The sequence below is a fragment of the Streptomyces changanensis genome (assembly GCF_024600715.1).
In the GTDB taxonomy this organism is placed as follows: domain Bacteria; phylum Actinomycetota; class Actinomycetes; order Streptomycetales; family Streptomycetaceae; genus Streptomyces; species Streptomyces changanensis.
In genome coordinates this window covers 1258559-1489244 of the sequence record NZ_CP102332.1, presented here as the reverse complement: position 1 = coordinate 1489244, position 230686 = coordinate 1258559, and the positions used below count along the sequence as shown (strand labels likewise).

At 74.1% G+C, this 230686-nt stretch carries 204 protein-coding genes, 3 rRNA genes, 2 pseudogenes and 1 riboswitch (1 of these 210 only partly in view); of the genes and pseudogenes, 130 read left to right on the top strand and 79 right to left on the bottom strand.

Annotated elements, in window-relative coordinates; translation table 11 throughout:
- The first annotated feature begins 254 nt into the window (after positions 1 to 254).
- A complete protein-coding gene (locus NRO40_RS30515) occupies positions 255 to 1019 on the top strand; it encodes a chaplin (protein ID WP_058945281.1) in 765 nt (254 codons plus the stop codon).
- Between the two features lie 33 nt (positions 1020 to 1052).
- Here the strand turns inward: NRO40_RS30515 and NRO40_RS06585 are convergent, their stop codons facing one another.
- Together NRO40_RS06585 and NRO40_RS06580 are read right to left on the bottom strand one after the other, a co-directional pair.
- Positions 1053 to 1712, bottom strand: a complete 660-nt coding sequence (locus tag NRO40_RS06585) for a DUF2293 domain-containing protein (protein WP_058945280.1) — start codon at positions 1710 to 1712, stop codon at positions 1053 to 1055.
- A gap of 245 nt (positions 1713 to 1957) precedes the next feature.
- A complete protein-coding gene (locus NRO40_RS06580; RefSeq protein ID WP_058945279.1) occupies positions 1958 to 3169 on the bottom strand; it encodes a pyridoxal phosphate-dependent aminotransferase in 1212 nt (403 codons plus the stop codon).
- A 66-nt stretch (positions 3170 to 3235) separates the two neighbouring features.
- Between NRO40_RS06580 and NRO40_RS06575 the strand changes: the two genes are divergently transcribed.
- Positions 3236 to 3922 carry a winged helix-turn-helix transcriptional regulator gene (locus tag NRO40_RS06575; protein ID WP_058945278.1) on the top strand — a complete coding sequence of 229 codons (687 nt, stop codon included), beginning with the start codon at positions 3236 to 3238 and terminating at the stop codon, positions 3920 to 3922.
- A 193-nt stretch (positions 3923 to 4115) separates the two neighbouring features.
- Complete coding sequence (locus NRO40_RS06570; RefSeq protein ID WP_058945277.1) at positions 4116 to 4748, top strand: nucleoside/nucleotide kinase family protein; 633 nt, start codon at positions 4116 to 4118, stop codon at positions 4746 to 4748.
- 235 nt (positions 4749 to 4983) lie between these two features.
- Here the strand turns inward: NRO40_RS06570 and NRO40_RS06565 are convergent, their stop codons facing one another.
- Together NRO40_RS06565 and NRO40_RS06560 are read right to left on the bottom strand one after the other, a co-directional pair.
- Positions 4984 to 5901: a carbohydrate kinase family protein gene (locus NRO40_RS06565; RefSeq protein WP_058945282.1), complete on the bottom strand. Its 918-nt coding sequence runs from the start codon at positions 5899 to 5901 to the stop codon at positions 4984 to 4986.
- Between the two features lie 74 nt (positions 5902 to 5975).
- On the bottom strand, positions 5976 to 6899 hold the full coding sequence (locus NRO40_RS06560) for a pseudouridine-5'-phosphate glycosidase (RefSeq protein ID WP_058945276.1): 924 nt from the start codon (positions 6897 to 6899) through the stop codon (positions 5976 to 5978).
- Between the two features lie 74 nt (positions 6900 to 6973).
- Here NRO40_RS06560 and NRO40_RS06555 point away from each other — a divergent pair, with 74 nt between their 5' ends.
- A complete protein-coding gene (locus tag NRO40_RS06555) occupies positions 6974 to 7762 on the top strand; it encodes a class I SAM-dependent methyltransferase (RefSeq protein WP_058945275.1) in 789 nt (262 codons plus the stop codon).
- A gap of 188 nt (positions 7763 to 7950) precedes the next feature.
- On the opposite strand, the gene NRO40_RS06550 is transcribed toward NRO40_RS06555, so the two are convergent.
- Positions 7951 to 8505 (bottom strand): methylated-DNA--[protein]-cysteine S-methyltransferase, encoded by a 555-nt coding sequence (locus NRO40_RS06550; RefSeq protein ID WP_058945274.1) that lies wholly within the window; start codon positions 8503 to 8505, stop codon positions 7951 to 7953.
- 379 nt (positions 8506 to 8884) lie between these two features.
- On the opposite strand from NRO40_RS06550, the gene NRO40_RS06545 reads away from it, so the two are divergent.
- The 5 genes from NRO40_RS06545 to NRO40_RS06525 all read left to right on the top strand — a co-directional run bounded on the left by NRO40_RS06545 (position 8885) and on the right by NRO40_RS06525 (position 16235).
- Positions 8885 to 9826: an MHYT domain-containing protein gene (locus NRO40_RS06545; RefSeq protein WP_058945273.1), complete on the top strand. Its 942-nt coding sequence runs from the start codon at positions 8885 to 8887 to the stop codon at positions 9824 to 9826.
- Positions 9827 to 9988: 162 nt separating this feature from the next.
- Positions 9989 to 12145, top strand: coding sequence for an excinuclease ABC subunit UvrB (uvrB, locus tag NRO40_RS06540; RefSeq protein WP_257375349.1), 2157 nt, complete (start codon positions 9989 to 9991; stop codon positions 12143 to 12145).
- 179 nt (positions 12146 to 12324) lie between these two features.
- Complete coding sequence (locus NRO40_RS06535; protein ID WP_058945506.1) at positions 12325 to 12903, top strand: TerD family protein; 579 nt, start codon at positions 12325 to 12327, stop codon at positions 12901 to 12903.
- A 104-nt stretch (positions 12904 to 13007) separates the two neighbouring features.
- Positions 13008 to 14981, top strand: coding sequence for a TerD family protein (locus NRO40_RS06530; RefSeq protein WP_058945507.1), 1974 nt, complete (start codon positions 13008 to 13010; stop codon positions 14979 to 14981).
- A gap of 276 nt (positions 14982 to 15257) precedes the next feature.
- Positions 15258 to 16235 (top strand): TerC family protein, encoded by a 978-nt coding sequence (locus NRO40_RS06525; RefSeq protein WP_257375348.1) that lies wholly within the window; start codon positions 15258 to 15260, stop codon positions 16233 to 16235.
- Between the two features lie 154 nt (positions 16236 to 16389).
- On the opposite strand, the pseudogene NRO40_RS06520 reads toward NRO40_RS06525, so the two are convergent.
- The 3 genes and pseudogenes from NRO40_RS06520 to NRO40_RS06510 form a co-directional block, all read right to left on the bottom strand.
- A pseudogene (locus tag NRO40_RS06520) lies at positions 16390 to 16918 on the bottom strand (MFS transporter); the annotation flags it as partial.
- Positions 16919 to 17056: 138 nt separating this feature from the next.
- Complete coding sequence (locus NRO40_RS06515; protein ID WP_058945372.1) at positions 17057 to 17713, bottom strand: MBL fold metallo-hydrolase; 657 nt, start codon at positions 17711 to 17713, stop codon at positions 17057 to 17059.
- A gap of 9 nt (positions 17714 to 17722) precedes the next feature.
- Positions 17723 to 18412: a maleylpyruvate isomerase family mycothiol-dependent enzyme gene (locus tag NRO40_RS06510; protein WP_058945373.1), complete on the bottom strand. Its 690-nt coding sequence runs from the start codon at positions 18410 to 18412 to the stop codon at positions 17723 to 17725.
- A 196-nt stretch (positions 18413 to 18608) separates the two neighbouring features.
- Here NRO40_RS06510 and uvrA point away from each other — a divergent pair, with 196 nt between their 5' ends.
- Positions 18609 to 21620, top strand: coding sequence for an excinuclease ABC subunit UvrA (gene uvrA / locus NRO40_RS06505; RefSeq protein WP_058945374.1), 3012 nt, complete (start codon positions 18609 to 18611; stop codon positions 21618 to 21620).
- Positions 21621 to 21776: 156 nt separating this feature from the next.
- A complete protein-coding gene (locus tag NRO40_RS06500) occupies positions 21777 to 22205 on the top strand; it encodes a Rieske (2Fe-2S) protein (RefSeq protein ID WP_058945375.1) in 429 nt (142 codons plus the stop codon).
- Positions 22206 to 22229: 24 nt separating this feature from the next.
- Here NRO40_RS06500 and NRO40_RS06495 read toward each other — a convergent pair whose 3' ends face one another.
- The gene (locus NRO40_RS06495; protein WP_058945376.1) at positions 22230 to 23192 is read right to left on the bottom strand and encodes a hypothetical protein; all 963 of its coding nucleotides are present in this window, start codon (positions 23190 to 23192) and stop codon (positions 22230 to 22232) included.
- Between the two features lie 226 nt (positions 23193 to 23418).
- Between NRO40_RS06495 and NRO40_RS06490 the strand changes: the two genes are divergently transcribed.
- The 14 genes from NRO40_RS06490 to NRO40_RS06425 all read left to right on the top strand — a co-directional run bounded on the left by NRO40_RS06490 (position 23419) and on the right by NRO40_RS06425 (position 38620).
- Positions 23419 to 24045 carry a papain-like cysteine protease family protein gene (locus tag NRO40_RS06490; protein WP_058945377.1) on the top strand — a complete coding sequence of 209 codons (627 nt, stop codon included), beginning with the start codon at positions 23419 to 23421 and terminating at the stop codon, positions 24043 to 24045.
- A 5-nt stretch (positions 24046 to 24050) separates the two neighbouring features.
- Positions 24051 to 25016 carry a hypothetical protein gene (locus NRO40_RS06485; RefSeq protein WP_257375347.1) on the top strand — a complete coding sequence of 322 codons (966 nt, stop codon included), beginning with the start codon at positions 24051 to 24053 and terminating at the stop codon, positions 25014 to 25016.
- A gap of 172 nt (positions 25017 to 25188) precedes the next feature.
- Positions 25189 to 27366 carry an excinuclease ABC subunit UvrC gene (uvrC, locus tag NRO40_RS06480; protein WP_058944778.1) on the top strand — a complete coding sequence of 726 codons (2178 nt, stop codon included), beginning with the start codon at positions 25189 to 25191 and terminating at the stop codon, positions 27364 to 27366.
- Complete coding sequence (rapZ, locus tag NRO40_RS06475; protein WP_107115234.1) at positions 27359 to 28315, top strand: RNase adapter RapZ; 957 nt, start codon at positions 27359 to 27361, stop codon at positions 28313 to 28315. Before uvrC ends, rapZ begins: the two co-directional genes overlap by 8 nt.
- Positions 28312 to 29337: a gluconeogenesis factor YvcK family protein gene (locus tag NRO40_RS06470; RefSeq protein WP_198549454.1), complete on the top strand. Its 1026-nt coding sequence runs from the start codon at positions 28312 to 28314 to the stop codon at positions 29335 to 29337. The genes rapZ and NRO40_RS06470 overlap by 4 nt, the downstream gene beginning before the upstream one ends.
- Positions 29328 to 30317: a DNA-binding protein WhiA gene (gene whiA / locus NRO40_RS06465; protein WP_058944780.1), complete on the top strand. Its 990-nt coding sequence runs from the start codon at positions 29328 to 29330 to the stop codon at positions 30315 to 30317. Before NRO40_RS06470 ends, whiA begins: the two co-directional genes overlap by 10 nt.
- A gap of 233 nt (positions 30318 to 30550) precedes the next feature.
- Positions 30551 to 31555 (top strand): type I glyceraldehyde-3-phosphate dehydrogenase, encoded by a 1005-nt coding sequence (gene gap, locus NRO40_RS06460; protein WP_058944781.1) that lies wholly within the window; start codon positions 30551 to 30553, stop codon positions 31553 to 31555.
- A gap of 113 nt (positions 31556 to 31668) precedes the next feature.
- A complete protein-coding gene (locus NRO40_RS06455; protein WP_058944782.1) occupies positions 31669 to 32880 on the top strand; it encodes a phosphoglycerate kinase in 1212 nt (403 codons plus the stop codon).
- A 6-nt stretch (positions 32881 to 32886) separates the two neighbouring features.
- The gene (gene tpiA, locus NRO40_RS06450) at positions 32887 to 33663 is read left to right on the top strand and encodes a triose-phosphate isomerase (RefSeq protein WP_058944783.1); all 777 of its coding nucleotides are present in this window, start codon (positions 32887 to 32889) and stop codon (positions 33661 to 33663) included.
- A gap of 118 nt (positions 33664 to 33781) precedes the next feature.
- A complete protein-coding gene (secG, locus tag NRO40_RS06445) occupies positions 33782 to 34012 on the top strand; it encodes a preprotein translocase subunit SecG (protein WP_058944784.1) in 231 nt (76 codons plus the stop codon).
- 122 nt (positions 34013 to 34134) lie between these two features.
- Positions 34135 to 34470, top strand: coding sequence for an RNA polymerase-binding protein RbpA (locus NRO40_RS06440; RefSeq protein WP_003957010.1), 336 nt, complete (start codon positions 34135 to 34137; stop codon positions 34468 to 34470).
- A 202-nt stretch (positions 34471 to 34672) separates the two neighbouring features.
- Complete coding sequence (gene pgi / locus NRO40_RS06435) at positions 34673 to 36328, top strand: glucose-6-phosphate isomerase (RefSeq protein ID WP_058944792.1); 1656 nt, start codon at positions 34673 to 34675, stop codon at positions 36326 to 36328.
- 4 nt (positions 36329 to 36332) lie between these two features.
- Positions 36333 to 36833: a PH domain-containing protein gene (locus NRO40_RS06430; RefSeq protein ID WP_058944785.1), complete on the top strand. Its 501-nt coding sequence runs from the start codon at positions 36333 to 36335 to the stop codon at positions 36831 to 36833.
- Positions 36834 to 37072: 239 nt separating this feature from the next.
- A complete protein-coding gene (locus NRO40_RS06425) occupies positions 37073 to 38620 on the top strand; it encodes a PH domain-containing protein (RefSeq protein WP_058944793.1) in 1548 nt (515 codons plus the stop codon).
- Positions 38621 to 38689: 69 nt separating this feature from the next.
- On the opposite strand, the gene pgl is transcribed toward NRO40_RS06425, so the two are convergent.
- The 5 genes from pgl to tkt are packed head-to-tail and all read right to left on the bottom strand — an operon-like array spanning position 38690 to position 45373.
- The gene (pgl, locus tag NRO40_RS06420) at positions 38690 to 39469 is read right to left on the bottom strand and encodes a 6-phosphogluconolactonase (RefSeq protein ID WP_058944786.1); all 780 of its coding nucleotides are present in this window, start codon (positions 39467 to 39469) and stop codon (positions 38690 to 38692) included.
- Positions 39466 to 40605, bottom strand: coding sequence for a glucose-6-phosphate dehydrogenase assembly protein OpcA (opcA, locus tag NRO40_RS06415; protein ID WP_058944787.1), 1140 nt, complete (start codon positions 40603 to 40605; stop codon positions 39466 to 39468). Before opcA ends, pgl begins: the two co-directional genes overlap by 4 nt.
- Positions 40602 to 42128: a glucose-6-phosphate dehydrogenase gene (gene zwf, locus NRO40_RS06410; RefSeq protein WP_058944788.1), complete on the bottom strand. Its 1527-nt coding sequence runs from the start codon at positions 42126 to 42128 to the stop codon at positions 40602 to 40604. Before zwf ends, opcA begins: the two co-directional genes overlap by 4 nt.
- Before the next feature lie 3 nt (positions 42129 to 42131).
- Positions 42132 to 43250 carry a transaldolase gene (gene tal / locus NRO40_RS06405; protein ID WP_058944789.1) on the bottom strand — a complete coding sequence of 373 codons (1119 nt, stop codon included), beginning with the start codon at positions 43248 to 43250 and terminating at the stop codon, positions 42132 to 42134.
- Positions 43251 to 43285: 35 nt separating this feature from the next.
- Positions 43286 to 45373 (bottom strand): transketolase, encoded by a 2088-nt coding sequence (tkt, locus tag NRO40_RS06400; protein WP_058944790.1) that lies wholly within the window; start codon positions 45371 to 45373, stop codon positions 43286 to 43288.
- A gap of 378 nt (positions 45374 to 45751) precedes the next feature.
- On the opposite strand from tkt, the gene NRO40_RS06395 reads away from it, so the two are divergent.
- Positions 45752 to 46714, top strand: coding sequence for a heme o synthase (locus tag NRO40_RS06395; protein ID WP_257375346.1), 963 nt, complete (start codon positions 45752 to 45754; stop codon positions 46712 to 46714).
- 93 nt (positions 46715 to 46807) lie between these two features.
- Positions 46808 to 47146: a hypothetical protein gene (locus tag NRO40_RS06390; RefSeq protein ID WP_058943205.1), complete on the top strand. Its 339-nt coding sequence runs from the start codon at positions 46808 to 46810 to the stop codon at positions 47144 to 47146.
- 731 nt (positions 47147 to 47877) lie between these two features.
- Here NRO40_RS06390 and NRO40_RS06385 read toward each other — a convergent pair.
- The 3 genes from NRO40_RS06385 to NRO40_RS06375 form a co-directional block, all read right to left on the bottom strand.
- Entirely contained in the window at positions 47878 to 48870 is a 993-nt protein-coding gene (locus tag NRO40_RS06385; RefSeq protein WP_198549386.1) for a COX15/CtaA family protein, read from the bottom strand.
- Between the two features lie 129 nt (positions 48871 to 48999).
- The gene (locus tag NRO40_RS06380; RefSeq protein ID WP_058943203.1) at positions 49000 to 49773 is read right to left on the bottom strand and encodes an ABC transporter permease; all 774 of its coding nucleotides are present in this window, start codon (positions 49771 to 49773) and stop codon (positions 49000 to 49002) included.
- Between the two features lie 64 nt (positions 49774 to 49837).
- Positions 49838 to 50764 carry an ABC transporter ATP-binding protein gene (locus NRO40_RS06375; protein WP_058943202.1) on the bottom strand — a complete coding sequence of 309 codons (927 nt, stop codon included), beginning with the start codon at positions 50762 to 50764 and terminating at the stop codon, positions 49838 to 49840.
- Positions 50765 to 50954: 190 nt separating this feature from the next.
- Between NRO40_RS06375 and NRO40_RS06370 the strand changes: the two genes are divergently transcribed.
- The 11 genes from NRO40_RS06370 to NRO40_RS06320 all read left to right on the top strand — a co-directional run bounded on the left by NRO40_RS06370 (position 50955) and on the right by NRO40_RS06320 (position 59509).
- Positions 50955 to 51707: a helix-turn-helix transcriptional regulator gene (locus NRO40_RS06370; protein ID WP_058943201.1), complete on the top strand. Its 753-nt coding sequence runs from the start codon at positions 50955 to 50957 to the stop codon at positions 51705 to 51707.
- Positions 51704 to 53119, top strand: a complete 1416-nt coding sequence (sufB, locus tag NRO40_RS06365; RefSeq protein WP_058943200.1) for a Fe-S cluster assembly protein SufB — start codon at positions 51704 to 51706, stop codon at positions 53117 to 53119. The genes NRO40_RS06370 and sufB overlap by 4 nt, the downstream gene beginning before the upstream one ends.
- Before the next feature lie 60 nt (positions 53120 to 53179).
- Positions 53180 to 54355 carry a Fe-S cluster assembly protein SufD gene (sufD, locus tag NRO40_RS06360; RefSeq protein ID WP_058943199.1) on the top strand — a complete coding sequence of 392 codons (1176 nt, stop codon included), beginning with the start codon at positions 53180 to 53182 and terminating at the stop codon, positions 54353 to 54355.
- A complete protein-coding gene (locus NRO40_RS06355) occupies positions 54355 to 54672 on the top strand; it encodes a non-heme iron oxygenase ferredoxin subunit (protein ID WP_058943198.1) in 318 nt (105 codons plus the stop codon). Before sufD ends, NRO40_RS06355 begins: the two co-directional genes overlap by 1 nt.
- A 7-nt stretch (positions 54673 to 54679) precedes the next feature.
- Positions 54680 to 55447 (top strand): Fe-S cluster assembly ATPase SufC, encoded by a 768-nt coding sequence (gene sufC, locus NRO40_RS06350; protein ID WP_058943197.1) that lies wholly within the window; start codon positions 54680 to 54682, stop codon positions 55445 to 55447.
- Complete coding sequence (locus tag NRO40_RS06345; protein ID WP_058943196.1) at positions 55444 to 56700, top strand: cysteine desulfurase; 1257 nt, start codon at positions 55444 to 55446, stop codon at positions 56698 to 56700. The genes sufC and NRO40_RS06345 overlap by 4 nt, the downstream gene beginning before the upstream one ends.
- A gap of 11 nt (positions 56701 to 56711) precedes the next feature.
- Complete coding sequence (gene sufU / locus NRO40_RS06340) at positions 56712 to 57185, top strand: Fe-S cluster assembly sulfur transfer protein SufU (protein ID WP_058943195.1); 474 nt, start codon at positions 56712 to 56714, stop codon at positions 57183 to 57185.
- Positions 57182 to 57520: a metal-sulfur cluster assembly factor gene (locus NRO40_RS06335; RefSeq protein WP_058943194.1), complete on the top strand. Its 339-nt coding sequence runs from the start codon at positions 57182 to 57184 to the stop codon at positions 57518 to 57520. Before sufU ends, NRO40_RS06335 begins: the two co-directional genes overlap by 4 nt.
- Before the next feature lie 323 nt (positions 57521 to 57843).
- Entirely contained in the window at positions 57844 to 58050 is a 207-nt protein-coding gene (locus tag NRO40_RS06330) for a hypothetical protein (protein WP_058943193.1), read from the top strand.
- A 164-nt stretch (positions 58051 to 58214) separates the two neighbouring features.
- On the top strand, positions 58215 to 59198 hold the full coding sequence (gene dapD / locus NRO40_RS06325; protein WP_058943192.1) for a 2,3,4,5-tetrahydropyridine-2,6-dicarboxylate N-succinyltransferase: 984 nt from the start codon (positions 58215 to 58217) through the stop codon (positions 59196 to 59198).
- 104 nt (positions 59199 to 59302) lie between these two features.
- Positions 59303 to 59509: a hypothetical protein gene (locus NRO40_RS06320; RefSeq protein ID WP_058943191.1), complete on the top strand. Its 207-nt coding sequence runs from the start codon at positions 59303 to 59305 to the stop codon at positions 59507 to 59509.
- Here the strand turns inward: NRO40_RS06320 and dapA are convergent.
- Positions 59499 to 60389: a 4-hydroxy-tetrahydrodipicolinate synthase gene (dapA, locus tag NRO40_RS06315; RefSeq protein WP_058943190.1), complete on the bottom strand. Its 891-nt coding sequence runs from the start codon at positions 60387 to 60389 to the stop codon at positions 59499 to 59501. The genes NRO40_RS06320 and dapA overlap by 11 nt on opposite strands.
- 143 nt (positions 60390 to 60532) lie before the next feature.
- Here dapA and NRO40_RS06310 point away from each other — a divergent pair, with 143 nt between their 5' ends.
- From NRO40_RS06310 to NRO40_RS06295, 4 genes are all read left to right on the top strand, one after another.
- A complete protein-coding gene (locus NRO40_RS06310; protein WP_232791135.1) occupies positions 60533 to 60922 on the top strand; it encodes a phage holin family protein in 390 nt (129 codons plus the stop codon).
- Positions 60919 to 61131, top strand: a complete 213-nt coding sequence (locus tag NRO40_RS06305; RefSeq protein WP_058943189.1) for a DUF3618 domain-containing protein — start codon at positions 60919 to 60921, stop codon at positions 61129 to 61131. The genes NRO40_RS06310 and NRO40_RS06305 overlap by 4 nt, the downstream gene beginning before the upstream one ends.
- Positions 61128 to 61442, top strand: a complete 315-nt coding sequence (locus tag NRO40_RS06300; protein ID WP_232791134.1) for a DUF4235 domain-containing protein — start codon at positions 61128 to 61130, stop codon at positions 61440 to 61442. Before NRO40_RS06305 ends, NRO40_RS06300 begins: the two co-directional genes overlap by 4 nt.
- A gap of 83 nt (positions 61443 to 61525) precedes the next feature.
- Positions 61526 to 62239: an antibiotic biosynthesis monooxygenase gene (locus NRO40_RS06295; RefSeq protein ID WP_058943187.1), complete on the top strand. Its 714-nt coding sequence runs from the start codon at positions 61526 to 61528 to the stop codon at positions 62237 to 62239.
- A gap of 132 nt (positions 62240 to 62371) precedes the next feature.
- Here NRO40_RS06295 and NRO40_RS06290 read toward each other — a convergent pair whose 3' ends face one another.
- Positions 62372 to 64207, bottom strand: coding sequence for an endonuclease/exonuclease/phosphatase family protein (locus NRO40_RS06290; RefSeq protein ID WP_058943186.1), 1836 nt, complete (start codon positions 64205 to 64207; stop codon positions 62372 to 62374).
- Positions 64208 to 64439: 232 nt separating this feature from the next.
- On the opposite strand from NRO40_RS06290, the gene NRO40_RS06285 reads away from it, so the two are divergent.
- Complete coding sequence (locus NRO40_RS06285; protein ID WP_058943185.1) at positions 64440 to 65894, top strand: hypothetical protein; 1455 nt, start codon at positions 64440 to 64442, stop codon at positions 65892 to 65894.
- Positions 65895 to 66171: 277 nt separating this feature from the next.
- On the top strand, positions 66172 to 67557 hold the full coding sequence (locus NRO40_RS06280; RefSeq protein WP_058943184.1) for an alkaline phosphatase PhoX: 1386 nt from the start codon (positions 66172 to 66174) through the stop codon (positions 67555 to 67557).
- 130 nt (positions 67558 to 67687) lie between these two features.
- On the opposite strand, the gene NRO40_RS06275 is transcribed toward NRO40_RS06280, so the two are convergent.
- Positions 67688 to 68887, bottom strand: coding sequence for a TerD family protein (locus NRO40_RS06275; protein ID WP_058943183.1), 1200 nt, complete (start codon positions 68885 to 68887; stop codon positions 67688 to 67690).
- A gap of 45 nt (positions 68888 to 68932) precedes the next feature.
- A complete protein-coding gene (locus tag NRO40_RS06270) occupies positions 68933 to 69163 on the bottom strand; it encodes a hypothetical protein (RefSeq protein WP_058943182.1) in 231 nt (76 codons plus the stop codon).
- 68 nt (positions 69164 to 69231) lie between these two features.
- Here NRO40_RS06270 and NRO40_RS06265 point away from each other — a divergent pair, with 68 nt between their 5' ends.
- A complete protein-coding gene (locus NRO40_RS06265) occupies positions 69232 to 70221 on the top strand; it encodes an AraC family transcriptional regulator (RefSeq protein WP_232791133.1) in 990 nt (329 codons plus the stop codon).
- A gap of 365 nt (positions 70222 to 70586) precedes the next feature.
- Here NRO40_RS06265 and NRO40_RS06260 read toward each other — a convergent pair whose 3' ends face one another.
- Positions 70587 to 71396 carry an NAD-dependent epimerase/dehydratase family protein gene (locus NRO40_RS06260; RefSeq protein ID WP_058943180.1) on the bottom strand — a complete coding sequence of 270 codons (810 nt, stop codon included), beginning with the start codon at positions 71394 to 71396 and terminating at the stop codon, positions 70587 to 70589.
- 230 nt (positions 71397 to 71626) lie between these two features.
- On the opposite strand from NRO40_RS06260, the gene NRO40_RS06255 reads away from it, so the two are divergent.
- The 16 genes from NRO40_RS06255 to NRO40_RS06180 all read left to right on the top strand — a co-directional run bounded on the left by NRO40_RS06255 (position 71627) and on the right by NRO40_RS06180 (position 92056).
- Positions 71627 to 72556, top strand: coding sequence for a 5-dehydro-4-deoxyglucarate dehydratase (locus NRO40_RS06255; protein WP_058943179.1), 930 nt, complete (start codon positions 71627 to 71629; stop codon positions 72554 to 72556).
- Positions 72553 to 73743, top strand: coding sequence for a hypothetical protein (locus tag NRO40_RS06250; RefSeq protein WP_058943178.1), 1191 nt, complete (start codon positions 72553 to 72555; stop codon positions 73741 to 73743). The genes NRO40_RS06255 and NRO40_RS06250 overlap by 4 nt, the downstream gene beginning before the upstream one ends.
- A gap of 399 nt (positions 73744 to 74142) precedes the next feature.
- Positions 74143 to 74805: a GntR family transcriptional regulator gene (locus NRO40_RS06245; protein WP_058943177.1), complete on the top strand. Its 663-nt coding sequence runs from the start codon at positions 74143 to 74145 to the stop codon at positions 74803 to 74805.
- A 112-nt stretch (positions 74806 to 74917) separates the two neighbouring features.
- Positions 74918 to 75820, top strand: coding sequence for a dihydrodipicolinate synthase family protein (locus NRO40_RS06240; protein ID WP_058943176.1), 903 nt, complete (start codon positions 74918 to 74920; stop codon positions 75818 to 75820).
- Complete coding sequence (gene araD / locus NRO40_RS06235) at positions 75817 to 77574, top strand: L-arabinonate dehydratase (protein ID WP_058943175.1); 1758 nt, start codon at positions 75817 to 75819, stop codon at positions 77572 to 77574. Before NRO40_RS06240 ends, araD begins: the two co-directional genes overlap by 4 nt.
- A gap of 98 nt (positions 77575 to 77672) precedes the next feature.
- Entirely contained in the window at positions 77673 to 78611 is a 939-nt protein-coding gene (locus NRO40_RS06230) for a carbohydrate ABC transporter permease (RefSeq protein ID WP_058943174.1), read from the top strand.
- Positions 78608 to 79522 (top strand): carbohydrate ABC transporter permease, encoded by a 915-nt coding sequence (locus tag NRO40_RS06225; RefSeq protein ID WP_058943173.1) that lies wholly within the window; start codon positions 78608 to 78610, stop codon positions 79520 to 79522. Before NRO40_RS06230 ends, NRO40_RS06225 begins: the two co-directional genes overlap by 4 nt.
- Before the next feature lie 5 nt (positions 79523 to 79527).
- A complete protein-coding gene (locus NRO40_RS06220; RefSeq protein ID WP_058943172.1) occupies positions 79528 to 80670 on the top strand; it encodes a Gfo/Idh/MocA family protein in 1143 nt (380 codons plus the stop codon).
- The gene (locus NRO40_RS06215) at positions 80667 to 81512 is read left to right on the top strand and encodes a DUF6807 domain-containing protein (RefSeq protein WP_058943171.1); all 846 of its coding nucleotides are present in this window, start codon (positions 80667 to 80669) and stop codon (positions 81510 to 81512) included. Before NRO40_RS06220 ends, NRO40_RS06215 begins: the two co-directional genes overlap by 4 nt.
- Positions 81509 to 83035, top strand: coding sequence for a glycoside hydrolase family 43 protein (locus NRO40_RS06210; RefSeq protein ID WP_058943170.1), 1527 nt, complete (start codon positions 81509 to 81511; stop codon positions 83033 to 83035). Before NRO40_RS06215 ends, NRO40_RS06210 begins: the two co-directional genes overlap by 4 nt.
- Before the next feature lie 155 nt (positions 83036 to 83190).
- Positions 83191 to 85212, top strand: a complete 2022-nt coding sequence (locus NRO40_RS06205) for a pectinesterase family protein (RefSeq protein WP_058943169.1) — start codon at positions 83191 to 83193, stop codon at positions 85210 to 85212.
- A gap of 178 nt (positions 85213 to 85390) precedes the next feature.
- Positions 85391 to 86731 carry an ABC transporter substrate-binding protein gene (locus NRO40_RS06200; protein ID WP_058943168.1) on the top strand — a complete coding sequence of 447 codons (1341 nt, stop codon included), beginning with the start codon at positions 85391 to 85393 and terminating at the stop codon, positions 86729 to 86731.
- 87 nt (positions 86732 to 86818) lie between these two features.
- On the top strand, positions 86819 to 87649 hold the full coding sequence (locus NRO40_RS06195) for a rhamnogalacturonan acetylesterase (protein ID WP_058943167.1): 831 nt from the start codon (positions 86819 to 86821) through the stop codon (positions 87647 to 87649).
- 155 nt (positions 87650 to 87804) lie between these two features.
- On the top strand, positions 87805 to 89124 hold the full coding sequence (locus tag NRO40_RS06190) for a pectate lyase family protein (RefSeq protein ID WP_058943166.1): 1320 nt from the start codon (positions 87805 to 87807) through the stop codon (positions 89122 to 89124).
- Between the two features lie 179 nt (positions 89125 to 89303).
- Positions 89304 to 89912: a hypothetical protein gene (locus tag NRO40_RS06185; protein ID WP_058943165.1), complete on the top strand. Its 609-nt coding sequence runs from the start codon at positions 89304 to 89306 to the stop codon at positions 89910 to 89912.
- Positions 89909 to 92056, top strand: a complete 2148-nt coding sequence (locus tag NRO40_RS06180; protein ID WP_058943164.1) for a M48 family metalloprotease — start codon at positions 89909 to 89911, stop codon at positions 92054 to 92056. Before NRO40_RS06185 ends, NRO40_RS06180 begins: the two co-directional genes overlap by 4 nt.
- A 45-nt stretch (positions 92057 to 92101) precedes the next feature.
- On the opposite strand, the gene NRO40_RS06175 is transcribed toward NRO40_RS06180, so the two are convergent.
- The 7 genes from NRO40_RS06175 to NRO40_RS06145 all read right to left on the bottom strand — a co-directional run bounded on the left by NRO40_RS06175 (position 92102) and on the right by NRO40_RS06145 (position 98925).
- Positions 92102 to 92491 carry a hypothetical protein gene (locus NRO40_RS06175; protein ID WP_058943208.1) on the bottom strand — a complete coding sequence of 130 codons (390 nt, stop codon included), beginning with the start codon at positions 92489 to 92491 and terminating at the stop codon, positions 92102 to 92104.
- A gap of 122 nt (positions 92492 to 92613) precedes the next feature.
- The gene (locus NRO40_RS06170; RefSeq protein ID WP_058943163.1) at positions 92614 to 94062 is read right to left on the bottom strand and encodes a peptidoglycan D,D-transpeptidase FtsI family protein; all 1449 of its coding nucleotides are present in this window, start codon (positions 94060 to 94062) and stop codon (positions 92614 to 92616) included.
- A 99-nt stretch (positions 94063 to 94161) separates the two neighbouring features.
- Positions 94162 to 94779, bottom strand: a complete 618-nt coding sequence (locus NRO40_RS06165; protein WP_058943207.1) for a response regulator transcription factor — start codon at positions 94777 to 94779, stop codon at positions 94162 to 94164.
- Positions 94780 to 94808: 29 nt separating this feature from the next.
- Positions 94809 to 96089 (bottom strand): sensor histidine kinase, encoded by a 1281-nt coding sequence (locus tag NRO40_RS06160; protein ID WP_058943162.1) that lies wholly within the window; start codon positions 96087 to 96089, stop codon positions 94809 to 94811.
- Positions 96090 to 96283: 194 nt separating this feature from the next.
- Entirely contained in the window at positions 96284 to 97288 is a 1005-nt protein-coding gene (locus NRO40_RS06155) for a hypothetical protein (RefSeq protein ID WP_058943161.1), read from the bottom strand.
- A gap of 309 nt (positions 97289 to 97597) precedes the next feature.
- Positions 97598 to 98155 (bottom strand): GNAT family N-acetyltransferase, encoded by a 558-nt coding sequence (locus tag NRO40_RS06150; protein WP_079047210.1) that lies wholly within the window; start codon positions 98153 to 98155, stop codon positions 97598 to 97600.
- On the bottom strand, positions 98155 to 98925 hold the full coding sequence (locus tag NRO40_RS06145; RefSeq protein ID WP_058943160.1) for an IclR family transcriptional regulator: 771 nt from the start codon (positions 98923 to 98925) through the stop codon (positions 98155 to 98157). Before NRO40_RS06145 ends, NRO40_RS06150 begins: the two co-directional genes overlap by 1 nt.
- 83 nt (positions 98926 to 99008) lie before the next feature.
- Between NRO40_RS06145 and NRO40_RS06140 the strand changes: the two genes are divergently transcribed.
- Both NRO40_RS06140 and NRO40_RS06135 read left to right on the top strand, forming a co-directional pair.
- On the top strand, positions 99009 to 100568 hold the full coding sequence (locus NRO40_RS06140) for an aldehyde dehydrogenase (NADP(+)) (RefSeq protein ID WP_408056978.1): 1560 nt from the start codon (positions 99009 to 99011) through the stop codon (positions 100566 to 100568).
- A gap of 261 nt (positions 100569 to 100829) precedes the next feature.
- Positions 100830 to 101222 carry a VOC family protein gene (locus NRO40_RS06135; RefSeq protein WP_058944208.1) on the top strand — a complete coding sequence of 131 codons (393 nt, stop codon included), beginning with the start codon at positions 100830 to 100832 and terminating at the stop codon, positions 101220 to 101222.
- Positions 101223 to 101307: 85 nt separating this feature from the next.
- Here the strand turns inward: NRO40_RS06135 and NRO40_RS06130 are convergent, their stop codons facing one another.
- Entirely contained in the window at positions 101308 to 103065 is a 1758-nt protein-coding gene (locus NRO40_RS06130) for a PP2C family protein-serine/threonine phosphatase (RefSeq protein WP_058944209.1), read from the bottom strand.
- A 275-nt stretch (positions 103066 to 103340) separates the two neighbouring features.
- Here NRO40_RS06130 and NRO40_RS06125 point away from each other — a divergent pair, with 275 nt between their 5' ends.
- Positions 103341 to 104048 carry a DsbA family oxidoreductase gene (locus tag NRO40_RS06125; protein WP_058944210.1) on the top strand — a complete coding sequence of 236 codons (708 nt, stop codon included), beginning with the start codon at positions 103341 to 103343 and terminating at the stop codon, positions 104046 to 104048.
- A gap of 69 nt (positions 104049 to 104117) precedes the next feature.
- A complete protein-coding gene (locus NRO40_RS06120; RefSeq protein WP_058944229.1) occupies positions 104118 to 105197 on the top strand; it encodes an aminotransferase class V-fold PLP-dependent enzyme in 1080 nt (359 codons plus the stop codon).
- Between the two features lie 43 nt (positions 105198 to 105240).
- On the opposite strand, the gene NRO40_RS06115 is transcribed toward NRO40_RS06120, so the two are convergent.
- Positions 105241 to 105885: a MarR family winged helix-turn-helix transcriptional regulator gene (locus NRO40_RS06115; protein ID WP_079047359.1), complete on the bottom strand. Its 645-nt coding sequence runs from the start codon at positions 105883 to 105885 to the stop codon at positions 105241 to 105243.
- Between the two features lie 129 nt (positions 105886 to 106014).
- Here NRO40_RS06115 and NRO40_RS06110 point away from each other — a divergent pair, with 129 nt between their 5' ends.
- A complete protein-coding gene (locus tag NRO40_RS06110; protein ID WP_058944211.1) occupies positions 106015 to 107085 on the top strand; it encodes an alkene reductase in 1071 nt (356 codons plus the stop codon).
- 274 nt (positions 107086 to 107359) lie between these two features.
- Here the strand turns inward: NRO40_RS06110 and thpD are convergent, their stop codons facing one another.
- The 4 genes from thpD to ectA all read right to left on the bottom strand — a co-directional run bounded on the left by thpD (position 107360) and on the right by ectA (position 110728).
- On the bottom strand, positions 107360 to 108277 hold the full coding sequence (gene thpD, locus NRO40_RS06105) for an ectoine hydroxylase (protein ID WP_058944212.1): 918 nt from the start codon (positions 108275 to 108277) through the stop codon (positions 107360 to 107362).
- Between the two features lie 3 nt (positions 108278 to 108280).
- On the bottom strand, positions 108281 to 108679 hold the full coding sequence (locus NRO40_RS06100; RefSeq protein WP_058944213.1) for an ectoine synthase: 399 nt from the start codon (positions 108677 to 108679) through the stop codon (positions 108281 to 108283).
- Between the two features lie 131 nt (positions 108680 to 108810).
- Complete coding sequence (gene ectB / locus NRO40_RS06095; RefSeq protein WP_058944230.1) at positions 108811 to 110058, bottom strand: diaminobutyrate--2-oxoglutarate transaminase; 1248 nt, start codon at positions 110056 to 110058, stop codon at positions 108811 to 108813.
- 142 nt (positions 110059 to 110200) lie between these two features.
- Complete coding sequence (gene ectA, locus NRO40_RS06090; RefSeq protein WP_058944214.1) at positions 110201 to 110728, bottom strand: diaminobutyrate acetyltransferase; 528 nt, start codon at positions 110726 to 110728, stop codon at positions 110201 to 110203.
- A 551-nt stretch (positions 110729 to 111279) separates the two neighbouring features.
- Here ectA and NRO40_RS06085 point away from each other — a divergent pair.
- Positions 111280 to 112788, top strand: a complete 1509-nt coding sequence (locus NRO40_RS06085) for a LysR substrate-binding domain-containing protein (protein ID WP_198549431.1) — start codon at positions 111280 to 111282, stop codon at positions 112786 to 112788.
- Positions 112789 to 112813: 25 nt separating this feature from the next.
- Here NRO40_RS06085 and NRO40_RS06080 read toward each other — a convergent pair whose 3' ends face one another.
- On the bottom strand, positions 112814 to 113941 hold the full coding sequence (locus NRO40_RS06080) for a pyridoxal-phosphate-dependent aminotransferase family protein (protein ID WP_058944215.1): 1128 nt from the start codon (positions 113939 to 113941) through the stop codon (positions 112814 to 112816).
- 68 nt (positions 113942 to 114009) lie between these two features.
- Between NRO40_RS06080 and NRO40_RS06075 the strand changes: the two genes are divergently transcribed.
- Complete coding sequence (locus tag NRO40_RS06075; protein WP_058944231.1) at positions 114010 to 115095, top strand: amidohydrolase family protein; 1086 nt, start codon at positions 114010 to 114012, stop codon at positions 115093 to 115095.
- Positions 115096 to 115108: 13 nt separating this feature from the next.
- Here the strand turns inward: NRO40_RS06075 and NRO40_RS06070 are convergent, their stop codons facing one another.
- Positions 115109 to 115690: a GNAT family N-acetyltransferase gene (locus tag NRO40_RS06070; protein WP_058944216.1), complete on the bottom strand. Its 582-nt coding sequence runs from the start codon at positions 115688 to 115690 to the stop codon at positions 115109 to 115111.
- Positions 115687 to 117735: a penicillin acylase family protein gene (locus NRO40_RS06065; protein WP_058944217.1), complete on the bottom strand. Its 2049-nt coding sequence runs from the start codon at positions 117733 to 117735 to the stop codon at positions 115687 to 115689. Before NRO40_RS06065 ends, NRO40_RS06070 begins: the two co-directional genes overlap by 4 nt.
- A 253-nt stretch (positions 117736 to 117988) precedes the next feature.
- On the opposite strand from NRO40_RS06065, the gene NRO40_RS06060 reads away from it, so the two are divergent.
- Positions 117989 to 118930, top strand: a complete 942-nt coding sequence (locus tag NRO40_RS06060) for an SCO1860 family LAETG-anchored protein (RefSeq protein WP_058944218.1) — start codon at positions 117989 to 117991, stop codon at positions 118928 to 118930.
- Between the two features lie 350 nt (positions 118931 to 119280).
- Here the strand turns inward: NRO40_RS06060 and cobC are convergent, their stop codons facing one another.
- From cobC to NRO40_RS06015, 9 genes are all read right to left on the bottom strand, one after another.
- On the bottom strand, positions 119281 to 120381 hold the full coding sequence (gene cobC / locus NRO40_RS06055; protein ID WP_058944219.1) for an Rv2231c family pyridoxal phosphate-dependent protein CobC: 1101 nt from the start codon (positions 120379 to 120381) through the stop codon (positions 119281 to 119283).
- Positions 120382 to 120449: 68 nt separating this feature from the next.
- Entirely contained in the window at positions 120450 to 120953 is a 504-nt protein-coding gene (locus NRO40_RS06050) for a cobalamin biosynthesis protein (protein WP_058944220.1), read from the bottom strand.
- Positions 120950 to 122335: a cobyrinate a,c-diamide synthase gene (locus NRO40_RS06045; RefSeq protein ID WP_058944221.1), complete on the bottom strand. Its 1386-nt coding sequence runs from the start codon at positions 122333 to 122335 to the stop codon at positions 120950 to 120952. Before NRO40_RS06045 ends, NRO40_RS06050 begins: the two co-directional genes overlap by 4 nt.
- Complete coding sequence (cobO, locus tag NRO40_RS06040; protein WP_058944222.1) at positions 122329 to 122937, bottom strand: cob(I)yrinic acid a,c-diamide adenosyltransferase; 609 nt, start codon at positions 122935 to 122937, stop codon at positions 122329 to 122331. The genes NRO40_RS06045 and cobO overlap by 7 nt, the downstream gene beginning before the upstream one ends.
- Positions 122937 to 125009 carry a putative cobaltochelatase gene (locus tag NRO40_RS06035; protein WP_058944223.1) on the bottom strand — a complete coding sequence of 691 codons (2073 nt, stop codon included), beginning with the start codon at positions 125007 to 125009 and terminating at the stop codon, positions 122937 to 122939. The genes cobO and NRO40_RS06035 overlap by 1 nt, the downstream gene beginning before the upstream one ends.
- A gap of 56 nt (positions 125010 to 125065) precedes the next feature.
- Positions 125066 to 126574: a cobyric acid synthase gene (locus NRO40_RS06030; protein ID WP_058944224.1), complete on the bottom strand. Its 1509-nt coding sequence runs from the start codon at positions 126572 to 126574 to the stop codon at positions 125066 to 125068.
- The gene (locus NRO40_RS06025; protein WP_058944225.1) at positions 126571 to 127530 is read right to left on the bottom strand and encodes a cobalamin biosynthesis protein; all 960 of its coding nucleotides are present in this window, start codon (positions 127528 to 127530) and stop codon (positions 126571 to 126573) included. Before NRO40_RS06025 ends, NRO40_RS06030 begins: the two co-directional genes overlap by 4 nt.
- Before the next feature lie 144 nt (positions 127531 to 127674).
- Positions 127675 to 127753, bottom strand: a riboswitch (cobalamin riboswitch).
- A gap of 161 nt (positions 127754 to 127914) precedes the next feature.
- Positions 127915 to 128136: a hypothetical protein gene (locus tag NRO40_RS06020; protein ID WP_058944226.1), complete on the bottom strand. Its 222-nt coding sequence runs from the start codon at positions 128134 to 128136 to the stop codon at positions 127915 to 127917.
- 18 nt (positions 128137 to 128154) lie between these two features.
- On the bottom strand, positions 128155 to 129432 hold the full coding sequence (locus tag NRO40_RS06015) for an inorganic phosphate transporter (protein ID WP_058944227.1): 1278 nt from the start codon (positions 129430 to 129432) through the stop codon (positions 128155 to 128157).
- 218 nt (positions 129433 to 129650) lie between these two features.
- Here NRO40_RS06015 and NRO40_RS06010 point away from each other — a divergent pair, with 218 nt between their 5' ends.
- The 3 genes from NRO40_RS06010 (at position 129651) to NRO40_RS05995 (ending at position 133410) form a co-directional block, all read left to right on the top strand.
- Entirely contained in the window at positions 129651 to 130322 is a 672-nt protein-coding gene (locus NRO40_RS06010; RefSeq protein WP_058944228.1) for a class II aldolase/adducin family protein, read from the top strand.
- 470 nt (positions 130323 to 130792) lie between these two features.
- Positions 130793 to 131920, top strand: a complete 1128-nt coding sequence (locus NRO40_RS06000; RefSeq protein ID WP_058943574.1) for an alpha/beta hydrolase — start codon at positions 130793 to 130795, stop codon at positions 131918 to 131920.
- A 149-nt stretch (positions 131921 to 132069) separates the two neighbouring features.
- Positions 132070 to 133410, top strand: a complete 1341-nt coding sequence (locus NRO40_RS05995; RefSeq protein WP_058943573.1) for a hypothetical protein — start codon at positions 132070 to 132072, stop codon at positions 133408 to 133410.
- A 160-nt stretch (positions 133411 to 133570) separates the two neighbouring features.
- Here NRO40_RS05995 and ypfJ read toward each other — a convergent pair whose 3' ends face one another.
- Positions 133571 to 134464 (bottom strand): KPN_02809 family neutral zinc metallopeptidase, encoded by an 894-nt coding sequence (gene ypfJ, locus NRO40_RS05990; RefSeq protein ID WP_058943572.1) that lies wholly within the window; start codon positions 134462 to 134464, stop codon positions 133571 to 133573.
- A gap of 256 nt (positions 134465 to 134720) precedes the next feature.
- Here ypfJ and NRO40_RS05985 point away from each other — a divergent pair, with 256 nt between their 5' ends.
- The 3 genes from NRO40_RS05985 (at position 134721) to NRO40_RS05975 (ending at position 137902) form a co-directional block, all read left to right on the top strand.
- A complete protein-coding gene (locus tag NRO40_RS05985; RefSeq protein WP_058943571.1) occupies positions 134721 to 136319 on the top strand; it encodes an ABC-F family ATP-binding cassette domain-containing protein in 1599 nt (532 codons plus the stop codon).
- A 299-nt stretch (positions 136320 to 136618) separates the two neighbouring features.
- Positions 136619 to 136840, top strand: coding sequence for a helix-turn-helix domain-containing protein (locus NRO40_RS05980; RefSeq protein WP_058943570.1), 222 nt, complete (start codon positions 136619 to 136621; stop codon positions 136838 to 136840).
- 261 nt (positions 136841 to 137101) lie between these two features.
- The gene (locus tag NRO40_RS05975; RefSeq protein ID WP_058943569.1) at positions 137102 to 137902 is read left to right on the top strand and encodes an enoyl-CoA hydratase/isomerase family protein; all 801 of its coding nucleotides are present in this window, start codon (positions 137102 to 137104) and stop codon (positions 137900 to 137902) included.
- A 212-nt stretch (positions 137903 to 138114) separates the two neighbouring features.
- Here the strand turns inward: NRO40_RS05975 and NRO40_RS05970 are convergent, their stop codons facing one another.
- From NRO40_RS05970 to NRO40_RS05950, 5 genes are all read right to left on the bottom strand, one after another.
- Positions 138115 to 138870, bottom strand: a complete 756-nt coding sequence (locus tag NRO40_RS05970; protein ID WP_058943568.1) for an SDR family oxidoreductase — start codon at positions 138868 to 138870, stop codon at positions 138115 to 138117.
- Positions 138871 to 138874: 4 nt separating this feature from the next.
- A complete protein-coding gene (locus NRO40_RS05965; RefSeq protein ID WP_058943567.1) occupies positions 138875 to 140659 on the bottom strand; it encodes a glycoside hydrolase family 15 protein in 1785 nt (594 codons plus the stop codon).
- Positions 140660 to 140735: 76 nt separating this feature from the next.
- Entirely contained in the window at positions 140736 to 141608 is an 873-nt protein-coding gene (locus NRO40_RS05960; RefSeq protein WP_058943566.1) for an SURF1 family cytochrome oxidase biogenesis protein, read from the bottom strand.
- A gap of 42 nt (positions 141609 to 141650) precedes the next feature.
- Entirely contained in the window at positions 141651 to 141884 is a 234-nt protein-coding gene (locus NRO40_RS05955) for a hypothetical protein (protein ID WP_058943565.1), read from the bottom strand.
- A gap of 225 nt (positions 141885 to 142109) precedes the next feature.
- Entirely contained in the window at positions 142110 to 143090 is a 981-nt protein-coding gene (locus NRO40_RS05950; protein ID WP_058943564.1) for a DEDDh family exonuclease, read from the bottom strand.
- 175 nt (positions 143091 to 143265) lie between these two features.
- On the opposite strand from NRO40_RS05950, the gene NRO40_RS05945 reads away from it, so the two are divergent.
- The 3 genes from NRO40_RS05945 to NRO40_RS05935 all read left to right on the top strand — a co-directional run bounded on the left by NRO40_RS05945 (position 143266) and on the right by NRO40_RS05935 (position 145816).
- Complete coding sequence (locus NRO40_RS05945; RefSeq protein WP_058943563.1) at positions 143266 to 143976, top strand: VIT1/CCC1 transporter family protein; 711 nt, start codon at positions 143266 to 143268, stop codon at positions 143974 to 143976.
- Positions 143977 to 144083: 107 nt separating this feature from the next.
- Positions 144084 to 144986, top strand: a complete 903-nt coding sequence (locus NRO40_RS05940) for a sterol desaturase family protein (RefSeq protein WP_058943562.1) — start codon at positions 144084 to 144086, stop codon at positions 144984 to 144986.
- 203 nt (positions 144987 to 145189) lie between these two features.
- On the top strand, positions 145190 to 145816 hold the full coding sequence (locus tag NRO40_RS05935; protein ID WP_107115157.1) for a lysoplasmalogenase: 627 nt from the start codon (positions 145190 to 145192) through the stop codon (positions 145814 to 145816).
- Here the strand turns inward: NRO40_RS05935 and NRO40_RS05930 are convergent.
- Together NRO40_RS05930 and NRO40_RS05925 are read right to left on the bottom strand one after the other, a co-directional pair.
- Positions 145737 to 147137, bottom strand: coding sequence for a CoA transferase (locus NRO40_RS05930; protein WP_232791167.1), 1401 nt, complete (start codon positions 147135 to 147137; stop codon positions 145737 to 145739). The genes NRO40_RS05935 and NRO40_RS05930 overlap by 80 nt on opposite strands.
- A gap of 195 nt (positions 147138 to 147332) precedes the next feature.
- Entirely contained in the window at positions 147333 to 148865 is a 1533-nt protein-coding gene (locus tag NRO40_RS05925) for a S8 family serine peptidase (RefSeq protein ID WP_058943559.1), read from the bottom strand.
- A 250-nt stretch (positions 148866 to 149115) separates the two neighbouring features.
- On the opposite strand from NRO40_RS05925, the gene NRO40_RS05920 reads away from it, so the two are divergent.
- From NRO40_RS05920 to moaA, 3 genes are all read left to right on the top strand, one after another.
- Positions 149116 to 149499: a DUF485 domain-containing protein gene (locus NRO40_RS05920; RefSeq protein ID WP_058943558.1), complete on the top strand. Its 384-nt coding sequence runs from the start codon at positions 149116 to 149118 to the stop codon at positions 149497 to 149499.
- A complete protein-coding gene (locus tag NRO40_RS05915) occupies positions 149496 to 151112 on the top strand; it encodes a solute symporter family protein (RefSeq protein ID WP_058943557.1) in 1617 nt (538 codons plus the stop codon). Before NRO40_RS05920 ends, NRO40_RS05915 begins: the two co-directional genes overlap by 4 nt.
- A gap of 161 nt (positions 151113 to 151273) precedes the next feature.
- Positions 151274 to 152263, top strand: coding sequence for a GTP 3',8-cyclase MoaA (gene moaA, locus NRO40_RS05910; protein ID WP_058943556.1), 990 nt, complete (start codon positions 151274 to 151276; stop codon positions 152261 to 152263).
- 22 nt (positions 152264 to 152285) lie between these two features.
- Here moaA and NRO40_RS05905 read toward each other — a convergent pair whose 3' ends face one another.
- Both NRO40_RS05905 and NRO40_RS05900 read right to left on the bottom strand, forming a co-directional pair.
- Complete coding sequence (locus NRO40_RS05905) at positions 152286 to 152561, bottom strand: hypothetical protein (RefSeq protein ID WP_058943555.1); 276 nt, start codon at positions 152559 to 152561, stop codon at positions 152286 to 152288.
- Between the two features lie 150 nt (positions 152562 to 152711).
- Entirely contained in the window at positions 152712 to 153176 is a 465-nt protein-coding gene (locus NRO40_RS05900) for a DUF3099 domain-containing protein (RefSeq protein ID WP_058943554.1), read from the bottom strand.
- A 228-nt stretch (positions 153177 to 153404) separates the two neighbouring features.
- Between NRO40_RS05900 and NRO40_RS05895 the strand changes: the two genes are divergently transcribed.
- On the top strand, positions 153405 to 153680 hold the full coding sequence (locus NRO40_RS05895) for a GlsB/YeaQ/YmgE family stress response membrane protein (RefSeq protein WP_058943553.1): 276 nt from the start codon (positions 153405 to 153407) through the stop codon (positions 153678 to 153680).
- Positions 153681 to 153888: 208 nt separating this feature from the next.
- On the opposite strand, the gene tyrS is transcribed toward NRO40_RS05895, so the two are convergent.
- The 3 genes from tyrS to NRO40_RS05880 all read right to left on the bottom strand — a co-directional run bounded on the left by tyrS (position 153889) and on the right by NRO40_RS05880 (position 158254).
- The gene (gene tyrS / locus NRO40_RS05890) at positions 153889 to 155157 is read right to left on the bottom strand and encodes a tyrosine--tRNA ligase (RefSeq protein WP_058943552.1); all 1269 of its coding nucleotides are present in this window, start codon (positions 155155 to 155157) and stop codon (positions 153889 to 153891) included.
- Between the two features lie 185 nt (positions 155158 to 155342).
- Entirely contained in the window at positions 155343 to 156734 is a 1392-nt protein-coding gene (locus NRO40_RS05885) for a metallopeptidase TldD-related protein (protein ID WP_058943551.1), read from the bottom strand.
- A complete protein-coding gene (locus NRO40_RS05880; RefSeq protein ID WP_058943550.1) occupies positions 156731 to 158254 on the bottom strand; it encodes a TldD/PmbA family protein in 1524 nt (507 codons plus the stop codon). The genes NRO40_RS05885 and NRO40_RS05880 overlap by 4 nt, the downstream gene beginning before the upstream one ends.
- A 50-nt stretch (positions 158255 to 158304) precedes the next feature.
- Between NRO40_RS05880 and NRO40_RS05875 the strand changes: the two genes are divergently transcribed.
- From NRO40_RS05875 to NRO40_RS05860, 4 genes are all read left to right on the top strand, one after another.
- Positions 158305 to 158472 (top strand): hypothetical protein, encoded by a 168-nt coding sequence (locus tag NRO40_RS05875; protein ID WP_157901903.1) that lies wholly within the window; start codon positions 158305 to 158307, stop codon positions 158470 to 158472.
- A gap of 108 nt (positions 158473 to 158580) precedes the next feature.
- On the top strand, positions 158581 to 159300 hold the full coding sequence (gene fabG, locus NRO40_RS05870) for a 3-oxoacyl-[acyl-carrier-protein] reductase (protein ID WP_058943549.1): 720 nt from the start codon (positions 158581 to 158583) through the stop codon (positions 159298 to 159300).
- A gap of 5 nt (positions 159301 to 159305) precedes the next feature.
- Positions 159306 to 160073 (top strand): enoyl-ACP reductase FabI, encoded by a 768-nt coding sequence (gene fabI, locus NRO40_RS05865; RefSeq protein ID WP_058943548.1) that lies wholly within the window; start codon positions 159306 to 159308, stop codon positions 160071 to 160073.
- Between the two features lie 147 nt (positions 160074 to 160220).
- A complete protein-coding gene (locus NRO40_RS05860) occupies positions 160221 to 160577 on the top strand; it encodes a hypothetical protein (RefSeq protein ID WP_058943547.1) in 357 nt (118 codons plus the stop codon).
- Here NRO40_RS05860 and NRO40_RS05855 read toward each other — a convergent pair.
- On the bottom strand, positions 160537 to 161226 hold the full coding sequence (locus NRO40_RS05855; protein ID WP_058943546.1) for a FadR/GntR family transcriptional regulator: 690 nt from the start codon (positions 161224 to 161226) through the stop codon (positions 160537 to 160539). The two genes, NRO40_RS05860 and NRO40_RS05855, sit on opposite strands and share 41 nt — an antisense overlap.
- A 92-nt stretch (positions 161227 to 161318) precedes the next feature.
- Between NRO40_RS05855 and NRO40_RS05850 the strand changes: the two genes are divergently transcribed.
- From NRO40_RS05850 to NRO40_RS05835, 4 genes are all read left to right on the top strand, one after another.
- The gene (locus NRO40_RS05850; RefSeq protein WP_058943545.1) at positions 161319 to 162641 is read left to right on the top strand and encodes a CynX/NimT family MFS transporter; all 1323 of its coding nucleotides are present in this window, start codon (positions 161319 to 161321) and stop codon (positions 162639 to 162641) included.
- A gap of 17 nt (positions 162642 to 162658) precedes the next feature.
- A complete protein-coding gene (locus tag NRO40_RS05845; RefSeq protein WP_257375343.1) occupies positions 162659 to 162775 on the top strand; it encodes an SGM_5486 family transporter-associated protein in 117 nt (38 codons plus the stop codon).
- 183 nt (positions 162776 to 162958) lie between these two features.
- Positions 162959 to 163159 carry a hypothetical protein gene (locus tag NRO40_RS05840; RefSeq protein ID WP_058943544.1) on the top strand — a complete coding sequence of 67 codons (201 nt, stop codon included), beginning with the start codon at positions 162959 to 162961 and terminating at the stop codon, positions 163157 to 163159.
- 161 nt (positions 163160 to 163320) lie between these two features.
- On the top strand, positions 163321 to 163839 hold the full coding sequence (locus NRO40_RS05835) for a SixA phosphatase family protein (protein ID WP_058943543.1): 519 nt from the start codon (positions 163321 to 163323) through the stop codon (positions 163837 to 163839).
- A gap of 188 nt (positions 163840 to 164027) precedes the next feature.
- Here the strand turns inward: NRO40_RS05835 and serB are convergent, their stop codons facing one another.
- Positions 164028 to 165233, bottom strand: a complete 1206-nt coding sequence (gene serB, locus NRO40_RS05830; protein WP_058943542.1) for a phosphoserine phosphatase SerB — start codon at positions 165231 to 165233, stop codon at positions 164028 to 164030.
- A gap of 486 nt (positions 165234 to 165719) precedes the next feature.
- On the opposite strand from serB, the gene NRO40_RS05825 reads away from it, so the two are divergent.
- Positions 165720 to 168269, top strand: a complete 2550-nt coding sequence (locus NRO40_RS05825; protein ID WP_058943541.1) for an ABC transporter ATP-binding protein/permease — start codon at positions 165720 to 165722, stop codon at positions 168267 to 168269.
- Positions 168270 to 168342: 73 nt separating this feature from the next.
- Here NRO40_RS05825 and NRO40_RS05820 read toward each other — a convergent pair whose 3' ends face one another.
- Positions 168343 to 169113 carry a transglycosylase SLT domain-containing protein gene (locus tag NRO40_RS05820; protein WP_058943540.1) on the bottom strand — a complete coding sequence of 257 codons (771 nt, stop codon included), beginning with the start codon at positions 169111 to 169113 and terminating at the stop codon, positions 168343 to 168345.
- A 512-nt stretch (positions 169114 to 169625) separates the two neighbouring features.
- Here NRO40_RS05820 and NRO40_RS05815 point away from each other — a divergent pair.
- Both NRO40_RS05815 and NRO40_RS05810 read left to right on the top strand, forming a co-directional pair.
- On the top strand, positions 169626 to 170771 hold the full coding sequence (locus NRO40_RS05815) for a GAF domain-containing sensor histidine kinase (protein WP_058943539.1): 1146 nt from the start codon (positions 169626 to 169628) through the stop codon (positions 170769 to 170771).
- 73 nt (positions 170772 to 170844) lie between these two features.
- A complete protein-coding gene (locus tag NRO40_RS05810) occupies positions 170845 to 171480 on the top strand; it encodes a response regulator (protein ID WP_058943578.1) in 636 nt (211 codons plus the stop codon).
- A gap of 289 nt (positions 171481 to 171769) precedes the next feature.
- Here NRO40_RS05810 and NRO40_RS05805 read toward each other — a convergent pair whose 3' ends face one another.
- Entirely contained in the window at positions 171770 to 172558 is a 789-nt protein-coding gene (locus NRO40_RS05805; protein WP_058943538.1) for a hypothetical protein, read from the bottom strand.
- Positions 172559 to 172690: 132 nt separating this feature from the next.
- Between NRO40_RS05805 and NRO40_RS05800 the strand changes: the two genes are divergently transcribed.
- The 4 genes from NRO40_RS05800 to NRO40_RS05785 all read left to right on the top strand — a co-directional run bounded on the left by NRO40_RS05800 (position 172691) and on the right by NRO40_RS05785 (position 176076).
- Positions 172691 to 173482, top strand: coding sequence for an ABC transporter ATP-binding protein (locus tag NRO40_RS05800; RefSeq protein ID WP_058943577.1), 792 nt, complete (start codon positions 172691 to 172693; stop codon positions 173480 to 173482).
- A gap of 161 nt (positions 173483 to 173643) precedes the next feature.
- On the top strand, positions 173644 to 174072 hold the full coding sequence (locus NRO40_RS05795; protein ID WP_058943537.1) for an NfeD family protein: 429 nt from the start codon (positions 173644 to 173646) through the stop codon (positions 174070 to 174072).
- Between the two features lie 100 nt (positions 174073 to 174172).
- On the top strand, positions 174173 to 175105 hold the full coding sequence (locus NRO40_RS05790; RefSeq protein WP_058943536.1) for an SPFH domain-containing protein: 933 nt from the start codon (positions 174173 to 174175) through the stop codon (positions 175103 to 175105).
- Positions 175106 to 175302: 197 nt separating this feature from the next.
- Positions 175303 to 176076 carry a sulfite exporter TauE/SafE family protein gene (locus tag NRO40_RS05785; protein ID WP_058943535.1) on the top strand — a complete coding sequence of 258 codons (774 nt, stop codon included), beginning with the start codon at positions 175303 to 175305 and terminating at the stop codon, positions 176074 to 176076.
- 63 nt (positions 176077 to 176139) lie between these two features.
- Here NRO40_RS05785 and NRO40_RS05780 read toward each other — a convergent pair whose 3' ends face one another.
- The 3 genes from NRO40_RS05780 to NRO40_RS05770 all read right to left on the bottom strand — a co-directional run bounded on the left by NRO40_RS05780 (position 176140) and on the right by NRO40_RS05770 (position 178197).
- A complete protein-coding gene (locus NRO40_RS05780) occupies positions 176140 to 176661 on the bottom strand; it encodes an HNH endonuclease (RefSeq protein ID WP_058943534.1) in 522 nt (173 codons plus the stop codon).
- Between the two features lie 153 nt (positions 176662 to 176814).
- The gene (locus NRO40_RS05775) at positions 176815 to 177354 is read right to left on the bottom strand and encodes a YbhB/YbcL family Raf kinase inhibitor-like protein (RefSeq protein ID WP_058943576.1); all 540 of its coding nucleotides are present in this window, start codon (positions 177352 to 177354) and stop codon (positions 176815 to 176817) included.
- Positions 177355 to 177414: 60 nt separating this feature from the next.
- Positions 177415 to 178197, bottom strand: coding sequence for a sporulation protein (locus NRO40_RS05770; protein WP_058943575.1), 783 nt, complete (start codon positions 178195 to 178197; stop codon positions 177415 to 177417).
- Between the two features lie 90 nt (positions 178198 to 178287).
- On the opposite strand from NRO40_RS05770, the gene NRO40_RS05765 reads away from it, so the two are divergent.
- The 6 genes from NRO40_RS05765 to NRO40_RS05740 all read left to right on the top strand — a co-directional run bounded on the left by NRO40_RS05765 (position 178288) and on the right by NRO40_RS05740 (position 187113).
- Entirely contained in the window at positions 178288 to 178929 is a 642-nt protein-coding gene (locus tag NRO40_RS05765; RefSeq protein WP_058943533.1) for a DNA-3-methyladenine glycosylase, read from the top strand.
- A 609-nt stretch (positions 178930 to 179538) separates the two neighbouring features.
- Positions 179539 to 181067: ribosomal RNA gene (locus NRO40_RS05760) — 16S ribosomal RNA — on the top strand.
- 302 nt (positions 181068 to 181369) lie between these two features.
- Positions 181370 to 184489 (top strand): 23S ribosomal RNA (locus tag NRO40_RS05755).
- Between the two features lie 103 nt (positions 184490 to 184592).
- A 5S ribosomal RNA gene (gene rrf / locus NRO40_RS05750) occupies positions 184593 to 184709 on the top strand.
- The 16S, 23S and 5S rRNA genes sit together here, the layout of an rRNA operon.
- 173 nt (positions 184710 to 184882) lie before the next feature.
- Entirely contained in the window at positions 184883 to 186244 is a 1362-nt protein-coding gene (locus tag NRO40_RS05745; RefSeq protein WP_257375342.1) for a hypothetical protein, read from the top strand.
- Positions 186229 to 187113, top strand: coding sequence for a tetratricopeptide repeat protein (locus tag NRO40_RS05740; RefSeq protein WP_058944432.1), 885 nt, complete (start codon positions 186229 to 186231; stop codon positions 187111 to 187113). The genes NRO40_RS05745 and NRO40_RS05740 overlap by 16 nt, the downstream gene beginning before the upstream one ends.
- Positions 187114 to 187212: 99 nt before the next feature.
- Here the strand turns inward: NRO40_RS05740 and NRO40_RS05735 are convergent, their stop codons facing one another.
- Positions 187213 to 188493, bottom strand: coding sequence for a DUF1015 family protein (locus NRO40_RS05735; RefSeq protein ID WP_058944428.1), 1281 nt, complete (start codon positions 188491 to 188493; stop codon positions 187213 to 187215).
- 77 nt (positions 188494 to 188570) lie between these two features.
- Between NRO40_RS05735 and NRO40_RS05730 the strand changes: the two genes are divergently transcribed.
- From NRO40_RS05730 to NRO40_RS05685, 10 genes are all read left to right on the top strand, one after another.
- Positions 188571 to 189599 carry an HAD-IIA family hydrolase gene (locus NRO40_RS05730; protein ID WP_058944427.1) on the top strand — a complete coding sequence of 343 codons (1029 nt, stop codon included), beginning with the start codon at positions 188571 to 188573 and terminating at the stop codon, positions 189597 to 189599.
- A 220-nt stretch (positions 189600 to 189819) separates the two neighbouring features.
- On the top strand, positions 189820 to 190755 hold the full coding sequence (locus tag NRO40_RS05725) for a FecCD family ABC transporter permease (RefSeq protein ID WP_107115207.1): 936 nt from the start codon (positions 189820 to 189822) through the stop codon (positions 190753 to 190755).
- Positions 190752 to 191867: a FecCD family ABC transporter permease gene (locus NRO40_RS05720; protein WP_079047398.1), complete on the top strand. Its 1116-nt coding sequence runs from the start codon at positions 190752 to 190754 to the stop codon at positions 191865 to 191867. The genes NRO40_RS05725 and NRO40_RS05720 overlap by 4 nt, the downstream gene beginning before the upstream one ends.
- Complete coding sequence (locus NRO40_RS05715; RefSeq protein WP_058944426.1) at positions 191864 to 192712, top strand: ABC transporter ATP-binding protein; 849 nt, start codon at positions 191864 to 191866, stop codon at positions 192710 to 192712. The genes NRO40_RS05720 and NRO40_RS05715 overlap by 4 nt, the downstream gene beginning before the upstream one ends.
- A gap of 191 nt (positions 192713 to 192903) precedes the next feature.
- On the top strand, positions 192904 to 193185 hold the full coding sequence (locus NRO40_RS05710; protein WP_058944425.1) for a hypothetical protein: 282 nt from the start codon (positions 192904 to 192906) through the stop codon (positions 193183 to 193185).
- 7 nt (positions 193186 to 193192) lie between these two features.
- Complete coding sequence (locus NRO40_RS05705) at positions 193193 to 194008, top strand: TlyA family RNA methyltransferase (protein ID WP_058944424.1); 816 nt, start codon at positions 193193 to 193195, stop codon at positions 194006 to 194008.
- Entirely contained in the window at positions 194005 to 194943 is a 939-nt protein-coding gene (locus NRO40_RS05700) for an NAD kinase (RefSeq protein WP_058944423.1), read from the top strand. The genes NRO40_RS05705 and NRO40_RS05700 overlap by 4 nt, the downstream gene beginning before the upstream one ends.
- 154 nt (positions 194944 to 195097) lie before the next feature.
- Positions 195098 to 196840 carry a DNA repair protein RecN gene (recN, locus tag NRO40_RS05695; RefSeq protein WP_058944422.1) on the top strand — a complete coding sequence of 581 codons (1743 nt, stop codon included), beginning with the start codon at positions 195098 to 195100 and terminating at the stop codon, positions 196838 to 196840.
- A 78-nt stretch (positions 196841 to 196918) separates the two neighbouring features.
- Positions 196919 to 197674 carry a hypothetical protein gene (locus NRO40_RS05690; RefSeq protein WP_058944421.1) on the top strand — a complete coding sequence of 252 codons (756 nt, stop codon included), beginning with the start codon at positions 196919 to 196921 and terminating at the stop codon, positions 197672 to 197674.
- Positions 197675 to 197786: 112 nt separating this feature from the next.
- Entirely contained in the window at positions 197787 to 198920 is a 1134-nt protein-coding gene (locus NRO40_RS05685; RefSeq protein ID WP_079047397.1) for a glycosyltransferase family 4 protein, read from the top strand.
- A gap of 77 nt (positions 198921 to 198997) precedes the next feature.
- On the opposite strand, the gene NRO40_RS05680 is transcribed toward NRO40_RS05685, so the two are convergent.
- Entirely contained in the window at positions 198998 to 200635 is a 1638-nt protein-coding gene (locus tag NRO40_RS05680; RefSeq protein WP_058944420.1) for a PucR family transcriptional regulator, read from the bottom strand.
- Between the two features lie 336 nt (positions 200636 to 200971).
- Positions 200972 to 202774 (bottom strand): glycoside hydrolase family 15 protein, encoded by a 1803-nt coding sequence (locus NRO40_RS05675; RefSeq protein WP_058944419.1) that lies wholly within the window; start codon positions 202772 to 202774, stop codon positions 200972 to 200974.
- 533 nt (positions 202775 to 203307) lie between these two features.
- Between NRO40_RS05675 and NRO40_RS05670 the strand changes: the two genes are divergently transcribed.
- Positions 203308 to 204957 carry a CTP synthase gene (locus tag NRO40_RS05670; RefSeq protein ID WP_058944418.1) on the top strand — a complete coding sequence of 550 codons (1650 nt, stop codon included), beginning with the start codon at positions 203308 to 203310 and terminating at the stop codon, positions 204955 to 204957.
- A gap of 94 nt (positions 204958 to 205051) precedes the next feature.
- The gene (locus tag NRO40_RS05665; protein ID WP_058944417.1) at positions 205052 to 205678 is read left to right on the top strand and encodes an NUDIX domain-containing protein; all 627 of its coding nucleotides are present in this window, start codon (positions 205052 to 205054) and stop codon (positions 205676 to 205678) included.
- Positions 205679 to 205699: 21 nt separating this feature from the next.
- Here the strand turns inward: NRO40_RS05665 and NRO40_RS30735 are convergent.
- A pseudogene (locus tag NRO40_RS30735) lies at positions 205700 to 206767 on the bottom strand (hypothetical protein); the annotation flags it as partial.
- 279 nt (positions 206768 to 207046) lie between these two features.
- On the opposite strand from NRO40_RS30735, the gene NRO40_RS05660 reads away from it, so the two are divergent.
- From NRO40_RS05660 to NRO40_RS05615, 10 genes are all read left to right on the top strand, one after another.
- Positions 207047 to 209059, top strand: coding sequence for a tetratricopeptide repeat protein (locus tag NRO40_RS05660; RefSeq protein ID WP_058944429.1), 2013 nt, complete (start codon positions 207047 to 207049; stop codon positions 209057 to 209059).
- 154 nt (positions 209060 to 209213) lie between these two features.
- Positions 209214 to 210329, top strand: coding sequence for an alanine dehydrogenase (gene ald / locus NRO40_RS05655; protein WP_058944415.1), 1116 nt, complete (start codon positions 209214 to 209216; stop codon positions 210327 to 210329).
- Positions 210330 to 210723: 394 nt separating this feature from the next.
- Entirely contained in the window at positions 210724 to 211896 is a 1173-nt protein-coding gene (locus NRO40_RS05650; RefSeq protein ID WP_079047396.1) for a ParA family protein, read from the top strand.
- Entirely contained in the window at positions 211881 to 212399 is a 519-nt protein-coding gene (locus NRO40_RS05645; protein WP_257375341.1) for a hypothetical protein, read from the top strand. Before NRO40_RS05650 ends, NRO40_RS05645 begins: the two co-directional genes overlap by 16 nt.
- Before the next feature lie 636 nt (positions 212400 to 213035).
- Entirely contained in the window at positions 213036 to 214100 is a 1065-nt protein-coding gene (locus NRO40_RS05640; RefSeq protein WP_306674856.1) for a segregation and condensation protein A, read from the top strand.
- Positions 214101 to 214132: 32 nt separating this feature from the next.
- Positions 214133 to 214702 (top strand): SMC-Scp complex subunit ScpB, encoded by a 570-nt coding sequence (scpB, locus tag NRO40_RS05635; protein WP_232791160.1) that lies wholly within the window; start codon positions 214133 to 214135, stop codon positions 214700 to 214702.
- The gene (locus NRO40_RS05630; RefSeq protein WP_058943478.1) at positions 214702 to 215886 is read left to right on the top strand and encodes a pseudouridine synthase; all 1185 of its coding nucleotides are present in this window, start codon (positions 214702 to 214704) and stop codon (positions 215884 to 215886) included. The genes scpB and NRO40_RS05630 overlap by 1 nt, the downstream gene beginning before the upstream one ends.
- A 210-nt stretch (positions 215887 to 216096) precedes the next feature.
- On the top strand, positions 216097 to 216870 hold the full coding sequence (locus NRO40_RS05625; protein ID WP_058943477.1) for an NUDIX hydrolase: 774 nt from the start codon (positions 216097 to 216099) through the stop codon (positions 216868 to 216870).
- Complete coding sequence (locus tag NRO40_RS05620; RefSeq protein WP_058943476.1) at positions 216867 to 217889, top strand: ADP-ribosylglycohydrolase family protein; 1023 nt, start codon at positions 216867 to 216869, stop codon at positions 217887 to 217889. The genes NRO40_RS05625 and NRO40_RS05620 overlap by 4 nt, the downstream gene beginning before the upstream one ends.
- A 3-nt stretch (positions 217890 to 217892) precedes the next feature.
- Entirely contained in the window at positions 217893 to 218663 is a 771-nt protein-coding gene (locus tag NRO40_RS05615) for a nucleotidyltransferase domain-containing protein (protein ID WP_058943475.1), read from the top strand.
- On the opposite strand, the gene NRO40_RS05610 is transcribed toward NRO40_RS05615, so the two are convergent.
- The 3 genes from NRO40_RS05610 to NRO40_RS05600 form a co-directional block, all read right to left on the bottom strand.
- Positions 218583 to 219347, bottom strand: a complete 765-nt coding sequence (locus tag NRO40_RS05610; RefSeq protein ID WP_058943488.1) for a nucleotidyltransferase domain-containing protein — start codon at positions 219345 to 219347, stop codon at positions 218583 to 218585. The two genes, NRO40_RS05615 and NRO40_RS05610, sit on opposite strands and share 81 nt — an antisense overlap.
- A gap of 36 nt (positions 219348 to 219383) precedes the next feature.
- Positions 219384 to 219677 (bottom strand): Rieske (2Fe-2S) protein, encoded by a 294-nt coding sequence (locus NRO40_RS05605; RefSeq protein ID WP_058943474.1) that lies wholly within the window; start codon positions 219675 to 219677, stop codon positions 219384 to 219386.
- Positions 219678 to 219858: 181 nt separating this feature from the next.
- Positions 219859 to 220194 (bottom strand): DUF952 domain-containing protein, encoded by a 336-nt coding sequence (locus NRO40_RS05600; protein WP_058943473.1) that lies wholly within the window; start codon positions 220192 to 220194, stop codon positions 219859 to 219861.
- A 214-nt stretch (positions 220195 to 220408) separates the two neighbouring features.
- Between NRO40_RS05600 and NRO40_RS05595 the strand changes: the two genes are divergently transcribed.
- The 4 genes from NRO40_RS05595 to der all read left to right on the top strand — a co-directional run bounded on the left by NRO40_RS05595 (position 220409) and on the right by der (position 224558).
- On the top strand, positions 220409 to 221494 hold the full coding sequence (locus tag NRO40_RS05595) for a prephenate dehydrogenase (RefSeq protein ID WP_058943472.1): 1086 nt from the start codon (positions 220409 to 220411) through the stop codon (positions 221492 to 221494).
- Between the two features lie 214 nt (positions 221495 to 221708).
- Complete coding sequence (cmk, locus tag NRO40_RS05590; RefSeq protein ID WP_058943487.1) at positions 221709 to 222395, top strand: (d)CMP kinase; 687 nt, start codon at positions 221709 to 221711, stop codon at positions 222393 to 222395.
- Positions 222350 to 223048 carry a lysophospholipid acyltransferase family protein gene (locus NRO40_RS05585; RefSeq protein ID WP_058943471.1) on the top strand — a complete coding sequence of 233 codons (699 nt, stop codon included), beginning with the start codon at positions 222350 to 222352 and terminating at the stop codon, positions 223046 to 223048. Before cmk ends, NRO40_RS05585 begins: the two co-directional genes overlap by 46 nt.
- A gap of 61 nt (positions 223049 to 223109) precedes the next feature.
- Positions 223110 to 224558 (top strand): ribosome biogenesis GTPase Der, encoded by a 1449-nt coding sequence (gene der, locus NRO40_RS05580; protein ID WP_058943470.1) that lies wholly within the window; start codon positions 223110 to 223112, stop codon positions 224556 to 224558.
- A gap of 64 nt (positions 224559 to 224622) precedes the next feature.
- On the opposite strand, the gene NRO40_RS05575 is transcribed toward der, so the two are convergent.
- Together NRO40_RS05575 and NRO40_RS05570 are read right to left on the bottom strand one after the other, a co-directional pair.
- A complete protein-coding gene (locus NRO40_RS05575) occupies positions 224623 to 225030 on the bottom strand; it encodes a hypothetical protein (RefSeq protein WP_157901900.1) in 408 nt (135 codons plus the stop codon).
- Between the two features lie 83 nt (positions 225031 to 225113).
- Positions 225114 to 225908 carry a hypothetical protein gene (locus NRO40_RS05570; RefSeq protein ID WP_058943468.1) on the bottom strand — a complete coding sequence of 265 codons (795 nt, stop codon included), beginning with the start codon at positions 225906 to 225908 and terminating at the stop codon, positions 225114 to 225116.
- 272 nt (positions 225909 to 226180) lie between these two features.
- On the opposite strand from NRO40_RS05570, the gene NRO40_RS30510 reads away from it, so the two are divergent.
- On the top strand, positions 226181 to 227128 hold the full coding sequence (locus NRO40_RS30510; protein ID WP_306674855.1) for a LysM peptidoglycan-binding domain-containing protein: 948 nt from the start codon (positions 226181 to 226183) through the stop codon (positions 227126 to 227128).
- On the opposite strand, the gene NRO40_RS05560 is transcribed toward NRO40_RS30510, so the two are convergent.
- The 3 genes in view from NRO40_RS05560 to NRO40_RS05550 are tightly spaced (each overlapping or abutting the next) and all read right to left on the bottom strand, a layout consistent with a single transcriptional unit that may run on beyond the window.
- The gene (locus NRO40_RS05560) at positions 227076 to 227753 is read right to left on the bottom strand and encodes an ATP-binding cassette domain-containing protein (RefSeq protein WP_058943467.1); all 678 of its coding nucleotides are present in this window, start codon (positions 227751 to 227753) and stop codon (positions 227076 to 227078) included. The genes NRO40_RS30510 and NRO40_RS05560 overlap by 53 nt on opposite strands.
- Positions 227750 to 230584 (bottom strand): ABC transporter permease subunit, encoded by a 2835-nt coding sequence (locus tag NRO40_RS05555; protein WP_058943486.1) that lies wholly within the window; start codon positions 230582 to 230584, stop codon positions 227750 to 227752. The genes NRO40_RS05560 and NRO40_RS05555 overlap by 4 nt, the downstream gene beginning before the upstream one ends.
- Positions 230581 to 230686, bottom strand: partial view of a hypothetical protein gene (locus tag NRO40_RS05550; protein WP_058943466.1) — the 3' end only. Its footprint extends 392 nt past the window's final position; only the last 106 of its 498 coding nucleotides appear in the window; the start codon falls outside the window, past its right edge — the gene reads right to left on this strand; the stop codon is at positions 230581 to 230583. Before NRO40_RS05550 ends, NRO40_RS05555 begins: the two co-directional genes overlap by 4 nt.

Genomic DNA, 230686 nt, shown 5'->3' with positions numbered 1-230686 from the left:
GCCCGCCCCACCGGGCCCACCCCGCCGGGCGACCCCACCGGGCCCACTCGGCCGGGCGCCACCTGACCGGGCCCGCCCCCTCTCGGGCCGCCGGGCCTCGCCCGCAGGAGCGGCGAACGCAGAGGTCATGGGACAGATCGGCCAATCGTCGCTCGATGGGGTGAAAGAGGCCCGCCACATAACCCGTCCGGGTGTCGACGCGTTATCCGGGGTGCGGGCGAGTGCCCGCGAACGTCTTCGGAAGGCAGGAAGCCATGCGGCACACTCGCCGAAATGGTCTGGTCACTCTGATGGCCACGAGCGGCGCGCTCGCGCTGGCCGTCGGTGCGGCGCACGCCGACGCTGACGCGTCCGGCGTCGCGGCCGACTCCCCGGGGGTGATCTCCGGCAACGCGGTGCAGTTGCCGGTGAACGTCCCGGTCAACGTCTGCGGCAACACCGTGAACGTGGTCGGCCTCCTCAACCCCGCGGCGGGGAACACCTGCGTCAACAAGGGCTCCAAGGGCTCGTCCCACGGGGCGCACAAGGACCGGCCCGGCTCCGGCCACGGTTCCGGTCACGGCGGTGGCCCGGGCGCCCAGGGCGGGGGGAACGGCGGCGGCGCGGACGCCGACGCCGCCATGGTGGGCTCGCCCGGTGTGATCTCGGGCAACGGCGTCCAGCTCCCCGTCGACCTCCCGGTCAACGTCTCGGGCAACTCGGTGACCGTCGTCGGCCTCCTCAACCCCACGTTCGGCAACACCTCCGTCAACAACGGCGCCAAGCCGCCGCAGGTCGTCACGCCGCCGAAGCCCCAGGAGCCCACGACCCCGCCGAAGGGCGACAAGCCGGTCGTGCCGCCGGCGCCGGAGCACGAGCCCGCCCCGGCCGCGCCCGCCCCGGCCCCCGCCGCGGAGGGCCCGTCCCTCGCCCTCACCGGCGCCGGCGACCTCGTCGGCCTGGCCGCGCCCGCCGCGGGCATGCTCCTCGCCGGGGCGCTGCTCTACCGTCGCTTCCGCCCGGCGGCCGGGCGCGCCTGACCGCCCGCCCCGCCCGGCGACGCGGGACGTGGGTCACCGCCGCCAGGACGCCAGCACCGCCTCGACGGCCGGTGCCACCCGGACGCGGGCCTGGCGGCGCGGTACCCCCGCCGCGAGCAGCGCGTCGTACTCCGTGTCGCGGTGTCGCACCGACGCCCGGACCGCCGCCGTGACGGCGCGCTCGTCCAGGGCCCGTCCCGCCGCCGTGCGGCCCACGCGGCCGCTGCCGCGGGCCGACGTGTGCGCGGCGATCTCCGCGGCCCGGTCGGCCGGGCACCCGGGGAACAGGCGCCGCACCTCCGCGGTGACCGCGGCCGTGAAACGGACGTCCGACGCCGCCCGGCGCACCGCGTCCCGGGCCCGGCGCCGGGCCCTCGCCCCGGCGTCGGCCAGGCAGGCCGCCTCCGCCCGCGCCAGGGCCGCCTCCTCCACGAGGATGCCCTGGCGCTCGTAGCGCGTACGGCGCCTGTCGTGCCGGACGACCACCGCCCACACCTCGCCGGCCTCCCGGGCCCTGCGGGTGAGCGCCGCGTCGCCCCGCGGCAGGTAGACCAGGTGCCCCAGGCCCACGCAGTCCAGGCAGAGGGGCACCGAACACCTCAACACCATCCGCCGCAGCGGGCCCTCGCGGCACTCCGCGCAGTGCGCGCGCGGCCGACGCGGCTCGACGACCACGATCGGATCACGCGGCACAGCACCTCACCACCCCCGCCGAACGCTCCCGCGTCGGTGGGGGTGTGCCCGCCGGGCGACCGCCTCCAAACGACGGGCGCCGGGCGGGCCCCGGGCCGGCGTGCGTCGTGAACGGGCCGGTGGCCGCGACGGGAGGCGTGCGTCGTGGGGCGGGCCGGGGGAGGTGGGCGAGCCGGGGAGGCGGGCGCCGTGGACGGTTCGGGGGCGGCGAGCGTCGTGCGGCGAGGGCGGCGGGCGGCGTGGGCCTACTGGCGGTAGCCGCTGAGGAAGCGCCCGATCCGGCTGATCGCCGCGTCCAGGTCGTCGGCGTGCGGAAGCGTCAGGATGCGGAAGTGGTCGGGGCGCGGCCAGTTGAAGCCCGTGCCCTGGACGACCTGGATCTTCTCCCGCAACAGCAGGTCCAGGACGAACTTCTCGTCGTCGTGGATCGGGTGCACCTTGGGGTCGAGGCGCGGGAAGGCGTAGAGCGCGCCGCGCGGCTTGACGCAGGAGACCCCCGGGATCTCGTTCAGCTTCTCCCAGGCGAGCAGCCGCTGCTCGTGCAGCCTGCCGCCCGGCGCGGTCAGCTCGTCGATGGACTGCCGGCCGCCGAGCGCGGCCTGGATGGCGTATTGCGCGGGGGCGTTGGGGCACAGCCGCATGGAGGCGAGCATGGTCAGCCCCTCCAGGTAGTCCCGCGCGTGCTGCTTCGGCCCGCTGACGACCAGCCAACCGGAGCGGAAACCGGCCACGCGGTACGTCTTGGACAGGCCGCCGAAGGTGAGGACGACCAGGTCGGGGGCGAGCGCCCCGGCCGGGTGGTGGACCGCGTCGTCGTACACGATCCGGTCGTAGATCTCGTCGGCGAGGACCATCAGCTGGTGGCGGCGGGCCAGGTCGAGGATGCCCTCGATCACCTCGCGCGGGTAGACGGCGCCGGTGGGGTTGTTCGGGTTGATGATCACGACGGCCCTGGTGCGGTCGGTGATCTTCGCGGCCATGTCGTCCAGGTCCGGGTACCAGTCGGCGGACTCGTCGCAGACGTAGTGCACCGGGCGACCGCCGGCCAGCGTGGTCGCCGCCGTCCAGAGCGGGAAGTCGGGCGCCGGGATCAGGACCTCGTCGCCGTCCTCCACCAGGGCCTGGACGGCCATGGAGACCAGCTCGGAGACGCCGTTGCCGAGATAGACGTCGTCGACGCCGATGCCGGTCAGGCCCATGGACTGGTAGCGCTGCGCCACCGCGCGGCGGGCGGACAGGATGCCGCGCGAGTCGGTGTAGCCGTGGGCGCGGGGCAGCATCCGGATCATGTCCTGGAGGATCTCCTCGGGCGCCTCGAACCCGAAGAGGGCGGGATTGCCGGTGTTCAGGCGCAGGACGGTGTGGCCCGCCTCCTCCAGTGCGTTCGCCTGTTCGATCACCGGGCCCCGGATCTCGTAGCAGACCTCGCTCAACTTGCTCGACTGCCGGAACTCCATCTGGCGACCTCCCCGGAAACGGTGTTGCTTGGTTTTACCAAGTGAGAGCTTGGAAAGTCCAACAAGATGGCTAGACTGCGTCGCATGCCACGCCCGAGCACGCGTTCCGCCGACCGCCGCCGCAGCTACGACCAGTACTGCGCCGCCGCCCGCGCCCTCGACGCGGTCGGCGACCGCTGGACCCTGCTGATCGTCCGCGAACTCCTCGCCGGCCCCCGCCGCTACACCGACCTGCACGCCGACCTGCCGGGCGTCAGCACCGACATGCTGGCCTCGCGGCTCCGCGACATGGAACGCGACGGCCTCGTCACCCGCCGCCGGCTGCCGCCCCCCTCACCGGCGTACGTCTACGACCTCACCGACCGCGGTCACGACCTGCTGCCCGTCCTGCGCGCCCTCGCGCGCTGGGGCGCCCCCGCCCTCGACACACCCCGCCCCACGGACGCCGTCCGCGCCCACTGGTTCGCCGTCCCGCTCCTCGGCGCGCTGGAGGCGGCAGGCGAGCCGGGCACCGCGGACGTACGCCTCGACGAGGGCGTGTTCCACGTCCGCCTCGGGGACGACGGGACCGTCGCCTACGGGGACGGCCCCGCCGACGCGCCCGACGCCCGGCTGCGCATGGACGCCGCCACCTGCGCCGCGGTGGGCGGCGGCGAACTGACCGTCGCGGAGGGCGTGAAGGCCGGCCGGATCGAGGTGGCGGGGGAGAGCCCGCTGGCCGCCGCGCTCCGGGGCGAGACGGCCCGCGGTTGACGGCACAGGCTCGGAGGCGAGCGGGGGCGGGCCCTCGACGGCGGCGGGTGGACCGCGGGTGCGGGGACTGGGCCCCGGGGGCAGGGCGCCGAGTCCGGGGTCGTGGGTGCGGGACGGCGTCCGGGGCCGGGGCAGGGGCAGGGGCGGTGCCGGTACGCGCCCGCGCGGCCGCCGCCTTGGCAGGATGGGGGGCGTGCGACTCGAACCGATCACCTGGGAACGGCTCACCGACGCGCTCGCCGAACACCTGGACGGCCTGCGCCCGGCCGACGGCGGCCCCTGGCTGAAGGTCGCCGTCGACGGCGCGCCCGCCGCCCGGCCCGGCGAACTCGCCGACGCCGTCGCCGCGGAGCTGCGGCTCCTCGGGCGGGACGTGCTCGGCGTCGCCACGTCCGGCTTCCTGCGCCCGGCGTCACTGCGGTACGAGTACGGCAAGGAGGACCCCGACGCGTACTACGGCGGGTGGTTCGACACCGGCGCCCTGTGGCGCGAGGTGTTCGCCCCGCTGGAGCCCGGGGGCGACGGCCGGGTCCTGCCCGACCTGTGGGATCCCGCCACCGACCGCGCCACCCGCAGTGCGTACCGGCAGCTGGCCCCCGGCGGCGTACTGCTCCTGCACGGCCCGTTCCTGCTGGGGCACTGGTTCCCGTTCGACCTCACCGTGCACCTCAGGCTGTCCCGGGCGGCGCTCGCCCGCCGGACGGCGGAGCCGTGGACGCTGCCCGCCTTCGAGCGGTACGAGACGCAGGTCGGCCCCGTCGACGCCGCCGACGTGGTGGTGCGTGCCGACGACCCGCGCCACCCCGCCTGGACCGGCCTGCCCTGACGCCCCGGGCCGCAGCCTTCGGCCGCCCCGCCGCCCCGCCGCCCCGCCGGCCCGCTGCCCCGCTGCCCCGCCGTCCCGCCGTCCCGCCGTCCCGCCGTCCCGCCGTCCCGCCGGCCTGCTTCCCGGCTCCGGGGCCCGCTCCTCGGCCCGGGGGCCGCCGCCTGCCTCCCGGGCCGCGGCATCCGGGCCCGCCCCATGGGCACTCCGGCCTCCGCCGCGGCCGCGGCGTGCTCACTCACGGCCGCGGAACCGGTACGGTTACGGGCCCCGGTGGCGCCGGACGGCCGCCTACCGCCGTCACCGCCGCCCCGCCGGCGCGGCAGCCCGCCTCCGCCGCCTCCGCCGCGGACGCGCCCGCCAGGCGGGCCGCGAGGAACCCGCCCGTGAAGGCGTCCCCCGCGCCCGTCGTGTCCACCGGGCGGACGCCGGGCGCCGATACGCGCGCCACCACCCCGCCCGCCCGGGCGACCACCGCGCCCGCGGCGCCCAGGGTGGCCACGACCAGGCCGTGCCGGCGGCTGAGGGCGGCGGCCGCCTCCTCCGGGCCCGACAGGCCGGCCAGCAGGACCGCCTCGTCGGCGTTCGGGAAGAGGACGTCCGCGCCCGCCACGGCCGTCAGGAAGCGGTCCGCGCCCAGCCGCGACACGAACCCCGCCGACGCCGGGTCCACGCTCACCGGAACCTCCCGCTCCCGGGCCGCCGCCATGGCCAGCCGCGCGGTCCGGCGGCTCGTCGGCGCGAAGAACAGGTACCCCGACAGGTGCAGGTGGGCCACCCCGTCCAGCAGTCGCGGGGACCAGTCGGCGGGCGAGAGCCGCACCACCGCGCCGCTGTCGGTCAGGAACGTGCGCTCCGCCCCGGCCCGCCCGTCGACCAGCGCCACCACCGTCGCCGTCGGCGCCCCGTCGTCCCGGACCAGCAGCGGCCGCACCCCCGCGCGGCGCAACGCGGCCTCGTGCCAGGACGCCTCACCGGCGCCCACCCGCGCCAGGAGGCGCACGTCGTCCCGGCCCGTACGCGCCGCCCAGCACGCCACGTTCGCGCCCGCGCCGCCCGGCAGGATCCGGATCCGCGCCGCCGTGTCGGTGCCCGGGGAGAGCGGCTCGTCGTACCGGGCCACCACGTCGATGACCACGTCGCCCACGACGAGCAGGCCGCCCGCCCCACCCGCGCCCCCGCCCGCCGCGACCGCGTCCGCGTGCCCGTCCCCGGCCCTCGGGCCGACGCTCACCGCGTCCCCGCGGACCAGGACGCCGCGATCCGCGCGGCCAGTCGTACGTTGCCGCGCACCGCCGCCAGGTTCGCCTCCAGCGACGCCCCGTCCGTGTGCCGCATCAGGTACTCCAGGAGGAACGGGGTCACCGCCTGCCCCGTGACGCCCCGCTCCCGGCACTCCGCCAGGCCCGCCGCCAGCACCCGGTCGTGCAGGGCCGGGTCCAACTGCTCGGCGGCGCCGACCGGGTTGGCGACGACCAACGCCGCACCCGGCCCGCCCAGCGCGTCCTGCGCGCGCATCACCGCCGCCACCTCCTGCGGCGCGTGCACCGTCCAGTCGACCGGCTCGCCCGACGACGACAGGTAGAAGCCGGGGAAACGATCCGTCCCGTACCCGACCACCCCGACGCCCAGCGTCTCCAGCCGCTGCAGCGTGGCCGGCACGTCGAGGATCGACTTCACGCCCGCGCACACCACCGTCACCCGCGTCCCGGCGAGCAGCCGCAGGTCCGCCGACTCGTCCTGGGTCTCGGCCCACTCCCGGTGCACCCCGCCCAACCCGCCCGTCGCGAACACCCGGACGCCCGCCCGCGCCGCCAGGAACGCCGTCGCCGACACCGTCGTCGCCCCGCTCGCGCCGACCGCCACCGCCGGCGCCAGGTCGCGGTGGCCGAGCTTGCGCACGGCCGGGTCCGCCGCCACGCGCTCCAGCTCCGCCGCGTCCAACCCGACGCGGGGCACGCCGTCCAGCACGGCGATCGTCGCCGGTACCGCGCCCCCGGCCCGGACGAGTCCCTCCAGCTCCACGGCGACGTCCAGGTTGCGCGGGCGTGGCAGCCCGTGCGCGATGATCGTCGACTCCAGGGCCACCACCGGACGGCCGGCGGCGAGCGCCTCCCCCACCTCTTCCGACACCACCACTGCGGTCTTCGACATGCCCCCATCCCTGGCGCGCCGCGGCCGGCCCCAAACCTCGCGCCGCGCCGGGCCCCGCCTCGTACGCTGCCCCCATGCGCACACCGACGGCCCGGTACTTCTACGACGACCTGGCGGACCACTACGACCTGCTGTACGCGGACTGGGAGGCGAGCGTCGCCCGGCAGGGGACGGCCCTGGACGACCGCGTCGCGCGCGTGCTCGGGCCGGGCGCGTACGACGTGCTGGACTGCGCCTGCGGCATCGGCACCCAGGCGCTGGGGCTCGCCGCCCGCGGCCACCGGGTCACCGGCACCGACCTCAGCCCCGTCGCCGCCGCCCGCGCCGCCCGGGAGGCCGCCGCGCGGGGGCTGGCGCTCACCACCGCCGCCGCCGACATGCGCGCCCTGCCGCTGCGTGACGGCGCCTTCGACGTGGTCCTGTGCGCCGACAACTCCCTGCCGCACCTGCTGACCGGCGACGACGTGCGGACGGCGCTGGCGGAGATGCGCCGCGTCCTGCGCCCGGGCGGGCTGCTGCTCGTCACCACCCGCCCCTACGACGAACTGCGCCGCGAGCGCCCCCTCGCCACCCCGCCCTCCGTGACGACGGGTCCGGGCGGGCGGACGGTGAGCTTCCAGCTGTGGCACTGGCACGACGACGGGGAGCGGTACGACCTGGAGCTGTTCCAGCTGCGCCCGGACACCGGCGAGGACCCCGGGGCCGTGGACCGCTGGACGACCGCCGTGCGCCGGGCCACCTACTGGGCGCTCACCCGGGCACAGCTCGGCGGGCTGGCCGCGGAGGCGGGGCTGCACGAGATCGGCTGGCACGACCCGGAGCACACCGGCTTCTTCCAGCCGATGATGACCGCCCGCCGCTGAACCGCCGCGCCGACCGGGCACTTTCCGCCGCCCCGGTCCGCGCCCCGGTCCGCCCCGTCGCGCCGCCGCCCCGGTCCGCCCCGTCGCGCCGCCACCCCGACCCGTCCCGTCGCGCCGCCGTCACCGTCCGGCGCGCCGCCCCGCGCGGGGCCGGTGTCAGAACCGCGCCGCCCCGAGCGGGGCCGGTGTCAGAACAACGGCTCCGGAAGCACCCCTTCCAGCACCAGCAGCCGGCGCTTGGTCTCCAGACCGCCGCCGAAGCCGCCGAGCCCCCCGCCCGCCTCCACCACGCGGTGGCAGGGCACGACGACCGGCAGCGGATTGGCGCCCATGGCCGCGCCCACGGCCTGCGCGGCCCCCGGCTGCCCCACGCGGGCGGCCAGCTCCCCGTACCCGACGAGCGTCCCGTACGGCACCCCCGACGCCAGCTCGCGGAGGACCTGCCGGTGGAACCCACCGGTCAGCGACCAGTCCAGCGGCAGCCGGAACTCCCGCAGGCGGCCCGCGAAATAGGCGTCCAACGCCCGCACCGGCTCGGCCAGCCGCCCCGCCGCCGTCTCCACCGGCTCCGCACCGAGCCGCTCCGCCAGCCGGGCCGGCAGCGTCCGCCGCACCTCGGCTCCCGCGTGGAAGCCCACCGTGACCAGGCCCTCGGCCGTGGCCGCCAGGAGCAGCGGGCCTATGCCGCTGCCGACGACGGCCCACTCGACGGTCCGCCCCCCGTCCCGCACGCGACTGTCCATGCCGCCACGCTATACGCCGCCACCGACAGCCCGGCCCGTGCGCGCACCCCCCTCCGCGGCCCGCCGGAGGCCCGCCCGAGCACCGTCCGAGCCCCCTGACCCCGCTCGTACGTCGCCTGCCCGTCCCCCCGCCGCACCCTGCCCCGCCGCCCGTACGACGCCCGCGGCCCCCGCCCGCGCCCCACGGGGCCCGACCGGCCACCGTCCCCCGGGCGACGGTCCCCCGGAAGACGACCGTCCACCGGCCCGCCCGAAAGGCCGCCGGTCCGCCCGGCCTTCGAGCCGTCCGCCGTCCGCCCGGCCGAGCGGGCGTCACCCGGGTCGACTACCCTCCACGGTCAGGTCCGCGCGGAACGCGAGGGGTGAGGGGCACACGGGTATGCAGGGCACAGTCGACGGATTCAGCCACGGTCTCGTCACTCCCGTGGTCGCCTACCTCATGGCCTGCCTCGGCGGCGCGCTGGGCCTGCGCTGCACGACCAGGGCACTGTGCTTCCCCGGCTCCTTCCGTCCCGGCTGGCTGGCCCTCGGCGCGACGGCGATCGGCACGGGCATCTGGACCATGCACTTCATCGCGATGACGGGCTTCCGCATCGAGGAGGTGCCCGTCGACTACGACGGCCCCGTCACCTTCGCCAGCCTCGTCGTCGCCATCCTCATGGTCGGCGTCGGGATCGTCATCGTCGCGCAGCGGCCCGGCCGCACCGCGATGGCCCTGGGCACCGGCGGGACCATCACCGGTCTCGGCATCGCCACCATGCACTACCTCGGCATGGCCGGCATGCGCCTGCCGGGCCGGCTGGAGTACGACACCGCCACCGTGACCCTCTCCGTCCTCATCGCGGTGGTGGCCGCCACCTGCGCCCTGTGGGCCGCGCTCCACGTCCGCGGCTTCGGGGCGAGCGTCGGCGCGAGCCTCGGCATGGGCCTCGCGGTGACCGGCATGCACTACACCGGCATGGCCGCCGTCAGCGTCCACCTGCACACCGGCGGCACCTCCGTGGCAGCCGGCCACGACGACGCCACGGGAACGGCCACCGGGGCGGCCACCGGGGCCGCGGAGGCCGTCGGCGCCGTGGGCGCGGGGGCCGCGGACGCCGTCGGGGCGCTCGACGCGGCCGTCACCGCCGGCAGCGGCCCGGCCGGAGCGCTCCTGGTGCCCATGCTCGCCGGACCGGCCGTCTTCCTGCTGCTCGCGGGGGTCGTCGTGCTCTTCGACCCCGCGCTCGTCGGCGGCGACCGGGACCGCCGCGCGCCCGCCGACCCGCGCGCCCACCTCCCCGGCATCCCGGCGCCCCGCCACCGCGACGACGGCCGCTGACGGCCCCGGGCCCCGGGCCGGGCGCGACCCCGGATCCCGCGCCGGACCGGACGGCGGACGGAACGGCGGACGGGGCGGGGACCGGAACGGCGGACGGGGCGGGGACCGGGGCGGCGGCGTGATCACCGCCCGGCTGTCAGTGCCGGGTCGTACGGTGGTGTCATGCGGCCCGTATCCAAGATCGAACGCTCGGTGGCGCCCTTCGAGGTCGTCAGCCCGTACCAGCCCAGCGGCGACCAGCCCACGGCCATCGCCGACCTCGAGCGGCGTGTCCGCGCCGGCGAGAAGGACGTCGTCCTGCTCGGTGCGACCGGCACCGGCAAGTCGGCGACCACGGCCTGGATGATCGAGCGGCTCCAGCGGCCCACGCTCGTCATGGCGCCGAACAAGACCCTCGCCGCCCAGCTGGCCAACGAGTTCCGCGAGCTGCTGCCGAACAACGCCGTCGAGTACTTCGTCTCGTACTACGACTACTACCAGCCCGAGGCGTACGTCCCGCAGTCGGACACGTACATCGAGAAGGACTCCTCGATCAACGAGGAGGTGGAGCGCCTGCGCCACTCGGCGACGAACTCCCTGCTCACCCGCCGGGACGTCATCGTGGTCGCCTCCGTCTCGTGCATCTACGGCCTCGGCACGCCGCAGGAGTACGTCGACCGGATGGTCTCCCTCCGCGTCGGCGACGAGATCGACCGCGACCAGCTGCTGCGCCGCTTCGTCGACATCCAGTACACGCGCAACGACCTCGCCTTCACGCGCGGCACCTTCCGGGTGCGCGGCGACACGATCGAGATCTTCCCGGTCTACGAAGAGCTCGCCGTGCGCATCGAGATGTTCGGCGACGAGATCGAGGCCCTCTCCACGCTCCACCCGCTCACCGGCGAGGTCATCAGCGACGACGAGCACCTGTACGTCTTCCCCGCCAGCCACTACGTGGCCGGCCCGGAGCGCATGGAGCGCGCGGTCAACGGCATCGAGCGCGAGCTGGAGCAGCGCCTCGCCGAGCTGGACAAGCAGGGCAAGCTGCTCGAGGCCCAGCGGCTGCGCATGCGCACCACGTACGACATCGAGATGATGCGGCAGATCGGCTCCTGCTCCGGCATCGAGAACTACTCGATGCACTTCGACCAGCGCGAACCGGGCTCGCCGCCCAACACCCTCCTCGACTACTTCCCCGAGGACTTCCTGCTGGTCATCGACGAGTCGCACGTCACCGTGCCGCAGATCGGCGCCATGTACGAGGGCGACGCCTCCCGCAAGCGCACCCTCGTCGACCACGGCTTCCGCCTGCCGTCCGCGCTCGACAACCGCCCGCTGAAGTGGGAGGAGTTCCAGGAGCGCATCGGACAGACGGTGTACCTGTCGGCGACGCCGGGAGCGTACGAGCTGTCCCGCTCCGACGGCTTCGTCGAGCAGATCATCCGCCCCACCGGACTGGTCGACCCGGAGGTCGTCGTCAAGTCCACCGAGGGCCAGATCGACGACCTGGTCCACGAGATCCGGCTGCGCACCGAGCGGGACGAGCGCGTCCTCGTCACCACGCTCACCAAGAAGATGGCCGAGGACCTCACCGACTACTTCCTGGAGCTCGGCATCCAGGTGCGCTACCTCCACAGCGACGTCGACACGCTGCGCCGCATCGAGCTGCTGCGCGAGCTGCGCGCCGGCGAGTACGACGTCCTGGTCGGCATCAACCTCCTCCGTGAGGGCCTCGACCTGCCGGAGGTCTCCCTCGTCGCCATCCTCGACGCCGACAAGCAGGGCTTCCTGCGCTCGGGAACCTCCCTCATCCAGACCATCGGACGCGCGGCGCGCAACGTCTCCGGCCAGGTCCACATGTACGCCGACACGATCACCCCGGCGATGGCGCAGGCCATCGACGAGACCAACCGCCGCCGCGAGAAGCAGATCGCGTACAACACCGCCCACGGCATCGACCCGCAGCCGCTCCGCAAGAAGATCAACGACATCGTCGCCACCATCGCGCGCGAGGAGGTCGACACCGAGCAGCTCCTCGGCACCGGCTACCGCCAGACCAAGGACGGCAAGGGCGCCAAGGCCCCCGTCCCCTCGCTGGGGAACGCCGCCCGCGCCGCCAAGGACGGCGGCAAGGCCGGCAGGAGCCGGGCGGCGGCCCCGAAGGGCGCGCTGACCAGCGACCGCCCCGCCACCGAACTGGCCGGGATCATCGAGGAGATGACCGAGCGGATGCGGGCCGCGGCCGCGGACCTCCAGTTCGAGGTCGCGGCACGGCTGCGCGACGAGGTGAGCGAGCTGAAGAAGGAGCTGCGGCAGATGAAGGAGGCGGGCATCGCCTGACGGGTCGCCCGCGGCGGGCGCGGCGGCCGGGCCGCGCATGCCGCCGCCCGCTGTGTTGCAAGACCGACACAAAAGGGGGAAGCGGCCTGATGCGGTGTCGCGGCCCCGCATAGGGTGCTGGGAAACCGCACCCCACATCGAGGGCGGCCGCGGGGAACGCTACAGAGAGGGGTCAGCGCGTGTCGGTCAACTTGACCAAGGGCCAGGCCATCAGCCTGCAGAAGAGCGATGGGGGGACCCTGTCCGCGGTGCGGATGGGGCTCGGATGGCAGGCGGCGCCGCGCCGCGGTCTGTTCGGCTCGCGCACCCGCGAGATCGACCTCGACGCGTCGGCGGTGCTCTTCGCCGACAAGCAGCCGGTCGACGTCGTCTTCTTCCGCCACCTGGTGAGCGACGACGGCTCGGTCCGCCACACCGGGGACAACCTGGTCGGCGGCGCGGGCCAGGGCGGCGACGACGAGGCGATCCTCGTGGACCTCCAGCGGGTCCCGGTCCACATCGACCAGATCGTCTTCACGGTCAACTCCTTCACCGGCCAGACGTTCCAGGAGGTGCAGAACGCCTTCTGTCGCCTGGTCGACGAGACGAACGGCCAGGAGCTGGCCCGCTACACCCTGGACGGCGGCGGCCAGTACACCGCGCAGATCATGGCGAAGGTGCACCGCACGGGCGGCGCCTGGAGCATGACGGCGATCGGCGCCCCGGCCAACGGCCGGACGTTCCAGGACCTGATGCCGGCGATCCTGCCGAGCCTGTAGTCCGCCCGGGTCCGCGAGCGGATCCGTCACCACCCGCAGCTCCCGGAGGCACGAGCCCCCCGGGAGCTGCCACGCATCCGCAACCACCGAGGGGACGACAGGCGATGACGGCCGAGCTGGTCCGGGGGCAGAACCACCCGCTGCCCGAGACCCGACTGGAGGTACGGGTGTCGTCCGGCGTGCCGCTGGTGGCCGCGGCGTCGCTGGTGGACGCCGACGGGACCGTCGCCGGGCCCGAGCGGTTGGCCCACCCGGGGGCGCCGTGCCTGCCGGGCGTCGAGGTGTCGCGGCAGGCGGCCGCGGAGCACCGGCTCGCCGTCGACCTGGACGCCCTGCCCGCCGACGCGCACCGCGTCGCCGTCCTGCTCGCCCTTCCCGTCGGCACGGGTGGGCCCGGCCGGTTCGGGCTCGTGGCGGCGCCGTTCGTCGCGGTCACCGCCCTCGACGGCGCCGAGGTCGTCACGTTCACCCTCACCGGTCTGGACCCGGAGTCCGCCGTCGTCGCCGTGGAGCTCTACCGCCGCCAGGGCGCCTGGAAGGTCCGCGCCGTCGGCCAGGGCTACGCGGGCGGCCTCGCGGCGCTCCTGCACGACCAGGGCGTCGAGCGCGCGGCCGACGTGGCGGCGGCCGTCCACGACGCCGTGGCGGGCGGCCTCGACCGTACGGTCGCGACGCCCCCGCCGCGAACCCCCGAGGGGGACAGGGCGCGCCGCGACACGGCTCCGCTGGCCCCCGCGGGCGCCCCCGCGACGCCCACCTCGCCCCCGTCGCCCCACGGCTCCCAGCCGCCACACGCGTCCACCGCCCCGCCGGCGGGGCGGACGGGACCGGTCGGCGCGCCCGTCTCCGCCGGCCCCGTCGACTACACGCACCCCCGCCGGCAGACCACCGCGCCCCCGCCGCCGCCTCCGACCGCCCCACCGGCCACGCCCGGCGCGCCCGCCGCACCGGTCGCCGGCGACGCCACCGGCTGGTCGATGGAGGAGCGCCTGTACAACCAGGTCTGGGGCATGTTCGAGGACCTGGCCCGGGCGGTCGCCGCGTACCGCAGCGCCGTCGATTTCGCCGAGTCCCGCATGGACCAGGAGCTGGAGCACGCCCTGTCCGACCCGCGCAGCCGCATCGGCGGCGCCGGCGACGCCGCCCGAGCCGCCGCGCGGGCCCGCTGTGAGGAGCTGACCGACCGGGCCAAGGCGGCCCTCGACCGCGACCTCGCCCAGCTCGCCGCCGAGTCCGCCGTGGTGGAGCCGGCGCTGCCGCCCGCGTTCGCGCGCTGGGAGGACCCGTCCTGGCTCGCCTACCGCGTCCCCATGGAGGTCCCGATGGCGCTGCGCCTGGGCGACCTCCACCTGCCCGAACGCCCCGAGCTGCGCGTCCCGATGCTCGTCCGGCTTCCCCTGGAGCGCGGACTGTGGGTCGACAGCGGCCGCCGCGCCTCCCGGGAGGCCCTGTTCCTCGACGAGGGCCGGCTGCGCCGCCTCGCCCTCGACACGGCCGTCGCCCACGCGGCGCGGCTGCTCGCCGTCCACCCGCCCGGCGACTTCACCGTGCGCGTGATCGACCCGGCGGGGGCCGGGGCGGCCGCCTTCGCCCCGCTGACCGCCGCGGGTGTGCTGGCGGAGCCGCCGGCCGCCGGACCCGGGGGAGTGGCCACGGTGCTGGCCCGCCTCACCCAGCGCGTCGACCTGGTGCAGATGGCCGTGCGCGGCGGTGCCGGGGCCGACGCGCTCCCGCCGGAGCTGGACACCGCCCAGCAGCTGCTGATCGTCAACGACTTCCCGCACGGCTTCGACGACCGCGCCGTCACCCAGCTGCGCTACCTCGCCGACGAGGGCCCCGCCGTGGGGGTGCACCTGCTGATGGTCGCCGACCGGGAGGACGCCGACGCGTACGGGCCGGTGCTGGACCCGCTGTGGCGCTCGCTGCTGCGCCTGACGCCCGTGCCGGACGACCATCTGGCCGATCCGTGGGTCGGTCACGCGTGGACGTACGAGCCGCCGCTCGTGCCCGGGGGCGGCGAGGTGCTCCACCAGGTGCTGGCGCAGGTCGCCGCGGCCCACCGCGCGTGGCGCCGCTGAGCGTCACCCATCCCCGCCACATCGGTCCCCACCTGCGGACTTGGCGTCTCCTTGACCGTGCTCTTTACCTTCGCTTGGTGTTTCGTGTACGGTTCTTTTACGCGGAGGGGAGTACTCCCACACTGCGGCGTGCCCGTCAGTACGGACGGTCGGACAGAGACCTGGTCCCGGGGCGCCGGCCCGGCCCGTCCACCCGATCCCTCGGGTGACGCCCGGGTGGAAGAGACCTCCGGCAGCGACGACGCTGATCAGTAGCCGTACGACGCCGGAGGCGCAGTGGACGTTTCGTTCAACTTGTGGGTGGTGACCGTTCTCGGTCTCATCGCCCTGATCGCGGTCGACTTCCTCATCGGGCGCAAGCCCCATGACGTGTCGATCAAGGAAGCCGGAATCTGGACGGTCGTCTGGATCGTCCTGGCCGTCCTGTTCGGCCTCGGCCTGCTGTTCTTCGGGGACAGCCGCTCGGCCGGCGAGTTCTTCGCCGGTTACATCACCGAGAAGTCGCTCAGCGTCGACAACCTCTTCGTCTTCGTCCTCATCATGGCGAAGTTCTCGGTGCCGTCCCACCTCCAGCAGCGGGTGCTGCTGATCGGCGTGCTCATCGCCCTCGTCCTGCGCGCGATCTTCATCGCCGCGGGCGCCGCGATCATCGCCAGCTTCTCGTGGGTCTTCTACATCTTCGGCGCCTTCCTGATCTACACCGCCTGGAAGCTGATCAAGGAAGCCTCCTCGGACGAGCCCGACGAGGAGTACGAGGAGAACCGCCTGCTGAAGTCGATCGAGCAGCGCTTCGGCGTCGCCGACCGGTACCACGACACCAAGCTCTTCCTCCGGGTCAACGGCAAGCGGGTCCTGACGCCGCTGATGGTGGTCATGCTCGCCATCGGCACCACGGACGTGCTGTTCGCGCTGGACTCCATCCCCGCGATCTTCGGCCTGACGCAGGACCCGTACATCGTCTTCACGGCCAACGCCTTCGCCCTCATGGGCCTGCGGCAGCTGTACTTCCTCATCGGCGGTCTGCTGCGGAAGCTGGTCCACCTCAGCTACGGCCTGTCCGTGATCCTCGGCTTCATCGGCGTGAAGCTCATCCTCCACGCCCTGCACGAGTCCGGGGTGCACGTCCCGGAGATCTCCATCCCGGTCTCCCTCGCCGTCATCTGCGGCGTGCTGGTCATCACCACCATCACCAGCCTCGTCGCCTCCCGCCGCAAGGCCGCCGCGGAGGAGGAGAAGTCCGTCAAGGTCCGATGACCGCACCCCGGTGACCGCACCACCGGCCGGGCCGCCCGCGCGCCCCGGCCGGTGGCACGCGTCAGCGGCCCGGGTGGGCGGCGCGCACGGACGACGCGCACGGACGACGCGCGCGGACGACGCGCGTGCACGGCCCCGTTCGACGGCCGCGCCCTCAGACCACCGCGGGCTCCTCCGCCTCCTGCGCGCCCGCCCGACCCGAAGCCACCGCGGCCGGCAGGGTCTCCGGCAGCAGCGCGAAACAGCCCAGGCTCAGCAGGGCGATCCCGGTCAGGTACGCCGCCACGCCCCACGGCGGCCCCGCCCGGCCGGACACGGCCGTCGCCACCATCGGGGTCAGCGCCCCACCGAGGACACCCGCCAGGTTGGTACCCCAAGGCCGCACCCGTGCACCGCACCCTCGGCTCGTACAGCTCCGGCAGGTACGCGGCGACCACCGCGAACATCGTCACGAACGCCAGCAGCGCCCCCAGGATCCCCGCGAACATCAGCACCGGCCGTGCCGTGTGGAGCAGACCCGCCATCGGGAACATCCACAGGGCGCTCGCCGCGCACCCGGCCAGGCACATCGGCCGCCGCCCGTAGCGGTCCGCCAGCAGCGCCACCAGCGGCGTGAGCGCCCCCTTCACCGCCACCGCCGCCATGACGCACGCCAGCATGACCGTCCGGTCCACCCCCAGCCGCGAGCCGGCCCATGGACGGCCCGTCCGGGGGCGCCGACGCGGACGGCGGGAGGTGACTCTGGCGCATGCCGCGCCAACGGTGCGGCGCGCGCCCCGGTCACGGGGCGCGCGGAGGCGCGGGACGCGGTCCCGCGCGTCTCACCAGCCCCGTGCGCGCCACTCCGGGAGCTGCGGGCGCTCGTCGCCGAGCGTGGTGTCCCTGCCGTGGCCCGGGTAGACCCAGGTCTCGTCCGGGAGGGCGCCGAAGAGCTTCGTCTCCACGTCGTGGAGCAGGCCGGCGAACGCCTCCGGGTCCTTGTGGGTGTTGCCCAGGCCGCCGGGGAAGAGGCAGTCGCCGGTGAAGACGTGGGGGTGGCCGTGCGGGTCGTCGTAGACGAGGGCGATCGAGCCCGGCGTGTGGCCCTTCAGGTGGCGCGCGGTCAGCTCGACGCGGCCGACCCGGACCGTGTCGCCGTCCTCGACCAGGACGTCGGTCGGGACCTCGATCCCCTCGGCGTCGTACCGCCCCGCGTACGTGCGCGCGCCCGTGGCGGCGACCACCTCGGCCAGCGCGTACCAGTGGTCGTGGTGGCGGTGGGTGGTGACGACGGACGCGACGCCGTCGTCACCGATCAGCCGCAGCAGGGTCCGCGGCTCGTTGGCCGCGTCGATCAGCAGCTGCTCGCCGGTGGCCCGGCAGCGCAGCAGGTACGCGTTGTTGTCCATCGGACCGACGGCGACCTTCGAGATGATCAGGTCCGTCAACTCGTGCACGTCCGCGGGTCCGCCGACCTTCACCGCTCCGCTGTACGTCATGGGATCACCCTATAGCGGGGGCAGGGCCGGGAGGGGGCCGTCCGAGACCTTCAGCGCGGAGCCGTCGCGGCGGCCCGCGAGCCAGCCGAGGAGGTCCGCCGCGGCGCCGCGCACGGCGACCGGTCCGCCGGCCGCGCCGCCGCCCGTCGTCCAGGTCCGGCCGTCGTCGGCGGTGAGCGTGACCGGGGGGACGTCCGGGAGGCCGGAGAACCGGGCCGCCAGGAAGTCGATCTCGCGCTCGGTGAACGCGTCGGGCAGGTCCTCCAGCTCGTAGCCGACACCCAGGTCGACGTGGTGCAGCTCGACCTCGGCGAGGCGGCGGAACGGCACCCGCGCCGCCCGGTCGGTCACGCCGTTGCGGAGCTCGACCGTGCGGCCCCAGTCCGCCGGGGCCTCGCCCTCGGCGCGGAAGCGCGCGGCCGACGTCCGCAGGTCGTCCAGCTGCTCGGCGAGCGGGCGCGGGGCACCGCGCTCGATGTCGGCGTCGCGCACCTCGGCGCTGGGGTACATGGGGCGGCCCTGGAGGACGTTCACGAGGGCGTCCGCGTTGCGCGCGAGGTGGGTGAGGACATGTCCGCGGCTCCAGCCGGGAAGACGGGAGCCCTCCGCGACGTTGGAATCGTCGAGTGCCGAGACCGCGGTGAGCAGCCGTTCGGTCGCCTCCTCCACGGAGGCCAGGTCATGGGCGTGGTCGATCATGCTGCTGACAGTAGCGCCACCACCCGTTCGGGTGAAGGTGACTGAGCGCGGACCTAAATCGAATGTGCGTGCTATACGCTCGGTGGAGGCATCCTTGGAAGTCAGGCCTTCATCCACCTGACGGCCCCCATAGGCTGGATCAGTCTGGGACGGGGGCCAGTGCCCCCGCTTCTCTCAAGAAAGGTGCGGACCCGGCGTGGCCGACCGTCTCATCGTCCGTGGCGCGCGCGAGCACAACCTGAAGAACGTCTCGCTCGACCTCCCGCGCGACTCCCTCATCGTCTTCACCGGACTCTCGGGGTCGGGCAAGTCCTCCCTCGCCTTCGACACGATCTTCGCCGAGGGCCAGCGCCGTTACGTCGAGTCCCTCTCCTCGTACGCCCGGCAGTTCCTCGGCCAGATGGACAAGCCCGACGTCGACTTCATCGAGGGCCTCTCGCCGGCGGTCTCCATCGACCAGAAGTCGACCTCGCGCAACCCGCGCTCCACGGTCGGCACCATCACCGAGGTCTACGACTACCTCCGGCTCCTCTTCGCCCGCATCGGCAAGCCCCACTGCCCCGAGTGCCGCAGGCCGATCTCCCGCCAGTCGCCGCAGGCCATCGTCGACAAGGTGCTGGAGCTCCCCGAGGGCAGCCGCTTCCAGGTCCTGTCGCCGCTGGTGCGCGAGCGCAAGGGCGAGTTCGTCGACCTCTTCGCCGACCTCCAGACCAAGGGCTACAGCCGGGCCCGGGTGGACGGGACGACCGTCCAGCTCACCGAGCCGCCCACGCTGAAGAAGCAGGAGAAGCACACCATCGAGGTGGTCGTCGACCGCCTGACCGTGAAGGAGAGCGCCAAGCGGCGCCTGACCGACTCGGTCGAGACCGCGCTGGGCCTCTCCGGCGGCATGGTCGTGCTCGACTTCGTCGACCTCCCCGAGGACGACCCCGAGCGCGAGCGGATGTACTCCGAGCACCTGTACTGCCCGTACGACGACCTGTCCTTCGAGGAGCTGGAGCCCCGCTCCTTCTCGTTCAACTCGCCCTTCGGCGCCTGCCCCGACTGCACGGGCATCGGCACGCGCATGGAGGTCGACCCGGAGCTGATCGTCCCGGACGAGGACCGCTCCCTCGACGAGGGCGCCATCCACCCCTGGTCGCACGGCCACACCAAGGAGTACTTCGGCCGCCTGATCGGCGGACTGTCGCAGGCGCTCGGCTTCCGCACGGACATCCCCTGGGCCGGCCTGCCCCAGCGCGCCAGGAAGGCCCTGCTGTACGGCCACAAGACCCAGGTCGAGGTCCGCTACCGCAACCGGTACGGCAGGGAGCGGGCCTACACCACGCCCGCCTTCGAGGGCGCCGTCTCCTTCGTCAAGCGCCGCCACAGCGAGGCCGAGAGCGACTCCAGCCGTGAGCGCTTCGAGGGGTACATGCGCGAGGTGCCCTGCCCGACCTGCGAGGGCACCCGGCTCAAGCCGATCGTGCTCGCGGTGACGGTCATGGACAGGTCCATCGCGGACGTCTCCGCCATGTCGATCAGCGAGTGCGCCGAGTTCCTGGGCCGCCTCACCCTCAGCGCCCGCGACAAGAAGATCGCCGAGCGGGTGCTGAAGGAGGTTAACGAACGCCTCCGGTTCCTGGTCGACGTGGGCCTGGACTACCTCTCGCTCAACCGTGCCGCCGGTACCCTCTCCGGCGGCGAGGCCCAGCGCATCAGGCTCGCCACGCAGATCGGCTCCGGCCTGGTCGGCGTGCTGTACGTGCTCGACGAGCCGTCCATCGGCCTGCACCAGCGCGACAACCACCGGCTGATCGAGACCCTCGTCCGCCTCCGCGACATGGGCAACACCCTCATCGTGGTCGAGCACGACGAGGACACCATCAAGGTCGCCGACTGGGTCGTCGACATCGGTCCCGGCGCCGGCGAGCACGGCGGCGAGGTCGTCCACTCCGGACCGCTGAAGGAGCTCCTCGCCAACGAGGCGTCGATGACCGGGCAGTACCTGGCGGGGAAGAGGGCCATCCCCGTCCCGGACGTCCGCCGCCCCGTCGACCCCGCCCGGATGCTCACCGTCCACGGCGCCCGCGAGAACAACCTGCGCGACATCGACGTGTCGTTCCCGCTGGGCGTGCTCACCGCGGTCACCGGCGTCTCCGGGTCCGGCAAGTCGACCCTGGTCAACGACATCCTGTACACACACCTGGCGCGCGAGCTCAACGGCGCCAAGTCCGTGCCCGGCCGCCACACCCGCGTCGACGGCGACGACCAGGTCGACAAGGTCGTCCACGTCGACCAGTCGCCGATCGGCCGCACCCCGCGGTCCAACCCGGCCACGTACACCGGTGTCTTCGACCACGTCCGCAAGCTGTTCGCCGAGACGATGGAGGCGAAGGTCCGCGGCTACCTGCCGGGCCGGTTCTCCTTCAACGTCAAGGGCGGCCGCTGCGAGAACTGCTCCGGCGACGGCACCATCAAGATCGAGATGAACTTCCTCCCGGACGTCTACGTGCCGTGCGAGGTCTGCCACGGCGCCCGCTACAACCGGGAGACCCTGGACGTCCACTACAAGGGCAAGTCCATCGCCGAGGTGCTGGACATGCCGATCGAGGAGGCCCTGGACTTCTTCGAGGCCGTGCCGACGATCTCCCGGCACCTCAAGACGCTCACGGAGGTCGGCCTCGGGTACGTCCGGCTCGGCCAGTCCGCGCCGACGCTGTCGGGCGGCGAGGCGCAGCGCGTCAAGCTCGCCAGTGAGCTGCAGAAGCGCTCCACCGGCCGCACGGTGTACGTCCTCGACGAGCCCACCACGGGTCTGCACTTCGAGGACATCGCCAAGCTGATCAAGGTGCTGTCCAACCTGGTCGACAAGGGCAACACCGTCATCGTCATCGAGCACAACCTCGACGTCATCAAGACGGCCGACTGGCTCGTCGACATGGGTCCCGAGGGCGGCAGCGGCGGCGGCATCGTCGTCGCCGAGGGGACGCCGGAGACCGTCGCGGGCGAGCCCGCCAGCCACACCGGCAAGTTCCTGCGCGACATCCTCGACGCCGGCCGCATCAGCGACGCCACCCAGGTGAAGACGGTGGGCAGGCGCCCGGCGAAGAAGGCCACGGCCAAGAAGGCGGCGACCAAGGCCACGGCGACCAAGGCGGCGGCGACGAAGGCGGCGGCGAAGGCCACGGTCAAGAAGACCGCCGCGTCCCGCGCGACCGGGAGCTGACACCGCTCCCTCGCCGCGGGGCCCACGGGTCCCGCGGCGAGGCGGTCCGCCCCGGTCCGGCCCGCTGCGGCGGCCCGCCGGAAGGTGCGGGGGTCTGCGTCGGTATCGTCGGGTCCGTACCCGCAGTACCCCGTACCCGTACCCCGTGGAGCACCCATGCCCGGCCAGCCCGCCACCCGCCGCACCGTGCTGAAAGGCGCCGCCCTCGCCGGCGCCGCCGGGCTCGGGACCGCCGCCTGCTCCACCGACTCCAAGCTGGGGCACGCGCGCACCCCCACCCCGACCGCACCGGTCGACCTCGGCGCGGCGGACGCGGTGCCGGTCGGCGGCGCCAAGCTCTACCGGGAGCAGCGCCTCCTCGTGCACTGCCCCGCCAAGGGCCAGTACCGAGCCTTCAGCGCCCAGTGCACCCACGCGGGCTGCGTGCTCGACAAGATCGAGGAGAACGAGGGCAACTGCCCCTGCCACCGCAGCCGCTTCGACGTCACCACCGGCCACGTCGTCAAGGGCCCGGCGACCGTCCCGCTCCCCGAGGTGCCCGTCACGGTCAAGAACGGCAACCTCGTCGCGGGCCCCCAGGACTGACCGTCGGGGCAGCCCCCCGGCCCGCTACTCCCAGTCCCAGTCGATCCCGAGGATCCCCGGGCGCACCCCCTGCTCCACGAAGTGCACGGTGCGGTGCCGGCCGCTCAGCGTCAGCTCGCCCCGCGCCCCGCGCGGCGCCCCCGCCGACGCCTGCGCGAACCGCCGGCACCGCACAGGCAGCGCGTCCTCGTGGAACCCCACCTGCAGCACGTACTGCCCGCCCGCGAAGCTGAACCCGCGCACGTACTCCGCGCTCTGCCCGCCCGTCCCGTCCTCGAAGGCGTACCCCAGGGCGTAGGTGTCCCCGGCGCGCAGCCGCGCGTCGAACAGCAGCTCCGCGACGACCACGCCCGTCTCCCGGTGCCAACGGACCCGCCCCGTGCGGCAGTTGTCGCCCGCCCGCACCTCCACCCGCTCCGGATCGCAGCCCGGGTCCCCGTGGTGGATGGCGACGTACCGGTCCACGCCGTCCCGGTGCGCCCGCAGGACGTGCAGCGAGTCGCGCCCCACCAGCTGCCGGCCTGCCCCGATGCGCACACGCTCGTGGTGCCCCACCGTGTGCAGCCCGCCGTCCGCGGGCAGCCCCAGCCCCGCGATGAGCTCCTCCACCACCCCGGACGCCTCCACCAGCGCCCGGTACGACCGCGCCGCCGGTCGCACCACCTCACCGCGTTCCACCCCCGCCCCGCTCGTGCCACCACCGGCCGCGGGGCCGTCGAGCAGCCGGATCAGGGAGCCGCCGGGCAGCTCCAGCAGCTCCTCCAGGGCCCTGACCGCCTTCAGCGACTCGGGCCGCTGCGGTCGGCGCGCCCCCTGCTGCCAGTAGCACAGGCTGGTCACCCCCACCGTGATGCCGCGGTGCGCCAGGTGGTGCCGGACCCGCTGCAGCGGCAGTCCGCGCGCCGCGAGCGCCGCGCGGAGCGCCAGGTGGAACGGGCCGGTGCGCAGGAGCTGTGCCAGATCGGCCTCGGCCTCGGGGTGTCGCACGAGGACTCCTCAGTGAACGTTCACGTACGGGGTGGTACGACGCCGCGCCCGCGCGGACCGCGCGGCAGGTCGGACGGGGCCCGGTCGTTCACACGTCAACCGCTTCCGCTCACACCACGGCGTCATCCCGCATTGAAGCGTGTTGACCTGCTCGCGACAACGATCGATGCTTCCGGCAGCGTCCGGACGCGCTCCTCCCTCCCCACATCCCCTTCGGAGGAACGCGATGCGCACCCCCACCGACCAGCAGCCGCCACGGAGCCGACGGCGCGCGGGCCTCGCCGCCGCCGTCTGCGCCGCACTCCTCGCCCTCCCCACCGCCACCGCAGCCGCCGCCCCGCACGACCCCGCCCACCGCCCCGCCGCGGCCCTGGCCGCCAAGCGCCTCGACATCACCATGCAGGCCCAGCAGAAGACCAACTGGTGCTGGGCCGCCGCGGGCAACACCATCGCCACCTGGTTCGGCCGCTCGTACAGCCAGAACCAGTTCTGCAACGCGGCCTTCGACCGCCGGCAGGGCTACGACTGCCCGAACTGGCAGGCCACTCTCGGCAACGTCCAGACCGGACTGCGCTGGGCCGGCGTCAACCCCGGCTCGTACGTCGACGGCTGGCTCCGCTACAGCACCGTCCAGACCGAGATCAACGCGAACCGGCCCGTCGAGACCCGTATCCAGTGGTCGGGCGGCGGCGGCCACATGCACGTCCTGTACGGCTACGACGACGCCCGCGGCTGGGTCTACTGGGGCGACCCGTGGCCCTCGAGCGACCGCTACAACTGGGCCGCGCACGACTGGTACGTCGCCAACTCCTCCTTCTCCTGGACCCACTCGCTCTACCGGATCGGAGCGTGAGCCCGATGACGCGTCCGCACGCACGGCCCACCGCGGCCGTACTCGCCGCCACCGCCCTCCTGGCGCTCGCGGCCCCGACCGCGACCGCCGCCCCGCTCCCCGCCGACCCGGCCCCCGGCCCCCGCGAGGCCGCCGCCGCCCCGGCGACGCTGGACACGCTGGCCCGGTTCTTCGGCCGCGAGCGCGGCCGTGGCGGCGCCGTGGCCCGGGGTGACGCCACCGACCGGCCCCGGATCGAGGGCCGCGCCGTCGCCGTCCACGTCCTGTCCCCGGAGTTCGTCGCGGGTCGGGCGGGTGCGCCCGTCGCCCGCGTCGAGTTCCACGCCGCCCGCGCCGTCGCGGCCGACGGCCGGGAGGCGTCGGTGTGGAGCGTCCGGCAGGGCGGCGGCTGGCGGGTCGTGAACATCGCCACCGGGGACGACGAGATCCACTTCGTGGAGCGCGGAGCCAGGGTGCTCCCGGGCGGAACGGTCTTCCGCGAGCCGCAGATCGACGCCTGGTACGTCCACGGGGGCGGTCGGGTGCTGCCGCTGGACGAGGACGCGGTACGCGCCGTCGGCGCCGGCGGCACCACGCTCGCCGCGTACCGCGCCCGGGTGGCGGCGGCCTACGGCGACAAGCTGCCCGGCTCCGCCTACGCCCGCGCGGGCAAGGCCGGCGGCTACGGACCCACGAGCCCCGAAGGCACCATCAGCCACACCGACACCGCGGCTCCCGACGCCCGCACGGCTCCCGACGCCCGCCCGGACACCGGCCCCGTCCGGGCCGCCCCGGTCCCGGCCGGCTCCTCCGGGCACGGCGGCTCCCCGGTCACGGCGCCTGGCGCTCCGCCGGTCGCGGGCGCCGCCGCGACCGGCTCCGCCGAAGCGGCCACCGGGCTCCCCGGGACCGCCGCGGCCGCCGCCGGAGCGGCGCTGCTGGCGGCCGCCCTGGTGGCCGTGCGCCCGCGCCTTCGGCGACGGGAGCGCTGACCGCCGCCCGGTCCTGCCGGACCCGCGCCACCCCCCACCCGGGCCGCCGGTTCGGGCCGACCGTACCGGCCCGAACCGGCGGCCCCGCGCCCTCCCGGCCCCGCCCCCGCCCCGGACCCGGGCGTCACCGCTCGGCCCCGGGCTGTCGGTGGGCGCCAGTAGGGTGTCAGGTATGGCCGACCCCTCCAGCTACCGCCCCAAGCCGGGACAGATCCCCGACTCGCCGGGGGTCTACAAGTTCCGTGACGACCACCGCCGGGTGATCTACGTCGGCAAGGCCAAGTCGCTGCGCCAGCGGCTCGGCAGCTACTTCCAGGACCTCGCGGGCCTGCACCCGCGCACCCGGACCATGGTCACCACGGCGGCGTCCGTGGAGTGGACGGTGGTCTCCACCGAGGTGGAGGCCCTCCAGCTGGAGTACTCCTGGATCAAGGAGTACGACCCCCGCTTCAACGTCAAGTACCGCGACGACAAGAGCTACCCCTACCTCGCCGTCACCCTGGGCGACGAGTTCCCCCGCGTCCAGGTCATGCGCGGCCACAAGCAGAAGGGCGTGCGCTACTTCGGGCCGTACGCGCACGCCTGGGCCATCCGCGAGACCGTCGACCTCCTCCTGCGCGTCTTCCCCGTCCGCACCTGCACCTCCGGGGTCTTCCGCAACGCCACCCGGACCGGCCGCCCCTGTCTCCTCGGGTACATCGGCAAGTGCGCCGCCCCCTGCGTGGGCCGGATCACCCCCGAGGACCACCGCGAACTGGCCGAGGAGTTCTGCGACTTCATGGCCGGCCGCACCGGCACGTACATCCGCCGCCTGGAGAAGGACATGATGGCGGCGGCCGACGACATGGAGTACGAGCGGGCCGCCCGCCTCCGCGACGACATAGGCGCCCTGCGCCGGGCCATGGAGAAGAACGCCGTCGTCCTCGCCGACGCCACCGACGCCGACCTCATCGCCGTCGCCGAGGACGAGCTGGAGGCCGCCGTGCAGATCTTCCACGTCCGCGGCGGACGCGTCCGCGGCCAGCGCGGCTGGGTCACGGACAAGGTGGAGGCGGTCGACACCGCCGGCCTCGTCGAGCACGCCCTCCAGCAGCTGTACGGAGAGGAGCGCGGCGACGCCGTCCCCAAGGAGGTCCTCGTCCCGGCCCTCCCCGAGGACCTCGACGCCGTCACCCAGTGGCTCAGCGACCGCCGCGGCTCCCAGGTGTCCCTGCGCATCCCGCAGCGCGGCGACAAGAGGGACCTGATGGAGACCGTCGGGCGCAACGCCCAGCAGGCCCTCGTCCTGCACAAGACCAAGCGCGCCAGCGACCTCACGACCCGCTCCCGCGCCCTGGAGGAGATCGCCGACGCCCTCGGCCTGGACGAGGCGCCGCTGCGCATCGAGTGCTTCGACATCTCCCACCTCCAGGGCGAGGACGTCGTCGCCTCCATGGTCGTCTTCGAGGACGGGCTGCCCCGCAAGAGCGAGTACCGCCGCTTCCAGATCAAGGGTCGCGTCGGGGACACACAGGTCTGGCACGGCCAGGGACAGGACGACGTCCGCTCCATGCACGAGGTGGTCAGCCGCCGATTCCGGCGCTACCTCGCGGAGAAGGAGAGGACCGGCGAGTGGGTCGGCGGCAACGGCGAGACCCCCACCGCGACCGACGGCACCCCGACCCCGACCGACGGCACCCCGACCCCGGCCGACGGCGTCCCGACCCCGGCCGACGGCGTCCCGTCCGCGGCGGCCGCCGGGACACCGGCCGCCGCCGGGGTCCCGCCCGAGGACCTCGACGCGATGGCCGCCGAGGAGGACGGCCGGCCCCGGAAGTTCGCGTACCCGCCCCAGCTGGTCGTCGTCGACGGCGGGAAGCCCCAGGTGGAGGCGGCCCGCCGCGCCCTCGACGAACTCGGCATCGACGACGTCGCCGTCTGCGGCCTGGCCAAGCGCCTGGAGGAGGTCTGGCTCCCCGGCGAGGACGACCCGGTCGTCCTGCCCCGCACCAGCGAGGGCCTGTACCTCCTCCAGCGCGTTCGCGACACCGCCCACGACTTCGCCATCCGCTACCAGCGCAGCAAGCGCGGCAAGCGCCTGCGCACCAGCCCCCTGGACGACGTCGCCGGCCTCGGAGACGCGCGCAAACGGGCGTTGATCAAGCATTTCGGTTCGGTGAAACGCCTCCGGCAGGCGACAATCGACCAGATCTGCGAGGTTCCGGGCTTCGGCCGCAAGACCGCCGAGGCCGTCGCCGTGGCCCTCGCCCAGGCCGCCCCGGCCGCTCCGGCCGTGAACACGGCGACAGGAGAGATCATTGAAGACGACGACGGGGGGACCACGCATGGACGGGGATCCGGACATGAATGACCACACCGCCCACGACGACAGAGCAGAAGACGGAGCAGCAGACGTGAGTACGGGCACGACGATCGAGGCCGGCGAGGCCGCCGAGGCGGCCATCCCCGAGCTGGTGATCATCTCCGGCATGTCCGGCGCCGGACGCAGCACCGCCGCGAAGTGCCTGGAGGACCTCGGCTGGTTCGTCGTCGACAACCTCCCACCCGCCCTGATCCCCACCATGGTGGAGCTCGGCGCCCGCTCCCAGGGCAACGTCGCCCGGATCGCCGTCGTCGTCGACGTCCGCGGCCGTCAGTTCTTCGACGCCCTCCGCGAGTCGCTCGCCGACCTGGACGCCAAGCAGGTCACGCGCCGCATCGTCTTCCTGGAGTCGTCCGACGACGCGCTCGTGCGCCGCTTCGAGTCCGTGCGGCGCCCCCACCCGCTCCAGGGCGACGGCCGCATCGTCGACGGCATCGCCGCCGAGCGGGACCTGCTGCGCGAGCTGCGCGGCGACGCCGACCTGGTGATCGACACCTCCAGCCTCAACGTCCACGAGCTGCGCGCCAAGATGGACGCGCGGTTCGCCGGCGACGAGGAGCCGGAGCTGCGGGCCACGGTCATGTCCTTCGGCTACAAGTACGGCCTGCCCGTCGACGCCGACCTCGTCGTCGACTGCCGCTTCCTGCCCAACCCGCACTGGGTGCCCGAGCTGCGCCCGTACACCGGGCTGAACGAGGAGGTGTCCGGCTACGTCTTCAACCAGCCGGGCGCGAAGGAGTTCCTCGACCGGTACACGGAGCTGCTCGAACTGATCGCCACCGGCTACCGCCGCGAGGGCAAGCGGTACGTGACCATCGCCGTCGGCTGCACGGGCGGCAAGCACCGCTCGGTCGCCATGTCCGAGAAGCTCGCCGCCAGGCTCGCCTCGGAAGGGGTCGAGACCGTCGTCGTGCACCGGGACATGGGGCGCGAGTGAGGCGCCCGTACCCGCGGCGCGCGAGCACCCTCCCGGCCCGCGCGCTGCGCAGACGCCGCGCGCAGCCGAAGGTCGTCGCGCTCGGCGGGGGCATGGGCCTGTCCGCCTCCCTCGCCGCGCTGCGCCGCATCACCGGCGACCTGACCGCCGTGGTCACCGTCGCCGACGACGGCGGCTCCAGCGGCCGGCTCCGCGAGGAGCTCGGCGTGCTGCCCCCGGGCGACCTGCGCAAGGCGCTCGCCGCCCTGTGCGGTGACGACGACTGGGGTCAGACGTGGGCCCGCGTCATCCAGCACCGCTTCCAGTCCCAGGGCGACCTGCACGAGCACGCCGTGGGCAACCTGCTGATCGTCGCCCTGTGGGAACAGCTCGGCGACCACGTCCAGGCGCTCGACCTGGTCGGCAGGCTGCTGGGCGCTCAGGGCCGGGTGCTGCCCATGTCCGCCGTGCCCCTGGAGCTCCAGGCCCTGGTCAGGGGGCACGACCCGGCGCGGCCCGACGACGTCGACACCGTCTGCGGGCAGGCGACCGTGGCGCTGACGCCCGGCGAGGTCCAGTCGGTGCACCTGGTGCCGCACGACCCGCCGGCCGTGCCCGAGGCGGTCGCCGCCGTGCTGGACGCGGACTGGGTGGTGCTCGGCCCGGGGTCGTGGTTCTCCTCCGTGATCCCGCACCTGCTGGTGCCCGAACTGCTCGACGCGCTGGTCGAGACGAAGGCCCGCCGGGTGCTCTCGCTGAACCTCGCGCCGCAACCCGGCGAAACCGCCGGGTTCTCTCCGCAGCGTCATTTGGAGGTTTTGGCCCGACACGCCCCTAAACTCGCCCTGGACGTGGTGCTGGCCGACGAGGCCGCCGTACCTGACCGCGAGTCGCTGGCGGACGCCGCCAAGTGGCTCGGCGCAGCGGTCGAACTGGCCCCGGTGGCCAGGAAGGACGGCCTGCCCAAGCACGACCCGGAGCTGCTGGCCGCCGCGTACGACCGTATTTTTCGGATGCATGGAAGGATCGGCCCATGGCGATGACGGCAGCGGTGAAGGACGAGATCTCCCGGCTCCCCGTCACCCGCACCTGCTGCAGAAAGGCCGAGGTGTCGTCGATCCTCCGGTTCGCCGGCGGCCTGCACCTGGTGAGCGGCCGGATCGTGATCGAGGCCGAGCTGGACACGGCGATGGCGGCGCGCCGCCTGAAGCGGGACATCGCGGAGATCTTCGGGCACGGCTCGGAACTGATCGTCATGGCCCCGGGCGGGTTGCGGCGCGGCTCCCGGTTCGTCGTGCGGGTGGTCGCCGGCGGGGACCAGCTGGCGCGCCAGACCGGTCTCGTGGACGGCCGCGGCCGCCCCATCCGCGGGCTGCCCCCGCAGGTCGTGTCGGGTGCCACCTGTGACGCCGAGGCCGCCTGGCGCGGCGCGTTCCTGGCGCACGGCTCGCTCACCGAGCCCGGCCGGTCCTCGTCGCTGGAGGTCACCTGCCCCGGGCCGGAGGCCGCGCTCGCACTGGTCGGCGCCGCCCGCCGGCTCTCCATCGCGGCCAAGGCCCGCGAGGTCCGGGGCGTGGACCGGGTCGTCGTCCGCGACGGCGACGCGATCGGCGCCCTGCTGACCCGGCTCGGCGCGCACGAGTCGGTCCTGGCCTGGGAGGAGCGGCGGATGCGCCGAGAGGTCCGCGCCACGGCCAACCGGCTGGCCAACTTCGACGACGCCAACCTGCGCCGCTCGGCCCGCGCCGCCGTCGCGGCCGGCGCCCGCGTGCAGCGCGCCCTGGAGATCCTCGGTGAGGAGGTGCCCGAGCACCTCGCGGCGGCCGGCCGGCTGCGCATGGAGCACAAGCAGGCGTCCCTGGAGGAGCTCGGAGCCCTGGCCGACCCGCCGCTGACCAAGGACGCCGTCGCCGGTCGCATCCGGCGCCTCCTCGCCATGGCCGACAAGCGCGCCCAGGACCTCGGCATCCCGGGTACGGAGTCCAACCTCTCCGAGGAGATGGCCGACGGCCTGGTCGGCTGACGACCCGCCCCGTATGCCACCTTGTGACCCCCGTCGGGCCCCGATCTCCGGGCCCCCGGCGGGGGTTGTCGTACGCCCCCGTGAGCTACCCGTCGGTAGGTTCGGGGGCGTCGTCGTACGGGTGCGCTCGATGTCACTGCGCGGGCCCGAGCGGGGTAGGGTCGTAAGCGGTCGGGGACATCCCAATACAGCTCGCCGGCGTCGAGCCGGCGTACCAACGAGGAGATCGGTTCGTGACGATCCGCGTAGGCATCAACGGCTTTGGCCGCATCGGTCGTAACTACTTCCGCGCGCTGCTGGAGCAGGGTGCAGACATCGAGATCGTGGCTGTCAACGACCTGGGTGACACCGCGACCACCGCTCACCTGCTGAAGTACGACACCGTCCTGGGCCGCCTCAAGGCCGACGTCAGCCACACCGCCGACACGATCACGGTCGACGGCCACACCATCAAGGTGCTCTCCGAGCGCAACCCCGCGGACCTCCCGTGGGGCGAGCTGGGCGTCGACATCGTCATCGAGTCGACCGGCATCTTCACCAAGAAGGCCGACGCCGAGAAGCACATCGCCGGCGGCGCCAAGAAGGTCCTCATCTCGGCTCCGGCCAGCGGCGAGGACATCACCATCGTGATGGGCGTCAACCAGGACAAGTACGACGCGGCCAACCACCACGTCATCTCGAACGCTTCCTGCACCACCAACTGCGTGGCGCCGATGGCCAAGGTCCTCGACGAGAACTTCGGCATCGTCAAGGGCATGATGACGACGGTCCACGCGTACACCAATGACCAGCGCATCCTGGACTTCCCGCACAAGGACCTGCGCCGCGCCCGCGCCGCCGCGGAGAACATCATCCCGACCTCCACGGGCGCCGCCAAGGCCACCGCGCTGGTCCTCCCGCAGCTCAAGGGCAAGCTGGACGGCATCGCCATGCGCGTCCCGGTCCCGACCGGCTCGGTCACCGACCTCGTCCTGGAGCTGGACCGCGAGGTCACCAGGGACGAGATCAACACCGCCTTCCAGAAGGCGGCCGAGGGGCAGCTGAAGGGCGTCCTCGAGTACACCGAGGACCCGATCGTCTCCTCCGACATCGTCAACTGGCCCGCCTCCTGCACCTTCGACTCGTCGCTGACGATGGTCCAGGGCAAGCAGGTCAAGGTCGTCGGCTGGTACGACAACGAGTGGGGCTACTCGAACCGACTCGTCGACCTCACCGTCTTCGTGGGCAGCCGGCTCTGATAGACAGCAGGGCGGGCACCTCGATGTGAGCACAGGGCTCGGGCAGCGCAACGCCGCGCTGTACGGGCCCTGTCGCTTGCGCCGACCGAAGTCTCTCCAAGGAGCACCAACCGATGAAGACGATCGACGCACTTCTCCAGCAAGGGGTCGACGGCAAGCGGGTCTTCGTACGCGCCGACCTCAACGTGCCGCTCGACGGCACGACCATCACCGACGACGGCCGCATCCGCGCCGTCCTGCCCACCGTGAAGGCGCTCACCGACGCCGGCGCCAAGGTGATCGTGGCCTCGCACCTGGGCCGGCCCAAGGGCGCCCCGGACCCGGCCTTCTCGCTGCGGCCCGCCGCCGCGCGCCTCGCCGAGCTGCTCGGCGCGCCCGTGGCGTTCGCCGGCGACACCGTCGGCAGCGAGGCGCACGCCGTGATCGCCGCCCTGGAGCCGGGCAGCGCGGCCGTGGTGGAGAACCTCCGCTTCAACCCCGGCGAGACGTCGAAGGACGACGCCGAGCGCGCCGAGTTCGCCGCCCGCCTCGCCGCCCTCGCCGACGTGTACGTGGGCGACGGCTTCGGCGCCGTGCACCGGCGGCACGCCTCGGTCTTCGACCTGCCGAAGCTGCTGCCCGCCTACGCCGGCCACCTCATCGCCACCGAGGTCGGCGTCCTGCGCAAGCTCACCGACGACGTGAAGCGGCCGTACGCGGTCGTCCTCGGCGGCGCCAAGGTCTCCGACAAGCTCGGCGTCATCGACCACCTGCTGGAGCGGGCCGACCGCATCCTGATCGGCGGCGGCATGGCGTACACCTTCCTCAAGGCCAAGGGCCACGAGGTCGGCATCTCCTTGCTCCAGGAGGACCAGGTCCCGGTGTGCCTGGAGTACCTGGCGCGGGCCGAGCAGCGCGGCGTGGAGTTCGTCCTCCCCGTCGACGTCCTGGTCTCGGCGGAGTTCCCCGACCTGAAGACCAAGGCGCCCGCCCACCCCACCACGGTCGCCGCGGACGCCATCCCGGCCGACCAGGAGGGCCTCGACATCGGCCCGAAGACCCGCGAGCTCTACGCCGCGAAGCTCGCCGACGCCGCGACCGTCTTCTGGAACGGTCCGATGGGCGTCTTCGAGCACCCCGACTACGCCGAGGGCACCAAGGCCGTCGCCCAGGCGCTCGTCGGCTCCCCGGCCTTCACCGTGGTCGGAGGCGGCGACTCCGCTGCCGCCGTCCGCACCCTGGGCTTCGACGAGAACGCATTCGGCCACATCTCGACCGGCGGCGGCGCGAGCCTCGAGTACCTCGAGGGCAAGACGCTTCCCGGCCTCGCCGCACTGGAGGACTGAACCACCGTGACCGCACGTACCCCGCTGATGGCGGGCAACTGGAAGATGAACCTCAACCACCTCGAGGCCATCGCGCACGTCCAGAAGCTGGCCTTCGCCCTGACCGACAAGGACCACGACGCCGTCGAGGTCGCCGTGCTGCCGCCCTTCACCGACCTGCGCTCCGTGCAGACCCTGGTGGACGGCGACAAGCTGCGGATCAAGTACGGCGCCCAGGACCTGTCCGCGCACGACTCCGGCGCCTACACCGGCGAGATCTCCGGCGCGATGCTGGCCAAGCTGAAGTGCGCCTTCGTCACCGTGGGCCACTCCGAGCGCCGCCAGTACCACGGCGAGACCGACGCCGTCTGCAACGAGAAGGTGAAGGCGGCCTTCCGGCACGGCCTGACGCCGATCCTCTGTGTCGGCGAGGGCCTCGACGTCCGCAAGGCCGGCGAGCAGGTCGCCCACACCCTCGCCCAGCTCGACGGCGGGCTGAAGGACGTCCCCGCCGAGCAGGCCGAGTCCGTCGTGATCGCCTACGAGCCGGTGTGGGCCATCGGCACCGGCGAGGTCGCCACGCCCGAGGACGCGCAGGAGGTGTGCGGCGCCGTCCGCGCCCGCCTGGCCGAGCTGTACTCCCAGGAGCTGGCCGACAAGGTCCGCATCCAGTACGGCGGCTCCGTGAAGGCCGGCAACATCGCCGCGATCATGGCGCAGCCCGACGTCGACGGCGCCCTCGTCGGTGGCGCCTCGCTGGACACCGAGGAGTTCGTCAAGATCGTCCGCTTCCGCGACCAGTGAGTATGCGGTAGGGCGGAATCGTCGTACCCTTGCGGGGGCCCGGGCTTTTCGTCGGCCTGGGCCCCCGTCGTCCATCCAGTCCTTGAGAATTGCCAGGAAGTAGGGTCCAGCCGTGATTATGGGGTTCTCGATCGCCCTGATCGTGTTCAGCCTGCTGCTGATGCTGCTGGTGCTGATGCACAAGGGGAAGGGCGGCGGTCTCTCCGACATGTTCGGTGGCGGTATGCAGTCCTCCGTCGGTGGCTCCTCGGTCGCCGAGCGCAACCTCGACCGCATCACCGTCGTCGTCGGCCTGCTCTGGGTCGCCTGCATCGTCGTCGTGGGCCTGCTCATCAAGCTGGACGGCTGAACGGGCCGTCCCGCGACCGCGTCCCGTCTCCGGGCGGCGGGGTAACTCCCGTCAATGGACGTGCGTTGGGCCTTACGTAGACTGGGGCATCCTCGAGCACCATCACGCAGGGAGTGACGACCGTGGCAAGTGGCAACGCGATCCGGGGAAGCCGGGTCGGAGCGGGGCCGATGGGGGAGGCCGAGCGCGGTGAGTCCGCGCCCCGGCTCCGCATTTCCTTCTGGTGCTCCAACGGGCACGAGACGCAGCCCAGCTTCGCCAGTGACGCACAGGTCCCGGACACCTGGGACTGCCCCCGGTGCGGCTTCCCGGCCGGTCAGGACCGGGACAACCCGCCGGACCCGCCGCGCACCGAGCCGTACAAGACGCACCTGGCCTACGTGCGTGAGCGGCGCAGCGACGCCGACGGCGAGGCGATCCTGGCCGAGGCGCTCGCCAAACTGCGCGGCGAGATCTGAACCCTGGCACCCGCAGCACGGGCCCTGCCCGCGAGACCCCGAGGGGTCCCGCGAGCGGGGCCCTTTCGCGTACCCGGGGACGGTTCGCGCGTACGGACGGTTTTGGCCTGTGGACAAGTCCGTTGCGGGCGTCAGATCAATTAGGTTGGAAGGGCAGCGGGGCAAGCAGGCAGGTACGAGAAGAAGTGGGCCGATGTCCAACATGAACGCAGAAAGCAGCCGCCCGAGGTTGAACCGGAGGCCCGAGTGGGCCGCCCTGGCCGAGCACCGCGAGCAGTTCGGCCGGACGCACCTGCGCGAGCTGTTCGCCGCCGACCCCGAGCGCGGCACCGGCTACACCCTGCGGGTGGGCGACCTGTATCTGGACTACTCCAAGCAGCTCGTCACGGACGAGACGCTGACGTTGCTGCGCCGGCTGGCCGAGGCCACCGGGGTGGCGGAGCTGCGGGACGCGATGTTCCGCGGCGAGAAGATCAACACCACGGAGGACCGCGCCGTCCTCCACACCGCGCTGCGCGCCCCCCGGGGGACCGTCGTCGAGGTCGACGGCGAGGACGTGGTGCCCGGCGTGCACACCGTCCTCGACCGCATGGCCGCCTTCTCCGAGCGGATCCGCTCGGGGGAGTGGAAGGGCCACACCGGGAAGCCCATCAAGAACGTCGTCAACATCGGTATCGGCGGCTCCGACCTCGGTCCGGCGATGGCCTACGAGGCGTTGCGCGCCTTCACCCGCCGCGACCTGACGTTCCGTTTCGTCTCGAACGTGGACGGCGCGGACCTGCACGAGGCGGTCCACGACCTCGACGCGGAGGAGACGCTCTTCATCATCGCGTCGAAGACGTTCACCACCATCGAGACCATCACCAACGCCACCTCCGCCCGCGAGTGGCTCCTCGGCGGGCTGAAGGCCGGGCCGGAGGCCGTCGCCCGCCACTTCGTGGCCCTGTCGACGAACGCCGGCAAGGTCGAGGACTTCGGCATCGACACGGCCAACATGTTCGAGTTCTGGGACTGGGTCGGCGGCCGGTACTCCTTCGACTCCGCCATCGGCCTCTCCCTGATGATCGCCATCGGCCCGGACGGGTTCCGCGAGATGCTCGACGGCTTCCGGTTGGTGGACGAGCACTTCCGCACCGCCCCGCCGGAGGAGAACGCCCCGCTCCTCCTCGGCCTTCTCGGCGTCTGGTACGGCGCGTTCTTCGACGCCCAGTCGCACGCGGTGCTGCCCTACTCGCACTACCTGTCCAAGTTCACGGCGTACCTCCAGCAGCTCGACATGGAGTCGAACGGCAAGTCCGTGGACCGGGACGGCACCGAGGTGGACTGGCAGACCGGCCCCGTCGTCTGGGGCACCCCGGGGACGAACGGCCAGCACGCCTACTTCCAGCTCATCCACCAGGGCACGAAGACCATCCCGGCGGACTTCATCGGCTTCGCCAGGCCCGTCGCCGGCCTGGGCCCGGACCTGACGGCCCAGCACGATCTGCTCATGGCCAACTTCTTCGCGCAGACGCAGGCCCTGGCCTTCGGCAAGACCCCCGAGGAGGTACGGGCGGAGGGCGTCCCGGAGGAGCTGGTGCCGCACAAGACCTTCCGCGGCAACCACCCCACGACCACCATCCTCGCCGACGAGCTGACCCCGTCCGTGCTGGGCCAGCTGATCGCCCTGTACGAGCACAAGGTGTTCGTCCAGGGAGCCGTCTGGAACATCGACTCCTTCGACCAGTGGGGCGTGGAGCTCGGCAAGGTGCTCGCCAAGCGCATCGAGCCCGTCCTGACGCGGGGCACCGGCGGGGAGGAGCTCGACAGCTCCACCGCGGCGCTCGTCGCCGCCTACCGGACGCTGCGGGGGCGGTGACCTGATGCGGGGGGAGAACGCGGTGCGGCTGCGGCCGCCCAGGAACACCCTGGACCGGCGGGCGGTCGGCTGGTGGCGGGCCCAGTGGCTGCTGACCACCGCCGTGCCGGCGGTCACCCTGGCCGTCCTGGGCGGCCTCCTGGAGCCCGCCCGGACGTGGTCGCTGTCCCTGGCCGGGGCGGTGACGGTGGTGGGGCTCGCCTGTACCGCGTTCTTCCCCCGCTGGTGGTTCCGGGTGCACCGGTGGGAGGTCACGGACGAGGCCGTCTACGTGCGCACGGGGTTCTTCTGGCAGGAGTGGCGGATCGCCCCGATGTCCCGCATCCAGACCGTCGACACGATACGAGGCCCGCTGGAGCAGGCGTTCCGGCTCGCCACGGTCACGGTCACCACGGCGTCCGCGAAGGGCGCGGTCACCCTCGCGGGCCTCGACCACCGGATGGCGGCCGACCTCGCCGAGCGGCTGACGCGGATCACCCGCGACACCCCGGGGGACGCGACGTGACCCCGCTTCCCGACGACCCGACCGCCTCGGACGGTGACGGCGCCCCGCGCCCGGACGGGGGCGGCGGCCCGCGCCCGGACGGGGGCGGCGGCCCGCGCCCGGACGGCGACGGTCTCCCGGAGGGGCCGGGGGGAGTGGGCGGGTTCAGAGTGCCGGACGTGCCAGGTGTGCCAGGCGTGCCGGACGGGCCGGACGGGGCCGGTGTGCCGGACGTGCCAGGCGCGCCGGACGGGCCCGGAGTGTGGGCCGGGGACGCCGCCCGGAGCGACGCCGGGGACGCCGGGGACGGCGAGGAGTGGCGGCGGATCGACCGGCGTACGGTGCTGGTGGCCGCCGTGACGGGCGCCGGGGTCGCGGCCGGTGGCGCCCTGCCAGCCTTCCTTGGCCTGCTCGGTGTCCTCGCCTGGTGGGTCGCGCTCCTGGTGGTGACCGCCGGCGCCCTGCTCCTCGTCCTCGGCGCCGGCGCGCTCGCCCACGTCCGCCGGCACCGGACGCGTTACCGCGTCGGCGCGGAGCGGGTCGAGCTCCACGCCCGGCTCTTCGTCGTCGAGCGGCGCCGCTCCCTGCCCCGGGAGCGCATCCGCAGCGTCGACCTGACGGCCAATCCGCTGCTGCGGATACTCGGCCTCGTCAAGGTCCGCATCGGCACCGGGGAGAAGACCGCCGGTGGCGAGTCGACGCTGGAGCTGGACGCCGTCAGCCGGGCGGAGGGGGAGCGGTTGCGCCGGGAGCTGCTGCGCCGCGCCACCGAGCCGGACGCGACCGCCCGCCACGACGGCGAACTGGCCTCACTGGACCCGTCCTGGATCCGGTACGCGCCGCTCTCCTTCGTCGCCCCCCTCCTCGGCGGTGCGGCGGTCGGCGCCGTCATGCAGGTCAGTGAGTGGTTCGGCGTCCAGCGCGAGGTCATCGACCGCGTCGGTGAGGCCTTCCGCACCACACCGCTCGTCTGGGTCGTCCTCACGCTCACGTCGGCGACCCTGCTCGCCGGGGTCGTCGGCGCATTCGCCCTGTGGGTGGAGATGTGGTGGAACTACCGGCTGGAGCGCGAGCCCGGCGGGACCCTGCGCGTGCGGCGCGGGCTGCTCACCGCCCGTTCGCTCTCCGTGGAGGAGCGGCGGCTGCGCGGCGTCGAACTGGTCGAGCCGCTCGGGGTGCGGCTCTTCCGCGCCGCCCGGGTCGACGCCATCGCCACCGGTCTGGTCAAGGGGAAGGACGACAAGCACGACACCCACAAGTCGCTGCTGCCCGTCGTCCCGCGCGCCAGGGCCGACGAGGTCGCCGCGCGCGTCCTGCGCGAACCCGTGCCGCCCACGAGCGCCGTGCTCACCGCGCACCCCCGGGCCGCCCGCGCGCGGCGCCTGCGCTGGGCGCTGACCACGGCGGCGGCGCCCGTGGCGGTCCTCGTCGGGCTGGGCGCGGCGCTCGACGTCCCCGCCCTGCTGTACACGGCGGCGGCCTGCGCCCCGGTCCTGGCCGCGACCGCGGTGCTCCTCGCCCTGGACGCCTACCGGAGCCTCGGGCACGGTCTCACCGGCGGGTACCTCGTGACGCGTGCGGGGGCGGTACGGCGCTCCACCGTCGCCCTCCAGCGTGGCGGCGTCATCGGCTGGACGCTCAAGCAGTCCTCCTTCCAGCGCCGCGCCGGGCTCCTCACGCTCACGGCGACCACGGCGGCCGGGGACGGCGCCTACCACGTGTACGACGCGGACGAGAGCGAGGGCCTGCACTGCGCCGCCACCGCCGTCCCGGGCCTCCTGGAGCCGTTCCTGGAACCGGCCGAATGAGCCCCGACACGGCGGAGGCCCGGTCCGCGTACTCCGCGGGCCGGGCCTCCACCGTACGGTGACGTCCCCTCAGGGGGACGGTACCGGCTGGGGCGCGCGGGGCAGCCGGGCCGCCGCGGCGGCGTCCAGCAGCCACAGCGTCCGCGACCGCCCGCGGGCGCCCGCCGCCGGGGCCTGCAGCTCACCGGCGCCGGACAGGGCGATCGCCGCCGCCTGGGCCTTGTCCTCGCCCGCCGCCAGCAGCCACACCTCGCGGGCGCAGCGGATCGCCGGCAGCGTCAGCGAGATCCGGGTCGGCGGCGGCTTGGGCGCCCCGTGGACGCCCACCACCATGCGCTCGGTCTCCCGCACGGCGGGGTGCTCCGGGAAGAGCGAGGCGACGTGCGTGTCGGGGCCGACGCCGAGCATCAGGACGTCGAAGGCCGGCACGGCGCCGTCCTCCGGGCCCGCCGCCGCGGCGAGTTCCTCCGCGTACGCCGCGGCCGCCGCGTCCACGTCGGTGCCGTGGGCGCCGCCGGCCACCGGCATGGTGTGCACCCGCGCCGGGTCCAGCGGGACGCTGTCGAGCAGCGCGGCCCGCGCCTGGGTGTCATTGCGGTCGGGGTCGCCCTCGGGGAGGAACCGCTCGTCGCCCCACCACAGGTCGAGCCGTGACCAGTCGACCGCTTCCCGGGCGGGTGCCGAACGCAGCGCGGCCAGCAGGCCGTTGCCGTTGCGGCCGCCGGTGAGGACCACGGACGCGGTGCCGCGGTCGGCCTGCGCGTCGACGATCCGGGTGATGAGGCGGGCCGCGGCGGCCTGCGCCATCAGCTCCTTGTCGCGATGGACGACGAGCCGGGGGTCGCTCACTTCGCCGCCGCCTTCCTGGCCGGCTTCTTGGTGGCGGACTTCGCCGGCCCGGCGGCGCCGGCCGCGTCGGCCGACCCCGTCTCCGCGCCGGCGTCATCCGACTCCGCACCCGAGCCCGTACCGGAGCCGGAGGCCGCGTCGGCCCCCGCATCCGCGCCCGAACCCGCCGCGGGCGCGGAGGTCGACGAGGCGTCCGAGCCGCCCGCCGCCCCGCGCTGCAGCCGGTCGACGCCGAAGCGCAGCGCCGACGCGTACGTGTCGTCCGGGTCGAGTCGCCGGAGCTCCTCCGCGATCAGCTCGGCCGTCTCGCGGCGCTTGAGCGCGACCGCCCGGTTCGGCTGCCCCTCCACGGCGAGCGTGGCGAGCGAACCGTCCGGCCGGTCGAGCACGATCGGGCCGCAGTCGGTCGCCAGCCGCACCGCGGTCAGCCCCGGGCCCGCCGACGGCGAGCGGCGCACCGACACGCCCAGCCGGTCCGCCAGCCACATGGCCAGCAGCTCCACGCTGGGATTGAACTCCTCGCCCTCCACCTCGGCCGACGCCACCTGGCAGGCGATCTGGTCGAGGGCCGCGGCGAGCATCGAACGCCACGGCGTGATCCGCGTCCAGGCCAGGTCGGTGTCGCCCGGTGTGTACGCCCCGGCGCGCGCCGCCAGCTCGGCGATCGGGTCCTCGGCGTTGTACGTGTCGGTCACGCGGCGCTGGGCGAGCGCGCCCAGCGGGTCGTTGGCCGGGTCGGTCGGCGCGTTCACCGGCCACCACACCACGACGGGCGCGTCGGGCAGCAGCAGCGGCAGCACGACGGACTGGGCGTGGTCGATGACCTCGCCCCGCAGCCGCAGGATGACCGTCTCACCGGTGCCCGCGTCGGCGCCGACCCGTACCTCCGCGTCCAGGCGGGCCTTCGCCCGGTCCCGGGGCGAGCGGGAGACCCGCTTGATGACGACGAGCTTGCGCGAGGGGTGCTCGCGGGCGGCCTCGTTGGCGGCCCGGAGCGCGTCGTAGGCGTTCTCCTCGTCCGTGACGATGACCAGGGTCAGCACCATGCCGACGGCGGGCGTGCCGATGGCCCGCCGCCCCTGGACCAGCGCCTTGTTGATCTTGCTGGAGGTGGTGTCCGTAAGGTCGATCTTCATGGCCGGCGCCAGCTCCGTCCGTCTCGTGCGAGCATTTCGTCCGCCTCGACCGGACCCCACGTGCCCGCCTGGTACTGCGCGGGCTTGCCGTGCTCGTCCCAGTACCGCTCGATCGGGTCGAGAATCCGCCACGACAGCTCGACCTCCTCCACGCGCGGGAAGAGGTTGGCGTCGCCGAGGAGGACATCGAGGATCAGCCGCTCGTACGCCTCGGGGCTGGACTCGGTGAAGGACTCGCCGTAGGCGAAGTCCATCGAGACGTCCCGGACCTCCATCGAGGTGCCCGGCACCTTCGAGCCGAACCGCATGGTCACGCCCTCGTCCGGCTGGACGCGGATGACCAGGGCGTTCTGCCCCAGCTCCTCCGTCGCCGTGTGGTCGAACGGGGAGTGCGGGGCACGCTGGAAGACGACGGCGATCTCCGTCACCCGGCGGCCCAGGCGCTTGCCGGTCCGCAGGTAGAAGGGGACGCCCGCCCAGCGGCGGTTGTCGATCTCCACCTTGATCGCGGCGTACGTGTCGGTCTTGGAGGCGGGGTCGATGCCCTCCTCCTCCAGGTACCCGACGGCCTGCGCGCCGCCCTGCCACCCGGCCGCGTACTGGCCGCGCACCGTCGAGGCGCCGAGGTCCCGGGGCAGCCGCACGGCGCCCAGCACCTTGGTCTTCTCGGCGGCGAGCGCGTCCGCGTCGAAGGAGGCGGGCTCCTCCATCGCGGTCAGCGCGAGCAGCTGGAGCAGGTGGTTCTGGATGACGTCGCGGGCGGCACCGATGCCGTCGTAGTAGCCGGCGCGGCCGCCGATGCCGATGTCCTCGGCCATGGTGATCTGCACGTGGTCGACGTACGACCGGTTCCAGATCGGCTCGAAGAGGGTGTTGGCGAAGCGCAGCGCCAGGATGTTCTGGACCGTCTCCTTGCCGAGGTAGTGGTCGATCCGGAACACCTGGTCCGGGGTGAACACCTCGTGGACGATCGCGTTCAGCTCCTGGGCCGACGCCAGGTCGTGGCCGAACGGCTTCTCGATGACCGCGCGGCGCCAGCAGCCGCCCTGCTTCTGCTCGGCCAGCCCGTGCTGCTTCAGCTGCTGGACGACCACGGGGAAGAACTTGGGCGGCACGGACAGGTAGAAGGCGAAGTTGCCGCCGGTTCCCTGCGCCTTGTCCAGCTCCTCCATGGTGGACTTCAGCTGCTCGAAGGCCGTGTCGTCGTCGAAGTCGCCCTGGACGAACCGCATCCCCTGGATCAGCTGCTGCCACACCTCCTCGCGGAACGGGGTGCGCGCGTGCTGCTTGACGGCGTCGTGCACGACCTGCGCGAAGTCCTCGTCCTGCCACTCGCGGCGGGCGAAGCCGATCAGCGCGAAGCCCGGCGGCAGCAGCCCCCGGTTGGCCAGGTCGTAGACCGCCGGCATCAGCTTTTTCCGTGACAAATCGCCCGTGACGCCGAAGATCACCAGGCCCGACGGCCCCGCGATGCGCGGGAGCCGTCGGTCCGCGGCGTCACGCAGCGGATTGCTGCTGTGCAAGGTCTACGCCTCCGCGGGGGCGAGGCGCTTGAGCTCCGCCTCGGTAGAAGCCAGCAGGTCGTTCCAGGCCGACTCGAACTTCTGGACGCCCTCGTCCTCCAGGAGCTGGACGACCTCGTCGTAGCCGATGCCCAGCTTCTCCAGCGCGTCCAGGTCCGCCCGCGCCTGCTCGTACGTACCGGCGACGGTGTTGCCCCGGATGTCACCGCGCGCGGCGGTGGCCTCCAGCGTCGCCTCCGGCATGGTGTTGACCGTGCCCGGCGCGACCAGCTCGTCCACGTACAGCGTGTCCTTGTACGCGGGGTCCTTCACGCCCGTCGACGCCCAGAGCGGACGCTGCCGGTTGGCCTGCGCACGGTCCAGCGCCGCCCAGCGCTCGGAGGAGAACACCTCCTCGTACGCCTCGTAGGCCAGCCGGGCGTTGGCGAGGGCGGCCTTGCCGCGCAGCGCCTTCGCCTCGTCGGTGCCGATGCCGTCCAGGCGCTTGTCGATCTCGGTGTCCACACGGGAGACGAAGAAGGACGCCACGGAGTGGATCTTCGACAGGTCCAGGCCCCGCTCCTTGGCCTTCTCCAGGCCGATGAGGTAGGCCTCCATCACCCGGCGGTAGCGCTCCAGCGAGAAGATCAGCGTGACGTTGACGCTGATGCCCAGGCCGATGACCTCCGCGATGGCGGGCAGCCCCGCCTCGGTGGCCGGGATCTTGATGAGTGTGTTCGGCCGGTCGACCAGCCACGCCAGCTGCTTGGCCTCGGCGACCGTCGCGCGGGTGTCGTGCGCCAGGCGCGGGTCCACCTCGATGGAGACCCGGCCGTCCTGGCCCTGCGTCGCGTCGAAGACCGGCCGCAGGATGTCGGCGGCATCCCGGACGTCCGCCGTCGTGATCATGCGGATGGCCTCCTCGACGGTGACCCTGCGGGCCGCGAGGTCGGTCAGCTGGACGTCGTAGCCGTGGCCCTCGGAGATCGCCTTCTGGAAGATCGACGGGTTGGTGGTGACACCCACCACGTGCTGCTGGTCGATCAGCTCCGCGAGGTTTCCGGAGGTGATCCGGCTGCGGGACAGGTCGTCGAGCCAGATCGCGACGCCTTCGTCGGAGAGGCGCTTGAGTGCGTCTGTCATGAGGGTTGCATCTCCTATACGTGCTTGTGTTGGCGTCAGCGCGCCGCGGCCGCGAGCGATTCCCGGGCGGCGGCGGCGATGGCCTCCGGCGTGAAGCCGAACTCGCGGAACAGCAGCTTCCCGTCGGCCGACGCACCGAAGTGCTCCAGCGACACGATCCTGCCCGCGTCACCGACGTACCGGTGCCACGTCAGACCGATGCCGGCCTCGACCGCCACGCGCGCCGTGACCGACGGCGGCAGCACCGAGTCCCGGTACCCCTGGTCCTGCTCTTCGAACCACTCGACGCACGGCATCGACACCACGCGGGTCGGCACGCCCGACTCCTGGAGCTGCTCGCGCGCCTCCACGGCCAGGTGCACCTCGGACCCGGTGGCGATCAGCACGACCTGCGGCTCGCCGCCCTCGGCGTCCGCCAGCACGTACCCGCCCTTGGCGGTGTCCTCGTTCGGCGCGTACGTCGGCACGCCCTGACGGGTCAGCGCGAGGCCGTGCGGCGCGCCCTTGCCGAACTCCTTGGTCCAGCGGCGGAGGATCTCGCGCCAGGCGAGGGCCGTCTCGTTCGCGTCGGCCGGGCGGACCACGTTGAGGCCCGGGATCGCGCGCAGCGACGCCAGGTGCTCCACCGGCTGGTGCGTCGGGCCGTCCTCGCCGAGACCGATCGAGTCGTGCGTCCAGACGTAGGTCACCGGCAGGTGCATCAGGGCCGACAGGCGGACCGCGTTGCGCATGTAGTCGGAGAACACCAGGAAGGTGCCGCCGTAGACGCGCGTGTTGCCGTGCAGCGCGATGCCGTTCATCTCGGCAGCCATCGCGTGCTCGCGGATGCCGAAGTGGATCGTGCGGCCGTACGGGTCGGCCTCCGGCAGCGGGTTGCCCACCGGCAGGAACGACGACGACTTGTCGATCGTCGTGTTGTTCGAGCCGGCCAGGTCGGCGGAGCCGCCCCACAGCTCGGGGATGACCCCGCCGAGCGCCTGGAGGACCTTGCCGGACGCGGCGCGGGTCGCGACGCCCTTGCCGGACTCGAAGACGGGGAGCTTCCCCTCCCAGCCCTCGGGCAGCTCGCCCGCGGAGATCCGGTCGAAGTCGGCGGCGCGCCGCGGGTTGGCCGTGCGCCACTCCTGGAGGTCCTTCTCCCAGGCGGCGCGGGCCTCGCGGCCCCGGTCCAGGGCCTCGCGGGTGTGCGCGATGACCTCGTCGGAGACCTCGAAGGTCCGCTCCGGGTCGAAGCCGAGGACGCGCTTGGTGGCCGCGACCTCCTCGTCGCCCAGCGCCGAGCCGTGGGCGGCCTCGGTGTTCTGCGCGTTCGGGGCCGGCCAGGCGATGATCGAACGCATCGCGATGAACGACGGGCGGTCGATCTCCGCCTTGGCGACCTCGATCGCCGCGTACAGGGCGGCCGGGTCCAGGTCGCCGTTCTCCTGCTGCTCGACGCGCTGCACGTGCCAGCCGTACGACTCGTACCGCTTCAGCGTGTCCTCGGACACGGCGGTCTCGGTGTCGCCCTCGATCGAGATGTGGTTGTCGTCCCACAGCATGATGAGGTTGCCGAGCTTCTGGTGGCCCGCCATCGAGGACGCCTCCGCGGAGATGCCCTCCTGGAGGCAGCCGTCACCGGCGATGACGTACACGAAGTGGTCGAACGGCGAGGTGCCGGGCGCCGCCTCCGGGTCGAACAGACCGCGCTCGTACCGGGCGGCCATGGCCATGCCGACGGCGTTGGCGACGCCCTGGCCCAGCGGGCCGGTCGTCGTCTCGACGCCCTTGGTGTGGCCGTACTCCGGGTGGCCCGGGGTCTTCGAACCCCAGGTGCGGAACGCCTTGAGGTCGTCCAGCTCCAGGCCGAAGCCGGCCAGGTACAGCTGGGTGTAGAGGGTCAGGGACGAGTGCCCCGCGGACAGCACGAACCGGTCGCGACCGGTCCACTCCGGGTCGGCCGGGTCGTGGCGCATGACCTTCTGGAAGAGCGTGTACGCCGCCGGCGCCAGGCTCATCGCCGTACCAGGATGGCCGTTGCCGACCTTCTGTACGGCGTCCGCGGCCAGGACACGGGCGGTGTCGACGGCACGCTGGTCCAATGCGGTCCACTCGAACTCTGTGGTGGTCGGCTTGGTGCTCACCCTCGGTCAGGGCTCCTCTCCACATGTCGCGGGCCGATGACATCGGTGCACCGGCCGCTGCCGAGCCTATCCCGTCACCAGGCCCGATTTTCCGGCTCTTCACCGGGCGTCGCCACCCGCGACCGCCGCCGTGCACCACCTGTCAACGAGGCCGCTCATCCGATCGCTCATCCGTCGGCCGACCGCCCGTTCCCCGCTCATCCGAGCGCTCCGACGAGTGGGTCACCGCCCTTCTGCGCGGTCCCGCCACCCCCCTCCCACCAGGGCGGTCCAACACGACCCACCCCCGCGAAGGACGGAGTATGGGCAACGTCTACAGTGGCGTGGTACGCGCGAGCCATGACCGGCCCATCACGTCAGGGGGGCGGGCTCGCAGGGATGTCTCTGTCAGGGGTGTGCGTGACGGCCGTCGAATCCCGTCCAGCCGGTGTGCTCGGGACGAGCCCAGCCCATCGGCCATTCGGGGCCCGCGCCAAGGGCTTCGTGGCGCTGACCAAGCCGCGGATCATCGAGCTGCTGCTGATCACGACGGTGCCGGTCATGTTCCTCGCGGAACAGGGCGTGCCCGATCTGTGGCTCGTGGTCCACACGTGTTTCGCCGGGTACCTCTCGGCGGGCGGCGCGAACGCGCTGAACATGTACATCGACCGGGACATCGACGCGCTGATGGACCGCACGTCGCAGCGTCCCCTGGTCACGGGCATCGTCTCGCCCCGCGAGGGACTGGTCTTCGGACTCGGCCTCGCCGTGGTGTCGACGCTCTGGTTCGGGCTCTTCGTCAACTGGCTGTCGGCCTGGCTCGGCCTCGGTGCCCTCCTCTTCTACGTGGTCGTCTACACGATGATCCTCAAGCGCCGCACGGCGCAGAACATCGTGTGGGGCGGCATCGCCGGATGCATGCCGGTCCTCATCGGCTGGTCCTCGGTCACGAACTCCATGTCGTGGGCCGCGGTCATCCTGTTCCTCGTCATCTTCTTCTGGACGCCGCCGCACTACTGGCCGCTCTCCATGAAGGTGAAGGAGGACTACGCGCGCGTCGGCGTGCCGATGCTCCCGGTCGTCGCCTCCAACCGGGTCGTGGCGCGGCAGATCGTCCTCTACAGCTGGGTCATGGTCGGTGTGTCGCTGCTGCTCCAGCCGCTCGGCTTCACCGGCTGGTTCTACACGGCCGTGGCCCTGGCGACCGGCGGCTGGTGGCTGTGGGAGGCGCACGCCCTCCAGCACCGCGCCCGGTCCGGCGAGACCGGCGCGAAGCTGAAGGAGATGCGGCTCTTCCACTGGTCGATCACCTACGTCTCGCTGCTGTTCGTGGCGGTCGCGGTGGACCCCTTCCTGAGCTGACACCCCTGCCGGCCCCGACCGGGCGGGTCGCGTGGCCAAGGCCACGCGACCCGCCCGTCGCACGTTGATCTACCCGGCAGTAGCATCCTGTCCATGGCAGACACCAGCAAGCAGGCAGAGCGCACGGCGGCGAGGCTCGCCAAGCAGATCCAGGCGTTCGCCAAGGAGCACGGCGGCGCCCAGGGCCAGCTCGCGTACGTCGGGCAGGCCGGCACGCGGATCGTGCTGGTCGGCGAGGACGGCGGCTGGGGCGACCTGGTCGCGCCCGACCACGGGATCGCACGGGACGCCGCCGAGAAGGCCGGCCTCACCCTCCAGGACGACTTCGACGGCGAGCTCGCCGCGAAGGTGCGCACCGGGCCGTACGAGTGGAGCCGGATGGCCGGCATCCAGATCGGCGGCAAGGGCGCCGAGGCCCGCCACGACGGCTGACGCCTCCGCGGCGGAGCGCTTCCGCGACGGAGCGCCTCCGTGAGGGAGCGCCCGGCCGGCGGGACGCTCGGCTGACGCCGGCGGGTGGGGTGGGCGACGTGCCCGGCCGCCCCCGGGCGCCGAGCCCGCGGACGCCGTGCTGCCCGACGCCGTACCCCCTTCGACGCCGACGCCCAGCCGGGCGTGAGGCCCCCCGCGTCCCGCCTGCCCGGCGTGACGCCGCCGCGGGGCCGTCCGGCGTGACAACCCGGAGGCGCCTGGCGTGCGACCCCGGGCCCGCCGGCGCGGCTCGGGGTCTCCGGGCCGCCTGTCGTGCCGCCCCGGCCCCGCCCGGCTCGGCGCGCCTCGGGTCCGCTCGGTGTGGACGCCCCGGCCACGCCCGGCGGGGCGCCCCGGAGAACTGCCGGCGCGACGCGGCGCGACCGTCCTTCCGCGCGGCACCGCGCGACCGTCCCCCGTCACGCCGCGCGACCGTCCCCCGTCACGCCGCGCGACCGTCCCCCCGTCACGCCCGTGACCGCCCATCGCCTGACGCCGCGCGGCCGCCCCTTGGGACGTTCAGTCCTGGCGCCCCCGCGCCTCCCGCCCGGCGTGCCCCCCGAGACGAGGCCGGCAGGGGCCGGCGTCACGGGCCGCGCGGCCGCGCGGACCGGTGGCCCCTGGGTGTGCGACGGCCCCCGCCGGGTGTCCCGGCGGGGGCCGTCGTGGTGTGTGCCCGGTCCTCGATGGGCCTAGGCGGCCGTCAGCGTCGCCTCACCCGTCCGGGCGGGGACCGGCGCCGTGGCCTCCGGCCGCTCGCGCAGGCTCAGGGCCAGCCGGAGCACGGCGATCCACAGGAGCGCCGAACCGAGCATGTGCGCCCCGACCAGCACCTCCGGCACGCCCGTGAAGTACTGCAGGTACCCGAGCGCGCCCTGGGCCACCACGATCAGCAGCAGGTCCCGGCCGCGGGCCCGGACGTCGGCGGGGGCGTCGACCACGCGCAGGACGAAGAACATCGCGACCGCGCCCACGCACACCAGCCAGGCGAACGCCGCGTGGACCTGGGCCACGGTCTCGTAGTCGAACGGCATGCGCGGCACGTCGCTGCTGTCGCCCGCGTGCTTGCCGCTGCCCGTCACGACCGTACCGGCCGCGATGAGGACGGCGGAGACGCCGACCAGGGCCCAGCCGAGCTTCCGCACCGGCCCCGGTACGCGCGGGCGCGGGGCGCCGTCGCCTTCCCCGGCCCGCACCCAGGTGAGCAGCGCGACGGTCAGCAGCGCGTTCGCCGCGAGGAAGTGGCCGGCCACCGTCCAGGGGTTCAGCCCCATCCAGACGGTGATGCCGCCGAGCACGGCGTTGCTCGCGACGATGAAGAACTGGAGCCAACCCAGCCGGGACAGCGAACGCCGCCACGGCTTGGTGGACCGCGCGGCGATGATGGCCCAGCCGACGGCCGCCGACAGGACGTACGTCAGCAGCCGGTTGCCGAACTCGATGGCTCCGTGGAGCCCCTGTTCCGGCGTCGCGAAGAGGCTGTCGTCGGTGCACTTGGGCCAGGTGTCGCACCCGAGGCCCGAGCCGGTCAGCCGCACGGCGCCACCGGTGACGATGATGACGACGGTCATGACGACCGCGGCCAGGGTGGCCCGCCGGAGCGTCCGGGGGGACGGGGTCCAGCGCTGGGCGATGTAGGCGAGGGGGGTCAGCACGCACACCATCGTAGGCCGCCGCTTGTGCATGGATTCACGAGGGGTGGGCAGAGCGGACGGGGCGAGGCGGACAGGGCGAGGCGGGCGCGAGGCGGAGGGGCGAGGCGGGCAGTGGAGCCGCCGGTCGGGCGGGAGGGCCGCCCGGGAGCGCCCCGCCGCCTACTCCCAGCGGAAGGAGCGGGCCGCCGCGCCCAGCCCGGCGGCCGCCCACGCGGCGAGGACCCCCAGGTCGGCCCAGGGCATGCCGGCGCCGTGTTGGAGCACGTCCCGCAGCCCGCCGGAGAGCGCCGAGATCGGCAGTAGCTCCAGCACCGCGCGGGCGGCCTCCGGGAACCGGTCGAGCGGGACGACGACCCCGCCGCCGACCAGCAGCAGCAGGAAGACCAGGTTGGCGGCGGCCAGGGTGGCCTCGGCCCGCAGGGTGCCCGCCATCAGCAGGCCCAGCCCCGAGAACGCCGCCGTCCCCGCGACCAGCAGCAGGAGGACCGCCGGCACGCCGCCCCGCGGCGACCAGCCGAGCCCGAACGCGATGGCCGTCAGCAGCAGCACCTGCAGGACCTCGGTGACCAGTACCGACAGCGTCTTGGCCACCATCAGCGCCCAGCGCGGCAGCGGGGAGGCGCCGAGCCGCTTCAGCACGCCGTAGCGCCGCTCGAACCCCGTCGCGATGGCCTGCCCGGTGAAGGCGGTCGACATCACGGCGAGGGCGAGGACGCCCGGCGTGAGGAAGTCGACCGCCCGGCCCTCCCCGGTGTCGACGACGTCGACGGTGGAGAACAGGACGAGCAGCAGTGACGGGATGACGACGGTGAGCAGCAGCTGCTCGCCGTTGCGCAGCAGCATCCGGGTCTCCAGGGCGGCCTGCGCGGCGATCATCCGCCACACGGGAGCGGCACCCGGCCGCGGGGCGTACGTACCGGTGCCGGTGGTCATCGGCGGGCCTCCCGTCGCGCGGACCCGTCCGTGCCGGGTTGGCCCGTCCGGTGCGTGTCGTACCTCATCCGCGCAGCTCCTTGCCGGTCAGCTCCAGGAAGACGTCCTCCAGGGTGCGGCGCTCGACCGCCATGCCGTCGGGCATCACGCCGTGCTGGGCGCACCAGCTGGTGACCGTGGCGAGCAGCTGCGGATCGACCGCGCCCCGGATCAGGTAGGCCCCGGGGGCGACCTCGTCGGCGGACGTGCCGTCGGGCAGGGCCTTCAGCAGGGAGTCGAGGTCGAGGCCGGGGCGGCCGGTGAAGCGCAGCGAGTTCTCCGCGCCGCCTCGGCACAGCTCCTCGGGGCTGCCCTGGGCGACGACGCGGCCCGCGTCGACGATCGCCACGTCGTCGGCGAGCTGTTCGGCCTCGTCCATGAAGTGCGTGGTGAGGACGGTGGTGACCCCGTCGGCGCGCAGTTCGCGGACCAGCTCCCAGGTGGCGCGCCGGGCCTGCGGGTCGAGGCCGGCCGTCGGCTCGTCGAGGAAGACCAGCTCGGGCCGGCCGACGACGGCCATGGCGAGGGCGAGCCGTTGCTGCTGACCGCCGGACAGCCGCCGGTACGCCGTGCGGCCGCAGGAGCCGAGGCCGAGGCGTTCGACCAGGGCGTCCACGTCCAGCGGGTGGGCGTGGAGCCGGGCCGTGTGCCGCAGCATCTCCTCGGCGCGGGCGCCCGGGTAGACGCCGCCGGACTGGAGCATGACGCCGACGCGGGGCCGCAGCGCGGCCGCGTCGGCGACCGGGTCGAGGCCGAGGACGCGGACGGTGCCGGCGTCGGGGCGGCGGTAGCCCTCGCAGGTCTCGACCGTGGTGGTCTTGCCGGCCCCGTTGGGCCCGAGGACGGCGGTGACGCCGCCCGCGCGGACGTCGAGGTCGAGCCCGTCCACGGCGGTCTTGGTCCCGTACCGCTTGACCAGGCCGCGTACCCGGACGGCGGACTCGTTTCGCATGGGAGGGAGTCTAGAGAGCCGCCGGGCCCCTCCGGCCCGCGGGGCCCCGGCCGGCCCGTGCGACCTGCACGGACGTCCTCCGGTGATCGTTTGTGCAGGTCAGGTTAGGTTTCCCTTAGTGATGCACGGCACCGTGGCCTCCCGGCGGCGCGGCTTGTCACTCTCTCGGGAATTACGCAACAATGGCGTTGTGAAAAACGTCGGTGAGGCTTCCACGACCTCCGGGGAGGAGCTCGCGACCGGGGAACGCTCCACGCGCAACCGGGTCGCGCGCTCCATCCTGGACCACGGACCGTCCACCGTCGCGGAGCTGGCGCAGCGGCTCGGCCTCACCCAGGCCGCCGTCCGCCGCCACTTGGACGCGCTCGTCGCCGACGACGTCGTCGCCCCGCGCGAGCAGCGCGTGTACGGCGCCCGTACCCGGGGCCGCCCCGCCAAGGTCTTCGCGCTGACCGACTGCGGACGGGACGCTTTCGACCAGTCCTACGACAGCCTCGCGGTCGACGCCCTGCGCTGGATCGAGCAGAACGCCGGGGGCGAGGCCGCCGTCGCCGCCTTCGCGCGCGATCGGGTCGAGGCGCAGGCCGAGACGTACCGGAAGGCCGTCGAGGCGGCGCCGCCCCACGAGCGGGCCCGGGCGCTGGCCGGAGCGCTGAGCGCCGACGGGTACGCTGCGACGGCACGCGAGGCGCCGGTCGGGCAGGTCGGGCAGCAGCTGTGCCAGCACCACTGCCCGGTCGCCCACGTCGCGGAGCGCTACCCACAGCTCTGCGAGGCGGAGACGGAGCTCTTCTCCCGTCTGCTGGGGACCCACGTCCAGCGCCTGGCCACCATCGCGCACGGCGACGGCGTCTGCACGACGTTCATCCCGCACAGCGACCCGAAACCCCCCCACACCCCTTCGACACCATCCGCAAGCACGGCCGGGAGGAACCCCGCATGACCACCGAGATCAGCCACCCCGAGCTCGAGGGCCTGGGTCGGTACGAATATGGCTGGGCCGACTCCGACGCGGCGGGAGCCGTCGCCAAGCGCGGGCTCAACGAGGACGTCGTCCGCGACATCTCCGCGAAGAAGAACGAGCCCGAGTGGATGCTGAAGCTCCGGCTGAAGGGTCTGCGCCTCTTCGACAAGAAGCCCATGCCGACCTGGGGCTCCGACCTCTCCGGCATCGACTTCGACAACATCAAGTACTTCGTCCGGTCCACCGAGAAGCAGGCGGCTTCCTGGGAGGACCTCCCCGAGGACATCAAGAACACGTACGACAAGCTCGGCATCCCCGAGGCGGAGAAGCAGCGCCTCGTCGCCGGTGTCGCGGCCCAGTACGAGTCCGAGGTCGTCTACCACCAGATCCGCGAGGACCTGGAGGAGCAGGGCGTCATCTTCCTCGACACGGACACCGCGCTGAAGCAGCACCCGGAGCTCTTCCAGGAGTACTTCGGCACGGTCATCCCCGTCGGCGACAACAAGTTCGCGTCGCTGAACACGGCGGTGTGGTCCGGCGGCTCGTTCATCTACGTCCCGAAGGGCGTGCACGTCGAGATCCCGCTCCAGGCCTACTTCCGGATCAACACGGAGAACATGGGCCAGTTCGAGCGGACGCTGATCATCGTCGACGAGGACGCCTACGTCCACTACGTCGAGGGCTGCACCGCGCCGATCTACTCCTCGGACTCGCTGCACAGCGCCGTGGTCGAGATCATCGTGAAGAAGGGCGGCCGCTGCCGCTACACGACCATCCAGAACTGGTCGAACAACGTCTACAACCTGGTCACCAAGCGCGCCGTGGCGTACGAGGGCGCGACCATGGAGTGGGTCGACGGCAACATCGGCTCCAAGGTCACGATGAAGTACCCGGCCGTCTACCTGATGGGCGAGCACGCCAAGGGCGAGACGCTCTCCATCGCCTTCGCGGGCGAGGGCCAGCACCAGGACGCCGGCGCCAAGATGGTCCACATGGCGCCGAACACCTCCTCCAACATCGTCTCCAAGTCGGTGGCGCGGGGCGGTGGCCGCACCTCCTACCGCGGCCTCATCGAGATCGGCGAGGGCGCCCCGGGCTCCAAGTCCAACGTGCTCTGCGACGCCCTGCTCGTCGACACGATCTCCCGCTCCGACACGTACCCGTACGTCGACGTGCGCGAGGACGACGTGTCCATGGGCCACGAGGCGACGGTCTCCAAGGTCTCCGAGGACCAGCTCTTCTACCTGATGAGCCGCGGTCTGAGCGAGTTCGAGGCGATGGCGATGATCGTGCGCGGCTTCGTCGAGCCGATCGCCAAGGAGCTGCCGATGGAGTACGCCCTGGAGCTCAACCGGCTGATCGAGCTGCAGATGGAGGGCTCGGTCGGCTGACCGGCCGCCCGTCCCAGGACCCGACGACGTACGCACGTAGGAAGAGAAACCACGACAGCCATGGCTGAGAACATCCCGGTGGGCTCCACCACCGCCGGCTCCATCGCGGTGGCGGCGGAGTCGACCGTCGCCACCCGCATGAGCGCCCCCCCGTCCTTCGACGTCGCGGACTTCCCCGTCCCGCACGGCCGCGAGGAGGAGTGGCGGTTCACGCCGCTGGAGCGCCTGCGCGGGCTGCACGACGGCACCGCCGTCGCCACCGGTGAGGGGGTGCGCGTCGACGTGACGGCGCCCGACGCCGTCACCGTCGAGACCGTCGGCCGCGACGACGCCCGTCTCGGCCGGGCCGGCACCCCCGTGGACCGGGTCGCCGCCCAGGCGTACTCCGCCTTCGAGAAGGCCACGGTCGTCTCCGTGCCCCGCGAGACGGCGCTCACCGAGCCGGTCCGCATCGCGGTGCACGGCCAGGGCGGCACCTCCTTCGGCCAGCTCGTCGTCGAGCTGGGCGCCTTCGCCGAGGCCGTCGTGGTCATCGACCACACCGGTGACGCGGTGCTCGCCGCCAACGTCGACTACGTCCTCGGCGACGGCGCGAAGCTCACCGTCGTCTCCGTCCAGGACTGGGACGCGGGGGCCGTCCACGTCGCGCAGCACAACACGCTCGTCGGCCGCGACGCCTCCTTCAAGTCCGTCGTCGTCACCTTCGGCGGGGACCTGGTCCGCATCCACCCGCGCGTCGAGTACGCCGGCACCGGCGGCGAGGCCCAGCTCTTCGGCCTCTACCTCACCGACGCCGGGCAGCACCAGGAGCACCGCCTCCTCGTCACGCACAACGCCCCGCACTGCACGTCGAACGTCGTCTACAAGGGCGCCCTCCAGGGCGAGGGCGCGCACGCCGTGTGGATCGGCGACGTGCTCATCCAGGCCGCCGCCGAGGGCACCGACACCTATGAGATGAACCGCAACCTCGTCCTCACGGACGGCGCGCGGGTCGACTCGGTGCCGAACCTGGAGATCGAGACCGGTGAGATCGCCGGCGCCGGCCACGCCTCGGCGACCGGCCGCTTCGACGACGAGCAGCTCTTCTACCTGATGGCCCGCGGCATCCCGGAGGTCGAGGCCCGCCGCCTCGTCGTCCGCGGCTTCTTCGCCGAGCTGCTCCAGCAGATCGGCCTGCCGGACGTCGAGGAGCGGCTCATCGAGAAGATCGAGGCCGAACTGGAGGCGTCCGTCTGATGGCCTTCGTCCGCGCCTGCGGCCTGAGCGAGCTGGCACAGGACACCCCGAAGCGGGTGGAACTCGACGGCACGCCGGTGTCGGTCGTCCTCACCGAGGGCGAGGTGTTCGCGATCAACGACATCTGCTCGCACGCGAACGTCTCCCTCTCGGAGGGAGAGGTCGAGGACTGCGCCATCGAGTGCTGGCTGCACGGCTCCAGCTTCGACCTCCGCACCGGCAAGCCGTCCGGCCTCCCCGCGACGCGCCCCGTCCCCGTGTACCCCGTAAAGATCGAAGGGGACGATGTGCTCGTCTCCGTCACCCAGGAGTCCTGAGTCACCCATGGCAACGCTTGAAATCCGCGACCTGCACGTCTCCGTCGAGGCCGACAACGCCACGAAGGAGATCCTCAAGGGCGTCGACCTGACCGTGAAGCAGGGCGAGACCCACGCCATCATGGGCCCCAACGGCTCCGGCAAGTCCACCCTCGCCTACTCGCTCGCCGGCCACCCCAAGTACACGATCACCGGCGGCACGGTGACCCTCGACGGCGAGGACGTCCTCGAGATGTCCGTCGACGAGCGCGCCCGCGCCGGTCTCTTCCTCGCCATGCAGTACCCGGTCGAGGTCCCCGGCGTCTCCGTCTCCAACTTCCTGCGCACCTCCGCCACCGCCGTCCGCGGCGAGGCCCCCAAGCTGCGCACCTGGGTGAAGGAGGTCAAGGAGGCCATGCAGCGCCTCAACATGGACCCGGCCTTCGCGGAGCGCAACGTCAACGAGGGCTTCTCCGGCGGCGAGAAGAAGCGCCACGAGATCCTCCAGCTGGAGCTCCTGCGGCCGAAGGTCGCGATCCTCGACGAGACCGACTCCGGTCTGGACGTCGACGCGCTGCGCATCGTCTCCGAGGGCGTCAACCGCGTCCGCGAGACCGGTGAGGTCGGCACCCTGCTGATCACCCACTACACGCGCATCCTCCGCTACATCAAGCCGGACCACGTCCACGTCTTCTCCGCCGGCCGGATCGTCGAGTCGGGCGGCCCCGAGCTCGCCGACAAGCTGGAGGCCGAGGGGTACGAGTCCTACACCACGAAGGGCGGCGCATCCCTGTGACACAGCTTCCGGGCCTCCTCGACACCGAGGCGATCCGCAAGGACTTCCCGATCCTCGACCGGGTGCTCCACGACGGCAAGAAGCTCGTGTACCTGGACAACGCGGCGACCTCGCAGACGCCGCGCCAGGTCATCGACGTGCTGAGCGAGTACTACGAGCAGCACAACGCCAACGTCCACCGTGGCGTGCACGTCCTCGCCGAGGAGGCCACGGAGCTGTACGAGGGCGCCCGTGACAAGGTCGCGGCCTTCATCAACGCGCCCAGCCGGGACGAGGTCATCTTCACGAAGAACGCCTCGGAGTCGCTGAACCTCGTCGCGAACATGCTGGGCTGGGCGGACGAGCCCTACCGGGTGGACGCCGAGACCGAGATCGTCATCACGGAGATGGAGCACCACTCCAACATCGTTCCGTGGCAGCTGCTCGCGCAGCGCACCGGTGCGAAGCTGAAGTGGTTCGGGCTGACCGACGACGGCCGGCTCGACCTCTCCCGCATCGACGAGGTCATCACGCCGAAGACGAAGATCGTCTCCTTCGTGCTGGTCTCCAACATCCTCGGCACGTTCAACCCGGTCGAGGCGATCGTGCGCCGCGCCCAGGAGGTCGGCGCGCTCGTCCTCATCGACGCGTCGCAGGCCGCCCCGCACATGGTGCTGGACGTGCAGGCGCTCCAGGCCGACTTCGTGGCCTTCACCGGCCACAAGATGTGCGGTCCGACGGGCATCGGCGTCCTGTGGGGCCGCCAGGAGCTGCTGGAGGACCTCCCGCCGTTCCTCGGCGGCGGCGAGATGATCGAGACCGTCTCGATGAGCTCGTCGACGTACGCCCCCGCGCCGCACAAGTTCGAGGCGGGCACGCCGCCGATCGCCCAGGCCGTGGGCCTCGGCGCGGCGGTGGACTACCTGACCGCGATCGGCATGGACCGGATCGCCGCTCACGAGCACGCGCTCACCGAGTACGCGATCCAGCGCTTCCGGGACGTCCCGGACCTGCGGATCATCGGCCCCACCACGGCCGAGGACCGCGGCGCGGCGATCTCCTTCACGCTCGGTGACATCCACCCCCACGACGTGGGTCAGGTCCTCGACGAGCAGGGCATCGCGGTCCGCGTCGGCCACCACTGCGCGCGGCCCGTCTGCCTGCGGTACGGAATTCCCGCGACCACGCGAGCGTCGTTCTATCTGTACTCCACGCCGGCCGAGGTCGACGCCCTGGTGGACGGTCTGGAGCACGTCCGCAATTTCTTCGGATGAGGGGCTGACGCGTGAAGCTGGATTCGATGTACCAGGACGTCATCCTGGACCACTACAAGCACCCGCACGGGCGGGGCTTGCGGGACGGCGACGCCGAGGTGCACCACGTCAACCCGACGTGTGGTGACGAGATCACGCTCCGTGTGAAGTACGACGGCTCCCGCATCGCGGACGTGTCGTACGAGGGCCAGGGCTGTTCCATCAGCCAGGCCTCCGCCTCCGTGCTGAACGAGCTGCTCGTCGGCAAGGAGCTGGAGGAGGCGCAGCGGATCCAGGGCACCTTCCTGGAGCTGATGCAGTCGAAGGGCCGGCTGGAGCCGGACGAGGCGATGGAGGAGCTGCTGGAGGACGCGGTCGCGTTCGCCGGCGTCTCCAAGTACCCGGCCCGGGTGAAGTGCGCGCTGTTGAGCTGGATGGCGTGGAAGGACGCGACCGCCCAGGCACTGGGCGGCGAGCCCGCGAAGGCGGATGGGAAGACGGCATGAGCGAGAACGAGACGGCAACGGTGAAGCCCGCGTCCGAGGACGAGGTCCGCGAGGCGCTGTACGACGTGGTCGACCCCGAGCTGGGGATCGACGTCGTGAACCTGGGCCTCATCTACGGGATCCACGTCGACGACTCCAACGTCGCCACGCTGGACATGACGCTCACCTCGGCGGCGTGCCCGCTGACGGACGTCATCGAGGACCAGGCGAAGGCGGCGACCGACGGCATCGTCAACGAGCTGAAGATCAACTGGGTCTGGATGCCGCCGTGGGGCCCGGACAAGATCACGGACGACGGGCGCGAGCAGCTGCGCGCGCTCGGCTTCAACGTCTGACCCGAGGCTCACCCCGGCCCCGTCCGGGCGCGACGGCCGTGCCCACCGGTCCCACCGGTGGGCACGGCCGTTCCGCGTACCGGCCCGGGTCCGGCCCGGCCACGGGTCCCGCGCCCCGCGTCGACCCGCCGGCCCCGCGTCGACCCGCCCGCCCCGGATGGAGCCCCGGCTCGGGGTGACGTCGGCCGACACGGGTGGCGGATCGTTTTCCCGCACCCCCTACGGGTGACAGCGCGCGTATCCACGCGGCCGGTGGGGCAGCCACGGAGCGGCCCGTCCCGCCACGGGGCGGGGCCTCGACCACTTCGTGAAAGGGAGTCCTCGTGCGTCGTCTCGCCACCGTCCTCGCCGGAACCGCCGCCGTCCTCGGAGCCTTCGGAGTCCTCGCGCCGTCGGCCGGCGCCGTCGTCGACCCGGTCGCCACCGTGCAGTGCCTGGCGGCCACCCCCGCGGACATCACCGGGCTCATCGACCCGGCCGCCCCCGCCGTCCCGTCGGAGATCCCCGCCACGGGGTGCCTCGCGCCGTGAGCTGAGGGCAGCGGCCCCGCCGTACGGCACCGTCCACGGGCCGCCGTCCTGCCGTTCCGTACGCGCCGCCGGCTCCCCGCCCGGCGGGGCGGGGACGGCGGGGCGGCGGCCCGTCGGCTGAGACCGGTTAGCACGGGAGCCGGGAGGCCGGTTAGGTTCGGGGCATGACTTCTGCACCTCGTACCACCGGAGCCGTCGCGGCCGGTCTCGCCACCATCGCCGGCGACGGCACCGTCCTCGACACCTGGTTCCCCGCGCCCGAGCTGACCGAGGCGGCCGGGCCCGCCGGAACCGAGCGGCTCACCCCCGACCAGGCCGTCGACCTCCTCGGGGAGGGCGCCGTCAAGGCCGTCGGCGTCGACGCCCGCCGCGGCGTCGAGGTCGTCGCCGTGCGCACCACCATCGCCTCGCTGGACGAGAAGCCGCTCGACGCGCACGACGCCTACCTGCGCCTGCACCTGCTCAGCCACCGGCTCGTCCGGCCGCACGGGCAGAACCTCGACGGCGTCTTCGGGCTCCTCGCCAACGTCGCCTGGACGAGCCTCGGCCCCGTCGCCGTGGACGACCTGGAGAAGGTCCGCCTCAACGCCCGCGCCGAGGGGATGCACCTCCAGGTGACCAGCGTCGACAAGTTCCCCCGTATGACGGACTACGTCGCGCCGAAGGGCGTGCGCATCGCCGACGCGGACCGCGTCCGCCTCGGCGCGCACCTCGCGGCCGGCACCACCGTCATGCACGAGGGCTTCGTCAACTTCAACGCCGGCACGCTCGGCACGTCCATGGTCGAGGGCCGCATCTCCGCGGGCGTCGTCATCGGCGACGGTTCCGACATCGGCGGCGGCGCCTCCACGATGGGCACCCTCTCCGGCGGCGGCAACGTCATCATCTCCGTCGGCGAGCGCTGCCTCATCGGCGCCGAGGCGGGCGTGGGCATCGCGCTGGGCGACGAGTGCGTCGTCGAGGCCGGTCTGTACATCACGGCCGGTACGCGCGTCACCCTGCCCGACGGCCAGATCGTCAAGGCCCGCGAGCTGTCCGGCGCGTCGAACATCCTCTTCCGCCGCAACTCGGTCACCGGCACCGTCGAGGCCCGCCCCAACAACGCCGTCTGGGGCGGCCTCAACGACGTCCTGCACAGTCACAACTGAGCCCCGCCCGTCACCGATCGTGTGATCCCGCGTGACCTGCGGCCGTCCGGACCGATTAACAGGTGGACGCAGGGTCACACGAAACGGCAAGGCGAGGAACGTACATGAAGATCACCAGGACGCTCGTGCTCACCGGAGTGCTCGCGCTGGCCGGAGCGTTCTCGGCCGGGGCCGCGCACGCGGACGAGACCAACGACCACGCGCACAACGGCCCCCGGGTCGCCCTCGTCAACGCCGGCCAGATCGACGACCCGATGGAGGACGTGCTGGAGCACGTCGCCGTCCTCGGCCGGAACGTCGTCAGCGGCTGACCAGCTCCTCGTACGCCCTCCGCAGCCCGTCGACCGCCCCGCGGTCGGCGGGCTGCAGCGGTTCGCGGACCGGGCCCGCGTCCAGGAGGGCCTTCACCGTCACCGCGCCCGGGAGTCCCGACGCCATCATCAGCTCCGTCAGAGGCAGCAGCCGCCGGTGCCACCGGGCGGCACCGGCCGTGTCCCCCGCGTCGAACGCGTCCAGCACCGCCCGCACCGCACCGGGCGCCGCGTTCGCGACGGTACTGACGCACCCCGCGCCGCCGATCGCGTACAGCGGCAGGTCCAGCTCGTCGCACCCCGAGTAGACGGCGAGCGGGGTCCGGGCGAGCACCTTCGTCGCGGCCGGCAGGTCGTAGGAACAGTCCTTCACCGCGACGATCCGCGGATGGTCGGCGAGTCGCAGCACCGTGTCCGGCTCGATCCGCACACCCGTGCGGCCCGGGATGTCGTACAGCGCCGGCGGCAGCCCCGTCGCGTCGGCGACCCGGCGGAAGTGCGCCTCCACGGCCGCCTGGGGAGGTCGGCTGAAGTACGGCGGGACGACGAGCAGGCCGTCGGCGCCGGCCGCCTCCGCCTGCCGGGCCAGCTCGGTGGTGTGCGCGGTGTCCGCCGTGCCGACGCCCGCCACGAGCGGCACGCCCTCCCCGACCGCCTCCCGCACCGCCCGGAGGAGCGGGGCCTTCTCGGCGTCGGACGTGGTGGGGGACTCGCCGGTCGTGCCGTTGAGGACCAGGCCGTCGCACCCCCGGGCCACGAGGTCGGTGTCGAGCCGCGCGGCCCGGTCGTGGTCCGGCGCCTCACCGGAGGGGGTGAAGGGCGTGACCATCGCGCACAGGACGGGGCCGAAGGGAGGGAGAGCGGTGCCATCGTGGGTCATCCCGGCAGTCTGGGGGCCTGCTCCTCGTAGGCCCACTTAGTTCTGCTCCGGTTCGAAGTGAAGCAGTGCTTAAGCGTGGCATGGGGGCGGACGTCGCGGGTACCCGGGGTACCCGTACGTGTACAGGAAGGGAGGCGATCCGAGTGGCCGCAGAACCCTCGGTCGGCGAGCTGGTCAAGCGGGCTTCGGAACAGCTGTCCGAGCTGGTCAGGGCCGAACTGCGCACCGCACAGGCCGAACTGGCCGTCAAGGGCAAGCGGGCCGGAGTCGGTGGCGGTCTGCTCGGGGGCGCGACCGCCCTCGCCTACATCGGGCTCATGGCGCTGGCCGGGACCTGCGTGGCGCTCCTCGCGCTGGTGCTGGAGGTCTGGGCGGCCGCGCTGATCGTGACCGTCGTCCTCTTCGCCGCCGCCGGCGCCCTGGCCCTCGCGGGCCGCGCCCAACTGCGCAAGGCCGCGCCGCCTCTGCCCGAGCGGGCCATGGACGGCATCCGCTCGGACATCGACGAGATCAAGGAGACGGTCCACCGATGACTCGGCCCGACGAACTGCGCCTCGAAGCGGCGCAACGGCGCGAGGAGCTGGTCGAGACGCTCGACCAGCTCGTGGCGAAGACGGATCTGCGGGCGCGGTTCGCGCGCGCGGACCACCGGCCGATGGTGCTGGTGGCGGCCGCGGTGGGGGCGGTGGTACTCGCCGGAGTGCTCCTGAGCCGGTCGCGGCAGGGGAAGGGACGTCGATGAGGGGACGGAAGGGCATGCGGGTGACGACGAAGAAGGCGAAGCGGAAGCAGAAGATGCTGTACCGGCCGGTCGGACTGCTGCTGGGGCTCGCGGGCGGTGCCCTCGCGAGCTCGCTGTTCGGCAAGGCGTGGGCGGCCGTCGGGCGAGGCAGTGACGCCCCCGACGCGTTGGACGAGGACCGCTCCTGGCGGGAGGTCCTGATCGCCGCCGCCCTCCAGGGGGCCATCTTCGCGACGGTGCGGGCGGCCGTGGACCGCGGTGGCGCGACCGGGGTGCGGAGGCTCACCGGAACGTGGCCCTCCGACCATTGACCTCAAGCGCGCTTGAGCTCTGAGGATGGAACTGCCCGGCCGGACCACGGGGTCCGGCCGGGCAGTTCGGCCGAGGAGGCAACATGACCGCGCACGTCCTACCGCACGCCCGCCCCGACCTCACCCGTCCGGGAGTCGGCCTCGTCAAGGCCAGTACCTGGCGCGTCGGCACGCCGGAGCGGCAGCGCGCCGCCGTCGACGCCATCGCCCGCACCTGGCTCGCACGGCAGTGGCCGACCGACGGGCTGCTCTCGTACACCGTCCACGTCGGCGCGGACGGGGACACCCTGCTCCACTACTCCCAGTGGCGGTCCGAGGACGACTACCAGGAACTCGTCCGCACCGAACGCACCGCCAGGAACGCCGCGATCGACGCCGCGGTGCCCGGCATCGAGCGCGTCGCGCTCCACTCGTACGCGCTCCACCGCAGCGTCGTGCCCGCGCCGGGCGACGACAGGGTGCCGGGGCGCGTGGTGACGGTGGACGTGGAGTTCGACGGACCGGATCCAGCCCGCCAACAGGGCTGGGGGGACGCGGTGTTCGAGGCGCTGGTCGGCGGCCCGGCGCCGCACCCCGGGGGCGTCTCCGCCCACTTCCACACGGGTCTGGACGGCACCCGCGTGCTCGGTTACGCCGAGTGGGAGAGCGCCGCCGCCCACGAGGAGGCCCTCGCCGCGTCCGGCGGGGGCGTCGCAGGGCTCACCCCGCAGTGGAGCCGGGTGCGGACCTCCCCCGGGCTGGTCCGCGGTCGGCTGCGCCGCTACACGCCCGCGCTCAGCCTCGCCGCGGACGCGTAGCGGCGGAACGCCCCTGCGGGACGCCCGGGCGCCCCTGTGGAGCGGATAGGCGGAACGCCCCTGCGGAGCGCGCCCCCCGGGCGAGGTCCTCGCCCGGGGGGCGCCCCGCAGGGGCGCGAGCGGTGGGGTGCGTCAGGGGCGGAAGCGCAGCACCTGCGGGTCGTGGTCGCTGTTCTGGTCGGCGAACTCCGCGTTGATGTGCACGCTGTCGTAACTGAAGTGGCGGATGCCGGGGCTGGTCAGGATCTGGTCCAGCACCTGGCTGTTGCCCTGGAAGACGTACGAGTAGCGCTCGGAGCACGGCAGGCTGGTGATGGCCGCGTGCAGGGCGCCGCCGTCGGTGAGCGCCGCGGTCGTGTCGGAGAACTCGAAGTCGTTGATGTCGCCGAGGACCACGACGTCGGCGTTGCGCTGCACGGCCAGGACGTCCTTGACGAAGGCGTTGACGACCCGCGCCTGCTGGTGGCGCTGCGCCTCGGAGGAACGGTTCGGCGGCTGGCGGTGCCCGACGATCGACTCGTCGCCGCCCTTCGAGCCGAAGTGGTTGGCGACCACGATGACCGTGCGCCCGCGGAAGGTGAACTCGCCCGCGAGCGGCTTGCGGCTGTTCTCCCAGGCGGCGTTCGCCGGGTCGATCCGGCCGGGGGAGAGGGTGAGCGCCGCCTTGCCGCGCTCCTTGACGACCTCGGTGGCCGTCGTCGCGTCGCCGCCCGCGCGGTCGGTGAAGGAGACACGGGCGGGGTTGAAGAGGAACGCCTGGCGGATGTTGCCGCCCGGCTGGCCGCCGTCCTTGCCGTCCTGCGGGTCGATGGAGCGCCACGCGTAGGCCGGTCCGCCGGCGGCGACGATCGCGTCCGTGAACCGCTTCAGTGTCTCGCCGGCGGTGACGGTCCCGTCGCTCTTGGCGCCGTTGTCGTCCTGGATCTCCTCCAGCGCGAGGACGTCGGGGGAGGCGAGGTTGTCGACGACGGCCCTCGCGAGCGCGTCGAACTTCTCCTGCGGGTCGGTCGGGTCGAGGTTCTCCACGTTGTACGTGGCGACGGCCAGCTCGCCGTGGTGCTGCGCACGGGTCTTCTCGCGCACCAGGCCGCGGTCCTGGACGGTGCCGAGGGTCCGCGCGGTGAGGGTGTAGCCGCCGTGCTGGTTGAAGTCGAGCGGGCCCTCGGTGACACCCGCGAGGACGTCGCCGACGTTCGCGGTCGGGAAGGGCTGCTGGGCCAGCGGGACGAGCGACTGGACCTTCAGGCGGCCGGTGTTCTGCGACGTGTACGAGCCGTATACCGTGCCGCCCCGGTGGTTGGCGTTCTCGCGGGGCTTGACGGTCACCCACAGCTCGGCGTGCTCGGTGCTGGGGCCGACGACGCGCGAGGAGCCGATGCGGACGTTGGCGCCCTCCAGCGACTCGTAGTAGTCCAGGGCGTACCGGTCGGGGCGCAGTGGCAGGCCGTTGATCGAGCCGCCGTTCGCCGGGTCGCCCGCGGGGGTGTACGCGTCCGGCACGGAACGGGCGGTGACGGTCACGGGCGCCGGCACCGGGTTGCCGGAGGAGACGACGGTGACGGTGGGCTTCGATATCTGCGTGAGCGACTGGTTGCCGGAGGCGACTCCGCCCGGGACGTACTCGGTGACCGTGCCCGACACCGTGACGGCGTCGCCGACGGCGACGGTCGGCTTCGAGCCGGTGAAGACGAACAGGCCCTCGCTGGTCGCCGCGTCCCCGTCTCCTCGCGGGTCCTGGAACCAGAAGCCGCGCGAGCCGTGGTCCCGGACGCCCGTGACGACGCCGGGGACGTCCGTGACGCGCTGCCCGACGAGCGGGGACACGCGGGTGGAGCCCTGCACGTCGTGGATGCGGACGGTGTCGGTCGTGTCCGCCGCCGAGGTGGAGGCCCCGGCGAGCAGGCCGCCGGCCAGAGCGGCGGCGACGACGGCCGAGACGGCTGCGGTTCTCGGCAGGGAGGAAGCCATGGATGGACTCCAAGGGGTGGTGGGAGGTGAGGGTGCGTGGAGTGGCGGAAAAGGAGGGGTGGCCGCTCTACGCGCGTCAATCTCTGTGGTGGGCGGGGTCCTTGTCAAGGGGTGCCGGGCGGACGCCGTCTGACAGGTGCATGAACGCCGGACATGCCCGCGAATGCGTCTACGCTGGGGGCGGCTTGAGCCCGGACCACCGCCGCCGCACGTCGTCGAGGAGTAACCGCTGATGCCCGTAGACCGCCCGACCCTGCCGCCGGTGCGCCTCCGACCGGACGCCGAACTGGCGCGGGCCGCGCTGGCCGCGCCGCTGCTGGCGCGCGCCGTGCGGCTCGCCCGCTGGGCCGGTCCGCAGACCCGGGTCGGTGCGGGTGGCGAACTCGTCGACGCGCAGCTGGGCGACGCCGCCGAGGTGCTGGGCCTGCCCCGCGACGAGGAGGGCGAGGCGTACGCGAGCGAGGCGTGGCGGGTCGCGGTGGACACCGGGCTGGTGGAAGTCCACGACCCGGCGGACGGCGGGGACGACGCGGGCACGGCCGTGGCGGGCGAGGCCCTGCCGCTGGTGACCCGCGGTGGCCCGCAGGACGTCCTCGCCCTCTGGCTGGACGGCCTGGAGACGGTCTTCGCCGACGCCGCCGCGCCGGTCCTGGACGACGTCGACGCGCTCCTCGGCGAGGACGGCACCCTCGACTTCGAGGCGCTGGACTGGGACCCCGACGCGGAGGCCGCCTTCCTCGACGGAATCCTGGCCAACCTCTACGCGCTGACCGTCGCCGAGCACGGGGCCGGTGCCGGGCCCGTGCCGCTGCCGGCGCTCGCCGCGTCCGTCATCGTCCCCGAGGACATGGGCGAGCCGACGGACGACGTGCTGGAGCAGGTGTCCGAGGCGATGATGCGGCTCGACGACCAGTTCCGCGTGCTGGAGCCGATGGGCCTGGTCGAGTACCGCCCCGTCGACGAGGACCTGATGACGGAGGAGGGCGCCGACGAGCCGTCGCCCGCCGACCTCGACGAGGAGGACGTCGCCCGGTACGGGATGGTGCGGCTCACCCCCCTCGGCCTGTACGGCGTCCGCAGCCGCCTGCTGGAGGCGGGGGTCGCCGCCCCCGCGGTCGGGGACCTCGCCGAGCGGGGCGCGGACGAGCTGCTCGGCGCCGTGGGCGGCTTCCCTCAGGCGGCGGCGCGCGCGGAGACGGAGCAGTGGCTGGCCGGCCGCGAGCCCGTCGCGGCCGCCCGCGAACTGCTCGCCGCGGCCCGGGGCGCCGACGCCGGCTCCCCGCTGCGGCGCCTGCACTGCCAGCAGGCGCTCGCCCTGGTCGGCGCCGAGGCGGAACCGGCCGTGCGGGAGGTCCTCGACGATCCGCAGCTCGGCGGGCTGGCCCGGGTGTGGCTGGCCGAGCGGGGCGCGGCGGACGTGCCCCCGCCGCCCGAGACGATGATCTTCTGGCTGGCCATCGACACGATCGCCGCCCAGCTGGACGCCGACGGCGACCTGGACGAGCTCCAGGACCTCGTCGAGGGGCTGACGGGCCGCCACAGTGGTTTCTTCGACGAGGCGTGGCGCGTCGAGCACCCCTCGGCGCCCGAGGTGCTGGAGGCGATGGGGCGCCTCCACCGCGACCGGCAGCTCGCCAAGGACGCCCGCAAGGCGGCCTTCAAGGCCCGGTCCCGCGCCGGTTCCTGACGCGCCGATGGCCGTGCGCCTCGTGGAGGCGCCGGCCCGGTGCCGGACGGAACCGGGGCGGTGCGGAACCGGGGCGGCGCGCGCCGGTTCCGGACGTGTCCCGGGGCGGTGCGCGCCGGTTGGGAGCGCCCCGGCCCCGCGCCGCCGGGTGTCCGGCCACGCGGGTGTCCGGGTGTCCGGCCACGCGGGTGACCCGGGCGGGACGCGTGGCGTTCAGCGGCCGTTCAGGAGCGGGCGCGAGCGTGAGGCGTCACCCGCCGCCCACCAGGGAGTACCCATGTCGCTCACCCGCAGGGAGTTCGCCGCCACCGGCACGGCCCTCGCCCTCACCGGCAGCGTCGGCGCCCTCGCCACCGCGCCGGGTGCCGTCGCCGCCCCCCGGGAGACGGGCGGGCGCGGGTACGGCCCGCTGCTCGACGACCCGGCCGGACTGCTGGCCCTCCCCGCCGGCTTCTCCTACCGGGTCCTCACCCACGCCGGCGTGACCCGCCTGGACACCGGCGAGTTCACCCCCGACCGCCACGACGGCACGGCCGCCTTCCCCGGCCCCCGGGGCGTCACCCTCCTCGTCAACAACCACGAGCTGAAGGGCCCCCGCGCCCGGTGGGAGAACCCGGTCCCGCTCGCCGACGGGCTGGTCTACGACCCGGCGGCGGCCGGCGGCTGCACCGTGGTCGAGGTGCGCCGCGACGGCCGCACCGCCGAGTGGGTCGGCATCGCCGGCACCTCCACCAACTGCGCCGGCGGCGCCACGCCGTGGGGCACCTGGCTCACCTGTGAGGAGAACTCCGACCGGGCCGGTGAGAACGGCATGACCCGCGACCACGGCTACGTCTTCGAGGTCGACCCCTGCGACCGGCGCGCCAACCGCGATCCGCGCCCCGTGAAGGCGTTCGGCCGCTTCGACCACGAGGCGGTGGTCGTCGACCCGCGGCGCGGCCACGCCTACCTCACCGAGGACGCCTCCGGCCCGAACGGGCTCTTCTACCGGTGGGTGCCCCCGCACGGCTTCCGGCACGGCCGCGGCCGGCTGCGCACCCTCGCCGACGACGCCGGGGTGCTCCAGGCCCCGCGCTGCTTCGACTCCGGCGGCCGGTTCGTCGACGACCTGTCGCGCGCCACGCGGACCGGCACCGTGCTCGGCGTCGACTGGGTGGACGTGCCCGATCGGGACGCCTCCGCCGTTCCCGTGCGCGAGCAGTTCGGCGACGAGGCCGTCACGCGCGGCCGGAAGCTGGAGGGGATGTGGTGGGCGGACGGCGGCGCCTACCTGGTCTCCTCGTACGCCCGCGCCGAGAGCCCCGGCACCCCGCACGACGGGCAGGTGTGGTTCTACGACCCCCGGCGCCGCACCCTCACCCTGAAGGTGCTGCTCGGCGTCAACGCGGACCCCGGCGCGGACGGCGCCCTCGACGGGCCCGACAACATCACCGTCTCCCCGTACGGCGGCCTCGTCATCGCCGAGGACGGCGCGGGGGTCCAGCATCTCTTCGGCGCGACGGACTCCGGCCGCACCTACCCGATCGCCCGCAACGACCTCAACGACTCCGAGTTCGCCGGTGTCGTCTTCTCGCCGGACGGCGGGACGCTCTACGCCTGCATCCAGCGGCCCGGCATCCTCGTCGCCGTCACCGGCCCCTGGCACCGGGCACCACGACGCTGAGCCGGCCCGGTCGGGCGCCGGGCCGGAGCCGCCCCGTCGGGGCCGTCGCGCGCGGGGCCGGGACGCCCGACACCGGCCGGGGCGCCGGCGGCTCCGCCGGGGGATCCCCGGAGCCGCCGGCGCCGCACGGCTACAGCGCCGACGCCGCCGGGCGCACCATGCCGCGGACCGTGCGGGACTTCACGAAGTCACCCATCGCGGTCATCTCCCACTCGCCGGAGAACTGCCGGATCAGCTTGCACATGAGCACGCCCGTCTGCGGCTCGGTGCCCGTCAGGTCGAAGCGGACCAGCTCCTCGCCGGTCGCGCCGTCGAGCAGCCGGCAGTACGCCTTGGCGACCTCGGTGAACTTCTGCCCGGAGAAGGAGTTCACCGTGAAGACCAGCCCCGTCGCGTCGGCGGGCAGCCGGCCCAGGTCGACGGTGATGACCTCGTCGTCGCCCGCGCCCTCGCCCGTGAGGTTGTCGCCGGAGTGGCGGATCGAGCCGCCCAGGATCGTCAGCTTGCCGAAGTAGCAGCTGTCCAGGTGGTTGCGCTGCGGGCCGTACGCGATGACGGACGCGTCCAGGTCGATGTCCTTGCCGCGGAAGGCGGGCTCCCAGCCCAGGCCCATCTTGACCTGGGACAGCAGCGGGCGGCCGCCCTTGACCAGGGAGACCGTCTCGTTCTTCCGGAGGCTGACCCGGCCCTTGTCGAGGTTGACCTTCCCGGGCGCCGCGGGAGGGGCCGGGGGCGCCGGGGGAGCGGCGGCCGGGACCGGAGGTGCCACGGGGGCCGGGGCGGGGGGCACGGCGGGCGCCGCCTGCGGAGTGGGGCTCGGGGCGGGGGCCGCGGGGGACTCCTCGACCGTCACGCCGAAGTCCGTGGCGATGCCGGCGAGCCCGTTCGCGTACCCCTGGCCCACCGCGCGGGCCTTCCAGGCGTCGCCCCGCCGGTACACCTCGACGACGACGAGCGCCGTCTCGGAGCCGAGCCGGGGCGGGGTGAACGTCGCGAGGACCGCGCCGGTGGCGGCGTCCCGGATGGTCGCGGTGGGCTCGGTGCCCTCGAACGTCCGGCCCGCGGCGTCCGGGCTCGCCGTGACGACGATCCGGTCGATGTCCGCGGGCACCGCCGCCGTGTCGACGGTGATCGCGTCGGGCGCGGTGCCGCCGCCGGACCGGTAGGTGACGCCGGGGCCCGACGGCTGGTTGTAGAAGATGAAGTCGTCGTCGGAGCGCACCTTGCCGTGGGCGGTGAGCAGCAGGCCCGATACGTCCAGCCGCACCGGGGCGGTGACGTCCACCGCCACGCGCGGTGCGGACAGGGGGATGTTCGAGCCGGGGGTCATAGCTGTCATGACTGACGTAACGAGCGACTCCGCTTTACCGTTCCCTTACCTTGGGTTACCCCGGTCGCGGGGGTGGTCCCGGGTGGTCCGCTCGGTGCCGTGCCGGTAGGCGCCGGTCCAGCGGGCCATCACCGGCCGCGGGTCGCCGGTGGCGGCCTCGGTGAGGAGCTTCTCGGCGCGGCCGCCCCGGAGGGTCCCGGCGGCGCGGCCCCGGTGCGTGATCTCCATGGTGCCGTCCGCGCGCCGTACGCAGGTGGATCCCGAGGGTCCTGGCATGCCCCCATGATCGTGTGAGGGGTGGCCGGGCGGCAGCCGGTTTTCCCGGGCGCCTATCCTTCGGCTGCGTGAGCGCAGGGACCATTTTTCGCACGGGGGACGTGGAGGAGGCGCGCCGGGAGATCGGGGCGCGGTTCTACGCCACCTTCATGGACGTCATCGAGCAGCGGGGGCGGCGCTTCTCGGCGTGCTTCGACACGGTCCACCTGGGGGCGATGGTCGTCGGTGACATGCGCTGCGGCGCCGACGTCCGGCTGCGTTTCGGCGAGCTCGGCGCGTACCACGTGAACGTGCCGCTGAGCGGGCGACTGGAGGTGCGGCAGGGCGCCGGGCGCCTTGTGACGGCGACGCCCGCCTCCGGCACGGTGCTCGACCCGCGCGGGCACGTGGTCGTGGAGCGCTGGGCGGGGGACTGCCGCGTGGTCGCCGTCAAGGTCGAGACGGCCGCGCTGCGGCGGCGGCTGGAGGAGCTGCTGGGCCGCACCCCGCCGCGCGGGCTCGTGCTGGAGCCGGCGCTCGACCTGACGCGCGGGGCCGGGCGCGACTGGGCGACGCTCGTGCGCCAGCTGGCCCGCGAGGCCGCCGACCCCACCGGGCTCGCCCAGCACCCGCTGGTCGCCGCCCCGCTGCAGGACGCGCTGCTCACGGGTCTGCTGCTGGCCGCGGACCACCCGTACCGCGACGAGCTCGACGAGCCGGACCGCACCCTGCGCCCGGCGCCGGTCAAGCGGGTGATGGACGCGGTGCGGGAGCGGCCCGAGCACCCCTTCACCGCCACGGAGCTGGCCGGCCTCGCGCGCGTGAGCACCCGCAGGCTCCAGGAGTCCTTCCGCGCGCACGTGGGGACGACGCCGATGGGGTACGTCCGGGACGTCCGGCTGGCGCGGGTCCGCGACGAGCTGCGCGGCGCCGAGCCGGACGGCGGGCTGACGGTCAGTGAGGTCGCCTGGCGTTGGGGCTTCACGCACCTGGGGCGGTTCGCGGCGCGGTACCGGGAGCGGTTCGGGGAGGCTCCCTCGCAGACCCTGCACACCCCGCCGCCCGGAGGCCGGCGGTGAGCCGCGCCGGCGGGGGTGCGGGTGGGCCTCGCCGCCCCAGGTGCGCCGCGCAACGCGGACAGCGGGCCGCGCTCGGCGGATCATTGATCGTTTCGGCGGCCTCTACTGTCGATCACGACGCGTCGACGGCGTGCCCGTCCCCCGTGGGTACGCCACCGCGTCCGCGTCGCAGGTCCGGCCCGCATCGCCCCCCGTGAGACCGGGCCGGACCTGCACGCCTCCCCCTGCGGGGCCCTGCCTCCCCCGGCGCCCGCCGGCCCCGCGCCCGCGGCTCCCCCGCCTCCCGTCGTCCGGTGCTTCCGGCCCGTCGAGCGCTTCCGGTCGTCCCCGCCTGCGGCCCGGTCGAGTTCGTGCCTTCGGTGCCTTCAGTGCGGCCAGCGGGGCGGGTTGGTGCAGAAGTGGCCGCCGAGGTGGGCGTGGTCGGGGTTCGCGTCGTCCAGTTCGCCCTGCTCGGCCACCAGCCGAGCCGCGTGGGGCTCGGAGTCGTCCTGCGGCGCGTACCCGAGGGCGCGGGCGGAGGTGAGGTCCCACCACAGCCGGGTGTTGGCGGACGAGCCGTAGACGACGGTGTGGCCGACGCCCTCGGCGGTGAGCGCCGCGTGGAAGAGGCGGGCGGCGTCGGCCGGGCTGAGCCACACGGAGAGCATCCGCACGGAGGTGGGCTCGGGGAAGCAGGAGCCGATCCGCACGGAGACCGTCTCCAGCCCGTGCCGGTCCCAGTACAGCTGTGCCAGGTCCTCGCCGAAGCACTTCGACAGGCCGTAGAAGGTGTCCGGGCGGCGCGGGGTGTCGACCGGGATGAGCGGGTCCCCCGCGCGCGGGCGGGGGGTGTAGCCGACGGCGTGGTTGCTGGAGGCGAAGACGATCCGGCGGACGCCCTCCTCGCGGGCGGCCTCGTAGAGGTTGTACGTGCCCTCGACGTTGGCGCGCAGGATCCGGTCGAAGGGCGCTTCCAGGGAGATGCCCGCGAGATGGATGATCGCGTCGACGCCCCGGACCGCCTCGCGCAGGGCCGCCGTGTCGGCGAGGTCGGCGGTGATGGCGTCGGGGGCGCCCTCGACGGGGGCGACGTCGAGCAGGCGCAGCGCGTACCCGTACGCGGGCAGCAGCTCGCGCATCAGGGTGCCGAGGCCGCCGGCGGCGCCGGTGAGCAGGACGGTGCGGTCAGCGGGCATCGGTGGGGCTCCCTGCGGATACGTAGACATCATTCACAAGTGTGGACACGCTAATGAGGTCGCCGAGGGCCGTCAAGGGCCAGGCGAGAGGGGTCGTTCCGACCTTGACCTGCTGCTCGGTGCTGCCCTAGCGTGCAGGCAGTTCACGCATATGGACAACGTCCAATCTTCTGTCTGCCGTCTCGCCGTGCACCGCCGGACCACTCGACGGCTTCGCCCAGGGAGCGCCCGTGACCCCACCCCCGCTCGCCGGCCGGCTCGACGGCCTGCTGTTCTTCCCCGTCACCGCCTACGGGCCCGACGGCGCGCTCGACCTCGACGTCTTCCGGGCGCACGTGCGCGCCGGCGTCGAGGCGGGCGCCGGCGCGGTCTTCGCCTGCTGCGGCACGGGCGAGTTCCACGCCCTCACGCCCGAGGAGTTCCGGGCCTGTGTGGCGGCCGCCGTCGAGGAGACCGCCGGACGGGTGCCGGTGGTGGCCGGCACCGGGTACGGCACCGCACTCGCCGTCCGGTACGCGCGGATCGCCGAGGAGGCCGGCGCCGACGGCCTGCTCGCCATGCCGCCCTACCTCGTCGTCGCCGACCAGGCGGGGCTGCTGCGCCACTACACCGCCCTGGCCGCGGCCACCGCCCTCGACGTCATCGTCTACCAGCGCGACAACGCCGTCCTCACCCCGCAGACGGCCGTCGCCCTCGCCCGCGTCGACGGGATCATCGGCCTCAAGGACGGCCACGGCGACCTGGACCTGATGCAGCGCGTCGTCAGCGCCGTACGCGCCGAAGGGCTCGACCTGCTGTACTTCAACGGCCTGCCCACCGCCGAACTCACCGGCCCCGCCTACCGGGGCATCGGCGTCACCCTCTACTCCTCCGCCGTCTTCTGCTTCGCCCCCGACATCGCCCTCGCCTTCCACCGGGCGCTGGACACGGGCGACGACGCCACCGTGCACCGGCTCGTCGACGGCTTCTACCGGCCGCTGGTCGAACTGCGCGCCCAGGGGCGGGGGTACGCCGTGTCGCTGGTCAAGGCAGCGGTCCGGCTCGGCGGCCTGGAGGTGGGCGGGGTCCGTCCGCCGCTCAGCGACCCCGCGCCGGCCCACGTCGAGGAGCTCGCCCGCATCGTCGCACGCGGCCGGGGCCTGCTGGGGGGCGAGCGGTGAGGGCCTCCGCCTTCCTCTACCCCTGGGACGTCGTCGGCGACCCCGAGGCGGCGGCGCGGATCGCCGACCTCGGCGTCCGGCAGGTCACCCTCGCCTCCGCGTACCACTCCACCCGCGCCCTCACCCCGCGCCACCCGCGGCACCGCCTCGTCACCGCCGGGTACGCCGCCGTCCTCTACCCGCCCGACCCCTCCCGCTGGGCCGGCCGCGACCTCGTGCCGTACGCGGCGGGGGAGTGGGCGCCCGGCGACGCCTACGGGGAGGCCGCCTCGGCCCTGGAGGCCGCCGGACTGGACGTCCACAGCTGGGTCGTCCTCGCGCACAACTCCCGCCTCGGCGCCGAACACCCCGGCACCTCCGTCGTCAACGCCTACGGCGACCGCTACCCGTGGGCGCCCTGCGTCGCGCGGCCGGCCGTGCGGGAGTACCTCGTCGACCTGGCCACCGAGGCCGCGGTGCGGCCCGGGGCGCGCGGCACCGAACTGGAGTCGTGCGGCTGGTACGGGATGGCCCACCTGCACGCCCACGACAAGATCGCCGGCGTCACCCTCGGGGACGCCGCCCAATACCTGATGTCGCTGTGCTTCTGCGCCGTCTGCCGCGACGGGTACGCGGACCACGGCCTCGACCCGGACGCGACCGCCGCCGCCGTGCGCCGGGCGCTCGCGCCGGTGTGGGCCGCGGGCGGGTCGACCGCCGCGGGCTGGCCGGCCGTCCGCGAGCTGCTGGGCGCCGACCTCGCCGACGCCACCCTCGCCTGGCGCGCCCGCGCCGCCCGCGCCCTCCTGGAGTCGGCCGTCGCGGCCGTACGGGCGGCCGCGCCCCCCGGCTTCCGGGTCCTCCTGCACGCCGACCCCGCCCCGTACCGCACCGGCCCCAACCCGGGCGTGGACCCCGGACACGTCCTGTCCGTCGCGGACGGCGTCGTCCTGCCCTGCACGGGCGGCGGCGCGGAGGCGGTGCTGCCCCCGTTCGCCGCCCAGGCCCGCGGGGAGGCCGTCCTCGCCGCCAACTTCACGGTGGTCTCCGGCATGGGGGGCTCCCCGGCCACGCTCGCCGCCGACGCCGCCCGCGCGCGGGAGCTGGGCGCCGACCAACTGCGCCTGTACCACGCCGGCCTGGCCTCCGACGCGGACCTGGCCGCCGTCCGGTCCGCCCTGCGCGCCCTCACGGCCACCCCCGCCTGACACCGGGGGCGGCGGCCCCCGGTCCGGCCGCCGCCCCCTGCGGCCCTGCCGCCGGGTCCGTCCCCCTGCCGGGTGCCGCTCTGCCGTCGAGCGCTGCCCCACGGCGTCCGCGCCGGGGCCCCGCGCCCCGGCCTCCCGCCTCCCGTGCCACGCCGCGCCTCCCGCCACCGCCGCCCCGGCCCTGCGCGCGCCCCGGCGGGACGCCCCCGCGCGTCCCGGGCGCTGCCCTCGCTCGCTCGGGACGCGCGTACGACCGCGTCCGCCCGGCGGGGGTCCGGACCTTTCCAACGACGAGTTCTGTCAGAAGCGTTGACGAACGCCCCGGGCCGCCCTACGTTCGTCGCCGTCGTACTTCGTACGTCATATATGAGACGCGATACGCGAGATATGAGACCCCGCATGGCCTTCGCCCCCAGCCCCATCCCCTCCCGTACGCAGTACGTGCTGGAGGCGATCAAGCACGCCATCCTCACCGGCGGACTGCCACCCGGCCGTGCCCTGGTCGAGGCGGAACTGGCCGCGCAGTTCGGCGTGTCGAAGACGCCCGTGCGGGAGGCGCTCAAGACCCTCGCCGGCACCGGGCTGGTGGTCATGAGCCAGTACAAGGGCGCCACCGTGCGCACCGTCGACGCCGCCATGGCCCGCGAGGTCTACGACGTGCGCCTGCTCCTCGAACCCGAGGCGCTGCGCCGCACCATCACCCGCCGCGCGTCCCTGGACGCCGCCGGCGACGCGCTCGCCCAGGCGGACGTCGCCGCCGACCAGGCCGAACGCTCGCTGGCCAACCGCGAGTTCCACCGGGCCCTGTACCTGCCCTGCGGCAACCCCCTGCTGGCCCGGATGCTCGACGAGGTCCGCGACCAGGCGGCGCTCGTCTCCACCGTCGCCTGGAGCGCGGACCCGTCGTGGCAGCGGGAGGCCGAGGAGCACCGCGGCATCCTCCACCTCGCCCTGGCCGGCGACGCCGACGGGGCCGCCCTGGCCCTGCGCGAGCACATCGCCCGGTTCGTGCGGCGCGCCTTCCCCGGCGGCCCCGACGGCGAGGGCCCGCACCTGCCGTGACCCCCCGGCCCGCCCACCGCGCGTGTGCGCGCCCCACCAGCCCACGCACCCCCCACCCGTGACACACCCACCCCATGACACCCCGACAGACAGCTCGGAAAGGCCGGTACGCATGGACCACTCATCGCTGAGGGCGGCGCTCGCAGACGTCGTCGCGATCCCCGTGACCCCCTTCGCCGCCGACGGCGGCGTCGACCGGGACACGTATCGCGCCCTGCTGCGCCGGCTGCTCGACAGCGGCGTGCGGGCCGTCACCCCGAACGGCAACACCGGCGAGTTCTACACGCTCACGCCGGACGAGCGCCGCCTCGTCACCGAGCTCACCGTCGAGGAGACCGGCGACCGCGCCGCCGTCCTCGTCGGCGTCGGCCACGACGTGCCGACCGCCACGGCCGCCGCCCGGCACGCCCGTTCCGCCGGGGCCGGCATGGTCATGGTCCACCAGCCGGTCCACCCGTACGTCTCCCGCGAGGGGTGGGTCGACTACCACCGCGAGATCGCCGACGCGGTCCCCGAGCTGGGCGTCGTCCCGTACGTGCGCAACCCGCTGCTGGACGGCGCGGCGATCGCCCGCCTCGGCGAGCTGTGCCCCAACGTCATCGGCGTCAAGTACGCCGTCCCCGACGCGGCCCGGTTCGCCGCCGTCGCCCGCGACGCCGGGCTCGACCGGTTCGTGTGGATCGCCGGGCTCGCCGAGCTCTACGCACCGTCGTACTGGGCGATGGGGGCCACCGGCTTCACCTCCGGGCTGGTCAACGTCTCGCCGGAGGTCTCCCTCGCGATGCTGCGGGCGCTGCGGGCGGGCGACTACCCGGCCGCCCTGCGCGTGTGGGAGCGCGTCCGCCGCTTCGAGGACCTGCGCGCCGCCGACCAGGCCGCGAACAACGTCACCGTCGTCAAGGAGGCCCTCGCCGCGCTCGGCCTGTGCCGCCGTGACGTGCGCCCGCCGAGCCGGCTGCTGCCCGAGCCGCGCCGCGCCGAGATCGCCGACATGGTCAAGGAATGGGACGCATGAGCACCGACAGCACCCCGCCCGCCGGCGAGGAGCGGGCCCCCGCCCTGCGCAGCGAGCAGTGGTACGGCAGCGGCGCCCCCTCCGGCCTGCGCGCCTTCAGCCACCGCGCCCGCACCCGGCAGCTCGGCTACCTCCCCGAAGAACACCTCGGCAAGCCGGTCGTCGCGATTCTCAACACCTGGTCGGACATCAACCCCTGCCACGTCCACCTCCGCGACCGGGCGCAGGCCGTGAAGCGGGGGGTGTGGCAGGCCGGGGGCTTCCCGCTGGAGTTCCCCGTCTCCACGCTCTCCGAGACGTTCCAGAAACCCACCCCGATGCTCTACCGCAACATGCTCGCCATGGAGACGGAGGAGTTGCTGCGCTCCTACCCGGTCGACGGCGCGGTGCTGATGGGCGGCTGCGACAAGACCACCCCGGCGCTCCTCATGGGCGCCGCCTCCGTCGACCTGCCGACCGTCTTCGTCCCGGCCGGCCCGATGCTGCCGGGCCACTGGCGGGGCGAGGTCCTCGGCTCGGGCACGGACATGTGGAAGTACTGGGACGACCGGCGCGCCGGCCTCATCGGCGACTGCGAGATGGCCGAACTGGAGAGCGGGCTCGCCCGTTCGCCCGGCCACTGCATGACGATGGGCACCGCCTCGACGCTCACGGCCGCCGCCGAGGTGCTCGGGGTCACCGTGCCCGGGGCCTCGTCCATCCCGGCCGTCGACTCGGGGCACGACCGGATGGCCGCCGCCGCCGGCCTGCGGATCGTCGAGCTGGTCCGGCAGGACCTGCGGCTGTCGCGGATCCTCACCCGGGAGGCGTACGAGGACGCCGTGACGACCGTCCTCGGCCTGGGCGGCTCCACCAACGCGGTGATCCACCTGATCGCCATGGCGGGCCGGTCCGGGGTGCGGCTCACCCTCGACGACTTCGACCGCATCGCCCGTACCGTGCCGGTCCTGGCGGACCTGCGCCCCGGCGGCCGGTACCTGATGGAGGACTTCCACTTCGCCGGCGGCCTGCCCGGCTTCCTCTCCCGGATCACCGACCTGCTCCACCTCGACCGGCCCACCGTCGCCCACGCGACCCTGCGCGAACAGCTCGCGGGCGCCCGGGTCCACGACCCCGCGGTGATCCGGCCCCGGGACGAGCCCCTCGCCGAGGAGGGCGGGGTGGCGGTCCTGCGCGGCAACCTCTGCCCCGACGGGGCCGTCATCAAGCACATCGCCGCCGAGCCCCACCTGCTGCGGCACACCGGCCCCGCCGTCGTCTTCGACGACTACCGGACCATGCAGCGCACCATCGACGACCCGTCGCTCGGCATCACCGCCGACCACGTCCTCGTCCTGCGCGGCGCCGGCCCCAAGGGCGGCCCCGGCATGCCCGAGTACGGCATGCTGCCCATCCCCGACCACCTGCTGAAGCAGGGGGTGCGGGACATGGTGCGGATCTCCGACGCCCGGATGAGCGGCACCAGCTATGGCGCGTGCGTGCTGCACGTGGCACCCGAGTCGTACGTCGGCGGGCCGCTCGCCCTCGTCCGCACCGGCGACCTGATCACGCTCGACGTGGCCGCCCGCTCCCTCCACCTCCACGTCGACGACGAGGAGCTGGCCGGGCGCCGGGCCGCCTGGACGCCGCCGCCCGACCCGTACGAGCGGGGATACGGCGCGCTGTACCAGGAGCAGGTCACCCAGGCCGACACCGGCTGCGACTTCGCGTTCCTGGCGCGGCCCGGGAACGTGCCGGAGCCGTACGCGGGCTGAACCGCCCCCGCCCGGACCGGATCCCGTCCGTATGTCCGAGATCTCGAACGCGATCCGGAAAGCGCTTCACCCCCACGCAATGACGAACGGAGAATGTCATGGCCCACGCCGCAGCCGTGGCGCAGCAACCCCGGGCCGGCCGACGCCGCACGGGGACCGGAGCCGCACCACGCCGCCTGCCGTACCTGCTGATCGCACCCGCCGGCCTGCTGATGCTCGGCTTCATCGCCTACCCGGTGCTCAGCGTCTTCTACTACAGCCTCCGGCACTACAACGTCACCAAGCCCTGGAAGAACGGCTACGCGGGCCTCGAGAACTACACCCGCGCCTTCACCGAGGACCCCCTCTTCTGGTCCACGCTGGCCTTCAGCGCCAAGTGGGTGGTCGTGCAGGTCGGCCTCCAGCTCGCCCTCGGCCTCGTCCTCGCCCTGCTCGTCAACCAGACCTTCGTCGGCCGGGCCGTCGCCCGCTCCCTGGTCTTCTCGCCCTGGGCCGTCTCCGGCGTCCTCACCACGACGATCTGGATGCTGCTCTACAACCCCTCCACGGGCATGAGCCGCTACCTGGCCGACGTCGGCATCGGCACCTACGGCACGTCCGTGCTCTCCGACACCGGGACCGTCTTCTGGGCCGCCGTCGTCGCCGAACTCTGGCGCGGCGTCCCCTTCTTCGCCATCCTCATCCTCGCCGACCTCCAGTCCATCCCGAAGGACCTCTACGAGGCGGCGTCGGTCGACGGCGCGAACCGGATGCGGCAGTTCCTCCACATCACGCTGCCGCACCTCAAGGACGCCATCATCCTCTCCACGCTGCTGCGCGCGGTCTGGGAGTTCAACAACGTCGACCTGCTGTACACGCTCACCGGCGGCGGCCCCGCCGGCGTCACCACCACCCTCCCCCTCATGATCGCGAACACCGGCATCGAGGGCCACGACTTCGGGTACGCCTCGGCGCTCACCACGGTCGCGTTCGTGATCCTCCTCTTCTGCTCCATCCTCTATCTGCGCCTGAGCAAGTTCGGAGGCGACCGCTCATGACCGCCGCACTCGCGGAGCAGGGCACCCCCGCACGCGTGCCCGCCCAGGACCCGCCGGCGCCCCCGGCCACCCCCCGCCGCCGCCCGCGGCGCGAGCGCGCCTTCGACGACGTGCCGCGCTGGCAGATCTACCTCCCGCTCGCGCTGTACCTGCTGTTCACGCTCGTCCCCTTCTACTGGATGCTGCTGTTCGCGGTGCGCCCCGCCGGCTCGACCTCCCTCGTCCCCTGGCCGGTGACCACCGCGCACTTCGAGAAGGTCTGGAACGAGCGCAGCTTCGGGATCTTCTTCCAGAACAGCATGATCGTCGGCGTCGCCACCCTGGTCGCCACCACCACCGTCGCCCTCGCCGGCGGGTACGCCCTCGCCCGGTTCGACTTCCGCATCAAGAACGCCTTCATGCTGGCGCTGCTGTGCTCCCAGTTCATCCCCGGGGCGCTCATGCTCGTCCCGCTCTTCGAGATCTTCCGCAACCTCCAGATGATCAACTCGCTCGGCAGCGTCGTCATCGCCGAGACCGTCTTCCAACTGCCCCTGTCGATGATCCTCATCAGCGGCTTCATCAAGAACGTGCCCGTCTCCCTGGAGGAGGCCGCCTGGGTCGACGGCTGCTCCCGGATGCGCGCCTTCCGCGCGGTCGTCCTGCCGCTGCTGCGCCCCGGCCTCGTCGCCGTCGGCTCCTTCGCCTTCGTCCACAGCTGGAACCACTTCCTGTTCGCCCTGATGTTCCTCAGCGAGCAGGACAAGCAGACGATCCCCGTCGGCCTCAACACCCTCATCGGCGCCGACAGCGTCGACCTGGGAGCCCTCGCCGCGGGCGGCGTCATCGCCGCCGTCCCGGTCGTGATCGTCTTCGCGTTCATCCAGAAGTGGCTCATCACCGGCTTCAGTGCCGGCGCGGTGAAGGGCTGACACGGATGCGCCACGGACCACTGCCCTTCCCCGTCGTCCTCGCCGGCGCCCGCGGCCACGGCCGCTGGCACCTGGAGAACATCCGACGCCTCACCGACGCCGGGCTCGTACGGCTCGCCGGGGTCTGCGAACTGCGCCCGCTCGACCCGGCCGAACTCGACGGCTTCCCCGGCGTCGCCCAGTCCGACGACCTCGGCGCCCTCCTCGACGCCACCGGCGCCCGCATCGCCGTCGTCTGCACGCCCATCGCCACCCACGCCGACCTCGCGCTCGCCGCGGCGCGGCGCGGCGTCCACCTCCTCCTGGAGAAGCCGCCGGCCCCGTCCTTCGCGGAGTTCCACCGCATCCGCGACGGGGCCCGCCTCGCCGGCACCGCCTGCCAGATCGGCTTCCAGTCGCTCGGCTCGCACGCCCTGGGCGCCATCGCCCGACTCGTCGCCGAGGGCGCCGTCGGAGAGGTCACCGGCATCGGCGCCGCCGGCGCCTGGGCCCGCGACGAGGCGTACTTCCGGCGCGCCCCGTGGGCCGGGAAGCGGCGCCTCGGCGGCACCGACGTGGTCGACGGGGTGCTCACCAACCCCCTCGCCCACGCCGTCGCCACCGCCCTGGCCCTCGACGGCAGCCCGTTCGCCGAGGACGTCGCGGACATCGAGCTGGAACTGGCCCGCGCCAACGACATCCAGGCCGACGACACCTCCTGCCTGCGCGTCACCACCGCGCGCGGCACCCGCGTCACCGCCGCCGTCACCCTCTGCGCGGAGGAGCCCGGCGAGCCGTACGTCCTCGTCCACGGGCGGCGCGGCCGCATCACCTTCTGGTACAAGCAGGACCGCGTCCTGCTGCAGCGGGCCGGACACGGCCCCGTCGAGACGGTGCACGGCCGCACCGACCTGCTGGAGAACCTCGTCCACCACCTCGCGGACGGCGACGAACTCCTCGTCCCGCCCGACCGGGCCGGCGCCTTCATGCGCGTCGTCGAGGCCGTCCGCACCGCCCCCGACCCCCGCCCCCTGCCCGCCGCCGACTGGTACGCCGAGGAGACGGCCGACGGGTCCCGGCGGCGGATCGTGAAGGGCGTCGACGGCCTCGTCCGCGCGAGCGCCGAGACCCTGTCCCTCTTCTCCGAGCTGGAGGCGAACGCCCCGTGACGCATCCGCTGCCCCTGAGCTGCGCGGGACGCACCGTGGGCCGCTACGTCCACCCGGACGACCTGCGGGCCGACCTCTCGCCCCGCCCCTACCTGCACCCCGTCACCACCCTGGCCGGCACCCCCGTCACCGAGGAGCGGCCCGCCGACCACCTCCACCACCTCGGCGTGTCCATGGCCGTGCCCGACGTCGAGGGCCACAACTTCTGGGGCGGCCGCACCTACGTCGCCGGCCGCGGCCCCACCGCGCTCGACAACCACGGCGAGCAACGCCACCACGCCTGGAAGCTGCGCGCCCCGGACGGCTTCGTGGAGGACCTCGTGTGGACGTCCGGCGGTACGGACCTCCTGCGTGAACGCCGTACGGCCGCCGCCGTGCCCCTCACCGCCGACGCCTGGGCCCTGGACCTCACCTCCGCCCTCACCAACCCCGGCGGCGCGGCCCTGACCATCGGTTCCCCGGCCACCAACGGCCGTGCCGGCGCCGGGTACGGCGGCTTCTTCTGGCGCGCCCCGAAGGGGCCCGCCGGCACCCCGCCCCCCGAGGTGTTCACCGCCGACGCCGAGGGCGAGGACGCCGTCCACGGCCGCACCGCCGACTGGCTGGCGCTACGCGGCGCCGACTTCACGCTCGTCTTCGCCGGCGCCACCGACGACACCCGCCGCGACCCGTGGTTCGTCCGCACCGCGGAGTACCCGGGCGTCGGCTCGTCCCTCGCCTGGGCCACCCGCCTGCCCGTCCCGGCCGGCGGCACCGTCGTCCGCCGCGTGGTCACCGTCGTCGCGGACGGGCGCCTCGACCGCCCCGCGGCCGCCGCCCTCGTACGGAAGGCCCTGTCATGACGCCCGTCCGCCCCGCCGACCTCGGCGACGGCACCTACCGCAACCCCGTCCTCGACGCCGACTGGTCCGACCCCGACGTCATCGCCGTCGGCGACGACTTCTACCTCACGGCGTCCAGCTTCGGCCGCGCCCCCGGCCTGCCCCTGCTCCACTCCCGCGACCTCGTCAACTGGTCCCTCGTCGGCCACGCGCTGGACCGCCTGGAGCCCGCGGCCGACTTCGCGGCGCCCCGCCACGACAGGGGGGTGTGGGCGCCCAGCCTGCGCCACGCCGACGGCCGGTACTGGATCTTCTGGGGCGACCCCGACCACGGCATCCACCAGATCAGCGCCGAGGACGTCCGCGGACCCTGGACGGAGCCGTACCTGCTCAAGGCGGGCAGGGGACTGATCGACCCGTGCCCGCTGTGGGACGACGAGACGGGCGAGGCGTACCTCGTGCACGCCTGGGCCAAGTCCCGGTCCGGGGTGAAGAACCGCCTCACCGGCCACCGGATGAGCCGCGACGGCCGCACCCTCCTCGACGCCGGGGAGACAGTCGTCGACGCCGACCGGATACCCGGCTGGTTCACCCTCGAAGGGCCCAAGCTGTACCGGCACGACGGCTGGTTCTGGATCCTCGCGCCGGCCGGCGGCGTCGAGACGGGCTGGCAGGGCGCCTTCCGGTCCCGGGACTTCACCGGCCCGTACGAGGAGCGGACCGTCCTCGCCCAGGGCCGCACCGACGTCAACGGCCCCCACCAGGGCGGCTGGGTCCGCACCCCGGCCGGCGAGGACTGGTTCCTGCACTTCCAGGCACGCGGCCCGTACGGCAGGGTGGTCCACCTCCAGCCGATGACCTGGGACGCGGACGGCTGGCCCGTCATCGGCGACGCCGGCGAACCGGTCCGCACCCACCGCAAACCGGCCGCGCCACCGCAGCCCGTCGAGGTGCCGGCCACCGACGACTCCTTCCCCGGCGGCCGCTTCGGACGGCAGTGGCAGTGGACCGCCAACCCCCGTGCGGGGTGGACCGTCGAGCACGGCGGCGACGGGCTGCGCATGGCCTGCGTCCGCACCGGCGACGCCCACGACCTGCGCCTCCTGCCGCACGTCCTGACCCAGCGGCTGCCCGCCGAGACGTTCACCGCCGAGGTGGGGCTCGCCCTCGACGCCCCCGAACCGGGCGCGCGCGCCGGGCTCGCCGTCCTGGGCGACGCCTTCTCCTGGATCGGCCTGGAGCGGTGCGCCGACGGGACCGTGCGCCTCGTGCACCGCTTCGCCGAGCCCGTGGCCGAGGCCGAACGCGACGCCGCGCACCCCCGCCCGGCCCCGGGCGGCCGGGTGGGACTGCGGGTCGAGGTGTCGGCCGGGGCGCGCTGCCGGTTCCTGGCCGACACCGGCGACGGCTGGGAGCCGTCCGGGCCGGTCTTCGCCGCCACGCCGTGGCGCTGGGTCGGCGCGCTGCTCGGCCTGTTCGCGGCGGCGCCCCCGGGAGGGGGGAGCGCCGGGACCGCCACCTTCACGGCGTTCCGGGTGCGCTGACCGCCCGGACCCGCCGGCCGGTGTGTGCCCACCGGGCACGTCAGCGGACCCGTGGGTCCCCCCCCGCGTCCGCCCTCTCCGTCCGTCCACCGTCCGCACGTCCACCAGCCCCGCACGTCCACCGAACCGTACGTCGCACGCTTGGAGGAGTCGCCATGCCGTACCCCTGGAGCAAGCGCTTGCCGGGGCGGGCCCTGGCCGCGGTCACCGCCCTGGTGGCCGCCCTGGGCCTCGCCACGGTGAGCCCCGCCGGAGCCGCCGGAGCCGCAGGTACCGCCGGGGCCGTTGCCGACGCCGGACCGCCGCGCACCGCCCACCCGTCCGGCCCGCGCTGGGCGGAGCAGCCCCACGGCTTCGCCTCCCTCGCCGGTGGGACCACCGGCGGCCGGGGCGGCAAGGTCGTCACCGTCCGCACCCAGGCCGAGCTGGCGGCCTACGCGTCCGCCGCCGAGCCCTACGTCATCCGGGTCGCGGGCTCCATCGCCGTCGAGCCCTTCGGGTCCTCGATCACCGTCGCCTCCGACAAGACCGTGATCGGCGTCGGCACCAGCGGCGAGATCGTCCACGGCGAGCTCCAGCTCAAGCCCGGCACGCACAACGTCATCATCCGCAACCTCACCCTCCGCGACTCCTACGTCGAGGGCGACTGGGACGGCAAGACCAACGACTTCGACGGCATCCAGATGGACTCCGTCCACCACGTCTGGATCGACCACAACCGCTTCACGCGCATGGGGGACGGGCTGCTCGACGTCCGCAAGGACAGCCAGTACGTCACCGTCTCCCACAACCGCTTCGACGACCACAACAAGGCGTTCGGCATCGGCTGGACCGACAACGTCACCACCCAGATCACCATCGACCACAACTGGTTCAGCGGCACCAAGCAGCGCAACCCCTCGGCCGACAACTGCGCCTACGCCCACCTCTACAACAACTACCTCTCCGCCCAGGTCGCGGACGGCGACCCCGTCTGGTCCTACGGGAACTGGGCGCGCGGCCGGACCCGGATGGTCATCGAGAACAGCTACTACGACGGGGTCCAGCACCCCCACCAGGCCGACGCGACCGCCGAACTGGTGGAGCGCGGCTCCATCCTGAAGGGCAGCACCGGCCGGCGCGACGAGTGGGGAACCGCCTTCGACCCGCGCGCCTTCTACTCCTACCGGCTCGACCCGGCCGCCGCCGTACCCGCGCTGGTGACGCGCTTCTCCGGGCCGCAGCGCGACCTCGGTACCGACACCGTGCTCGACGTGCCCGCCGCTCACCCCACCGTCCAGGCCGCCGTGGACGCCGTCCCGCCCGGCAACGACGGGGCCGTCACGATCCGGATCGCGCCCGGGACGTACCGGGAGAAGGTCCGCGTCCCCGCCGACAAGCCGAGGATCACCCTCCAGGGCACGGGCCGGAACCGGTCCGACACCGTGATCGTGTACGACACGCCGAACGAGTACGGGGGCTCGTCCGCCAGCGCCACCGTCCTGATCGCCGCCTCCGACGTCACCGCCCGCAACCTCACCTTCGTCAACGACTTCGACGAGGCGGCGGTGGAGCTGAAGGGCGAACAGGCCCTCGCGATGAAGACCACCGGCGACCGGATCGTCTTCGAGAACACCGCCTTCAAGGGCAACCAGGACACCCTGATGACCGACAGCCCCCGCCTCGACGCCATCAGCAGGGTGTACGTCCGCGACGCGTACATCGAGGGCGACGTCGACTTCGTCTACGGCCGGGCGACCACCGTCATCGAACGGTCGCTGATCCGGGCGCTGGACCGCGGCTCCGCCACGAACAACGGGTACGTCACCGCCGCCAGCACCTGGAAGGACAACCCGTACGGCTTCCTCATCACCCGCTCCCGCATCGTCAGCGACGCCCCGGCCGGCACCTACCACCTCGGCCGGCCCTGGCACCCGGGCGGCAACCCGGACGCCGTCGGCCAGGTGCTGATCCGGGAGACGGAGCTGCCGGCGGCCGTCAAGTCCTCGCCGTGGACCGACATGGGCGGCTACTCGTGGCGGGACGCCCGCTTCAGCGAGTACCGCAACCACGGTCCGGGCGCCGGCGTCACCGCCGACCGCCCGCAGATGTCCGCCGAGCGGGCCGCGGACCACGAGGTCGCCGACTACCTCGCCGGCCACGACGGCTGGGCGCCGCACCGCCGGCACCTCCCGTAGCGCCGGGCCCGCCCCCGGCGACCCCCGGACCGCGACACCCCGTACCCCGGCGACCCCCCGGACCGCGACACCCCGTGCCCCGGCGACCCCGTACTCCCCGGCACCCACCCGGGACCCGGCCACCCCGTACCGCAGGACCCAGCACCCAGCACCCAGCACTCAGAGAGAAGAGCCGACCATGACCAACTCCCGGAGCTCCAGAGGACGCGCGGCCACGGCCGTCGCCCTGACCGCCGTGCTCGCGCTCACCGCCACCGGCTGCGGTGACGACGGCACCGGCGGCAGCGGGAGCGAGGGCTCGGGCAAGGGCACCATCACCTTCTGGGACAACAACGGCGGCGTGCGGACCGCCGTCTGGCAGGAGATCATCAAGGACTTCGAGGCGAAGCACCCCGACATCGACGTCCGGTACGTGCCCATCCCCAGCGAGGACGTCCAGTCCAAGTACGACACCGCCATCGCGGGCGGCGGCCTGCCGGACGTCGGTGGCGTCGGCGCCGCCTACCTGGCCAACATGGTCGCCCAGAACGCCCTCGAACCGGTCGGCGAGCGCATCGAGGGGTCCTCCCTCAAGGGCAAGCTCGTCCCCACCATGGTCGAGTCGGTCAAGTCCGCCGGCGGCCGCGGCGACGAGATGTACTCGGTGCCGACCTCCGCCAGCAACGGCGTCCTCTACTACCGCACCGACCTGTTCAAGGCGGCCGGACTGGCCGCGCCCACCACCTGGGACGCGTTCTACACCGCCGCCGCCCGGCTCACCGACGCCCGGAAGAACAAGTTCGGCTACACCATCCGCGGCGGCTCCGGCTCCATCGCCCAGGCCCTGGACGCCATGTACGGCCAGTCCGGCATCACCGAGTTCTGGAAGGGCGACCGGACGACCGTCAACGATCCGAAGAACGTCGCCGCCCTGAAGAAGTACGTCGCCCTCTACAAGAAGGCCACGCCCGAGGCCGACGTCAACAACGACTTCAAGAAGATGAACGCCCAGTTCGACTCGGGCTCCATCGCCATGATGAACCACAACCTCGGCTCCTACACGGACCACGTGGAGGCCCTCGGCACGGACAAGTTCGCGGGCATACCCAACCCGGTCGGGCCGGACGGCGTCCGCGTCCAGGTCTCCAACCCGGTCGACGGCCTCGGCCTCTTCCGGGCCGGCAAGAACAAGGCCGCCGCCTGGAAGTTCATCGAGTTCGCCGCCTCCCACGCCTCCAACAGCAAGTGGAACCGGTCGGCCGGCGCCATCCCCGCCAACACCGAGGCCGCCGGCGACGCGTGGCTGAACGAGGCCCGGGCCACCAAGCTCGGCGCGACCGCCCTCACCGACGGCTCCACCAGGATCGTGCAGCTGCCGTACTACCTGCCCGACTGGAACAAGATCAGCAAGTCGGAGAACGAGCCCAACTTCCAGCGGGTCCTGCTCGGCGCGATGACCGCCGAGAAGTTCCTCGACACCCTCGCCGAGCAGCTCGACGCGGCCCAGGCCGAGTGGAACGAGCAGCTCAAGAAGGGCTGACGCCCCGAGAACCGGCCGGCGGCGGTCCGGGTCGCGCCCCGCCGCCGGCCCCCTTCCCCCCCTCCGTACGAGAGCGAGCCAGACGACGTGTCCCTCAGCCGCAGACAGACCGTGACGGCCCTCGCCGCCGTCCTCCCCGCCGCCACGGCGCTCACCGCCCACCCGGCGGCCGCCGCCGCCCGCCCGCCCACCGGCCCCCGGACCCTGTACATCGCGGGGGACTCGACGGCCGCCCAGAAGTACGCCGACGCCGCCCCCGAGACCGGCTGGGGCATGGCCCTGCCCTTCTTCCTCGGCCCGCACCTGCGGGTCGCCAACCACGCGGTCAACGGCCGCAGTTCGCGCAGCTTCCTCGACGAGGGCCGGCTCACCCCGATCCTCGCCGCCCTGCGCCCCGGCGACCTGCTCCTGATCCAGTTCGGCCACAACGACCAGAAGACCGAGGACCCCACCCGCCACACCGAACCCTGGACCACCTACCGGGAACACCTCCTCCGGTACGTCACCGGCGCCCGGTCCCGCGGCGCGCGGCCCGTCCTCCTCACCTCGGTGGAGCGGCGCAGGTTCGGCACCGGGGGCGGGGCCGTCCCCACCCACGGCGAGTACCCGGCGGCCATGCGCGCCCTCGCGGCCGACCACGGCGTGGACCTGGTCGACGTCCAGGCGGCGTCACTGGCCCTGTGGGGGCGGCTGGGCCCCGAGGCGTCCAAGGAGCACTTCCTGTGGCTGGCGCCGGGGGAGTCACCCCACCACCCCGACGGCAAGCAGGACAACACCCATTTCCGGCCGCGCGGGGCGATCGAGGTCGCCCGCATGGTGGCCGCCGGCCTGTGCCGCACCCGTGTGCTCCGACCCGGGGACACGCGCCGTCTCGACGCGGACGTCCCGCCCGGCCGCATCACCTGGCCCCCCGCCTGACCCGTCCCCCCGCGGGCCTTCTGGGCCTCCCCCCACCCGCTCGGAGGCCCTCCCGGGACTTTTGTCCCTCGACTCCCTCAGCCCCCGTGCCACCCGCCCTCCGCACCCCTTTCCTCCCCCACCCCTTCCCTCCCCCCGTTCTCCCAGGAGCCGCAATGCGCATCCCCGCACGCCGCGTCCGGGCCCTCGGCAGGGCCGCGGCGCTGGCCGGCTGCACCACGCTGGCACTCGCCCTCACCGCCCCCACCCCGGCGACCGCCCTCGGTACGGGCGGCGGCCACGACCCCGCCCGCCGCACCCTGCCCGCCGGTGACGGCTGGGCCTCCGCCGACGGCGGCACCACCGGCGGCGCCGCCGCCGACGCCGCACACGTGTACACCGTCACCACCTGGGAGGAGTTCCGGGCCGCGCTCGCCGCCGATGGCGACGCCCCGAGGATCGTCCGGGTCGTCGGCACGCTCGACGCCACGGCAAGCGGCTGCGGGGCCTTCGAGGCGCCCGGCTACGACTTCGACCGGTACCTCGCCGACTACGACCCCGCCGTCTGGGGCCGTGACAAGGAGGTCAGCGGCCCCCAGGAGGAGCTGCGCGCGGCCTCCGCCAAGAACCAGGACCGGGCGATCAAGGCGTTCGTCCCCTCCCGCACCACCATCATCGGCGTCGGCCGGAACGCCGGGATCGTCGGCGGCAGCCTGCAGATCAAGGACGCCGACGACGTCATCGTCCGCAACCTCACCCTGGAGAGCCCCCTCGACTGCTTCCCCCAGTGGGACCCGACCGACGGGGCGACGGGCGCCTGGAACTCCGAGTACGACGCGATGGTCGTGTACGGCTCCACGCACGTGTGGATCGACCACAACACGTTCACCGACGGCCGCCACCCGGACAGCTCGCTGGCCCGCCACTACGGCGAGCTCTACCAGCGCCACGACGGGCTGCTCGACATCGTCCGCGGCGCCGACCTGGTCACGGCGTCCTGGAACGTCTTCGCCGACCACGACAAGACGTTGATGATCGGCAACAGCGACGGCGCGGGCGCCACCGACCGCGGCCGACTGCGGGTCACCCTCCACCACAACCTCTTCGACGAGGTCGTCGAACGCGCCCCGCGGGTGCGGTTCGGCAAGGTCGACGCGTACAACAACCACCACGTGGTGCCGGAGCGGGGCTACGGCTACAGCTGGGGTGTCGGCGCCGAGTCGCAGCTGGTCGCCGAGTGGAACTCGGTCCGCCTGCCGCGGGGCGTGCGGGCCGGGACCGTCCTCAAGAAGTGGAAGGAGGCACCGGTCACGGTCGCGGGCAACGTCGTCAACGGCCGTCCCGTGGACCTGCTCGCGGTCCACAACGCGCAGTTCCCCGACGAGGCGCTGGCGTCCGGCGCCGGCTGGACGCCGACCCTGCGCACCCGCGTCGACGACCCCCGCGTCCTGCCGTGGCTGCTCACCCACCGCGCCGGCGCGGGCCGCGCGCGCTGACCCCACCGGCCGGCGGGGCGGGGGCCGAACCCCGTCGGGACGCGGCGTGAAACCGCCCCCCGGCCCCGCGGAACGCGGTGGTCCGGCTGCGGGCGCCACGGCTCTGCGTTACCGTGCTGATCCTTTGGACCGCCCGCCGGCGGATCGCCCCGCCGGCGGGCAGCACACGGGGAGGGGGCGTGTCCGACGTGGCACCGTCCGTGGCCGCCGAGACCGCGCTGGCCCGCGCCGTCGTGGCGCGCATCGCGCCGGAGGAACTGCCGTACTTCGAGGAGACCGCCGAGGTCCTGGTCGGCCGCGGCGGCCGGCGGGCGCGGCGGGGTCCGCAGGACGATCCGCTGGCCTTCGGGGGAGCGGCCGAACTGGTCGTCACCAGCATCGCGTGCGGGGTGGCGTTCGAGGTCGTCAAGATGATGGGCGAGAGCGTCGGGAGCGGCCTGACGGGCCGGTTCCGGCAGCTCGTCGCCCGGCGCCGCGCCCGCCGCGCCGCCCCGCCGGACGGGACGGCGGCGGACGGGACGGCGCCGGACGGGACGCTGGATCCGGCGTCGGATCCGGCGGCGGGCACGGCGGTCGTCGGAGGCGCGCCGGGGCCGGCCGGGGGACCGGCCGGACCGGCCGGCGGACCGGTCCTCCTCGGGGAGGCGCCGCTGTCCGAGGAGCGGATCGCGGAACTCGGCGAGGCCGCCCGCCGCACGGCCATCATCCTGGGTCTGCCGCCCGACCGGTCGGACCTGCTGGCCGCCGCCGTCCGCGACCACCTGCGGACCGGCGGGCGCGGGGCATGACCTCCACCGCGGTCGGCGGACCCGCGGTCGAGGCCGTACCGCCGCCGCGCCGCCCACCGCCCTCGGGCACGCTCCTCGCCTTCGTCCTGCTGATCTGCGCGGTCCTCGCGTCGATGACGATCCTGCACCCCGGCTACGCGGACTTCCTGGCCGGCGACCGCGACCGGGCCGGCGACCTCAACGACTACCTGCGCGGGGTGATACGGGAGTCGGGCGGGACCGGCGCCTTCCTGAAGGGCGGGCCGCGGGGCGGGTGCGACTCCGGCGACGACCGCACCTCGGCGGGCATCCTCGTCTCGTACGCGATCCTCGCCGTCGCCACCGCCTCGTACTACTGGTTCCGCTCCGGGCGCCGTGCCCGCAGGCGCGGCGTGCGGCCCCTGAACGCCGAACGCTTCCCCGCCCTGCACGCCGAGGTCGACCGGCTCGTCTCCGGTGTCGAACGGGCCCGCGGCGTCACCGTCCTCGTCGACTTCCTCGACTCCGGCGTCAACGGCGTCACCTTCGGCCGCGTCGGCCGCCGCCACGTCGTCCTCAGCCGCGGACTGATCCGGCTCCACGAGGGGACCGAGGAGGACCGGGCGGCCTTCCGCGCCGTCGTCCTCCACGAACTGGCCCACCTGCGCAACCGCGACGTCGACATCACCATGGTGACGCTCGCCCTGCTGCGCTGCTTCACGGTGCTCATCCTCGCGCCCCGGATGCTCGGCGACCTGCTCGCCCTGGTCTTCGTGGCCGACGGGACCGGCTTCTTCGCCGCGGCCCTCCTCGACGCCCTGGTCCTCGCCGGCGTCGTGCTCGCCGCCCGCTCCGTCGTCCTGCGGACCAGGGAGTTCCAGGCGGACGCGCGGGTGGTGGAGTGGCTGGGCGATCCGGCGCCGCTGCTGCGCGCCTTCGCCCTGGCCGGGTCCGAACCGGTGGCGGCCCGGCGCCGCGGACCGTGGACGGGCCGGTGGGGCCGGCTCACCCGGACCCACCCCTCCTTCGCGGAGCGCGCCTCCTGCCTGGCGGACCGGGCGCAGCTGATGCACCAGGGGTTCGGGTTCGCCTTCGTCGTCGGGTTCTGCCTTCCCGCGGCGTGGGACCCGGTCGCCTCCGCCACCGCACAGATCCGCGCGGGCGGCGGGATCCGGGGGTGGTGGCCCACGGAGCTCATCACGTTCCTGATCGCCCTGGTCCTCTTCCTGACGGTGGTGCGCGCCGCCCTCCACCGGCAGGGCGACCCGGCCTCGGCGCCCTCCCGGACCCCCTTCCGGGCCGGGATCGCCGTGGGCGTCGTCGCCGGGTACGCCGTCGCGCCCAGCACCGTCGTCGACCACCTCATGCTGCCCGGACTGAGCGTCGCCGCGCAGGTGTCGGGGTGGTGCGCGGTCGCCCTCCTGTGTCTGCTCCTCACCCTCTGGTGCCAGTTCCTGGCGGACTGCTGGGCTCGCCCGCTGGACCACGGGCGCCGTCCCCGCGCCCGGGCCACGGCGCTGGGGCTGGTGGTGGCCGTCGCCGTCGCCGGCAACGCCTCCGCGGTCTTCGCACTGCCGTGGCAGATCGCGATGGGCCGTTTCCTGGACGAGCGACTGGCCGCCCTCCCCGAGCCCCTCCACGCGGCGGTGTGGACGCAGTACGTCGTGGCGACGAAGCTCATGCATCCCGGCTGGCTCGTCGGCGCCGCCGTCGTCCTGCTCGGCGTCCCCCTCGCGGGGATCCTGCGCGACCGCCGCCTCGCCCGGTACATGGTCCCCGCGGGGCCGCCCGTCCCGCCGCCCCGGCGCAGCCGCGCGGCCGTCCTCGGCGTCGCGGCCCTGGCGACCGCCTGCTTCCCGCCCCTCCAGACCTGGTGGGCGCACCAGCGCCAGGTGGAGTTCCTGGCCCACTCCGCGGTCCTCGCCCCGCTGACCCTCCTCGTGGCGGTGGGCACGGTGACCGGCGGGCTGGCCCGGTCCCGCCGTCCGGTGTGGGCCGCGGGCAGTGTGCTGGCGTGCGGTCTGCTGCTGGCCGTGCCCCTGGTGCTGTTCACCGGCGAGCCGGGCCTGCTGCGCCTGTGGAGCGTGCTCGTGGGGACGGGGGTGGAGGGCGCGCTCGTCGGCACCCTGGCCACCGTGGTCCTGTCCCACCCCGGCCGCGCGGCGGCGCCACGCCCACCCGGGTGACCCACCCGGCCGGTGCCTGTCACCCACCCCTTCGGCGCCCGTGACTCAACCGGCCGGCGCCCGCTCCGGGCGGTGCTCGCGCCGCAGCGCCGCCCAGGTCGCGGCCGCACCCGCGGCCTCCCACAGGCCGACGCCGAGGAAGCCGGCCGGGGCGCGGCCCGTGACGACGGCGACCGTGAACACCGCGCAGGTCAGCAGCCGGAAGGGCACCGTCCAGCCGAAGAACGCCCGCCAGTCCGCGAGCGCCGCCAGCACGTAGTACACGCCCATGTTCACCGCCGCCATCGACGACGCCGTCAGGAACACCAGGGTGTGGTCGCCCGCCGCCCGCGCCCCGTCCGGTACGGGCTCGAAGCCCATGACGGCCAGCAGCACGTCCGGTGCGACGAGCCCCACCGCGCCCAGCGTGGTGGCCAGCAGCCCGAAGACGGCCATGGTCCAGCCGGACAGGGAGCGGGGGCGGGACGACAGACGGCGGCGCACGGGGTCCTCCAGGCGGGGGAACGGGGCGGGGTGTCGAAGCTGCAAGCCCCCTGCTTACCACCCACCCCCTCACGTCACTTCAGTGCGGCCTCCATCATGGCGCGGGCGACGGGCGCCGCCAGGCCGTTGCCGCTCACTTCCGCGCGGGCGGCGGCGGAGTCCTCCACGAAGACGGCGACGGCCACCTCCTCGCCGCTGTCGTCGTCCTTCGCGTACGAGGTGAACCAGGCGTACGGCTTCTCGCTGTTGTTCACACCGCGCTGCGCCGTGCCGGTCTTCCCGCCGACCTCGGCGCCGTCCAGGCGGGCGTTGCCGCCCGTGCCCTCCTCGACCACCGTCACCATGGCGGAGCGCAACTGCCCGGCGGTGGACGGCGACACGACCCGCCGCCCGTCCCCGTCCGGGTACGCCCGCAGCCGCTCGCCGTCCGCGTCGACGACCTGCGACACCATGTGCGGCGCGGCCAGCACCCCGTCGTTGGCGATGGCCGCCGACACCATGGCGATCTGCAGCGGCGTGGCCGTCACGTCGAACTGCCCGATGCCGGACAGCGCCGTCTGCGCCGCGTCCATCCCCGACGGGTACACGCTCGGGTAGGCCCGCACCGGCACGTCCTGCTCCGTGTCGTTGAAGCCGAACCTCTCCGCCACGGCCTTGACCTCGTCCTGCCCCAGGTCGACGGCCATCTTGCCGAAGACGTTGTTGCACGAGTAGCGCAGGGCGGTGCGGATCGAGGCGTTCTCGCAGGGCGCGGAGGGGTTCTCGTTCACCAGGTCGCGCGTCGACTGCGGCAGCCGGTACGGGTTCGGGCTGTCCGTCGGCTCGTCGACCGACCCGTACAGCCCCTTCTCCAGAGCCGCCCCCGCGACGACCAGCTTGAACGTCGAGCCGGGGGCGACGGGGTGCCGGATCGCCCGGTTCGTCAGCGGCTTGTCGGGGTCGGTCTCGAGCCGCTTCCACGCGTCCCCGCCGTCCGACCCGGCGATCGTCGACGGGTCGTAGGACGGGGTGCTGACCATGCCGAGGATCCGGCCCGTCCTCGGGTCGATCGCCACGGCGGCGCCCTTCTTGCCGTCGAGCGCCGCGAAGCCGGCCTTCTGCACGGCCGGGTCGATCGTCGTCAGCACGTCGCCCGGTTCCCGCTGCCCGCCGGTGAGCGCGTCGAGGGGGTTCCCCAGCCGGGGGTCGCTCCCGTCGAGCACCCCGGAGAAGACGCCCTCCAGTTGCGTCGCGCCGTACACCTGCGAACCGAACCCGGTGACCGCCGCGTACAGCTCGCCGTCGGTGTACGTCCGCCGGTAGGCGAGGTCGCCGCGCTCCGTGCGGGCCGAGCCGGTGACCGGCGTCCCGCCCACGACGATGTCGCCGAGCGGTCGCGCGTACCGCGCGATGACGTGCCGCCGGTTCTTGTCGTTGTCCGCCAGGGCCTTCGCTTCGTACGCCTGCACCCAGGTCGCCCGCAGCAGCAGGGCGAACACCAGCAGCAGGGAGAAGACGGCCGCTCTTCTGATCGTCTTGTTCATCCCTTCGTCCGACGAGCGGCGCCGGGCGGGATGTTCCCCGCCGTCCGGTTTCTCAGGGAATCCTCATGCCGGGCATGGCGCGCCGGCGCCCCGGCGCGCTCACCCGGGCGTGACGAAGCCCGCCTCGTACGCCGCGATCACCGCCTGCGTCCGGTCCCGCGCGCCGGTCTTCGCCAGCACCGACGCCACGTGCGTCTTCACCGTGGCCGGCCCGACGCCGAGGCGCCCGGCGACCTCCGCGTTGGTCAGGCCCCGCGCCACCAGCCGCAGCACGTCGGCCTCCCGGTCGGTCAGCCGCGCCACCCAGGGGGCGCTCACCGCGGGGCCGGGCCGCCCGTACCGCTCGGCGAGCCCGCGCACCGCCGCCGGGTACAGCAGCGAGTCCCCGCGCGCCACCAGCCGCACCGCCGCGACCAGTTCCTCGGCCGCCGCCCGCTTCAGCAGGAACCCGGCGGCGCCGGCGCGCAGCGCGTCGTACACGTAGGCGTCGTTCTCGAACGTCGTCACCACCAGGATCCGCGGCGGCCGCGGCATCGTCGCGAGCAGGTGCTCGGTGGCGCGGATCCCGTCGACCTCCGGCATGCGCACGTCCATCAGCACGACGTCCGGCTCCACTTCGCGCACCACGGACACCGCCTCGGCGCCGGTGGCGGCCTCGCCGACGACCTCCAGCCCCTCCTCGGCGGAGAGGATGACGCGCAGCGCCGTACGGACCATCCGCTCGTCGTCGGCGAGCACGATCCGGGTCACCGCCGGCCCCCCGCCAGCGGCAGCCGCACGCTCAGCCGCCACACCGTCCCGTCCCGCGCCGGGCCGCTAACCGCGCTTCCCCCGAGCAGCGCGGCCCGTTCGGCGACGCCGCGCAGTCCGCGGCCGCCGCCCGGCCGGACGACCGGCGCGCGGCCGGTCAGCGGGTTCTCCATGGTGACCTCCAGTTCCCCGTCGGCCGCGCGCAGCCGCAGCGCGACCGGTGCGGCCCCTCCGTGGCGCAGCGCGTTGCTGAGCCCTTCCTGCACGATCCGGTACGCCTCCCGGGAGACCCGCTCAGGGAGCGGCCCCGCCGGTCCGGCGGCCGGGTCGCGGACCACGCGCAGCCCGCTGTGGGCGAGCAGCGCGTCCAGCGCCTCCAGCCCGGGTCCCGCGGCGGCCCCGTCGGCGGCCGCGTCCGCGTCGGGGTCGTCCCGGCGCAGCAGCCCGAGCACCGCGTCGAGTTCGGCGACGGTGCGCCGGGTGGTCTCCTCGATGGCCGTCAGCGCCTCCCGGACGAACACGAGGTCGGGTTCCGGCGCGTCGACGACCCGTCGGGCGGCCCCCGCCTGGAGGGTGACCGCGCTCAGCGCGTGGCCCACCGAGTCGTGCAGCTCGCGGGCGAGCCGGTTGCGCACGGCCAGTTCGGCGGCGCGCCGCTCGGCCGCCGCCAGCCGGTCGGCGGGCGTCGGACCGAGCAGGACCGGGGCCTGCCGCGCCAGCAGCGCCCCGGCGCCCGCGGAGGCCACGGCCAGACCCACCAGCATCAGCAGTCCCGCCGGCACCCCGAGGACCACCCACCACGGGTCGTCGAGGCCCCAGAACGCGGCCGCCGCCGAGGCACGCAGCTCCGCCGAGAACGGCAGCGCCATCGTGACCAGCGCGAACGGCGGGAGCGCCAGCGACGCCCCGGCGACCAGCCCGCCGAGCGCGACGTGCAGCGTGAACCAGCAGGCGGTGCGCGCCCGCGCCGTGCGGGAGGCGGCCGGCCCGTCGGCGTACCGCTCCGCCGGCACCCCGCACAGCGCGCGGGCCGCCGCCACGGACAGCGGGCGGGCGAGCGGGAAGAACGCCGTGACGGCGGCCGGCGGCAGCGCCAGCGCGTACGCCGCGAACTGCGCCGCGACCGAGCCGCCGAAGGGGCCGCCCGTCTCCGTGAACGGCGACAGCACGACGGAGGCGAGCAGCCAGTACGGCATCAACAGCGCGCCGCCCAGCACCAGGTGGACCCAGCGCCGCCGTGCCCGCCGCCCCCACAGCGCGGCGCCCGCCCGCCCCACCCGGGCCCCGGCGCCGGCGCGGCGTACCCGTACGGCAGCGTCCGCTTGCCGCACTCTCGCCCCGGCGCCCGCGCGGCGTGCGCCGCCACGACCTTCCGGCGGGTCCCCGTCACCCGTGCCGCCGGCACCCCCGCCGGCCCCGCCGCTCGTGCCGCCGGTGCCGGTGACGGCATCCGGCGGGCCGCCGCCGTCGCTCACCCGGCCCGCCTGCGCAGGAACACCGCCAGGCAGCCGGCCAGTACCGTCCCCGTGATCATCTCGTCAGCGTAGGTGAGGACCTGGAGCAGCGGGGGCTCGTCCGCCGGATCGGCTCCCGGTACGAGGGAGGCGAGGAACAGCCAGCCGCCCCAGCAGCCGACCGCCGCCGAACCCGCCCAGCCGACCGCCAGCGGCAGCCGTACCGGCAGGCGGGGTCCGCGCCGGAACACCAGCGTCACGACGCCCGTCGCAGCGGCGAGCGCGTAGAGGCCGCGCAGCGCCTCCAGGGCGTGGAAGCCCGGCGGGGGCGCGGCGTGCAGGTCCGCGGCCAGGCCGGCGCCGACGCCGCGGGCCCAGGCCAGGTGGAGCGCGGCGGCGGGCAGCAGGAGCAGGGAGGCGACGACGGCGGCGGCGCGCGGCGCGCGGCCGGTCACGGCGGGGGAGAGGTCCCCCACCGTGCCGCGCCACACGTGGCCCCACCGGCCCCGCGCGTACCGGAAGGCCAGCGCCGCCAGCGCGAGGGCCTGCACGATGAAGCCGCTGTACACGACGGTGAAGACCCACCCGTCCAGGAACTCCCCCGAGGCGCCCTCCCCGAGCGCGGGCCCACCGGCGGCCGCCGCCAGCGTCTGCACGGGATAGCCGACCACGATGGGCAGGAGCAGCCCCGTGGCCGCCCACAGCGGCGGCACCAGGAGCCAGGCGGGCACCCGCGTGCCCCAGCGCTGGGTGAGCAGCAGGGCCAGCACGATGACGGCGGTGTCCATCAGCAGGGTGGCGGCGTTGGCAGCGGCCGCCAGTCCGGGCCGCTCCAGCAGCAGGCTGCCGTCGGGGATGCCGACGCGGCTCCCGGACAGCCAGGCGATCTTGAGGGCCAGGTAGGGCAGGCAGGCGCCGATCGCGACGGCGCGGACGGCGCGGGTGACCGGGTCGGGTCGGGTGCCGGACCGGGGCTCCGGGCGGGTGGGCGCCGGTCCGGCGGTGAACGGGGTCGTCGTCATGCCTCCACGCTCCCGTCCGGCCGCCCCCGGCACCTCCTGCCCGCCGACGATCCGCCTCCGCCGCGCGGCGGAGGCGCGCCGGCCGCGGGTCGCACATCCGCGGGCGCACGCCCCCGCGGCCGGTGGCCGCACGCTTCGTCCGCCTGCGGTCGCACGCCCCCGCCGCCTCCGATGGCCCCGTACGTCTCCCGGGGCCAGGGCGTCACGTACCGTGCGCGTCCCGCGCCGTACCGTACGGCCTCCCGCGCCGGGCGTACGAACCCGCCGCGCCCCGGTCGTACGGGCCCGCCGCCCCCGGCCGACACGGGCTCACGCGGGCAGGGCGAGCACCACCTCGTCGGTCTCCTCGCCCCGCCCGTGCGCCCAGTCCCGGTCGTGTCCGATGACCGTGAACCCGCACCTGCGCAGGACCCGGAGGGACGCCGCGTTGTCGGCGGCGGCGCGCGCGTGGAGCGGTCGCTCCGGGACGAGGTCCAGCAGCGCGCGCAGGGCCGCGGTGGCCACGCCGCGGCCCCAGTGCGCGCGGTCGATCCAGTACGTCACCTGCCGGTCACCGGGCTCCCCGTACACGGCGACGTGGCCCACGGGCGCGCCGTCCGCCAGCACGGTGCGGTGGACGTTCCCGGACATCAGGACGCGGGCCCAGTGCGCGTCGAACGCGGCCCGGTCGTCGGGGTCGGCGACGGTGAAGGCCGCCGCACGGCGCGCCTCCGGGTCCCGCATCATGGCGAAGAACACGTCGAGGTCCCCGGTGAGGACCGGCCGCAGCGACACGGCGACGGACCCGGTCACCGGCTCCCCTCCCACCGGCTCCCCGGTCGTCGGCTCCCCGGTCACCCGCTCCCCGGTCGTCGGGTCACCGGTCATCAGAGCCTCCGGGTGGCGAGCGTGAGCCGGTCGCGTGCGTCGAAGAGCGCGTCCTTGATCATCTGCTCGTGGGCGGGGGTGAGCCGCGCGACCGGCACCGAGCAGCTGATCGCGTCGCGGGCGGGGGTCCGGTACGGGATGGCGATGCCGAAGCAGCGCAGCCCGAGGGTGTTCTCCTCGCGGTCGACGGCGTACCCCTGCTCGCGGACGGCGCGCAGTTCCTCGATGAGCCGCTCCCGGTCGGTGATCGTGTGCTCGGTGAGGGCGGGCAGGGTCTCCGGCAGCAGCTTGCGCACCTGCTCGTCGGTGTACGTGGCGAGCAGCGCCTTGCCGAGGGAGGTGGAGTGGGCGGGCAGGCGCCGGCCGACGCGGGTGAAGGGGCGCAGGTAGTGCTGGGACTGGCGGGTCGCCAGGTAGACGACGTTGGTGCCGTCGAGGCGGGCGAGGTGGATGGTCTCGGTGGTGTCGTCGGAGAGCCGGTCCAGGGTCGGGCGGGCGGCCGTGACGACCTCGTCGCCGTCGATGTAGGACGTGCCGACGAGCAGGGCGCGCACGCCGATGCCGTACCGGGTGCCCGTCGCGTCCGTCTCCACCCAGCCCAGCTCGACCAGCGTGCGCAGGAGCATGTACAGGCTCGACTTCGGGTAGCCGACCGCTTCCTGGACCGCGGCCAGCGAGTGCATGCCGGGGCTCCCCGCGAAGTACTCCAGCAACTCCACGGTGCGGACGGCGGATTTGACCTGCGCCCCGCCGGCTTCGGTAGCAGACATCGCCCTTGACCCCTTCAGACGCCCGTTAATAGAGTCCCAGCATATTCATCATCAGGAACGCCGTTCAGAATACCGAACACGCGATGAGCGCACAGCCGGAGAGGACGTCCGCGGTGTCTGGAACCCAAGTCTGGAGTGTCGACCCCCGAACCGGGAAGCAGCGGGAGGCGGTCGCGTCGGAGGCCACGGCCGCGGACGTCGACCGCGCCGTACGGGCCGCCCACGACGCCCGGGCGGCCCTGGCCGACCGGACCGTGCGCGCCGCGTTCCTGCGGACCGCCGCCGAGCGGCTCGACGCCGCGAAGGACCGGCTCGTCGCCGCGGCCGACGCCGAGACCGCCCTCGGCGCGCCCCGCCTCACCGGCGAACTGGCGCGCAGCTGCTACCAGCTGCGCGCCTTCGCCGACATCGTGGACGAGGGCGCGTTCCTCGACGTGATCATCGACCACCCGGACGACACGGCGACGCCCCCCGTCCCCGACCTGCGCCGCTTCAAGGTGCCGCTGGGCGTCGTCGCCGTCTACGCCGCCTCCAACTTCCCCTTCGCCTTCTCCGTGCCCGGCGGCGACACCGCCAGCGCCCTCGCCGCGGGCTGTCCCGTCGTCGTCAAGGCCCACCCGGACCACCCGGCCACCTCCGAGCTGGTCGCGGCCGTGCTGCGCGAGGCCGCCGCGGAGCACGACCTGCCCGAGGCGGTCGTCGGCCTCGTGCACGGCTTCGACGCCGGCGTCGAGCTGGTCCGCCACCCGCTGGTCGCGGCGGCGGGCTTCACCGGTTCCGTGCGCGGCGGGCGCGCCCTGTTCGACGCGGCGGCCGCGCGGCCGGTCCCGATCCCCTTCCACGGCGAGCTGGGCTCCCTCAACCCGGTCGTGGTCACCGAGGCGGCCGCGGCCGAGCGGGCCGAGGAGATCGGCACCGGCCTGGCGGGCTCCATGACGCTCGGCGTCGGCCAGTTCTGCGTCAAGCCCGGCCTGGTCCTCACCCCCGAGGGGGAGGCGGGCGACCGGCTCGTCAAGGCGCTGGGGGAGGCCGTGGCGTCGGTCGGGGAGGGCGTCCTGCTCGACGGGCGCATGCGCGACAACTTCGTCGACGGCGTCACCGAGCGCGCCGCGCTGCCGGACGTGCAGGCCCCGGTGAGCCCCGGCGCGGGCGGCGACCGCACGGTGGCGGCCGGCTTCCTCACCGTGCCCGCCGCGCGCCTGGCCGACGAAGGCCCCCACGACCTCCTCCTGGAGGAGTGCTTCGGCCCCGTCACGGTGGTCGCCCGGTACGCGACGCGTGACGAGGCCACCCGCGTCCTCTCCCGCCTCCCCGGCAACCTCACCGCCACCCTCCACGTGTCGACCGGCGAGGCGGAGGACGGCGGGGACGGCACCGCGCTGCTCACCGAGCTCACCCCGCTCGCCGGCCGGGTCGTCGTCAACGGCTGGCCCACGGGGGTCGCCGTCGCCCACGCCCAGCAGCACGGCGGGCCCTACCCGGCCACCACCTCGACGTCCACGTCCGTCGGCGGCACCGCCGTCGAACGCTGGCTCCGCCCGGTCGCCTACCAGTCCACCCCGCCCGCGCTCCTTCCCCCGGAGCTGCGCGACGACAACCCCCTCGGCCTGCCGCGCCGGGTCGACGGCCGCCTGGAGCGCTGACCCGGGGGCGGACCGCGCCGCGCGCCCGGTCGGGGGCGCGCGGCGCCGCGCGCGGCAGCGTGCCCGGCTCCGTGCCGGGCACGGCGCGGGCGGGTCCACGGCGCCGGCCGGGCGTACCGGGGGCGGGTGACGTCCGGCCACACCCTGGCCCTCTGCCCCGTCCCGTAATCCCGTCCCGCCCCTCGTCCCTGACCCCGGCGGGGCGCCCGGGTGCCTGACCCCGGCGGGGCGCCCGGCGGCATGAGGGGGCATGATCGCCCCATGCCCCATCTCGGACTGGTGACCGTGGTCGTCCGCGACTACGACGAAGCGATCGCCCACTACAGGGACGCCCTCGGCTTCGAGCTGCGCGAGGACACCCCGCGCGGCGACGGCAGCCGCTGGGTCGTCGTCGCCCCGCCCGGCTCGCGCGAGACGGCGCTGCTGCTCGCCCGGGCCACCACCGAGGACCAGCGGGCCCGGGTCGGCGACCAGACCGGCGGCCGGGTCGGCTGGTTCCTGACCACGGACGACTTCGACCGCGACCACGCGAGGATGACCGCCGCCGGCGTCACCTTCCTGGAGCCGCCCCGGCGCGAACCGTACGGAACGGTCGCCGTCTTCAGCGACCTGTACGGCAACCGGTGGGACCTCATCCAGCCCGCCGACGCGTGACGACACCCCCGGCCGGGACCCCGACGCCCCGCCCGGAGCCGGCTCGATCCGGTCCGACCCGACTCGACCCGGCCCGACCCGGCGCTCAGTCGATCCGCAGCGCCAACAGGCAGGCGTCGTCCTCGTGCGCGGCGCGGCCGTACTCCTCCGCCAGCCGGTCGACCACGCGCTGCGGCGACAGGCCGCCGATCGACGCGAGGCGCTCGGCCAGGGCGTCCACCCCCTCGACGAGGTCCCGGCCCCGCCGCTCCACCACCCCGTCGGTGTAGAGGAGGAGCAGGTCCCCGTCCTCCAGCGCCAGCTCGGCCGTCTCGTAGGCGTGGTCCGGCACCACACCGAGCAGCGGGCCGCGGTGGTCCGTGGGCAGCGCGTACGTCTTCCCGCCCCGCAGCAGCAGGGGAGCGGGGTGGCCCGCGCTCGCCCAGTGCAGGACGCGGTCGGGGCCGATGTGCCCGACCACCACGGTCGCCGTCGCGGCGGCGGGGTCGACGCACACCAGCTCGTTCAGCCAGGTGGTGATGTCGCCGGCGCTCGCACCCACCTGGGCGAGGCCCGCCACGGCGTACCGCTGCTGCGCCATCCGCGCCACCGCGTCCAGGCCGTGCCCCTGCGCGTCGCCCACCGCGATCAGCGCCCGTCCGTCCGGCTGCCGCCGGCACTTGTACCAGTCGCCGCCGACGGCCGCGTCGGGCTCCGCCGGCAGGTAGGCGGCCGCCGCGCTCACGCCCACCTCGGCCAGTCCCTCCGAGTACGTCGGCAGCACCGCGTCCCGCAGTACCGACGCCACGTGCCGCTCCGCCTCCGCCTGCTGCCGCAGCTCCCGCGCCTCGCTCTCCTTGGCCACCAGGCGGCGCCGGCTGCGCATCTGCGGGGTCAGGTCGCGGGCCACCATGTGCACCGCCCACGGGCGCCCGTCCGTCCCGGCCACCGGCCGACCCAGCAGGTCCACGGTGCGGACCTCGCCGACCACGTTGAAGCGGATGCGGGTCCACGCGGGCTCCTCACCGGACAGCACCGACGCGAGGAACTCCCCGAACGCGCCCATGTCCTCGTCCAGGACCGCGTCGCACATCTCCAGCAGCGACCACGGCAGGAGCGGGTCCGCGCGGAAGACGCGCTGCATGCCCTCGGACCACGACACCGCCCCCGACAGCAGGTCCCAGCGGCCCCACCCCATCGACGCCAGGTGCTGGGCGTCGATCGTCAGCAGCTCCGCCTGGCTGCGGACCGGCCGCCAGGTCATCAGCAGCCGGTCGCCGCAGGCCGCCGCGTGGTGCACGAGCTGCACCCGCTGCAGACGACCGAACCGCTCCTCGGTGTAGTCCACGACCAGGCCGTTCAGCGCCCGGCCGGTCTCCAGCACCGAGGTCAGCGCCGGCAGCAGCCCACTGGTGACGGCACCCGGCCGGGCCTCGAAGTACGGGCGCCCCACCTGCTGGTCGGGCGGCACCAGCCAGTCGGCGGAGCGCACGTGGTTGCCGGCCCGGATGAGGAAGTCGGTGATCGCGCCCGCCCCGTCCCGCACCGGCTCCAGCAGCGCGGCGGACGCGGGGATCGCGGGGAGCGTCGCGCACAGGCACCGCGCCGGGTCGTGCGAGGGGTCCGCGCCGGAGCAGGTGTGCGGCGCGCCGTTGCCCTGCCCGCACGGGCACTGCGCCGCCGCGCCGCCGGAGTCCGCCGCGCGGGCGGCCTCGGCCGCCCGGGCGTCCGCCCGCGCCTCGTCCGCGCCGACGACGCCCCCGGCCTCCTCGGTCGCCTGCCGCACGTCGGCCCGCAGGGCCGCCGTCTCGCGTTCGATGAACGCCTTGAGGGTCACCACGTCGAAGGTGCGGGGCAGAGTCATGGCCGAGGCCTTCCCTGGTGGGGACGGGGACAGCCCCACCACTACCGCGTTTCCCCCGACCGCCCCGGCAGACGCGCCCACCCCACCCCCCGACGTCCCCACCCGGCCACCCCGCCCCGCGACACCGCCGCCCCGCCCCGAGCCGCGCCCCGCTCGCGCCCCGGTCGCGGCCAGGGGGAATGCGGGGCTGGTCGGGGGCGTTGGGGCGGGGGTGCGGAGGGGGCCTCCGTACCGCTTGCGTGCCCGCGCCGACGACCCTGGAGGGACGACCACACATGCGCGTCGAGATCTGGAGCGACATCGCCTGCCCCTGGTGCTACATCGGCAAGGCCCGGTTCGAGGAGGGCCTCGCGGCGTTCGCGCACCGGGACGACGTCGAGGTGGTGTACCGGTCCTTCGAACTCGATCCGGGGCGCGCCAGGGGTGACGTCGCGCCGGTCGTCGACATGCTCGCCGCCAAGTACGGCCGGACCCGCGAGGAAGCGCGGGCGATGGAGGAGCACGTCGCCTCCGTCGCCCGCGGCCAGGGGCTGGAGTACCGCGTCGAGGGGCGGGAGCACGGCGGCACCTTCGACGTCCACCGGCTGCTGCACCTCGCCAAGGCGCGCGGCCGCCAGGAGGCGCTGCTCGACCTGGCCTACCGGGCCAACTTCGCCGAGGACCGGTCCGTCTACGAGACCGAGGTGCTCGTGCGGCTCGCCGTCGAGGCGGGGCTCGACGAGGACGAGGCGCGGGCCGTGCTCGCCGACGCCGCGGCCTACGCCGACGACGTGCGCGCGGACGAGCGGGAGGCGGCCGAGCTGGGCGCGACGGGCGTGCCGTTCTTCGTGCTCGACCGGCGGTACGGCGTCTCCGGTGGCCAGCCCGCCGAGGTGTTCACCCGGGCCCTGGAGCAGGCGTGGGAGGGCCGGGTCCCGCAGCCGGTCGACACCGCCTCCGGGGACGCGGCGGCCTGCGGCGCGGACGGCACCTGCGCGGTATAAGCATCCCTTGGGGCAAGGCGGCTGGAATCGGTCATTGACTTGGGGGCGGGGGTGTTCCAGGGTGGCGTCATGGAAACCCCCCTGGGGGGCGACGAGTTCGCGCCCGCGCAGACGTACCTGAACACCTCCACCTGCGGGCTGCTGCCCCGCCGCGCGGTGGAGGCGGTGAAGCGCCTGGCGGAGGAGAACGCCGCGGGTGGGCCCGACGGTGTCGGCAGCTTCGACACCGTGGCCGCCGCCCGGGCCGCGTTCGCCCGGCTCGCCGGGGTCGACCCGGGGCGAGTGGCGCTCGGCGCCTCCGTCTCGGCGCACGTCGGGCTCGTCGCGGCGTCGTTGCCGCCCGGGGCCGAAGTGCTGTACGCCGAGGGCGACTTCAGCTCCGTCATGACGCCCTTCGTCGTCCGCGGCGACCTGCGGACCCGCTCGGCGCCGCTGGAGGAGCTGGCCGGCGCCGTGCGGGAGGACACGCACCTCGTCGCCTTCTCCTCGGTGCAGTCCGCCGACGGCCGCGTCGCCGACATGCCCGCCATCCGCGCGGCCGCCGCCGCCCACGGCGCCCGTACGCTCCTCGACGCCTCGCAGTCGGCGGGCTGGCTGCCGCTGGACGCCGGGGCGTACGACTACACCGTCGCCGGCGCCTACAAGTACCTCGTGTGCCCGCGCGGCGCGTCCTTCCTCACCGTCACCGAGGAGGCGCAGGAGTCGCTGGTCCCGATCCACGCGGGCTGGTTCGCGGGAGAGGACCGGTACGGCAGCTGCTACGGGCCCGTCCAGCGCCTCGCCCCCGACGCGCGGCGCTTCGACGAGCCGCCGTCCTACCTCGCCTATCACGGCGCCGAACAGGCGCTGGAGGTGCTGCTGGAGGTCGGGGTGGAGGAGATCGGCCGCCACGCCACCGCGCTCGCCGCCCGGTTCCGGGAGGGCGCCGAGGCGCTCGGGTACGCCCCCGTGCCCGCCGCGTCGGTGGTCGTCGCCGTCCCGGGCCTCGGCCACCTCCGGCCCGCGCTGGCCCGAGAGGGCGTCGTCACCTCGGCCCGCGCCGGGAACCTGCGGGTGTCGTTCCACCTGTACAACACGGCCGCGGACGTGGATCGGGCCCTGGACGCGCTGGACGCCGTCGGAGGGCTCGACGCCGTGGCGGCCGGCTGACGACCGCCACCTCCGGGGGAGGGCCCGCCGGGCCCGGACGCGCCTACCTTGCGTCCGCCGCCGGTCCCGCGGCCCCCGCGTCCGCAGGCGGCGAGCCCGGCGCCCCCGCATCCGCCGGCTGCGCGGTCGGCTCGGGGGGCGGGCCGGCCCCGGGGGAGCCGGGCCCTTGCGGGTCCGGGCAGAGCGGTGCCGGCTTGCAGAGGCCGCCCTCCACCTTGCCGAGCAGACGCGCCAGTTCCCGCCGTTCGTCCGGGGTCAGGGCGGCGAGGCTGTGGTCCTCCAGCTCCGTCCACGCCGCCGCGACCTGCGCGTGCAGCGCGCAGCCGGCGTCCGTCGCCGCCACGAGCACCGCCCGCCGGTCCGCCGGGTCGGGGGCGCGGCGCACGTGCCCGCCCTGTTCCAGGCGCTGGAGCATCTTGGTGACCGTCGACGGGTCCAAATCCAGCACCCGGATGAGCTCCGACTGGCGCACCGGGCCGTGGTCCCACAGGTGCATCATCACGAACTCCTGGCCCGGGTAGAGCCCCGCCGCCCGCAGGAAGCGGCCCGCCGCCACCCGGTGCAGCCGCGCCACCCGGGACAGCGTCATGCTGACCGGCCCGCCCCGCGCCGCCGACGGCGTGCCGTCCCGGCGGGCGGCGGCCGGTGCCGACCGGTGGGATGCGGCGGCCGGAGGACGGGCGGGCATGGGGGCTCCTCGGGTGGACTGGTTCCACTCTAGGCCGCGTCCGGAAGAATTTGGCTGACCAAGGAATGCCGTCGCGCGGACGACGGTTCTTCTACTCGGCCGACCGACCCGAGCCTTCTGGAGCCCTTCGTGACCACTGCCTTCGACCCCGTCGACCTCGCCGGCACGCCCCTGCGCAACCGCGTCGTGATGGCCCCCATGACCCGCAGCCGCGCCCCCGGCCGCGTCCCCACGGAGCTGATGGCCGAGTACTACGCGCAGCGCGCCTCCGCCGGGCTGATCATCAGCGAGGGGATCCAGCCCACCCCGGAGGGGCAGGGGTACCCGGACACCCCCGGCCTGCACTTCGCCGAGCAGGTCGCCGCCTGGCGCCGGGTCACCGACGCCGTCCACGCCGCGGGCGGCCGGATCTTCGCGCAGCTCATGCACGCGGGCCGCATCGGCCACCCCTCCGTCCTCGCCGACCTGCCCGGCGACCTCCACCCCGTGGCCCCCTCCGCCGTCGCCGCCGCCGGGCAGCTGTACACGGCCGAGGGGCTCAAGGACTACCCCGAACCCCGGGAGCTGACCGGCGCACAGGTGCGGCAGGTGATCGAGGGCTTCGCCGCCGCCGCCCGCAACGCCGTCGAGGCCGGCTTCGACGGCGTGGAGCTGCACGGCGCCAACGGCTACCTGATCCACCAGTTCCTGGCGCCCGGAACCAACCGGCGCACCGACGAGTGGGGCGGGTCGGTGGACGACCGCGTCCGGTTCGCCGTCGAGGCGGTCAAGGCCGTCGCCGCCGCCGTCGGAGCCGAGCGGACCGCGTTGCGGATCTCGCCCGGGAACCCCTTCAACGACATCGACGAGCCGGACCCGCTGCCCGCGTACACGGCACTCGTCGCCGAGCTCGACCCGCTGGGCCTGGCCTACCTGCACGTCCTGGAGGCGTCGCCCGAGGTGCGGGACGTCACCACGCAGCTACGCAAGCAGTACTCCGGCACCCTCGTCCTCAACCCGGCGACCGACGGCCCGACCGACCACGGGGTGCTCACGCTGGTCGAGGACGGCACCGCGGACCTCCTGTCCTTCGGCGCGCTCTTCCTGGCCAACCCGGACCTCCCCGCCCGGCTCGCCGCCGGCGGGCCGTACAACGAGCCCGACCGGGCCACCCTGTACGGCGGCGACCACCGCGGCTACACCGACTACCCGACGCTCTGACCCGCCGCGCCGGGCCCGCACGGCCGGACCCGGCGTCCCGCACGGCGGGGACCCGCTGCCCGGGGACCGTGGACGACCGGTCCCAGCGCGGTATGCGGCCGGCTGCCCCGTACCCGGCCGGTCCTGCCCCGTACCCGGGGTCCCGGCGCGGTACCCGGCCGGACCCGCCCCCGCACGCGTCAGGGCCCGCCTCCCCGGCACGTGCGGGAGGCGGGCCCTGACGACCCGTTCGTCGTCTCGGCGGCCGGCGTCGGCGGCCGGCGGCCGCGGCGGGTCAGCGGACCGGCGTGAAGTCCCTCGCCCCGATGAACTCCGGCCGGCGGACGGGCGCCGCGAAGGGTTCCACGGCCGTGTTCTCGACGCTGTTGAAGACGATGAAGACGTTGCTGCGCGGATAGGGCGTGATGTTGTCGCCCGAGCCGTGCATCGCGTTGCAGTCGAACCACGTCGCCGAGCCGGCCTCGCCGGTGAACAGCCGGATGCCGTGCGCGTCCGCGAACCGCGTCAGCGCCTCGTCCGACGGGGTGCCGGCGTCCTGCATCTGCAGCGACTTCTTGTAGTTGTCCTTCGGCGTCTCGCCCGCGCAGCCCAGGAACGTCCGGTGCGAGCCCGGCATGATCATCAGGGCGCCGTTGGTGTCGCGGTTCTCGGTCAGCGCGATCGACACGGAGACCGTCCGCATCCGCGGCAGCCCGTCCTCCGCGTGCCAGGTCTCGAAGTCCGAGTGCCAGTAGAAGCCCGAGGCGCCGAAGCCCGGCTTCACGTTGACGCGCGACTGGTGGACGTACACGTCCGAGCCGAGGATCTCGCGGGCCCGGCCCACCACCCGCTCGTCGCTGACCAGCCGCGCGAACACGTCGCTGATCCGGTGCACCTCGAAGACCGACCGCACGTCCTGGGACTTCGGCTCGATGATCGAGCGCTCGTCGGCGCGGACCGCCGGGTCGGTGACGAGCCGGTCGAGCTCGGCGCGGTACGTGGCGACCTCGTCCGGGGTGAGCAGCCGGTCGACCGCGAGGAAGCCGTCACGCTCGAACGACTCCAGTTCGGGCGTCAGTGGCCCCCAGACCACCGGGTCCTGCCGGGGGGTGACCACCTCGGTCGCGCCCCGGGTCGGGTACAGGTCCGGTACGCCCGCGGCGGCGGACGGGACGGTGGTGGCGGCGGTGGGGTTCGGGGTGGTCGTGGTCATGGTTCAGCCCTCCTCCGTGAGCAGCGGGTACACACCGTTCTCGTCGTGGTCCTCCCGCCCGGTGACCGGCGGGTTGAACACGCACACGCACCGGAAGTCGGTCTTCGGACGCAGGGTGTGCCGCTCGTGGCCGTCGAGCAGGTACATCGTGCCGGGCTCGATCCAGTGGGTCTCGCCCGTCTCGTCGTCGGTCAGCTCCGCCTCGCCCTCGACGCACAGCACGGCCTCGATGTGGTTCGCGTACCACATGGACGTCTCGGTCCCGGCGTACAGCACGGTCTCGTGGAGCGAGAAGCCGACCTTCTCCTTGGCGAGCACGATGCGCTTGGACTCCCAGGTGCCGGAGGCCGCCCGCACGTGGCGCTCGGTGTTCTCGATGTCCTTCAACGATCGGACGATCACGGTGGTGCTACTTCCTTTCGTACGGCGTACGGGGCGGGACCGCGGGGGCCGGGGCCTTCGCGGCTCCCGGGGCCCGGCGCGCTCGGGGCGCCGGGGTTCCCGTGCGGTCCCGCGGTTGCGGACTTCCGGGGTCAGGCGGTCTCGCGGACGGCACGCGCCAGCGTGGTCAGCCCCTCGTCCAGTTCCTCGGGCGTGACCGTCAGCGGCGGGAGCAGCTTCACGACCTCGCTCTCGGGGCCGGACGTCTCCAGCAGCAGGCCGAGCTCGAAGGCGCGCCGGCAGATCCGCGTCGCGCGCTCCTTGTCGGCGAACTCCAGGCCCCAGACCAGGCCGCGGCCCCGGTAGTGGGCGCCGTCCGCGGAGTTCTCGTCGCAGATGGTCAGCAGCGCCTGCTCCACCTGCTCGCCCCGGGCGAGGGTCTGCCGCTGCGTGCCGCCGTCGGCCCAGTACGCGCGGAGGGCCGCCGTCGCGGTGACGAAGGCCGGGTTGTTGCCGCGGAAGGTGCCGTTGTGCTCGCCGGGTCCCCACACGTCCAGCTCCGGCCGGAACAGGCAGAGCGACATGGGCAGTCCGTAGCCGCTGATGGACTTCGACAGGGTGACGATGTCCGGGGTGATGCCGGCCTCCTCGAAGGAGAAGAACCCGCCGGTGCGGCCGCAACCCATCTGGATGTCGTCGACGATCAGCAGCATGTCGCGGCGGTCGCACAGCTCCCGCAGCGCGCGCAGCCACTCGGGCCGCGCGACGTTGATGCCGCCCTCGCCCTGCACGGTCTCGACGATGACGGCGGCCGGCTGGTTGAGCCCCGAGCCGCTGTCCTGCAGCAGCCGCTCGAACCACAGGAAGTCCGGGACCCGGCCGTCGAGGTAGTTGTCGAACGGCATCGGCGTGCCGTGGACCAGCGGGACGCCGGCGCCGGCCCGCTTGAAGGCGTTGCCGGTGACGGCGAGCGAGCCGAGCGACATGCCGTGGAAGGCGTTGGTGAACGACACGATGGACTCGCGGCCCTTCACCTTCCGGGCCAGCTTCAGCGCCGACTCCACGGCGTTGGTGCCGGTCGGGCCGGGGAACATCACCTTGTACGGCAGGTCCCGGGGGCGCAGGACGAGGTCGTGGAACGTCTCCAGGAAGGCGCGCTTGGCGGTGGTCGCCATGTCCAGCCCGTGCGTGACGCCGTCCCGCTCCAGGTAGTCGATCAGCGCTCGTTTCAGCACGGGGTTGTTGTGGCCGTAGTTGAGGGAGCCCGCGCCGGCGAAGAAGTCCAGGTACGAGCGGCCGTCCTCGTCGGTGAGGCGGGCGCCCCGCGCGTGGTCGAACACGGTCGGCCAGCCGCGGCAGTAGCTGCGCACCTCCGACTCCAGGTTCTCGAACGCGGCCATCGGGGACGCGCCGCCGTCGTAGGCGGTCGGGGCGGGGCTCGGGGTGGCGGTCGGTCGGGCGGACGGGGTGATGGTCACAGCTGGTCCCTCCTGCGGGGGTCGCGGGGCGTGGGCGGGGGAGCGGGGGCGGGGGCGGCGGCGGTCAGCCCGCCGCGGCGACCGGCCGGATGCGGTAGAGCACCTCGGGCTCGTGGCCGCCCTCCGGGAACAGCTCCCCGTCGAAGAGGACCTCCCGCTCCAGCGAGGCGCCCCGGCGCTCGGCGAACGAGGTGAAGAGCCGGTCGGACGCCGTGTTGTCGGGCGTGACGGTCGTCTCCACGGTGTGGATCCCGCGGTCGGCCAGCCGCGCCACGAGGGCGTCCAGCAGCGTGCCCGCCAGGCCCCGGCCGCGGTGGCCGTGGTCGACGGCGACCTGCCAGACGACGAGCGTCCCGGGCCGGTCGGGGCGGACGTAGCCGGTCACGAAGGCGACCGGTTCGCCGTCCGCGCCGCGCGCGACGACGGACGTGGCCGCGAAGTCCCGGCACCACAGCAGGTAGCTGTACGAGGAGTTCAGGTCCAGCACCTCGGAGTCGCGGGCGATGCGCCACAGTGCGGCGCCGTCCTCCACTCGTGGGCTGTCGATGAATTCGGATCGGGCAGGTACGAGGTCTGTTGGTGCGGCGGTCATGCGGATGGAACTTACCCAGCAATTCTTCGGATTGCATGGCCGGAAGGTGTTGGGTGGCTGGCGCATCTGTGTTATCGCGCGTACACGGGACGATCCGGCGGCGCCTGTGGTTGTGGCCGATTTGCCGGGATAAATTGGGTCATAATGCTGCGGATGTGGAATCGATCACACCTCGAAACGCCCGTCGGGCCTCCATGATTCGTTCACAGGAGCGTGCGCGAATCTTGGCGTTTGGCATCATCGGATGTGGGCAGCAGAAAGTGGGGAGCTGCCCACCCGAATACCTCGGTGAAAACAGCCGAAGTACGTCGGAAATAAGTGCCGAATTCTTCGTCCGCAGCAATAGGGGCGCGCGTTGGGGGGCGCCGGTGCCGCCGGACGCGTCCCGCCCGGCGCCGGGCCCCCGCGTCCGGTTCCGCGACCCTCCCGCGCGTCGTGTTCGCACATCGACGCCGTCCGCCCGTACACATGGGGAAGAGACCGTCCCCGCCCGGTCGTTGACCGGACCGGACGGCAGGGCAGCGATCAGTGAGGGGCGGGTGGGCGCGGCGGTGGAACTGCGTCAGCTGGAGTACTTCGTGGCCGTCGCCGAAGAGCACGGCCTCGGTCGCGCCGCCGAACGGCTGCGCACCACCGCGGAGGCGGTGGCCGGGCGGATCGGCGCGCTGGAGGGCGACCTGGGGCTGCGGCTCTTCGAACCGGCGGCCCCCGGGCACGTACGGCTCACCGCCGCGGGCGAACGCCTGCTGCCCGAGGCACGGGCCGCGCTCGCCGCGGCGGGACGCGTGCGGGAGACGGCGGCCGGCATCGCCGGCGGGACGGACGGCCTGGTGCGCCTCGGCACCAGCCGCGCCTTCTCCGACCGCGTGTACCGGGCCCTCGGCGTCCTCGCCGAACGGCGCCCCCGGCTGCGGGTGCGGCAGGAGCGCGCCCCGCAGGACGCGCGCCTCGCCGCGGTCCGCTCCGGGACGTTCGACGCCGCGCTGGTGCGGGCCGTGCGCCGCGTCGACGGGATGGTGCTGTACCCGGTGTGGACCGAACCGCTGCTCGTCGCCCTGCCCGCGGGGCACCCGCTCGCCGCGGCGGACGAGCTCCATCCGGAGCAGCTGGCGCGCCTCCCGCTGCGACTGGCGCCCCGCGCGGTGAATCCGGCCTTCCACGACCTGGTCACGGGTGCCCTCCCGCACTGGACGCCCGGCCCCCCCTTCACCACCCTGCGGGCCACCCTCGACGACCTGGCGGGCGCCGCGGAACCGTCCTGGACGGTCTTCCACCCGGTGGGGCCCCTGCCTCGCGACCGCCGGCTGGCCTTCCGCGCCCTGCGCGCGCCCCGGGTCCCGGTCTCGCTCGCCGTACGGGCGGGCGGTCTCGTTCCGGCGGTACAGGCCCTGCTGGAGGCGCTCACCGGCACCACCGACCCGCCGCCCGCGCCGCGGCCGGTGTCCGTGCCGACCCCCCTGGCGGCACCGCCCCGGCCGGCTCCGCGTACGGCACCCCGGCCGGCACCCCTTCCGGCGACGGTACGGGCTGCCCCGGCCCGGTCCGCGGCCCCGGCCGCCGGGGCCGCCGGCGTGTCACGGCCGCCGTGCGGCACCCCGGTCGCGGCCCCCGCACCCGCGCTCCGGGCGTCCGGTGACCGGCGCGACGCCACCGCGCGGACCGGAACCCCGGGCGCGACACACGCCCCGCCCCCACAGGGACCTGCTCCGACCGGCATGCCGGTCCCGGCGCCGGGCGGAGCCGCGACGCAGGGCCCGGTCCCGGCTTCGACGCACGTCCCGGCCGACATGCCGGCCGCGGCTCAAGCCCCGGTCCCGGCGCAGGTCCCGGTCCCGGTCCCGGCTTCGGCACAGGCCCCGGCCGACATGCCGGTCCCGGCGCAGGGCCCGGTCGTGGCGCAGGCCCCGGTCCCGGCGCAAATCCCGGCCCCGGTTCAGGCCCCGGTCCCGGTTCAGGCCCCGGTCCCGGCTCGGGGCGGGCTCCCGGTACACGCCCCGGTCCCGGCCGACGCGCCAGGCCGGTCCTGCCCTGACGCGGCCTGCCCTGACCCGCCGCCCTGACACGCCCCCGGCGGACGAGCCGTCCCTACCGCCACGCCTCCGCCGCCGCCCGCAGCGCCGCGTCCGTGTCGACCTCCCGGCCCGTCGCGGCCAGGGCGGCGCCCAGGGCCGTCAGGCACGCCCGCACGGTGCCCGGGGTGGCGGCGGGCCCGTAGTGGTTCACCCGGACCATCTCCGCGGCCAGCGCCCCGCCGCCCGCCGCCAGGGGCAGCGCCGGGGCCGCACCGCCGGGGCCGGAGGCGGGCGCCGCCTCCAGCGCGGCGGCCACCAGCAGGGAGGCGTCCACCCCGGCCGGGGTGCGCAGCGTCGTCGCGACGGGGGCGGCCTCCCGCGCCTCGTGCACGTACGGCTCCAGGCCGCCCCCCAGCGCGAGCACGCCCGCGCGGGTGGCCGCCGCGGCCGACGCGTGCCGCGCGGTGAGCGCGTCCAGTCCCTCCGCGTCGATACGGTCCAGGCACGCCTCCAGCGCCAGCATCTCCAGCTGCGCGGGCGCGTGGAGCAGCGCCCTGCGGCCGCCGTCGATCCAGCGCTCCTTCCAGTCCAGGAGGGAGAGGTACGAGCGGCGCGGCGCGGCCGGGTTCGCCGCGAACCGCTCCCACGCGCGCGGGCTGACCGAGACGGCGGAGACACCCGCCGGGCCGCCCATCGCCTTCTGCGCGCCGATGATGCACAGGTCGACGCCCCACGCGTCCGGCAGCACCGGCTCCGCGCCGATCGAGGCCACCGCGTCCAGGTAGAACAGCGCGCCGTGCGCCCGGACCACCTCGCCGATCTCCGCGACCGGGTTGGTGTTGCCGGTCGCGGCTTCCGCGTGCACCAGCGACACGAAGTCGATCTCCGGGTGCCGCTCCAGCGCCCCGGCGACCTGCTCGGCGGTGGCCGCCGTGTGGAAGGGCACCTCCAGGTCCACCACCGTCGCGCCGCAGTCGCGCAGCCAGTCGCCGAAGGTCTGCCCGTACGGACCGGTGATCACGTTGAGCGCGGTCGAACCGGGTCGCGCGCCGCTGCGGATGCCCCCCTCCAGCGGCAGCAGCGCCTCGCCCTGCGTGACGACCACGTCGTGCCCGGTGCCGAGCAGCGCGGCCACGCGCCGCTCGATGGCCGCGAAACGGTCGGCGGTCAACGGGGCCAGATCGAGGAGGGGGTGCGTCACGGGGCTCTCTTTCCTTCACGTACGGACTGCTTCGCCGAGGGTACTTGCGCCCTCGTAGAGTGCTGGGCATGAGCCTGGTGCTGCATGTGACGGGGCGGGTGCTGGCCGGCCCCGAGGACGTACGCGACGAACTGTGGGTGGTCGACGGGCGGGTGACCTACGACCGGCCGGCCGGCGCGCGGGACGTCCGCACGGTGACCGGCTGGGCGCTGCCCGGTCTGGTCGACGCGCACTGCCACGTCGGTCTCGACGCCCACGGGCCCGTCGACGCGGCGACCAGCGAGCGGCAGGCCCTCACCGACCGGGACGCGGGCACGCTCCTCATCCGTGACGCCGGTTCGGCCGCCGACACCCGGTGGATCGACGACCGCGGCGACCTGCCGAAGATCATCCGCGCGGGCCGCCACATCGCCCGCACCAAGCGCTACATCCGCAACTACGCGCACGAGATCGAGCCCGCCGACCTCGTCGCCTACGTCGCCCGCGAGGCGCGCCGCGGCGACGGCTGGGTGAAGCTCGTCGGCGACTGGATCGACCGCGACGCCGGCGACCTCACCGCCTGCTGGCCGCGCGCCGAGGTCGAGGCGGCGATCGCCGAGGCCCACCGGCTGGGCGCCCGCGTGACCGCGCACTGCTTCGCCGAGGAGTCGCTGCGCGACCTGGTGGAGGCGGGCATCGACTGCGTGGAGCACGCCACGGGCCTGACCGAGGAGACGATCCCGCTCTTCGCCGAGCGCGGCGTCGCGATCGTGCCGACGCTCGTCAACATCGCGACGTTCCCCCGGCTGGCCGCCGGGGGAGAGGGCAAGTTCCCGCGCTGGGCGGACCACATGCGCAGGCTGCACGCGCGCCGGTACGACACGGTCCGCGCCGCGTACGACGCCGGCATCCCCGTGTTCGTCGGCACCGACGCGGGCGGCTCGCTGGCGCACGGGCTGGTGGCGGCCGAGGTCGCCGAGCTGGTCACCGCCGGCATACCGCCGCTCGACGCGCTGTCGGCGACGACCTGGGGCGCCCGCGCCTGGCTGGGGCGCCCCGGCCTGGAGGAGGGCGCCCCGGCGGACCTCGTCGTCTACGACGCGGACCCGCGCACCGACGTCCGGACGCTGGCGGCGCCCCGCCGGATCGTCCTCGACGGCCGCGTCGTGGGTTGACGTCGGGCGGCGGTCAGCGGGTGAGGAACGCCAGCCGGGCCCGCTTCTCCACGAGGTGGACCTCCGGGAGCACGATCTCCGGGAGGACCACCTCGGGGCCGAGCTCGAAACCGCCGCGGACCAGCAGCGCGACGGCCTTGTCGTTCGCCGCGTCCGGCTCGGCGACGATCCGCGTGCGGCCCCCGCGCAGCGCGAAGTCCGTCAGCACGCCCAGCAGGTGCCGGGAGAAGCCGCGTTCGGGTGTGTCGGTGGGCGCCAGCAGCAGGTGGACGCCGATGTCGCCCGGCTGGACCTCGTAGCACTCGCTGACCCGGTCGGCCTCCGGCTCGTACGTCTGGAACAGCGCGACCGGCGCCCCGTCCCGGTACACCAGGAACGCGTGGTGCGTCGTGAGCGAGTCGAGGTGCGCGTAGACGTCCCGCACCTCCGCCACGTCGATCTCCCGCATGCCCCAGAACCGGGCCCGGTCCTCGCTCACCCAGGCGTGGACCAGCGGGGCGTCGCGGTCGGGGTCCAGGGGCACGATCCGTACCGTGCCGAAGCCGTCGACGGCCTGCTCGTACGTGGCGGGGCGGGGGTCGGCGCTCGTCGTCATGCGGGGTGCTCCTTGCTCAGCCGGTTCCAGTCGGTGATCACGGGGGTCAGGGCGCCGCGCCGCCACAGCGGCAGCTGGTCCGCCTCGTGCGGGTCGCCGGGCACGCCCGACGCGCCGAACGGCACGACCCACAGGCTGTCCTCGCGCCGCGCGAGGTCCCATACGTAGCGGGCGGCCGGGCCGCGCGCGCTGCGGTCGGTGACGCCGGGGACGCTCGACGTGGACAGCACGCAGTCGTGGTCGCCGTCCAGGCCGGGCCACCGGGCGTCGTCGCCGTCCGGCAGTGCCGCCCACGGCGCGAGGCGGTGCGTGGCGCCCCACGGTCCGTCCGGCGGCGCGGCGGCCGTCGCCTCCAGGGCGGCGCGCACGGCGGCCTCCCGGTCGGCGGGCGGCACGGGCCCGGACGTCAGCAGCGTCTCCAACGCGTAGGCGACGCGCGGCACGAGGGCCAGCCACGGCCGGAAGAGCGCCGGGTACGCCGGGATCTCGGCCAGCGGCGCGAAGGCGGCGTGGGCGGCGACGCGGCGGACGACCTCGCCGCGCACGGCGGCGTACAGCGCCGCGTCGACGCTGTCGGCGTCCATGTGCCGGTCCCAGCGCAGCAGCCGGTCGCGCAGGGCGGCGGCGGGCGCGGTGAGCCCGTCCAGCCCGGCGGCCAGGTCGAGGAGCGGGCGGGCGGACGCGAGGTGGGTGTCGGTGTGCACGGCCGCCATGCCGGCCGCCGTCCACTCCCGCGACCCCGCCAGGAGCCGCGCGATGCGCTCGGCGCGGTGCGAGGGCGCGAACTCGACGCCCAGCGGTCCCGCGAGACCGCGTGCGTTGGCCATCACCGCCACGCCGTCGACGGGGGCGCGCGGCAGTGGCTCGTGACGGCCGCGCCACTCGTGCGCCGGCTCCCAGGCGGGGACGACGCGCAGCATGTTGTCCCGGTGGCGTACGGGGACGTGGCCGGCGACCCGGTGGAGGGTGCCGCCCTCGGTGTCGGCGGCCTGCACGACGTTCACCGGCTCGACCCACCGGTCGACGGCGCGGTCGACGTCGGCGACCGTCCGCGCGGCGAGCAGCGCGGGCAGCGCGGCGAAGCCGAGCTCGCCGGTGACGCGCGGCGGGTGGCGCAGGCTGAGGGCGCCGCCCTCGCCGTCGTCGGGGACCACGACGGGGCCGCGGTCGGTCTCGACGACCTCCACGGTGACCGGTGCGGCGCCCCGGACCTCGATGGTCTCGGTGTGGACGCGGGCGGGCCGCCACCCGTCGGGACCGAGCGCCTCGGTCCCGCCGTCGCGGTGGCGCAGGCGCTCGCGGTACAGGTCCTGGTAGTCGGCCATGGCGTTGGTGATGGCCCAGGCGGCCGTCCCGGTGTGGCCGAAGTGGGCGAGGCCGGGCACGCCGGGCACGGCGAGGCCGACGACGTCGTACTCGGGGCAGGCGAGCCGTATCTGCTGGTAGACGCCGGGCGCCTCGATGAACCGGTGCGGGTCGCCCGCGAGGAGCGCGGCGCCGGTGGCGGTGCGGTCGCCGTCGACGAGCCAGCCGTTGCTGCCGGCGGTGCCGGGGCCGTCGGTCGCGAACAGCTCGACCTGCTCGTCGCCGAGGACCCGGGCGACCCGTTCGCGCCAGAGCTTGGTGGGGAAGCCGGCGAAGAGGATGTGCGTCGACAGCCATACGCCGAGCGGCACCCACGGCTCCCACACGCCCGGTTCGAGGCCCGTGGCGGTGAACTCGCGGCTGCGGCGGGCGCCTTCGGCGAGCCCGGCGTTGACGCCGTCCGTGTACGCGGTGACCCACGCCCGGGTCTCGTCGTCGAGCCGGTCGAGGCAGCGGCGGGCGGTGTCGGCCAGCCGGGCGCGCCGGACGAAGACGTCCCAGTCGACGGCGTCGGGCCCGAGGAAGGCGGCCGTCGTGCCCTGGGCGCGGTGACGTTCGACCTCCAGCTGCCACGCCCGGTCGTGGGCCGTGGTGCGGCCCTGGGCGTGGGCGAGTTCGCGCGGGTCGTCGGCGCGCAGATGCGGGATGCCCCAGGGGTCCCGGTAGACCTCGATGCTCACTCTTGTCCTGATCTCTTTAGGTAAGGCTGGCCTAACTTAAGCCACCGGTGGGCGATTGGCAATCCGGACGGGGTGGGAGGGGCGGGTGATTCGAATGCTTGACCGGAAACTCCCCTTTGGGGTGAACTCACGTCAGGTGGCCGCCGGTTCACCCTCCGTGCGCCAGGATTCCCGTGTCCCAAGTCGCCACCGCACACATGTCCCTGTGGGCGGGTGTTCGGCGACTCCTGTCCTCCGTGGGGGTTCCACCACCGTGTCCAGCACCACCTTCCGCCGCTCCGCGGCCGCCGCCGTCACCGCGCTCGCCACCGCCGCGCCCCTGGCCCTCGCCGCACCCGCCGCGCGGGCCACCACCGACGGCGAGGGCCGCGCCTCCGCCGCGGTCCTCCGCGCCGACCTGGACGTCTCGCTCCTGGACGGCGGCGTACGGGTCCCCGTGAACACCGCGCTCAACGACGTGCGGGCACCCGCGACGGCGGAGAGGACGACGCTCACCGTGCGGGTGGACGGAGTCGACGGCGGCAGGCCCGTGCGGATGCTGCGCGCCGACGTCGCCTCCGCGAAGGCCGCCGCCGACGCCCGCCGCGCCGAGGGCTCCGTGCGGCTCGTCCGGGCGAGGGTGCACCTGCCCGGCCTGCCGCTGCTCTCCCTCGTCGAGGTGGAGCAGGTCACCGCCCAGGCGGTCTGCGCGGCCGGCGCCCGGCCGACCGCCACGGCGAACGTCCTCGGACCGGTGACCGTCCTCGGCAGGCGCGTCACGCTGACGGCGGGCGGCCGGACCAGCGTGAAGGTGCCGGGGGCCGGCGACGTCACCCTGGACCTGTCGCGGCGCTCCGCCACCTCCACCACGGCCGCCGCCACGGCGCTGGAGCTGAAGGTCTCGGTCGACCCGCTCGACCTCAACGTCGCCGACGTCCGCGGCACGGTCACCCTCGCCGAGGCGTCCTGCACCCGGCCCAGGGCGGCCTCGCCCTCCACGGCCCCCGAGCCGTCGGCGCCCGCCACGTCCCCGGCGGAGCGGCCCACGGAGGGCCTGGAGCCCCAGTCGGGCGGCGGGACGCCGGAGAAGGAGGCCCTCGCCGAGACCGGCGGCGACTCGCGCACGCCGTACGTCGTCGCCGGGGCGGCCGCGCTGCTCACCGCGGGCGCGGCGACCCTGGCCCTCACCCGGCGCGCCCGACGTGAGCGGTCCTGATCGGACGCCTCGGCCCGGCCGGTTCGGCCCGGCCGGTTCGGCTGGTTCGGCCGGTCGGGAATGATGGTCGGCCGCTGACGTCTTCCCCGTGGTCCGTGGGGGCGCCTGAGGTCGGTGGGTGGGGTCGGGGCCGCGGCGGGTCACCTCCTCGGGGCCGGCGGCCTCGGGTACCTCGGAAGTGAACCCGCTGTCGCCGCCGACCCCTGCGGGGGCGACCCGCCACGGCCCCTCCCGAGACCGTCGGCGACCCGGGCGGTTCCCTGGGGCTGGTTGCGGGCTGCCGGTCTGGGACCGTTGCGTGGGGAGGGGGTGTCCTGCCGACCTGACCGGCAGGACACCCCGTGCGGGGGTCAGTCGCGGGCGCAGCCCGCCATCACCAGCGCCTGGTCCAGCGCCTGGAGGAACCGGTTCGTCGTCACGCGGTCCCGCACCGCGAGCCGCAGCCACTGCGGACCCAGCCCCGGGAAGGTGTCGCCCCGCCGCGCGGCGAAGCCCAGGTCGCGCAGTCGCTCCCGGACGACGTCCGCGCCCTCCACGCGGATCAGCACGAACGGCCCCTCGGCCGCCTCGACCACGCGTACCTCGTCGAACTCCGCCAGTCCGGCCAGCAGGTGGGCGCGCTCCACGGCGACCCGCCGCGCCGCCTCCTCCGCCTCGGCCAGCGCCTCGCGCTCCATGCACGCCTCGGCCGCCACCAGCGCCGGCGTCGACACCGGCCACAGCGGCTGGACGCGCTCCAGCGCCGCCACGGTGTCCGGCGCCGCCAGCACGTAACCGATCCGCAGCCCCGCGAGGCCCCACGTCTTCGTGAGGCTCCGCAGCACCACCAGTCCCGGCACGTCCGTACGCCCGGCCAGCGCCTCCCGCTCGCCCGGCACGGCGTCCATGAACGCCTCGTCCACCACCAGGGTCCGGCCCGGCCGCGCCAGCGCCGCGATCGTCCCGGCCGGGTGCAGCACCGACGTCGGGTTGGTCGGGTTGCCGACGACCACCAGGTCGGCGTCCTCCGGGACGCGCGCCGGATCGAGCCGGAACCCCTCCTCCTCGCGCAGCACCACCCGCCGCACCTGGTGCCCCGCGTCCCGCAGCGCGGCCTCGGGCTCCGTGAACTGCGGGTGGATCACGACCGGTCGGCGCACCGGCAGCGCCCGCGCCAGCAGCACGAACGCCTCGGCCGCGCCCGCCGTCAGCAACACGCGCCGGGCCGGCAGCCCGTGCCGCTCGGCGACCGCCGCGCGCGCCGCCCGCCCGTCGGGGTAGGCCGCCAATCCGGACAGCGACGCGGCGAGCCGCTCGCGCAGCCACGCGGGCGGGGTGTCCGTGCGGACGTTGACCGCGAGATCGGTCAGTTTCTCGTCCCGGACCTCGACGTCGCCGTGGTGCCGCAGGTCGTACGCGTCCGTGTGGCGGGGGCCGGGGAACGGTCTGTCGCTGTCTGTGTGGGTATACATGGCCGCCAGCTGGGGGTGGGGGACAGTGGGGGGTGGTCGGCGGGTCGACGGGGTCGGCGGCCCACCGGTTATCTCTCCACCGCCGGACGGGGAATCCGGCGCCGGATCAGCGGTCGACGCCGCGCCGGTAACCCGAACGCCGCGTCCTCACGGGTGTACCCGCGCCCTCCGGCGGGCAACCGCCCGTCCCCGTGCGCCACCGCCACCGCGCACGTCACACGTGCCGACTTCCGCCGCGGTACGAGCAGTTCGCCCGCGCCCCCGCGGGCGGCCGCCTCGGCCAGCGCCGCGGCCTCCGCCACCGACGGCGTCCCGGTCGCCGCGAGCGCCGCGGCCGACGGGTGGGGTACCGCGACCGACGCCAACTCCGCCGCCGGGTGGGCCCGCAGGGGCAGCCCGAGCCGCGCCGCGGCCGCGACCAGCCCAGGCTCGCCCGCCTTCGCCTCGACCGTCGCCAGCGCCGCGACCTCCTCCGGCCGCCGCCCCGCCCCGCGCAGCACCGCCAGCACCAGCGCGCACACCTCGTCCGCGGTCACCCCCCGCCGGGCTCCCACGCCCACCACCAGCGTCACGGCCGGCAGTGCTCCACGAACCGCCGCGCCGTCCCCGGCACGGCCGCCCAGTGCGTGTGCACGTAACTGGCGTGCACACCGCCCCGGACGAAACCCTCGACGCGCCGCTCCGGCTGCCGCAACCCCCACGCGGGCGTCGCGCCCGCGCCCGGCTCGATGACCGTGCGGTGGAACTCGTGGCCCCGCAGCCGCGTTCCGACCGCCGCCACGGGGCTGTCGCTCACCGCGACCGCGTCCCGATAGCCCAGCGTCAGCCGTTGCGTCATCCTCGCGTCCGCGTCCAGCACCCCGCACATCGGCCGCCCGTCGAGCGACCGCGCCAGGTACAGCAGCCCGGCGCACTCCGCCGCGACCGGCGCGCCCGACCGGGCCAGCGCGGCGACCGCGTCCCGCAGCGCCTCGTTCGCGGCCAGCTCCGGCGCGTACACCTCGGGGAAGCCGCCGCCGACGACCAGGCCGCGCGTCCCCTCCGGGAGCTTCTCGTCCCGCAGCGGGTCGAACGCCACCACCTCGGCCCCCGCCGCGCGCAGCAACTCGGCGTGCTCGGCGTACGAGAAGGTGAACGCGGCGCCGCCCGCGACGGCCACCACCGGCCGCTCCCCGCCCGTCCACCCGGCGGCGCTCGGGCGGTCCCCGGCCGGGGCGTCCGCCGCGAGGGCGCTCTCGGCGGACCACGCCCGCGCGTGCAGCTCCGGCGCGCTGCGGGCCAACGCCAGCAGCGCGTCCAGGTCACACCCCGAGCGGACCTGCTCCGCCTGCGCGCGCACGGCGTCCAGCGCCTCCGCGTGCCGCTCGGCGACCGGTACCAGGCCCAGGTGCCGCGAGGGCGTGGACACGGCGGGCGCCCGCCGCAGCACGCCGAGCACGGGAACGCCCGACTCGCCGAGCGCCTCCCGCAGCAGGTGTTCGTGGCGGTCGGTGGCGACCTTGTTGAGGATCACCCCGCCGATCCGCACCTCCGGGTCCCACGACGCGAACCCGTGGACCAGCGCGGCGACCGACCGGGACTGCGAGGAGGCGTCCACGACCAGCACCACCGGTGCCTTCAGGACCTTCGCCACCTGCGCCGTCGACGCCAGCTCGCCCTGGTCGGCGGCCCCGTCGTACAGCCCCATCACCCCTTCGACGACCGCCAGGTCGCAGCCGCGCGCGCCGTGCGCGAAGAGCGGCGCGACCAGCTCCGTGCCGCACATGAACGCGTCGAGGTTGCGGCCCGGCCGGCCCGTCGCCAGGGCGTGGTAACCGGGGTCGATGTAGTCCGGGCCGACCTTGTGCGGCGACACCGCGAGACCACGGCCGGCGAACGCGGCCATCAGGCCGGTCGCGACCGTGGTCTTGCCCGCGCCCGAGGAGGGCGCGGCGATGACGAGACGTGCTACCACTCGATGCCCCGCTGGCCCTTCTGACCGGCGTCCATCGGGTGCTTGACCTTGGACATGTCGGTCACCAAGTCGGCGAACTCGCACAGCTCCGCCGGCGCGTTGCGGCCGGTGATGACCACGTGCTGCTGCCCCGGGCGGTCGCGCAGCACCCGGATGACCTCCTCCGTGTCCACCCAGCCCCAGTGCAGGAGGTAGGCGAACTCGTCGAGGACGTAGAACCGGTACCTCTCCTCGGCCAGGCAGCGCTTGATGTGCTCCCAGCCCTCGCGGCCCTTGTCCTCGTGCGACTGCTCGCCCTCCTTGGGGTCGCGCTGGATCCACGACCAGCCCTCACCCATCTTGTGCCAGTCGACGGTGCCGCCCTCGCCCGTCGCGCCGAGCGCCTTGAGGGCGTTCTCCTCGCCGACCTTCCACTTCGCGGACTTGACGAACTGGAACACCCCGACCGGCCAGCCCTGGTTCCACGCGCGCAGCGCCATCCCGAAGGCGGCGGTCGACTTGCCCTTGCCCACGCCCGTGTGGACCATCACCAGCGGTCGGTTGCGGCGCTGGCGGGTGGTGAGTCCGTCGTTCGGTACGACGTCCGGCTGTCCCTGCGGCATCAAGCGGCCCTCCTCGTAGTACGAACATCCCTGACCAGTCCGGCGATCGCGTCCGCGCGCAGCTCGTCCAGGGTCACGGCGTCGCCGCCGAGGCCGTGGGCCAGCTCCGCGGCGAGCCCGAGCCGCACGGGCCCCGTCTCGCAGTCCACGACGACCGCCGCCGTACCCTCGGCCGCGTGCAGCGCGGCGGCTCGCTCGGCCAGCCGCAGCGGCTCAGGCCCGCCCGTCGCCCGCCCGTCCGTCACGACGACGAGCAGCGGGCGCCGCGCGGGGTCGCGCAGCCGCTCCACACGCAGTACCTCGTGCGCCTTCAGCAGGCCCGCCGCCAGCGGCGTGCGGCCCCCCGTCGGCAGCGTCTCCAGGCGCGCCGCCGCCGCGTCCACGGACGACGTGGGCGGCAGCGCCAGCTCCGCGTCCCGGCCCCGGAAGGTCACCAGGCCCACCTTGTCGCGCCGCTGGTAGGCGTCGAGCAGCAGCGACAGCACGGCGCCCTTGACCGCGCCCATGCGCTGCCGCGCCGCCATCGAACCCGACGCGTCCACCACGAACAGCACCAGGTTGCCCTCGCGCCCCTCCCGCACCGCCTGGCGCAGGTCGTCGCGGTGGACGACGAGCCCCGGCCCGGAGCGGCCGCGCGCCCGCTGGTGCGGGGCCGCGGCCCGGACCGTCGCCGCCAGGTGCAGCTTCGTCAGGGCGCCCCGCGGCCGGCGCGACCCGGTGGTGCGGCCGTGCTCGGTACGCGCCCGGGAGCGCCGGCCCGCGGCGCCGTTCCCGAGCCCGGGCACGGTCAGCGCCCGCGTACGGTACGGCTCGGCGGCCTTCACCGGCGCCTGCTCGGGGGCCGGGCCGGCACCGGCGGAGGGCTGCGGCGAGGGCTGGGGCCCGGGTGCCCCGTCCGGCTCGGGCCGCTCACCGGAGGGCTCCGCGCCGGCGTCCTCCCGCGGCCCCTGCGGCTGCGGCGGCACGCCGCCGTCCGGTCGGCCGCCCCCACCGGGACCGCCGTCGCCGTCGCCGCCGTCGTCGGGGCCCCGCGGGTCCGGGTCCGGCTCGTCGTCCCCGCCGCCGAACTCCTCCAGCGTCTCGTCCAGCTTCTCCTCGTCCAGCCCCGGCGCGTCGAAGGGGTTGCGGCGGCGCCGGTGCGGCAGCGCCAGCAGCGCGGCCTGCCGCACGTCGTCGACCGTCACGTCCTCGCGCCCGTCCCACGCGGCGAGCGCCGTCGCCGCGCGCGCCATGACGATGTCCGCGCGCATGCCGTCCACCTCGAACGCGGCGCACGTCGCGGCGATCTGACGCAGCGCGTCGTCACCGAGCCGCACCCGCGGCAGCAGCGCCCGCGCGGCGACGATCCGCTCCCGCAGCGCCGCCTCCTCGCCCGCCCAGCGCGCCGCGAAGCCGGCCGGGTCGTCGTCGTACGCCAGGCGCCGCCGCACGACCTCCACCCGCTGCTCGGGGTCCCGCGAGGCCGCGACCTCCACGGTCAGCCCGAACCGGTCGAGCAGCTGCGGCCGCAGCTCGCCCTCCTCCGGGTTCATCGTGCCGACCAGCAGGAACCGCGCGGCGTGCCGCACGGACACGCCCTCGCGCTCCACGTGGGAGGCGCCCATGGCCGCCGCGTCCAGCAGGTGGTCGATCAGGTGGTCGCTGAGGAGGTTGACCTCGTCGACGTAGAGGATGCCCCGGTGGGCCTGGGCGAGCAGGCCCGGCTCGAAGGCCTTCACGCCGTCGGCGAGGGCGCGTTCGATGTCGAGGGAGCCGACGAGCCGGTCCTCCGATGCGCCGACGGGCAGTTCGACCATGCGGGTCGTACGCGTCACGCCCGTGCCCGGCTCGTGCGGCCCGTCCGGGCACTGCGGGTCGGGTGCCTGCGGGTCGCAGGCGAAGCGGCAGCCGGCGACCACGTCCATGTCGGGCAGCAGCGCCGTGAGGCCGCGCACGACCGTGGACTTGGCGGTGCCCTTCTCACCGCGCACGAGGACACCGCCGATGGCCGGTGAGACGGCGTTGAGCAGCAGGCTCAGCCGCATGTCGTCCATTCCGACGACGGCGGTGAACGGATAGGGAACCGAAGCCATGTGCGGAGAACCCCTTTCGAGGGAAGTGCGGGGGGCGGGCGGGTCCGCGGGGCCGGTCACGGCGCACCCGGCGCGATGAACGGCAGACCGCCCGGAGGGCCCGACTCGATCAGTTTCAGCAGCGCGTCCGTGTCCGCGTGCTCCTCGATCAGATCGCCGAGGCGGTCGAGCTGCTCCTCGCGGAGCGTGCCGAAGGACGTGTCCGGCGCGGGGACGAAACGCCGCCCGGCGGCCCGGGCGACCTCCCGCAGGAACGCCCGGCGGAAGCCGTCGCCCTCCAGCGACCCGTGCCAGTGGGTGCCCCACACGGCCCCCACCCGGCAGCCGTCCAGGAACGTCTCCCCACCGCGGACGTCGGCGACGCCGTGGTGGATCTCGTACCCCTCGACGGGTTCGCCGAGGGCCTCGCCGGACGGCCGCGCGAGGGTCTTCTCCACCGCGAACCGCACCCGCACGGGCAGCAGGCCCAACCCCTCGACCTCGCCCGCCCGGGACTCGACGTCGTCCTCGATGCGCTCGCCCAGCACCTGGAAGCCGCCGCACACACCCAGCACCGGCCGGCCCTCGGCGGCGCGCCGCACCAGCGCGTCGGCCAGGCCCCGCTCGCGCAGCCACGCCAGCGCCCGCACCGTGCCGCGGGTGCCGGGCACGACGACCAGGTCCGCGTCCACCAGCTCCTCCGGCCGGTCCACGAACCGGACGACGACGCCCGGTTCGGCCGCGAGCGCGTCCACGTCCGTGAAGTTCGACATCAGCGGTACGGCGCACACCGCGACCCGCAGCACATCCTCGCCGACCGGCGGCGCCACGACCGACTCGCGCACCGCGCCGCGCAGCGAGACGCGCAGGCCGTCCTCCTCGTCGATACCGAGCCCGTGCGCGTACGGCAGGACGCCGAAGGTGCGCCGGCCCGTCAGGCCGTGCAGCATGTCGAGCCCCGGCTCCAGCAGCGTCACGTCACCGCGGAACTTGTTCACGAGGTACCCGGCGACCAGCTCCTGGTCCTCGGGGGAGAGCAGCGCCGTCGTCCCGAAGAACTGGGCGAACACCCCGCCGCGGTCGATGTCGCCGACCACGACGACGGGGAAACGGGCGGCGCGGGCGATGCCCATGTTGACGATGTCGTTGCGCCGGAGGTTGATCTCGGCCGGGCTGCCGGCGCCCTCGCAGATCACCGCGTCGTGGGTGGCCCGCAGCTCCTCCAGGCACTCCAGCACGGTGCCGAGCAGCGCCTGCTGCCGCCCGCCGTGGTAGCCCCGCGCGCTGAGTTCGCCGACGGGCCTGCCCATCAGCACCACCTGGCTCGACCGGTCGCTGCCGGGCTTGAGCAGCACCGGGTTCATCAGCGCGCTCGGCTCGACGCGGGCGGCCTGCGCCTGCATGGCCTGCGCCCGGCCGATCTCCGCGCCCCCGCGCGTCACGAAGGAGTTGAGGGACATGTTCTGCCCCTTGAACGGCGCGACCCGCAGGCCCTGCCGGACCAGCCAACGGCAGATGCCGGCCGTCACCACGCTCTTGCCCGCGTCGGACGTCGTCCCCGCGACGAGCAGCCCCCCACCCCTCACGACCGACCGCCCTTCCGCCGCCGCACGGCTCCGTACGCCATCCGTCCGCCCACGCAGACCGCGAGGGCCAGCAGACCGACCCGGCGCGACAGCCGTACGGCCCGCTCGACGTCCGCCACCTCGACGGCCCGCCCCTCGCCGTTCAGGACCGGCCGGTGCTCGACGCGCCCCCCGTACGAGAGGCTGCCCCCGAGCCGTACGCCCAGCGCCCCCGCGAACGCCGCCTCGACCGGGCCCGCGTTGGGCGACGGGTGGCGGTGCGCGTCGGCGCGCCAGGCACGCGCCGCGCCGCGCCGGTCGTCGCCCGCCACGACGGCGAGCGCCGCCGTGAGCCGGGCGCCGGGGTAGCCGACGACGTCGTCGAGGCGCGCCGACGCCCAGCCGAACCGGCGGTAGCGCGGCGACCGGTGGCCGACCATCGCGTCCAGGGTGTTCGCGGCGCGGAACGCCACGAGGCCCGGCACACCGCCCAGGGCGCCCCACACCAGGGCGCCGACCACCGCGTCGGAGGTGTTCTCCGCGACGGACTCCACGACGGCCCGGGCGATGCCGGGCCCGTCCAGCGCCTGCGGGTCGCGGCCGCACAGGTGCGGCAGCCGCTCGCGGGCCACCTCCAGGTCACCGGCGGCCAGGGCCCCGGCGACCGCCCGCGCCTCGCGGCCCAGGGAGGTGCCGCCGACGACGGACCAGACGGTCGCGGCGGTCAGCGCGACGGCCGCGGGTCCGTGCCCGCGCACGGCACGCGCGGCGAGCGCGGCACCCGCCGCGGCGCCCCCGGCGCACACGGCGGTGTGGAGCGCGCCCCAGCCGCGGTGGTCGCGCCACAAGGCGCGTTCGACGGCGCCGGCGGCCCGCCCGAAGGCGGCGACGGGATGACCGCGGCGGGGATCGCCGAGGAGGAGGTCCACCAGGATCCCGGCGGCGGCACCGCAGGCGTACACACGATCGGTGCGCATCGGGTCAGCAGCCCGGTGCGACGGATCGGCCACGTGTCCGCGAGCCGGGGCTCGGGGTTCTCGACGTATGACGGGGAACGCAGCCGGGCATGCGCAATGTCCTCACTCAGGGTCCGCGCCCTGGCTCGACGTGACCGGCGGTGAGAGTTCCTGACTCCCGTCCCGCGCGTGCGCGGGACGGTCACAGTGGCGGGACCGCGCCGGATTCGCACCGGGCTTCCTCTCCTGCCGCCGGATATGGCCTGGGCAGTCCACCACGGCCCGCGAAGGCCCGTCAACTCACCCTTGACCTGCGGCGGAGCGGCGTGCGGAGCCCCACGTACGGCGGCCGGGCCGGTCGCACCACCGAGGTGCGACCGGCCCGGGGTTCTGGCGTGACGCGGGTCAGGCCACGATCAGGTAGATGCCGTACGCGACGGCGGCCGCGCACAGCGCGAAGCAGGCGTACGCGCCGGTGCGCGCCAGGGCGGCGGAACCGCCCTGGGTGGCGGCCTGCTCCTGGCGGGAGAGGCCGACGAGACCGAGGGTGAAGAGGCCGACGAGTGCGACGGTGGTGACGAGGCCCACTCCGAAGACGGAGCCGAGGGCTGCCCAGTCGATGTCCATACCGATGCCGTTCTTTCCTTACACCGAGGCCGTGGGGGCCGCGCCGGAGGCGGCGACCGGGGCCGGGATGGTGGTCTTGAGGGAGTCGTCGCCGTCCGGGTCGGTGGCGACGGTGCCGGCGGGCGGCGGGGTGACGGCCGCGATGGCGGTGGTGACGACCCCGGCGGGCTCGTCGTCGGCGGCGTCGGGGGCGTCCTCGACCTCGTTGACGTTCGTGTGGTCGACGACCTGACGGCGGGAGATGAACCAGATGGCGGCGGAGGAGCCGACGAGGAAGGCGGCGACGACGGCCACGCCCCAGTCGCCCTGGCGGGCGACGAACTCGGCGAGCGCGGCCACCAGGCCGGCGGCCGGCAGGGTCAGGCCCCAGGCGACGAACATCCGCGTCGCGGTCGACCAGCGGACCACGCCGCCCTTGCGGCCGAGGCCGGCCCCCATGACGGCGCCCGAGCAGACGTGCGTCGTGGAGAGCGAGAAGCCCAGGTGCGAGGAGGCGAGGATCACGGTGGCCGCACCGGTCTGGGCGGCGAAGCCCTGCTGCGGCTGGAGGTCCGTGAGGCCCTTGCCCATGGTGCGGATGATGCGCCAGCCGCCCAGGTAGGTGCCGAGCGCGATGGCCAGGCCGGCGGAGACGATGACCCACACGGGCGGGTTGGAGCCGGGGGCGAGGGCGCCGCCGGCGACCAGGGCGAGGGTGATGATGCCCATGGTCTTCTGGGCGTCGTTCGTGCCGTGGGCGAGGGAGACGAGGCCCGCGGAGGCTATCTGGCCGGCCTTGTAGCCCTTGCGGCCCGTCTTGGCGTCGATGTTCGCGCCCACCTTGTAGGTGAAGCGGGTGGCGACCATCGCGGCGACGCCGGCGACCACCGGGGCGGCCACGGCCGGGATCAGGACCTTCGTGAGGACCACGCCGCCGTTGACGCCGTCGAGGCCGACGGAGGCGACGGTCGCGCCGATCAGACCGCCCATGAGGGCGTGCGAGGAGCTGGACGGCAGACCGACCAGCCAGGTCAGGAGGTTCCAGAGGATCGCGCCGACCAGTGCGGCGAGGATGACCTCGGGTTGGATCCCCGTCTCGTCGACGAGCCCCTTGGAGATCGTCTTGGCGACCTCCACGGAGAGGAACGCGCCCACCAGGTTGAGGACGGCGGACATGGCCACCGCCGCCTTGGGCTTCATCGCGCCGGTCGAGATGGTCGTGGCCATCGCGTTGGCGGTGTCGTGGAAACCGTTTGTGAAATCGAACACGAGAGCTGTCACGACCACAATGGCGAGCAGCAGCGTGATGTGTTCCATTTACCCAGGCAATCGTTCGACGTCAGTACCGCGCTGAACGTAGGCAACCTGGGTGAACGGAAGGTGAACTGATCCAGGCCACACGATGACCCAACCTGTGAACCCAGGTTCCGGTTACGTGTCGGCCCGGCGATTGCGGGCCCCCCGGCCCGGAAACCCTTCGACGCGGAGACACACGTCACTTCCGGGCCGGCGCCTCCCGCTGACAGGATCGCCGCATGACCGAGGACGACGGCACCGCCGCCGACGCCGTGGCGCGGACGTGGGACGAACTGGTGGACACCGCCCGCAGGACCGTGGCCGACGGCCTGGTCGTCGGCACCTCGGGGAACGTCTCGGCCCGGGTCGGCGACCTCGTCCTCGTCACCCCGAGCGGCGTGCCCTACGCGCGGCTGACCCCCGCCGACCTCGTCGCCGTCGACCTGGACGGTCGGCAGGTCCGCGGGGTCCTGCCGCCCACCAGCGAGCTGCCGATGCACCTCGCGCTGTACCGGTCGACCGGCGCGCGTGCCGTCGTCCACACCCACGCCGTGCACGCCACCGCCGTCTCGACGCTCGTCGACGAGCTCCCGCCCGTCCACTACGTGACCGGCACCCTGGGCGGCACCGTCCGCGTCGCCCCCTACGCCCTCTACGGCACCCGGGAGCTCGCCGACCACGTCCTCGCCGCGCTCACCGACCGCACCGCCTGCCTCCTGCGCAACCACGGCACCGTCGCCTACGGCGCGACGCTGGAGCAGGCGTACGACCGTACGGCCCAGCTGGAGTGGATGTGCCGGGTCTGGCTGACCGCCACCGCCCACCCGGGCCGCGCGCCCAGCCTCCTCACCCCGGACCAGCTCGCCGAGGCCACCGAGAAGCTCCGCGGCTACGGCCACCACCCCCACTGACCCCGGCGCCCCCTCGGCCCGCACGGCCCCGTCCCGCACGGCCCCGTCCCGCCCGGCCGGTCCCGCCCCGGCCCCCCCGCCCCCGGCCCCCCGGCCCCGCCCCGGCCCCCCCCGCTCCGGCGCTGTCCTGTCCCACCGCCCCGTCCTGCCGACCCCGCTCCGGCACCGCCCCGTCCTGCCGACCCCGCTCCGGCACCGCCCCGTCCTGCCGACCCCGCTCCGGCACCGCCCCGTCCTGCCGACCCCGCTCCGGCACCGCCCCGTCCTGCCGACCCCGCCCCGGCACCGCCCTGTCCCGCCGGCCCCGCCCCGGCACCCCCGCTCCCGCCCCGCTCGGCCGCGGCCGGCCGCGTACGACCCCGCCGGCGGCCGCTCGGCCCCCGTACGGCCCCGCCCGGCACCCGTCCCCCCGTCACTCGGCGGCGGTCCGCCCACTGGCACCGATCCGCCGCCGTGCCGACACTGGAGCAGTGCGCCCGAGGACAGGTGCGGCCGTCGCCGCCGCCACAGTGATCGGAGCCGGCACCGCCGCCGTCGCGGCCGGCCGGTACGCCAGCGGTGTGGCGCTGGGCCCGCGCCCCGGCCGCCCGCTGCCCGGGGAGCCACGGCTCACCGTGCACGCCACGGGCCCCGGCCGGGTCGTGCTCACCCGCGGCCTCGCCTCCCTGCGCCCCGGCGTGTACGGACTGCGGGGCCCCGGCGTCCACGCCGTCGTCGGCCCCGTCCTCCCCGACGTGCCGCACGCCCCCGACACCGTCGTCCGCCGCCTCGAACGGGTCCACCACGGCACCCTCGGCACCGGCGCCCGCGTCAGCCTCACCCCGCAGCTCCACGCCGGCACCCCGGCCTCCGCCCTCGGCATCGCCCACGAGGACGTCGAGGTCCCCGGCGAGCTCGGCCCCCTGCCCGCCTGGTACGTCCCCGCCGACCGCTCCACCTGGGTCGTCACCGTCCACGGTCTCGGCACCACCCGCGAGCACCCCCTGAACGTGCTCGGCTTCCTGCACGCCGCCCAGCTGCCCGTGCTCGTCGTCTCCTACCGCGGCGACCCCGGCGCCCCCCGCGCCGCCGACGGCGTGGGCCACCTCGGCGGCTCGGAGTGGCACGACGTCGACGCCGCCGTCCGGTACGCCCTGCGCCGCGGCGCCCGGCGGGTCATCCTGCACGGCTGGTCGACGGGCGCCGCCATGGCCCTCCACACCATCGCCCGCAGCGGCCTGCGCGAGCGGATCGCCGGCCTGGTCCTCGACTCCCCGGTCCTCGACTGGGACGCCACCGTCCGGGCCCTCGCCACCGCCCACCGCGTCCCCGCCGCCCTGCTGCCGCTCACGGTCCGCGCCGCCCAGGGCAGGACCGGCCCGCACGGCGACGCCCTGCGCGAGGCCGCCGACCCCGCCGCCCTGCCCGTGCCGACCCTCGTCATCCACGGCCCCGACGACACCCTCGCCCCCTGGGGCCCGAGCCGGCGGCTCGCCGAGCGCCGCCCCGGCCTCGTCACCCTCCACACCGTCCGGCAGGCACCGCACGCCTCGATGTGGAACGCCGACCCCGACCGCTACGAGGAGGCCCTGCGCCGCTTCCTCGTCCCGCTCATCTGAGGCCGACCGTCCCATTCCGTTTGGGCTTTCGGGCCGTCAGCGGGAAGACTGCCCCCGTGACGTCTCGAAAGCCCGATGAGCAACTGGCGCGCAACTCCAGACTCCGACTCGTCCGTCCCCGGTCGCTGGCGACGACCGCCCGGCGGGCGGTGGCCGACCGCCGGACGCGGCCGGCCCCGCGGCCGCCGGAGGGCACGCCGCCCCGGGCGGAGCTGGCCCGCCAGGCCCGCCAAGTCCTGGCCGACGCCGTACGGGTCGCCCGCTGGGCCGCCGTCAACCGCGGCCCCGTCACCGTCGAGGCCCCGGCCTCCGCGCGCGAGCGGGCCGCCGCGGCCCTCGCCCTGACCCCCGCCCGGGTGCGCACCGCTTGGGACCGCGCCCGGCTCGCCGGGCTCGTCGAGATCCACGGCGACACCGTCCGCCCCGGCTGGCGGCTGCGGGCCTGGGACCGGGACGACTCCGCCGCCCTGCGCGGCTGGGTCGCGCTCCTCGACGCCTGGTCGCTCGCCCACCCCGCCCCCCGCGACGCCGAGCCCACGGCGGTGGCCGAGGTCGTGGAGGCCGTCCCGCAGGTGCTGTCGCTCCTCCAGCTCTCCGCCGGACCGGTGCCCGTACCGGCCCTGCTCGACCTGCTCCGGCAGCGCGTCGCCGAGCTGCGGGAGCAGCGCTGCGAGGTCCCGTTCGCCGCCGACGGGGAGGCGGGCGAGGAGGAGCGCGCCCGGGCCCACGCCCGGCAGGAGGGCTCCGCGGCCCGGGACACCGGCCCGGACGCCCTGCCAGGCCTGCTCGACTGGGCGCTGGAGGGACTCGCCTCCGTCGGCGCCCTGACCCTCGGCGACGGCCAGGCGACCCTCACTCCCCTCGGGAACTGGGCGGTGTGGGTCAAGCTGGAGCAGATCTGCGTCGCCGCCCAGAGCCCCGCCGGCCACATGGAGCAGTCCGCCGAGGACATGCTGCGCGGCTGCGTCCGGCTCACCCCCGGACCGGCCCGGGCCGAGTACCGCGCGTGGCTCGCCGCCCGCCCCGTCGGCAGCGCCGTCGCCGAGCTGCTCGCCGTCGCCCGCGGCGACGACGCCCTCCTGCGCGGGCTCGCCTTCGAGGCCCTCCGCGTGGTCGGCGGGGCCGCCGAGGCGGAGGTGCGCACGGCCGCCGACGAGCCGCCGCTGCGCCCGTACGCCCTGCTGTGGCTGGCGGAGCACGAGGGCGCCGACCCGGACGAGGCCGCCGACGTCCTCACCCGCGAGGAGGCGACCTGGCTGTGGGTGGACACCGCCGCCGCCGTCGTCGACCACGGCGAGAGCGACCTGCTGGTACGGCACCTGGAGTCCGCCGTGCAGGGCACCGTCCCCGCCCTGCTCGACGAGGTCCGGGCGGTCAGGCATCCGCGCACGGTCCAGGTGCTGGTCGCGCTGGCCGCCGCGCACCCCGACCCGGCCCTCGCCAAGGCGGTCCGCCGCGCCGCGTTCCAGGTCCACACCGGAGGCGCCTGACCGCGGCCGCCGGCCGACCCGGCGTCGGCCGGCGCCCCGCGCCAGGCTCCCCGCGCCCCGCGGCAGGCGAACCTCCGACCGGCGCCCCGCGACCCCCGGCCGGCGCCCCGCGGCAGGCGACCCGCGCTCCGCGGCCCGGCGACGGTGACCGGCCGGCGCCTCAGGCGAAGGTGTCGCAGCGCGCCGCGTCACCCGTGCGGTAGCCCACCGAGAACCACCGCTGGCGCTGCTCGGCGGAGCCGTGCGTCCAGGACTCCGGGTCGACCCGCCCCTGGAACCGCTCCTGGATCCGGTCGTCGCCCACCGCGGCGGCGGCGTCCAGCGCGGCCCGCACGTCCTGGTCGGTCACCTCCGCCAGCACCGGCCGGCCGGTCCGCTCGTCCGGCGTCGTCGTGGCGTGCCGGGTCCACACGCCGGCCAGGCAGTCGGCCTGGAGCTCCACCCGCACGGCGCCGCTGCCGGTGCCCTGCCGTCCGTCCTGCGCACGGCTGAGCGTCCCCGCGAGGTTCTGCACGTGGTGGCCGTACTCGTGGGCGACCACGTACGCCTCGGCGAACGGCCCGCCCGAGGCGCCGAACCGGGTGCGCAGCTCCCCGAAGAAGTCCAGGTCCAGGTAGACCTGCCGGTCGGCGGGGCAGTAGAACGGCCCGACCGCCGAGGTCGCCGTCCCGCACGCCGTGCCCACCCGGTCGGCGAACAGGACCGTCCGCGCGTCCGTGTACCGCTCGCCCGCCCGCGCGTGGGCGCCGCGCCAGTAGTCCTGCACGCTGTTGACGATCGCGACGATCCGGCAGTCGTCCCGGGTGTTCGCGGCCGCACCCGTGCGGCACGCCGCGTCGAGGTCGCCCGCCGAGGAGCCCGCCTGACGGTCCGGGTCGCCGCCGTCCGTCAGCCCGAGCTGGTCCGGACCCACGCCGAAGACCAGCGCCAGCACGAGCGCGATCACCCCGGCCAGGCCGCCGCCGACCGTCACCCTGCCGCCGGGGAGGCCGCCGCCCCCGCGCGCGTCCCGTACCTCCGAGGTGTCCAGATCGGCGTCGTCGTCGAACCGCATGGCGCGGGCACCACCCTCCGTCGCTCCTGCGCCGAGTGTCGGCGCGGTGGTTCCCTGGTGCCCCGTTTCGCGCGTCCGACGAGTGTCCCGGGCGCCGTCGCCGATCGCGCGCCCGACGGCGTCCGCGCACCGGTAAAGCAGTTGCATGCGCCCGTTAGACTGGCCCGTATGGCCTTTCTCCCCGTGCATTAGACGGTGTCGAAGTCACCGCAGCCGCCGTTCTTCCACCGTCCGACCCGCCCTGGAGAGTCTGTCCATGATCACCGCCACCGGTCTCGAGCTGCGCGCCGGCGCACGCGTCCTCATCGAGTCCGCCTCGTTCCGCATCGCCAAGGGTGACCGCATCGGCCTCGTCGGCCGCAACGGCGCCGGCAAGACGACGCTCACCAAGTGCCTGGCGGGCGAGGGCATCCCCGCCGCCGGCACCATCACCCGCTCCGGCCAGGTCGGCTACCTCCCGCAGGACCCCCGCACGGGCGACCTCGACGTGCTGGCCCGCGACCGCATCCTCTCCGCCCGCGGCCTGGACGTGCTGATCAGCAAGATGCGGATCAACGAGGAGCGCATCGCCACCGGCAAGGGCTCCACCCGCGAGAAGGCCCTCAAGCAGTACGAGCGCCAGGAGACCGAGTTCCTCACCAAGGGCGGGTACTCCGCGGAGGCCGAGGCGTCCACCATCGCCGCCGCCCTGGGCCTGCCCGACCGGGTGCTCGGCCAGCCGCTGCACACCCTCTCGGGCGGTCAGCGCCGCCGCATCGAGCTGGCGCGCATCCTCTTCTCGGACGCCGACACGCTCCTGCTCGACGAGCCGACCAACCACCTCGACGCCGACTCGATCACCTGGCTGCGCGACTACCTGAAGTCGTACCGCGGCGGCTTCGTGGTGATCTCCCACGACGTCGACCTCGTCGACACGGTCGTCAACAAGGTCTTCTACCTCGACGCCAACCGCTCCACGATCGACATCTACAACATGGGCTGGAAGCTGTACCAGCGCCAGCGCGAGGACGACGAGAAGCGCCGCCGCCGCGAGCGGCAGAACGCCGAGAAGAAGGCCGCCGCGCTCAACGCCCAGGCCGACAAGATGCGCGCCAAGGCCACCAAGACGGTCGCCGCGCAGAACATGGCGCGCCGCGCCGAGAAGCTGCTGTCCGGCCTGGACGAGGTGCGGCAGTCCGACAAGGTCGCCAAGCTGCGCTTCCCGGACCCGGCCCCCTGCGGCCGCACCCCGCTGACGGCGGAGGGCCTGTCCAAGTCGTACGGCTCGCTGGAGATCTTCACCGACGTCAGCCTCGCCATCGACAAGGGTTCGCGCGTCGTCATCCTCGGCCTCAATGGCGCCGGCAAGACGACCCTGCTGCGGCTCCTCGCCGGCGCCGAGCGGCCGGACACCGGCGAGGTCGTCCCGGGCCACGGGCTGAAGCTCGGGTACTACGCGCAGGAGCACGAGACCCTCGACCCCGACCGCACGGTCCTGGAGAACATGCGGTCGGCCGCGCCGGACCTGGACATGGTCGAGGTCCGCAAGGTCCTGGGCTCGTTCCTCTTCTCCGGCGACGACGTCGACAAGCCCGCCGGGGTCCTGTCCGGCGGCGAGAAGACCCGGCTCGCGCTGGCCACGCTGGTGGTCTCCTCGGCGAACGTGCTGCTGCTCGACGAGCCGACGAACAACCTCGACCCCGCGAGCCGCGAGGAGATCCTCGGCGCGCTGCGCACCTACAAGGGCGCGGTCGTCCTGGTCACGCACGACGAGGGCGCCGTCGACGCCCTCCAGCCGGAGCGCATCATCCTGCTCCCGGACGGCGTCGAGGACCTGTGGGGAGCGGACTACGCGGACCTGGTCTCCCTGGCCTGATCATCTCCGCCTGGATCATTCGGCTCAGCCGTGATCCTTCATCTGAGTGAGCGGATCTCATACCGCGGCGTGGCACCCGGCGGCGTTTCCCCCGCCCGCGCCACGCCGCGCGGTCCCGTGTGGGCCCCCCTGACCTGGTACTTCGCGTTCCGCTTACGGTCGCTCCCGGGTTTTCGGCGTCCTGCGAGGCCGCCCCGCGCGGAAACCCGCGTCCACTGACCTTGTCGAATGGCTGGCCATGTGGGCCCGGAGGGGTGATCATGAGAAGACCAGAGCGCACTTCCCTTGAGGAGGCACGGGTGGCCGAGACTCTGAAGAAGGGCAGCCGGGTGACCGGCGCCGCGCGCGAGAAGCTCGCGGCAGACCTGAAGAAGAAGTACGACGCCGGCGTGAGCATCCGGGCCCTGGCCGAGGAGACCGGCCGGTCCTACGGATTCGTCCACCGGATGCTCACCGAGTCCGGAGTCGTGTTGCGTGGACGCGGCGGAGCGACCCGGGGCAAGAAGGCCACGCCGGCCTGATCCCCGGGTGCGGTCCGTCACGCCGCCCCACGGTTCCGGCAGTACCCCCCCCGGCCGTCCGCGGCCGCGGTGGACCGGAGGTCCGGGCACCGGGCCGACCGGCGGTCCCGACCGCCGTTCGGCTCCGGGGCCGAAGCCGCCGGCCCGGTGCGGTCCGAGGGTCGACCGGGTGGTTACCGTGCAGTAATTTGTCGTTCGGCGCAGCCGCTGGTCGGGTGCGCCGGACGACGACAACCGCTGCACCGGATCCGGAGGCGCCGTATGACCTCGCTCGACCCTGCCCTCGTCGTGCTCGACAAGGACGGTGTACGCCTCACCGTCGAGGACGCCGTCGCCACGGTGACCCTCACCAACCCGGCGAAGCGCAACGCCCAGTCGCCCGCCCTGTGGCGGGCGCTCACCGAGGCGGGCCGCGCCCTGCCTGGGAGCGTGCGGGTCGTCGTCTTGCGCGGAGAGGGCAAGTCGTTCTCGGCCGGCCTCGACCGACAGGCGTTCACGCCGGAGGGGTTCGACGGCGAGCCGTCCTTCCTCGACCTGGCGCGCGGTTCCGACGAGGAGCTGGACGCCGTCATCGCCGAGTACCAGGAGGCGTTCACCTGGTGGCGCCGCAACGACATCGTGTCGATCGCGGCCGTCCAGGGCCATGCCATCGGCGCGGGCTTCCAGCTCGCCCTCGCCTGTGACCTGCGCGTCGTCGCGCAGGACGTGCAGTTCGCCATGCGCGAGACGAGCCTCGGACTCGTTCCCGACCTGACCGGTACGCACCCGCTCGTCGCCGCCGTCGGCTACGCCCGCGCGCTGGAGATCTGCGCCACGGGCCGGTTCGTCCACGCTGACGAGGCCGAGCGCGTCGGCCTGGTCAACCTCGTGGTGCCGGTCGAGGAGCTCGACGCCGCCGTCCGCGACCTGGCCGCCGCCCTGCTCGCCGCCCCGCGTGACGCCGTCGTGGAGACGAAGGCCCTGCTGCGCGGCGCGGCAGGGCGCCCGTACGAGGAGCAGCGCGTCGCCGAGCGGGCCGGCCAGGCCCGCCGGCTCCGCGACCTTGCGGGCCTCGCCGACTGACACCCGGCGGCAGCACGCCGCTCGCGCCGCCGCCGTACGCGCCGCCGCCGTACGCGCCGCCGCCGTACGCGCCGCCGCCGTACGCGCCGCTTCACCACCGTCCCGCCGCACCCGCACCCGGGCCCGCGCACGGCCCGGGTGCGGACGGCGCGTACGGCGGGGGCGGTACGGGCGGTGGTGCGGCGGGGTGGGCGCCCCGGGCGGGACCGCCGTCAGAAGCCGTGGCGCGCGCCGCCGTCGACCGGCAGCATGACCCCGGTCAGGTACGAGGCGGCGGGGGAGAGCAGGAACGCCGCCGTCGCGCCGAACTCCTCCGGCGTGCCGTAGCGGCGCAGCGGGATGCGCGCCTCGTTGTCGGCGCGTGCGGCGGCCGCGTCACCGGACAGGGCGTCCAGCTCGCGCACCCGGTCCGTGTCGATGCGCGAGGGGAGCAGGCCCACGACACGCACGCCGCGCGGCCCGACCTCGTTCGCCAGGGACTTCGCGAAGCCGGCGAGGCCGGGGCGCAGGCCGTTGGAGATCGTCAGCCCGGGGATCGGCTCGTGCACCGAACCGGACAGGACGAAACCGATCACCCCGCCCTCGCCGAGCGCGTCCGCCGCCGTGCGGGCCATGCGGACGGCGCCGAGGAAGACCGAGTCGAACGCGGCCCGCCACTGCTCGTCGGTGTTGTCCGCCGCCCACCCGGGCGCCGGGCCGCCGACGCTGACCAGCACGCCGTCGAACCCGCCGAAGTGCTCCCGCGCCGCCGCGACGAGCCGCTCGGGCGTCGCCGGGTCGGCGTTGTCGGCGGCGACCGCGACGGCGCCACCGCCCAGCGCGTCCGCCGCCCGCCGCACGGCGTCCCCGTCGCGGGACGACAGGAGGACCTTCGCCCCCTCGGCCACCAGCGCCTTCGCCGTCGCGTGCCCGAGGCCCCGGGAGGCACCGGTCACGACGTACACACGGTCCTTCAGTCCAAGATCCATGGGCCTATCCTGCCGCGTCGTCCGCCGTCAGCGCGAGGGCGGTCGTGACCAGCCCGACGTGGCTGAACGCCTGCGGGAAGTTGCCCAGCTGCCGCCCGGCCACCGGGTCGTACTCCTCCGCCAGCAGCCCCACGTCGTTGCACACCCCCAGCAGCCGCTCGAACAGCTCGCGCGCCTCGTCCTTGCGGCCCATCATGTTCAGCGCGTCGGCCATCCAGAACGAGCAGGCGAGGAACGTCCCCTCCCCGCCGGGCAGTCCGTCCACCGCGATCCCGTCCGTGCTGTACCGGTGGATGAACCCGTCGTGCCCCAGCTCGGCCGCCACCGCCTCCACCGTGCCGACCACGCGCGGGTCGTCCGGCGGCAGGAAGCCCACGCGCGGGATCAGCAGCGTCGCCGCGTCCAACTCGGCGGAGCCGTACGACTGGGTGAAGGTGTTGCGCGCCGGGTCGTACCCCCGCGCGCACACCTCCCGGTGCACCTCGTCGCGCATCGTCCGCCACCGCTCCACGTCCCCCGGCAGTTCGGGGTGCCGCTCCAGCGTCCGCACCGCCCGGTCGGCGGCCACCCACGCCATGACCTTCGAGTGCACGAAGTGGCGCCGCTGCCCGCGCACCTCCCACAGGCCCTCGTCCGGCTGACGCCACGTCGACTCCAGGTACCCCAGCAGACTCAGCTGGAGCGCCCAGGCGTGCCGCTGCGGCGGCATCCCCACCTCCCGCGCCAGGTACAGGGAGTCCATGACCTGGCCGTACACGTCGAGCTGGCGCTGGTTGACGGCGGCGTTGCCGATCCGCACCGGCCGCGAGCCGCCGTACCCGCGCAGCCACGGCACCTCGGCCTCCGGCAGCCGTCGCTCACCCGCGAGGCCGTACATGATCTGGAGGTCCGCCGGGTCGCCGGCGACCGCCCGCAGCAACCAGTCGCGCCACGCGCCGGCCTCCTCCAGGTAGCCCGCCGACAGCAGCGCGTAGAGGGTCAGCGTCGAGTCGCGCAGCCAGCAGAAGCGGTAGTCCCAGTTGCGGACGCCGCCCATCTCCTCCGGCAGCGACGTCGTCGGCGCGGCGACGATCCCGCCCGTCGGGGCGTACGTGAGCGCCTTGAGCGTGATGAGCGAGCGCATCACCGCGTCCCGGTACGGCCCGTCGTAGGTGCACTGGGCCGCCCAGGACTTCCAGTCCCCCAGCGTGTGCTCCAGCGCCTCGTACGGGTCGACCAGGGCGGGGCGCGGCTCGTGGGAGGGGTGCCAGGTGAGGCAGAAGGCGACCTTCTCGCCGGGGCCGACCGTGAAGGAGGAGCAGGTGCTGTACTGCTGGCCCCAGGTCTTCACCTCCGGCTCGCTGCGCAGCCACACCGAGTCGGGGCCCGCGACGGCGACCCGGTGGCCGTCGGTGCGCCGCACCCACGGCACGGCCGAGCCGTAGTCGAACCGCAGTCGCAGCACGGACGACATCTCGACCCGGCCGGACACGCCCTCCACGATCCGCATCAGGTCGGGGGAGCGGTCGCGCTGCGGCATGAAGTCGAGGACGCGGACCGTGCCGGTGCGGGTCTCCCACACGGACTCCAGCACCAGGGAATCGCCCAGGTAAGCGCGTCGGGTGCAGGTGCGCGCACCCCGGGGCGCGAGTCGCCAGTGGCCGTTGTCCTCGTCGCCCAGGAGCGCGGCGAAGCAGGCGCCGGAGTCGAAGCGTGGCAGGCAGAGCCAGTCGACGGAGCCGTCCCGGCCCACCAGGGCGGCGGTCTGCAAATCCCCGATGAGGGCGTAGTCCTCGATACGTTGCGTCACGTTCTGGCGTGTTCCCACCCCGGAACAGCGCCAATCCGTCAGCCTGCCCGCCGGACGCGCGCCGGACGCCCACGGGTCACCGGTCGGCGGGCTCCCGCGGGGTCTCCACACCCGCACCGTCGCCGCCGCCCCCGGCGCCGTCGTCGCCGTCACCGTCACCGCCACCCGGTCCGGCGGGCCCGGCGGACCCGCTCCCGTCCGTGGCCACCGCCTGGTCGCGCCGCTCCCGGCGGACCAGCACGACCCACCCCACCGGCACGCCCGCCGCGAACAGCCACCACTGGACGGCGTACGCCATGTGGGAGCCGATCGACTCGTGGTCGGGGTCCGGGATCGGCTCGGGGCTGCCGCCGGGCGGTGCGGGCTCCGTCAGCTCCAGGTAGCCGCCGAGGACCTCGCGGCCCAGCCGCTCCGCCTGCTGCTCGCTGTTGATGAGCATGACCTGGCGCGGCGGGAGGCCGCGCAGGTCCTTGATGCCGCTGCTGTCGGTGGTCTGGTCCGCCATGAGCCGGCCGACCACGGTCACCTGGCCCTTCGGTGCGGGCGGCACGTCCGGGTAGGACTTCTGGTCCGGCGCGGCCGGGACCCAGCCGCGGTTGACCAGGACGACCCGGCCGTCGGTGAGGACCAGCGGGGTCAGCACGTGCATGCCGACCCGGTCGTCCGCGTTGGTGCGGCGCCGCACGACGACCTCGCGCGCGGTGTCGAACGTGCCCGTCGCCGTCGCCCGGCGCCACAGGTCGGAGCGCGGGACGGTGTGACCCGGTGACGTGAGCTCGGTCACGGGGACGGGTGCGGCCGTGAGGTTGTCCGCGATCAGCGCGTTCTGGGCGACGCGGCGCTCGTGCCGGTGGAACTGCCAGAAGCCCAGCTCGACCATCACCGGGATCAGGACGAGCACGACGAGGGTGAGGATCACCCACTGCCGGGACAACAGGAAGCGGTACACCCCAAGACCGTACATCCCGCCCCTGTCGCGCCCGGCCCCGGGTCACGCCTTGTCGACGATGCCCGCCCGGCCCTCCGCGCGCGCGCAGTGCGCGCCGCAGTACCAGCGGCCGTCGGCCTCCACGCCCTGGCCGATGATCTGGACCCGGCAGTGTTCACAGATGGGCGCCATGCGGTGGATGGCGCAGGAGAAGCAGTCGAAGACGTGCACGGCGCCCTGCGCGTGCACCTCGAAGGACATGCCGTAGTCGTTTCCGCAGACCTCGCAACGTGCCATGCGCCACAGGGTGCGCGGAACGGCGGCCGGATCGGAGGACGGCGCGCCCGGCGGTCACCCGTTCGTCCCTCCGCACCCGCCCCCGTGCACCCGTACCCGTGCACCCGTACCCGCGCCCCCGTGCACCCGTACCCGCGCGCCGCGCGGCTCCCGCGCCCACCCCGTGCCCGCGGGCACCGCTCCCGCGCCCACCCGGGCCCGCGCGGACCGCTCCCGGGCCCGGGGTCACTCGTCGGCCGGGGCCACATCCCGCAGTAGGTGGGTGAAGGCGGCCTCGTCGACGATCGGCGTCCCGAACGCCTTGGCCTTCACGAGCTTGGAGGTGCCGGCTCCCGGGTCGTTGGTGACGAGCAGGCTGGTCAGCCGGGAGACACTCGTCGCGATGTGCAGCCCGGCCTCGACGGCCCGGTCCTCCAGCAGCTCGCGCTCGACCGAGGTGTCACCCGAGAACGCGACCCGCATGCCCTGCTTGAGTGGCTTGTTCGACGTGTACCGCCCGGGGTTCGGGTACGGGCACGCCGGTCGCTTCCGTGACGGCCGCCAGCCGCCCGACCCGTACGTGGCCTGACGGCCGATGCGGGGCGTGGCCGCGGCGGGCGCCGCCGACCACTCCACGAGGGGGAGGCACTCCAGCAGCGGCAGCCGCACCCCGCGCTCGGCCGCCGCGCGCAGACTCGGCCGGAAGGCCTCCGCCAGCACCCGCGCGTCGTCGAGGGCGTGGTGCGCCTGGCGCTGCTCCACGCCGAAGTGGGCGGCCAGCGACTCCAGCTTCATGTTGGGCAGCGGCAGCGCCAGTTCCTTGGCCAGCGCCATGGTGCACAGCCGCTGCCGCACCGGGGCGGTGCGCTCCGCCCGGGCGTACTCCCGGGCGATCATCGTCCAGTCGAAGTAGGCGTTGTGCGCGACGAGGACGCGGCCGTCGAGCCGCTCGGAGAACTCCGCGGCCACGTCGGCGAAGAGGGGCGCGCCCTCCAGCACGTCGCTCGTCAGGCCGTGGATCCACACGGGTCCCGGGTCACGCTCCGGGTTGACCAACGTGTACCAGTGGTCCTCCACCCGGCCGCGCGCGTCGAGCCGGTAGACGGCAGCCGACACTATCCGGTCGTGGGCGGAGAGGCCGGTGGTCTCCACGTCGACGACCGCGTACCCCTGCGGGTAGGCGGCCGGCCAGGCTGCTGCTGTCATACGGTCGTCGAGCATGGTCACTGAGAATAGAGGCCGCCACCGACAGCGCCGCCGCCGGGTTTGCCCCACGGCGCGGTGTTGACGCGTCAGCCGGCCCTCGCCGGGCGTCGTCGGAGGAGCCTCCCGCGGCCGGTCGCGCCGTCGGCGCGCGTGCCGTTTCCGCGTCGGGCCGGGCCCGGATGAGACCCTCGGCGTCGTGACGGACACGACCACGCACGAGCCGCACGGCGGGGCGCTCGGCTCCCGCCTCAACTGGCTGCGGGCCGCCGTGCTCGGCGCGAACGACGGCATCGTCTCCACCGCCGGCCTGGTGGTGGGCGTCGCGGGCGCCACCACCGAGCGGGCCGCGCTCCTGACGGCGGGGCTGGCCGGACTGCTCGCCGGGTCCATGTCGATGGCGGTCGGCGAGTACGTCTCCGTCTCCACCCAGCGCGACTCCGAGAGGGCTGCCCTGGCACAGGAGCGGCGGGAGCTGAGGGAGCAGCCGGAGGCCGAACTGGAGGAGCTGACGGACCTGTTGGCGGAGCGCGGCCTGACCCGGGAGGTGGCCCGCGAGGCCGCCGTGCAGTTGACGGAACGTGACGCCCTGCGGGCCCACGCGCGGGTCGAGCTGGGCATCGACCCGGACGAGCTGACCAACCCGTGGCACGCCGCCGGGGCCAGCTTCCTCGCCTTCACGGTCGGTGCCCTGCTGCCGCTGCTGGCGATCGTGTGGCCGCCCGCGCCGGCGCGGCTGTGGGTGACCGTCGCGTCGGTCCTCGCGGCGCTCACGCTCACCGGCTGGTGCAGCGCCCGCCTCGGCTCCGCCCCCGTCCGCCCCGCGGTGGCCCGCGTGGTCGGCGGCGGCGCGCTGGCGATGGCGGTGACGTACGCGGCGGGGTCGCTGCTGGGTGCCGTCGGGGTCTGACGCCGGCCCGTTGGTGGATGTCGCCAAAGGTCGTTGACACATCGTCTCGCATACTTGTCGGTAACCACCTCTAGCCCCGGCCCGACACCCGGCCCTACGGTGCTCGCATGTCGCCGAACCTGCCCGATGTCGTGCTGTGGTCGATACCCGCCTTCGTCCTGCTCACCGTCCTGGAGATCGTCAGCTACCGGCTGCGTCCCGACGAGGACGCCGCCGGGTACGAGGCGAAGGACGCCGCCACGAGCATCGGCATGGGGCTCGGCAGCCTCGTCTTCGACTTCCTGTGGAAGATCCCCATCGTCGCCGTCTACCTGGCGGTGTACGAGCTGACGCCGCTGCGTGTCCCGGTCCTGTGGTGGACCGTGCCGCTGATGCTGCTGGCCCAGGACTTCTTCTACTACTGGTCCCACCGCGGCCACCACGTCGTGCGGATCCTGTGGGCCTGCCACGTCGTCCACCACTCCAGCCGCAAGTTCAACTTCAGCACCGCGTTGCGGCAGCCGTGGACCTCGTGGACCGTGTGGCCGTTCTACCTGCCGCTCATCGCGTGCGGCGTGCACCCGGCGGCCCTCGCCTTCTGTTCGTCGGCGAACCTCGTCTACCAGTTCTGGGTGCACACCGAGCGGATCGGCAGGCTGCCGCGCCCCGTCGAGTACGTCCTCAACACCCCCTCGCACCACCGGGTGCACCACGCCTCCCAGGGCGGTTACCTGGACCGGAACTTCGGCGGCATCCTCATCGTCTGGGACCGCCTCTTCGGCACCTTCACCGCCGAGACCGTCCGCCCGGTGTACGGCCTCACCAAGAACATCGACACGTACAACCCGCTGCGGGTCGCCACCCACGAGTACGCGGCCATCGCCCGGGACCTGCGGGCGGCCCGCTCGTGGCGGGAGCGGGCGGGGCGGGTCCTGCGGGGGCCCGGTTGGCAGCCGGCACCCGTGCCCGACCGGGCGGCGGAGACGGCCGGCCGACCCACCGGGGCGCCCGCCCCGGAGACCGCGGCGTGAGCCGCGTGGGCGGGGAGGGGCGTGTGGGTGGGGAGGGGCGTGTGGGTGGGGAGGGGCGTGTGACTCAGGAAGTGCGAAGGGCTCAGGAGACTCGAAGGGCTCAGGAGGCTTCCGTGACTCGGGAGTCTCGCGGGACCCGGGAGACGCGGGAGACCCGGGTGCGCCGGGACGGCGGGACGGGGCGGGGCGGGCGCGAGCGGCTCGTGCGCCTCCTGCCGCCGCTCTTCGCGGCCGTCCTCGCCGTCGACCTCATCGCGCTGCTCGCCGGCTCCGGCGTCGGCCACGCGGTGGCCAAGCCACTGCTGATGCCGCTGCTCGCGGGGTACGCGGCCCTGCGCGGCGCGCCCCGCACGCTGGTCGCCGCCCTCCTCTTCGGCTGGGGCGGCGACGTGTTCCTGCTCCTCGACGCGGAGTGGGCCTTCCTCGTCGGCATGGGGTCGTTCGCCGCCGGGCACGTCTGCTACCTGCTGCTTTTCGGGCGGGCCCGCACCTCGCCGCTGCTGGGCGCCGGTTACGGCGTCGCGCTCGTCGCCGTGGTGCTCCTGCTGTGGCCGGACCTCCCCGCGCCCCTGCGGATCCCGGTCGCCGGGTACTCCCTGCTGCTCGCCGCCATGGCGTACCGGGCGCTGTTCCTGTTCTCCGACACGCTCATCGCGACCGGCGTCGCCGACTGGCCGCAGGCGCCCGTCCCCGACTTCTGGATCATGCTCACCTACGGCGCCGCGCAGTACCTGCTGGCCACCGGCGTGCTCACGTCGTCCAGCGCGGGGCGTCCGCTCCCCACCGGCCCGGCGGCCGCGCCCAGTCCCGGGGTCCGCCCTCGTAGCTGACGGGGGAGGGGGCGTACCGCAGCCGCCCGCGCGGGGTGTCCCGCTCCAGCAGTCGGGGGGTGGGCGCCGCGCCCCCGCCGGCGGTGGGGGAGGCACCAGGCGCCGGGTCCTCGCGGTCCGTGCCGTGGGTGAGCAGGTGCGCGGTCCGGGTCAGTGCCGCCTCGACGCGCCAGGTGCCGCCGCCACGGTGGCGTTCCGTCAGGGCGCGGAGGACCGCCGCGGCCACCAGGTAGCCGGTGCCGTGGTCGAGGGCCTGCGCCGGGAGGGCGCCCGGCTCCGAGCCGCCGCCCTCCGTCAGGGCGATGCCCGTCGCCGCCTGCACCAGGCTGTCGAAGCCGCGCCGGCCGCCCCACGGCCCCGACCCGCCCCACGCCGACAGCCGGGCGACCACCAGGCCGGGACGGCGCTCGGCAAGGGCCCCGGGGGCGAGCCCGAACCGGTCCAGCGCGCCGGGGCGGTAGCCGGTGACGACCACGTCGGCGGTCGACAGCAACTCCTCGAAAGTCCGCCGGTCGGCGCTCCGGCGCAGGTCCAGGAGCGTCGAGCGCTTGCCGTTCCCCGTGTCGTCGTGCGCCTCCTGGCTCTCCGGGAGCTCCGGGGCGTCCACCCGCAGGACGTCGGCGCCCAACAGGGAGAGGGTGCGTGTGGCGACCGGCCCGGCGAGCACCCGCGTCAGGTCCAGCACCCGTATCCCGGCGCACGGCGCACCCACGCTCGCGCCGGCGAAGGGCACGCCCGCCGCGGGGCCCGGCGCGTCGCCGGTCCGTTCGAGGTCCAGTACGGGTCGTCCCGCGAGTGGCGCGCCCTGCCCGGCGGCCCAGGTGTCGGCGTCCCGGACGGCGACGGCCAGGCCTCCCGCCGCGTACACGGTCTCCTCGACCTCCACCGCCCGGCGCCCGGCCAGCGCGTCCGCGACGGCCCCGCCGTCCGCGCCGGCGGGCAGTCCCAGCGCGGTCAGCAACCGGTCGCGGTGGTGCGGGTAGTTCGCGTGGGTGCGCACCCAGCCGTCGGCCGTGCGCCAGAAGCGGGAGAGCGGGGCGAAACCGCCGCCCGACCGTCCGTCGAGCGTCACGTGCCGCTCGCTGTGGAAGGCCGCGGTGACCGCCGCGTCGTCGACCGCGACCCGCGGCACCGCGCCCCCGCCGCGCGCGGCGGCGAGCTCCGCCGCGGCCAGCGCACACACCGCGACGGTGGTACGCGCCAGCTCCGCCACGGGCAGCCGGGAGGGGAGCAGGCCCGGTACGCGGTGGTACGCCACCCGCTCCGGCGTCTCCGGATCGGCACCCAGTGCCGCCCAGGTGTGGGTCATCGCCCTGTTCATCGGTCCATCATGGCACTCCGTGCCGGGGCCGGGAAGGTTCCAGGCAGGCGGGAGGACGGCCTGGGGGCAGGCGGGAGGACGGTGCGAGGAAGGGGTGGGGCCGGGGGTGCCTGGGGTGCCGGGAAGGCTTCCGCACATGAAAGAGCCCGGGCGCGGTGACCGCGCCCGGGCTCCCCCTCCCCGATCAGCCGAGCGTCACCAGCGGACCGCGTCCAGCGCGTCGACCATGCCGTGGCCGTAGAAGCCGTTGTAGCGCTTCCCGCCCTCACATACGGCGTCGACCTCCCCGTCGGCGTCGTAGTCGTACGGGTTGGTGCACGCCGTGTCGTCGGCCTGCCCGTACAGCAGCGCCTTCACCATGGCGGGCGTGGCCCGCGGGTGCTTCGACTTGATCAGCGCCACGACACCCGCGACGTGCGGGGACGCCATGGACGTGCCCGCCTTGTAGTTGTAGCCGCCGTTGACCGTCGTCGACAGGATCCGGCCGTTGACGGCCGGGGCCTGCGGCGTCTGGTACTCGGTCCGGTCACCGCCGGGGGCGGCGATGTCCACCACGCCCAGGCCGTAGTTCGAGAACGAGGACTTCAGCGTCTTGGCGCCGGTCGACGAGACCGTGACGACACCCGGCAGCATCGTCGGGATGTCCGGGCACTGGCTCGGGTCGACGACCCGCTCCACCGTCTCGGTGTCGTTCGGGCTCGTGGTGTCCGTGACCGAGTCCGACGCCAGGTCCGTGTCGGAGTTGCCGGCCGCCGCGACGTTGACCGACCCCTTGCGCTCCGCGTACCGCGTGGCCCGCGTCAGCGCCTCGACCAGGGCGCCCTGGTCCGGGTCGTTCGTGCAGTTGTACAGCCACGGGTCCACGTAATAGCTGTTGTTGGTGACCTCGACGCCGTGGTCGGCCGCCCACATGAAGCCGCAGACGACGGCCTCCGTGTAGAAGAAGCCGTCCGGGTTCGACACCTTGATGCCCGAGACCTTCACGCCCGGCGCGACACCGGTCACGCCGACGCCGTTCTTCGCCGCGGCGATCGTCCCGGCGACGTGCGTGCCGTGGTCGCTCTCGCCCGGCGCCGGCCGCCACGAGCCCTCGGTGGTGTCGGCCTTGCCGGTCACGCAGTTCGCGGACGCGGCGCGGTCGAAGTTGGGGGCCAGGTCGGGGTGGGTGTCGTCGACGCCCGTGTCGATGACGGCGACCGTGACCTTGCTGCTGCCGAGCGTCCGCTCGTGGGCCTTGTCCGCCTTGATGGCGGGCAGGCTCCACTGCAGCGGCTCCAGCGGGTCCTGGTCGGCGTCCGCCTCGGCGGCGGCCGCGCGGGCCTCCGCCGCGGTGAGCGGCTGCGCTGCCTCGTCGACGTCCTTCGTCGCGACGGGGGCCAGCGGCGCGGTCCGCGTGGCACCGGCCGACTGCACGCCCTTGGCGGTGCGGACGGTCTGCGCGAACGCGGGGTTCTTCGAGTGGGCGACGATGACGCCGATCGCGTCGTACGACGCGACGACCGTGCCGCCCGCCGCGGATATCGCCTTCTTCACGGCGGCGGTGTGGCGACCGCCCTTCGTGTTCACCACGTACGAGAGGTTCGGGCCGTCCGCGGCGACGACGGCCGGAACATCGGCGGCGGGGGCGGCCGAGGCGGCACCCGCCGGCAGGAAGCCGAGCGAGGCCGTGAGCGCCAGACCGACGGGCAGAGCGAGTGCGCGCCCGCGCCTGGTTCCCAGATGAGCCATGGGTTCTCCACATCATCCGTGACGTCCGCCCACATGCTGTTATGGGCGGGTACATGACGAGCGAAGCTATCGCTGATCATCCCCGCGCAGCAATGAGTTGGCGAAGAAATCGGGAGGAATGAAGAAGCGGGGTGAACCGCTTCGCGGCGCCCTCCGTGACGTTGTCAGGGGAGGAGGCCAAGGCGGCCTCCGCGGCACCCGCCCGGTGCCCCGCCCCAGCCCCCAGCACCCGCGTCGCGAGGAGTTCCCGTTGGCCACCGAAGCACCGCCGCCCCCAGGGGGCGCGGACACCCGCCCCGCCCAGCCACCGACGGAGGCCTTCGTCCAGACCCAGGAGAGCGCGGAGTTCCGCGAACTGCGCCGTACCCACCGCTCCTTCGCCTTCCCGCTCACCTTCGCCTTCATCGCCTGGTACCTGCTGTACGTCCTGCTGTCGAACTACGCGGGCGGCCTGATGGGCACTCAGGTCATCGGCAACATCAACGTCGCCCTCGTGCTGGGCCTCGCCCAGTTCCTGACGACGTTCCTCATCACCTGGCTCTACGCGCGGCACGCGGCGCGGCGGTTGGACCCGCGGGCCGAGGCCATCAGGGCCCGCATGGAGAACGAGCAGCGCGCGGAGGCCGACGCATGAGCACGCACACCCTCGCCGCGGCGGCCGCGAGCGAGCACCGGACGCTGATCATCACGCTCTTCGCGTGCTTCGTCGTCGCCACGCTCTTCATCACCGTGTGGGCCGGCCGCCAGACGAAGGACGCCGCCGACTTCTACGCCGGCGGCCGCCAGTTCACCGGTTTCCAGAACGGCCTGGCCATCTCCGGCGACTACATGTCCGCCGCGTCGTTCCTCGGCATCGCCGGCGCCATCGCCCTCTTCGGCTACGACGGCTTCCTGTACTCCATCGGCTTCCTCGTCGCCTGGCTGGTGGCCCTGCTGCTGGTGGCCGAACCGCTGCGCAACTCCGGCCGCTACACCATGGGCGACGTCCTCGCGTACCGCATGCGCCAACGGCCGGTCCGCACCGCCGCCGGCACCTCCACCATCGTCGTGTCGATCTTCTACCTGCTGGCGCAGATGGCCGGCGCGGGCGTCCTCGTCTCGCTGCTCCTCGGCATCACCAGCGACGCCGGCAAGATCGCCATCGTGGCGCTGGTGGGCCTGCTGATGATCCTGTACGTGACGATCGGCGGCATGAAGGGCACCACCTGGGTGCAGATGGTCAAGGCCGTCCTGCTCATCGCGGGGACCCTGCTCATCACCTTCCTGGTCCTGATGAAGTTCGACTTCAACGTCTCCGAGCTGCTCGGCCGGGCCGCCGAGAACAGCGGCCACGGCGCCGCGTTCCTGGAGCCGGGTCTCAAGTACGGCGCCACCGCCACCTCGAAGCTCGACTTCCTCTCCCTCGGCATCGCCCTCGTCCTCGGCACGGCGGGACTGCCGCACATCCTCATCCGCTTCTACACCGTGCCCACCGCCAAGGCCGCCCGGAAGTCCGTGAACTGGGCCATCGGCATCATCGGCGCCTTCTACCTGATGACGATCGCCCTCGGCTTCGGCGCCGCCGCCCTCGTCGGCCCGGCCGAGATCACCGCCTCGAACAAGGCGGGCAACACCGCGGCGCCGCTCCTCGCGCTGCACATCGGCGGCGCGGACTCCCCGGCCGGCGCGATCCTGCTCGCGGTGATCTCGGCGGTCGCCTTCGCGACCATCCTCGCCGTCGTCGCCGGCCTCACCCTCGCCTCGTCGTCGTCCTTCGCCCACGACATCTACGCCAACGTCATCCGCAAGGGCCAGGCGACCGACCAGGAGGAGGTCCGGGCCGCCCGCTGGGCGACCGTCTTCATCGGCGTCGTCTCCATCGCGCTCGGCGCGCTCGCCCGCGACCTGAACGTCGCCGGGCTCGTCGCGCTCGCCTTCGCGGTGGCCGCCTCCGCGAACCTGCCGACGATCCTCTACAGCCTGTTCTGGAAGCGCTTCACCACCCAGGGCGCCCTCTGGTCGATCTACGGCGGCCTCGCCGCGTCCGTCTTCCTCGTGCTCTTCTCGCCGGTCGTCTCCGGCAAGGCCAGCTCGATGTTCCCGGACGTCGACTTCGCCTGGTTCCCGCTGGAGAACCCCGGCCTGATCTCCATCCCGCTGGGCTTCCTGCTCGGCTGGCTCGGCTCCCTGCTGTCCAAGGAGGAGCCGGACAAGGGCAAGTTCGCCGAGCTGGAGGTCAAGTCCCTCACCGGTGTCGGAGCGCACTGAGCCGCCCACCCCGCGTCACCACCGGCGGCCGTGTCGTAGGACCCTACGACACGGCCCCGCGGCTTCCTGGTCCAAACGGCCCACGACGCCGTCCGGCCGGTCGCGTAGGCTCGGGAAAGGACGACGAACGAACAGCTGGTCGAACCGGGGAGGGCGCCACCGTGCTCATCGACACATACGGCCGGGTGGCCACGGACCTCCGGGTCTCGCTCACCGACCGGTGCAACCTGCGCTGCACCTACTGCATGCCCGAGGAGGGCCTGCAGTGGCTGGCCAAGCCCGACCTCCTCACCGACGACGAGATCGTCCGCCTCATACGGATCGCCGTCACGTCGCTCGGCGTCACCGAGGTCCGCTTCACCGGGGGCGAGCCCCTGCTGCGCCCCGGCCTCGTCTCCATCGTCGAGCGGTGCGCCGCCCTGGAGCCCCGGCCCCGGATGTCGCTGACCACCAACGGCATCGGGCTCAAGCGCACCGCCGCCGCCCTCAGGGACGCCGGCCTGGACCGGGTCAACGTCTCCCTCGACACGCTGCGCCCCGACGTGTTCAAGGCCCTCACCCGGCGCGACCGCCACCACGACGTGCTGGACGGGCTGGCCGCCGCCCGCGAGGCCGGCCTCACCCCGGTCAAGGTCAACGCCGTGCTCATGCCCGGGCTCAACGCCGACGAGGCCCCCGATCTGCTGGCCTGGGCCGTCGCCCACGACTACGAACTGCGGTTCATCGAGCAGATGCCGCTCGACGCCCAGCACGGCTGGAAGCGTGACGGCATGATCACCGCCGGGGACATCCTGGAGTCGCTGCGCACCCGCTTCACCCTCACGCCGGAGGAGGACGAGGAGCGCGGCTCGGCGCCCGCCGAGCGGTGGCTCGTCGACGGCGGCCCGCACCGCGTCGGTGTCATCGCCTCCGTCACCCGCCCCTTCTGCCGGGCCTGCGACCGCACCCGCCTCACCGCCGACGGCCAGGTCCGCACGTGCCTGTTCGCCCGCGAGGAGACCGACCTGCGCGGCGCGCTGCGCTCCGACGCCCCGGACGAGGAGGTCGCCGCGCTGTGGCGGCGGGCCATGTGGGGCAAGAAGGCCGGTTCCGGTCTGGACGACCCGTCGTTCCTCCAGCCCGATCGGCCCATGTCCGCCATCGGCGGCTGAGCCGTACCGCCCGCGCCCGTGTCTAGGCGGCGTCCCCGCCGGCCCCGGTACCGGGCGTCGGCCCGTCGTCCGCCGGGCCGGCGGGGTCCCGGGACTCCCACGCGGCGAGCGTGACGACGTCCTTGAGGAACCCGCGCACCCCGAGGAACTGCGAGAGGTGCTCGCGGTGTTCCTCGCACGCCAGCCAGGTCTTGCGGCGCTCGGGCGTGTGCAGCTTCGGGTTGTTCCAGGCCAGCACCCACACGGCGGCGGCGCGGCAGCCCTTGGCGGAACAGATCGGGTGGTTCTCGTCGCTCACAGCAGATGTCCTGACAACCGTGTACGGACAAAGGCGACGCCGGGCAGCCACGGGGGGAGCTGCCCGGCGTCGGTCCGTCGCTCCGACGGGGGATGCGGAGCGCCTACGCAGTATGTCACGCACAACCCGGTCGTGTGCACGGGAACTTCACTATTGATCTGAGCTTTTCTTGAGCTTTTCGGTGCGCTCCCCGGCCCCGTCCGGGCCCGCGGGCCGCGCGCCCGGGGCGTCCCCGGCGCCGTGCCCCGTGGTGTCCCCGGCTCCGTCAGCGTCCCCGGTGCCGGTCGCGGTCCTGTCCTGCGGGCGCGGGGCCTCCAGCACCGGGTGGGCCACGGGCGGCGCCGACACGAACGTGGACGGCAGCTTCGGCGCGGTCTCCCGCCCGGCGTTCGCGATCACCACCGCCACATACGGCACGACCGCGCCCAGCACCAGGGCCACGACCGCCACGTGCCGCTCGACGTTCCACAGCGCCGCGGCGGCGATCACCGCCAACGTGCGGACCGTCATCGAGATCACGTAACGACGCTGACGCCCGCGGACGTCGTCCGCGAGGCCCTGCCGTGCACCCGTGATCGTGAAGACCTGACCACCACCGCCGCCGTGCTTCCGCATCCCGTTCCACCACCGACCCGTGCGCCGGCCCTCACCGGGCCGGTCCCTGCCTCCACGGTACGCCCGCCCGGTCGCGCGGCGGCCTCCGGGGCCCGCCCGGTCATCCGGCCCGGCGGGCCCGGCGGAAGCCGTCGCCCACCGGCCGGGAACCGCCCGACATGCGCAGTACGTCCCCTTGGCCCAGACTGTCAGGGACTGCTCACGTCGATCCGTACCGAGGAGGCAGCCATGGGCTGGTTGTGGGCGATTATCGTGGGGTTCGTGCTCGGACTGCTGGCGAAGGCCATCCTGCCGGGCAAGCAGCACAGCCCACTGTGGCTGATCACCATCTTCGGCATCATCGGTGCCATCGCCGGCAACGCCCTGGCCCGCGCGTTCGGGATCGAGGCGACCCCCGGCATCGACTGGGGTCGGCACGCGCTGCAGGTGGTCGCGGCCGTCGTCGTCGTGGGGATCGGGGAAATGCTCTACATGTCCATGCGGGGCAACCGCCAACGGGCCTGAGAGTCCGTCCGCACCACCCTCCGGACACCACGGCGGCCCGGGAGCGCGAAGGCTCCCGGGCCGCCGTGCCGCGCGGGGCGGCGGGGTTCATACGGCGGGGCTGGGCCCGCGGGGGGCGGCGGGCCGCGCCGGCATCGACGGCCGTGGCCGGGGGCCGGCCGCGACCGGTTCGGGCCGGCCGTGACGCGCGCAGCCGGCCGTGACACGCTCAGCCGGCGGTGACCTCGACCGCCGCCAGGTTCTTCTTCCCCCGGCGCAGCACCAGCCAGCGGCCGTGCAGCAGGTCGCCGGCGGACACCTCGGCGTCCTCGGCTGTCACCTTCGCGTTGTTCACGTAGGCGCCGCCCTCCTTCACCGTGCGCCGCGCGGCGGACTTGCTCGGCGCGAGGCCGACCTCCGCGAAGAGGTCCACCACGAGCCCCGGCTCGCTCACCCGCGCGCTCGGCAGCTCGGACAGCGCCGCCGCGAGCGTCGCCGCGTCCAGCTCCGCCAGGTCGCCCTGGCCGAACAGCGCCTTCGACGCGGCGATCACGGACGCGCACTGCTCGGCGCCGTGCACCAGCGTCGTCAGCTCCTCGGCGAGCGCGCGCTGCGCCGCCCGGGCCTGCGGACGCTCCTCGGTTACCTGCTCCAGCTCCTCCAGCTCCGCACGGCTGCGGAAGCTGAGGATGCGCATGTAACGGGAGATGTCCCGGTCGTCCACGTTCAGCCAGAACTGGTAGAACGCGTACGGCGTGGTCATCTCCGGGTCCAGCCAGACGGCGCCGCCCTCGGTCTTGCCGAACTTGGTGCCGTCCGCCTTCGTCATCAGCGGCGTCGCCAGCGCGTGCGCCACGGCGTCCGGCTCCAGGCGGTGGATCAGGTCCAGGCCGGCCGTCAGGTTGCCCCACTGGTCGCTGCCGCCCTGCTGGAGGACGCAGCCGTACCGGCGGTACAGCTCCAGGAAGTCCATGCCCTGGAGGAGCTGGTACGAGAACTCGGTGTAGCTGATGCCCTGCTCCGACTCCAGGCGCCGGGCCACGGAGTCCTTCGTGAGCATCTTGTTGACGCGGAAGTGCTTGCCGATGTCCCGCAGGAACTCGATGGCGGACATGCCGCCCGTCCAGTCGAGGTTGTTGACCATGGTGGCGGCGTTGTCGCCCTCGAAGATCAGGAACGGCTCGATCTGCGAGCGCACCCGCTCCACCCAGGCCGCGACCGTCTCCGGCGAGTTCAGCGTGCGCTCGGCCGTCGGCTTCGGGTCGCCGATCTGCCCGGTCGCCCCGCCGACCAGCGCCAGCGGGCGGTGGCCCGCCAGCTGGAGCCGGCGCATGGTGAGCACCTGCACCAGGTGGCCCACATGGAGGCTCGGGGCGGTCGGGTCGAAGCCGCAATAGAACGTGACCGGACCGTCCGCGAGAGCCTTGCGCAGTGCGTCCTCATCGGTGGACTGGGCGAACAGCCCGCGCCACTTGAGCTCGTCGACGATGTCCGTCACGGGTCTCGTGCCTCCTCGTGTGCGTGTGGTGCAGCCGGCCCAGTCTAGGGGGTGCGGGGGCCCGGGGGCCCGGTGGTTGAACGGTGTCCGACGGGACCGCCGCAACGGCGATCATGCCGCCCACCAGCAACGCCCGGGCCCACCCGGCCCGCCCCGGCCCCCGACCCGCCCGGCCCCCCGGCGCGTCACACTCCCTGGCTCACCGAGCTCATGTGGAAGTCCGGCACCCGCAGCGGCGGCATCGCGGCGCGCGTGAACCAGTCGCCCCACTCGCGCGGCAGCGTCCGCTCGGTCCGGCCCGCCTCCGTGGCCCGCCCGAGCAGGTCCACGGGGGACTCGTTGAACCGGAAGTTGTTCACCTCCGCGACCACCTCACCGCCCTCCACCAGGTACACGCCGTCCCGGGTCAGCCCGGTCAGCAGCAGCGTCGCCGGGTCGACCTCGCGGATGTACCACAGGCAGGTCAGCAGCAGCCCGCGCCCGGTCGCCGCCACCATCTCCTCCAGCGACCGCCCGTCGCCGCCGTCCAGGACGAGGTTCCCCGGCCCCGGCGCCACCGGCGAACCGGTGAGCCCGGCGCTGTGCCGCGTCGTGACGAGCCGCTCCAGCCGGCCCTCGCGGATCCAGTCGACCGGCTCCAGCGGCAGCCCGTTGTCGAACACCGACGCGTCGTCCCCCGACGAGTGGGCGATCACGAAGGGTGCCGACTCCAGCCCCGGCTCCGCCGGGTCGCTGCGCAGCGTCAGCGGCAGCGGCGTCAGCCGCTCGCCGACCCGCGTCCCGCCGCCCGGCCGGGCGAACACCGTGCGACCCTCCGCCGCGTCCCGGGCCGCCGCCGACCATTGCTGGTAGATGAGCAGGTCCGCCACGGCCGTCGGCGGCAGCAGCGTCTCGTACCGCCCGGCCGGCAGCTCCACCCGCCGCCGCGCCCAGCCGAGCCGGCGCGCCAGCTCCTCGTCCAGCGCGAGCGGATCCACGTCCCGGAAGTCCCGCGTGACCCGGCCCGCCCACGCCGAGCGGGTCCGGTCCGGGGACTTCGCGTTGAGCTCCAGCGTCCCGTTCGGCTGGTCGTGCCGCAGCCGCAGCCCCGTCGACGTGCCCAGGTACGTGGAGGTCAGCTCGTGGCTGGCGAACCCGTACAGCTCCCGCCCGCAGGAGCGGGCCCGGGCGAAGGCCTCGCCCAGCGCGGGCGCGAAGTCCCCGAACACCGCCGACGAGGTCTCGGCCGGCGCCCCGGCGAAGTCCGGCGACTGCGGCACGCCCGTCACCAGCGGCTGCGCGTCCTCGGCGGGACCCGCCGCGCGCGCCGCCGCCTCGGCCGCCCGTACCAGCGGCTCCAGCTCGTCGGCGGTCACCGCCGACCGGGACACCACGCCCGAGGCCGTGCCCCGCGCCCCGTCCACGGTCGCGACGACCGTGAGGGTGCGGCCCCGGGTGACGCCGTTCGTCGTGAGGGCGTTCCCCGCCCAGCGCAGGTTGGCGGAGGAGTGCTCGTCCGCGATGACGACGCACCCGTCGGCGCGAGACAGCTCCAGGGCGCGCTCGACGGTCTCGTGGGGCTTGCTGACGCGACTCACCGGCCGGCCTCCTGCGTGGTGTTCAAGATGTTGACGCCCCGGAACAGGGCGGACGGGCAACCGTGCGACACCGCCGCGATCTGCCCCGGCTGGGCCTTGCCGCAGTTGAACGCGCCGCCCAGCACGTACGTCTGGGGCCCGCCGACCTTCTCCATCGAGCCCCAGAAGTCGGTCGTCGTCGCCTGGTACGCGACGTCCCGCAGCTGCCCGACCAGCCGCCCGTTCTCGATGCGGTGGAAGCGCTGGCCGGTGAACTGGAAGTTGTACCGCTGCATGTCGATCGACCACGAGCGGTCGCCGACCACGTAGATGCCGCGCTCCACCCCGCCGATCAGGTCCTCCGTCGACAGGCCGCCCGGATCCGGCCGCAGTGACACGTTCGCCATCCGCTGCACCGGCACGTGGCCCGGCGAGTCCGCGAACGCGCAGCCGTTGGAGCGGCCGAGGCCGGTCAGCCGCGCGGTCCGCCGGTCCAACTGGTACCCGACCAGCGTCCCGTCCCGCACCAGGTCCCACGACTGCGCCTCGACGCCCTCGTCGTCGTACCCGATGGTCGCGAGACCGTGCTCCGCCGTCCGGTCGCCCGTCACGTTCATCACGGGGGAGCCGTACCGCAGGGAGCCCAGCCGGTCGAACGTCGCGAACGACGTGCCGGCGTACGCCGCCTCGTAGCCGAGCGCCCGGTCCAGCTCGGTGGCGTGCCCGATCGACTCGTGGATCGTCAGCCACAGGTTCGACGGGTCGACCACCAGGTCGTACGTCCCCGCCTCCACGCTCGGCGCGCGCATCTTCTCGGCGAGCAGCTCCGGGATCCGCTCCAGCTCGGCGCCCCAGTCCCAGCCGGTGCCGGTCAGGTACTCCCAGCCGCGACCCGCCGGCGGCGCCAGCGTCCGCATCGAGTCGAACTCGCCCGTCGCCGCGTCCACCGCGACCGCCGTCAGCTGCGGGTACAGACGCACCCGCTGCTGCGTGGTGACCGTGCCGGCCGTGTCGGCGTAGAACTTGTTCTCGTGGACGGTGAGCAGCGAGGCGTCCACGTGGGCGACGCCGTCCGCCCGCAGCAGCCCCGCGCTCCACTCCGCCAGCAGCCCGCTCTTGTCGGCGTCCGGCACGGTGAACGGGTCGATCTCGTACGAGGAGACCCACGTCCGGTCCGCGTGGACCGGTTCGTCCGCCAGCTCCACGCGCTCGTCCGACCCGGCCGCCGCGATCACCCGCGCCGACAGCTGCGCCATCGCGACCGCCTGCGACGCGACCCGTGCGGCCGCGTCCATGGTGAGGTCGACGCCCGAGGCGAACCCCCACGCCCCGCCGTGCACCACGCGCACCGCGTACCCGAGGTCCGTCGTGTCGGACGACCCGGCGGGCCGCGCGTCCCGCAGTCTCCAGGAGGCGCTGCGCACCCGCTCGCAGCGGAAGTCGGCGTGCTCCGCGCCGAGCGCCCTGGCCCGCGCCAGCGCCGCGTCGGCGAGCGCCCGCAACGGCAGTGCCAGGAACGCCTCATCGATGTCATGGGCCACAGGCGGCCTTCCTTTCCGAGGTGATCGGGCTCGGTCGACACCATCGGCTGATGTCTCGCCGAAGTGTGCACGAGGGCACCGCCGCGCGGGGCGGCCCGTGCCGTCGCGCCACCGCCCCGTGCCGTACGGGACTCCACGCCCCACGCCCCTCCCGCGGCTTCGCCGCGGTGCCGGGCGACGCCATCGCCGCGGCGGACCGCAGGTGGCTGCGACTGTAGGGACCCGACAGCTGCGGCGGCGAGGCGCTGTGGGGGGCGGATTCGGTCGATGCGGCGTCGTGGCGATAGTTTCGACGGGTACCAGACCGCTATCGAAAGGGTGATCCGATGAGCCGCTCGGTTCTCGTCACCGGAGGCAACCGGGGCATCGGCCTCGCCATCGCCCGCGCTTTCGCCGACGCCGGCGACAAGGTCGCGTTCACCTACCGGTCCGGCGAGCCGCCCGCCGAGCTCGTGGAGCTGGGCTGCCTGGGGGTGCGTTGCGACATCACCGACTCCGAGCAGGTGGAGACCGCCTACAAGGAGATCGAGGAGAAGCACGGCCCGGTGGAGGTGCTCGTCGCCAACGCCGGCGTCACCCGCGACCAGCTCCTGATGCGCATGTCGGAGGACGACTTCACCGCGGTCCTCGACACCAACCTCACGGGCACCTTCCGCGTCGTGAAGCGGGCCAACCGCGGCATGCTGCGCGCCAAGAAGGGCCGGGTCGTGCTCATCTCGTCCGTCGTCGGCCTGCTCGGCTCGGCGGGCCAGGCCAACTACGCCGCCTCCAAGGCCGGTCTGGTCGGCTTCGCCCGGTCGCTCGCCCGGGAACTCGGCTCCCGCAACATCACCTTCAACGTCGTCGCGCCCGGTTTCGTCGACACCGACATGACCAAGGTCCTCACCGACGAGCAGCGGGCGGGCATCGTCGGCCAGGTACCGCTGGGCCGCTACGCGCAGCCGGAGGAGATCGCGGCGGCGGTCCGCTTCCTGGCGTCCGACGACGCCTCGTACATCACTGGAGCCGTCATCCCCGTTGACGGCGGATTGGGCATGGGTCACTGAGTCACATGAGCGGAATTCTCGACGGCAAGCGCGTCCTCATCACCGGTGTGCTGATGGAGTCCTCCATCGCGTTCCACACCGCGAAGGTGGCCCAGGAGCAGGGCGCCGAGGTCATCCTGACCGCGTTCCCGCGGCCCACCCTGACCGAGCGCATCGCCAAGAAGCTCCCGAAGCCGGTCAAGGTCATCGAGCTCGACGTCACGAACGACGAGCACCTGGCCCGGGTCGAGGGCGTCGTGCGCGAGGAGCTCGGCGGCCTCGACGGCGTCGTCCACTCCATCGGCTTCGCCCCGCAGGACGCCCTCGGCGGCAACTTCCTGAACACGCCGTTCGAGTCGGTCGCCACGGCGATGCACGTCTCGGCCTTCTCGCTGAAGTCCCTGACGATGGCCTGCCTCCCGCTGATGGAGGAGGGCGGCTCGGTGGTCGGCCTCACCTTCGACGCGCAGTTCGCCTGGCCGCAGTACGACTGGATGGGCCCGGCCAAGGCCGCCCTGGAGGCCACCAGCCGCTACCTGGCCCGTGACCTCGGCGAGCGGAACGTCCGCTGCAACCTCATCTCGGCCGGCCCGCTGGGGTCGATGGCCGCCAAGTCGATCCCGGGCTTCGGCGACCTCGCCAAGGTGTGGGACGAGCGTTCCCCGCTCGCGTGGGACATGAGCGACCCGGAGCCGGCCGGCCGCGGTGTCGTCGCCCTGCTGTCGGACTTCTTCCCGAAGACCACCGGCGAGATCGTGCACGTCGACGGCGGCGTCCACATCATGGGTGCCTGACGCTCCGTACACACCCCGCCTGAGCAGGCGTGTTCTCGACGAGGCCGCGTGACCGTCACCCGATCGGCGCGCGGCCTCGTCGTACCTGCGGCAGACTGGTCGAGCCGGGCGGCCCCGCCGCCGGGCGTACGGGGAGGAGGTGTGGCTGTGCTGACGAGACACCACCGGACGGCGGCCCTGGCCGCCGCCTCGATCCTGGTCCCCGCCCTGCTGGCGGGCTCCGCCGCCGCGGCGGACGGCGACCCCGAAGGGCCGGACGGCGCGACGTGCCGCACGGCGGTCGAGGGCTCCCGCGTCACCGCGTACTGCCACAACCCCCATCCCCGCACCGACCACGTCCGGCTGCACGTCGAGTGCGTCCGCTGGTGGGACCTGGACGCCGACAGCGCCTCCGTCGCGGTGCCGCCCACCGCCTACGTCGAGGTGACCGAACGGTGCTGGAAGGAGGTCCGGTCCGCGTGGATCAGTCACGCGACCGTTCCGGACCGGGGCCCCGGCACGTGAACGGGTAGCCGGCGGCCTCCGCCCCGGCCGTCTCCGCGTCACCCGCGCGGATCGCCTCCACCAGCCGCGCGTGGTCCATGTGGTGCTCGGGGCGCAGCTCCCCGCCCACGTCGTCGCGGAGCCAGGCCCGCAGCAGGTGCCCGAGGTCGGCGTAGAGCTCGCCCAGCACCTCGTTGTGCGAGGCCGCGACCACCGCGAGGTGGAAGGTCGCGTCCGCCGCCACGAACCGCTCGGCGTCCCCCGACTCCCACGCCTCCTCCCGCCGCGCGAGCAGCGCGTCCAGCTGCTGGAGGTCGCGCTCCGTGCGGCGTACGGCGGCCAGCCGGGCGGCCGACGACTCCAGCGTGGAGCGCACCTCGGCGACGTGCCGCGGATCGGCGTCCGCGAACCGCCGGTGCATCACCCCGGCCAGTTCGCTGGTCGCCACGACGTACGTGCCCGAGCCCTGGCGGATGTCCAGCAGGCCGTTGTGCGCCAGCGCCCGCACCGCCTCGCGGACGGTGTTGCGGGCCACGCCCAGCTGCTCCACGAGCTCCGGCTCGGTGGGGATGCGCGAGCCGACCGGCCACTCGCCCGAGGTGATCTGGTTGCGCAGCTGCGCGATCACCTGGTCGGAGAGGGCGGACCGGCGGGGCGAGCTGAGCGCCATGGTGTGTTCCTCGTCTCGTGCGGGACGTTCGGGCCGGTGCCCATGCGGTTGAGATTGGACAACCAATCATCCCATGATTCTATGATGGTCGTATGCCCGACGAGCCGTACCTCCCGACCCGCAGCACCGTACCCACCGCGATCCGCCCGGAGGCCGCCCCGCCGGCGCCCCCCGTCCCCGCGCCCACCGGCGGGGTCTGGCTCGCCCGGCTGCTGGTCGTCGGACTCGTCCTGGCCGCCCTCAACCTCCGCCCGGCCATCACCAGCCTGGGCGCCCTCCTGGAGGAGGTCCGCACGGGCCTCCACATGAGCGGCAGCGTCGCCGGCGTGCTCACCTCCGTACCGCCCCTCTGCTTCGCCGTCTTCGGCCTCGCCGCCCCGCGCCTCGCCCGCCGCTTCGGCGGTGCGGCCGTCGTGTGCGCGGGCATGGTCGCCATCGCCGCCGGCATGCTCGTCCGGCCCTTCGCGGGCGGCACCGCCGGTTTCCTCGCGGCGAGCGCCCTCGCCCTCGTCGGCATCGCCCTGAGCAACGTCCTGATGCCGGTCATCGTCAAGCGGTACTTCCCCGACCGCGTCGGCACGATGACCGGGCTGTACTCCATGGCCCTCGCCCTCGGCACCTCTCTCGCGGCCGCCGTCACCGTGCCGCTCACCCAGGCCCTGGGCGGCAGCTGGCGCACCGGCCTCGGCGTCTGGGCGATCCTCGCCGTCCTCGCCGTACTGCCGTGGACGGCCATCGCCCGCGACCGCCGCGCCGCCGCCCGTACCGCCGCCGAGGCCGCGGCGACGCCCGCGACGGCGGACGCACCCACCGGGGACGCCTCCGCCGCCACCGGGCCCCGTGTCGCCCGCAGCCGCACGGCGTGGGCCCTCGCCTGCTTCTTCGGTCTCCAGGCCACCGGCGCGTACATCACCATGGGCTGGCTGCCGCAGATCTTCCGCGACGCGGGCGTCCCCGCCGGCACGGCCGGCGTCCTGCTCGCCGTGACCATGGTCATGGGCGTCCCGCTCGCCTTCGTCATCCCCCGGGTGGCCGGCAGGATGCGCCACCAGGGCCCGATCGTCGTCGTCCTCGGCCTCTCCGGTCTCGCCGGGTACGCGGGACTGCTCACGGCCCCCGTCGCCGGCGCCTGGCTTTGGGCGGTCCTCCTCGGCGTCTCGAACTGCGCCTTCCCGCTCGCCCTCACCATGATCGGGATGCGCGCGCGCACCGGCACCGGCGTCGTCCGGCTCTCCGCCTTCGCCCAGTGCGTCGGCTACCTGATCTCCGTCCCCGGCCCGATCCTGGTCGGCGCGCTGTACCAGCACAGCGGCGGCTGGACCGCGCCGCTGGCCCTGATGGCGGCCCTGATCGTGCCGCAGATGGCCGCCGGGATTCTCGCCGGGCGGGACCGGACGATCGAGGACGAGGCGTGAGGTGCGAGACTGGCACCATGCCTGTGCTCGATCCGAACCCCCAGAACGGCCAGAAGAAGCTCCTCGCCGTCTTCGGCGCGATGCTCGCCATCGGTGTGGTCATCGGCGTGATCGCGTCGATCGCCTCACCCTGACGGACGGATGGTGGGGTACGCCCCACCATCCCCCCGGGGTCCGCCCCACCGTCCCCTAGGGGCAGCCGTCAGGGTCCGGTGGGTGGATCACCTGATGGGCTCCCCGCCGCGCGGTCCGTAGCGTGGTGCGCACCACGCACCACCACGATTCCCACGGACCCCGCGACGACGACGGAGGCGGCCATGTCGGCCCGTACGCCCACCCGCACCCCCGGCACCGGCGGCGCCGACGTGCGGCTGCCCTGGTGGGCCGTCGCCCTGCCCGTCGTCGCCTTCACCGCGCTGCTGCTCCTCGTCACCGGTCCGGGGCAGGCCCACGCGTCCGGCGGCGAGCCCGCGGTCGGCCGGATCCTCGAACAGATCCAGCACACCCTGAGCCGCTGAGCCGCTGAGCCGTCGGGTCGTCGATCGGCCGGGGCGTCCACCGGCGGCGCCGGGCGGCCCGCCCGGTGTGTCACCCGTGCAGCCGGGCCGTCTCACCCGTGCAGGTCGGAGCCGGTCAACACCCTGCGCCCGGCGGGCCGTTTCATGCGAAGCTGGGGGACATGAGCGTCGATACATCCCGCAGGATCGTGTTGCTCCGGCACGCCAAGGCCGAGTGGGCCCAGGAGTCCGACCACGAGCGTCCGCTCGCCGACCGCGGCCGCAAGGACGCCCCCGTGGCCGGGCGCTGGCTCGCGGGGGCCGGGCTCGTCCCCGACCTGACCCTCTGCTCGACCGCCGTGCGCACCCGCGAGACGTGGAAGCTGGTCGTCCACGAGCTGCCCCAGCGGCCCAGGACCGTCTACGACGAGCGGATCTACGAGGCGTCCCTCGGGGAGCTCATCGCGCTGCTCAACGAGACCGACGACGACGTGCGCGACCTCCTGCTCGTCGGCCACAACCCCGGCGTCCACGCCCTCGCCGACGCGCTCGCGGGCGAGGCGGAGGGCGATCTCCTCGCCCGGATGAACCGCAGCGGCTTCCCCACCTCGGCGGTGGCCGTCCTCACCTTCGACGGCTCGTGGAAGAGCGTCGAGCACGGTGTCGGCAGGCTGGCCGCCTTCTGGGCCCCCCACGCCTGACGCCGCGCGCCTGACGCCGCGCGCGGACGAGGACGGCGGCGGCCCGGACACCCCCGCGGGTGTCCGGGCCGCCGCCGTCGTCGCGCGAGGCCGCCGCCGTCCGAAGCCCCGTCGCCGTGCCGTGCCGTCCGGCGGGGGCCGCCGGGTGGGGACGGCCGGGGGATGCAGGGGAGGACGGCCGGGGAGGGTCAGTCCACGTGGGCGTCGGCCGCCTCGACCTCTTCCCGGGTGACGCCCAGCAGGTACAGGACGGTGTCCAGGAACGGTACGTTCACCGCCGTGTCGGCCGCCTCGCGCACCACGGGCTTGGCGTTGAAGGCCACTCCGAGGCCGGCCGCGTTCAGCATGTCCAGGTCGTTCGCCCCGTCACCGACCGCCACGGTCTGCGCCAGGGGGACGCCCGCCTCCGCGGCGAACCGGCGCAGCAGCCGCGCCTTGCCCGCCCGGTCCACGATCTCCCCGGTGACCCGGCCGGTCAGCCGGCCGTCGACGATCTCCAGCGTGTTGGCGGAGGCGAAGTCCAGCCCGAGCCGCACCTTCAGGTCGTCCGTGACCTGAGTGAACCCACCCGACACCACACCCACCTGGTAACCGAGCCGCTTCAGCGTGCGGATCAGGGTCCGCGCCCCCGGCGTCAGCCGCACCTCGGCCCGCACCTTGTCGACGACCGACTCGTCCAGCCCCTCCAGCAGCGCCACGCGCGCGTGCAGCGACTGCTCGAAGTCCAGCTCACCGCGCATCGCCGCGGCGGTGATCTCCGCGACCTGGTCCTCGCACCCCGCGTGGGCGGCGAACAGCTCGATGACCTCGTCCTGGATGAGCGTGGAGTCGACGTCCATGACCACCAGCCGCTGCGCCCGCCGGTGCAGGCCAGCCGACACCACGGCCACGTCCACGCCGAGCGAGTGCGCCTCGGTGGCGAGCACCGTCCGCAGGGGCTCCGTCTGCACGCCCGACACGGCGAACTCCACGGCGGTCACCGGGTACTTGGCCAGCCGGAAGACCCGGTCGACGTTGCCGCCGGTACGGGTGATGGCGGCCGCTATGGCCGCCGTGTTCTCGGCGGTCAGCGGGTTGCCGAGCACGGTCACGTGGGAGCGGCCGTGGCCGCGCGGCCGGTTGTCCCCGGTCCCGGAGATGATCTCCGCCTGGAGCTTCAGCGACTCCGCCCAGCTGTGCACGGTGGCCCGCAGCTCGCCCTCCGTGCTCACGGTCGGCTCGGTGACGAGGGCGCACAGGACGATGCGGCCACGGGTGACGACCTGCTCGATGTCGACGACGTCGACGGCGAACGCGGCGAGGGTGTCGAACAGCCCGGCGGTGATTCCCGGACGGTCCTTCCCGAAGATCTTGACGAGAAGGGTGGGGACGTCAGAGGTCTGTGATGCGCTCATGGTCCTTCCACCGTATCGGCCCCGCCCCGCCCGAGCCGCCCCCGTCCCGCCCTGCGGACACCCCGTGCGCGCCCCCGGGCACGGCCGCCCCGGTCCTCGGCCGCCCCGCCCTCCCCGGGCCTCCGCCTCAGGGGGCCCCGCCGGCCGGCCGGGGGAGTCCAGGATCACACCGGCCCCTCCCGATGGCTGCAACTCGCCCTTCCGGGCCCCGCGCGCGGTCCTTTCTCGTCAGGAACCCCTCCTATGCGGCGGCTTGTCCCGATGTCGGGCCATCAGGGGCGTGTAGGCGGGTGTGTGGCCAAGAAGGAGGGTTTCTCCGCCTGCGACCGACCGCGCCGGCGCGGCCGTCACGGCCCCGTGCACGGTCTTCACACTGCCCGACTTTCGGATCGGGGACCGGTCCTGAAATAGTTCCCCCTCGATGATTCGCCATCCCCAGACTCCCAGCGACGGGGGAGCTCGGGGGACAACAACGTGGGGCATGGAGTGCCGGAACTCGTACTGGAACTGAACGGAAGGACCTGGACCCTCGATCCGTCCAGGTCGTACACCCTCGGGCGGGACCCGCAGGGTGACGTGGTGATCGACGACGCCAGAGTCTCGTGGCGGCACGCCACGGTGAGCTGGGGTGGCCGCAGTTGGGTCATCGAGGACCACGGCTCCACGAACGGCACTTACGTGCAGGGGCAGCGGATCCACCAGATGGAAATCGGCCCGGGTGCCACCGTGCACCTGGGCAACGCCACCGACGGCCCCCGGCTCGATTTCGCCGGGGCGGCCGCGCCCGCCGCGGCGGCGCCCGCCGGCGCGTACAACGCCCAGGCGCCGCAGGCCCAGCAGCAGGCGTGGCCGGGTCAGCAGGCCCCGCAGCAGCACCAGCAGCCGCAGCAGGGTGGCTGGCAGCAGCAGCCCCAGCAGCAGATCCCGCACCAGCAGGGACCCGCCGCCCACCAGGCGCCCTCGCACCAGGCACCCGTCGTCCACCAGGCACCGGCGCCCGCCCACCAGGGGCCCGCGGCCCACGGGGACCGCAGCCCCACCACGTTCCACCAGCTGGCCCTGGGCCGGGTCATGCGCATCGGCCGTGCCCTCGAGAACGAACTGGTCGTCTCCGACCTCCAGGTCTCGCGCCACCACGCCGAGTTCACCGCGCACCCCGACGGCCGCTTCGAGCTGCGCGACCTCGGCTCGCACAACGGCACGTACGTCAACGGTCAGCCGATGACCAAGTCGGGCACCGTCCTCATCGGCCCGAACGACATCGTGGGTGTAGGTCACTCGACGTTCCGGATCGTCGGCGACCGCCTCGAGGAGTTCGTCGACACCGGCGAGGTCTCCTTCTCGGCCCGCCACCTCACGGTCACCGTCGACGGCGGCAAGCAGATCCTGAAGGACGTCTCGTTCGGCGTCCCGGAGAAGTCGCTGATCGGCGTCATCGGCCCGTCGGGCTCCGGCAAGTCGACGCTCCTCAAGGCGCTGACCGGCTACCGCCCCGCCGACCAGGGCGACGTCCTGTACGACAACCGCAGCCTCTACAAGCAGTTCGCCGAGCTGCGCCAGCGCATCGGCCTGGTCCCGCAGGACGACATCCTCCACAAGGAGCTGACCGTCCAGAAGGCCCTGCGCTACGCCGCGAAGCTCCGCTTCCCCGGCGACACCGCGACGGCCGAGCGCGAGGCCCGCATCGACGAGGTGCTGCGCGAGCTCAAGCTCGACATCCACAAGGAGAAGAAGGTCACCTCCCTCTCCGGTGGCCAGCGCAAGCGCGTCTCCGTCGCCCTGGAGCTGCTGACCAAGCCGTCCCTGATCTTCCTGGACGAGCCGACCTCCGGCCTCGACCCGGGCATGGACCGCGACGTCATGCAGCTGCTGCGCGGCCTGGCCGACGACGGCCGCACGGTCCTCGTCGTCACCCACTCGGTCGCCGAGCTCGGCCTGTGCGACAAGCTGCTCGTGATGGCGCCCGGCGGTTCGGTGGCCTACTTCGGGCCCCCCGAGGAGGCGCTGAACTTCTTCGGGTACGAGACGTGGGCGGACGTCTTCTCCGCGTTCGAGAACTACCGCGACTACGACTGGGCCGGCCGCTGGAAGGGCTCCCAGCACTACCAGCTGTACGCGGCGGACATCGACGCCGTCGCCGCGCAGCCGGTCCAGATGCCGGTGCAGTCCGCGGCCAGGCCGCCCAAGCCGCAGAGCTGGGGCTCCCAGCTGTGGACCCTGATCCGCCGCTACGTCTCGGTGATCGCCTCCGACAAGGGCTTCCTGGGTCTGATGGTGATGCTCCCGGCGGTGCTCGGCGCGGTCTCCGTCGTCATCCCCGCCGACTTCGGCCTGGCCCCGCCCACCCCGCCGTCGCGGTTCAACGGCGACGCGGGCACGATCATGCTGATCCTCGCGGTCGGCATGTGCTTCTCGGGCGCCGCGAACTCCGTCCGAGAGCTGATCAAGGAACGGGTCATCTACGAGCGGGAGCGGGCCACCGGCCTGTCCCGCTCGGCGTACCTGATGTCCAAGGTGATCGTCCTCGGCCTCATCACGGCATTCCAGGGCGTGATCATCTGCGCACTCGGCTTCATTCCGCGCGAGCTCCCCGCCGAGGGCCTGATCATGCCGCCGGCCGTCGAGCTGTGCGTCGTCGTGATCGCGCTCGGCCTGACCTCGATGATGGTCGGCCTGGTCATCTCGTCGCTGGTGAAGACCGCCGAGAAGACCATGCCGCTGCTGGTCATGTTCGCCATCGTGCAGGTCGTCTTCACCGGCATCCTCTTCAAGGTGTACGGCTCGCCCGGCCTGGAGCAGTTCGCCTGGCTCATGCCGTCCCGCTGGGCCATCGCCGGCGCGGGTGCGACGCTCGACCTGGCGCACCTGATGCCGCCGTGGGACCACAAGAACCCGACCGACTTCGACCCGCTGTGGGACCACACCGCCGGCCAGTGGGGCATGAACCTCGCGGTCCTGCTCGCCATGGCCGTGGCCCTCGGCTTCGTGGTGGCGCGGCTGCTGCGGCGCCACGAGCCCGAGGTCATGCGCAAGTGACCGGCGCCACGCGCGCGTGAAGGGCGGCACCCCGCACGGGGTGCCGCCCTTTCGTCGCGCTGTCCGGCGCGGCTCAGTAGGCGCTGTTGACGTTGTCCATCGAGCCGTAGCGGTCGGCCGCGTAGTTGCAGGCGGCGACGATGTTGGCGACCGGGTCCCACTGGCTCTTCTTGGTGCCGGGGACGTGGTACGCGTCGAACGTCGGCTTGATGACCTGGAGCAGGCCGATCGAGGGGACGCCGTTCTTGGCGTTGATGTCCCAGTTGTTGATCGCGCTCGGGTTGCCGCTGGACTCCCGGATGATGTTGCGGTGGATGCCCTCGTAGGTACCCGGGATGTCGTGCTTCTTCATGATGTGGAGCGCCTCGCGGATCCAGCCGTCGAGGTTGTCGGCGAACACCGGCGTACGGGCGGCGGCGCGGCTCGCGGCGGCCTTCACGGCGGCGCGCCGCTCCGCCTCGGCCTGTGCCTTCGCCTTGGCCTTCGCGGCGGCGGCCGCCTTGGCCTTCGCCTGGGCCTTCGCCTTCGCCTGGGCCTCGGCCTTCGCCTTGACCGCGGCGGCCGCCTTCGCCTTGGCGGCGGCCTCGGCCTTCGCGTCGGCCGCGGCCTTCAGCTCGAACGCCGTCTTCTGCCCGGCGATGCCGGCCTGCAGCTCCGCGGTCCGGTAGCCGCTCCAGGCGGCGGCCGGAGCGGCGGCCACCTCCTTGACCTCCGCCTCGGCCGTGGCGTTGCCCGGCACGAGGGTGAGGGAGACGGCTGCGGCGCCGATGACGGCGACGCCGGCGAGGGAGAGCTTCTGGTTCTTCTTGAGACGGCTGAGACCAGGGGTGCTGGACGGGAACATACAGTCGTACCTCTTCGAATCGCGGAAGTCGCACGCCGGGCGGCGTTGCGCCTGGCTCGGCGGGCGACGGCTGCAATTCTTAGCGGCCGCAAAATCGCTAGGCAAAGGTGTGACGTACGACCCCGGGTAGTGGATCAGCGGCTGTGGCGTGACGCGTCACCGCACACCACGCACACTCCCGACCAGCACTGATCCGATCCTTATCCGGGCTACTAGGCGCAGTCGTAAGTGACCTGGGTCCTATGCGCGGGCTCACATCGGGCCCGGAGTGACCTCACCGCGAGTTGCGCGGGCAATGCACTGGGTGAGGGCGCCGGCGGCCCTCCGAGCGGACCGCCGGCAGCGCTGAGGAACGGGCCCGGCAACGGCCCCCGGCGGACTCCTGGACGGCCTCCGGCGGGCGGCCGGCGGGACTCCGGCCCGCCCCGGTACAAGGACCTAGGCCCGTGGCCCTACGCGCCGCCGTCCACAGGCGGATACGGAGGGTCATCCCCCGTGGGTAACGTGAACGCATGACCGATCGACCACGCTCCGGCCTCGCCGCGGTGAGCACGGCGCTCCTGGAGATGAGCAGGCAGCTGGAGGTCCGTGACGTCCTCAAGACGATCGTGGCCTCCGCCCGCGACCTGCTCGACGCGGAGTACGCAGCCCTGGGCGTCCCCGACGACCACGGCGGCTTCGCCCAGTTCGTGGTGGACGGCGTCAGCGACGACCAGTGGAAGGCCATCGGCCCGCTGCCCCGCCAGCACGGCATCCTCGGCGCGATGCTCCACGACGAGGAGCCGCAGCGCCTCGCCGACGTCCGCGAGGACCCCCGGTTCGAGGGCTGGCCCTCCGCCCATCCCGAGATGTCCGACTTCCTCGGCCTGCCCGTCCGCGACGGGGACGAGACGATCGCCGCCCTCTTCCTCGCCAACAAGCGCTGCCCCGCCCCGGGCGGCGGCTGCGGCTTCACCGCGCAGGACGAGGAGCTCCTCGGCATCCTCGCCCAGCACGCCGCCATAGCCCTGACGAACGCCCGGCTCTACGAGCGCAGCCGTGAGCTCACCATCGCCGAGGAACGCTCCCGCCTCGCCCACGAGCTGCACGACGCGGTCAGCCAGAAGCTCTTCTCCCTCCGCCTCACCGCCCAGGCCGCCGCCCGCCTCGTCGACCGCGACCCGGCCCGCGCCAAGGGTGAGCTCCAGCAGGTCGCCGCCCTCGCCGCCCAGGCCGCCGACGAGCTGCGGGCCGCCGTCGTCGAGCTGCGCCCGGCCGGCCTCGACGAGGACGGCCTCGTCCACACCCTGCGCACGCACGTGCAGGTCCTCGACCGGGCCCACACCGCGCGCGTCACCTTCGACGGCGGGGGGCTGCGCGCCCTGCCCGCCGCCCAGGAGGAGGCACTCCTGCGCGTCGCCCAGGAGGCCCTGCACAACGCCCTGCGCCACTCCGGGGCCGGGCAGGTCGCCGTCCGGCTCACCCGGCACGGGCAGGGCGCCCGCCTCACCGTCGGCGACGACGGCAGCGGATTCGACCCGCGCGTCGTCCGCCGCGCCGGACGCCACCTCGGGCTTGTCTCCATGCGGGACCGGGCCGGCGGCGTCGGCGGCACACTCACCGTGCGCTCGGCACCCGGCGAGGGCACCACGATCGAGATGGAGGTCCCCGGTGGCTGACCAGGACGCCGGCGGCACGGACCGCCCCACGGACCGCCCCGCGGAGGGGGCGGACGCCGCACGCGGACGCGCGATCCGCGTCCTCCTCGTCGACGACCACCAGGTCGTCCGGCGCGGACTGCGCACCTTCCTGGAGGTGCAGGACGACATCGAGGTCGTCGGCGAGGCCGCCGACGGCGCCGAGGGCGTCGCCCGCACCGAGGAGCTGCGCCCGGACGTCGTCCTCATGGACGTGAAGATGCCCGGTACGGACGGCATCGAGGCCCTGCGCCGGCTGCGCGGGCTCGGCAACCCGGCCAGGGTCCTGATCGTCACCAGCTTCACCGAGCAGCGCACGGTCGTCCCCGCCCTGCGCGCCGGCGCGGCCGGGTACGTCTACAAGGACGTGGACCCGGACGCCCTCGCCGGCGCCATCCGCTCGGTGCACGCGGGACACGTCCTGCTCCAGCCCGAGGTGGCCGGCGCACTGCTGAGCCAGGAGGAGGCGAACGGCGCCTCCGGCGGAGGCCGCAGCGGCAGCCTCACCGAGCGGGAGCGGGAGGTCCTCGGCCTGATCGCCGACGGCCGCTCCAACCGGGAGATCGCCCGCGCGCTCGTCCTCTCCGAGAAGACGGTCAAGACGCACGTGTCGAACATCCTCATGAAGCTGGACCTCGCGGACCGCACCCAGGCCGCCCTCTGGGCCGTCCGCCACGGCCTCACGGACTGACACCGACGCCGGTACGGCGCCCCCCCGGCCCGCGGCCCGCCCGCGCGCCGCTACCGGCGGCCCCGCCGGTACCGGCGCACGGGGCGGCGCACCCGGCCGCCGGCCGGGGCCCACCTGCCACGGCGCGGCCGGCCCGAGAACGGCCGGCCAAGGACGGCCCCGCCACCGCGAGGGCGCCCCGTGCCGCTGTCGGAGCCGCCCCCGCGTACCGCCGGGACCACCCGCCGACGGCCGGCGCCGCCCACCCGGTCAGGACCACCCGCCGACGGTCAGGACCACCCGCCCGGCGTCAGGGCCGCCCCCGCTCCCTCTCCTCCACGTACGCGTTGAACGCGGCCACCTGCGCCCGCCGGGCCACTCGCTCCACCGGCCGCAGGGCCTCCGTCCGCGCCGCCATCTCCGACGCGCTCACCGCACCGCCCGGCCCGTGCCCGTACGCCAGCGACACCAGCAGCGCCACGCGCCGCGCCAGCTCCAGCACCCGCACGGCCCGCGGCGGGTACCCCGGCGCCAGCAGCTCGGCCCCCGCGTGCGCCCGCGCCCGGTACGCGTCCAGCGCGGCCTCCGCCACCGGCCCCGACGCCGCCACGTTCAGCCGCGTCAGCACCACGATCGCCTCCCGCAGCGCCTCCACCAGCTCCCGCTCGGCCTCGCCCAGCGACGGCACGTCCGCGGGCGGCGCCTCCCGCACCGGCAGGCAGTGCCACACCACCTCCACGTGCACGTCCCCCGGAGGACCCGCCTCCGTCACCTCCGGCACGAGCCCGAAACCGGCGCCGTACCCGACGACCGCCTCCTCGGCGTCGAGCGCCCGCGCGTTGAACTCCGGCGGGCCGCTCAGCCCCAGCGGATGCCCCGGCGCGGGCAGCGCCACCCGCCATCCGCTCACCCCCAGCGACCGCAGCCGGCCCAGCGCCAGCGTCAGCCCGACCGGCGCCGACTCACCCGGCAGCCCCTCCACACGGTGCGGCGCGTCGTCGCCGACGATCGCGCCCACCGCCTCGTCCGGCGACACCGAACCGGCCAGCAGGGCGTTACCCCATGCGGCCAACCGTCCTGAACGTGGTTCCCACAGCATGCCCCCACCCTAGGTACTGGGGCCTCCACCAGTGGCGTAGGTTTTCCCTGGGAACCCGTGCCCGCCGCGCCCGCGGCGGACCGCGCGGGCGACGACGACGAAGACTCGACCGCAAGGGGAGACAACGCGCTCATGAGCGATGTACTGGAGCTGGTGGACGTATCCGTGGTCCGCGACGGACGGGCTCTGGTGGACGAGGTCTCCTGGTCGGTCAAGGAGGGCGAGCGCTGGGCCATCCTCGGACCGAACGGCGCGGGCAAGACCACCCTCCTGAACGTCGCCTCCACCTACCTCTTCCCCACCCGCGGCACCGCCCACATCCTCGGCGAGCGGCTCGGCGGGGTCGACGTCTTCGACCTCCGCCCCCGCGTCAGCATGGCCGGCATCGCCATGGCCGACAAGCTCCCCAAGAGCCAGACCGTCCTCGAGACCGTCCTCACCGCCGCGTACGGCATGACCGCCACCTGGCAGGAGGACTACGAGACCGTCGACGAGGACCGCGCCCGCGCCTTCCTCGACCGCCTCGGCATGTCCGACTTCCTCGACCGGAAGTTCGGCACGCTCTCCGAGGGTGAGCGCAAGCGCACCCTCATCGCCCGCGCGCTCATGACCGACCCCGAGCTCCTCCTCCTCGACGAGCCCGCCGCCGGCCTCGACCTCGGCGGCCGCGAGGACCTCGTCCGCCGCCTCGGCCGCCTCGCCCGCGACCCGCTCGCCCCCTCCATGATCATGGTGACGCACCACGTCGAGGAGATCCCGCCGGGCTTCACCCACGTCCTGATGATCCGTCAGGGCAAAGTGCTCGCCGCGGGTCCCGTCGAGACCGAGCTCACCTCCCGCAACCTCTCCCACTGCTTCGGCCTCCCGCTCGTCGTCGAGCACCGCGGCGACCGCTACACCGCCCAGGGCCTGCCGCTCTCCTGACGCCCGCCCGAAGGCGTCCCGCGGCCGCGGCGACCCGACGCCCGGCCCCCAGTGCCCCGTTCGTCACGCCCCGCCCCAACGGCCGGTCCTGGCAGGGCCCTTCGCGCGCCGGGCCCCTCGCGCCCTGTCCCCGAGTGCCCGCACGGGCCTACCATGACCACGTGGACATCGACGCATGGGTGTGGTGGCTGATCGCGGCGGTGGGGCTCGGCATCCCGCTCGTCCTCACCGCGATGCCGGAGTTCGGCATGTTCTCCGTCGGCGCGGTGGCGGGCGCCGCCACCGCGGGGCTCGGCTTCGGCGTGGTGGCCCAGGTGGTCGTCTTCGTCGCCGTCTCCGTCGCCCTCGTCGCCGTGGTGCGGCCCATCGCGGCCCGGCACCGCGACGACCGGCCCCCACACGCCTCCGGCGTCGACGCCTTGAAAGGCCGTCAAGCCACCGTGCTCGAACGGGTCGACGGCGCCGGCGGCCGCGTGAAGCTCGCCGGCGAGGTCTGGTCCGCCCGCTCCTACGCCCCCGACCAGGTCTTCGAGGTCGGGGAGCAGGTCGACGTGGTCGACATCGACGGGGCCACGGCCCTCGTCATGTGACGCAAGCCGCTCGACCACCGGAAACGCCCGGCGCGACGGCCCGCAGTCTGGGAAGATCGATCACCGACATCCATTGGCAGCCGAGGGCACGGGGAGCACGATGCCATCCGTCATCATCGTTCTGATCATCCTGGTGGTGCTCGTCTTCATCGCCCTGATCAAGACGATCCAGGTCATCCCACAGGCCAGCGCCGCCATCGTCGAACGCTTCGGGCGCTACACCCGCACCCTCAACGCGGGCCTCAACATCGTCGTCCCGTTCATCGACACCATCCGCAACCGGATCGACCTCCGCGAACAGGTCGTCCCCTTCCCGCCCCAGCCGGTCATCACCCAGGACAACCTCGTCGTCAACATCGACACGGTGATCTACTACCAGGTGACCGACGCCCGTGCCGCGACCTACGAGGTCGCCAGCTACATCCAGGCGATCGAGCAGCTCACCGTCACCACGCTGCGCAACATCATCGGCGGCATGGACCTGGAGCGGACCCTCACCTCCCGCGAGGAGATCAACGCCGCCCTCCGCGGCGTCCTGGACGAGGCGACCGGCAAGTGGGGCATCCGCGTCAACCGCGTCGAGCTCAAGGCCATCGAACCGCCCACCTCCATCCAGGACTCGATGGAGAAGCAGATGCGCGCCGACCGGGACAAGCGCGCCGCGATCCTCACCGCCGAGGGCATCCGCCAGTCGCAGATCCTGACCGCCGAGGGCGAGAAGCAGTCCGCGATCCTCCGCGCCGAGGGCGAGGCGAAGGCCGCCGCCCTGCGCGCCGAGGGCGAGGCCCAGGCCGTCCGGACGGTCTTCGAGGCCATCCACGCCGGCGACCCCGACCAGAAGCTGCTCTCCTACCAGTACCTCCAGATGCTCCCGAAGATCGCCGAGGGCGACGCCAACAAGCTCTGGATCGTGCCCAGTGAGATCGGTGACGCCCTCAAGGGCCTCTCCGGCGCCTTCGGCAACCTCGGCAACGGCGCCCCCGGCTTCGACACCGGCAAGGACACCCGCCGGGACGACCGACCGACCGACTGACGTCGGCCGACCCCGGCCGACGCGACCCCGGCCGACGGGACCCGGCCGGCCCGGCGGACCCGGACCGCCGGCCGCGACCGCCGGCCCGGCCCGGACGGCGACCGGCCGACCCACCCCGACCGGCGCCCCCGGTCGACTCCCGCCCCCGCCCTCGTGCATGATCGGTTCATCCACCACCGATCCCGCACGGGGGCACAGTGACGATCTGGGAAATGCTCGCCGTCTTCGCGGCGGGGATCGGCGCCGGCACCATCAACACCATCGTCGGCTCGGGGACGCTCATCACCTTCCCCGTCCTGCTGGCCACCGGGCTCCCCCCGGTGACCGCCACCGTCTCCAACGCCCTCGGCCTCATCCCGGGCTCCGTCAGCGGAGCCATCGGCTACCGGGCCGAACTCGCCGGCCAGCGCCCCCGCGTCCTGCGCCTGGCCGTCGCCGCCGCCATCGGCGGCCTGTGCGGCGCCGTCCTCCTGACGGTCCTACCCCCCACCGCGTTCGAGACGATCGTCCCCGTCCTCGTCGCCCTGGCCCTCGTGCTCGTCGTCCTGCAGCCCCGCATCACGCGGGCCGTACAGCGCCGCCGCGACCGCGACGGCCGCACCGCCACCCCCGGCGACCGCGGCGGTCCCCTCCTCTTCGCCGGACTGCTCCTCGCCAGCGTCTACGGCGGCTACTTCACCGCCGCCCAGGGGATCGTCTACCTCTCCCTCATGGGCATCCTGCTCGACGACACCCTCCAGCGCCTCAACGCCGCGAAGAACGTCCTCGCGGCCGTCGTCAACTCCGTCGCCGCGCTCTTCTTCGTCTTCGCCGCCCACTTCGACTGGACCGCCGTCGCCCTCATCGCCGTCGGCTCCACCATCGGCGGCCAACTCGGCGCGCGCATAGGCCGCAGACTTCCCCCGCAGGTGCTGCGCGTCCTGATCGTCGTCATCGGCAGCGCGGCGATCCTCCAACTCCTCACCCGATGACGAGATGACGAACGGCCCGTTCCCGGTACACACCGAGGACGGGCCGCCGCCCACCACCACGCGTCAGGCCGCCGCCGCGGGAGCCCACCGGTCGGTCAGCCACTCCGGCAGCTCCGAGCGCTCACCCGCCCGCAGCGCCAGCAGCATCGCGTCCGCCGGAGTCGGCACGAACGGCTGGAACAGCAGCGGCATCCCCGCCTCCTCCGGCGTCCGGTCCGCCTTGCGGTGGTTGTCCGCCGCGCACGACGCGACCGTGTTCAGCCAGCTGTCCGCACCCCCCTGCGACCGCGGCACCACGTGGTCCACGGTGGACGCGCGCCGCCCGCAGTACGCGCACCTGTGCTGGTCCCGCGCCAGCACCCCCCGCCGCGACCACGGCGCGTGTCTTCGGAACGGAACCCGGACGTACCGGCACAACCTGATCACCCGCGGAACCGGGAGCTCCACCGCCGCCGCCCGCACCCTCAGCCCGGGATGGGCGTGCTCGACGACGGCCTTGCCGTGCAGCACCAGCACGACGGCCCGGTGCAGCGACACCGTCGACAACGGCTCGAAGCTCGCGTTGAGAACCAGTGTGTCCCGCATGTCCGCCCACCTCCGTGTGCCGGCCGTCCCCCTGACGCGCCTGGACCAACTGTGGCGGGGCCGCACCGGACGGGACAACGCAATATCCGGAAGCAGAAAATGCCCGCCCCCGGCCTCGTACGGGCCAGGAGCGGGCGAACGGCAAGCGAACGTTCAGCTCTCCGCGGGTGTCTCGTACTCCCCGATCAGCTGCGCGCGCGCCAGCGTGTGGAACCGCAGGTTGAACCCGACCACCGCGGGCGAGACCTTGTCGTCCGGCCCCAGCTTCTCCGTGTCGACGGCGTACACGGTGAACACGTACCGGTGCGGGCCGTCACCGGGCGGCGGCGCCGCCCCGCCGAAGTCCTTCGACCCGTAGTCGTTGCGGACGTGCACCGCGCCTTCGGGCAGACCGGCGAAATCACGGCTCCCCGCACCGGCGGGCAGCTCCGTCACCGACGCCGGGATGTCGAACAGCACCCAGTGCCAGAAGCCGCTGCCGGTCGGCGCGTCCGGGTCGAAGCACGTCACGGCGAAGCTCTTCGTCTCCGCCGGGAAGCCCTCCCACCGCAGGTGCGGCGAGGTGTTCCCCTTCGCGTGCACCTGCCCGTCCGCCAGTACGCCCCCCGGCGCCACGTCGTCGCTCACCACGGTGAAGGACTGCACCGGCGGGTGGAAGTCGTGCGGGAGCGGCGCCATCTTCGCTTCGGTCACGTTCACTTGGGTCACGTCAGAACCTCCGATTCGCATGAGTCCTCGGTCGCGGAACCGAGCCTAGAGCCAGTTGCGGCGCCCACCGACGTCGGCGAGCCACTGGTTCAGGTACGCGGCCCAGTCGGTGGACCGGAAGTCGTCGAGACCGACCACGAAGGACCGGAACGAGTCGCTGCCCTCGCTGAACAGCCCCGCCTTCTTGTCCATCTCCAGGACGACGTCCATCTCCCGCCCGTCGGCGACGAACGTCAGCTCGACCTGGTTCAGCCCCCGGTACTGCTGCGGCGGCAGGAACTCGATCTCCTGGTAGAAGGGCAGCCGCTGCCGCGTCCCGCGGATGTGCCCCCGCTCCATGTCGGCGCTCTTGAACCGGAAGCCGAGCTGCACGAAGGCGTCGAGAATCGCCTGCTGGGCCGGCAGCGGATGGACGTTGACGGGGTCCAGGTCCGTGGAGTCGACCGCCCGCGCGATGGCCAGCTCGGTGGTCACGCCGATGTGCATCCCGTGCAGCTGCTGCCCGGCGATGCACGTCACCGGCGTCTCCCAGGGGATCTCCAGGCCGAACGGCACGACGTGCACGGCCCCGGCCTGCACGGTGAACGCCCCGCCGAGCTGCACCTTCGTGAACTCGATGTCCTGCTTCGCCTCCTGCTCGCCGCCCTCGACCTCGACCCGCGCCTGCAGCCCGAGGGACAGGCCCTGGATGTCCTGCGGCACCGAACCGCCCTCGATCCGCACCTCACCCTGGACGACGCCGCCGGGCACGGTGTTCGCCTCGGTCAGCACCGTCTCGACGTTCGCGCCACCAGCGCCCAGACTCGCGAGCATCTTCTTGAAGCCCATGTCCCACTCCTTGTCGGTCTCCGTCACGTACGCGTCACGCGCGGACGACGGTAGCCGGTTCCGCACGCCACCCCGGTACGCTCGTACAACATGATCGAAAGCCCCGACCGTACGCCGCTGCCCCGGGACTTCTTCGACCGCCCCGTACTGGAGGTGGCCCGCGACCTGCTGGGCCGGACCCTGGTGCGCCGGACGGACGACGGCCCCATCGAACTCCGCCTCACGGAAGTCGAGGCGTACGCCGGGGAGATCGACCCGGGATCCCACGCCTACCGGGGCCGCACGGCGAGGAACGCCGTGATGTTCGGGCCGCCGGGTCACGCGTACGTGTACTTCACCTACGGCATGTGGCACTGCCTGAACCTCGTCTGCTGCCCCGAGGGAACCGCGAGTGGAGTCCTGCTCCGCGCCGGAGAGATCGGCACCGGCCGGGACCTCGCCCGCAGGCACCGCCCCTCGGCCCGGCACGACCGGGAGCTGGCCAAGGGCCCGGCCCGCCTCGCCACCGCCCTGGACGTGGACCGCACCCTGGACGGCACGGACGCCTGCGCGGGCCCGGACTCGCCCCTGTCGGTACTGGCCGGCAGCCCGGTCGGCGCCGATCAGGTGTGCAGCGGCCCGCGCACCGGCGTCGGCGGGGAGGGGGCCACCCACCCGTGGCGCTTCTGGATCGACGGGGACCCGACGGTCAGCCCCTACCGCGCGCACGCACCGCGCAAGCGGGGGACTTGACGCGAGGCGGAGAGCCGACTAACGTCGATGAAGCCGTAAGAGCCGGGGCACGCTGTGTCGGCACCCCGGGCGCGGCCAACCCACTACTGAACGATCATCCCCCCGGATGGGGTCCCTTTCGGTTTGCCGAAAAGGATTTCGAAGGGCTCGATTATGAGCACCGCGGATGATCGGTTAACGTAGCGGAAGCCGAAAGGCAAAAGGCCCCCAACGGCCACCGGGAATGGAATCCGAACCGGAAACGGAACGGAAAACGGATCTGGTAAGGTTGGAACCGCCGGAAAGGGAAACGCGAAAGCGGAGAACGGCCCGGCAGCCCGCTCCAGCGGGTGGCGGAAACGGAAAATCGGATCTGCTAGGCTGGAAACACGAAAGACCGAAGGGAAGCGCCCGGAGGAAAGCCCGAGAGGGTGAGTACAAAGGAAGCGTCCGTTCCTTGAGAACTCAACAGCGTGCCAAAAATCAACGCCAGATTAGTTGATACCCCGTCTCCATCACGGAGATGAGGTTCCTTTGTAGAAAACACAGCGAGGATGCTGTGAACCACGGGGGACTATTCCTCCCCCCGGTTCCGCTCAACGCGAGTGTCGACCCGATCACGGGTAAGCATTCACGGAGAGTTTGATCCTGGCTCAGGACGAACGCTGGCGGCGTGCTTAACACATGCAAGTCGAACGATGAACCCACTTCGGTGGGGGATTAGTGGCGAACGGGTGAGTAACACGTGGGCAATCTGCCCTTCACTCTGGGACAAGCCCTGGAAACGGGGTCTAATACCGGATACGACCACTTCAGGCATCTGATGGTGGTGGAAAGCTCCGGCGGTGAAGGATGAGCCCGCGGCCTATCAGCTTGTTGGTGGGGTAATGGCCCACCAAGGCGACGACGGGTAGCCGGCCTGAGAGGGCGACCGGCCACACTGGGACTGAGACACGGCCCAGACTCCTACGGGAGGCAGCAGTGGGGAATATTGCACAATGGGCGAAAGCCTGATGCAGCGACGCCGCGTGAGGGATGACGGCCTTCGGGTTGTAAACCTCTTTCAGCAGGGAAGAAGCGAAAGTGACGGTACCTGCAGAAGAAGCGCCGGCTAACTACGTGCCAGCAGCCGCGGTAATACGTAGGGCGCAAGCGTTGTCCGGAATTATTGGGCGTAAAGAGCTCGTAGGCGGCTTGTCACGTCGGATGTGAAAGCCCGGGGCTTAACCCCGGGTCTGCATTCGATACGGGCAGGCTAGAGTGTGGTAGGGGAGATCGGAATTCCTGGTGTAGCGGTGAAATGCGCAGATATCAGGAGGAACACCGGTGGCGAAGGCGGATCTCTGGGCCATTACTGACGCTGAGGAGCGAAAGCGTGGGGAGCGAACAGGATTAGATACCCTGGTAGTCCACGCCGTAAACGTTGGGAACTAGGTGTTGGCGACATTCCACGTCGTCGGTGCCGCAGCTAACGCATTAAGTTCCCCGCCTGGGGAGTACGGCCGCAAGGCTAAAACTCAAAGGAATTGACGGGGGCCCGCACAAGCAGCGGAGCATGTGGCTTAATTCGACGCAACGCGAAGAACCTTACCAAGGCTTGACATATACCGGAAACATCTAGAGATAGGTGCCCCCTTGTGGTCGGTATACAGGTGGTGCATGGCTGTCGTCAGCTCGTGTCGTGAGATGTTGGGTTAAGTCCCGCAACGAGCGCAACCCTTGTTCTGTGTTGCCAGCATGCCCTTCGGGGTGATGGGGACTCACAGGAGACTGCCGGGGTCAACTCGGAGGAAGGTGGGGACGACGTCAAGTCATCATGCCCCTTATGTCTTGGGCTGCACACGTGCTACAATGGCCGGTACAAAGAGCTGCGAAGCCGTGAGGCGGAGCGAATCTCAAAAAGCCGGTCTCAGTTCGGATTGGGGTCTGCAACTCGACCCCATGAAGTCGGAGTTGCTAGTAATCGCAGATCAGCATTGCTGCGGTGAATACGTTCCCGGGCCTTGTACACACCGCCCGTCACGTCACGAAAGTCGGTAACACCCGAAGCCGGTGGCCCAACCCCTTGTGGGAGGGAGCTGTCGAAGGTGGGACTGGCGATTGGGACGAAGTCGTAACAAGGTAGCCGTACCGGAAGGTGCGGCTGGATCACCTCCTTTCTAAGGAGCACTTCTCACCAGTTTCGGCTGGTCAGAGGCCAGTACATCGGCGTACGTCCGATGCTGGTTGCTCAAGGGTGGAACGTTGATTATTCGGCACACTCGGTTCTCTTCCTGTCAGTACTGCTTCGGCGTGGAACACAGAGGAGGGGTCGAGGGTGTCGGGCACGCTGTTGGGTGTCTGAGGGTGCGAGCGTTGCTCGCCCTTCTGCGATGCCGGCCCCAGTGAACCGGACCTAAGGGTTCGGGTGATGGGTGGCTGGTCGTTGCTTGAGAACTGCACAGTGGACGCGAGCATCTGTGGCCAAGTTTTTAAGGGCGCACGGTGGATGCCTTGGCACCAGGAACCGATGAAGGACGTGGGAGGCCACGATAGTCCCCGGGGAGCCGTCAACCAGGCTTTGATCCGGGGGTTTCCGAATGGGGAAACCCGGCAGTCGTCATGGGCTGTCACCCGCTGCTGAACACATAGGCAGTGTGGAGGGAACGAGGGGAAGTGAAACATCTCAGTACCCTCAGGAAGAGAAAACAACCGTGATTCCGGGAGTAGTGGCGAGCGAAACCGGATGAGGCCAAACCGTATGCGTGTGATACCCGGCAGGGGTTGCGCATGCGGGGTTGTGGGATCTCTCTTTCACAGTCTGCCGGCTGTGAGACGAGTCAGAAACCGTATGGATAGGCGAAGGACATGCGAAAGGTCCGGCGTAGAGGGTAAGACCCCGTAGCTGAAATTCATGCGGCTCGTTTGAGAGACACCCAAGTAGCACGGGGCCCGAGAAATCCCGTGTGAATCTGGCGGGACCACCCGTTAAGCCTAAATATTCCCTGGTGACCGATAGCGGATAGTACCGTGAGGGAATGGTGAAAAGTACCGCGGGAGCGGAGTGAAATAGTACCTGAAACCGTGTGCCTACAAGCCGTGGGAGCGTCGGATGCAAGCTTGCTTGTATCTCGTGACTGCGTGCCTTTTGAAGAATGAGCCTGCGAGTTTGCGGTGTGTTGCGAGGTTAACCCGTGTGGGGAAGCCGTAGCGAAAGCGAGTCCGAACAGGGCGATTCAGTAGCGCGCTCAAGACCCGAAGCGGAGTGATCTAGCCATGGGCAGGTTGAAGCGGAGGTAAGACTTCGTGGAGGACCGAACCCACCAGGGTTGAAAACCTGGGGGATGACCTGTGGTTAGGGGTGAAAGGCCAATCAAACTCCGTGATAGCTGGTTCTCCCCGAAATGCATTTAGGTGCAGCGTCGTGTGTTTCTTGCCGGAGGTAGAGCACTGGATAGGCGATGGGCCCTACCGGGTTACTGACCTTAGCCAAACTCCGAATGCCGGTAAGTGAGAGCGCGGCAGTGAGACTGTGGGGGATAAGCTCCATGGTCGAGAGGGAAACAGCCCAGAGCATCGACTAAGGCCCCTAAGCGTACGCTAAGTGGGAAAGGATGTGGAGTCGCAGAGACAACCAGGAGGTTGGCTTAGAAGCAGCCACCCTTGAAAGAGTGCGTAATAGCTCACTGGTCAAGTGATTCCGCGCCGACAATGTAGCGGGGCTCAAGCGTACCGCCGAAGTCGTGTCATTCATACATGAGGTCCAACGACCGTATGGATGGGTAGGGGAGCGTCGTGTGCCGGGTGAAGCAGCCGCGGAAGCGAGTTGTGGACGGTTCACGAGTGAGAATGCAGGCATGAGTAGCGATACACACGTGAGAAACGTGTGCGCCGATTGACTAAGGGTTCCTGGGTCAAGCTGATCTGCCCAGGGTAAGTCGGGACCTAAGGCGAGGCCGACAGGCGTAGTCGATGGACAACCGGTTGATATTCCGGTACCCGCTTTGAAACGCCCAATATCGAACCAGGCGATGCTAAGTCCGTGAAGCCGCCCTGGAGCCTTCGGGCAAAGGGGAGTGGTGGAGCCGACGGACCAGACCTGTAGTAGGTAAGCGATGGGGTGACGCAGGAAGGTAGTCCAGCCCGGGCGGTGGTTGTCCCGGGGTAAGGGTGTAGGCCGTGTGATAGGCAAATCCGTCACACATTGAGGCTGAGACCTGATGCCGAGCCGATTGTGGTGAAGTGGATGATCCTATGCTGTCGAGAAAAGCCTCTAGCGAGTTTCATGGCGGCCCGTACCCTAAACCGACTCAGGTGGTCAGGTAGAGAATACCGAGGCGTTCGGGTGAACTATGGTTAAGGAACTCGGCAAAATGCCCCCGTAACTTCGGGAGAAGGGGGGCCATCACTGGTGAGAGCACGTGCTGCTCGAGCTGGGGGTGGCCGCAGAGACCAGCGAGAAGCGACTGTTTACTAAAAACACAGGTCCGTGCGAAGCCGTAAGGCGATGTATACGGACTGACGCCTGCCCGGTGCTGGAACGTTAAGGGGACCGGTTAGCTCCATTTCGGTGGGGCGAAGCTGAGAACTTAAGCGCCAGTAAACGGCGGTGGTAACTATAACCATCCTAAGGTAGCGAAATTCCTTGTCGGGTAAGTTCCGACCTGCACGAATGGCGTAACGACTTCTCGACTGTCTCAACCATAGGCCCGGTGAAATTGCACTACGAGTAAAGATGCTCGTTTCGCGCAGCAGGACGGAAAGACCCCGGGACCTTTACTACAGTTTGATATTGGTGTTCGGTTCGGCTTGTGTAGGATAGGTGGGAGACTGTGAAGCTTGGACGCCAGTTCAGGTGGAGTCGCCGTTGAAATACCACTCTGGTCGTGCTGGATGTCTAACCTGGGTCCGTGATCCGGATCAGGGACAGTGTCTGATGGGTAGTTTAACTGGGGCGGTTGCCTCCTAAAGGGTAACGGAGGCGCCCAAAGGTTCCCTCAGCCTGGTTGGCAATCAGGTGTTGAGTGTAAGTGCACAAGGGAGCTTGACTGTGAGACCGACGGGTCGAGCAGGGACGAAAGTCGGGACTAGTGATCCGGCGGTGGCTTGTGGAAGCGCCGTCGCTCAACGGATAAAAGGTACCCCGGGGATAACAGGCTGATCTTCCCCAAGAGTCCATATCGACGGGATGGTTTGGCACCTCGATGTCGGCTCGTCGCATCCTGGGGCTGGAGTCGGTCCCAAGGGTTGGGCTGTTCGCCCATTAAAGCGGTACGCGAGCTGGGTTTAGAACGTCGTGAGACAGTTCGGTCCCTATCCGCTGTGCGCGTAGGAATATTGAGAAGGGCTGTCCCTAGTACGAGAGGACCGGGACGGACGAACCTCTGGTGTGCCAGTTGTCCTGCCAAGGGCATGGCTGGTTGGCTACGTTCGGGAGGGATAACCGCTGAAAGCATCTAAGCGGGAAGCCTGCTTCGAGATGAGTATTCCCACCTCCTTGAGAGGGTAAGGCTCCCAGTAGACGACTGGGTTGATAGGCCGGATATGGAAGCCCAGTAATGGGTGGAGTTGACCGGTACTAATAGGCCGAGGGCTTGTCCTCAGTTGCTCGCGTCCACTGTGTTGTTCCCGGGTTGCGAACAGTCGCACCGGCACACGAAAAGATCAAGTGAATAGTGTGCTTGTTCGCTCGAACCCAATAGGGTTTCGGTGGTCATAGCGTTAGGGAAACGCCCGGTTACATTTCGAACCCGGAAGCTAAGCCTTTCAGCGCCGATGGTACTGCAGGGGGGACCCTGTGGGAGAGTAGGACGCCGCCGAACAATCTTTCAGGACCCGTGGTCCCAGCGTTCATGCTGGGACCACGGGTCCTTTTTTGTTGTCAGTTGTATGTGCTCGAAGCGCGGAGGGACACCCTCTGCGCGAGAATGCTTGCGGTACCCGAAGACAGGAGCCCCACCCATGTCCACCAACTCCTCCGACGACCGTCCGGAGCGTGAGCCTCGTCGTACGGACGGTGGCGAGCGGGGCGGCTTCCGTGGTCCCCGGCGCGACGACGACCGCCGCGGCAGTGGCGGCGGCGGTTTCCGCAGGGACGACCGCCGCGACGACCGTGGTGCAGACCGCCGCGATGACCGTGGTGGTGACCGTGGCTTCCGTCGCGACGACCGGCCGGCGTTCCGGCGGGACGACCGGGACGGCGACCGTGGACCGCGTCGCGACGACGACCGTCGCGGCAGCGGTGGTGGCGGTTTCCGCTCCGACGACCGTGGTGGTGACCGGGGCGGTTTCCGTCGCGACGACCGTGGTGGCTTCCAGCGTGACGACCGTGCTCCCCGTCGCGACGACCGTGGTGGCGATCGTGGTGGCTTCCGTCGCGACGACCGCGCTGGGTCTTCGCGTGACGACCGTGCTCCCCGTCGGGACGACCGTGGTGGGTTCCAGCGTGACGTCCGTGGTGGTGACCGGGGCGGTTTCCGTCGCGACGACCGTGGTGGTGACCGTGGTGGCTTCCGTCGCGACGACCGCGCTGGGTCTTCGCGTGACGACCGTGCTCCCCGTCGGGACGACCGTGGTGGGTTCCAGCGTGACGACCGCGGCGGCGACCGGGGCGGCTTCCGCCGCGACGACCGTGGTGGTGACCGTGGTGGCTTCCGTCGCGACGACCGTGGCGGCTTCCCGCGTGACGACCGCGCTCCCCGTCGCGACGACCGTGGTGGCTTCCGCCGCGACGACCGCGCTGGGTCTTCGCGTGACGACCGTGCTCCCCGTCGGGACGACCGTGGTGGGTTCCAGCGTGACGACCGCGGTGGCGACCGGGGCGGTTTCCGTCGCGATGACCGTGGCGGCTTCCCGCGTGACGACCGCGCTCCCCGTCGGGACGACCGTGGTGGCTTCCGCCGCGACGACCGCGCTGGGTCTTCGCGTGACGACCGTGCCCCGCGTCGGGACGACCGTGGTGGGTTCCAGCGTGACGACCGCGGTGGCGACCGGGGCGGTTTCCGTCGCGACGACCGCGGTGGCGACCGTGGTGGCTTCTCCCGTGACGACCGTGCTCCCCGTCGGGACGACCGCGGTGGCGACCGCGGTGGCTTCCGCCGCGACGACCGCCGTGACGACCGGCCGGCGTTCCGGCGGGACGACCGGGACCGTGACCGTGCGCCGCGGCGTGACGACGACCGTCGCGGTGGCTTCCGCGGTGGCCGCGACGACCGGCGCGACGATCGTGGGGGCGGTGGCTTCCGCGGACGTGACGACCGCCGCGACGACCGGCGCGACCGTGAGCCCATCAAGCGGCTGCCCATCCCCGACGACGTCACCGGCGACGAGATCGACAAGGACGTGCGGCAGGAGCTGATGAGCCTGCCCAAGACCCTCGCCGAGGACGTCGCGCGCAACCTCGTCATGGTCGCCAACCTCATCGACGAGGACCCGGAGAAGGCGTACGCCTACTCCCGTATCGCCCTGCGGCTCGCGTCCCGCGTGGCCGCCGTCCGCGAGGCGGCCGGTTTCGCCGCCTACGCGACGCAGAAGTTCGCCGAGGCCCTCGCCGAGTTCCGCGCTGCCCGCCGTATGACCGGCAGCGTCGAACTGTGGCCCGTCATGGCCGACTGCGAGCGTGGCCTCGGCCGTCCCGAGCGGGCGCTCGCCATGGCCGGCGAGCCCGAGGTGCAGAAGCTCGACAAGGCCGGCCAGGTCGAGATGCGGCTCGTCGTCGCCGGCGCCCGCCGCGACATGGGGCAGATCGACGCCGCGATCGTCACCCTCCAGTCGCCCGAGCTGGCCTCTCACTCGGTCCAGCCGTGGACCGCCCGACTGCGGTACGCCTACGCCGACGCGCTCCTCGCCGCCGGACGTGAGGACGAGGCCCGCGAGTGGTTCGCCAAGGCCCTCGAAGCCGACAAGGACGGCAGCACCGACGCCTCCGACCGGCTCGCCGAGCTCGACGGTGTCGAGTTCGTCGACGCCTTCGAGGAGACCGAGGACGCGGAGGAGATCGAGGACGCCGAGGACGGCGGTCGGGTCACCGAGGTCGTCGAGGCCGATGTCGAGGACGAGCCGGCCCCCGCCGACAAGGCGGAGACCGACGCCGAGGACGAGGACGAGGACGAGCCGGTCCCCGCCGACGAGGCCGCCACCGCCACCGAGGCCGCCACCGCGGACGAGGCTGCCACCGACGCCGCCGCCGGCGAGCGTGGCGGCGACGAGGGCGTGGCCGGGCGCTGACCGCTCGGATCGCGCGGCGAACACGTCGTACGACGCAGTAAGGGCGGCACCCCCACCAGGGGTGCCGCCCTTCCGCGTTCCCGGGCGCGGCGCGGGGCGTCAGTCGAGGGCCAGGCTCCGCAGCACCAGGCCCGTCGCCGGCTTGGGGCCGAACGACGTCGACTTGCGCGGCATCGTCACCCCCTGGCGGGCCAGGTCCCGGACGACCTCCTCGCGCACCGGGTGCATCAGCACCGCCGTCGTGCCGTGCCGCTCCGCCTGCTCGACCACGGCCCCCGCGTCATGGATGTACCCGATGTGCTCCGGGCCGTCCGGGACGCGCCACACGTGCTCCAGCAGCGTCGCGTGCAGCACCGTCGCGTCGAGCGTGCGCCACGCCTCCGGACGGTCGGCCCGTACCGTGCGGGACAGCAGCTCGGGATCCGGCCGGTCCACCAGGTGGAAGCGGCCGTCGCCCGCGAGCAGGAACGCGTTGCCGTCGGCGACCGCCCCGGCCAGGGCGTCCAGGGCCGCCGGAAGGGGAACGTCCAGGGTCCTCACGCGGAAGGAGCCCTCCAGCGCCGCCACGGCCCGCGCGACCGGCAGGCGGTGCAGCAGCCGGTGGATGGCCCGCACCTGGAGCGGGTAGCGGGCCGTGTCGACCAGCAGCACCAGACCGGAGTCCCACGGGCCCGGCGCCGACCGCTCCTCGCGCAGGCGCAGGTACGTCGCCCAGCGGTGGTGGCCGTCCGCGATCAGCGCCTGGTGGTGCGCCAGGTCGTCCGCGGCGGCCGCCAGCTCCGCCGGGTCCGTCACCGCCCACAGCCGGTGGCCGAAGCCGTCCTCCGTCGTCGTCGCGAGGAGCGGGACGCGGGCCGTGGCACGTTCGATGACGGCCGTCGCGCCCGTCGCGCGGCCGTCGCTCCGGTACGTCAGGAGCAGCGGCTCCAGGTGCGCGCCGGTGGTGCGCATCAGGTCGGCGCGCTCCTCCACCACGTCCGGCATGACGTCCTCGTGGGGCAGGACCACGCCCTCCGACGAGGCGGACAGCTCCAGGGAGCCGATCAGGCCCCGCTGGAGCAGGTCGCCCTTGCGCTGCTCGTAGACGTACAGGGCGGGCTGCGGGTCGGCGGCCAGGACGCCCTCCGCGAGCCAGTCCGCGAGGGTGTCCGCCGCCTGGCGGGGACGTGCGTCCGCGGTGGGTGCCTGCGGCAGGATGAGCCGCACGATGTTGTACGGGTCGGACGACTCCAGGTGGTGCAGTCCGTCCGGCCGCACGACGACGTCGTACGGGGGAGAGGTGACCGCCGCGAGGCTGCGCACCTTTTCTGGTACGTACCGCACGCCGCGGAACGGTTTCAGGTGCAGACCCTCTTCGGCCGCAGGACCTCTCGTGTTCATCCTTGCATCGTAGGTGGACGCACGGATGAGCGATGATCGGGGGACGGGATCGTCCGGACGAGTGAGGAGTGCGCTTGATGGGGCAGCAGGGACGGAACCTGCCGGGTGGCAGCGACACCGCGTTGAACGCGGCGTACGACACGGCGCTGCTGGACCTGGACGGGGTCGTGTACGCGGGCGGCGAGGCCATCCCGTACGCCGTCGAGGCGCTGGGCGCGGCCCGCGACGCGGGGATGCGCCTGGCCTACGTCACCAACAACGCGCTGCGCACTCCGGACGCCGTCGCCGCCCACCTGACCGAGCTGGGCGTGCCCGCCGAGCCGGGCGACGTCGTCACGTCGGCGCAGGCGGTGGCGCGGCTGATGGCCGGGCAGCTGTCGCGGGGCGCGCGGGTCCTCGTCGTCGGCGGGGAGGGGCTGCGGGTGGCATTGCGCGAGCGGGGTCTCGAACCGGTCGAGTCGGCCGACGACGACCCGGTGGCCGTCGTGCAGGGGTACGGCGGGCCCGACCTGCCGTGGGGGCGGTTCGCGGAGGCGTCGTACGCCATCGCGCGCGGTGTGCCCTGGTTCGCGTCCAACACCGACCTGACGATCCCCGGCGCGCGGGGCATCGCCCCGGGCAACGGGGCGGCGGTGGAGGTCGTGCGGATCGCCACGGGCGCCGAACCGCAGGTGGCGGGGAAGCCGCTGCCGCCCATGCACCGCGAGACGATCCTGCGGACCGGAGCGCGGCGGCCGCTCGTCGTCGGGGACCGGCTCGACACGGACATCGAGGGGGCGTCGAACGGCGGCGTCGACTCGCTGCTCGTCCTCACCGGCGTCACCGACCCGGCGCGGCTTCTCGCGGCCGTGCCGGAGCACCGGCCCACGTACGTCGACGCCGACCTGCGCGGCCTGCTGACGGGCCAGCCGGAGGTGTCCGCCGCGGGCGGCGGGTTCTGCTGCGGGGGCTGGACGGCGTCGGTGGACGGCGGGGCGCTCGTCCTCGACGGGACGGGCGAGCCGATGGACGGGCTCCGGGCGCTGTGCGCGGCGGCCTGGACCGACGCCGGCGAGGGGTCGTGCGGGCGGGACGCGACGGAGGCGCTGGCCGGGCTCGGCTGGTGACACTCTGACGATCATTGCGGGGAGGGTAGGCTAACCTAACCGCGTGTTGGTCGAACGTTCTCCCGAACCGAGCGCGGAGCCCCGGGCCGCCGCCGAGCCACGGGCCGCCGCGGACCCCCGGACCGCCGCCGAGCGACGGGCCGCCGTGCAGCCCTCCCGGCGGCGGCGCCGGACCCTGCGCGCCGCCGGGCTGGTGCTGTCCCTCGGCGTGCTGGCGCTCATGTGCGTCGCGAGCATCGTCATCGGCGCGAAACCCGTCCCGCTGGGCGACGTCTGGCACGGCCTGTTCCAGAACTCCGGCACCGGCCACGACGTCCTCATCGCCGACGTCCGGCTGCCCCGCACCGGGCTCGGACTCCTCGCCGGCGTCGCGCTCGGCCTCTCCGGCGCCGTGATGCAGGCCCTCACCCGCAACCCGCTCGCCGAGCCCGGCCTCATGGGGGTCAACGCGGGCGCGGCGGCCGCCGTCGTCACCGCGACGAGCTTCCTCGGCACCACCTCCTTCATGGGGTACGTCTGGTTCGCCTTCGCGGGCGCCGCCGTCGTCTCCGTCCTCGTGTACGTGCTCGGCGGCGGGCGCGGCGCCACGCCCGTACGGCTCGCACTCGCCGGCACCGCGGCGACGGCCGCGCTGTACGGGTACGTCAACGCCGTCCAGCTGCTCGACTCCGCCGCGCTGGACCGGCTGCGGTTCTGGACCGTCGGCTCGCTCGCCGGCGCCGACGCGGCCACCCTCGGGGCCGTCGCGCCGTTCATCGCGGCCGGCGTCGTCCTCGCCGCGCTGGTCGCCCGGCCGCTCAACGCCATGGAGATGGGCGACGACGCCGCCCGCGCGCTCGGCGCGCACCTCAACCGGACCCGCCTCCTGGCCATGCTCGCCGTGACGCTGCTGTGCGGGGGCGCCACCGCGGCCTGCGGGCCCATCGTGTTCGTCGGGCTGATGGTGCCGTACCTGGTCCGCGCGATCACCGGACCCGACGTGCGGTGGATCCTGCCGTACGCGGCCGTCCTCTCGCCCGTGCTGCTGCTCGGCTCCGACATCGTCGGCCGGGTCGTCGCCCGGCCCTCGGAGCTCCAGGTCGGCATCGTCACGGCCCTCGTCGGCGGGCCCGTCTTCATCCACCTCGTACGCCGCAAGAGGATGGCCCAGCTGTGACCGCGACCCCCGCACCCCCTTCCGCGCCCGCCGCCCCCGCGCCCACAGCCGCCTCCGGCGCGCCGGCCGCCGCCACGCGGACCGTCCGGGCCGTGCGCACCCGCGGCGGGCTGTCCGTGCGCGTCGAGCCGCGCGCCCTGGCCGTCTGCGTCCTGCTGCTCGCCCTGATCCTGGCCGCCGCGGTCGTCCTCATCGGCAGCGGTGACTTCCCCGTCGCCCCCGCCGACGTCGTCGCCACCCTGCTCGGCGACGGCACGCCAGTCCAGGAGTTCGTCGTCCGGGACCTGCGCCTGCCCCGCGCCCTGGTGGCGGTCCTCGTCGGCGCCGGGCTCGCGATCGGCGGCGCGGTCTTCCAGACCATCACCCGCAACCCGCTCGGCAGCCCCGACATGCTCGGCATCAGCCAGGGCTCCATCGTCGGCGCCCTCGGCGTGATCGTGCTCTTCCAGGGCGACGCCACCGCCGTCGCCGCCGGCGGCCTCGTCGGCGGCGTCCTCACCGGCGCCGCCGTGTACCTCTTCGCGTACAAGCGGGGCGTGCACGGCTTCCGCCTGGTGCTGATCGGCATCGGCGCCGCCGCGATGCTCACCGCCGTCATCCACTACCTGATCACCAAGGCGAACCTGGTCGACGCCACCCGCGCCGTGGTGTGGATGACCGGTTCCCTGGAGGGCCGGGACTGGACCCAGTTCTGGCCGCTCCTCGCGGTCAGCGCGGTCCTCGTGCCCGTCGTCCTCGCGTACGGGCGGCCGCTGCGGATGCTGGAGATGGGCGACGACGCGGCGTACGCGCTGGGCGTGCGGGTCGAGCGGGTGCGCATGGTGCTGCTGGTCTCGGCGGTGCTGCTCGTCGCGTCGGCGACGGCCGCGGCCGGGCCGATCGTCTTCGTCGCGCTCAGCGCGCCGCAGCTGGCCCGCCGGCTCACCCGGTCACCCGGACCCAACCTGGCGGCGTCCGCCCTCATGGGCGCGGCCGTGCTGCTCGTCGCCGACCTCGTCGCGACCAACGCCTTCGGCGAGCGCCGGCTGCCCGTCGGCGTCGTCACCGGCGTCGTCGGCGGCGCCTACCTGCTGTGGCTCCTGGTCTCCGAGCGCCGGGCAGGCCGGATATGACCCCCTCGAACGACCAGAACGCCAGGAGTACCCCCATGGAGCGCCAGCGCCTCAGCGCGGAGTCGGTCACCCTCGCCTACGAGCAGCGGACCATCGCCCGCGACCTGTCCGTCGAGATCCCCGACAACTCCTTCACGGTGATCGTCGGCCCGAACGCCTGCGGCAAGTCCACGCTCCTGCGTGCCCTGGCGCGGATGCTGAAGCCCGCCAGCGGGCAGGTGCTGCTGGACGGGCAGGCCATCCACTCCATGCCCGCGAAGAAGGTGGCGCGGACGCTGGGACTGCTCCCGCAGTCGTCGATCGCGCCCGACGGCATCACCGTCGCCGACCTCGTCGCCCGCGGCCGCTACCCGCACCAGGGGCTGCTGCGGCAGTGGTCCCCCGAGGACGAGCGGATCGTCCGCGAGTCGATGGACGCCACCGGCGTGGGCGAGCTGGGCGACCGGTACGTCGACGAGCTGTCCGGCGGGCAGCGCCAGCGCGTGTGGATCGCGATGGCCCTCGCCCAGCAGACGCCGCTGCTGCTGCTCGACGAGCCGACCACCTACCTCGACATCCAGCACCAGATCGACGTCCTCGACCTGTGCGCGGAACTGCACGAGACGCAGGGCCGCACCCTGGTCGCCGTCCTCCACGACCTCAACCACGCCGCCCGGTACGCCACGCACCTCATCGCGGTGCGCGGTGGTGAGGTCGTGGCCGAGGGGCCGCCGTCCGAGATCGTCACCGCCGAGCTCGTCGAGCGGGTCTTCGGGCTGCGCTGCCAGGTCATCGACGACCCGGAGACGGGCACGCCCCTCGTGGTGCCGGCGGCCCGCAAGGCGCGGGCGCTCGCCCGGAGCTGACTTCGTGGCCGGCCCGGAGCCGGCCGCGGGGTGTGCCGCTCCGAGGCCGGCCGCGGGGCGTGCCCGGAAGCCGGCCGCGCGCCCGGACCCGGAGCGCGCGGTCCGCCGCCGGCCCGCCGGCCGGTGGGGCGGGAGCGTACGCCGGCCACCGCCACCGGCCGGGTGCGGGCGCTTCGCGGTAGCGTCGGGGCATGGACGACGCCAGTGCCGCCGAGCCGCAGACCCCCGTGGCCCCCGAGCCACCCGCCGTCCCCGGCGGGGAGCCCGCCGGGCCGACGCCGCTCGGCGTGGGCCGGACCGCCACCGGACACGCGGCGGTGGACGCCCTCCTGGAGCGGCTCGGTGACGCCGACCACCTCCCGGCGGACGGACACCTGGAGGTGTACGAGGATGTACACCGGGGGTTGCGCGACACGCTGACCGCGCTGGACGCGCACCCCCGGCCGGGATCGCCGAACGAGCACAGGAGCTGAACCGAACGTGGCAGGAGTGGCACGCCGCCGACTCGACGCCGAGCTTGTACGCCGCAAGCTCGCCCGCTCGCGCGAACACGCGAGCCAGCTGATCGCGGCGGGGCGGGTGACCGTCGGCGGCGCCACCGCGTCCAAGCCGGCCACCCAGGTCGAGACGGCCGCGGCCATCGTGGTCGCCGCCGACGACTCCGACCCGGAGTACGTGTCCCGCGGCGGCCACAAGCTCGCCGGGGCGTTCGCGGCGTTCGTCCCGCTCGGACTGCGCGTCGAGGGCCGGCGGGCGCTCGACGCCGGCGCGTCCACCGGCGGCTTCACCGACGTGCTGCTGCGTGCCGGCGCCGCGCACGTCGTCGCCGTCGACGTCGGCTACGGCCAACTCGCCTGGTCCCTGCAGAGCGATGAACGCGTCACCGTCAAGGACCGTACGAACGTGCGGGAGCTGACGCTCGACACGATCGGGGGCGAGGCGGTGGACCTGGTGGTCGGAGACCTGTCCTTCATCCCGCTCGGCCTCGTCCTGCCCGCGCTCGCCGGCGTCAGCGCGCCCGACGCCGACCTCGTCCTGATGGTCAAGCCGCAGTTCGAGGTCGGCAAGGAGCGCCTCGGCAGCGGCGGCGTGGTGCGCAGCCCCGAGCTGCGCGCCGAGGCCGTGCGGAACGTCGCCCGGCAGGCCGCCGGACTCGGGCTCGGCGTCCTCGGCGTCACCGCGAGCCCCCTGCCCGGCCCGTCGGGCAACGTCGAGTACTTCCTGTGGCTGCGGGCCGGCGCGCCCGCGCTCGATCCGGCGGACGTCGACCGCGCCGTGGCGGAGGGACCCCGTTGAACACCCGACCGAACACCCCGCCGAGCACCTCACCGAGCACCGCACCCCGCACCGTCTTCCTGCTCGCCCACACCGGCCGTCCGGCCGCCGTGCGCAGCGCGGAGCTCGTCGTCCTGGGCCTGCTGCGCAGCGGCATCGGCGTACGGGTGCTGGCCGCCGAGGCGGCCGACCTGCCGCTCCCGCCGTCCGTGGAGACCGTCCCGGAGGCCACCCCCGACGTCCTGGACGGCTGCGAGCTGCTGATCGTGCTCGGCGGCGACGGGACGCTGCTGCGGGGCGCCGAGTTCGCCCGGGCGTCCGGCGTGCCGATGCTCGGCGTCAACCTCGGGCGCGTCGGGTTCCTCGCCGAGGCCGAGCGCGACGACCTCGACAAGGTCGTGGACCGCGTCGTCACCCGCGCCTACGAGGTCGAGGAGCGCATGACCCTCGACGTCGCCGTCTACAACAACGGCGACCTCCTGCACACCAACTGGGCGCTGAACGAGGCCGCCGTCCAGAAGGTCGCGCCCGAGCGGATGCTGGAGGTCGTCCTCGCCATCGACGGGCGACCCGTCACCGGATTCGGGTGCGACGGCGTGATCTGCGCGACCCCCACGGGCTCCACGGCGTACGCCTTCTCCGCGGGCGGACCGGTGATCTGGCCCGAGGTGGAGGCGCTGCTGATGGTCCCGATCGGCGCGCACGCCCTGTTCGCCAAACCGCTCGTCACGACGCCGGACTCGGTGCTCGCGGTCGAGGTCGAGCCGCACACCCCGGACGGCGTGCTGTGGTGCGACGGGCGGCGCACCGTCACGCTCCCCGCCGGGGCGCGTGTCGAGGTCCGGCGGGGGTCCGTGCCCGTGCGGCTCGCCCGGCTCCACCACGCGTCGTTCTCGGACCGGCTCGTCGCCAAGTTCGCCCTGCCCGTCTCCGGCTGGCGCGGGGCCCCGCGCTAGCGCCGGCGCTCCCTCCCGGCGGCCCCGACGGCCCCCGGCGGCCCGCGCCGGGTCAACGCCCCGCCGCCCGGCGTGCGGCCCGTCACGCCCCCGCCGACCAGTGGCTTCGCCCCGCCGACCGGGGTGGCGTCGCACGGGACCGGGAAAACCTCGTATGGTCAGGGGCGTGTTGGAGGAGATGCGCATACGGTCGCTCGGGGTCATCGACGACGCGGTGGTCGAGCTGTCGCCCGGGTTCACCGCGGTGACCGGTGAGACGGGCGCGGGCAAGACCATGGTCGTCACGAGCCTGGGGCTGCTGCTCGGCGGCCGCGCCGATCCGGCCCTGGTACGGATCGGCGCCGGGTCCGCCGTCGTCGAGGGACGCGTCGGCGTCGCCCCCGGCACCGCCGTGGCCCGGCGGGCCGAGGAGGCGGGCGCCGAGCTGGACGACGGCGCGCTGCTCATCAGCCGCACCGTCTCGGCCGAGGGCCGCTCCCGGGCGCACCTCGGCGGCCGCAGCGTGCCCGTCGGGCTCCTCGCGGAGCTCGCCGACGACCTCGTCGCCGTCCACGGCCAGACCGACCAGCAGGGACTGCTCAAGCCCGCCCGGCAGCGCGGCGCGCTCGACCGGTACGCCGGGGAGGCCGTCGCCGCCCCGCTCGCCGCGTACACCGGCGCGTACCGGCGGCTGCGGGCCCTCGACGCCGAGCTTGACGAGCTGACCACCCGGGCCCGGGAACGCGCCCAGGAGGCCGACCTGCTGCGGTTCGGGCTCGCCGAGATCGAGGCCGTCGCGCCGCGCCCCGGCGAGGACACCGAACTCTCCGCCGAGGCCGAGCGCCTCGGACACGCCGAGGCACTCGCCTCCGCGGCCGCGCTCGCGCACCGCGCCCTCGCCGGCGACCCCGAGGACCCGGAGGCGGTCGACGCGACCACCCTCGTCGGCGGTGCGGGGCGCGCCCTGGAGGCCGTGCGCGCCCACGACCCGGCGCTCGCCGCGCTCGCCGACCGGATCGGGGAGATCGCGATCCTTGTCGCCGACGTCGCCGGCGAGCTCGCCGGGTACGCCGACGACCTGGACGCCGACCCGCGGCGGCTGGCCGCCGTCGAGGAGCGGCGCGCCGCGCTGACCGCCCTCACCCGCAAGTACGGCGAGGACGTCGCCGCCGTGCTCACGTGGGCGGAGGAGGGCGCCGCCCGGCTCACCGAGCTGGACGGCGACGACGACCGGATCGGCGAGCTGACGGCCGAGCGGGACGCCCTGCGCGACGAGCTGTCCCGGCTCGCCCAGACCCTCACCGACGCCCGGACGGAGGCGGCCGCGCGGTTCGCCGACGCCGTCACCGCCGAGCTGGCCTCCCTCGCCATGCCGCACGCGCGCGTGTCGTTCGCCATCCGGCAGACCGAGGACCCCGAGGGGATCGAGGTCGGCGGGCGCCGCGTCGCGTACGGGCCGTCCGGCGCCGACGAGGTCGAGCTGCTGCTCGCCCCGCACCCGGGGGCCCCGCCGCGGCCCATCGCCAAGGGCGCCTCGGGCGGTGAGCTGTCCCGGGTCATGCTCGCCGTCGAGGTCGTCTTCGCCGGGACCGACCCGGTGCCGACCTACCTGTTCGACGAGGTCGACGCGGGCGTCGGCGGCAAGGCGGCCGTCGAGATCGGGCGGCGCCTGGCCAAGCTCGCCCGGTCGGCGCAGGTCGTCGTGGTCACCCACCTGCCGCAGGTCGCGGCCTTCGCCGACCGGCAGCTGCTGGTGGAGAAGACGCACGACGGGACGGTCACCCGCTCCGGCGTCACCGTCCTGGAGGGCGAGGACCGGGTGCGCGAGCTGTCGCGGATGCTCGCCGGGCAGGAGGACTCCCAGACGGCCCGGGCCCACGCCGAGGAGCTCCTCGCGACGGCGCGGGCGGACGTCTGACACCGCCGGGGTTCCCGCGGGCGGACGTCCCGGACCCCCTGGGCCGCTGCGGGCGGCGGCCCCGATAAGGTGCCGGTCGTGATCGGGAACCTCACGAGGGCCGCCGTCGCGTGCGGGACGGCCGCCGCCGCGGCCCGGGCCGTCGGCGCGGTGCTGCGGCGCCGGCGCCGGCCCGCCTGGGAGCGGACCAACCACGCCGGCCGCACCGTCGACCTGTACGCCGGTCCCGCCGTGGCCGCCGGCACCGCCGTCGGCGCCGCCCTCGGCGCGGTGACGCGCCGGGAGCGGGGCGCCGTCCTGCTGGCGACGCTCGCCGGCGCGGCCTGCGGGGCGTACGACGACGTCCGCGGCGACCACCGGCGCGGGTTTTGCGCCCACCTCGGCGCGCTGCGCGACGGCGAGGTCACCAGCGGGGCCGTCAAACTGTTCGGGATCGGCGCCGCCGGACTCGCCGCGGGCGCGTTGCTGAAGGACCGTCCGCTCGACAAGGTCCTCGCCGGCGTCGTCGTCGCGGGCAGTGCACATCTGGTCAACCTCGTGGACGTGCGCCCCGGGCGGGCCGCGCTCACCGCCATCGCCCTCGGGACGCCCGGAGTGGCGCGCGGCCTGCCGTTCGCCGCCGCCCCGCTGGGCGCCGCCGCCGCGGTGCTCGCCGACGACCTGGGGGAGCGGACGATGCTCGGGGACGCCGGCGCGCACGCACTGGGCGCCGCCCTGGGCACGGCCGTGGCCGCCGCCAACGGGCGGCCCGGGCTGGTCCTGCACGCCGTCGCGCTCGTCGCGGCCGCTGCCGACGGCGATGCCGTCAGCCGGCGTGCACGCTCACCCATGTGAGTGAACCCGAGGTGCGGGCTCACGCCGTCGTGCGCCGGAAAGTGGCGCGATGCGGCGGGCCCCCTCCGAGCGCCGGTGCCGGAACGTGCGTACGGACTGGCATCCTTGGCGCGTGACACAGCTGCGTACGGTCCAAGTGCTGGGCGGCGGCAGCGCGGGCAGCAGCGCTCATGTCCGATCACTGGCCGCCGGGCTGGTGGCCAGGGGCGTGCGGGTGACCGTGTGCGCCCCCGCGGAGCTGGACCACGACTACGACTTCCTCGGCGCGGGGGCGCGCTTCGTCCCCGTGCCGCGCCGCAGCGACCCCCTCGCCGTCGGTGCGCTGCGGGCCGCCTGCGCGGGCGCCGACGTCGTCCACGCGCACGGGGTCCACGCGGCGGTACGGACCGGGATGGCCCTCGCCGCCCAGCCGGTGCCGCTCGTCGTCACCTGGCACTCCCGGCCGCGGGCCGAGGGGGCCCGTGCGCAGCTCGTCGGATTCATGGAACGCAAGGCCGTCCGCGCGGCGGCCGTGGTGCTGGCCACGTCGTCGGAGCTGGTCGACCGGGCGCGGCGCAGGGGTGCCCGCGACGCCCGCCTGGGGCCGGTCACCCTGCCGCCGCCGAGCGGGCTCGCCGACCTGCCGGGGGAGAAGGCGCGGGCCGAACTGGGCGCCCTGGACCGGCCGCTGGTCGTGACCGCCGGGCCGCTGGAGCCGTACCGGGGCCACGACACGCTGTTCGACGCGTCGCGGCGGTGGCTCGGCCACGATCCCGTGCCGCTCGTGGCCGTCGCCGGCGACGGCTCCCGGCGGCCCGCGCTCCAGCGCCGCGTCGACGTCGAGGGCCTGCCCGTGCGGCTCCTCGGCCCCCGCGAGGACGTCACCGCGTTGCTGGCCGGGTCGGACGTCGCCGTGCTGGCCGGGCGCTGGGAGGCGCGGGCACCGCTGGCCCAGGAGGCGTTGCGGCTCGGCGTGCCCCTGGTGGCGACGGCGGTGGGCGGCGTACCGGAACTGGTCGGCGACGCGGCGGAACTGGTCCCGTACGCGGACGCCGTGGCGCTCGCCGCGGCCGTGTCCCGCCTGCTCACCGACCCGGCGCGGCACGCCGCGCTCGCGGCGGCGGGCCCCCGCCAGGCCGCGACGTGGCCCACCGAGGACGAGACGATCGCCCAGGTCCTCAGCGTCTACGACGAACTCTGCCCCCGCCGCACGCCCCGCGGACACGGGAGCGGGCATGGCGGCGGCCACGGGGACGGCGACGCCTGAGCCGCCGTACGGGCGCACCGCGGGCGGGAATCCCCGTCCGGGGCAGCCGGGGCAGCCGGGGCCGGGGCAGGGCCCGGTCAGGGGGTGTGGCGGCGGGCCCGCAGGGCGAGCGACAGGACCAGGACGGTCTGCGGGTCGTCCAGGTCCGTACCGAGCAGCTCCGCGATGCGGGCGAGGCGGTTGTACAGCGTCTGGCGGTTCAGGTGCAGTTCCCGAGCCGTCTCCGCCTTGCGCCCGGCGTGCGCCAGGTACGTCTCCAGCGTCGGCAGCAGCGGGCTGCGGGAGGCCGCGTCATGGGCCCGCAGCGGCCCGATCGCCCGGTCCACGAACGCGGCCAGCGCCGCCCCGTCGTGCCGGTGCAGCCGCCACAGCAGCAGGTCGATGTCGAGGCGCCGCGCGTCGTGCCAGGGCCGCTCGGGCAGGCCCTGCGCGGCGGCGGCCGTCTCCGCGGCGTGCCGCAGCCCGGCGGACGCCGCCGCCCAGCCGCCCGCCACGCCCACTACGACGGCCGGGGGGTGGCCGTCGGAGCGGTCCAGTCCGGCGCGCTCCGCACCGGCGCGCAGCGCGGCGGCCACCCGGTCGGCCACCGCCGTGCGCTCGGCCTCGTCCCGCAGCCCCAGCAGCAGCGGCACCCGCCCCTCCACCGGGCGCACCCCCACCAGGACCGGCACCCCGACCCGCGACAGCTCGTCGGTCACCGCCCGGGCCAGCAGCGCCCAGCCGCCGGCGGGGGAGTGCCCGGCGGTCAGCCGCATGACGACCGGCAGCAGCGGCCCGTCACCCGGCCGGAACCCGAGCACCCGGGCCCGCGCCGGCGCGTCCTCCGCCGGGATCCGCCCCTCCGCCAGGTCCGTCAGGAAGTCCCCGCGTCCCCGGGCGGCCAGCTCCTCCTCCTGCCGGGCCTGCATCAGCACGACGGCGAGGATGCCCGCCGCGCGCTCCGCCGCCATCCGGTGGACCGGCAGCAGCAGCCCCGCCACGGGCAGCAGCACCAGCCGGGCCCGCACCCCGCCCGGCCCCGGTCCGCCGACCGGCCCGCCACCCGGCACGTCGACCAGCACCGAACCGGCGGGCAGCTCACCGCCGCGCTGCCCGCGCAACCCCTCCCACACCTGCAACGGGTCGGCGCACGGCGTGCCCCCGTCGCCCTCGGCGGCGTACAGCAGCCGGCCGTCGGCGGCCTCCAGGAACACCGGGTTGCCCGCGAAGGCGGCCAGGATGCGCAGTACGTGGGGTACGCCGCCACCCGCGAGGAGCGCCTCCGTGCACCGCCGGTGCACCTCCTCGGCCCGCCGCAGCAGCGCGTAGTGGCCGTTGACGATCTCGGTGTGGACCTCCTCCGTCACCGAGACGAACGGCACCTCCCGGTGCAGCTGGACCAGCGGCATCCCGGCCGCCCGCGCGCTCTCCACGACCGCCACGGGCAGCCGGGGGAAGCGCGCCCCGAGCTCCACGACCAGCGCGGCGATCCCGCGTTCCGCCAGCCGCCGCACGAACGCCCGCTGGTCGGCCGGGCGCGTCCCGATGCCGATGCCGGTCGTCAGCAGCAGCTCGCCGCCCTTGAGCAGCGACGCGATGTTCGGCACCTCGCCGGCGTGCACCCACCGGACCGTGCGGTGCAGCCGGTCGGCGCCCGCGACCACCTCGGGGAGCCCGCCGCGCAGCCCCGGCAGCTCCAGCGCCCGGCGCACGGTGATACCGCCCTGTTCCTCCATGGGGCCGGACGCTACCCGCGCCGGTGCCGCCACGGCAGCACCGGCGGGTGACGGTCCGTACCGGGCCGCGGCAACTCGCCGCGGGCGCCCGCCTCTTGACGGGGCCCGGTCGGATGTGTCGTACGTCACTCCCCAAACGTGCCGACGGCCCGCCCCGGAGCGTGAACCGCCCCCGGGACGGGCCTCGCCAGGAGCGGGCCGACCGTCGTACGGGCCGGCGCCCGTCATGTGGTGCGGGCCGGCGCCCGCCCTGCCGGCCCCTGGACGCCGTACGCGCCGCCGACCGCCGTACGCGCCGCCGACCGCCCTACGCGCCGGCGTCCGCCCTGCGGGCCGTCAGCCGCCGTACGCGCCGCTCGCGGTCAGCCGCAGCGCCGTGTCGATCAGCGGCACGTGGCTGAACGCCTGCGGGAAGTTCCCGACCTGGCGCTGGAGCCGCGGGTCCCACTCCTCCGCGAGCAGCCCGAGGTCGTTGCGCAGCGCGAGGAGCTTCTCGAAGAGCTTGCGGGCCTCGTCGACCCGGCCGATCATCGCCAGGTCGTCCGCCATCCAGAACGAGCAGGCGAGGAACGCGCCCTCGTCGCCCGGCAGGCCGTCCACGCCCTCGTCGGAGCCCTGCGTCGGGTAGCGCAGGATGAAGCCGTCCTCCGTGGACAGCTCCCGCTGGATCGCCTCGATCGTGCCGATGACCCGCTTGTCGTCCGGCGGCAGGAAGCCCACCTGAGGGATGAGCAGCAGCGACGCGTCCAGCTCCTTGGAGCCGTACGACTGGGTGAAGGTGTTGCGCTCCGGGTCGTAGCCCTTCTCGCACACGTCCCGGTGGATCTCGTCGCGCAGCTCGCGCCAGCGGTCCAGCGGCCCGTCGGCGTCGCCCGACTCGATCAGCTTGATCGTGCGGTCGACGGCGACCCACGCCATGACCTTGGAGTGGACGAAGTGGCGGCGCGGGCCGCGCACCTCCCAGATGCCCTCGTCGGGCTCGGTCCAGTGCTTCTCCAGGTAGTTGATCAGCTTCAGCTGGAGGAGCGAGGCGTAGTCGTTGCGGGCCAGGCCGGTCATGTGGGCCAGGTGCAGGGCCTCGGTGACCTCGCCGTACACGTCCAGCTGGAGCTGGGCCGCGGCGCCGTTGCCGACGCGGACCGGGGCGGAGCCCTCGTAGCCGGGCAGCCAGTCCAGCTCGGCCTCGCCGAGCTCACGCTCGCCCGCGATGCCGTACATGATCTGGAGGTTCTCGGGGTCGCCGGCGACCGCGCGCAGCAGCCACTCGCGCCAGGCGCGGGCCTCCTCGCGGTAGCCGGTGCGCAGCAGCGAGGAGAGCGTGATGGCGGCGTCCCGCAGCCAGGTGTAGCGGTAGTCCCAGTTCCGCACGCCGCCGATGTCCTCCGGCAGGGAGGTCGTCGGCGCCGCGACGATGCCGCCGGTCGGGGCGTACGTCAGGGCCTTCAGCGTGATCAGCGAGCGGATCACGGCCTCGCGGTAGGGACCGCGGTAGGTGCAGTGGTCGACCCACTCCCGCCAGAAGTCGCTCGTCGCCACCAGGGCCGCCTCGGGGTCCGGCAGCGGCGGCTGCGCGTGGTGCGAGGGCTGCCAGCTGATGGTGAAGGCGACCCGCTCACCGGGCGTGATGGTGAAGTCGGAGTACGTCGTGAGGTTCTCGCCGTGCGTCTCGCAGGCCGTGTCCAGCCACACCGAGTCAGGGCCGGCGACGGCGACCGTGCGGTTGTCGACCTTGTGGACCCACGGCACGACGCGGCCGTAGCTGAACCGCATCCGCAGCGACGAGCGCATCTTCACGCGGCCGCTGACGCCCTCGACGATCCGCACCAGCTGCGGCGCGCCGTCGCGGGGCGGCATGAAGTCCGTGATGCGGACGGTGCCGCGCGGTGTGTCCCACTCGGACTCGAGGATGAGCGAGTCGCCGCGGTAGTGGCGGCGGTCGGCGGCCGGGGGTTCGGCGCCCTCGGCGGGCACCGGACCGATCCGCCAGAATCCGTGCTCCTCGGTCCCGAGGATTCCTGCGAAGACGGCATGCGAGTCGAAGCGGGGCAGGCACAGCCAGTCGGCCGTGCCGTCCCGGCAGACCAGGGCAGCGGTCTGCATGTCTCCGATGAGTGCGTAGTCCTCGATGCGCCCGGCCACGTGCAATCTCCAGTCGAACGGCCACGTTCGCCCCGCGGGGCGCTTACTGGGGTCAGGGTCAAGGATCGTTGGCGCGAGGGTTCCCGGGCGACGGGCGGGGGTGGTGCCGTATGCGGGCCTGACTCGGCAACGGGTGTCCGAGCAGGATACGACGCGCCCGGGATCTCCGTGTGATCTTCCTGGTTGTGGGTGGTGGGGCGGATGCCTGAACGAATGAGCCAGTACCCCGCTGTGCGCATCCATGCGGATCGGCGCGCGGTCATCTGTCCGCCGTCCGCTCCGCACACACCCGCACCCAGCCGAACGGTACCGAACAATGGCCGGTTCATGGGCGCCGCGCGGCCGGAACGCGGTCCTCCTCCGGCGCTGATACCCTGGTAGCCCGTGGACCGGTGGGCGCCGCAGAACCAATCGGCGGCCCCCGATACCGCAGCGACGGCACCCCCGGAGACCTCGGGTTTCTTCCCTCGGTCCTCCGGATCGGACGCCGGTACGCACCTCCAGACCGCGACCACGGGAGCCCCCTCTTGGCCATGCCGCCCAAATCCACGACGACCAAGCACATCTTCGTCACCGGGGGTGTCGCGTCCTCCCTCGGCAAGGGCCTGACCGCCTCCAGCCTGGGTGCGCTCCTCAAGGCCCGGGGCCTTCGGGTCACGATGCAGAAGCTCGACCCGTACCTCAACGTCGACCCGGGCACGATGAACCCCTTCCAGCACGGTGAGGTGTTCGTCACCAACGACGGCGCCGAGACCGACCTGGACATCGGCCACTACGAGCGGTTCCTCGACGTCGACCTCGACGGCTCGGCCAACGTCACCACCGGCCAGGTCTACAGCCAGGTCATCGCCAAGGAGCGGCGCGGCGAGTACCTCGGCGACACCGTCCAGGTCATCCCGCACATCACCAACGAGATCAAGCACCGCATCCGCCGCATGGCCACCGACGACGTCGACGTCGTGATCACGGAGGTCGGCGGCACCGTCGGCGACATCGAGTCGCTGCCGTTCCTGGAGACGGTCCGCCAGGTCCGCCACGAGGTCGGCCGGGACAACGTCTTCGTCGTGCACATCTCGCTGCTGCCCTACATCGGCCCCTCGGGCGAGCTGAAGACCAAGCCCACCCAGCACTCCGTCGCCGCCCTGCGCAACATCGGCATCCAGCCCGACGCGATCGTGCTGCGCGCCGACCGCGACGTGCCCACGGCCATCAAGCGCAAGATCTCACTCATGTGCGACGTCGACGAGGCGGCCGTGGTGGCGGCCATCGACGCCAAGTCGATCTACGACATCCCGAAGGTGCTGCACACCGAGGGCCTCGACGCGTACGTCGTGCGCAAGCTCGACCTGCCGTTCCGCGACGTCGACTGGACGACGTGGGACGACCTGCTGGACCGCGTGCACAACCCCGACCACGAGGTCACGGTCGCGCTCGTCGGCAAGTACATCGACCTGCCCGACGCCTACCTGTCGGTGACGGAGGCCATGCGCGCCGGCGGCTTCGCCAACAAGGCCCGCGTCAAGGTCAAGTGGGTCACCTCCGACGACTGCAAGACCGAGGCCGGCGCCGCCCAGCAGCTCGGCGACGTCGACGCGATCGTCATCCCCGGCGGCTTCGGCGAGCGGGGCGTCAACGGCAAGGTCGGCGCGATCCGGTACGCCCGCGAGAACCGCGTCCCGCTGCTCGGCCTCTGCCTCGGCCTGCAGTGCATCGTCATCGAGGCCGCGCGCAACCTCGCCGGCATCACCGACGCGAACTCCACCGAGTTCGACGCCGCGACCTCCCACCCCGTCATCTCGACGATGGAGGAGCAGCTGGCGTACGTCGAGGGCGCGGGCGACCTCGGCGGCACCATGCGCCTGGGCCTGTACCCGGCGAAGCTCGCCGAGGGCTCCGTCGTCCGCGAGGCCTACGGCGACCAGCCGTACGTCGACGAGCGCCACCGCCACCGCTACGAGGTGAACAACGCCTACCGCGCGGAGCTGGAGAAGAAGGCGGGCATCGTCTTCTCCGGCACCTCCCCGGACAACAAGCTCGTCGAGTACGTCGAGTACCCGCGCGAGGTGCACCCCTACCTCGTCGCCACGCAGGCCCACCCCGAGCTGCGGTCCCGGCCGACCCGGCCGCACCCGCTCTTCGCGGGCCTGGTGAAGGCGGCCGTGGAGCGCAAGACGGGCAAGTGACGCGCTAGCGATACGGTTGACCGGGGTACGGGCCTGATCAGGGCACGTGCCCCGGTTTTTCGTGTACGCCCGTGTACGAGGGAGGACGTCTTCCATGACCATCCAGGACACGCCCGAAGAGTGGCGGGTCACCGCGACCTCGACCCCCTTCCGGGGCAACAAGACCAGTGTCCGCACCGACGACGTGGTCATGCCGGACGGCACGGTCGTGGGCCGCGACTACCAGGTCCACCCCGGTTCGGTCGCCGTCCTCGCCCTCGACGACGAGGACCGCGTCCTCGTGCTGCGCCAGTACCGCCATCCCGTCCGCCACAAGCTCTGGGAGATCCCGGCGGGCCTGCTGGACGTCCCCGGCGAGAACCCCCTGCACGCAGCCCAGCGCGAGCTGTACGAGGAGGCCCACGTCAAGGCGGAGGAGTGGCACGTCCTCACCGACGTGTACACCACGCCGGGCGGCTGCGACGAGGCGGTACGCGTCTTCCTCGCCCGCGGGCTGTCCGAGGCGGAGGGCGTCCGCTTCGAGGTCGCCGAGGAGGAGGCCGACATGGAGCTGGCCCGCGTACCGCTGACCGAGCTCGCGCGCGGGGTGCTCGCGGGCGAGCTCCACAACAACTGCCTCGTCGTCGGTGTCCTGTCGGTCCTGGCTGCCCGTGCGGGTGACGGCTTCGAGGCGCTGCGGCCCGCCGAGGCGCCGTGGCCGGCCCGGCCCTTCCCCGCGTGACGCGTGGCATCAGTGTGACGATCAGTTGATCCGATCGGGCGATGTACGGGCCGTGCCCAGCACCGCGGGCACCCGGCGCTGAACTACGCTCGGAGCACCCGCTCGGGGACCCGGCGGGACCAGCTCGTGCGCAGGCGGACGGGAGCGTGACCCGTGACGGATCAGGCGGTGAACATCGGCGGAGCCGAGCGGCCCGGGAAGGCCGGCGCCACGCCGCCGGACGCCGGACGCCGCGCCCTCCCCGACGCGCCGCCCGCCCCGGCCCCCATGACGCGGGGCGAACCCGCGCCACGGGCCGACGCCACGGGTCCGTCCGGTGCCACGGGTCCGTCCGGGCCGTCCGGGCCGTCCGGGGCCTCCGGGGTCCCCGGGGTCACCGAGCCGTCCAGGTCCTTCGCGGTGTCCCGCCCCACGGGGCAGACGGCCCCCTCCGGGCCCACCGGACAGTGCGGCCCCGCAGGTCCCTCCCACCCCACCGGCTCCTCCCGGTCCACGGTCTCCGGTCCTGCCCGCGCCCCCCGTTCCGCCACCCCTGACGGCGTCCCCCTCCCCGAATCGGCCCGCCCCAGCGCCGGCCGCCCGGCGCCGGGGCGTCCGGGGTCGGCGTCGGGGAGGGCGGGCGCCGGCCGCCCCGATCCCGGCCATCCCGCCGCCGCGCCGGAGCCCGGTCGTCCCGGAAGCGGGCAGCCCGAGGAGGGTCGCCCCGGTACCGCCTTCCCCGAGCCGGGCCGCCCTGTGACGCGCCGCCCCGAAGCCCCCGGCGCCCGAAGGGACCGGTCCGAGCCCCCCCGCCCTGGCGTCGGCCGCTCGGAGTCGCCCTGTCCCGGCGTCGGCGGCCGCCCGGAGTCGGACCGTCCCGGTGCCGGCCGCTCGGAGTCGGACCGTCCCGGCGCCGACGGCCCGGACTCGTACCGTCCCGGCGTCGGCGGCCCGGAGTCGGACCGTCCCAGCGCCGACCGTCTGGAGTCGCACAGTCCCAGCGTCGGCCGCTCCGAGTCGGACCGTCCCGGCGCCCGCCGCCCGGAGGCGGACCGTCCCAGCGTCGGCCGCCCGGAGGCGGACCGCCCCGGCGTCGGCAGCTCCGAGTCGGGCCGTCCCGACGCCCGCCGCCTGGGGCCGGACTGCCCCAGCGCCAGCCGCCCGGAGTCGGACCGGCCCGAGAGGGGGCGCCTTCGGGGCGGCCGCCCCGAGTCAGGTGGGTTCGGGGCAGGGCGCTTCGAGTCGGGCCGTCCGGGCGCCGGGGGTTTCGAGCCGTCGCGCCCCGACGGCGGGCCCTTCGAGCCGGGCCGCCCGGGTGCCGGGCCCGCCCCGGCCCGCCCGGCGCCCGGGCAGGCCGGGGCGCCGCGGTTCCTCGGGCGGGAGCGGGAGATGAAGGCGCTGCGGGCGGACATCTCGCGCGCGGGCCTGGACACGCTGGCCGGGCGCAAGGCGCCCCGCGCCCGGATCCTGCTCATCGCCGGGCGGCCCGGCTCCGGCCGTACCGCGCTCGCCGAGGAGCTGGCGCGGGACCTCGCGCGCGGCTACCCCGACGGCGTCCTGCGGGCCCGGCTGAGCGAGCCGGGCGGGGAACCCGTGCCGGTGGAGCGCGTCGCCCGGGGCCTGCTGGAGGACCTGGGCCTCGTCGCACCCGCCGGGGCCGACGAGGACGAGGTCGGGGACCTGCTGCGGGCGACCCTGCGGGACCGCCGCGTCCTGCTCCTGCTGGACGACGCGGCCGACGCCGAGCAGGTGGACGCGCTGCTGCCGGAGAACCCCCGCTGCCTCGTCGTCGCCGTCGCCCGGGGCCCCCTCACCGGCATCCCGGACGTCCGCCCCTGCACCGTGGGCGGCCTGGACGTGAAGGCCGCCGTGGAACTGCTGGACGGGTACGCGGGCTCCGTCCGCATCACCGTCGACCCGCAGGCCGCCGAGACGCTCACCGAGCTGTGCGCGGGCCAGCCCGCCGCCCTCCTCCTCGCGGGCGGCTGGCTCGCCGCCCACCCGGGCGCCTCCGTCGCGGACCTCGCCAAGCGGCTGCGGTCCGTCCCGCACGACGACGGTCGGCCGGTGGCCCTCCGCCCCCTCGCCGGGGCCTTCCGCCTCGCCTACGAGGCGCTGCCCGCGTCGGGGGCCCGCGGCCTGCGCCTGCTCGCCCTGGCGCCGCTGGGCCTGGCCGACCCGCAGACCCTGTCGGCGCTGGCCGGGTGCTCGGTGTCGAGCGCCGCGTCGATGCTGGAGGGGTTCACGGCGCGCGGCCTCGTGCGGCGGGCGCACGACGGGCAGTACGAGCTGCCCGGCTGCCTGGTGCCCTTCCTGCGGGAGCGGCTCGACGCCGAGGACCGGCCCGCCGAGGTGCAGCTGGCCCGCGCGCGCATGCTGGAGCGGACCGTACGGCTCCTCCACTCCTGCCGTGCGGTCACCGAGCCGGAGGGGTCGCCCGCCCGCCGCCGCCTCGCCGGGTTGCCCCGCGCCCTGCGCTTCCCCCACCGCGCGGCCGCCGCCGAGTGGCTGGGCCTGCGCGAACCGGTCCTGCTGGCCTCCGCGCGCGTCGCCGTCGCCGACGGGGAGCTGGACACCCTGGCCAGGCGCCTGATCGCCGCCCTGGTCCGGGCCCTCGCCGCGCACCGGGGCACCGAGGACGCGGCGCCCCAGCTGTACGGCCTGCACCAGCTGGTCCTGGGGGTGGCCGAGCGGCGGGGCCTGCACCGGGAGCGCGCCGCCGCCCTGCTGAACCTCGCCGACCTGGACGCCGGCACCGGCCGTACCCGGGACGCGCTGGTCCGCTACCGGGAGGCGCTGGACGCCGGCCGGCTGGCGAACGACCCGTACGCGACCGGCCGCGCCATGGAATCCGTAGGCGGCGCCCACCAGGAGCTGGGCGACTGGCAGCGGGCCGCCGACTGGTACGGCCGGGCCCTCGCCCAGCGCCTCGCCCGCGACGAGCGGGCCGACCAGGCGCGGCTGTACGGCAGGCTCGGCGCCGTCCACACGTACGCGGGCCGCTACGGCGAGGCGCTGCGCAACTGGCGTGCGGCGGCGGCCGGTTACCGGCGACTGGGCGATGTCCCGGGCCACGCGCGGGCGTTGAGCGAGGCGGCCAGGGTGCAGGAGTACGCGGGCCGGCCCCAGGAGTCCCTGCGCACCTGCGAGGAGGCGGTGGAGTGGGCGCGCCGCGCCGGGGACGTCCGGCTCCACGCGGCGCTGCGGCTACGGCTGGCCGACACCCTCGACCGGCTCGGCGACCCGGCCGCGGCCCGGCTGCACCGCACGGCGGCCGAGGGGCTCCTCGGGCCCGGCGGACTCGCCGCCCCGACGGGGCCCGCAGGTCAGGGCGGTCCTGGCAACCTCGGGGAGCCCGCACCCCCAGCCTGCGAAATCCGTAGTGGTTCCGAAAAAAATTAATGCTTTGTAAGGCTAGACACGGGGAAGTCCTTCATTAGACTGGGTCCGCTGCGATTAACCGCGGTGTGCCCTGCTGCGTCCTGGTACGCGCGGGTATGTATCGCTGTAGAGCGCTTCACCCCCAATACCCCTGAGTCAAGGACCGTGATCGACGATGAAGGTCGGCATCCCCCGCGAGGTCAAGAACAACGAGTTCCGCGTGGCCATCACCCCCGCCGGCGTGCACGAGCTCGTCCGCAACGGCCATGAGGTCGTCGTCGAGCAGAACGCCGGTGCCGGCTCCTCGATCACGGACGCCGAGTACGTGGCCGCCGGCGCGCGGATCCTCCCCACCGCCGACGAGGTCTGGGCCACCGCCGACCTGCTGCTGAAGGTCAAGGAGCCCATCGCCGAGGAGTACCACCGCCTCCGCAAGGACCAGACCCTCTTCACCTACCTGCACCTCGCCGCGTCCCGCGAGTGCACGGACGCCCTGCTGGAGTCCGGCACCACCGCCATCGCGTACGAGACGGTCGAGCTCGCCAACCGCGCGCTGCCGCTGCTCGCCCCGATGTCCGAGGTCGCGGGCCGGCTGGCCCCGCAGGTCGGCGCCTACCACCTGATGCGCGCGGCCGGCGGCCGCGGTGTGCTGCCGGGCGGCGTCCCGGGCGTCACCCCCGCCAAGGCCGTCGTCATCGGCGGCGGCGTCTCCGGCTGGAACGCCACGCAGATCGCCGTCGGCATGGGCTTCGACGTCACCCTGCTCGACCGCGACATCAACAAGCTGCGCGAGGCCGACAAGATCTTCGGTACGAAGGTCAAGGCGGTGATGTCCAACTCCTTCGAGCTGGAGAAGGCCGTCCTCGACGCCGACCTCGTCATCGGCGCCGTCCTCATCCCGGGTGCCAAGGCCCCGAAGCTGGTCACCAACGAGCTGGTGTCCCGGATGAAGCCCGGAAGTGTCCTTGTCGACATCGCGATCGACCAGGGCGGCTGCTTCGAGGACTCCCGCCCCACCACGCATGCCGAGCCGACCTTCCCGGTGCACGGCTCGGTCTTCTACTGCGTCGCCAACATGCCGGGCGCGGTGCCCAACACCTCCACCAACGCCCTGACGAACGCCACGCTGCCGTACATCGTCTCGCTCGCCAACAACGGCTGGGTCGAGGCGCTGCGCCGCGACCCCGCGCTGGCCAGGGGCCTCAACACCCACGACGGCAAGGTCGTCTACCGGGAGGTCGCCGAGGCGCACGGCCTCGACCACGTCGAGATCGACACGCTCATCGGCTGACGTCCCGGCCGAACTCCCCGCCGCCCCCCACCACCCCGCCCGGTCCGCCCCGGCGGGTCGGCGCGGCGGGGTCAACGGAGGTCGTCAACCTCACGCACCCGGCCGGACCTCGCCCGACGAGGTCCGGCCGGACGTGTGTCCGCTCGCACGCACGACCCGGTGCAACTCGCCTCGAACGTAACCCTTGAACCGATTCGCGCCCCCGCGAAACGCGTGGATCGGCGGTCGCGCGCCCTTGACAGGAGGGGGTTCGCCCGCCGACACATCCCGCCGCGTCCGGCCGATTGTGTTGCTGCGGAGCGGTGACACGCCATAGAGTCGCCAACCGTCGGCATGGTGCCACGCTGACCTATCGATAAGTTTCCTGGTCACGTCCAAGGAGGTAAGACGACTTGTGAATGAGTCGACATTTACTCCCGGGGCCGCCCAACCAGGGACGCCTGCGGCGGCCCACGGTGGCCCGCCGTCCGGATTCGAGGCCGTCGGCTCCGTCGCTGTCCGAACCTTCGCGACGCACCAGCACATGACGACACCCCACACGATGAAGATGATGGACGGCCAACACGTGAACGCCATGGCCGGCAACGAGAGTGGCCGAGAGTCCACCCACTTCGCCGCCTACGACGAGCTGCCCGAGGGGCACTTCTACGACCCCGACGCCGAGTACGAGCCGGATCCGGAGTACGCGGCCACGCTCGCGCCCGACGCCGCCCGGCAGCGCCGCGAGCGGATCGGCCCGACCGGGCGGCCCCTGCCGTACTTCCCGATCCCGGGCCCGCTCACCGAGCACGGCCCCGCGAAGATCATCGCGATGTGCAACCAGAAGGGCGGCGTGGGCAAGACCACGTCGACCATCAACCTGGGCGCCGCGCTGGCGGAGTACGGGCGGCGGGTGCTGCTCGTCGACTTCGACCCGCAGGGCGCGCTCTCGGTCGGCCTCGGGGTCAACCCGATGGAACTCGACCTGACGGTCTACAACCTGCTCATGGAGCGGGGCATGTCGGCGGACGAGGTCCTCCTCAAGACCGCCGTGCCCAACATGGACCTGCTGCCGAGCAACATCGACCTCTCGGCCGCCGAGGTGCAGCTGGTCAGCGAGGTCGCGCGCGAGTCCACGCTCCAGCGCGCCCTGAAGCCGCTGCTCCAGGACTACGACTACATCGTGATCGACTGTCAGCCCTCGCTCGGCCTGCTCACGGTCAACGCGCTGACGGCGGCTCACAAGGTGATAGTGCCGCTCGAGTGCGAGTTCTTCGCGCTGCGCGGCGTCGCGCTGCTGACCGAGACCATCGAGAAGGTCCAGGAGCGCCTCAACCCCGAGTTGGAGCTCGACGGCATCCTCGCCACCATGTACGACTCGCGGACGGTGCACAGCCGCGAGGTCCTCGCGCGGGTGGTGGAAGCCTTCGACGACCACGTCTACCACACCGTCATCGGCCGTACCGTGCGCTTCCCGGAGACCACGGTCGCCGGCGAGCCGATCACCACGTACGCCTCGAACTCGGTCGGCGCGGCCGCCTACCGCCAGCTCGCCAGGGAGGTGCTCGCCCGGTGTCACGCCGAGTGAGTCTCCCCGGTGCCGACGAGCTGTTCCGTACGACCGGGGGCATGGCGCTGCAGGCGTCGACCCCCCGGCGCCAGACCCCGGGGGAGCCCCGGGTGCCCGGCCAGGCCGGCGAGCAGAACCCGCCCTCCGACGAGCACGCCGCGACGGCGGCGGGCGAGCCCGAGCCCGACCGGCCGCCGCGCGCCCGCGCGTCGGCGGACCAGCCGGAGCCCGGAGCCGCGGCCAAGGCGGCGAACGCCGCCGCCGCGCCGGCCGCCCGGCGCGGGCGCCGCTCCCCGAGCCGCCGGCCGAGCGGGCGGGAACGCCACGACGAGAAGATCACCGTCTACGTCTCCGCCGAGGAACTGATGGACCTGGAGCACGCGCGCCTGGTCCTGCGCGGTGAGCACGGGCTGGCCGTGGACCGCGGGCGCATCGTCCGCGAGGCCGTCGCGGTCGTCCTGGCGGACCTGGAGTCCCGGGGGGACGCGAGCATCCTGGTACGCCGCCTGCGCGGCCGCTGAGCCCCGCCCCGCGCGCGTACGGCGCCGTCCGGCGCCCGCGCCGGGGTAGCCTACGGGCCGGCCGCCCCCGCTCGCCCCTGGACCACGATGCCCCCGAACGACCCGCCAGACGCGCCCCGCCGGCGCCGCCTCCTCGGCCGCGGCCCGGGCGCGCCGCCCCCGGCCGACGCCGCCGGGCCCCTCGCGGGCCCCCGGCCCGGCGCGGGCGGCACGGACCCGTCGGCCCCGTCGGACCCGGATGCCGGGCCTGTCGCCCGCCCGGGGGAGACCGGCGAGGCGGGGGAGGGCTCCACCACGCAGCGCGACACGCCGCAGGCGCCGCCCGTCGCACCCCGGGACACGCCGCCCTCCGGGCCCGTCGCGCCCCGGCCCGCACCCGACACGCCGTACCAGCCCGCCACCCCGCCCCGGAACGCGCCGGAATCGCCCGCAGAGACGCCGGAAACGCCCGCACGCGCGCCGAAGGCACCTGCGAGCGGGCCGGCCGCCCCTGACGCGCCCAGGGCCGCTCGCGACACGTCCACGGGCATGCCGGGCGCGGGCGCAGGCTCGCCGGACACACCCGCGACGGCGCCGGACACACCCGCGACGGCGCCGGACACACCCGCGACGGCGCCGGACACGCCCGCGACAGCCATGGACACGCCCCCGGCGGCGCCGGTCGCCTCCTCCGCCACGACCACCGCCCCCACCGCCGCCGCGCGCGTCGACGCCGCCGCCGCGCGCCTCGCGTCTCCGGACGCGGCGCCCTCCGACGCGCCCGTCCCGCCCGCCGCGCGGCCACCCGGCGCATCCCCGGACGGCGCTCCCGCCACCGCCATGCCCGCCGCCCTCCCCGGCGCCACGCCCCCGCCCCCCACCGCACCCCCCGCGGCGACGCCCGCCCCGCCCGCCGTGCGCACGGAACCGGGGGCCGCCGAGGCGGGCGGGCGGTTCACCGTGCGGCTGGCCAACTTCGAGGGGCCCTTCGACCTGCTGCTCCAGCTGATCTCCAGGCACCGGCTGGACGTCACCGAGGTCGCCCTGTCGAAGGTCACCGACGAGTTCATGGCGCACATCCGCGCCATGGGGCCCGACTGGGACCTCGACCAGACCACCGAGTTCCTCGTCGTGGCCGCCACACTGCTCGACCTCAAGGCCGCCCGGCTGCTGCCCGCCGCCGAGGTGGAGGACGAGGCCGACCTCGCCCTGCTGGAGGCGCGGGACCTGCTCTTCGCGCGCCTCCTCCAGTACCGCGCCTACAAGCGGGTAGCCGAGATCTTCGGCGAGCGGCTGGAGAGCGAGGGGCGGCGCCACCCCCGCACCGTCGGACTGGAGCCGCACCACGCGGAGCTGTTGCCGGAGGTGGTCATCAGCGTCGGCGCCGAGCGGTTCGCCCGGCTGGCCGTCAAGGCGATGCGGCCGAAGCCCAGGCCGCAGGTGTACGTCGAGCACATCCACGCCCCGCTGGTCAGCGTCCGGGAGCAGGCCGGGGTGGTCGTCGCCCGGCTGCGGGAGCGCGGTGAGGTCAGCTTCCGGGAGCTGGCCGAGGACGCCCCGGACACCCTCACCGTCGTCGCCCGGTTCCTCGCCCTGCTGGAGCTGTACCGGGAGAAGGCCGTCGCCCTGGAGCAGGAGGACGCCCTCGGGGAGCTCACCGTGCGGTGGACGGGCGGGGACGGTGTCGCCGTGACCGACGAGTTCGACCAGGAGGAGACGTGACGGAGCTCAAGCCGGCCCTGGAGGCCGTCCTCATGGTCGTGGACGAGCCCGCGACCGAGGAACACCTCGCGAAGGTGCTGGACCGCCCGCGCCGCGAGGTCGCCGACGCGCTGCGGGAGCTGGCCGACGAGTACGACGTCCAGCGGCGGGGCTTCGAGCTGCGGCTCGTCGCCGGGGGGTGGCGGTACTACACCCGGCCCGAGTACGCGGAGGCCGTCGAGGGCTTCGTCCTGGACGGGCAGCAGGCCCGGCTCACCCAGGCCGCGCTGGAGACCCTGGCGGTGGTCGCGTACCGCCAGCCGGTGAGCCGGTCGAGGGTCTCGGCGGTGCGCGGGGTGAACTGCGACGGCGTGATGCGGACCCTCCTCCAGCGGGGCCTGGTCGAGGAGGCGGGCACGGAACCCGAAACAGGTGCGATCCTGTACAGGACGACGAACCACTTCCTGGAGCGGATGGGCCTGCGCGGCCTGGACGAGCTCCCCGAGCTCGCGCCCTTCCTCCCCGAGGCGGACGCGATCGAGGCGGAGACGCAGGAGGGGGTCCCGTCGTTCGATCCGGACGCACCGGACTCCGAGCACGCAGACGACAAGACGGAACTTTGATGCGAAGCAGCAGCGGCAGGAACAGCAGCGGAAACAACGGCGGGAGCCGTGGTGGCAACAGCGGCGGCCGCGGCAGCAGCGGCGGCCGTGGCGCCACCGGCGGCGGTGGCGGCGGTGGCCGTCCCGGTGGCGGTGGCCGCGGCGGCAGTGGCGGCGGTGGCGGCTACCGGGGTGCCGGTGGCGGCCGCGACGACCGGAGCAAGGGCGCGAGCAACCCCCGCCGCCCCCGCCCCGAGGAGCGGACCTACGACGTGGGCGCCCCCGGCGAGGCCGGTCCCAAGCGCGGGCGCGGCGCGGCGGCCCGGGGCGGCGCCAAGGGCGGCCCGCGCCAGTCGCCGCAGCGCGGTGGCGGCCGCACCGTACCGGCCCGCCCGCGCGAGCTCGACGCGCGGATCGAGGAGCGCAACCGCGAGCGGTACGCGAACAAGCCCCAGATCAAGACGCCCAAGACGTTCGGCGACGAGGAGGGGGAGCGCCTGCAGAAGGTGCTCGCCCGCGCCGGCGTGGGTTCGCGGCGGGCCTGCGAGGAGCTGATCGACGCCGGCCGCGTCGAGGTCAACGGCAAGATCGTCATCGAGCAGGGCACGCGCGTCGACCCGGAGAAGGACGAGATCAAGGTCGACGGCCTCACGGTCGCCACCCAGTCGTACCTGTTCTTCGCGCTGAACAAGCCCGCCGGTGTCGTCTCCACGATGGAGGACCCCGACGGCCGGCAGTGTCTCGGCGACTACGTCACCAATCGCGAGACGCGCCTCTTCCACGTCGGGCGGCTCGACACCGAGACCGAGGGCATCATCCTGCTCACCAACCACGGTGAGCTGGCCCACCGCCTCACGCACCCCAAGTACGGCGTGAAGAAGACGTACCTGGCCGCCATCACCGGCCCCCTCCCGCGCGACGTGGGCAAGCGGCTCAAGGACGGCATCCAGCTGGAGGACGGCTACGCCCGCGCCGACCACTTCCGGGTCGTCGAGCAGACCGGCAAGAACTACCTGGTCGAGGTGGTGCTGCACGAGGGCCGCAAGCACATCGTGCGCCGCATGCTCGCCGAGGCGGGCTTCCCGGTCGAGAAGCTGGTGCGGACCGCGTTCGGCCCGATCCAGCTCGGGGACCAGAAGTCGGGGTGGCTGCGCCGTCTGACCAACACCGAGGTCGGCATGCTCATGAAGGAGGTCGGCCTCTGATCCGGTGGCGCCGAGCCACCTGACCCTGCGGTCCACCACGCAGTCGAAGCCCGCGGCCCCCGGCCGCGGGCTTCCGCGTTCCCGGCGCGCGGCGCTTGTGGTCCGCATGCCCCACGCTTTATAGTCAAGGTGACTCTTAAGGGGGGTGGTCACCGCTCCCCGAGGGTCGGCAGAGCGCCCACCCGCGCACCCACCCCGTCCGGAGCGGAGATGCAGGTCCAGCAACCTGAGGGATACGACCCGCGCGCCTTCGCGCCGTTCGCCGTCACCGTCGACCTCGCCGTCTTCACCGTCCGGGACGGACGGCTCCACGTCCTGCTCGTCCGGCGCGGGCAGGAACCCCACGCCGGTCGCTGGGCCCTTCCCGGCGGCTTCGTCCTGCCCCACGAGTCCGCCGAGCAGGCCGCCCGACGCGAACTCGCCGAGGAGACCGGGCTGTCCGACGCCACCGCCGCCGGCCTCCACCTGGAACAGCTGGCCACCTACAGCGACCCCGACCGCGACCCCCGGATGCGGGTCGTCTCCGTCGCGTACACCGCCCTCGTCCCCGATCTGCCCGAGCCGCGCGGCGGCGGCGACGCCGCGCACGCCCAGTGGCTGCCCCACGGCGCGCACGGGCCCTCCCCGGCCCCCGGCCCGGTGGACCGCCCGCCGGCCGCGCTCGCCTTCGACCACGACACGATCCTCGCCGACGCCCACCGACGCGTGGGCGCCAAGCTGGAGTACACCTGTCTCGCCACCGCCTTCTGCCCGCCCGAGTTCACCCTCGGCGAGTTGCGGCAGGTGTACGAGACGGTCTGGGGCGTCACGCTCGACCGCCCCAACTTCCGGCGCAAGGTCCTCGCCACCCCCGGCTTCGTCCGGGCCGTGGACGGGCCGCCGCGCCTCACCGGCGGACGGGGGAAGCCGGCCGCCCTCTACCGGGCGGGGCCGGCCACCGTGCTCCACCCGCCACTGCTGCGACCGGAAGGACGGACCGGATGACCACCCCGAGGACCCTCACCAAGCAGGCCGCCACCGGCTCCCTCGTCGGGCTCGCGCTCGGCGACGCGCTGGGCTTCCCGACCGAGTTCGATGACGTCCCCGCGATCCTCGCGAAGTGCGGTCCCTGGCGGGAGATGGCCCTGCCGGTGCCCGCGTTCGTCACCGACGACACGCAGATGACCCTCGCCGTGGCCCGCGCCGTCCGCACGGCCCTCGACCGGGGCGCGCTCGCCCCGCAGACGCTGACCGGTCCGCTGCGCGAGGAGTTCGTCACCTGGTACCACGCGCCGGACAACGACCGCGCCCCCGGCCGCACCTGCCTCGTCGCCTGCGAGCTGCTCGACGCCGACCGGCCCTGGCAGGAGGCGAGCCGGATCGACTCCAAGGGCTGCGGCGCCAACATGCGCGTCGCCCCGATCGGCCTCGTCCCGGGGATCGGCGAGGAGCAGCGCGCCGGCGCCGCCCAGCTCCAGGCCGCCCTCACCCACGGCCACCCCACCGCGCTCGCCGCCGCCGACCTCACCGCGCACGCCGTGCACCTGCTGTCCCGCGGCGCCGAACCGCTCGGGCTCGTCGGACGGCTGCGCTCGTACGCGTACGACAACCGCTCCCGCTACCACCACCGGTGGCTCGGCGACCTGTGGACCAAATCCGGGGACCGGACGCCGCAGGCGTACGCCGAACGCGGCTGGGACGAGTGCCTCGCCGCCCTCACCCGGCTCGACACGGCCCTGCGCGACGCCAATCCCGAGACCGACCCCTGTCTGCTCACCGGCGACGGCTGGATCGCCGAGGAGGCGCTCACCACCGCCCTGCTGTGCTTCCTGCTCTTCCCCCAGGAGCCGCTCACCGCCCTGCGCCGCGCCGCCTGCACCCGGGGTGACTCCGACTCGCTCGCCTGCCTGGCGGGCGCCTTCGCCGGCGCGCACCTGGGCGCCGGGGCGTGGCCGCGGGAGTGGGCGGACCGGATCGAGCACGGAAGTGAACTGCTGACCCTGGGCACTCTCTGGGACGCTTAGGCCATGACCGATCTCCTGCAACTCCCCGACCTGGCCCCCGTCGTGGCCGAGCAGCCCGACCCGCTGCTCTTCGCCACCGTCTCCGGCGCCCACCTCTACGGATTCCCCTCCCGTGACTCGGACGTGGACCTGCGCGGCGTGCACCTGCTGCCGGTGGACGCGCTGATAGGGCTGCGCGAGCCGGAGGAGACCCGCTCCGAGACCTGGGACCGGGACGGCGTGGAGATGGACCTCGTCACGCACGACCTGCGCAAGTTCGTCCGGCTGATGCTGCGCCGCAACGGCTACGTGCTCGAACAGCTCCTGTCGCCGCTGGTGGTGCACACCACCGCGCTGCACGCCGAACTCGCCGCCCTCGCGCCGGACGTGGTCACCACCCACCACGCCCATCACTACCGGGGCTTCGCCTGCACCCAGTGGCGGCTGTTCGAGAAGAACGCCGAACTCAAACCGCTGCTGTACACCTTCCGCACCCTGCTCACCGGCATCCACCTCATGCGGTCCGGCGAGGTCGTGGCGCACCTGCCCACGCTCCTCGACACGGTGGGGGAGGCCCCCGCCTACCTGCCGGAGCTGATCGCCGCCAAGGCGGAGGCCGAGCACGGGCCGGCTACCGGTGTCGACCCGGCCCGCCTCGCCGAGGACGTCGAGGTGCTCCACGGCGCCCTCGACGCCGCGCAGCGGGCGTCGCGGCTACCGGACTCCCCGTCCGGTGCCCACGACGCGCTGCACGCCCTCGTCGTACGGGCGCGCCTCCACGGCCCGCAGGGCTGAGCGCAGCCGCACCCGGTAGAGGAAGTCCTCGATCCGGGCCCGGTCCGGCTCGGGCGGGAGCGGTGACGACGGGAGCGCGGCGTCCGCCTCGCTCCCGAGGCGGGTCATCCACGACTCCACCTCGGGCCAGGGGACCTCGCCGCGCTTCACCGCGAGAAGCCGTTCGCGCAGGTCCCCGGCGTCCACGACGAGCTGACCGGTGCGCAGCAGGTCGCGGCAGCTGCCGAGCAGCCGCAGCAGGTGCATGGCGTGCTTCCAGCGGGGCGCGCCGTGCTGCCGGACGTCCGCGTCGATCTTGCGGCGCTGGGCCAGCGCGTACCGGGCGAAGCTGTCGTACGCCCGCCGGGACAGGAAGGCGTCGCGCAGCGACAGCAGCTCCCGGCCCGTGTCGTCGACGTACTCGACCAGGGGCGAGTGCAGGCACTCCAGGACGTTGGGATTGCTGCGCAGGGCGAGCTCGCAGAACCGCTCCAGCTCCCAGCTGAACTGCTCCGGCGCCGGGCCGTCGACGTGCGTGGGCGGCTTGTCCAGGCACCACTGGAGCGGCGTGGGCGCCACGAACACGCCTCGGCGGTCCGTGTCGCTCCCCGCGGTGGCCAGGCCGAAGGCCCGCGACCCCATGACGCAGGAGTAGACGGTGTGGTCGCGTACCAGTTCTTCCGGTGTGACGGGCTGCCCAGACATGGCCATGACCCTACGGGGTCCCCGCCCGGGGTCCGCCTAGCTCGTGGTCAGCCCAGCCGGACGTCGCCCCCGGCCACGGTGATCCGGCGGGCCGGCAGCGGCGTCCGTCGCCGGGCCGGCGGCGACGGACCCGTCGGTGACGCGGAACCGGTCGGCGTGGCACGGGCGGACGATCGGCCCGTCGGCCACGGACCCGACCGTGCGGCCCTGGTGGGCGCAGACCGCGGAGAGGACCCGGAACTCGCCCTCGACCGGCTGCGTCACCACGACCTTCCCGGCCGCGACGACCGTGCCCCCACCGACCGGGACGTCGGCGGTCGAGGCGACCACCTTCCCGGCCGGCCCGCCGTCGTCGCCGCGCGCCGACGCGAGGGCGGCGGTCGCCGCCGCGGTGAGCGGGCCGGTGAGGACGGCGCGGCGGCGGGGCGCGGAGGCGCGCGACGGCTCAGGAGGAGAGGGGTGCGTGCGGACATCCTGGGACGTACCGCACGGGAACCGGGAGCCGACGCCCCTACGCCCGGGGAACGAGTTCCCGCGCCTCGCCGTCCGTGCCCCGCCGCACCTCCAGGACCGCCGTGACGGCCGACCGCTCCAGCGGGCCGTACACGTGCGGGAACACATCCGTCCCCGACTCCTCCCAGCGGACCTCGGCCGTCAGCAGCTCCTCGTCGACGACCAGCGCCAGCAGCGTGCCCGGCACGTCCCGGTAGTGCGCGCCGGCCACGGCCAGCGCCCCGGCGGCGTCGGCGGAGCAGTGCACGAAGCCCTCCCGGGCCAGGGACGCGGGGCGGTACGGCAGGCCGGGGTCGGCGGCCCACTCCGCCAGGGGCACGACGTGGAAGATCATGCGGACAGTCTCGCCCCTCGGCGGGGCCCGGCGGCACCGGACGACCTTGACTAGGCTGAACGCGCAGCCGTCCACGCGACCGTCCCTCCCACAGCCGTACCCGCGCGGCCCCACCCGGCGCCGCCGTACCCCCGGCGGCCCTGCCCCCGCCGCCGTCGCCCACCTCCGTCCCGCCGCCACCCTCCGTCACCCTCCGTCACAAGGACACCGCCCAGTGAGAACCGCAGTCGTCATCGGAACCGGGCTGATCGGCACCTCGGTCGCCCTCGCCCTCACCGACCGGGGCGTGACCGTCCACCTCGTCGACCACGACCCGTCCCGGGCCCGTACCGCGGCCGCCCGCGGCGCGGGTACGGACGCCCCGCCCGAGGGCCCCGTCGACCTCGCCGTGGTGGCCGTGCCGCCGGCCCGCGTGGCGGGCACGCTCGCCGACGCCATGCGCGCCGGCACGGCCCGCGGCTACCTCGACGTGGCCAGCGTCAAGGGCGGCCCGCTGCGCGAGCTGGAGGCCCTCGGCGCCGACCTGTCCGCCTACATCGGGACGCACCCGATGTCCGGCAAGGAGCAGTCCGGTCCGCTGGCCGGCAGTGGCGACCTCTTCGAGGGCCGCCCCTGGGTCCTCACCCCCACCCGGGACACCGACACCGAGGTGCTCAACCTCGCCCTGGAGCTGGTCGCGCTCTGCCGGGCCGTCCCCGTCGTGATGGACGCCGACGCCCACGACCGGGCCGTCGCCCTGGTGTCGCACACGCCGCAGCTGGTCTCCTCGATGGTCGCCGCCCGCCTGGAGGAGGCCGAGGAGACGGCCGTGCGCCTCTGCGGGCAGGGCATCCGTGACGTCACCCGCATCGCGGGGTCCGACCCGCGCATGTGGGTCGACATCCTCTCGGCGAACCCCGGCCCCGTCGCCGACGTCCTCGCGGCGCTCGCCGCCGACCTGGACGGGGCCGTCCGCGCGCTGCGCGCCCTGCAGTCCCCGGACGGCGACGAGCGCCGCAAGGGCGTCACCGGCGTCGAGGACGTCCTGCGCCGGGGCAACACCGGCCGCGGCCGCGTCCCCGGCAAGCACGGCACGGCCCCGGCCGCGTACGAGACGGTGGCCGTCCTCATCAGCGACCAGCCCGGCGAGCTGGCCCGCATCTTCGCCGACGCCGGCAAGGCCGGCGTCAACGTCGAGGACGTCCGCATCGAGCACGCCACCGGGCAGCAGGCGGGCGTGGTGCAGCTGATGGTCGCCCCGGCCGCCGCGCCGCCCCTCGCAGCGGCCCTGCGGGAGCGCGGCTGGGCCCTGCGCCAGTAGCGCCGCACGGGGACGGACCCGCGGCGGCCCCGGCGTCCCCGGGCCGCCGCAACCGCCGCACGGCTCGCGCGGGCCGTGCGGCGGGGCGCCGCGAGGCCGCCGCCGGGTCGCCGCGGGGGCGGCCGGCAGCGGGTGCGAGGAGTGGCGGGGACAGTCGGTAACCTTGTGGCGGGCCCTCGGCAACCGGCCGGCCCCGCTCCCCGCACCCAGGAAGGTGTCCGACACCGTGGAATCCGTGATCGTCGCCATCGACGGCCCCTCCGGCACGGGCAAGTCGAGCACCTCGAAGGCCGTCGCGGCCAAGCTCGGCCTCAGCTACCTGGACACCGGCGCCCAGTACCGGGCGATCACCTGGTGGATGCTCTCCAACGGGATCGACGTGGACGACGCCGCCGCCGTGGCCGACGCCTCCGGCAAGCCGGTCATCCTCTCCGGTACGGACCCGTCGCACCCGACGATCACCGTCGACGGCGTGGACGCCTCCGGCCCGATCCGCACCCAGGAGGTCACCTCCGCCGTCAGCGCCGTCAGCGCCGTCCCCGAGGTGCGCTCCCGGATCACCGAGCTCCAGCGGTCCATCGCGGCCTCCGCCCCCCTCGGCATCGTCGTCGAGGGCCGCGACATCGGCACCACCGTCCTCCCCGACGCCGATCTGAAGATCTTCCTCACCGCGTCCGCGGAGGCCCGCGCGGCCCGCCGGGCCGGCGAGCTGAAGGGCGCGGACGTCGCCGCCACCCGGGAGGCGCTCGTCAGGCGGGACGCCGCCGACTCCAGCCGCAAGACCTCTCCCCTCGCCAAGGCCGACGACGCCGTCGAGGTGGACACCACGGACCTGACGCTCCAGCAGGTCGTCGAGTGCGTCGTCACCCTCGTGGACGAGCGGAGGGCGGGCGTCCAGTGACCCCGTCGGCCAAGGGCGCCGCCGTCGGGCGGGGCATCGGCATCGGCCTGATGTACGGGCTGTGGAACCCCCGCGTACTGGGCGCCTGGCGCGTACCGGCCGCGGGCCCCGTCATCCTCGCCGTCAACCACGCCCATGCCCTCGACGGCCCCATGCTCATGGGCACCGCCCCCCGGCCCGTCCACTTCCTGATCAAGCAGGAGGCGTTCGTCGGGCCGCTCGGCCCGTTCCTGGAGCGCATCGGGCAGCTGAAGGTGGACCGCTCGTCCGCCGACCGCACCGCCATCACCGGCGCCCTGGACGTCCTGGCCGCCGGCGGCGTCCTCGGCATCTTCCCGGAGGGCACCCGCGGCGAGGGGGACTTCGCCTCGCTGCGCGCCGGCCTCGCCTACTTCGCCGTACGCTCCGGAGCGCCGATCGTCCCGGTCGCCGTCCTGGGAAGCAGCGAGCGGCGGGGACGGTTGGTGAAGGGGCTGCCCCCGCTGCGCGGCCGCGTCGACGTCGTCTTCGGCGACCCCTTCGAGGCCGGCGACGGCAGCGGACGCCGCACCCGCCGGGCCCTGGACGAGGCCACCGTACGCATCCAGGAGCGGCTCACCGCCCACCTGGAAAACGCCAGGCGCCTCACCGGGCGCCGAGCGACACTCGAGTAGTGAGCCGGAGGCCCACCGCCTCCCCTCACCGACCACCACGAACGCACGAGGAACGGACTTCATGAACGACCAGCACGACCACGGGGCACTTGGCGACGCCGAGTACGCGGAGTTCATGGAGCTCGCCGCCGACGAGGGCTTCGACATCGAGGAGGTCGAGGGCGCGATCGAGGAGGCCGGGCACGGACCGCTGCCCGTCCTCGCCGTCGTCGGCCGGCCGAACGTCGGCAAGTCGACCCTCGTGAACCGCATCATCGGCCGCCGTGAGGCCGTCGTCGAGGACAAGCCCGGCGTCACCCGGGACCGCGTCACGTACGAGGCGGAGTGGGCCGGCCGCCGCTTCAAGGTGGTCGACACCGGCGGTTGGGAGCAGGACGTCCTCGGCATCGACGCCTCCGTCGCCGCGCAGGCCGAGTACGCCATCGAGGCCGCCGACGCGGTCGTCTTCGTCGTGGACGCCACCGTCGGCGCCACCGACACCGACGAGGCCGTCGTCAGGCTGCTGCGCCGCGCCGGCAAGCCCGTCGTCCTCGCCGCGAACAAGGTCGACGGCCCGTCCGCCGAGGCCGACGCCGCCATGCTCTGGTCGCTGGGCCTGGGCGAGCCGTACCCGGTCTCCGCCCTCCACGGCCGCGGCACCGGCGACCTCCTCGACGAGGTGCTCAAGGCCCTGCCCGAGGCCCCGGAGCAGACCTTCGGCACGCCCGTCGGCGGCCCGCGCCGCATCGCGCTCATCGGCCGCCCGAACGTCGGCAAGTCCTCCCTCCTCAACAAGGTCGCCGGCGAGGACCGCGTCGTCGTCAACGAGCTCGCGGGCACCACCCGCGACCCGGTCGACGAGCTGATCGAACTGGGCGGCACCACCTGGAAGTTCGTCGACACGGCGGGCATCCGCAAGAAGGTCCACCTCCAGGAGGGCGCGGACTACTACGCCTCGCTGCGCACCGCCGCCGCCGTCGAGAAGGCGGAGGTGGCCGTCGTCCTCATCGACACCACCGAGTCCATCTCGGTCCAGGACCAGCGGATCATCACCATGGCCGTCGAGGCGGGCCGCGCGCTCGTCATCGCCTACAACAAGTGGGACGAGCTCGACGAGGAGCGCCGCTACTACCTGGAGCGCGAGATCGAGACGGAGATGCAGCAGGTCTCCTGGGCGCCGCGCGTCAACGTCTCCGCCCTCACCGGCCGCCACATGGAGAAGCTGGTCCCGGCGATCGAGACCGCGCTCGCCGGCTGGGAGACCCGTGTGCCGACCGGGCGGCTGAACGCCTTCCTCGGCGAGCTGGTCGCTGCCCACCCGCACCCGATCCGCGGCGGCAAGCAGCCCCGCATCCTCTTCGGCACGCAGGCGGGCACCAAGCCGCCCCGGTTCGTGCTGTTCGCCTCCGGCTTCCTGGAGCACGGCTACCGCCGGTTCGTGGAGCGGCGGCTGCGCGAGGAGTTCGGCTTCGAGGGCACCCCGATCCACATGTCGGTGCGGGTGCGCGAGAAGCGCGGCCGGAAGAAGTGACGCGGGCGCGATGACGGCGGCGGGGCCGGGGTGACGATCACGTCACCCCGGCCCCGCCGCCGTCTCACAGCCCTCTGCGGGGCGCCGGCGGCAGTGCCGCCTGCGCGGGGCCCCCGTAGGGGCGAGGGGCCGCGTACCCGCCGTACGACGGCGCCTGGTGGCCCTGGCCGTAGCCCTGCGCACCGGCGGAGTGGGCCCCGGTGACCTGCCCCGCGCCGGGGGAACCCGAGCCGTGCGACGCGGCCGACTGCGCGGCGGCCGACTGCGCCGCGGCGAGCGCGCCGAACCCCTTGAACCCGAGGTCCTCCTCCCCGCTGCGGTCACCGGGGAGCGCCCGGAACGACCGGCGGTACTCGGAGTACAGCGCGTCGTAGATCGGCGTGGTCGAGTAGCCCGACTCCGCGTCCTGCGCGGGGCGCATGGCGGGGATGTGGTGGTACGACGGGCGGGACGGCTCGTATGAGTGCTGCACGTAGGTGCCAACGAACCCGCCGTCCGTCGGATGCGGCCCGTGCGGCGAAATCGCGGGCCGTATGGCGGGGCGCCGGGAGCCCATCAGGAGGTGCCGGCCAGCGGCATGGCGGCGGCGACCAGGCGGCCGTCGGCGGCGGCCTTCTCCAGCGCGTCGCGCAGCAGGTCCTCGCGGGGCTGCTGGCCGATGGAGCCCGCCGGGGCGGCGAAGACCAGCACCGTGTGCGACTTGTTCGCCGCGGCCCGCCACCCCTCGGTGACCTGGAGCGCCTGGTGCGCCTGCCACCAGGCGACCTGCTGGCCGCCGCCCGTGCCGGGCTGGAGGATGGCGTGCAGCTGGCCCATGGCGAGCAGCACGGACCAGCCGCCGAGGACGGAGGGCTTCCGGTGCAGGTCGGCCACCGGGTGGAAGCCCTGCTCGATGAGGAGCGGCAGGAACTCGTCCGTCGTGCCGGCGGAGCCGGGGCGGGCGATGGGCTGCGTCGGCTCCACGACGAGCGCCGGGTGCAGGTCGCCGTCGATCAGGACCAGGCCGCTCGTCACACCGAGCACGGCCTGCCGGGCGCCACCCGGCAGCTGCGCCGGCACCGGGGCGGGCCGCTCGTCGGCGGTGATCGACCGGACCGCCCCCTGGAGCTGCTCCTCGGCGACCCGGACGACCTGGGAGGGGATGCAGGTGGCGTGGGCGAAGGCGAGGACCGCGGTCTCCTCACCGACGAACAGCACGGTGCTGGTGTGCTCCTGCTCGGAATCGCCCGGGGTGCGGCAGGAGGTGCAGTCGTAGCTGCCCGGGGCGTTCTCGCCGGCGAGCAGCCGGTCGGCTTCTTCGTCACCGATCTCGGCGCGTACGTCCTCGCTGACGTCGAGCATGCGCGGCACGGGGGGCTCCTCGGACTCGTTCGTACTGTGGTGCCGGGTGGGTCCCGGCACATCCATGACGGGTTCAACGGGTGAGTCACGGCCGGGGTCACGCGCGCGCGGCGACCGAATCGGCGGGCGCGGCCGTTTCGACGGCGGCGGCGCGTCCTTCGCCGCGTGTCCGCCGACCGGGTGGACCGGCCGGTGGGCCGACCGGGTGGCCGTGCGGCGCGGCGGCGGAGCACGCCGTGCGGCACGCGGCCGGGGCGGGACGGGGCGCCTAGCGTGGCCCGATGCCGATGCCGATGCCGATGCCGATGCCGATGCCGATGCCGAGGCCGTCGCAGCCGGCGGGGTCCGCTGCCGCCGTCCCACCGCGCGCCCCGGCCGCCGCCCGCTCCGCCCCCACCGCCCCCGTCCTCGTCGGCCTCCTCCTGGGGTTCGCCGCCCTCCTCCTCGGCTTCGCCCCGGCACCGGCGTCCGGCGCGGCCCGGCCCGGCGCGGTGGCCGGTGACGCGGACGACCCGCCGACCACCGGGGGGTCGCCCGCCCCGAGGCCGCCCGCCCCGGGGTCGCCCGCCCCCGGGTCCGAGCAGGGCCACGCTCATGGCCACCCGCCCGTCGGGAAGGGCACGCCCGCCGACTGCCCCGGCGACTGGCCCTGGGGGTGCGTCGCGCTCTGCGAGAGCGGCGGGCGCTGGGACGTGAACACCGGCAACGGCTACTACGGCGGGCTGCAGTTCCGCCAGTCGACCTGGGAGGCGTACGGCGGGACGGCGTACGCGCCCCGCGCCGACCTGGCCGGGCGCGCGCAGCAGGTGGCCGTCGCGCAGGAGGTGCTGCGCCGGCAGGGCTGGCGCGCCTGGCCCGAGTGCTCCGCGCGGTACGGGCTGTCCGGCCGCGCCCACACCGTACGGCCGGGCGACACGCTCAGCGCGGTCGCGCGGCTCTTCCGCGTCGAGGGCGGGTGGCGGGCGGTGTACGCGGTGAACCGGGACGTCGTGGGCGACGACCCCGACCTGATCAGACCCGGGGCGATGCTGCGCCTCCCGGAGGGCGCGGCGGCGTCCCCGCCCCCCTCGACGCCGTCGCCGGCTCCTGCTCCGGCGCCTGTGCCGGCCCCGACCCCTACGGCGGCCCCGTCCCCGTCCGCGAGCCCGGTCCCGTCCGCGGCCCCGGCGTCGGCCCCTACCACGGCCCCGGCGTCGACTCCGGTGGCCACTCCGCCGCCTCCCCGCTGAACACGACGGCGCCCCGTCGCAGTCCGTGGACGAGCGTGCCGGGCGGCAGGCCGTCGGGGAGCCGCTGCTCGGCCGTGACGAGCGCCGCGCCACCCGCGCACACCCTCCCCAGCAGGGCGTACGTGCGCGCCGCCACCGCCGGGGACATGCCGAGGGCGGGCTCGTCGACGAGGACGACGCGCGCGGGCCGGGACAGCGCCCGCGACACGGCGAGCATCCGCCGCTCGCCGCCCGAGAGGGAGCCGGCCCGCCGGGCGAGCAGCGGCCCCAGCTCCGGGTAGGCGTCGAGGGCGGCGGTGAGGTCCCCGCCGTCCGCGGCGAGGCGGAGGTTCTCGGCGACGGTGAGGGTCGCGTGCACGGCGCGCAGGTCCGGCACGAAGCACAGCCCGCGGCGCGCCCGCCGGTGGGCCGGTACGCGCGTCACGTCCTCGCCGCGCCACAGCACCCGGCCGGACGCCGGGCGGACGGTGCCGGCGAGCGCGCGCAGTACGGTGCTGCGGCCCGAGCCGTTGCGGCCTAGCAGTACGGTGGCGGTCCCGGCCGGCACGGGCAGGTCGACGCCGTGCAGCGCCTCCAGGGGCCCGTAGCGGACGCGGACGCCGCGCAGCTCCATCTCGACGCTCACGCCACGATCCTCCCGGCCTCCAGCACATGGACGGTGTGCGCGATGCCGGCCACCAGGTCCGGGTCGTGTGCGACGACGAGGACGGCCGTGCCGTCGGCGGCGAGGGCCGCGACGATACGGGCGAGCGTGGCGGTCTCGGCGTCGTCCAGACCCGCGGTGGGCTCGTCGAGCAGCAGTGTGTGCGGCCGGCCCGCGAGCGCCCGGCCCAACTCGACCCGGCGCAGGGTGCCCGTCGGCAGTCCGGCGGCGGGCCGGTGTCTGACCGGACCGTCCAGGTCCAGCAGCCGCAGCGCCTGTTCGGCGGCGGTGTGCGGGGCGTCGCGCACCCGGCCCTGCTCGGCGCCGAGCAGGACGTTCTCCTCGACGGTCAGGGTGGGGAAGACGGCCGGTTCCTGGAACGTCCGGGCGATCCCCAGACGGGTGCGGGCGTGCGCGGGGCGGCGGGTGATGTCGGTGCCGTCGAGTGTGACGCGCCCGGCGGCGGGCCGCACGGTCCCGGCGAGGCAGTGGAACAGGGTGCTCTTCCCGGCGCCGTTGGGACCCACGAGCGCCGTGACCCGGCCGGGGGCCGGCGCGAGGTCGACCCCGTCGAGCGCCGTCGCCCCGGCGTACCGCACGGTGAGCCCGTGCGCGCGCAGCCGGGGCGCCGTGCCGGACGGGCCCGCCACGGGCGGCCCGGGGGGAGGGACGCGCCGCCACGGGGCGCGGCCCCGGACGGGGGTCGGCCGGCGCGCCGGAGGAGGACCGCCCGTCCCGGCCCGGGCGTCCGGCGGGGGCGGGGCGTCCGACGGGGCCGGAATGCGCTGCGGGACACGAGCCGAGCCGTGTTCCGGACCCGCGCCGTCGGCCCGGCCCGGGGTGGCCGTGGGGGTCGGGCCGGGTGCCGGGGCCGGGGCCGGGCCGTCTGTCGCGCTCCGGCCGGCCGGGGCCCGTGCCGGCCTGCGGGCGCGGACCGGCAGCAGGGACGCCAGTGGCGGTACCCGCCCCGCGAAGGCGGCCAGCAGGCCGACGAGGGCGGCCGCCGCGCCACCCCGCGCGCCCGCGTCCAGGCCCACCAGCAGCGCCGCGCCCACCAGGGGCGCCAGCAGGCTGTCGGCGCCCAGCACCATCACGACGGCGAACCACAGCAGCGCCCGCACCGGGTCGAACGCCGCCGCGTCGAAGGCGCGCGCCCCCATGCCGAGCAACCCCCCGCCCAGCGCCGCCAGCGCCGCGCCCGCCACGAACGCGAGCAGCTTGAGCCCGGGCACCGGTACGCCCGCCGCGGCCGCGCCCGGTTCGTGGTCGCGCAGCGCCGCCAGGGCCCGTCCCGTACGGCCCCGGCGCAGCGCCCCGACGGCGGCCAGCGCCCCCGCCAGGACGAGCAGCTCCAGGACGTAGAAGCGGCGGTCCGTCAGGAAACCGGCCGGGCGCTCGACGACCAGGCCCGCCGTCGCGTACGGCTGCGCCAGGACGAACCGGCTCACCACGACGCCCACCGCCAGCGTCACGAGGGCGAGGGCGGGCCCGCGCCGCCGGATCGCGGGCCGGCCGACCAGCAGCCCCAGCGGGGCGACCAGCAGCACCGCCACGGCCAGCGCGGCCGCTTCGGGCAGGCGGGGCAGGCCGGGCAGCCGGCCCGCCGCCAGCCAGGCCGTGAAGAGCGCGCCGAGGCCCGCGTACGCCGCCTGCCCGAGGGAGATCTGCCCGGCCCGGCCCGTCACCACGACCAGCGACAGCAAGGCGACCGCGAGGGCCGGCACCTGGACCGCCGTCCGCAGGTCCGGCCCGGCGAGGCCGAGCGGCAGCAGGAACAGCACCGCCACGACCGGCCACACCGCGGGCGGCACCCGTGTGCCCGCCGCACCGCGCGGCCCGGGGCCGTACCCCACCGGCCCGTGCCCGCGCGGCCCGTACCCGGTCGGTCCGCGTCCCGCCCCTCCGTACCCGACCGGGCCGTAGCCCCTCGGTCCGCGTCCCGGCGCGTCCGATCCGTCCGGGCCCACCGCGGGCACCACCAGCGCCGCGACCAGCAGCGCCACCGCGAACAGGTTCGCGGCCACCGCCCCCACCAACGGCCCCGCCCAGCCTTCCGGGTGCAGCCGCGTCAGCTGCGCCTGCGCCACGCCCACCGCGAGGGCCACCGCCACGGCCACCGGCAGGCTGCGCATGCGGGCCGCGACGGCGACCGCGACGACCTCCAGCACGAGCAGCGGCAGCCCGTACGGGTCGAGCCGCACGTACGGAGCGAGCAGCACCCCCGTGAGGCCCGCCGTGAACGAGCCGAACGCCCAGCCCGCCGCCGCCACCCGGTCGGCGGCGATCCCACCCAGCGACGCCAGCTCCCGGTCGTCCACCACCGCCCGCAACTCCCGCCCCGGCCGCGTCCAGCGGGTCGCCGCGCCCACCGCGCACGCCACCGCCACGGCCACCGCGGGCCACGCCCACGGGACGTCACCCAGCAGCACCGGTACGTCCGCCCGCGCGCCACCGCCCCACACGAGCGCGGCGCCGCCCACGAGGAGGACGAACACGCCGATCGACGCCACCAGCGCGCGTGCCGGGTCCTCACCGCCCCCCGACGCCACCGGACGGAACACCGCCCGGTCGAGCAGCAGCCCGATGCCGGGCGCGACGACGAGCAGGGTGAGGCAGGCGGCCGGGCCGAGCGGCCATCCCCACTCGACCGTCAACTGGCGCAGCACGTAGGCGCAGACCATCGCGACCGCCCCGTGGGCGAGGTTCAGCACGCCGGTCGCGCGGTGCGTGACGACCAGCCCCACGCCCGAGAGGGCCGCCGCGCCGCCGACCGCCAGCCCGGCGAGGAGGAGCTCGTACGTCAACGTGTTCACGGCGACCCGGCCCCGGGGGCCGCCGCCCCGCCCGCCGACGCGTCGCCGGGCGGCCGGTCGCCGTCCCGCGGGTCCGGTTCGCACACCGGGCAGGGCCGCAGC

Coding starts and splice junctions, on each gene's coding strand:
- NRO40_RS30515 (WP_058945281.1), top strand. CDS start 255: ATGCGGCACACTCGCCGAAATGGTCTGGTCACTCTGATGGCCACGAGC.
- NRO40_RS06580 (WP_058945279.1), bottom strand. CDS start 3,169: ATGGAGTTCCGGCAGTCGAGCAAGTTGAGCGAGGTCTGCTACGAGATC.
- NRO40_RS06575 (WP_058945278.1), top strand. CDS start 3,236: ATGGCTAGACTGCGTCGCATGCCACGCCCGAGCACGCGTTCCGCCGAC.
- NRO40_RS06560 (WP_058945276.1), bottom strand. CDS start 6,899: ATGTCGAAGACCGCAGTGGTGGTGTCGGAAGAGGTGGGGGAGGCGCTC.
- NRO40_RS06555 (WP_058945275.1), top strand. CDS start 6,974: ATGCGCACACCGACGGCCCGGTACTTCTACGACGACCTGGCGGACCAC.
- NRO40_RS06550 (WP_058945274.1), bottom strand. CDS start 8,505: ATGGACAGTCGCGTGCGGGACGGGGGGCGGACCGTCGAGTGGGCCGTC.
- NRO40_RS06545 (WP_058945273.1), top strand. CDS start 8,885: ATGCAGGGCACAGTCGACGGATTCAGCCACGGTCTCGTCACTCCCGTG.
- uvrB (WP_257375349.1), top strand. CDS start 9,989: ATGCGGCCCGTATCCAAGATCGAACGCTCGGTGGCGCCCTTCGAGGTC.
- NRO40_RS06530 (WP_058945507.1), top strand. CDS start 13,008: ATGACGGCCGAGCTGGTCCGGGGGCAGAACCACCCGCTGCCCGAGACC.
- NRO40_RS06515 (WP_058945372.1), bottom strand. CDS start 17,713: ATGACGTACAGCGGAGCGGTGAAGGTCGGCGGACCCGCGGACGTGCAC.
- NRO40_RS06510 (WP_058945373.1), bottom strand. CDS start 18,412: ATGATCGACCACGCCCATGACCTGGCCTCCGTGGAGGAGGCGACCGAA.
- NRO40_RS06500 (WP_058945375.1), top strand. CDS start 21,777: ATGCCCGGCCAGCCCGCCACCCGCCGCACCGTGCTGAAAGGCGCCGCC.
- NRO40_RS06490 (WP_058945377.1), top strand. CDS start 23,419: ATGCGCACCCCCACCGACCAGCAGCCGCCACGGAGCCGACGGCGCGCG.
- NRO40_RS06485 (WP_257375347.1), top strand. CDS start 24,051: ATGACGCGTCCGCACGCACGGCCCACCGCGGCCGTACTCGCCGCCACC.
- uvrC (WP_058944778.1), top strand. CDS start 25,189: ATGGCCGACCCCTCCAGCTACCGCCCCAAGCCGGGACAGATCCCCGAC.
- rapZ (WP_107115234.1), top strand. CDS start 27,359: ATGAATGACCACACCGCCCACGACGACAGAGCAGAAGACGGAGCAGCA.
- whiA (WP_058944780.1), top strand. CDS start 29,328: ATGGCGATGACGGCAGCGGTGAAGGACGAGATCTCCCGGCTCCCCGTC.
- NRO40_RS06455 (WP_058944782.1), top strand. CDS start 31,669: ATGAAGACGATCGACGCACTTCTCCAGCAAGGGGTCGACGGCAAGCGG.
- secG (WP_058944784.1), top strand. CDS start 33,782: ATGGGGTTCTCGATCGCCCTGATCGTGTTCAGCCTGCTGCTGATGCTG.
- pgi (WP_058944792.1), top strand. CDS start 34,673: ATGAACGCAGAAAGCAGCCGCCCGAGGTTGAACCGGAGGCCCGAGTGG.
- NRO40_RS06430 (WP_058944785.1), top strand. CDS start 36,333: ATGCGGGGGGAGAACGCGGTGCGGCTGCGGCCGCCCAGGAACACCCTG.
- opcA (WP_058944787.1), bottom strand. CDS start 40,605: ATGAAGATCGACCTTACGGACACCACCTCCAGCAAGATCAACAAGGCG.
- tal (WP_058944789.1), bottom strand. CDS start 43,250: ATGACAGACGCACTCAAGCGCCTCTCCGACGAAGGCGTCGCGATCTGG.
- NRO40_RS06395 (WP_257375346.1), top strand. CDS start 45,752: ATGTCTCTGTCAGGGGTGTGCGTGACGGCCGTCGAATCCCGTCCAGCC.
- NRO40_RS06390 (WP_058943205.1), top strand. CDS start 46,808: ATGGCAGACACCAGCAAGCAGGCAGAGCGCACGGCGGCGAGGCTCGCC.
- NRO40_RS06385 (WP_198549386.1), bottom strand. CDS start 48,870: ATGCACAAGCGGCGGCCTACGATGGTGTGCGTGCTGACCCCCCTCGCC.
- NRO40_RS06380 (WP_058943203.1), bottom strand. CDS start 49,773: ATGACCACCGGCACCGGTACGTACGCCCCGCGGCCGGGTGCCGCTCCC.
- NRO40_RS06375 (WP_058943202.1), bottom strand. CDS start 50,764: ATGCGAAACGAGTCCGCCGTCCGGGTACGCGGCCTGGTCAAGCGGTAC.
- sufB (WP_058943200.1), top strand. CDS start 51,704: ATGACCACCGAGATCAGCCACCCCGAGCTCGAGGGCCTGGGTCGGTAC.
- sufD (WP_058943199.1), top strand. CDS start 53,180: ATGGCTGAGAACATCCCGGTGGGCTCCACCACCGCCGGCTCCATCGCG.
- NRO40_RS06355 (WP_058943198.1), top strand. CDS start 54,355: ATGGCCTTCGTCCGCGCCTGCGGCCTGAGCGAGCTGGCACAGGACACC.
- sufC (WP_058943197.1), top strand. CDS start 54,680: ATGGCAACGCTTGAAATCCGCGACCTGCACGTCTCCGTCGAGGCCGAC.
- NRO40_RS06335 (WP_058943194.1), top strand. CDS start 57,182: ATGAGCGAGAACGAGACGGCAACGGTGAAGCCCGCGTCCGAGGACGAG.
- dapD (WP_058943192.1), top strand. CDS start 58,215: ATGACTTCTGCACCTCGTACCACCGGAGCCGTCGCGGCCGGTCTCGCC.
- NRO40_RS06320 (WP_058943191.1), top strand. CDS start 59,303: ATGAAGATCACCAGGACGCTCGTGCTCACCGGAGTGCTCGCGCTGGCC.
- dapA (WP_058943190.1), bottom strand. CDS start 60,389: ATGACCCACGATGGCACCGCTCTCCCTCCCTTCGGCCCCGTCCTGTGC.
- NRO40_RS06305 (WP_058943189.1), top strand. CDS start 60,919: ATGACTCGGCCCGACGAACTGCGCCTCGAAGCGGCGCAACGGCGCGAG.
- NRO40_RS06300 (WP_232791134.1), top strand. CDS start 61,128: ATGAGGGGACGGAAGGGCATGCGGGTGACGACGAAGAAGGCGAAGCGG.
- NRO40_RS06295 (WP_058943187.1), top strand. CDS start 61,526: ATGACCGCGCACGTCCTACCGCACGCCCGCCCCGACCTCACCCGTCCG.
- NRO40_RS06290 (WP_058943186.1), bottom strand. CDS start 64,207: ATGGCTTCCTCCCTGCCGAGAACCGCAGCCGTCTCGGCCGTCGTCGCC.
- NRO40_RS06285 (WP_058943185.1), top strand. CDS start 64,440: ATGCCCGTAGACCGCCCGACCCTGCCGCCGGTGCGCCTCCGACCGGAC.
- NRO40_RS06280 (WP_058943184.1), top strand. CDS start 66,172: ATGTCGCTCACCCGCAGGGAGTTCGCCGCCACCGGCACGGCCCTCGCC.
- NRO40_RS06275 (WP_058943183.1), bottom strand. CDS start 68,887: ATGACCCCCGGCTCGAACATCCCCCTGTCCGCACCGCGCGTGGCGGTG.
- NRO40_RS06270 (WP_058943182.1), bottom strand. CDS start 69,163: ATGCCAGGACCCTCGGGATCCACCTGCGTACGGCGCGCGGACGGCACC.
- NRO40_RS06260 (WP_058943180.1), bottom strand. CDS start 71,396: ATGCCCGCTGACCGCACCGTCCTGCTCACCGGCGCCGCCGGCGGCCTC.
- NRO40_RS06245 (WP_058943177.1), top strand. CDS start 74,143: ATGGCCTTCGCCCCCAGCCCCATCCCCTCCCGTACGCAGTACGTGCTG.
- NRO40_RS06240 (WP_058943176.1), top strand. CDS start 74,918: ATGGACCACTCATCGCTGAGGGCGGCGCTCGCAGACGTCGTCGCGATC.
- araD (WP_058943175.1), top strand. CDS start 75,817: ATGAGCACCGACAGCACCCCGCCCGCCGGCGAGGAGCGGGCCCCCGCC.
- NRO40_RS06230 (WP_058943174.1), top strand. CDS start 77,673: ATGGCCCACGCCGCAGCCGTGGCGCAGCAACCCCGGGCCGGCCGACGC.
- NRO40_RS06225 (WP_058943173.1), top strand. CDS start 78,608: ATGACCGCCGCACTCGCGGAGCAGGGCACCCCCGCACGCGTGCCCGCC.
- NRO40_RS06220 (WP_058943172.1), top strand. CDS start 79,528: ATGCGCCACGGACCACTGCCCTTCCCCGTCGTCCTCGCCGGCGCCCGC.
- NRO40_RS06210 (WP_058943170.1), top strand. CDS start 81,509: ATGACGCCCGTCCGCCCCGCCGACCTCGGCGACGGCACCTACCGCAAC.
- NRO40_RS06205 (WP_058943169.1), top strand. CDS start 83,191: ATGCCGTACCCCTGGAGCAAGCGCTTGCCGGGGCGGGCCCTGGCCGCG.
- NRO40_RS06200 (WP_058943168.1), top strand. CDS start 85,391: ATGACCAACTCCCGGAGCTCCAGAGGACGCGCGGCCACGGCCGTCGCC.
- NRO40_RS06190 (WP_058943166.1), top strand. CDS start 87,805: ATGCGCATCCCCGCACGCCGCGTCCGGGCCCTCGGCAGGGCCGCGGCG.
- NRO40_RS06180 (WP_058943164.1), top strand. CDS start 89,909: ATGACCTCCACCGCGGTCGGCGGACCCGCGGTCGAGGCCGTACCGCCG.
- NRO40_RS06175 (WP_058943208.1), bottom strand. CDS start 92,491: ATGGCCGTCTTCGGGCTGCTGGCCACCACGCTGGGCGCGGTGGGGCTC.
- NRO40_RS06170 (WP_058943163.1), bottom strand. CDS start 94,062: ATGAACAAGACGATCAGAAGAGCGGCCGTCTTCTCCCTGCTGCTGGTG.
- NRO40_RS06165 (WP_058943207.1), bottom strand. CDS start 94,779: ATGGTCCGTACGGCGCTGCGCGTCATCCTCTCCGCCGAGGAGGGGCTG.
- NRO40_RS06155 (WP_058943161.1), bottom strand. CDS start 97,288: ATGACGACGACCCCGTTCACCGCCGGACCGGCGCCCACCCGCCCGGAG.
- NRO40_RS06150 (WP_079047210.1), bottom strand. CDS start 98,155: ATGACCGGTGACCCGACGACCGGGGAGCGGGTGACCGGGGAGCCGACG.
- NRO40_RS06145 (WP_058943160.1), bottom strand. CDS start 98,925: ATGTCTGCTACCGAAGCCGGCGGGGCGCAGGTCAAATCCGCCGTCCGC.
- NRO40_RS06140 (WP_408056978.1), top strand. CDS start 99,009: ATGAGCGCACAGCCGGAGAGGACGTCCGCGGTGTCTGGAACCCAAGTC.
- NRO40_RS06135 (WP_058944208.1), top strand. CDS start 100,830: ATGCCCCATCTCGGACTGGTGACCGTGGTCGTCCGCGACTACGACGAA.
- NRO40_RS06130 (WP_058944209.1), bottom strand. CDS start 103,065: ATGACTCTGCCCCGCACCTTCGACGTGGTGACCCTCAAGGCGTTCATC.
- NRO40_RS06125 (WP_058944210.1), top strand. CDS start 103,341: ATGCGCGTCGAGATCTGGAGCGACATCGCCTGCCCCTGGTGCTACATC.
- NRO40_RS06120 (WP_058944229.1), top strand. CDS start 104,118: ATGGAAACCCCCCTGGGGGGCGACGAGTTCGCGCCCGCGCAGACGTAC.
- NRO40_RS06115 (WP_079047359.1), bottom strand. CDS start 105,885: ATGCCCGCCCGTCCTCCGGCCGCCGCATCCCACCGGTCGGCACCGGCC.
- thpD (WP_058944212.1), bottom strand. CDS start 108,277: ATGACCACGACCACCCCGAACCCCACCGCCGCCACCACCGTCCCGTCC.
- ectB (WP_058944230.1), bottom strand. CDS start 110,058: ATGGCCGCGTTCGAGAACCTGGAGTCGGAGGTGCGCAGCTACTGCCGC.
- ectA (WP_058944214.1), bottom strand. CDS start 110,728: ATGACCGCCGCACCAACAGACCTCGTACCTGCCCGATCCGAATTCATC.
- NRO40_RS06075 (WP_058944231.1), top strand. CDS start 114,010: ATGAGCCTGGTGCTGCATGTGACGGGGCGGGTGCTGGCCGGCCCCGAG.
- NRO40_RS06070 (WP_058944216.1), bottom strand. CDS start 115,690: ATGACGACGAGCGCCGACCCCCGCCCCGCCACGTACGAGCAGGCCGTC.
- cobC (WP_058944219.1), bottom strand. CDS start 120,381: ATGTATACCCACACAGACAGCGACAGACCGTTCCCCGGCCCCCGCCAC.
- cobO (WP_058944222.1), bottom strand. CDS start 122,937: ATGCCGCAGGGACAGCCGGACGTCGTACCGAACGACGGACTCACCACC.
- NRO40_RS06035 (WP_058944223.1), bottom strand. CDS start 125,009: ATGGCTTCGGTTCCCTATCCGTTCACCGCCGTCGTCGGAATGGACGAC.
- NRO40_RS06025 (WP_058944225.1), bottom strand. CDS start 127,530: ATGCGCACCGATCGTGTGTACGCCTGCGGTGCCGCCGCCGGGATCCTG.
- NRO40_RS06020 (WP_058944226.1), bottom strand. CDS start 128,136: ATGGACATCGACTGGGCAGCCCTCGGCTCCGTCTTCGGAGTGGGCCTC.
- NRO40_RS06015 (WP_058944227.1), bottom strand. CDS start 129,432: ATGGAACACATCACGCTGCTGCTCGCCATTGTGGTCGTGACAGCTCTC.
- NRO40_RS06010 (WP_058944228.1), top strand. CDS start 129,651: ATGACCGAGGACGACGGCACCGCCGCCGACGCCGTGGCGCGGACGTGG.
- ypfJ (WP_058943572.1), bottom strand. CDS start 134,464: ATGCGGTTCGACGACGACGCCGATCTGGACACCTCGGAGGTACGGGAC.
- NRO40_RS05985 (WP_058943571.1), top strand. CDS start 134,721: ATGATCACCGCCACCGGTCTCGAGCTGCGCGCCGGCGCACGCGTCCTC.
- NRO40_RS05975 (WP_058943569.1), top strand. CDS start 137,102: ATGACCTCGCTCGACCCTGCCCTCGTCGTGCTCGACAAGGACGGTGTA.
- NRO40_RS05970 (WP_058943568.1), bottom strand. CDS start 138,870: ATGGATCTTGGACTGAAGGACCGTGTGTACGTCGTGACCGGTGCCTCC.
- NRO40_RS05955 (WP_058943565.1), bottom strand. CDS start 141,884: ATGGCACGTTGCGAGGTCTGCGGAAACGACTACGGCATGTCCTTCGAG.
- NRO40_RS05940 (WP_058943562.1), top strand. CDS start 144,084: ATGTCGCCGAACCTGCCCGATGTCGTGCTGTGGTCGATACCCGCCTTC.
- NRO40_RS05930 (WP_232791167.1), bottom strand. CDS start 147,137: ATGAACAGGGCGATGACCCACACCTGGGCGGCACTGGGTGCCGATCCG.
- NRO40_RS05925 (WP_058943559.1), bottom strand. CDS start 148,865: ATGGCTCATCTGGGAACCAGGCGCGGGCGCGCACTCGCTCTGCCCGTC.
- NRO40_RS05915 (WP_058943557.1), top strand. CDS start 149,496: ATGAGCACGCACACCCTCGCCGCGGCGGCCGCGAGCGAGCACCGGACG.
- NRO40_RS05900 (WP_058943554.1), bottom strand. CDS start 153,176: ATGCGGAAGCACGGCGGCGGTGGTGGTCAGGTCTTCACGATCACGGGT.
- NRO40_RS05895 (WP_058943553.1), top strand. CDS start 153,405: ATGGGCTGGTTGTGGGCGATTATCGTGGGGTTCGTGCTCGGACTGCTG.
- NRO40_RS05875 (WP_157901903.1), top strand. CDS start 158,305: ATGTCTCGCCGAAGTGTGCACGAGGGCACCGCCGCGCGGGGCGGCCCG.
- fabG (WP_058943549.1), top strand. CDS start 158,581: ATGAGCCGCTCGGTTCTCGTCACCGGAGGCAACCGGGGCATCGGCCTC.
- fabI (WP_058943548.1), top strand. CDS start 159,306: ATGAGCGGAATTCTCGACGGCAAGCGCGTCCTCATCACCGGTGTGCTG.
- NRO40_RS05855 (WP_058943546.1), bottom strand. CDS start 161,226: ATGGCGCTCAGCTCGCCCCGCCGGTCCGCCCTCTCCGACCAGGTGATC.
- NRO40_RS05850 (WP_058943545.1), top strand. CDS start 161,319: ATGCCCGACGAGCCGTACCTCCCGACCCGCAGCACCGTACCCACCGCG.
- NRO40_RS05845 (WP_257375343.1), top strand. CDS start 162,659: ATGCCTGTGCTCGATCCGAACCCCCAGAACGGCCAGAAGAAGCTCCTC.
- NRO40_RS05840 (WP_058943544.1), top strand. CDS start 162,959: ATGTCGGCCCGTACGCCCACCCGCACCCCCGGCACCGGCGGCGCCGAC.
- NRO40_RS05835 (WP_058943543.1), top strand. CDS start 163,321: ATGAGCGTCGATACATCCCGCAGGATCGTGTTGCTCCGGCACGCCAAG.
- serB (WP_058943542.1), bottom strand. CDS start 165,233: ATGAGCGCATCACAGACCTCTGACGTCCCCACCCTTCTCGTCAAGATC.
- NRO40_RS05820 (WP_058943540.1), bottom strand. CDS start 169,113: ATGTTCCCGTCCAGCACCCCTGGTCTCAGCCGTCTCAAGAAGAACCAG.
- NRO40_RS05815 (WP_058943539.1), top strand. CDS start 169,626: ATGACCGATCGACCACGCTCCGGCCTCGCCGCGGTGAGCACGGCGCTC.
- NRO40_RS05805 (WP_058943538.1), bottom strand. CDS start 172,558: ATGCTGTGGGAACCACGTTCAGGACGGTTGGCCGCATGGGGTAACGCC.
- NRO40_RS05800 (WP_058943577.1), top strand. CDS start 172,691: ATGAGCGATGTACTGGAGCTGGTGGACGTATCCGTGGTCCGCGACGGA.
- NRO40_RS05790 (WP_058943536.1), top strand. CDS start 174,173: ATGCCATCCGTCATCATCGTTCTGATCATCCTGGTGGTGCTCGTCTTC.
- NRO40_RS05780 (WP_058943534.1), bottom strand. CDS start 176,661: ATGCGGGACACACTGGTTCTCAACGCGAGCTTCGAGCCGTTGTCGACG.
- NRO40_RS05770 (WP_058943575.1), bottom strand. CDS start 178,197: ATGGGCTTCAAGAAGATGCTCGCGAGTCTGGGCGCTGGTGGCGCGAAC.
- NRO40_RS05765 (WP_058943533.1), top strand. CDS start 178,288: ATGATCGAAAGCCCCGACCGTACGCCGCTGCCCCGGGACTTCTTCGAC.
- NRO40_RS05735 (WP_058944428.1), bottom strand. CDS start 188,493: ATGAACACGAGAGGTCCTGCGGCCGAAGAGGGTCTGCACCTGAAACCG.
- NRO40_RS05730 (WP_058944427.1), top strand. CDS start 188,571: ATGGGGCAGCAGGGACGGAACCTGCCGGGTGGCAGCGACACCGCGTTG.
- NRO40_RS05725 (WP_107115207.1), top strand. CDS start 189,820: ATGTGCGTCGCGAGCATCGTCATCGGCGCGAAACCCGTCCCGCTGGGC.
- NRO40_RS05715 (WP_058944426.1), top strand. CDS start 191,864: ATGACCCCCTCGAACGACCAGAACGCCAGGAGTACCCCCATGGAGCGC.
- NRO40_RS05710 (WP_058944425.1), top strand. CDS start 192,904: ATGGACGACGCCAGTGCCGCCGAGCCGCAGACCCCCGTGGCCCCCGAG.
- recN (WP_058944422.1), top strand. CDS start 195,098: ATGGTCAGGGGCGTGTTGGAGGAGATGCGCATACGGTCGCTCGGGGTC.
- NRO40_RS05680 (WP_058944420.1), bottom strand. CDS start 200,635: ATGGAGGAACAGGGCGGTATCACCGTGCGCCGGGCGCTGGAGCTGCCG.
- NRO40_RS05670 (WP_058944418.1), top strand. CDS start 203,308: ATGCCGCCCAAATCCACGACGACCAAGCACATCTTCGTCACCGGGGGT.
- NRO40_RS05665 (WP_058944417.1), top strand. CDS start 205,052: ATGACCATCCAGGACACGCCCGAAGAGTGGCGGGTCACCGCGACCTCG.
- NRO40_RS05660 (WP_058944429.1), top strand. CDS start 207,047: ATGAAGGCGCTGCGGGCGGACATCTCGCGCGCGGGCCTGGACACGCTG.
- ald (WP_058944415.1), top strand. CDS start 209,214: ATGAAGGTCGGCATCCCCCGCGAGGTCAAGAACAACGAGTTCCGCGTG.
- NRO40_RS05640 (WP_306674856.1), top strand. CDS start 213,036: ATGGACACGCCCCCGGCGGCGCCGGTCGCCTCCTCCGCCACGACCACC.
- scpB (WP_232791160.1), top strand. CDS start 214,133: ATGGTCGTGGACGAGCCCGCGACCGAGGAACACCTCGCGAAGGTGCTG.
- NRO40_RS05630 (WP_058943478.1), top strand. CDS start 214,702: ATGCGAAGCAGCAGCGGCAGGAACAGCAGCGGAAACAACGGCGGGAGC.
- NRO40_RS05625 (WP_058943477.1), top strand. CDS start 216,097: ATGCAGGTCCAGCAACCTGAGGGATACGACCCGCGCGCCTTCGCGCCG.
- NRO40_RS05620 (WP_058943476.1), top strand. CDS start 216,867: ATGACCACCCCGAGGACCCTCACCAAGCAGGCCGCCACCGGCTCCCTC.
- NRO40_RS05615 (WP_058943475.1), top strand. CDS start 217,893: ATGACCGATCTCCTGCAACTCCCCGACCTGGCCCCCGTCGTGGCCGAG.
- NRO40_RS05610 (WP_058943488.1), bottom strand. CDS start 219,347: ATGTCTGGGCAGCCCGTCACACCGGAAGAACTGGTACGCGACCACACC.
- NRO40_RS05600 (WP_058943473.1), bottom strand. CDS start 220,194: ATGATCTTCCACGTCGTGCCCCTGGCGGAGTGGGCCGCCGACCCCGGC.
- der (WP_058943470.1), top strand. CDS start 223,110: ATGAACGACCAGCACGACCACGGGGCACTTGGCGACGCCGAGTACGCG.
- NRO40_RS30510 (WP_306674855.1), top strand. CDS start 226,181: ATGCCGATGCCGATGCCGATGCCGATGCCGATGCCGATGCCGAGGCCG.